At 59.3% G+C, this 230,686-nt stretch carries 197 protein-coding genes, 4 tRNA genes, 1 other RNA gene, 2 pseudogenes and 1 riboswitch (2 of these 205 running past the window's edge); of the genes and pseudogenes, 99 read left to right on the plus strand and 105 right to left on the minus strand.

All coding sequences use genetic code 11. The features are described 5' to 3' along the window. Nucleotides 1–164, minus strand: the 5' portion of a protein-coding gene (gene fbp / locus AC1P02_RS17675; RefSeq protein WP_005315352.1) for a class 1 fructose-bisphosphatase. Its footprint begins 871 nt before the window's first position; 164 of the gene's 1,035 nt are visible here — the first part of the coding sequence; it begins with the start codon at nt 162–164; its stop codon lies off the left edge, out of view. Between the two features lie 384 nt (nt 165–548). On the opposite strand from fbp, the gene AC1P02_RS17680 reads away from it, so the two are divergent. Then, nucleotides 549–2,165 (plus strand): peptide ABC transporter substrate-binding protein, encoded by a 1,617-nt coding sequence (locus AC1P02_RS17680; RefSeq protein WP_485182778.1) that lies wholly within the window; start codon nt 549–551, stop codon nt 2,163–2,165. A 47-nt stretch (nt 2,166–2,212) separates the two neighbouring features. Here the strand turns inward: AC1P02_RS17680 and AC1P02_RS17685 are convergent, their stop codons facing one another. From AC1P02_RS17685 to sixA, 3 genes are all read right to left on the minus strand, one after another. Beyond that, nucleotides 2,213–3,133 carry a DMT family transporter gene (locus AC1P02_RS17685; protein ID WP_058394018.1) on the minus strand — a complete coding sequence of 307 codons (921 nt, stop codon included), beginning with the start codon at nt 3,131–3,133 and terminating at the stop codon, nt 2,213–2,215. 200 nt (nt 3,134–3,333) lie between these two features. Beyond that, the gene (locus AC1P02_RS17690) at nt 3,334–3,540 is read right to left on the minus strand and encodes a DUF1107 domain-containing protein (protein ID WP_021140380.1); all 207 of its coding nucleotides are present in this window, start codon (nt 3,538–3,540) and stop codon (nt 3,334–3,336) included. A 133-nt stretch (nt 3,541–3,673) separates the two neighbouring features. Beyond that, the gene (sixA, locus tag AC1P02_RS17695) at nt 3,674–4,141 is read right to left on the minus strand and encodes a phosphohistidine phosphatase SixA (RefSeq protein WP_485182779.1); all 468 of its coding nucleotides are present in this window, start codon (nt 4,139–4,141) and stop codon (nt 3,674–3,676) included. Between the two features lie 162 nt (nt 4,142–4,303). On the opposite strand from sixA, the gene AC1P02_RS17700 reads away from it, so the two are divergent. Then, entirely contained in the window at nt 4,304–7,078 is a 2,775-nt protein-coding gene (locus AC1P02_RS17700) for an insulinase family protein (protein WP_485182780.1), read from the plus strand. Nucleotides 7,079–7,381: 303 nt separating this feature from the next. Here the strand turns inward: AC1P02_RS17700 and AC1P02_RS17705 are convergent, their stop codons facing one another. Together AC1P02_RS17705 and AC1P02_RS17710 are read right to left on the minus strand one after the other, a co-directional pair. Then, entirely contained in the window at nt 7,382–8,029 is a 648-nt protein-coding gene (locus AC1P02_RS17705; protein ID WP_096119387.1) for a thiopurine S-methyltransferase, read from the minus strand. A 223-nt stretch (nt 8,030–8,252) separates the two neighbouring features. After that, nucleotides 8,253–9,626 (minus strand): leucine-rich repeat-containing protein kinase family protein, encoded by a 1,374-nt coding sequence (locus AC1P02_RS17710; protein WP_485182781.1) that lies wholly within the window; start codon nt 9,624–9,626, stop codon nt 8,253–8,255. A gap of 321 nt (nt 9,627–9,947) precedes the next feature. Between AC1P02_RS17710 and AC1P02_RS17715 the strand changes: the two genes are divergently transcribed. Together AC1P02_RS17715 and AC1P02_RS17720 are read left to right on the plus strand one after the other, a co-directional pair. Next, the gene (locus AC1P02_RS17715; protein WP_485182782.1) at nt 9,948–10,712 is read left to right on the plus strand and encodes an SDR family oxidoreductase; all 765 of its coding nucleotides are present in this window, start codon (nt 9,948–9,950) and stop codon (nt 10,710–10,712) included. A 51-nt stretch (nt 10,713–10,763) separates the two neighbouring features. Next, on the plus strand, nt 10,764–11,591 hold the full coding sequence (locus AC1P02_RS17720) for a bifunctional transcriptional activator/DNA repair enzyme AdaA (RefSeq protein ID WP_485182783.1): 828 nt from the start codon (nt 10,764–10,766) through the stop codon (nt 11,589–11,591). 411 nt (nt 11,592–12,002) lie between these two features. On the opposite strand, the gene AC1P02_RS17725 is transcribed toward AC1P02_RS17720, so the two are convergent. From AC1P02_RS17725 to guaB, 5 genes are all read right to left on the minus strand, one after another. Further along, on the minus strand, nt 12,003–13,241 hold the full coding sequence (locus AC1P02_RS17725; protein ID WP_485182784.1) for an alpha/beta hydrolase: 1,239 nt from the start codon (nt 13,239–13,241) through the stop codon (nt 12,003–12,005). Nucleotides 13,242–13,612: 371 nt separating this feature from the next. Next, the gene (locus AC1P02_RS17730) at nt 13,613–14,014 is read right to left on the minus strand and encodes a hypothetical protein (protein ID WP_485182785.1); all 402 of its coding nucleotides are present in this window, start codon (nt 14,012–14,014) and stop codon (nt 13,613–13,615) included. Nucleotides 14,015–14,789: 775 nt separating this feature from the next. After that, a complete protein-coding gene (locus AC1P02_RS17735; RefSeq protein ID WP_485182786.1) occupies nt 14,790–15,062 on the minus strand; it encodes a hypothetical protein in 273 nt (90 codons plus the stop codon). A gap of 382 nt (nt 15,063–15,444) precedes the next feature. Beyond that, nucleotides 15,445–17,025 (minus strand): glutamine-hydrolyzing GMP synthase, encoded by a 1,581-nt coding sequence (gene guaA, locus AC1P02_RS17740; protein ID WP_059168026.1) that lies wholly within the window; start codon nt 17,023–17,025, stop codon nt 15,445–15,447. An 83-nt stretch (nt 17,026–17,108) separates the two neighbouring features. Beyond that, nucleotides 17,109–18,572 (minus strand): IMP dehydrogenase, encoded by a 1,464-nt coding sequence (guaB, locus tag AC1P02_RS17745; protein ID WP_017412971.1) that lies wholly within the window; start codon nt 18,570–18,572, stop codon nt 17,109–17,111. 789 nt (nt 18,573–19,361) lie between these two features. Between guaB and AC1P02_RS17750 the strand changes: the two genes are divergently transcribed. From AC1P02_RS17750 to AC1P02_RS17760, 3 genes are read left to right on the plus strand one after another with little or no spacing between them, the layout of a single operon-like run. Next, entirely contained in the window at nt 19,362–20,120 is a 759-nt protein-coding gene (locus AC1P02_RS17750) for an energy transducer TonB (protein ID WP_485185484.1), read from the plus strand. A gap of 2 nt (nt 20,121–20,122) precedes the next feature. Beyond that, nucleotides 20,123–20,875: a MotA/TolQ/ExbB proton channel family protein gene (locus AC1P02_RS17755; protein ID WP_485182787.1), complete on the plus strand. Its 753-nt coding sequence runs from the start codon at nt 20,123–20,125 to the stop codon at nt 20,873–20,875. Next, entirely contained in the window at nt 20,875–21,297 is a 423-nt protein-coding gene (locus tag AC1P02_RS17760; RefSeq protein WP_058394027.1) for an ExbD/TolR family protein, read from the plus strand. Before AC1P02_RS17755 ends, AC1P02_RS17760 begins: the two co-directional genes overlap by 1 nt. A 289-nt stretch (nt 21,298–21,586) precedes the next feature. Here AC1P02_RS17760 and AC1P02_RS17765 read toward each other — a convergent pair whose 3' ends face one another. Further along, the gene (locus AC1P02_RS17765) at nt 21,587–22,369 is read right to left on the minus strand and encodes a cytochrome b (RefSeq protein WP_485182788.1); all 783 of its coding nucleotides are present in this window, start codon (nt 22,367–22,369) and stop codon (nt 21,587–21,589) included. Nucleotides 22,370–22,453: 84 nt separating this feature from the next. Here AC1P02_RS17765 and xseA point away from each other — a divergent pair, with 84 nt between their 5' ends. After that, the gene (xseA, locus tag AC1P02_RS17770; protein ID WP_485182789.1) at nt 22,454–23,824 is read left to right on the plus strand and encodes an exodeoxyribonuclease VII large subunit; all 1,371 of its coding nucleotides are present in this window, start codon (nt 22,454–22,456) and stop codon (nt 23,822–23,824) included. A gap of 61 nt (nt 23,825–23,885) precedes the next feature. Here the strand turns inward: xseA and hutW are convergent, their stop codons facing one another. Continuing rightward, on the minus strand, nt 23,886–25,253 hold the full coding sequence (hutW, locus tag AC1P02_RS17775) for a heme anaerobic degradation radical SAM methyltransferase ChuW/HutW (protein ID WP_485182790.1): 1,368 nt from the start codon (nt 25,251–25,253) through the stop codon (nt 23,886–23,888). A 262-nt stretch (nt 25,254–25,515) separates the two neighbouring features. On the opposite strand from hutW, the gene AC1P02_RS17780 reads away from it, so the two are divergent. Beyond that, nucleotides 25,516–27,111, plus strand: coding sequence for a methyl-accepting chemotaxis protein (locus tag AC1P02_RS17780; RefSeq protein ID WP_165484257.1), 1,596 nt, complete (start codon nt 25,516–25,518; stop codon nt 27,109–27,111). Nucleotides 27,112–27,204: 93 nt separating this feature from the next. On the opposite strand, the gene aroG is transcribed toward AC1P02_RS17780, so the two are convergent. From aroG to AC1P02_RS17805, 5 genes are all read right to left on the minus strand, one after another. Beyond that, nucleotides 27,205–28,260: a 3-deoxy-7-phosphoheptulonate synthase AroG gene (gene aroG / locus AC1P02_RS17785; RefSeq protein WP_096119378.1), complete on the minus strand. Its 1,056-nt coding sequence runs from the start codon at nt 28,258–28,260 to the stop codon at nt 27,205–27,207. Nucleotides 28,261–28,498: 238 nt separating this feature from the next. Further along, nucleotides 28,499–29,782, minus strand: a complete 1,284-nt coding sequence (gene aroA, locus AC1P02_RS17790) for a 3-phosphoshikimate 1-carboxyvinyltransferase (protein WP_111587735.1) — start codon at nt 29,780–29,782, stop codon at nt 28,499–28,501. 171 nt (nt 29,783–29,953) lie between these two features. Further along, nucleotides 29,954–31,042: a 3-phosphoserine/phosphohydroxythreonine transaminase gene (gene serC / locus AC1P02_RS17795; RefSeq protein ID WP_485182791.1), complete on the minus strand. Its 1,089-nt coding sequence runs from the start codon at nt 31,040–31,042 to the stop codon at nt 29,954–29,956. A gap of 224 nt (nt 31,043–31,266) precedes the next feature. Next, a complete protein-coding gene (locus AC1P02_RS17800) occupies nt 31,267–32,196 on the minus strand; it encodes an electron transfer flavoprotein subunit alpha/FixB family protein (RefSeq protein WP_485182792.1) in 930 nt (309 codons plus the stop codon). A gap of 94 nt (nt 32,197–32,290) precedes the next feature. Then, on the minus strand, nt 32,291–33,043 hold the full coding sequence (locus tag AC1P02_RS17805) for an electron transfer flavoprotein subunit beta/FixA family protein (RefSeq protein WP_485182793.1): 753 nt from the start codon (nt 33,041–33,043) through the stop codon (nt 32,291–32,293). A gap of 126 nt (nt 33,044–33,169) precedes the next feature. Between AC1P02_RS17805 and AC1P02_RS17810 the strand changes: the two are divergent. From AC1P02_RS17810 to AC1P02_RS17820, 3 genes and pseudogenes are all read left to right on the plus strand, one after another. Beyond that, a pseudogene (locus tag AC1P02_RS17810) lies at nt 33,170–34,924 on the plus strand (electron transfer flavoprotein-ubiquinone oxidoreductase). A 281-nt stretch (nt 34,925–35,205) separates the two neighbouring features. Further along, entirely contained in the window at nt 35,206–36,153 is a 948-nt protein-coding gene (gene corA, locus AC1P02_RS17815; protein ID WP_005315297.1) for a magnesium/cobalt transporter CorA, read from the plus strand. A gap of 151 nt (nt 36,154–36,304) precedes the next feature. Beyond that, nucleotides 36,305–36,766: a DUF2919 domain-containing protein gene (locus tag AC1P02_RS17820; RefSeq protein WP_021139146.1), complete on the plus strand. Its 462-nt coding sequence runs from the start codon at nt 36,305–36,307 to the stop codon at nt 36,764–36,766. Nucleotides 36,767–36,781: 15 nt separating this feature from the next. On the opposite strand, the gene AC1P02_RS17825 is transcribed toward AC1P02_RS17820, so the two are convergent. Beyond that, a complete protein-coding gene (locus AC1P02_RS17825; protein ID WP_485182794.1) occupies nt 36,782–37,534 on the minus strand; it encodes a hypothetical protein in 753 nt (250 codons plus the stop codon). Nucleotides 37,535–37,790: 256 nt separating this feature from the next. Between AC1P02_RS17825 and AC1P02_RS17830 the strand changes: the two genes are divergently transcribed. The 5 genes from AC1P02_RS17830 (at nt 37,791) to AC1P02_RS17850 (ending at nt 44,032) form a co-directional block, all read left to right on the plus strand. Next, the gene (locus AC1P02_RS17830; RefSeq protein WP_485182795.1) at nt 37,791–39,029 is read left to right on the plus strand and encodes a siderophore amonabactin export MFS transporter; all 1,239 of its coding nucleotides are present in this window, start codon (nt 37,791–37,793) and stop codon (nt 39,027–39,029) included. A gap of 57 nt (nt 39,030–39,086) precedes the next feature. Beyond that, nucleotides 39,087–41,060, plus strand: a complete 1,974-nt coding sequence (locus AC1P02_RS17835) for a siderophore amonabactin TonB-dependent receptor (RefSeq protein WP_485182796.1) — start codon at nt 39,087–39,089, stop codon at nt 41,058–41,060. A 70-nt stretch (nt 41,061–41,130) separates the two neighbouring features. Beyond that, complete coding sequence (locus AC1P02_RS17840) at nt 41,131–42,147, plus strand: amonabactin ABC transporter permease subunit 2 (RefSeq protein ID WP_005315288.1); 1,017 nt, start codon at nt 41,131–41,133, stop codon at nt 42,145–42,147. 14 nt (nt 42,148–42,161) lie between these two features. Then, nucleotides 42,162–43,229 carry an amonabactin ABC transporter permease subunit 1 gene (locus AC1P02_RS17845; RefSeq protein WP_087755577.1) on the plus strand — a complete coding sequence of 356 codons (1,068 nt, stop codon included), beginning with the start codon at nt 42,162–42,164 and terminating at the stop codon, nt 43,227–43,229. Next, a complete protein-coding gene (locus tag AC1P02_RS17850) occupies nt 43,229–44,032 on the plus strand; it encodes an amonabactin ABC transporter ATP-binding protein (RefSeq protein WP_058394042.1) in 804 nt (267 codons plus the stop codon). Before AC1P02_RS17845 ends, AC1P02_RS17850 begins: the two co-directional genes overlap by 1 nt. Nucleotides 44,033–44,100: 68 nt before the next feature. On the opposite strand, the gene amoD is transcribed toward AC1P02_RS17850, so the two are convergent. Beyond that, entirely contained in the window at nt 44,101–44,826 is a 726-nt protein-coding gene (gene amoD, locus AC1P02_RS17855; protein WP_087755576.1) for an amonabactin biosynthesis phosphopantetheinyl transferase AmoD, read from the minus strand. Nucleotides 44,827–44,984: 158 nt separating this feature from the next. Here amoD and AC1P02_RS17860 point away from each other — a divergent pair, with 158 nt between their 5' ends. Further along, nucleotides 44,985–45,929, plus strand: a complete 945-nt coding sequence (locus AC1P02_RS17860) for an amonabactin ABC transporter substrate-binding protein (RefSeq protein ID WP_087755575.1) — start codon at nt 44,985–44,987, stop codon at nt 45,927–45,929. Nucleotides 45,930–46,008: 79 nt separating this feature from the next. On the opposite strand, the gene amoH is transcribed toward AC1P02_RS17860, so the two are convergent. Genes amoH through AC1P02_RS17895 form a run of 7 tightly spaced genes read right to left on the minus strand, consistent with a single transcriptional unit; the run spans nt 46,009 to nt 61,515 of the window. After that, complete coding sequence (gene amoH, locus AC1P02_RS17865) at nt 46,009–47,610, minus strand: amonabactin biosynthesis glycine adenylation protein AmoH (RefSeq protein WP_087755574.1); 1,602 nt, start codon at nt 47,608–47,610, stop codon at nt 46,009–46,011. Then, complete coding sequence (amoG, locus tag AC1P02_RS17870) at nt 47,607–53,843, minus strand: amonabactin biosynthesis non-ribosomal peptide synthetase AmoG (RefSeq protein ID WP_485182797.1); 6,237 nt, start codon at nt 53,841–53,843, stop codon at nt 47,607–47,609. The genes amoH and amoG overlap by 4 nt, the downstream gene beginning before the upstream one ends. Before the next feature lie 8 nt (nt 53,844–53,851). Then, the gene (dhbA, locus tag AC1P02_RS17875) at nt 53,852–54,601 is read right to left on the minus strand and encodes a 2,3-dihydro-2,3-dihydroxybenzoate dehydrogenase (RefSeq protein ID WP_404297660.1); all 750 of its coding nucleotides are present in this window, start codon (nt 54,599–54,601) and stop codon (nt 53,852–53,854) included. 20 nt (nt 54,602–54,621) lie between these two features. Then, nucleotides 54,622–57,735, minus strand: coding sequence for an amonabactin biosynthesis non-ribosomal peptide synthetase AmoF (amoF, locus tag AC1P02_RS17880; protein ID WP_485182798.1), 3,114 nt, complete (start codon nt 57,733–57,735; stop codon nt 54,622–54,624). After that, nucleotides 57,732–58,631 (minus strand): isochorismatase family protein, encoded by a 900-nt coding sequence (locus AC1P02_RS17885; RefSeq protein ID WP_485182799.1) that lies wholly within the window; start codon nt 58,629–58,631, stop codon nt 57,732–57,734. The genes amoF and AC1P02_RS17885 overlap by 4 nt, the downstream gene beginning before the upstream one ends. A 23-nt stretch (nt 58,632–58,654) precedes the next feature. Further along, nucleotides 58,655–60,325 (minus strand): (2,3-dihydroxybenzoyl)adenylate synthase, encoded by a 1,671-nt coding sequence (locus AC1P02_RS17890; protein WP_485182800.1) that lies wholly within the window; start codon nt 60,323–60,325, stop codon nt 58,655–58,657. Continuing rightward, entirely contained in the window at nt 60,322–61,515 is a 1,194-nt protein-coding gene (locus AC1P02_RS17895) for an isochorismate synthase (RefSeq protein ID WP_485182801.1), read from the minus strand. Before AC1P02_RS17895 ends, AC1P02_RS17890 begins: the two co-directional genes overlap by 4 nt. A 324-nt stretch (nt 61,516–61,839) precedes the next feature. On the opposite strand from AC1P02_RS17895, the gene AC1P02_RS17900 reads away from it, so the two are divergent. Both AC1P02_RS17900 and AC1P02_RS17905 read left to right on the plus strand, forming a co-directional pair. After that, entirely contained in the window at nt 61,840–62,391 is a 552-nt protein-coding gene (locus AC1P02_RS17900; RefSeq protein WP_021139163.1) for a lipoprotein, read from the plus strand. A gap of 146 nt (nt 62,392–62,537) precedes the next feature. Then, complete coding sequence (locus AC1P02_RS17905) at nt 62,538–64,538, plus strand: hypothetical protein (protein ID WP_485182802.1); 2,001 nt, start codon at nt 62,538–62,540, stop codon at nt 64,536–64,538. 95 nt (nt 64,539–64,633) lie between these two features. Here the strand turns inward: AC1P02_RS17905 and glgC are convergent, their stop codons facing one another. Next, complete coding sequence (gene glgC, locus AC1P02_RS17910) at nt 64,634–65,908, minus strand: glucose-1-phosphate adenylyltransferase (RefSeq protein ID WP_021139165.1); 1,275 nt, start codon at nt 65,906–65,908, stop codon at nt 64,634–64,636. A gap of 187 nt (nt 65,909–66,095) precedes the next feature. Between glgC and AC1P02_RS17915 the strand changes: the two genes are divergently transcribed. Then, nucleotides 66,096–67,739: an EAL domain-containing protein gene (locus AC1P02_RS17915; RefSeq protein ID WP_219598894.1), complete on the plus strand. Its 1,644-nt coding sequence runs from the start codon at nt 66,096–66,098 to the stop codon at nt 67,737–67,739. Here AC1P02_RS17915 and AC1P02_RS17920 read toward each other — a convergent pair. The 14 genes from AC1P02_RS17920 to AC1P02_RS17985 all read right to left on the minus strand — a co-directional run bounded on the left by AC1P02_RS17920 (nt 67,702) and on the right by AC1P02_RS17985 (nt 84,078). Continuing rightward, on the minus strand, nt 67,702–68,196 hold the full coding sequence (locus AC1P02_RS17920) for a hypothetical protein (RefSeq protein ID WP_005315253.1): 495 nt from the start codon (nt 68,194–68,196) through the stop codon (nt 67,702–67,704). The two genes, AC1P02_RS17915 and AC1P02_RS17920, sit on opposite strands and share 38 nt — an antisense overlap. Before the next feature lie 180 nt (nt 68,197–68,376). Continuing rightward, complete coding sequence (locus AC1P02_RS17925) at nt 68,377–68,739, minus strand: DUF2750 domain-containing protein (RefSeq protein ID WP_005315249.1); 363 nt, start codon at nt 68,737–68,739, stop codon at nt 68,377–68,379. Nucleotides 68,740–68,852: 113 nt separating this feature from the next. After that, on the minus strand, nt 68,853–70,484 hold the full coding sequence (locus tag AC1P02_RS17930) for a methyl-accepting chemotaxis protein (protein ID WP_429233750.1): 1,632 nt from the start codon (nt 70,482–70,484) through the stop codon (nt 68,853–68,855). A 159-nt stretch (nt 70,485–70,643) separates the two neighbouring features. Then, nucleotides 70,644–71,948, minus strand: coding sequence for an inosine/guanosine kinase (locus AC1P02_RS17935; protein ID WP_021139168.1), 1,305 nt, complete (start codon nt 71,946–71,948; stop codon nt 70,644–70,646). Between the two features lie 186 nt (nt 71,949–72,134). Further along, on the minus strand, nt 72,135–72,527 hold the full coding sequence (locus AC1P02_RS17940; protein WP_021139169.1) for an MAPEG family protein: 393 nt from the start codon (nt 72,525–72,527) through the stop codon (nt 72,135–72,137). Between the two features lie 71 nt (nt 72,528–72,598). Continuing rightward, nucleotides 72,599–73,573, minus strand: coding sequence for a ferrochelatase (gene hemH / locus AC1P02_RS17945; RefSeq protein ID WP_485182803.1), 975 nt, complete (start codon nt 73,571–73,573; stop codon nt 72,599–72,601). Between the two features lie 105 nt (nt 73,574–73,678). After that, nucleotides 73,679–74,323, minus strand: a complete 645-nt coding sequence (gene adk, locus AC1P02_RS17950; protein WP_021139171.1) for an adenylate kinase — start codon at nt 74,321–74,323, stop codon at nt 73,679–73,681. Nucleotides 74,324–74,580: 257 nt separating this feature from the next. Further along, a complete protein-coding gene (htpG, locus tag AC1P02_RS17955; protein ID WP_485182804.1) occupies nt 74,581–76,494 on the minus strand; it encodes a molecular chaperone HtpG in 1,914 nt (637 codons plus the stop codon). 194 nt (nt 76,495–76,688) lie between these two features. Next, nucleotides 76,689–77,291, minus strand: coding sequence for a recombination mediator RecR (gene recR, locus AC1P02_RS17960; RefSeq protein ID WP_021139174.1), 603 nt, complete (start codon nt 77,289–77,291; stop codon nt 76,689–76,691). 196 nt (nt 77,292–77,487) lie between these two features. Then, nucleotides 77,488–78,312 carry a formate dehydrogenase accessory sulfurtransferase FdhD gene (gene fdhD, locus AC1P02_RS17965; RefSeq protein WP_485182805.1) on the minus strand — a complete coding sequence of 275 codons (825 nt, stop codon included), beginning with the start codon at nt 78,310–78,312 and terminating at the stop codon, nt 77,488–77,490. Nucleotides 78,313–78,324: 12 nt separating this feature from the next. After that, on the minus strand, nt 78,325–80,439 hold the full coding sequence (locus tag AC1P02_RS17970) for a sigma 54-interacting transcriptional regulator (RefSeq protein ID WP_485182806.1): 2,115 nt from the start codon (nt 80,437–80,439) through the stop codon (nt 78,325–78,327). A 358-nt stretch (nt 80,440–80,797) separates the two neighbouring features. Next, complete coding sequence (locus AC1P02_RS17975; RefSeq protein WP_408113248.1) at nt 80,798–81,196, minus strand: hypothetical protein; 399 nt, start codon at nt 81,194–81,196, stop codon at nt 80,798–80,800. An 81-nt stretch (nt 81,197–81,277) separates the two neighbouring features. Further along, a complete protein-coding gene (fdhF, locus tag AC1P02_RS17980) occupies nt 81,278–83,422 on the minus strand; it encodes a formate dehydrogenase subunit alpha (RefSeq protein ID WP_485182807.1) in 2,145 nt (714 codons plus the stop codon). 56 nt (nt 83,423–83,478) lie between these two features. After that, the gene (locus AC1P02_RS17985; protein ID WP_485182808.1) at nt 83,479–84,078 is read right to left on the minus strand and encodes a 4Fe-4S dicluster domain-containing protein; all 600 of its coding nucleotides are present in this window, start codon (nt 84,076–84,078) and stop codon (nt 83,479–83,481) included. Nucleotides 84,079–84,715: 637 nt separating this feature from the next. Here AC1P02_RS17985 and AC1P02_RS17990 point away from each other — a divergent pair. The 18 genes from AC1P02_RS17990 (at nt 84,716) to hypA (ending at nt 105,132) form a co-directional block, all read left to right on the plus strand. Beyond that, nucleotides 84,716–85,615, plus strand: coding sequence for an HNH endonuclease (locus AC1P02_RS17990; protein ID WP_485182809.1), 900 nt, complete (start codon nt 84,716–84,718; stop codon nt 85,613–85,615). A 503-nt stretch (nt 85,616–86,118) separates the two neighbouring features. After that, on the plus strand, nt 86,119–87,987 hold the full coding sequence (kup, locus tag AC1P02_RS17995; RefSeq protein WP_485182810.1) for a low affinity potassium transporter Kup: 1,869 nt from the start codon (nt 86,119–86,121) through the stop codon (nt 87,985–87,987). Nucleotides 87,988–88,453: 466 nt separating this feature from the next. Then, complete coding sequence (locus AC1P02_RS18000; protein ID WP_485182811.1) at nt 88,454–89,149, plus strand: 4Fe-4S dicluster domain-containing protein; 696 nt, start codon at nt 88,454–88,456, stop codon at nt 89,147–89,149. Further along, a complete protein-coding gene (gene hyfB / locus AC1P02_RS18005) occupies nt 89,149–91,032 on the plus strand; it encodes a hydrogenase 4 subunit B (RefSeq protein WP_485182812.1) in 1,884 nt (627 codons plus the stop codon). Before AC1P02_RS18000 ends, hyfB begins: the two co-directional genes overlap by 1 nt. A 1-nt stretch (nt 91,033) precedes the next feature. Next, entirely contained in the window at nt 91,034–91,987 is a 954-nt protein-coding gene (locus tag AC1P02_RS18010) for a respiratory chain complex I subunit 1 family protein (protein ID WP_485182813.1), read from the plus strand. 79 nt (nt 91,988–92,066) lie between these two features. Continuing rightward, a complete protein-coding gene (locus tag AC1P02_RS18015; RefSeq protein WP_271788050.1) occupies nt 92,067–93,785 on the plus strand; it encodes a hydrogenase large subunit in 1,719 nt (572 codons plus the stop codon). Between the two features lie 9 nt (nt 93,786–93,794). Further along, complete coding sequence (locus AC1P02_RS18020; protein WP_485182814.1) at nt 93,795–94,373, plus strand: formate hydrogenlyase complex iron-sulfur subunit; 579 nt, start codon at nt 93,795–93,797, stop codon at nt 94,371–94,373. Continuing rightward, a complete protein-coding gene (locus tag AC1P02_RS18025; RefSeq protein WP_485182815.1) occupies nt 94,373–95,188 on the plus strand; it encodes an NADH-quinone oxidoreductase subunit B family protein in 816 nt (271 codons plus the stop codon). Before AC1P02_RS18020 ends, AC1P02_RS18025 begins: the two co-directional genes overlap by 1 nt. Beyond that, nucleotides 95,181–95,594, plus strand: coding sequence for a formate hydrogenlyase maturation HycH family protein (locus AC1P02_RS18030; protein WP_485182816.1), 414 nt, complete (start codon nt 95,181–95,183; stop codon nt 95,592–95,594). Before AC1P02_RS18025 ends, AC1P02_RS18030 begins: the two co-directional genes overlap by 8 nt. After that, nucleotides 95,594–96,085, plus strand: a complete 492-nt coding sequence (hycI, locus tag AC1P02_RS18035) for a hydrogenase maturation peptidase HycI (protein ID WP_485182817.1) — start codon at nt 95,594–95,596, stop codon at nt 96,083–96,085. The genes AC1P02_RS18030 and hycI overlap by 1 nt, the downstream gene beginning before the upstream one ends. A 199-nt stretch (nt 96,086–96,284) precedes the next feature. Further along, nucleotides 96,285–96,376 (plus strand) — tRNA-OTHER (locus AC1P02_RS18040). Nucleotides 96,377–96,600: 224 nt separating this feature from the next. Next, the gene (gene selA / locus AC1P02_RS18045; RefSeq protein WP_429179049.1) at nt 96,601–98,076 is read left to right on the plus strand and encodes an L-seryl-tRNA(Sec) selenium transferase; all 1,476 of its coding nucleotides are present in this window, start codon (nt 96,601–96,603) and stop codon (nt 98,074–98,076) included. A gap of 4 nt (nt 98,077–98,080) precedes the next feature. Continuing rightward, nucleotides 98,081–100,012, plus strand: coding sequence for a SelB domain-containing protein (locus tag AC1P02_RS18050; protein WP_485182818.1), 1,932 nt, complete (start codon nt 98,081–98,083; stop codon nt 100,010–100,012). Then, nucleotides 100,009–102,411, plus strand: a complete 2,403-nt coding sequence (hypF, locus tag AC1P02_RS18055) for a carbamoyltransferase HypF (protein ID WP_485182819.1) — start codon at nt 100,009–100,011, stop codon at nt 102,409–102,411. The genes AC1P02_RS18050 and hypF overlap by 4 nt, the downstream gene beginning before the upstream one ends. A 5-nt stretch (nt 102,412–102,416) precedes the next feature. Beyond that, on the plus strand, nt 102,417–102,668 hold the full coding sequence (locus AC1P02_RS18060) for a HypC/HybG/HupF family hydrogenase formation chaperone (RefSeq protein ID WP_021140358.1): 252 nt from the start codon (nt 102,417–102,419) through the stop codon (nt 102,666–102,668). After that, entirely contained in the window at nt 102,662–103,780 is a 1,119-nt protein-coding gene (hypD, locus tag AC1P02_RS18065) for a hydrogenase formation protein HypD (protein WP_485182820.1), read from the plus strand. Before AC1P02_RS18060 ends, hypD begins: the two co-directional genes overlap by 7 nt. Further along, nucleotides 103,777–104,781, plus strand: coding sequence for a hydrogenase expression/formation protein HypE (gene hypE, locus AC1P02_RS18070; RefSeq protein WP_430643047.1), 1,005 nt, complete (start codon nt 103,777–103,779; stop codon nt 104,779–104,781). Before hypD ends, hypE begins: the two co-directional genes overlap by 4 nt. 9 nt (nt 104,782–104,790) lie before the next feature. Beyond that, nucleotides 104,791–105,132, plus strand: a complete 342-nt coding sequence (hypA, locus tag AC1P02_RS18075) for a hydrogenase maturation nickel metallochaperone HypA (RefSeq protein WP_021140355.1) — start codon at nt 104,791–104,793, stop codon at nt 105,130–105,132. Here the strand turns inward: hypA and AC1P02_RS18080 are convergent. After that, a complete protein-coding gene (locus AC1P02_RS18080) occupies nt 105,110–105,487 on the minus strand; it encodes a hypothetical protein (protein ID WP_485182821.1) in 378 nt (125 codons plus the stop codon). The two genes, hypA and AC1P02_RS18080, sit on opposite strands and share 23 nt — an antisense overlap. Here AC1P02_RS18080 and hypB point away from each other — a divergent pair. Next, a complete protein-coding gene (gene hypB, locus AC1P02_RS18085; protein ID WP_485182822.1) occupies nt 105,371–106,204 on the plus strand; it encodes a hydrogenase nickel incorporation protein HypB in 834 nt (277 codons plus the stop codon). The two genes, AC1P02_RS18080 and hypB, sit on opposite strands and share 117 nt — an antisense overlap. Nucleotides 106,205–106,540: 336 nt before the next feature. Here hypB and AC1P02_RS18090 read toward each other — a convergent pair whose 3' ends face one another. From AC1P02_RS18090 to hybO, 11 genes are all read right to left on the minus strand, one after another. Beyond that, nucleotides 106,541–107,182, minus strand: a complete 642-nt coding sequence (locus tag AC1P02_RS18090; RefSeq protein ID WP_485182823.1) for an ATP-binding cassette domain-containing protein — start codon at nt 107,180–107,182, stop codon at nt 106,541–106,543. After that, nucleotides 107,182–107,970 (minus strand): ATP-binding cassette domain-containing protein, encoded by a 789-nt coding sequence (locus AC1P02_RS18095; protein WP_485182824.1) that lies wholly within the window; start codon nt 107,968–107,970, stop codon nt 107,182–107,184. The genes AC1P02_RS18090 and AC1P02_RS18095 overlap by 1 nt, the downstream gene beginning before the upstream one ends. Continuing rightward, complete coding sequence (locus AC1P02_RS18100) at nt 107,964–108,779, minus strand: ABC transporter permease (protein WP_485182825.1); 816 nt, start codon at nt 108,777–108,779, stop codon at nt 107,964–107,966. The genes AC1P02_RS18095 and AC1P02_RS18100 overlap by 7 nt, the downstream gene beginning before the upstream one ends. Then, entirely contained in the window at nt 108,769–109,779 is a 1,011-nt protein-coding gene (locus AC1P02_RS18105) for an ABC transporter permease (protein ID WP_485182826.1), read from the minus strand. Before AC1P02_RS18105 ends, AC1P02_RS18100 begins: the two co-directional genes overlap by 11 nt. Continuing rightward, nucleotides 109,764–111,389, minus strand: a complete 1,626-nt coding sequence (locus AC1P02_RS18110; protein WP_485182827.1) for an ABC transporter substrate-binding protein — start codon at nt 111,387–111,389, stop codon at nt 109,764–109,766. The genes AC1P02_RS18105 and AC1P02_RS18110 overlap by 16 nt, the downstream gene beginning before the upstream one ends. A 115-nt stretch (nt 111,390–111,504) precedes the next feature. Continuing rightward, nucleotides 111,505–112,020 (minus strand): hydrogenase-2 assembly chaperone, encoded by a 516-nt coding sequence (gene hybE, locus AC1P02_RS18115; protein ID WP_485182828.1) that lies wholly within the window; start codon nt 112,018–112,020, stop codon nt 111,505–111,507. Next, nucleotides 112,002–112,532, minus strand: coding sequence for a HyaD/HybD family hydrogenase maturation endopeptidase (locus tag AC1P02_RS18120; RefSeq protein WP_485182829.1), 531 nt, complete (start codon nt 112,530–112,532; stop codon nt 112,002–112,004). The genes hybE and AC1P02_RS18120 overlap by 19 nt, the downstream gene beginning before the upstream one ends. Then, the gene (gene hybC, locus AC1P02_RS18125) at nt 112,532–114,235 is read right to left on the minus strand and encodes a hydrogenase 2 large subunit (RefSeq protein ID WP_306638279.1); all 1,704 of its coding nucleotides are present in this window, start codon (nt 114,233–114,235) and stop codon (nt 112,532–112,534) included. Before hybC ends, AC1P02_RS18120 begins: the two co-directional genes overlap by 1 nt. Further along, nucleotides 114,232–115,419: a Ni/Fe-hydrogenase cytochrome b subunit gene (hybB, locus tag AC1P02_RS18130; RefSeq protein WP_087755532.1), complete on the minus strand. Its 1,188-nt coding sequence runs from the start codon at nt 115,417–115,419 to the stop codon at nt 114,232–114,234. Before hybB ends, hybC begins: the two co-directional genes overlap by 4 nt. After that, complete coding sequence (hybA, locus tag AC1P02_RS18135) at nt 115,412–116,452, minus strand: hydrogenase 2 operon protein HybA (protein WP_265455885.1); 1,041 nt, start codon at nt 116,450–116,452, stop codon at nt 115,412–115,414. The genes hybB and hybA overlap by 8 nt, the downstream gene beginning before the upstream one ends. A 2-nt stretch (nt 116,453–116,454) precedes the next feature. Beyond that, nucleotides 116,455–117,588, minus strand: coding sequence for a hydrogenase 2 small subunit (gene hybO / locus AC1P02_RS18140; RefSeq protein WP_058394086.1), 1,134 nt, complete (start codon nt 117,586–117,588; stop codon nt 116,455–116,457). 1,236 nt (nt 117,589–118,824) lie between these two features. On the opposite strand from hybO, the gene alr (AC1P02_RS18145) reads away from it, so the two are divergent. Continuing rightward, nucleotides 118,825–119,928: an alanine racemase gene (alr, locus tag AC1P02_RS18145; RefSeq protein WP_429179064.1), complete on the plus strand. Its 1,104-nt coding sequence runs from the start codon at nt 118,825–118,827 to the stop codon at nt 119,926–119,928. Nucleotides 119,929–120,400: 472 nt separating this feature from the next. Here the strand turns inward: alr (AC1P02_RS18145) and AC1P02_RS18150 are convergent. Both AC1P02_RS18150 and AC1P02_RS18155 read right to left on the minus strand, forming a co-directional pair. After that, nucleotides 120,401–120,488: transfer RNA gene (locus AC1P02_RS18150), tRNA-Ser, on the minus strand. Between the two features lie 237 nt (nt 120,489–120,725). Next, nucleotides 120,726–121,181 (minus strand): type III secretion system chaperone family protein, encoded by a 456-nt coding sequence (locus tag AC1P02_RS18155; RefSeq protein ID WP_485182830.1) that lies wholly within the window; start codon nt 121,179–121,181, stop codon nt 120,726–120,728. Between the two features lie 158 nt (nt 121,182–121,339). On the opposite strand from AC1P02_RS18155, the gene AC1P02_RS18160 reads away from it, so the two are divergent. Beyond that, nucleotides 121,340–122,677, plus strand: coding sequence for a flavohemoglobin expression-modulating QEGLA motif protein (locus AC1P02_RS18160; protein ID WP_005315095.1), 1,338 nt, complete (start codon nt 121,340–121,342; stop codon nt 122,675–122,677). Between the two features lie 59 nt (nt 122,678–122,736). Here AC1P02_RS18160 and AC1P02_RS18165 read toward each other — a convergent pair whose 3' ends face one another. Both AC1P02_RS18165 and AC1P02_RS18170 read right to left on the minus strand, forming a co-directional pair. Beyond that, nucleotides 122,737–123,318, minus strand: a complete 582-nt coding sequence (locus AC1P02_RS18165) for a thymidine kinase (RefSeq protein WP_005315094.1) — start codon at nt 123,316–123,318, stop codon at nt 122,737–122,739. A gap of 104 nt (nt 123,319–123,422) precedes the next feature. Further along, nucleotides 123,423–125,003, minus strand: coding sequence for a Na+/H+ antiporter NhaC family protein (locus AC1P02_RS18170; protein ID WP_058394088.1), 1,581 nt, complete (start codon nt 125,001–125,003; stop codon nt 123,423–123,425). Between the two features lie 86 nt (nt 125,004–125,089). Then, nucleotides 125,090–125,261, minus strand: a riboswitch (Lysine riboswitch). 320 nt (nt 125,262–125,581) lie between these two features. On the opposite strand from AC1P02_RS18170, the gene AC1P02_RS18175 reads away from it, so the two are divergent. Next, nucleotides 125,582–125,989, plus strand: coding sequence for an H-NS family histone-like protein (locus AC1P02_RS18175; RefSeq protein WP_058394089.1), 408 nt, complete (start codon nt 125,582–125,584; stop codon nt 125,987–125,989). A gap of 66 nt (nt 125,990–126,055) precedes the next feature. Here the strand turns inward: AC1P02_RS18175 and AC1P02_RS18180 are convergent, their stop codons facing one another. From AC1P02_RS18180 to AC1P02_RS18200, 5 genes are all read right to left on the minus strand, one after another. Beyond that, complete coding sequence (locus AC1P02_RS18180; protein ID WP_011898638.1) at nt 126,056–126,619, minus strand: cob(I)yrinic acid a,c-diamide adenosyltransferase; 564 nt, start codon at nt 126,617–126,619, stop codon at nt 126,056–126,058. Beyond that, nucleotides 126,616–126,846, minus strand: a complete 231-nt coding sequence (locus AC1P02_RS18185; protein ID WP_099992885.1) for a DUF3820 family protein — start codon at nt 126,844–126,846, stop codon at nt 126,616–126,618. Before AC1P02_RS18185 ends, AC1P02_RS18180 begins: the two co-directional genes overlap by 4 nt. Nucleotide 126,847: 1 nt before the next feature. Beyond that, complete coding sequence (queE, locus tag AC1P02_RS18190; RefSeq protein ID WP_005315059.1) at nt 126,848–127,519, minus strand: 7-carboxy-7-deazaguanine synthase QueE; 672 nt, start codon at nt 127,517–127,519, stop codon at nt 126,848–126,850. Between the two features lie 61 nt (nt 127,520–127,580). Next, nucleotides 127,581–128,288 (minus strand): 7-cyano-7-deazaguanine synthase QueC, encoded by a 708-nt coding sequence (gene queC / locus AC1P02_RS18195; RefSeq protein ID WP_087757314.1) that lies wholly within the window; start codon nt 128,286–128,288, stop codon nt 127,581–127,583. A 23-nt stretch (nt 128,289–128,311) separates the two neighbouring features. Continuing rightward, nucleotides 128,312–128,932 (minus strand): tRNA-uridine aminocarboxypropyltransferase, encoded by a 621-nt coding sequence (locus AC1P02_RS18200; protein ID WP_485182831.1) that lies wholly within the window; start codon nt 128,930–128,932, stop codon nt 128,312–128,314. Between AC1P02_RS18200 and rrtA the strand changes: the two genes are divergently transcribed. Beyond that, complete coding sequence (gene rrtA / locus AC1P02_RS18205) at nt 128,931–129,509, plus strand: rhombosortase (RefSeq protein ID WP_239497653.1); 579 nt, start codon at nt 128,931–128,933, stop codon at nt 129,507–129,509. The two genes, AC1P02_RS18200 and rrtA, sit on opposite strands and share 2 nt — an antisense overlap. Nucleotides 129,510–129,582: 73 nt before the next feature. Here rrtA and pyrF read toward each other — a convergent pair whose 3' ends face one another. The 6 genes from pyrF to cmk all read right to left on the minus strand — a co-directional run bounded on the left by pyrF (nt 129,583) and on the right by cmk (nt 134,846). After that, on the minus strand, nt 129,583–130,284 hold the full coding sequence (gene pyrF, locus AC1P02_RS18210; RefSeq protein ID WP_087755526.1) for an orotidine-5'-phosphate decarboxylase: 702 nt from the start codon (nt 130,282–130,284) through the stop codon (nt 129,583–129,585). Between the two features lie 110 nt (nt 130,285–130,394). Next, nucleotides 130,395–131,561 carry a lipopolysaccharide assembly protein LapB gene (lapB, locus tag AC1P02_RS18215; protein ID WP_005315046.1) on the minus strand — a complete coding sequence of 389 codons (1,167 nt, stop codon included), beginning with the start codon at nt 131,559–131,561 and terminating at the stop codon, nt 130,395–130,397. Nucleotides 131,562–131,570: 9 nt separating this feature from the next. Beyond that, nucleotides 131,571–131,855: a LapA family protein gene (locus AC1P02_RS18220; RefSeq protein ID WP_005315045.1), complete on the minus strand. Its 285-nt coding sequence runs from the start codon at nt 131,853–131,855 to the stop codon at nt 131,571–131,573. A gap of 156 nt (nt 131,856–132,011) precedes the next feature. Beyond that, nucleotides 132,012–132,296, minus strand: a complete 285-nt coding sequence (gene ihfB, locus AC1P02_RS18225; RefSeq protein ID WP_005299934.1) for an integration host factor subunit beta — start codon at nt 132,294–132,296, stop codon at nt 132,012–132,014. 92 nt (nt 132,297–132,388) lie between these two features. Continuing rightward, nucleotides 132,389–134,059: a 30S ribosomal protein S1 gene (rpsA, locus tag AC1P02_RS18230; RefSeq protein ID WP_005315043.1), complete on the minus strand. Its 1,671-nt coding sequence runs from the start codon at nt 134,057–134,059 to the stop codon at nt 132,389–132,391. A gap of 94 nt (nt 134,060–134,153) precedes the next feature. After that, complete coding sequence (cmk, locus tag AC1P02_RS18235) at nt 134,154–134,846, minus strand: (d)CMP kinase (protein ID WP_021140654.1); 693 nt, start codon at nt 134,844–134,846, stop codon at nt 134,154–134,156. Nucleotides 134,847–135,094: 248 nt separating this feature from the next. Between cmk and ribA the strand changes: the two genes are divergently transcribed. Beyond that, nucleotides 135,095–135,688 (plus strand): GTP cyclohydrolase II, encoded by a 594-nt coding sequence (ribA, locus tag AC1P02_RS18240; RefSeq protein WP_021140653.1) that lies wholly within the window; start codon nt 135,095–135,097, stop codon nt 135,686–135,688. Nucleotides 135,689–135,833: 145 nt separating this feature from the next. Here the strand turns inward: ribA and cysB are convergent, their stop codons facing one another. Together cysB and AC1P02_RS18250 are read right to left on the minus strand one after the other, a co-directional pair. Further along, on the minus strand, nt 135,834–136,808 hold the full coding sequence (gene cysB, locus AC1P02_RS18245; protein ID WP_005315034.1) for an HTH-type transcriptional regulator CysB: 975 nt from the start codon (nt 136,806–136,808) through the stop codon (nt 135,834–135,836). Nucleotides 136,809–136,881: 73 nt separating this feature from the next. After that, the gene (locus AC1P02_RS18250; protein ID WP_212539391.1) at nt 136,882–137,757 is read right to left on the minus strand and encodes a LysR family transcriptional regulator; all 876 of its coding nucleotides are present in this window, start codon (nt 137,755–137,757) and stop codon (nt 136,882–136,884) included. Nucleotides 137,758–137,850: 93 nt separating this feature from the next. Here AC1P02_RS18250 and AC1P02_RS18255 point away from each other — a divergent pair, with 93 nt between their 5' ends. Continuing rightward, nucleotides 137,851–139,059, plus strand: coding sequence for an MFS transporter (locus tag AC1P02_RS18255; RefSeq protein WP_485182832.1), 1,209 nt, complete (start codon nt 137,851–137,853; stop codon nt 139,057–139,059). A gap of 44 nt (nt 139,060–139,103) precedes the next feature. Here AC1P02_RS18255 and AC1P02_RS18260 read toward each other — a convergent pair whose 3' ends face one another. The 4 genes from AC1P02_RS18260 to AC1P02_RS18275 all read right to left on the minus strand — a co-directional run bounded on the left by AC1P02_RS18260 (nt 139,104) and on the right by AC1P02_RS18275 (nt 143,362). Further along, complete coding sequence (locus tag AC1P02_RS18260; protein WP_485182833.1) at nt 139,104–139,658, minus strand: VOC family protein; 555 nt, start codon at nt 139,656–139,658, stop codon at nt 139,104–139,106. Next, nucleotides 139,652–140,416: a DNA repair protein gene (locus tag AC1P02_RS18265; RefSeq protein ID WP_131730865.1), complete on the minus strand. Its 765-nt coding sequence runs from the start codon at nt 140,414–140,416 to the stop codon at nt 139,652–139,654. The genes AC1P02_RS18260 and AC1P02_RS18265 overlap by 7 nt, the downstream gene beginning before the upstream one ends. Nucleotides 140,417–140,605: 189 nt before the next feature. After that, nucleotides 140,606–141,331 carry an oxygen-insensitive NADPH nitroreductase gene (gene nfsA, locus AC1P02_RS18270; RefSeq protein WP_125608900.1) on the minus strand — a complete coding sequence of 242 codons (726 nt, stop codon included), beginning with the start codon at nt 141,329–141,331 and terminating at the stop codon, nt 140,606–140,608. A 93-nt stretch (nt 141,332–141,424) separates the two neighbouring features. Then, complete coding sequence (locus AC1P02_RS18275) at nt 141,425–143,362, minus strand: putative bifunctional diguanylate cyclase/phosphodiesterase (protein ID WP_485185487.1); 1,938 nt, start codon at nt 143,360–143,362, stop codon at nt 141,425–141,427. A gap of 169 nt (nt 143,363–143,531) precedes the next feature. On the opposite strand from AC1P02_RS18275, the gene AC1P02_RS18280 reads away from it, so the two are divergent. The 4 genes from AC1P02_RS18280 to AC1P02_RS18295 all read left to right on the plus strand — a co-directional run bounded on the left by AC1P02_RS18280 (nt 143,532) and on the right by AC1P02_RS18295 (nt 146,772). Then, a complete protein-coding gene (locus AC1P02_RS18280; protein WP_034282930.1) occupies nt 143,532–144,233 on the plus strand; it encodes a DUF2982 domain-containing protein in 702 nt (233 codons plus the stop codon). Between the two features lie 73 nt (nt 144,234–144,306). After that, complete coding sequence (locus AC1P02_RS18285; protein ID WP_058394100.1) at nt 144,307–145,245, plus strand: LysR family transcriptional regulator; 939 nt, start codon at nt 144,307–144,309, stop codon at nt 145,243–145,245. 54 nt (nt 145,246–145,299) lie between these two features. After that, nucleotides 145,300–146,331 carry a response regulator gene (locus tag AC1P02_RS18290; protein WP_485182834.1) on the plus strand — a complete coding sequence of 344 codons (1,032 nt, stop codon included), beginning with the start codon at nt 145,300–145,302 and terminating at the stop codon, nt 146,329–146,331. Between the two features lie 9 nt (nt 146,332–146,340). Beyond that, entirely contained in the window at nt 146,341–146,772 is a 432-nt protein-coding gene (locus tag AC1P02_RS18295) for a PAS domain-containing protein (protein WP_005314981.1), read from the plus strand. Nucleotides 146,773–146,835: 63 nt separating this feature from the next. Here the strand turns inward: AC1P02_RS18295 and ltaE are convergent, their stop codons facing one another. The 3 genes from ltaE to AC1P02_RS18310 all read right to left on the minus strand — a co-directional run bounded on the left by ltaE (nt 146,836) and on the right by AC1P02_RS18310 (nt 149,141). Next, entirely contained in the window at nt 146,836–147,852 is a 1,017-nt protein-coding gene (gene ltaE / locus AC1P02_RS18300) for a low-specificity L-threonine aldolase (RefSeq protein WP_485182835.1), read from the minus strand. A gap of 90 nt (nt 147,853–147,942) precedes the next feature. After that, nucleotides 147,943–148,644, minus strand: a complete 702-nt coding sequence (locus AC1P02_RS18305; RefSeq protein WP_290076209.1) for an SDR family oxidoreductase — start codon at nt 148,642–148,644, stop codon at nt 147,943–147,945. An 89-nt stretch (nt 148,645–148,733) separates the two neighbouring features. Continuing rightward, complete coding sequence (locus AC1P02_RS18310; protein WP_005314974.1) at nt 148,734–149,141, minus strand: hypothetical protein; 408 nt, start codon at nt 149,139–149,141, stop codon at nt 148,734–148,736. A gap of 108 nt (nt 149,142–149,249) precedes the next feature. Between AC1P02_RS18310 and AC1P02_RS18315 the strand changes: the two genes are divergently transcribed. Next, complete coding sequence (locus tag AC1P02_RS18315) at nt 149,250–150,149, plus strand: aldo/keto reductase (RefSeq protein ID WP_440146480.1); 900 nt, start codon at nt 149,250–149,252, stop codon at nt 150,147–150,149. 78 nt (nt 150,150–150,227) lie between these two features. Here the strand turns inward: AC1P02_RS18315 and AC1P02_RS18320 are convergent, their stop codons facing one another. Further along, a complete protein-coding gene (locus AC1P02_RS18320; RefSeq protein WP_005314968.1) occupies nt 150,228–150,473 on the minus strand; it encodes an RNA recognition motif domain-containing protein in 246 nt (81 codons plus the stop codon). A 251-nt stretch (nt 150,474–150,724) separates the two neighbouring features. Continuing rightward, nucleotides 150,725–151,267, minus strand: a complete 543-nt coding sequence (locus AC1P02_RS18325) for a hypothetical protein (RefSeq protein ID WP_429233709.1) — start codon at nt 151,265–151,267, stop codon at nt 150,725–150,727. A 106-nt stretch (nt 151,268–151,373) separates the two neighbouring features. On the opposite strand from AC1P02_RS18325, the gene AC1P02_RS18330 reads away from it, so the two are divergent. From AC1P02_RS18330 to nuoN, 25 genes are all read left to right on the plus strand, one after another. Further along, nucleotides 151,374–152,144, plus strand: coding sequence for an amino acid ABC transporter ATP-binding protein (locus AC1P02_RS18330; protein ID WP_011898629.1), 771 nt, complete (start codon nt 151,374–151,376; stop codon nt 152,142–152,144). Then, nucleotides 152,137–152,934 (plus strand): amino acid ABC transporter permease, encoded by a 798-nt coding sequence (locus AC1P02_RS18335; RefSeq protein WP_485182836.1) that lies wholly within the window; start codon nt 152,137–152,139, stop codon nt 152,932–152,934. The genes AC1P02_RS18330 and AC1P02_RS18335 overlap by 8 nt, the downstream gene beginning before the upstream one ends. Nucleotides 152,935–152,936: 2 nt before the next feature. After that, on the plus strand, nt 152,937–153,758 hold the full coding sequence (locus AC1P02_RS18340; RefSeq protein ID WP_485182837.1) for a transporter substrate-binding domain-containing protein: 822 nt from the start codon (nt 152,937–152,939) through the stop codon (nt 153,756–153,758). Continuing rightward, the gene (locus tag AC1P02_RS18345) at nt 153,731–154,633 is read left to right on the plus strand and encodes an amino acid ABC transporter permease (protein WP_081045621.1); all 903 of its coding nucleotides are present in this window, start codon (nt 153,731–153,733) and stop codon (nt 154,631–154,633) included. Before AC1P02_RS18340 ends, AC1P02_RS18345 begins: the two co-directional genes overlap by 28 nt. Next, entirely contained in the window at nt 154,633–155,370 is a 738-nt protein-coding gene (mepA, locus tag AC1P02_RS18350; RefSeq protein ID WP_096119313.1) for a penicillin-insensitive murein endopeptidase, read from the plus strand. Before AC1P02_RS18345 ends, mepA begins: the two co-directional genes overlap by 1 nt. Nucleotides 155,371–155,412: 42 nt before the next feature. Next, nucleotides 155,413–156,018 (plus strand): LemA family protein, encoded by a 606-nt coding sequence (locus AC1P02_RS18355; RefSeq protein ID WP_005314946.1) that lies wholly within the window; start codon nt 155,413–155,415, stop codon nt 156,016–156,018. Further along, on the plus strand, nt 156,015–156,749 hold the full coding sequence (locus AC1P02_RS18360) for a TPM domain-containing protein (protein ID WP_485182838.1): 735 nt from the start codon (nt 156,015–156,017) through the stop codon (nt 156,747–156,749). The genes AC1P02_RS18355 and AC1P02_RS18360 overlap by 4 nt, the downstream gene beginning before the upstream one ends. 20 nt (nt 156,750–156,769) lie before the next feature. After that, nucleotides 156,770–157,387, plus strand: a complete 618-nt coding sequence (locus tag AC1P02_RS18365; protein ID WP_005314938.1) for a TPM domain-containing protein — start codon at nt 156,770–156,772, stop codon at nt 157,385–157,387. A 177-nt stretch (nt 157,388–157,564) separates the two neighbouring features. After that, nucleotides 157,565–157,652: transfer RNA gene (locus AC1P02_RS18370), tRNA-Ser, on the plus strand. A 54-nt stretch (nt 157,653–157,706) separates the two neighbouring features. Beyond that, nucleotides 157,707–157,835, plus strand: a non-coding RNA gene (locus tag AC1P02_RS18375) — RtT sRNA. A gap of 223 nt (nt 157,836–158,058) precedes the next feature. Continuing rightward, entirely contained in the window at nt 158,059–158,817 is a 759-nt protein-coding gene (locus AC1P02_RS18380) for a flagellar motor protein (protein WP_058395405.1), read from the plus strand. Continuing rightward, the gene (locus AC1P02_RS18385) at nt 158,792–159,670 is read left to right on the plus strand and encodes a flagellar motor protein MotB (RefSeq protein ID WP_059169766.1); all 879 of its coding nucleotides are present in this window, start codon (nt 158,792–158,794) and stop codon (nt 159,668–159,670) included. Before AC1P02_RS18380 ends, AC1P02_RS18385 begins: the two co-directional genes overlap by 26 nt. Nucleotides 159,671–159,996: 326 nt before the next feature. Next, entirely contained in the window at nt 159,997–160,401 is a 405-nt protein-coding gene (locus AC1P02_RS18390; protein WP_059113242.1) for an NADH-quinone oxidoreductase subunit A, read from the plus strand. 29 nt (nt 160,402–160,430) lie between these two features. Beyond that, on the plus strand, nt 160,431–161,105 hold the full coding sequence (locus AC1P02_RS18395) for a NuoB/complex I 20 kDa subunit family protein (protein WP_485182839.1): 675 nt from the start codon (nt 160,431–160,433) through the stop codon (nt 161,103–161,105). 2 nt (nt 161,106–161,107) lie between these two features. Next, complete coding sequence (gene nuoC / locus AC1P02_RS18400) at nt 161,108–162,913, plus strand: NADH-quinone oxidoreductase subunit C/D (protein ID WP_058395407.1); 1,806 nt, start codon at nt 161,108–161,110, stop codon at nt 162,911–162,913. Nucleotides 162,914–162,987: 74 nt separating this feature from the next. After that, the gene (gene nuoE / locus AC1P02_RS18405) at nt 162,988–163,554 is read left to right on the plus strand and encodes an NADH-quinone oxidoreductase subunit NuoE (RefSeq protein WP_290025681.1); all 567 of its coding nucleotides are present in this window, start codon (nt 162,988–162,990) and stop codon (nt 163,552–163,554) included. Then, nucleotides 163,551–164,936: an NADH-quinone oxidoreductase subunit NuoF gene (gene nuoF / locus AC1P02_RS18410; RefSeq protein ID WP_485182840.1), complete on the plus strand. Its 1,386-nt coding sequence runs from the start codon at nt 163,551–163,553 to the stop codon at nt 164,934–164,936. Before nuoE ends, nuoF begins: the two co-directional genes overlap by 4 nt. Before the next feature lie 55 nt (nt 164,937–164,991). Continuing rightward, nucleotides 164,992–167,739 carry an NADH-quinone oxidoreductase subunit NuoG gene (nuoG, locus tag AC1P02_RS18415; RefSeq protein WP_485182841.1) on the plus strand — a complete coding sequence of 916 codons (2,748 nt, stop codon included), beginning with the start codon at nt 164,992–164,994 and terminating at the stop codon, nt 167,737–167,739. Continuing rightward, complete coding sequence (gene nuoH, locus AC1P02_RS18420; RefSeq protein WP_021140921.1) at nt 167,736–168,704, plus strand: NADH-quinone oxidoreductase subunit NuoH; 969 nt, start codon at nt 167,736–167,738, stop codon at nt 168,702–168,704. The genes nuoG and nuoH overlap by 4 nt, the downstream gene beginning before the upstream one ends. A 9-nt stretch (nt 168,705–168,713) precedes the next feature. Beyond that, complete coding sequence (gene nuoI, locus AC1P02_RS18425; protein WP_485182842.1) at nt 168,714–169,256, plus strand: NADH-quinone oxidoreductase subunit NuoI; 543 nt, start codon at nt 168,714–168,716, stop codon at nt 169,254–169,256. Between the two features lie 10 nt (nt 169,257–169,266). Next, on the plus strand, nt 169,267–169,818 hold the full coding sequence (nuoJ, locus tag AC1P02_RS18430; protein ID WP_058395411.1) for an NADH-quinone oxidoreductase subunit J: 552 nt from the start codon (nt 169,267–169,269) through the stop codon (nt 169,816–169,818). After that, entirely contained in the window at nt 169,815–170,123 is a 309-nt protein-coding gene (gene nuoK, locus AC1P02_RS18435) for an NADH-quinone oxidoreductase subunit NuoK (RefSeq protein WP_005314891.1), read from the plus strand. The genes nuoJ and nuoK overlap by 4 nt, the downstream gene beginning before the upstream one ends. Continuing rightward, nucleotides 170,120–171,967, plus strand: a complete 1,848-nt coding sequence (nuoL, locus tag AC1P02_RS18440) for an NADH-quinone oxidoreductase subunit L (protein ID WP_021140918.1) — start codon at nt 170,120–170,122, stop codon at nt 171,965–171,967. Before nuoK ends, nuoL begins: the two co-directional genes overlap by 4 nt. A gap of 62 nt (nt 171,968–172,029) precedes the next feature. Next, on the plus strand, nt 172,030–173,550 hold the full coding sequence (gene nuoM, locus AC1P02_RS18445) for an NADH-quinone oxidoreductase subunit M (protein WP_096119306.1): 1,521 nt from the start codon (nt 172,030–172,032) through the stop codon (nt 173,548–173,550). 58 nt (nt 173,551–173,608) lie between these two features. Further along, nucleotides 173,609–175,072, plus strand: coding sequence for an NADH-quinone oxidoreductase subunit NuoN (gene nuoN / locus AC1P02_RS18450; RefSeq protein WP_485182843.1), 1,464 nt, complete (start codon nt 173,609–173,611; stop codon nt 175,070–175,072). 196 nt (nt 175,073–175,268) lie between these two features. On the opposite strand, the gene AC1P02_RS18455 is transcribed toward nuoN, so the two are convergent. Next, nucleotides 175,269–177,161: a M6 family metalloprotease domain-containing protein gene (locus AC1P02_RS18455; protein ID WP_485182844.1), complete on the minus strand. Its 1,893-nt coding sequence runs from the start codon at nt 177,159–177,161 to the stop codon at nt 175,269–175,271. Between the two features lie 160 nt (nt 177,162–177,321). Here AC1P02_RS18455 and AC1P02_RS18460 point away from each other — a divergent pair. Beyond that, nucleotides 177,322–177,637 (plus strand): annotated as a pseudogene (locus AC1P02_RS18460) (NADH-quinone oxidoreductase subunit N); the annotation flags it as partial. A 197-nt stretch (nt 177,638–177,834) separates the two neighbouring features. On the opposite strand, the gene AC1P02_RS18465 reads toward AC1P02_RS18460, so the two are convergent. The 10 genes from AC1P02_RS18465 to hinT all read right to left on the minus strand — a co-directional run bounded on the left by AC1P02_RS18465 (nt 177,835) and on the right by hinT (nt 187,931). Beyond that, nucleotides 177,835–179,454, minus strand: coding sequence for a methyl-accepting chemotaxis protein (locus AC1P02_RS18465; protein ID WP_485182845.1), 1,620 nt, complete (start codon nt 179,452–179,454; stop codon nt 177,835–177,837). Nucleotides 179,455–179,828: 374 nt separating this feature from the next. Further along, complete coding sequence (gene secF, locus AC1P02_RS18470) at nt 179,829–180,743, minus strand: protein translocase subunit SecF (RefSeq protein WP_174218925.1); 915 nt, start codon at nt 180,741–180,743, stop codon at nt 179,829–179,831. Nucleotides 180,744–180,858: 115 nt separating this feature from the next. Beyond that, nucleotides 180,859–182,661, minus strand: coding sequence for a protein translocase subunit SecD (gene secD, locus AC1P02_RS18475; RefSeq protein WP_485182846.1), 1,803 nt, complete (start codon nt 182,659–182,661; stop codon nt 180,859–180,861). 158 nt (nt 182,662–182,819) lie between these two features. Further along, nucleotides 182,820–183,332 (minus strand): hypothetical protein, encoded by a 513-nt coding sequence (locus AC1P02_RS18480; protein WP_416995640.1) that lies wholly within the window; start codon nt 183,330–183,332, stop codon nt 182,820–182,822. Between the two features lie 71 nt (nt 183,333–183,403). Further along, the gene (locus AC1P02_RS18485; protein ID WP_005314875.1) at nt 183,404–184,261 is read right to left on the minus strand and encodes a DUF6279 family lipoprotein; all 858 of its coding nucleotides are present in this window, start codon (nt 184,259–184,261) and stop codon (nt 183,404–183,406) included. Between the two features lie 3 nt (nt 184,262–184,264). Further along, complete coding sequence (locus AC1P02_RS18490; protein ID WP_131730879.1) at nt 184,265–185,098, minus strand: phosphotransferase; 834 nt, start codon at nt 185,096–185,098, stop codon at nt 184,265–184,267. Then, nucleotides 185,088–185,684, minus strand: a complete 597-nt coding sequence (gene lpoB / locus AC1P02_RS18495; protein WP_005314873.1) for a penicillin-binding protein activator LpoB — start codon at nt 185,682–185,684, stop codon at nt 185,088–185,090. The genes AC1P02_RS18490 and lpoB overlap by 11 nt, the downstream gene beginning before the upstream one ends. Beyond that, nucleotides 185,684–186,082 carry a YcfL family putative periplasmic lipoprotein gene (locus tag AC1P02_RS18500; protein WP_005314863.1) on the minus strand — a complete coding sequence of 133 codons (399 nt, stop codon included), beginning with the start codon at nt 186,080–186,082 and terminating at the stop codon, nt 185,684–185,686. The genes lpoB and AC1P02_RS18500 overlap by 1 nt, the downstream gene beginning before the upstream one ends. A 74-nt stretch (nt 186,083–186,156) precedes the next feature. Further along, nucleotides 186,157–187,581 carry a COG3014 family protein gene (locus tag AC1P02_RS18505; RefSeq protein WP_005314861.1) on the minus strand — a complete coding sequence of 475 codons (1,425 nt, stop codon included), beginning with the start codon at nt 187,579–187,581 and terminating at the stop codon, nt 186,157–186,159. Continuing rightward, nucleotides 187,581–187,931 carry a purine nucleoside phosphoramidase gene (hinT, locus tag AC1P02_RS18510; RefSeq protein WP_005314859.1) on the minus strand — a complete coding sequence of 117 codons (351 nt, stop codon included), beginning with the start codon at nt 187,929–187,931 and terminating at the stop codon, nt 187,581–187,583. The genes AC1P02_RS18505 and hinT overlap by 1 nt, the downstream gene beginning before the upstream one ends. 250 nt (nt 187,932–188,181) lie before the next feature. Here hinT and AC1P02_RS18515 point away from each other — a divergent pair, with 250 nt between their 5' ends. After that, the gene (locus tag AC1P02_RS18515) at nt 188,182–190,194 is read left to right on the plus strand and encodes a methyl-accepting chemotaxis protein (protein ID WP_485182847.1); all 2,013 of its coding nucleotides are present in this window, start codon (nt 188,182–188,184) and stop codon (nt 190,192–190,194) included. A 71-nt stretch (nt 190,195–190,265) separates the two neighbouring features. Here the strand turns inward: AC1P02_RS18515 and AC1P02_RS18520 are convergent, their stop codons facing one another. Continuing rightward, nucleotides 190,266–191,141 carry a 6-carboxytetrahydropterin synthase gene (locus tag AC1P02_RS18520; RefSeq protein ID WP_198315470.1) on the minus strand — a complete coding sequence of 292 codons (876 nt, stop codon included), beginning with the start codon at nt 191,139–191,141 and terminating at the stop codon, nt 190,266–190,268. Nucleotides 191,142–191,220: 79 nt separating this feature from the next. Between AC1P02_RS18520 and AC1P02_RS18525 the strand changes: the two genes are divergently transcribed. From AC1P02_RS18525 to AC1P02_RS18540, 4 genes are all read left to right on the plus strand, one after another. Beyond that, nucleotides 191,221–192,564 carry a dihydroorotase gene (locus AC1P02_RS18525; protein WP_485182848.1) on the plus strand — a complete coding sequence of 448 codons (1,344 nt, stop codon included), beginning with the start codon at nt 191,221–191,223 and terminating at the stop codon, nt 192,562–192,564. Nucleotides 192,565–192,802: 238 nt separating this feature from the next. Then, nucleotides 192,803–192,879 (plus strand) — tRNA-Pro (locus AC1P02_RS18530). A gap of 240 nt (nt 192,880–193,119) precedes the next feature. Continuing rightward, nucleotides 193,120–193,551, plus strand: a complete 432-nt coding sequence (locus AC1P02_RS18535) for a CC0125/CC1285 family lipoprotein (RefSeq protein ID WP_485182849.1) — start codon at nt 193,120–193,122, stop codon at nt 193,549–193,551. Nucleotides 193,552–193,757: 206 nt separating this feature from the next. Further along, entirely contained in the window at nt 193,758–195,017 is a 1,260-nt protein-coding gene (locus AC1P02_RS18540; RefSeq protein ID WP_011898617.1) for a dicarboxylate/amino acid:cation symporter, read from the plus strand. Nucleotides 195,018–195,098: 81 nt separating this feature from the next. Here the strand turns inward: AC1P02_RS18540 and AC1P02_RS18545 are convergent, their stop codons facing one another. Continuing rightward, nucleotides 195,099–195,539 carry a methyltransferase family protein gene (locus AC1P02_RS18545; protein ID WP_485182850.1) on the minus strand — a complete coding sequence of 147 codons (441 nt, stop codon included), beginning with the start codon at nt 195,537–195,539 and terminating at the stop codon, nt 195,099–195,101. Between the two features lie 191 nt (nt 195,540–195,730). On the opposite strand from AC1P02_RS18545, the gene alr (AC1P02_RS18550) reads away from it, so the two are divergent. Continuing rightward, a complete protein-coding gene (gene alr / locus AC1P02_RS18550) occupies nt 195,731–196,957 on the plus strand; it encodes an alanine racemase (protein WP_485182851.1) in 1,227 nt (408 codons plus the stop codon). 53 nt (nt 196,958–197,010) lie between these two features. On the opposite strand, the gene AC1P02_RS18555 is transcribed toward alr (AC1P02_RS18550), so the two are convergent. The 7 genes from AC1P02_RS18555 to AC1P02_RS18585 form a co-directional block, all read right to left on the minus strand. Further along, nucleotides 197,011–197,955, minus strand: a complete 945-nt coding sequence (locus AC1P02_RS18555) for a TerC family protein (RefSeq protein WP_034282953.1) — start codon at nt 197,953–197,955, stop codon at nt 197,011–197,013. Nucleotides 197,956–198,250: 295 nt separating this feature from the next. Next, nucleotides 198,251–199,246: a murein tripeptide/oligopeptide ABC transporter ATP binding protein OppF gene (oppF, locus tag AC1P02_RS18560; RefSeq protein ID WP_058395427.1), complete on the minus strand. Its 996-nt coding sequence runs from the start codon at nt 199,244–199,246 to the stop codon at nt 198,251–198,253. Continuing rightward, nucleotides 199,247–200,227, minus strand: a complete 981-nt coding sequence (gene oppD / locus AC1P02_RS18565; protein ID WP_058395428.1) for an ABC transporter ATP-binding protein — start codon at nt 200,225–200,227, stop codon at nt 199,247–199,249. Nucleotides 200,228–200,259: 32 nt separating this feature from the next. After that, the gene (oppC, locus tag AC1P02_RS18570; protein WP_113721473.1) at nt 200,260–201,171 is read right to left on the minus strand and encodes an oligopeptide ABC transporter permease OppC; all 912 of its coding nucleotides are present in this window, start codon (nt 201,169–201,171) and stop codon (nt 200,260–200,262) included. Nucleotides 201,172–201,185: 14 nt separating this feature from the next. After that, nucleotides 201,186–202,106 carry an oligopeptide ABC transporter permease OppB gene (gene oppB, locus AC1P02_RS18575; protein WP_021139963.1) on the minus strand — a complete coding sequence of 307 codons (921 nt, stop codon included), beginning with the start codon at nt 202,104–202,106 and terminating at the stop codon, nt 201,186–201,188. Between the two features lie 98 nt (nt 202,107–202,204). Then, complete coding sequence (locus AC1P02_RS18580; RefSeq protein WP_034523988.1) at nt 202,205–203,824, minus strand: ABC transporter substrate-binding protein; 1,620 nt, start codon at nt 203,822–203,824, stop codon at nt 202,205–202,207. A gap of 282 nt (nt 203,825–204,106) precedes the next feature. Further along, entirely contained in the window at nt 204,107–204,742 is a 636-nt protein-coding gene (locus AC1P02_RS18585) for a YchE family NAAT transporter (RefSeq protein ID WP_005314822.1), read from the minus strand. 268 nt (nt 204,743–205,010) lie between these two features. Here AC1P02_RS18585 and AC1P02_RS18590 point away from each other — a divergent pair, with 268 nt between their 5' ends. The 11 genes from AC1P02_RS18590 (at nt 205,011) to AC1P02_RS18640 (ending at nt 219,899) form a co-directional block, all read left to right on the plus strand. Next, nucleotides 205,011–205,643 (plus strand): 2OG-Fe dioxygenase family protein, encoded by a 633-nt coding sequence (locus tag AC1P02_RS18590; RefSeq protein ID WP_485182852.1) that lies wholly within the window; start codon nt 205,011–205,013, stop codon nt 205,641–205,643. 295 nt (nt 205,644–205,938) lie between these two features. Then, nucleotides 205,939–208,614: a bifunctional acetaldehyde-CoA/alcohol dehydrogenase gene (gene adhE, locus AC1P02_RS18595; RefSeq protein WP_290025322.1), complete on the plus strand. Its 2,676-nt coding sequence runs from the start codon at nt 205,939–205,941 to the stop codon at nt 208,612–208,614. Nucleotides 208,615–208,724: 110 nt separating this feature from the next. Then, nucleotides 208,725–209,960: an HD-GYP domain-containing protein gene (locus AC1P02_RS18600; protein ID WP_131730886.1), complete on the plus strand. Its 1,236-nt coding sequence runs from the start codon at nt 208,725–208,727 to the stop codon at nt 209,958–209,960. 353 nt (nt 209,961–210,313) lie between these two features. Beyond that, a complete protein-coding gene (locus AC1P02_RS18605; protein ID WP_485182853.1) occupies nt 210,314–211,990 on the plus strand; it encodes a LytS/YhcK type 5TM receptor domain-containing protein in 1,677 nt (558 codons plus the stop codon). Between the two features lie 75 nt (nt 211,991–212,065). After that, entirely contained in the window at nt 212,066–212,770 is a 705-nt protein-coding gene (btsR, locus tag AC1P02_RS18610; RefSeq protein ID WP_485182854.1) for a two-component system response regulator BtsR, read from the plus strand. Between the two features lie 142 nt (nt 212,771–212,912). Beyond that, nucleotides 212,913–214,334 (plus strand): carbon starvation CstA family protein, encoded by a 1,422-nt coding sequence (locus AC1P02_RS18615; RefSeq protein WP_005314803.1) that lies wholly within the window; start codon nt 212,913–212,915, stop codon nt 214,332–214,334. A 288-nt stretch (nt 214,335–214,622) separates the two neighbouring features. Beyond that, nucleotides 214,623–214,961, plus strand: coding sequence for a DUF3302 domain-containing protein (locus AC1P02_RS18620; RefSeq protein ID WP_005314799.1), 339 nt, complete (start codon nt 214,623–214,625; stop codon nt 214,959–214,961). 3 nt (nt 214,962–214,964) lie between these two features. Then, nucleotides 214,965–216,002 carry an HlyD family secretion protein gene (locus AC1P02_RS18625; RefSeq protein ID WP_125729683.1) on the plus strand — a complete coding sequence of 346 codons (1,038 nt, stop codon included), beginning with the start codon at nt 214,965–214,967 and terminating at the stop codon, nt 216,000–216,002. A 101-nt stretch (nt 216,003–216,103) separates the two neighbouring features. Next, nucleotides 216,104–217,864: a DNA repair helicase RadD gene (gene radD, locus AC1P02_RS18630; RefSeq protein WP_485182855.1), complete on the plus strand. Its 1,761-nt coding sequence runs from the start codon at nt 216,104–216,106 to the stop codon at nt 217,862–217,864. A 105-nt stretch (nt 217,865–217,969) separates the two neighbouring features. Continuing rightward, nucleotides 217,970–219,415: a D-alanyl-D-alanine carboxypeptidase/D-alanyl-D-alanine endopeptidase gene (dacB, locus tag AC1P02_RS18635; RefSeq protein WP_059169649.1), complete on the plus strand. Its 1,446-nt coding sequence runs from the start codon at nt 217,970–217,972 to the stop codon at nt 219,413–219,415. A 220-nt stretch (nt 219,416–219,635) separates the two neighbouring features. Next, nucleotides 219,636–219,899 (plus strand): GrxA family glutaredoxin, encoded by a 264-nt coding sequence (locus tag AC1P02_RS18640; protein WP_005314790.1) that lies wholly within the window; start codon nt 219,636–219,638, stop codon nt 219,897–219,899. 60 nt (nt 219,900–219,959) lie between these two features. Here AC1P02_RS18640 and AC1P02_RS18645 read toward each other — a convergent pair whose 3' ends face one another. Further along, the gene (locus AC1P02_RS18645; protein ID WP_485182856.1) at nt 219,960–220,172 is read right to left on the minus strand and encodes a DUF1653 domain-containing protein; all 213 of its coding nucleotides are present in this window, start codon (nt 220,170–220,172) and stop codon (nt 219,960–219,962) included. A gap of 392 nt (nt 220,173–220,564) precedes the next feature. Here AC1P02_RS18645 and AC1P02_RS18650 point away from each other — a divergent pair, with 392 nt between their 5' ends. Next, nucleotides 220,565–221,779, plus strand: coding sequence for a pyridoxal phosphate-dependent aminotransferase (locus AC1P02_RS18650; protein WP_005314784.1), 1,215 nt, complete (start codon nt 220,565–220,567; stop codon nt 221,777–221,779). A gap of 64 nt (nt 221,780–221,843) precedes the next feature. On the opposite strand, the gene AC1P02_RS18655 is transcribed toward AC1P02_RS18650, so the two are convergent. Continuing rightward, a complete protein-coding gene (locus tag AC1P02_RS18655) occupies nt 221,844–223,319 on the minus strand; it encodes a YfcC family protein (protein ID WP_485182857.1) in 1,476 nt (491 codons plus the stop codon). A gap of 162 nt (nt 223,320–223,481) precedes the next feature. Further along, nucleotides 223,482–224,675 carry an enoyl-ACP reductase FabV gene (fabV, locus tag AC1P02_RS18660; RefSeq protein WP_021140931.1) on the minus strand — a complete coding sequence of 398 codons (1,194 nt, stop codon included), beginning with the start codon at nt 224,673–224,675 and terminating at the stop codon, nt 223,482–223,484. Nucleotides 224,676–225,028: 353 nt separating this feature from the next. On the opposite strand from fabV, the gene AC1P02_RS18665 reads away from it, so the two are divergent. Continuing rightward, nucleotides 225,029–226,327 (plus strand): methyl-accepting chemotaxis protein, encoded by a 1,299-nt coding sequence (locus tag AC1P02_RS18665; protein ID WP_485182858.1) that lies wholly within the window; start codon nt 225,029–225,031, stop codon nt 226,325–226,327. Nucleotides 226,328–226,506: 179 nt separating this feature from the next. Here AC1P02_RS18665 and AC1P02_RS18670 read toward each other — a convergent pair whose 3' ends face one another. Further along, complete coding sequence (locus AC1P02_RS18670) at nt 226,507–226,722, minus strand: hypothetical protein (RefSeq protein ID WP_485182859.1); 216 nt, start codon at nt 226,720–226,722, stop codon at nt 226,507–226,509. Between the two features lie 95 nt (nt 226,723–226,817). After that, nucleotides 226,818–227,714: a DMT family transporter gene (locus tag AC1P02_RS18675; protein ID WP_485182860.1), complete on the minus strand. Its 897-nt coding sequence runs from the start codon at nt 227,712–227,714 to the stop codon at nt 226,818–226,820. A gap of 112 nt (nt 227,715–227,826) precedes the next feature. Between AC1P02_RS18675 and rsxA the strand changes: the two genes are divergently transcribed. The 3 genes in view from rsxA to rsxC are tightly spaced (at most 14 nt apart) and all read left to right on the plus strand, a layout consistent with a single transcriptional unit that may run on beyond the window. Continuing rightward, complete coding sequence (rsxA, locus tag AC1P02_RS18680; protein WP_005310657.1) at nt 227,827–228,408, plus strand: electron transport complex subunit RsxA; 582 nt, start codon at nt 227,827–227,829, stop codon at nt 228,406–228,408. Between the two features lie 4 nt (nt 228,409–228,412). After that, nucleotides 228,413–228,976 (plus strand): electron transport complex subunit RsxB, encoded by a 564-nt coding sequence (rsxB, locus tag AC1P02_RS18685; RefSeq protein ID WP_017412577.1) that lies wholly within the window; start codon nt 228,413–228,415, stop codon nt 228,974–228,976. 14 nt (nt 228,977–228,990) lie between these two features. Continuing rightward, nucleotides 228,991–230,686, plus strand: partial view of an electron transport complex subunit RsxC gene (rsxC, locus tag AC1P02_RS18690; RefSeq protein ID WP_485182861.1) — the 5' portion only. It continues 875 nt past the right edge of the window; only the first 1,696 of its 2,571 coding nucleotides appear in the window; the start codon lies at nt 228,991–228,993; its stop codon lies beyond the right edge, outside the window.

Raw genomic sequence — 230,686 nt, forward strand, 5'->3', positions numbered from 1 at the left:
ATGGAGCCGATGATATCTGCCAGCCCCGCTTTGTTGATCTCCCGGTTCACCACCTTGGCGGCCAGACGGATGGAACTGAGCAGTGAGGTCAGCTCGCCGGTCGCGGTGGGATAATCCGCCTGCTTTTTGACGATGAACTCGCCCATGGTGATCATGTTTCGCATTATTGTTCCTTTAAGAGCGTTTCCGTTGGCTTTGAAAACGTTTGCACACGTCGACAAAAAAAGTGCCGATCCTCGGCAGCCTTGTTTTGTAACCTAATGTAACGCCTGTTTTTTGTTTTTGCAGCGAATTAAGCCGCTGGATAAACGTGCGATTTACGCCTCGCCACCCCATCAAAAGGGCATAAAACCAGTGCCAATTGGTGACTTTCATCATGTTAATTCGCAGCAAAAAATCACGAACAGGCAGCCATGATGGGTGCAACGGCCCACTTGCCCCCCCTATCTGGGTAGCTGATGGCAAGGCCGGTGCCCACCTCTTGAGATCTCCAGATCAATCCAGCACACTGACCAGGCTTTGGAAGCAAAAAAACATAAGGATATTCAATGAAAAGGACACTCATTGCCGGCACGGTTGCCGCCCTGTTCGCGTTACCGACTCTGGCGGCTAACGTACCTGCCGGCACCCAGCTGCTACCCGGCGATCAACAAATCTTCGTGCGCAACATAGGTTCAGAGCCCGCCTCCATCGATCCCCAGATGGTGGAAGAGAGCTCGGGCAGCGACATCGTCAACGACCTGTTCGAGGGGCTCTATACCCTGGATGGCGACGGCAAGCTGCAAGCCGCCGGGGCACTTGGCTATGAACTCGACACCACGGGCACCGTCTACACCTTCAAGCTGAGACCCGAGGCCAAATGGTCCAACGGTGAGCCGGTAACGGCGGCGGATTATGTCTATGGCTGGCAACGGGCGGCGGATCCCAGAAACGCCTCCAACTATGCCTGGTTCATCGAGCTGACCGGCGTCACCAACGCCAGCGACGTGGTGCAGGGTAAAAAAAGCCTTGATGCCCTCGGCATCAAGGCCCTCGATACGCACACCCTGCAGATCACCCTGAACAACCCTGTGCCCTTCTTTCTGAAGACGCTCTCCCACTACACCACCTTCCCCGCGCCCAAGGCGACCATAGAGAAGTTCGGTCATGAGTGGGTCAAGCCGGGCAACATAGTCTCCAACGGCGCTTTTATGCTCAAGGAGTGGACCCCCAACGAGCGCCTCATCGCAGAGCGCAATCCCCTCTACTGGGATAACCAGAACACAGTGCTCAACAAGGTACTCTATCTGGAGATAGTCTCCGACACCGCCGCCTACAACCGCTATCGCGCAGGGGAACTGCACTACACGCCCTATCCGCTGGAGCAGTACAAGCAGCTCAAGACCCAAAGCCCGGAGGAGCTTGTCAACGCCCCCATGCTCGCCACCTATTACTATGTGTTCAATACCCAGCGCAAACCATTCGACAATCCCAAGGTGCGCAAGGCGCTCTCGCTTGCTATCGACAGAGACACCATCACCGAGAAGATCCTGGGACAAGGTCAGCTCTCCGCCTTCAGCCTTACCCCGCCGAGCGTGGACGGCTTCGAGCTCAAGCGCCCTGCCAGCCAGTTGCTGAGCAAGGAGGAGAGGATCAAACAGGCGAAAGCATTGCTGAGCGAGGCCGGATACGGCCCGGGCAAGCCGCTGGATGTGGACATCCTCTACAACACCAACGAGAGCCACAAGAAGATAGCCCTGGCCATCTCCTCCATGTGGAAGCGCAACCTGGGGGTTACCGCCAAGCTCAACAACATGGAGTGGAAGACCATGGTGTCCGCGCTCAATGAGGGGGATTTTACCGTCAGTCGCTACTCGTGGAATGGGGATTACAACGATGCCTCGACCTTCCTCGACATCATGACCTCCAGCAGCAGCGCCAACAGCGGCAAGTGGTTCAACAAGCAATATGATGCCCTGCTGGCGAAGGCCCATGATTCCAAGGATCCGGCCGAGCGCAACCGCCTCTATCAAGAGGCCGAGGCGCTGCTCGACCAAGAGGCCCCCATCGCCCCCGTCTACTTCTATGTCAAATCACGGCTGCTCAAGCCCAATATCAAGGGCTATCCCTATCAGAACCCGCAAGACGTGGTTTATTCGAAAGACCTCTATCTCATCGCGCAGTAACGCCCTGACCTCCTAAACAGAAAGACCGCCTCGAAGGCGGTCTTTTTTCAATCTTCCCGACAACTTGCCAGTGCCACCCTGGCCCGACGACGCAGCACCACAGGCTGCACCAGCAGTTGCGCCAGCAATACCCCAAGCAGCGTCATGCCACCACCGATCAGGTGATAGCTGGTCAGCGTTTCCCCCAGCCAGCTGATGGCCAGTGCCGCCGTCATCACGGGCAGCAGATTCATGAAGATGGCGGTGCGGCTTGCCCCCAGCAGGGCTATGCCCTGCATCCAGAGCCAAGGCGACAGCGCCGAAGTGGGGATCCCCGCATACAGGATGAGCCAGAGCGCGCGCCCATCTGGCCACTGCCCATCCACCAGCAGGTAAAACGGGGTGAGAAACAGCAGGCTGCACAGCACCTGGCCGTAGAGCATGGACCAGTTGTCCAGCCCCAGATCCCACTTTTTGAGCAAGACGCTATAGAGGGCATAGGTGCCCGCCGAGAGCAGCATGTAGACAGAGCCGATATGAATGCCCTGAGTAAACAGACGGGACGGATCCCCCTGTCCCAGCAAGATGGTCAGCCCCAGAATGGAGATAAGCCCACCGAGCAGAGCCCCCCAGGTGGGGCGCTCACGCAGCAGCCAGATACTGAGCAGTACCGTCATCAGCGGTGTCAGCCCCATCATCAGACCTATCTCCGTGGCTCCCAGGGTTTGCGCCGCGTAGTACCCCAGGGTCTGGTTCAGCACCATGCCGAGCAGGGCCAGCGCCGCCAGCTGATAGAAGCCGGCCCGCAGTTTGGCCCGATCCCGCCAGGCCCTGTGTGCGAGGAAAGGCGTCAAGATGATGGCGGCCACCATCCAGCGCGACCAGGCCAGTGCCGCGGGTGAAAGCAATCCAACCGCCAGCTTGCTGACAATGGCATTGCCAGACCAGATGGCCATGCAGGAGAAGGGAAACAAAAAGGCAAGAGGCATAACGCTGTCCACAGAAACGATCCGGTATTTCAGGCGGGAGTATAAGGGGGCAAACAAGATTCGCAAGCACAGCCCGGCTTTGCGAATGCGGGTGACGTTGAACCGAGATCGAACTGAGCCAATTCGACCATGTCAGGGCCAAAAACAATCATGCCCGCACAGTGGCGGGCATGAAGCGGCTGGATGGGATGGCACAGAACTTATGCCGCATCCATGTGCAGTCTGGAGATCATCTCATTGACCTCGACCACGGTCTGGCGGTGGGGTATGTCAGCTGGTGTTGGCATCATCAGCAAGCCTGACTGGAAATCAAAACGCCCCCTGCCGTGGATATAAATCCGCCCCTTGAAGAAGGTTTTGACATGTTTTGCCACCATCAGTGGCAGGTACTTCTTGAACACTCTCATCGTTTGCAACCTCTTGCAGTTGTATCCGTATGACAGCAGCTTCTGCGAAATAATTCCGTAAATTCTTTATAAAAATCCGGAAAAATCGCAACTCTCTTCCCCAAAAAACCAATCTATAACTTTTCATTAACTTTTAACGTATTGTATGTGGTCCTTCCAGCCAGAGCAATACCCCCTTGCCATCTTGCCATTCGATACAGGCCATGCCTGACGTGGCAAACATGGGGGCACCTGCCGCCGGGCAGAGGCTCTGAACCAGATAACCCACCAGTGGCAGGTGGCTGACCATCAAAATATGGTCATGTGTTGCCGCCAACGCAGTGAGATAGCTTGCGACAAAAGCAGGATCCCCATAGGGAGTGATTTCCTTGCTCTCTTCGACCCTGGTGGCCTTGGGCAATTCACTGCATATGCTCTGCCAGGTTTGTCTGGCGCGCAGATAATTGCTGTGGACAACCAAATCCAGCACCCCGTCCAGTTGGGGCACCAGCCAACTGGCCATGTGAATGGACTCTTCAATTCCCTGCTCGGTCAGTGGACGCTGTTCATCTGTTTTCGCATTCATGCCAGCCTGGCCATGACGCATGATGTAGATTTTCATTACAACCTCGCCCAACGGGCCTGTTTTGATAGCTGGAGGATCTTACCCCGCCATGCCGGGGGAAACAATTGCGCTACCTCTCAGAAAAGGGTTTGCCTCACTGGATAGCGGGGTCGATAATCATGTTTAAATTCAAATAAATCCAACACGAGTCACGCGCCAATGAGCCCATATGCCAGCCCTAATGACCATCGGCAATACCACTATCTGGAGCTGGCAAACCGGCTCAGGGTCTTGTTGATCTGCGATCCCGACACCGACAAGTCTGCCGCCTCTCTGGCCGTCAACACCGGCCATTTCGACGATCCGGCCGATCGGCAGGGGATGGCTCATTTCCTTGAGCATATGCTGTTCCTTGGTACCCGCACTTATCCCAAGCCTGGTGAGTACCAGCAATTTATGAGCCGTCATGGCGGCAGCAACAATGCCTGGACCGGCACCGAGTTCACCAACTTCTTTTTCGAGATAGACACCGGCTTCTTCGAGGCCGGTCTCGACCGTTTTTCCCAGTTCTTCATCTGCCCCACTTTCACCCCCGAGTGGGTGGATAAAGAGCGCAACGCGGTCGACTCCGAATACCGCCTCAAGCTGCAGGACGATGTGCGCCGCAGCTACCAGGTACATAAAGAGACGGTCAACCCGGCCCACCCTTTCTCCAAATTCTCGGTCGGCAACCTGGATACTCTGGCGGATCTGCCCGGCCGGGATCTGCGCGCCGATCTCATCCGGTTCTACGAATCTCACTACAGCGCGGATCGCATGGCGCTGGTGATGATCTCGCCTGAATCCATCGAGACCCAGATTGCGTGGTGCGATCGCTTTTTCGCTCCCATTTTGAATCGCAATTTGGGAATACCGGCCCTGACGGTTCCTCTCTATCGCATCGACGATCTCGGCATCCGCATCCGCATCAATCCGGTCAAGGAGACCCGCAAGCTGGCGCTGACCTTTCCGCTGCCCAATGTGGATGAGTTTTATGACAAAAAACCCCTCACCTTCCTGAGCCACCTCATCGGCTATGAAGGGGATGGCAGCCTGCTCTCCTTGCTGAAAGCAAAAGGCTGGGTCAACCAGCTCTCCGCCGGAGGCGGCATCAGCGGTGCCAACTTCAAGGATTTCGGGGTGAGCTTTGGCCTCACGCCGCTCGGGCTCGAACACGTCAACGAGATAGTAGCCGCCCTGTTCGGCTATCTGAAACTCATCGAGCGTGGCGGGGTAGAAAGCTGGCGCTACGAAGAGAAGCGTACCGTGCTCGAGTCGGCGTTCCGCTTTCAGGAGCGGGGCCGGGCCCTCGACACCGTTTCCGGCCTGGTGTTGAACCTGTTCAGTTACACGCCCGAGGATCTGCTCTACGGCGATTACATGATGCGCGAATACGACGAGGCACTGATCCGCCGCCTGCTCGCCAAACTCACGCCACACAACCTGCGCATGACCATCACGGCGCCTGAGCTGGCCACGGATCGTCTGGCCCGCTGGTATCAGACCCCCTATGGCGTTGACATCATCACGGAGGCGGAAAAGATCCACTGGCAGCAGAGCGAACCTGATCCGGCCCTCACCCTGCCCTTGCCGAACCCCTTTATCAGCAACCGGCTCGATCCGCGCCAGCCAGCACTGCAGGCCGACATGCCCGCTTGCATCATCGACAGACCTGGGTTTCGGCTCTGGCATCTGCACGAGCATCAGTTCAGCGTGCCCAAGGGCAACCTCTATATCTCGATCGACAGCGAGCACGCGGTCAAAAGCCCCCGCCACATCGCCATGGCCAGGCTTGCGGTGGAACTGCTCACGGATCACCTCAACGCCCTTACCTACCCGGCGGAGCTGGCGGGGCTGGGCTACCAGATCTATGCCCACCAGGGCGGCTTTACCATCAACCTGAGCGGCTTTGCGGACAAGCAACCCCTGCTGCTCGACATGATCCTCGGCAACCGCACCCTGGGCTATCCGGATCCGGGCCGCTTCGCCGAGATAAAAGAGCAGCTCATCCGCAACTGGGACAACCAGTCCAAGGCGCGGCCCATCTCCCAGCTGTTCAACCAGCTCACCAGTTTGCTGCAACCAAACAACCCGCCGTTCGAGCAGTTGCTGCGCCATCTACGCACCGTGGAACTTGGCGAGATGCCGGCGTTTGTCGCCCAGCTGTTCGGGGAGGTACACATAGAAGCGCTGGTTCACGGTGACTGGAATGCCGCCGAGGCGCTCGAACTGGCCGCCCTGCTGGAGCGCCACCTCGGCACCCACAGCCAGCCCAGTGCCGAGACCCGCCGCCCGCTCATCTCCATCCAAAACAGGGGCACCCTCATTCGTGAGCAGGGCTGCGAGCACGAAGATTCGGCACTGCTGGTCTACTACCAGTCCCGCACCACCCGGGCGCGGGATCTCGCCTGCTTCACCCTGGCAAACCACATAATGTCGTCCACCTTCTTCCACGAGCTGCGCACGCGCCAGCAGTTGGGGTACGTGGTGGGTGCCGGCAACCTGCCCCTCAACCGTCACCCCGGCCTCATCTTCTATATCCAGTCGCCAGTGGCAGGGCCCCAGCACCTGCTGGATGCAGTGGAGGAGTTCATCGACCTCTTCCCGCTGGCCATGCTGGAGCTGACCGAGCAACAGTGGCAAGACAGCAAGGTGGGCCTGCAGGCCCAGCTGAGCGAACGGGACGCCAACCTGCGCAGTCGCGGCCAGCGGCTCTGGGTCAGCATAGGCAACAAGGATCTGGGGTTTGATCAGCGGGAAAGGGTGTGCGAAGAGGTGGGCAAACTGAGCCGTGCCGACCTGGTGCGCTTCATCATACAGCTGCGCTCACGCACCTCGGACAGACTGATCCTCTGCAGTTATGGTCAGGGTCATGAGCATGACGAACGCATCACGGGCCAGTTTATCGACGACCCCAAGGCGTTCAGGCTCGCCGCCAACACCTTAGAGGCCTGAAGCAGGCATTCCCGCCCATCAGCCAATCCCGCCCAATAAAAAGCCGACCCCTTGGGGTCGGCTGGAAAAACCATAACAATTGCGACCAAAGCCGCCAAAAGTGAACATGAGCGTGAAAATCAGACACTGCGTTGATGGTCGGCCGGATGGTTCAAACCAGAGCGCACCTGCCAATATCAACAGTGATTGAGAAACAGGCTCATCTTAGGCACTCCCCTCCCTTGTCACGTTGATCTATGTCAAAGGAGGTAGCAAAGAGTCAGTGACCTGCCGGTTTGTCGGCCTGGATCACGCTTTCACTTGTCAGCCGCGGCGGATCAGGCGATAGGCCACTTCATCAAAATAGGAGAGCTGACCGGAGAGTACCCTGGGGTGATCCACTTCTGCGGCACGGCCCAGCACTTCCACCCGAAAATCGCGCTCAAACAGGGTGCGCACTTCCATTTCCCCCACCGAGAAGGGCGGCTGTTTCTGCTGCTCCGGCTGATACTCCAACGTCACCAGCAGGATCTGGCCACCGGTTTCCATCAGGCGGCTCATCAGCTCCGCATACTGGCGGCGCATCTCCGTTGGCAAGGCGATCAGCGCCGCCCTGTCATAGGCCAGCCGGTAGCGACGCCCCAGCTCGGGGGCGGCAAAGAAATCCCCCTGATGGATGCGCAAGGAGCCGTGCTGATGGCACTGATAAGGGCCCAGCTCGCTGAGGGTCTCGGTGAGCTGGTTTTCACTGAAGAACTGTTCGATGGCGAGCGCAGAGAGCTCGAAACCATCGATGGGGTGCCCCAGACCATTGAGCCAGAGCATGTCGCGGGACTTGCCGCACAGGGGCACCAGCACGGGTTCATCCTGTTGCTGGGCAGACCACCAGGATTGCAGCCAGCGATTGAAGTCTGCCTGATGAAAGCCAATCCGGTTCTCTTCCCAACGCTGATGCCAAAACGCAGCTTCCATCCTAATACCCCTGTTACCTGAAGATGCCTCAATATCACAACTTAACCCGGCGCACGCAAGCCTTGCGCCGAGCCGACGGGTGATTTTTGCCAGGCAAACGATTGCAAAACCAAAAGGGACCACCAGGCCCCTTTTTTGACATCTTTATGTCATGGATATGTGATGGGTGATCGGCAGCCTCACCAAAACAACGTGCGCTGACATGCCAACTGGTCGCGCAGGCTCAGGCACAGACGGACTCGGCGACCCTCATGGCCGCCACTGCCGTTATCCTGGCCGAGATCTGCGCGAACGAGGGGCGCTGCGACACCTGTTCGCAGAGGCATGCCCGAGCCAGCAGGGCAAGATCCTGCAGTGCCTCGCTCTGTGGCTGGCAGCGTGCCAGCAACTCGTCCAGCAGGCACCCAAAGGCTCTCACCTCTATCCGCTCCAGCCCCTCGGCCAGCACGCATTCCGTGCGGTCGTAGCAAGAGGCAGCGCCAAAATCGCCGAGCAGCACCTGACCCTTCCCTTGTAAGGAGTGCAGTATGTTATGGCCATAGAGATCGCCGTGCATGATGCCTCGCTCATGCAGATGCCCCGCGGCAGCCGCTATGCCCTGCGCCATGGTGAGCACGGCGGCCGGGGTGAACGACAGCCCTGCCGGATAGACGTCGCGGGTGCAGGAGTCCAGGCTCGGCGGACCGGCCAGATTGGCAAACTTGGGGTCTATCAGCGCCATCACCAACGCCGGCATGCCGGAGGGGTGATCCGCCACCTTCCCCAGCACCCTGATCAGGTTGGGATGAGTGCCGGCCGCCAGCGACGCCGCCATCTCGCAGTGAGGCAAACCATCGCTGGTCACGGCACCCTTGAACAACTTGACCGCCACCGAGCGCGGCCCGTCACCCTGCAATCCGTCGCAAGTGATGCGGGTGGCACTATGGATCACGCCAGAGGCCCCCTGCCCCAGCAGCTCACCCAACTCAAGCGCCCGCCACGGCACTAGGGCGATATGAGCCACATGATCCACATCGATGGCCCGCGCCTCCTCCCTCTCGCTAAAAGGGTTGCCGGAATAGGCGAGCCAGGCGAGGCGCGGCAGCGTGAGCAACCAGCCGGGGAAGCGCTCAATGCGGTTGGCGGCGATGCGCAGCAGTTCAAGCCGATGGCAATTAACCAGTGTCTCTGGCAAGGCGGTCAAGCGATTGCCCGCCAGCATCAGCTTTTGCAGGGCATCGCACTGACCCAACTCATCGGGCAACTGTTCGATGGCGTTGTCAGTCAGGATCAGCCAACGCAGCCCCGCCGGCAGCGACGCAGCGGGAACCGTGGCGATCCGGTTGGCCTTGAAGCCCACCATGGTGAGCAACCGGCAGCGCCCCAGCACCTCTGGCAGCATGGTAAAGCGGTTCTCGGAGCAGAAAATGATGCGCAGTTTGCTGAACCCGGCCAGCTCGTCAGGCAGCCGACTCAACTGGTTGCCAGTGAGATCCAGCACCTCGAGCGTCTCTTTGAGACTCAGGATCTCGGGTGGGAACTCCGTCAGATCTTCACAAAGCTTCAGATGGCGGGCGCCGCACAGTTCACCCGCGCGCAGCTGTTCCAGAGTATGCATAACCGTTTCTCAATCCTGATGACCACTCTGACGGCGCAATCAGCCATCAGCGCGCGCCGGACCTGCATCCGGCGGTTTTAAAGGGGGGCATTATAAAGAATTCGGGGCGCAGATCGCCCCTTTTGTTGCCACGAAGGCCTGCATCGACGTGTAGCAAAGCGACATGGGAACAAAGAGAGCAAGATCCGGGTCGTGTCAGCGAGGGCTGGTTGCCATAGTGGGGTCAAACCCGAGTGGGTTCGAACCTATTGAGGTTCCAATCCACTGCCAACCCTGTGCGCCACTTAACTGGCGCACAACACACTCAGCGAGGGAACTGCCATGTCACTACTGTCCAACAAGGTCGCCATCATCACCGGCGCCAGCTCCGGCATCGGCCGCGCCAGCGCCATCCTGTTTGCCCGGGAAGGGGCCAGCGTCGTCGTCGGCGCCCGCCGCCAGCCCGAGCTGGACCTGCTGGTCGAAGAGATCCGCCATGATGGGGGCCAGGTGGTGAGCCTGGCGGGGGACGTCAGAAGCGAGACTTACGCACGCGCCCTGGTGGATCTCGCGCTGACCCGTTTCGGCGGGCTCGATATCGCCTTCAACAATGCCGGCAGCACGGGGACACCGTGCAGCGTACAGGAGCTTGAATTGGCGCAGTGGCAGGAAACCCTGGATACCAACCTCACCAGCGCCTTTGTGGGGGCCAAATACCAGATCCCCGCCATGTTGGCGCGCGGGGGCGGCTCCCTTATCTTTACCTCCACCTTCGTCGGCCATACCCTGGGTCTGCCAGGCATGGCGGCCTATGCCGCGAGCAAGGCGGGCCTCATCGGCCTGACTCAGGTGCTGGCCGCAGAGTATGGGGCGCAAGGGGTGCGGGTCAACGCCCTGCTGCCGGGGGGCACCGACACCCCCATGGGGCAGGCCTTTACCAATACACCGGAGAGTCTCGCCTTTGTGCAGAATATGCATGCCTTCAAACGGCTGGCCCAACCGGAGGAGATCGCCCGCTCGGCCCTCTATCTGGCGTCTGATGCATCCAGTTTTACCACCGGCATTGCACTGCTGGCCGATGGTGGGGTATCAATTTGTCGCACATGACGTTGTCGCCCCCAACATCCTGCGACCACAAACTTATCGTGAGAGTGCCTTATGTCTGATTACGCCCGCATCGCCGATGCCATCCGTTTTATCGCAAGTCAGGTGGAGCGCCAGCCCACCTTGGACGAGATAGCGGCGCACGTGCACTTAAGCCCCTTTCACTTCCAGCGGCTGTTCAGCCGCTGGGCCGGAGTGACGCCCAAACGCTATCTGCAGGTGCTGACCCTGGAGCAGGCCAAGGCGCTGCTGCAGGAGTCACGCCCGCTGCTTGAGGTGGCCGATACCCTGGGCCTTAGCAGCGGCTCGCGGCTCTACGATCACTTCGTGCAGCTGGAGGCCGTGACGCCGGGGGAGTACAAACAGCGCGGAGCCGGACTCGTCATCGAACACGGGGTGCACGACACCCCTTTCGGCCAGGCGTTCGTCGCCCTGACACCGCGGGGGGTGTGCAACTTCTCGTTTCTCGATGACCAGGCCCCACAGGCGCCGCTGGCCGCCCTCGCCCAGAGCTGGCCTGAGGCAGAGCTGCGAGAATCGCCATCGCGCACCCAGGAGGTCATCCACACCATGTTCGATGGCAGCAAGACGGCGGACCGCCCCATCTCGCTGCATGTGAGCGGCACCAACTTTCAGATCAGCGTCTGGCGGGCGCTGCTGCAGATCCCGCCAGCCAAGGTGGTGAGCTACGCCCAGGTGGCGAGCGCCGTCGGCAACCCCAAGGCCGCCCGTGCCGTGGGGCTGGCGGTGGGCGCCAACCCCGTCGCCTTGATGATCCCCTGCCACCGGGTCATCCAGCAAAACGGCAAACTCGGCGGCTATCACTGGGGCGAAACCCGTAAACAGGCGATACACGCCTGGGAAGCGGCGAGGTATGAGTGAGGTTGGCCGGTCTGATAGGAGAAAACAGAAGCTTCTGGTTGTGAGACAGCGGACAATCAGGCTGCGTAGGACAACCCCCGGCGTTCTAAAGGAGATAATTAGAAGAGTCAGGGGCAAAGCTCGCCCCTTTTGTTGCTTTGGCGGGGCATGGCGCTTGGCAACGCCAACCCAGCGAATTGACGAAACACGTAGGGTGCAATAAGCGCAGTGCATTGCACCGTTTTCAGCACGACTTTTGTGCTGTGTATGAAGCACCGAATTAGTGGCTTAATTTCATTGCCCCCTACGGCACATCTCAAGTTAATGCTGTATAACGCCTTGATAAGCGGCTCAAGACTGTCGGCTATATTTGCTAGAAACGAGCGTGAGCCTACTGTTACACAGCCGCTTAAGCAACTTATTATATGGATTTTAATTATTAATGGACCAGTATCTCATTGCCTGCTTATTAAACATTTCTTTTAATCTTCTTTTGCTGGCAGGTAGGCCATTAATTAAAAAATGATACATGTCATCCAAGGCCTTATTGCTTTCAGACACATAGGAATGTCTTAAGCTGAATAAATTCTCATCTGCTCCTGACATATCAATTGACTCAACACCATCAATAACAAGAATATCATCTCGAGTATCACCTACTCGCTCAAATTCATTGATTATTTTTGAAACAATTAAAGCTTTATCAGAAGATGATGCGTACAAAGACACCATATCGAAAGTATTAATGATTTTGTGAGCATAGATATCCAAAAATGCTTCTTTTTGTATATCTGCTGCAGCAAGAATCAAACGTTTAAATGATGCACTATTAGCTGTAAAAGACTTTAAGGCTTCAGCCAAACAAAAAGTGCCCATGCTATGTCCAACAACCATAACTTCTTCGATATTAAGCTCAGATATTTTTTTAAGTAAATTATTTAGAGCAGAAGATGAATAAAGTGCACTTTCTTTATCTGAAACATATGATGCAACACTTCCTTTTGACGGCCAACTAAACAATATAATAGGAAATTCAAACATTAAATCATATTTAATTTGAGCAGCCTTAAAAACAGCATCTTTGAAGCTAACATTATACCCATGAATGAATAAAATTAACTTCTTACTACCGGAATCAGTTTCAATTTTATCAAAAAAATCTGACTCATTAAGTTCTTTACCAGATTCTAGAACAAAATGTTTATTTTTATTTTCTCTAAAAGTAAAACTCAAAAATTCAAATGGGCGTTCCACGTTTCCAGAACAGTGTTCATTCTTAGGAATTGAGACTGTTGCAACTCCATAATTTGTCTGACCATCACGGGAATCAGAAAAAATACTTTGATCTCCAGAAGGCTTTCTATTTGTTGCATAATTCACATCAACTAAAACGTTTTCTATTTTTTCATCATCAACACTTAAGCCAATAAAATTCATGATGTTGTGAGAGATGACATCACCTCTAACTTCAAGTTCAGGATAGAAATTTTTATTGTCTAAAAAAGACTTCGATAACTCTTTTTTCCACCCACCTTTAGGAGGCTCAAAACCATAAATATTATTTCCCATAGTTATAAAAATAAGTTTCACTATCGGAAGTAAGTAAACTGAGTGCTTATGTTTGTACCTATATCGAGAGATATCGAAACTACCTGTAGATATTACATCCACGAACAACTCATAAAAGTTCTCAACTGGTAACTCAAACCTTCTTCTTTTCGTTATTATGATAAGACTAAGATACGACATCTCAACATAATAAATACTGGACGACGATAGAGTAGAAAAATAGTTTGGAAGACTCTCATGCAGAATTTCTTTTATTTCATTAATATTCATAAACAACCTAATTTTAGTTAACTTTTATATAGAGGCATGTTAGCCATACAACGTTTTAGTTAACCGGCATACGACAGAGTGACGTAGCAGGTAAAAATGAAATAACATCCGGCGTAGAAACGCCAGAGTATACCCGGTTGAACGATGGGTTAGGCCTCAGATTTGACGTTGCTAGGAACAACCTACTCAACAGGCTCAGCACTCTAATCTTGCTTGGATCTGGTACCAAAATAGAAACCAATGACAATCAGAACTACATCCTTCAGGTACGCCAACCCCGGCAGATTTCCCAGCGCAGCCAGACAGAAGGTAAAGACGATCGCAATCGCAATGAAGGTCTGAATATTTATTGAACCTAAGCCAATGGACGATACCTTGAGCCCGAGTCGCGAGACGAACCACTCACCAAGTGCTAGAACAACAACAAGCTGAAGTAGGGGTTGACCAAATTGCCATGCACTGGACGAAATGGAGTCAACAACTTCTTGCGCTTGTTTCAGTCCGGAATTGCCCTGCAATGCATCCATGCCCATCAAAGAAAGGCCGACTTGCAATGAGATCAAGAATGCAGCAAATACAAGTAAGAAAAAAAGCAGTGTTCGCATGAAATCTCCCTATTAAAACTAAAATTAACGAATTCGCCGATATATATGAGGCCTAACAGTGACTAGATGGAAAGCGGTACTAATCCAATATCAGAGCCTTCCGCATAACTCAACGTCCCCCTCACAATCATAAAAATATTTTTAAATCAATGCATTACTAAACCATCCCTGGTATCTGACCGCCTTAGCTTCCATCCACTGTGGCACCCACTGGCTCTGGAGGCGTGCTCGTACGATCCCCGAATAACAGCCAAGCTACCGCAGGGCAGCTTCCAGTTTACTGCCTTTGACCTGCGTTGTTGCTCTGGCCTGACTCATAGGTGACTCCAAAGAGGCCATATCCAGACGACTATCCTAGCGAGCGAGAGAGGCAAGAAAAAGCGGAAGGTAGGTGTTTCCCAAGCCAGATCAAGAAATTAACCCATCCTGGGGGGAACGTATCAGCAACTCGCATCATCATCATGCATCAAGATGAAGCATCGAAGCTGCGCGGGTACGGCTCCATTGCCTCCATAGCTCCTGATGGACGGAGCTTACTCCCGATAAACCACAGTCTGCCGCCATATGTGGACGCGATAGATGGCGCTCTGCCGATCGACTCAGGAACTCACCATGACAACATTGGCAACACGACTTCTCCCCTGTGCCAGGAGTAAAATTTTCTCGCAAACAATTGGTAAATGAAAAGACGCCCTCAGGCGTCTTTCTTATTGCAGGGTGTTGGGGTAAACCGATTGGAGGCTATGCCCCCTCCCCGCCTTGCCCCGCAACCCAATCAGATCGGGGTGATGGAGGTGATATGGGCATCCCCGTCCAGTGATTTGAAGATCTGCACCACGGCTTCGCCATGGATCGGTTTGGCAAGCGGCACTGTGCTCTTGCACTTGAAGCGGTAGTTGGTGCCGGCCACCACCTGAGTGCAGACTTCAAAGGGTACGTACTGCCCCCCGACAAATCCTTTCAGCGCCTGGTCAAATACCGCCTGATCCTCGGCGGTCAGCTTGTGATATGCGGTCCATCCACCCACCAACACTGCTTGTTCTGACATAACAAACCCTCCGTGATCTCTTGTCCCTACTCGTATGGCTGTTCGGGTTCCGCCCCGTTGATTCAAGTGGTTGCTGGTCTCCACTGGGGTGACATACCGAGAAAGTTCAATGGTATGACGATGGGCCATCTTGCGCTGGTTAACGCGCCTGTTGGCCCTCCCCTTTGCCACGATCGCCGCCTCACAGCACCGGTCTCAATTGGCATGGCAGAGCCTAGTACCGGATCCGCAAAGCGCCTCTGTCATATCTGACAGGGGCGAAGAGGTCCAAAAGCGGCTAATGAGCAGAAAATTGAGGCGCAAACGATTGGAAAAAGAAAAGACGCCGCAAGGGCGTCTTTTTTGCATTTTTATGCTCGAAGGGCAGAAGGGCGCGAGCCGCTTATTCCCATTCGATAGTTGCGGGCGGCTTGCCGGAGACGTCGTACACCACGCGGGAGATGCCATTGATCTCGTTGATGATGCGATTCGACACGTGACCCAGGAAGTCATAGGGCAGATGGGCCCAGTGGGCGGTCATGAAGTCGATGGTTTCGACGGCGCGCAGGGCAATCACCCAGTCGTACTTGCGGCCATCGCCCATGACGCCAACGGAGCGCACCGGCAGGAAGACGGCGAACGCCTGGCTGACCTGGTTGTAGAGGTCGGCCTTGCGCAGCTCTTCGATAAAGACGGCGTCGGCGCGGCGCAAGATATCGCAGTACTCTTTCTTCACTTCGCCAAGGACGCGCACGCCCAGACCCGGGCCCGGGAAGGGGTGACGGTAGAGCATGTCGTAGGGCAGACCCAGCTCCAGACCGACACGGCGCACTTCGTCCTTGAACAGCTCGCGCAGCGGCTCGACCAGACCCATCTTCATCTCGGCCGGCAGGCCGCCGACGTTGTGGTGGGACTTGATGACGTGGGCCTTGCCGGTCTTGCTGGCGGCCGATTCGATCACATCCGGATAGATGGTGCCTTGTGCCAGCCAGCGGGCATTTTTCAGTTTCTTGGCTTCGTCGTCGAACACTTCAACGAAGACGCGGCCTATGATCTTGCGCTTGGCTTCCGGCTCATCTTCACCCGCCAGGGCGGAGAGGAAGCGCTCTTCGGCTTCGACCTTGATGATGTTCAGACCGAAATGATCGCCAAACATCTCCATTACCTGCTCACCCTCGTTCAGGCGCAGCAGACCATTGTCGACGAAGACGCAGGTCAGGCGATCGCCGATGGCACGGTGTACCAGCATGGCGACCACGGAGGAGTCGACGCCGCCGGAGAGACCCAGGATCACTTCATCGTCACCCACCTGCTCGCGAATGCGGGCAACGGCGTCGTCGATGATGGTGGCCGGAGTCCACAGGCATTCGCAACCGCAGATGTCCTTGACGAAGTGCTCCAGCATGCGGGCACCCTGACGGGTGTGGGTCACTTCCGGGTGGAACTGCACGCCGTAGAAGTGCTTGGACTCACAGGCCATGGCGGCATGGGGGCAGGTGGCGGTCTGGGCTATGGTGGTGAAGTCGGCCGGGATGGCGGTGACCTTGTCGCCGTGGCTCATCCAGACGTCCAGCAGCGCATTGCCGTTGGGGGCGATGGCATCTTCGATGCTGCGCAGCAGGGCATTGGTCTGGCCCAGCACTTCCACCTGGGCATACCCGAATTCACGTTCGGTGGAGGATTGCACCTTGCCACCCAGCTGTTCGGCCATGGTCTGCATGCCGTAGCAGATACCGAACACAGGCACACCGGCGTTGAACACATACTCGGGGGCACGGGGGCTGCCAGCCTCGGTCACGGACTCGGGGCCGCCGGAGAGGATGATGCCGCTCGGATTGAATTCGCGGATCTGCGCTTCGGTCACGTCCCAGGCCCACAGTTCGCAGTAGACGCCGATTTCACGGACACGGCGGGCGATAAGCTGGGTGTACTGGGAACCGAAATCCAGGATCAGAATACGGTGCTGGTGAATGTCTTTAGTCATTTTATTCCTGCATCAGGCTGATGTTGTAACAAAAGGCTCGGGGATAAAAACTGGTGGAGAAACGGGGCCGCAGCCCCGTTTTATCAGCCCATCCGATAGTTGGGGGCTTCTTTGGTAATGGTCACATCGTGGACGTGGGACTCTTTCATCCCGGCGCCGGAGATGCGCACGAACTCGGCCTTGGTGCGCATGTCGTCTATGGTGGCGCAGCCGGTCAAGCCCATGGAAGAGCGCAGGCCGCCCATCTGCTGGTGAATGATCTCTTTGAGGCGGCCCTTGTACGGCACGCGCCCTTCGATCCCTTCCGGCACCAGCTTGTCAGCGGCGTTGTCGGTCTGGAAGTAACGGTCGCTGGAGCCCTTGGACATGGCGCCAAGAGAACCCATGCCACGGTAGGACTTGAAGGATCGGCCCTGATAGAGCTCGATTTCGCCCGGCGCTTCTTCAGTACCGGCGAACATGGAGCCCACCATGACGCAGCTGGCGCCAGCGGCGATGGCCTTGGCCACGTCGCCGGAGAAGCGGATGCCACCATCGGCAATCACGGGCACGCCAGTGCCTTCCAGCGCGTCAACGGCGTCGGAGATGGCGGTAATTTGGGGGACACCGACACCGGTCACGATGCGGGTAGTACAGATGGAGCCAGGGCCGATACCCACCTTGACGGCATTGACGCCGGCGGCGACCAGTGCCAGGGCGCCAGCGGCAGTGGCCACGTTGCCACCGATGATTTGCAGCTCAGGATAGGCATCGCGGGTCGCCTTGATGCGATCCAGCACGCCCTGGGAGTGGCCATGGGAGGAGTCAATCAGCAGCACGTCCACACCGGCTTCCACCAGGGCGGCGACACGCTCTTCGTTTCCGGCACCGGCACCGACGGCGGCACCGACGCGCAGGCGACCGCGCTCGTCTTTACAGGCGTTCGGCTTGCGTTCGGCTTTCTGGAAGTCTTTGACGGTGATCATGCCCTTGAGTTTGAAATCGGCGTTGACCACCAGCACCTTCTCGATACGGTGCTTTTGCATCAGGGCAACCACCTCTTCACGAGGAGCCCCTTCACGCACTGTCACCAGACGATCTTTCTGGGTCATGATCTGTTCGACTGTCTGGGAGAGGTCGATCACGAAGCGCACATCGCGGCCGGTGATGATACCGACCAGCAGGTTGCCCTCGGTCACGACCGGGTAGCCGGCGAAGCCGTTCTTGTGGCTCAGCTCCTTGACCTGGGCGATGGTCATGTCAGGGCGTACTGTGACGGGGTCAGTGACCACACCGCTCTCGTACTTCTTGACCTTGCGCACTTCTGCAGCCTGCTGCTCGATGGACATGTTCTTGTGGATAAAGCCGATACCCCCTTCCTGGGCCAGTGCGATAGCCAGACGGGCTTCGGTCACTGTGTCCATGGCAGCGGAAATCATGGGGATATTCAAGCTGATAGAGGATGTCAGCTGGGTACGCAGATCGGCAGTATTGGGAAGAACATCGGAGTGGGCGGGAACCAACAGTACATCGTCGAAGGTTAACGCTTCTTTGGCAATCCTGAGCATGGCAATATCTCACCGTTGAGGAAGTGGGGGTGTAAAATATTGCCGACGAAGTTTACTCACCGATTGGTCACTGGTAAAGAAGTTTTTTGAATTTTTTATGGCGTAGCCCGTGTTTGACGTGCCAAGAGGCCAAAAAACCAAGATTATCAGTCCTAAAAGGGCACTTTGGGGGCAGAAGAGTTGCCAGACTGCTGTTTTATGCAAAAAGCGCCCGACGACTTTTTCTTGCCAACGGCTGCGCCCCCTTCCCCACTCCCGTCCCTCAACGGCATCCCTCTCCTCGCAAACCGGAGCATGAGCCGACAACACAAGATCCTCATCTCCCATACCTGAATACGATTGTGAATATATTGATCAATATCCATTTAAAATAATGTCCATCACCTGTCGCTATCTATCACTGGACCCTCATTGGTTATCTTTGACAAGATAGACAACAAAACAAACGCTATTTTTGATGTTCAAAAAGCCATCAAACAAACAAACAAATATAAAAGTCCTCACCAGAATATTTAAGCGCCTTGACTTGCTCATGAAAAATCGCACTAAAAATAGAGAGATTTAATTAATTTTATAATTTCACCTGACCCCTCTCGCGTCTTTTCATTCCAGCATTCGCTCTGAACAGGCCCCCTGATCGACGCTGAAACGTGCACCACATGATTAAAACGCGATTGATAATAGTTATTGTTTGAGGTGCTGAGTATGGGGCATGCTGCCGCCATTGGAGCCTGCTTTCATGGCTTAACGCACACTTTTGAGTATCAATATCCGGAGGATAGAGAAGTGATGGAGGCTTGTAATCCGAGGCCAGCGCTGACCACTGACAACCCTGGTTCGGTCCGCCTGTGTTGCCTTGCCATCACTGTCGTCTTGCACCTGGCTGTTTTGTGGCTGATATATGAAAACCGCCCCGCAGCCATCACGCCCCCCCTGCCGCTGACCCTGTCTGCCCGCTGGGTCGGCGATGCCAGCGTCAATGACGTACCGGCCAAAGCGGCAGCGGCGGCAATCCCAGCTCAAGCTGTCGTAAAAAAACCGATACCCGCCCAAAAGCGGGCAGTTCAAAAACCGGCCAGCAAGCCCATTCCCAAACCGGCACCCAGAGTACCCAGACCGCCAACCCCCAAGGCCACTCCAATTGCCAAGGCAGAACCGGTCGCGGAGAGAGCAGCCCCTGCCACGCCGATATCGGCCGATACCCGACAAGGCGACAGTGCCGCCACCCCGATCAAGTCCCGGCAGAGCGGCCATGGGGCTGGCAGCAGCGCACCCATCGCTCGTGATCCGCGGTTGAACAACCCTGAGCCACCTTATCCCTATGAATCCAGAAGAAGGGGTGAGGAAGGACGCGTCATCCTGAAGGTGCGGGTGGCAGCCGATGGCACCGCCTCCTCGGTGGACGTAGACAAGGGCAGCGGTTATCGGCGGCTGGACATGACTGCACGCAAGACGGTCAGTCGCTGGCGCTTTATTCCCGCCAAACAGAACAATGCGGCTGTCGAGGCCTGGACAAAGGTCACCATTCTCTTTCAATTAAGGGCTTAACTATGGATCCGGAAATAACAAGTAACGGTATGGGGGTTTACCATCTACTCAGTCAAAATACCGGTGTGGGACTGCTTCCCTTTATTTTGCTGGTGTTGATGTCCCTCGGCACCTGCTATTACACCCTGCTGAAAATAGTGCTTGGGCAGCGTGAGCGCCGCCTCAACGCACAATTCGTGACCCGTTTCTGGCAACACGCAAGCGTGCAGGATATGGAGCGCCAGTTGGCCCATCTCCCCCCGCAGGAGGCCTACGGGCGTGTGACCAGTGCGGCGCTGGCTGCGGTAATGCTGCTGAACCGGGCCGATGAACGAGCTGTGTCGCTCAAGCTGGGTTCACCGGATGAGTTTTTGCTGCGAGCACTGCGCCAGGCCATTACCCATGAGCGGGTACGGCTGGAACGGGGCCTTGCCTTCCTCGCCTCCGTGGGTTCGGCAGCCCCCTTTATCGGGCTGTTCGGTACCGTCTGGGGCATCTATCATGCGCTGCTGGCCATAGGTGCGGCAGGCCAGAGCAGCCTGGATAAAGTGGCAGGCCCCGTGGGTGAAGCCCTGATCATGACGGGGTTTGGCCTCGCCGTCGCCCTGCCGGCTGTGCTGATCTACAACTTCTTTGTGCGGCGCAATCGCCTGAAATTGGCAGCGCTTGAGGCCTTTACCTACGACCTGTTTGCCCTGCTGGTGACGGGGTTTGAGCAGAGCACCACCAACGTAACCCTGCTGACCGAGCGGGAAGCCAAAAAGGGGCGCAGATAATGGCATTTGGCAAATTGTCGGACGACGGGGACGATCAGCCCCTCTCCGAGATCAACATGATCCCCATGATCGACGTCATGCTGGTGCTGCTCATCGTCTTCATGATCACGGCCCCCTTGCTCACCAATGCGGTCAAGCTCGAGCTGCCCGAAGCCAGCAGCCAGCTCAATCAGCCGGAGAAGGAGGACATCACCCTCGCCATCGATGGCACCGGCAAGATCTACTGGAACGACAAGGAGGTCGATGAGGCCGCCCTGCTCGCCCAGATGGAGACTGCCGGCAAGGCCGAGGGGGAGCTGCCCGAGATCCAGCTGCGCATCGACAAGCGAGTCGAGTACGGCATCATAGCCAGGGTGATGGCGCAGGCGTCCCAGCATGGATTGCACAAGATTGCCTTTGTCAGTCAGCCTGACGGCAAGTAAGGGGACAGAGGAGGGTCATGTCAGAAGCAGGGGCCAGATAGCGGCTCCTGCCGCGCGCCGGGTTAAGACAGCGGCCATCGTCTTATCCCGGCGCAGCCAGGGCAGACAACAGATATGCCATTGAACCTATATACCCCATCCAGTACGGCGACAGGCCGTGAGCCGCGGGTCTTTACCACCCCCCCCATCTCAACAACACCAAGCCAGTAACAACAACCCTTGCCCTCCTCTTTGCCGCTGCACACCCGACCACCTGATATTTCCCGCGAACCAACCCCCATCGAACCGGTTATTTCCGGCCAAGTATTCGCAGCAAGGTAAGGTCTTTATCCAGCAGGTGATGTTTTAACGCCCCGACAATATGCACCAGCAACAGGGCCAGCATGATATAGGGCAAATAGACATGGACGGCATGAGCAATATCCCGAATGGATTCACTGTATGGAATGACATTGGCAGGATCATTGATATCTGGATTCATCGGGATAATAAACCCGCCAAACAGGGCAACGCCACGCCCGGCCGCACCGGAATAGCAGAGACCTGAAACCGGAATAAGCAGGGTTGAAACAAGCAATCCCCAATGTATCGCCTTGGCAGCCAATGCCTCGTAAGCGGGATATTGGCGAACTGGCGTCGGCCACCCTTTGCCAAGGCGGATAATGGCGCGGGGCAGGATCAGTACCAGTGCAATGACCCCCAGAGATTTATGCAGGGCGTAGAGATCCCATATTTCAAATTTCACCATCAAATAACCCAGCAGGGTCAAGCCAATCATCAGCAAGGCAACCGACCAGTGCAGCAAGCGGGTCGTCAAACTTAACGGGGTCGAGCAATTCATGAGGAACTCCAAACAGGGTTGTTGATCACACGCAGCCACAGCCGGTGGTGTCGCAGATATCAGTGGCATCGAGACGATACCGCAAGATGTATAGCCGCTGCGGTCGCTGGCAATCTTGCCGGAAAATATGCTACTCGCCCCCATGGCCAAGCGCGTTTCCAATCTTGCTCTTCTGCCGCTTGCTCCTGGCAGATGACCCCTCTCTTTGCAAAGACATGTCACCATTGCCATCCTTCGCTCCCGCCCCCCGTTTCGGGTTAAGATAGCGGCCATCGTTTTATCCCGGCGCAGCCGGAGCAGACCAGAGGTGCGCCATTGAACCGATATACCCCATCCAGTGCGGCGAACGGCCGCGAGCAGCAGGTCTTTACCGTCACCCGCCTCAATAGCGCCGTGCGCATGATCCTGGAGCAGGATCTGGGGCTGGTGTGGCTGACGGGGGAGCTCTCCAATCTGGCGATGCCAAGCTCGGGCCACTGGTACTTCTCGCTAAAAGATCTGGGCGCCCAGGTGCGCTGCGCCATGTTCAAGGGCAACAACCGCCGGGTGGCATTTCGCCCGCAGGATGGCATGCAGGTGCTGGTGCAGGCCCGAGTCTCCCTCTATGAGCCCCGCGGCGACTATCAGCTCATCATCGAATCGATGCAGCCCGCCGGCGACGGCGTGCTGGCCCTGCGCTTTGAAGAGCTCAAGCGCCGGCTAGGGGCAGAAGGATTGTTTGACGAGGGCCGCAAACGGCCGCTACCTCGCGAACCGCGCGCCGTGGGGCTGGTTACCTCCGCCACCGGCGCCGCTCTGCACGACATGCTGACAGTACTCAAACGCCGCGCCCCGGATCTGCCCATCTTTATTTACCCGACCCAGGTGCAGGGCAGCGCCGCCATCGGCCAGATAGTCGCGGCCGTTGCCCTGGCCAACCGCCGCGCCGAGGTAGATGTGCTGATCGTCGGTCGCGGCGGCGGCTCCCTTGAAGATCTCTGGTGCTTCAACGAAGAGGTGGTAGCGCGCGCCATCGCCAACTCTGCCATTCCGGTGATCAGCGCTGTGGGCCATGAGGTGGATGTCACCATCAGCGACTTTGCCGCTGATCTTCGCGCCCCCACACCATCGGCTGCCGCCGAACTGGTGGCACCGGATCAAAGCGCTCGCGCCCAGCGCCTCGCCCACCTCTGGCAGCGACTGGTGCAGGCGATGAATCGCCACCAAACCGCCGCCCGCCACGGCTTTGTGCTGCTGCAAAAGCGGCTCGACCATCAGGATCCCAAACGCCGACTGGAGCAGCAATCCCAACGTCTCGACGAGCTCTCCGCCCGCTTGCAGCAACTGCTGAACCAGCGGCTGCATCAGGGGGAGCGGCGCCTCGCCAACCTCGAACTTCGCCTGCAGGCCAAAAGCCCGGAGCGGCTGCTGGCAATCGGTCGTCGTCGCCACCAACTGGCGCAAGAGCGGCTGCATGCACTGATCGCCAAGCGCCAGGATCAGGCCAGCCATCGCCTCGCCATGCTGACTGCCCGCCTCGACGGCGTAAGCCCGCTCGCCACCCTGGGGCGCGGTTACTCCATCACCCGCACCCAGAGCGGCGACGTGATCAACCGCGCGGCTCAGGTGAACGCCGGGCAAACCCTGGTTACCACGCTGGCGGAAGGGCACTTGCAGGTACGGGTAGAAGAAGTGCACAACGGATGACTAAAAACAGGGGCACTGAAAAGTGCCCTGTTTTATCCCCCCTCTTTTTGACGCCAGCCTGTTACACCAGCGAGTGACGCACGGCTTCTGTCGAATTAACGGCTCTCTGAGTACCGCCCATCGGGTTGAGCTGCAAGAACTCGAACAAGCCCGCCTGCAGATTGACGTTCCAGAAACGTCCCGCCAGGGTCAACACAAGCTTGTCCTCCGTCAACGCTGCCAGCCCGTGCAACTGCCAAGCCTGAAACAGCGGCAGCAGATGGGCCCTCAGCGGCGCGGGCAGGCGATCCAGCGTCAACCTGCCGCTGTCGAGGGCACCGCGCAGCAGGCCGTCCGTGGGCGCATTGGGGTTCTGTCCCATCACCATGCCAGGCGCTCGCACACCGCCAGCCAGCGCCTCGTGCCAGAGGGCCAGATCCCGGCCATACATGAGGCCATGGCCATGCACGTTGCCTCCGGCCCCCGCCCCGAAGGGAAGGATCTCGGCACCGCGCTTGGCCATCTGGTTGTAGCGGCTCTGCTCGGCATCGCCGCGCCGCCAGTGACTGCAGGAGAGCCGCTGCCAGCCGCCCTGCTCCAGCGTCTGGGCGCCGTAGGCATACATGGCGGCCCGTTGCTGACCATCGGCCGCCCAGCCCGGTTTGCCGCTCGCCTCGGCCCGCTCCAGGTTGGTACCCGCCATGGGGATGAGCTGATAGAGATCCACGCCGTGTACCCCGCTTGACATCACATCCGCAATATCCTGGCGCCACACGGCATCATCCTGACCCGGCAGACCGAAGATGAGATCCGCCACTATTACGGCCGCATCATCTTGGGTCAGCTCGCCGAGACGGGCCAGCAGGGTCTGCCTGTCATCGAAGCGGGCCGCCTGCTGGCGCACCCGGGTGTCAAAACTCTGTACCCCGAACGAGAAGCGGTTGAAGCCCCCCGCCCGCGCTGTCTGCCACTTGGCATCATCAAAACCGTTGAGGCGCCCTTCCAGGGTCACCTCGGCATCCAGGGTCAGTGGAAAGCGTTGAATCGCCCTGCCCAATCGGGCTAAATCCTCTACCGCCATGTCAGTCGGCGTGCCGCCTCCCACATAGACAGCCGAAAAGGGTCTGCTTTGGGCCAAGGGAGTATCCGCCGCCCGGATCAGGCTGTCGCACAAGGCGGCCATATAGCGGCTCATGCGCGCCGGATTGGCGCCATTTTCGAAGAAATTGCAGAAGCTGCAGCGCTTTCGGCAAAACGGAACATGGATGTAAAGCGCACGCTCATCGGCCTGGCTCCCTTGCTGCCACCAGGCTTGCCAGCCTGCATCGTCGAGGGAAAAGGGGCGAATGCCGCCCCGGCTGGCGTGGGCAGAGGTTTTGGCGCTGAAGGCAAACTTGAGAGGATCCGGCGTAGAGAGTCCGGTCATGGTCGGGGTCAGGTGTAATGTCATCGCTGGCTGGTTACCGCATGGAAATAATGCAAATGATAACCACTATCAATTGATGCCAAGTTTGTGCTGGATCAAACCAATCTCATCCAACTCACCTTTGCTACCCACTATTAACCTCTATCATGGATCCAGTTAACAGATAATTTACTCAAGATGAGGTAGGGTGTGCCGATAGAGAACCATCTCCCCCTCCCTGACGAGCGAGCGTGGGGAGAGTCGCCCACCATTGACGATCGCCCACCTGCGCATGGACCAGCTAACTATGCAAAACCTGTCACTGAACTGGAAAATTTTTCTCCCTCTCACCCTGGTCATCGGCTGTACCTTCGCCCTCAGTTTCGAACTCTCCGCCTGGTTGCAGCGAGATCTCGCCATCAGGCTGGCCGGTGAAAAAGTCGACAGTGCTGCCAACACCTATATGGATCAACTCAACGTTCTCATGATGACTGGCGGCATGGCCAACCGACAAATTGTGCAGACCAAACTCAAGAGCGAGGCCGGGATAGTCGAGGCTCGTCTGATCCGCGCCCCCGCCGTGAGCGATCTGTTCGGACCCGGCCACCCGGATCAGAAGGTGCAGGACAGCCTGGATGAAAGAGCCATAGTCCAGGGGGAAACCATCATCGAGCAACAGGGCAACCAGCTCACCCTGATCAAACCCTTCAAGGCTTTCAAAGAGTATCGCGGCACCCAATGCACCACCTGCCATCAGGTGGCGGAAGGCACCGTCATGGGGGCCGTGCGTATCAGTTACGATCTCAGCCACACCTTTGGCGAGATCCGCCATAACAACCTGATCCTGAGCGGCAGTCTGGTGGTGGTGTTCGGGCTCGGTTTCGGGCTGCTGGCCTGGGTGCTGCAACACTACATCAAGCGACCTGTGCGCCACCTGCAACTGACCATGACCCGCATGGCCAAGGAGCGGGATCTATCCCTCCCCCTGCTCAATCCGAGCCAGGATGAGCTGGGCCAGATGACCCGCGCCGTCAGTGACATGGTGCAAGGTTTTCGCCACAGCCTGCAGGAGGTGGAGCACGCAACTCAGCAGCTCTATCAGGAGTCAAATCAGATCCGCCAGGTCGCCACCCAGACCGAAGGCTCGGCCCGCCAGCAGGAGGGCATGACGACCCAGGTCGCCGCCGCCGTCAGCGAATTGGCCGCCAGCTCCCACGAGGTACGCGAGCATGCCCGCCACAGTGCCGAACTCTCCGCCCTCACCAACCAGGATGCCGCCAACACCAGCCGCCTCGCCCAGCACTCCATCACCGACATGGGAGAGATGTCGGCCGAAATTGAGCGGGTCGACCGGGTGATCCAGCAGCTCGACAGCCGCTGCCTGGCCGTCGACGGTGTGCTGGAGGTGATCAAGGGCATAGCGGATCAGACCAACTTGCTGGCGCTGAATGCCGCCATTGAGGCTGCTCGCGCTGGTGAACAGGGACGCGGTTTTGCGGTGGTCGCCGACGAAGTGCGGGCCCTGTCCAACCGCAGTCGCGCCGCCAGCGAAGAGATCTCCCAGATGATTGCCGCGCTGCAAAAAGAGGCACAGAGCGCCGTTGAGGTGATCGGGGATGCAAAATCCAAGGCAGATGAAAGCATTCACAAGACGGAAGCCACCCTGGCCGCCATGCAGAACATCATAGGTCGCATCGCCAGCATCAACGACCTCAACGCCCAGATGGCGCAATCTGCCGAGGAGCAGGACAGGGTTTGCAGCGAAGTGGACAGCTCGGTGAGCGACATTCGCAACACTTCCAACGACACCCTGGGTCAGGCTCACGCCGCCAATCTCGCCAGCATCCAGCTGGTGGAGCAGTGCAAGAAGCTGGATCAGTTGCTCAAGACGTACCGCTGGTAAGACACAGCTGTACTCAGCAAAAGCGCGACCATGAGGTCGCGCTTTTTAGTTTCTTGCTATTTGCCTGCGGGGCCAGCCGCGGGCGGGCACAGATCAGCCTGCGTTGCGGGTAGCCACTGCATCCGCCAGATTGCGCAGCAGGACTTCGGTATCAGCCCAACCGATGCAGGCATCCGTGATGCTCTGACCGACGGTGAGCTCGCACCCTTCCACCAGATCCTGGCGGCCTTCCACCAGATGGCTCTCCACCATGACGCCAAACACAGCCTTGCTGCCGGCACGCAGCTGACCGGCCACATCTTCGGCCACCAGCATCTGGTTCTTGAACTGCTTGCTGCTGTTGGCGTGGCTGAAGTCGATCATCACCTTTTGCGGCAGACCGGCCTTGTCCAGCCCCTTCACTACCTCGTCAACATGGGCGGCGCTATAGTTCGGCTCGCGGCCACCGCGCAGAATGATGTGGCAATCCGGGTTGCCTCGGGTGGCGACGATGGCGGAGTGGCCATACTTGGTGACCGACAGGAAGTGGTGCGGCGCGCTGGCGGCACCGATGGCATCGATGGCCACCTTGATGGTGCCGTCGGTGCCATTCTTGAAACCCACAGGGCAGGAGAGACCGGAGGCCAGCTCACGGTGCACCTGGGATTCGGTAGTACGGGCACCGATGGCACCCCAGCTCATCAGATCCGCCACGTATTGCGGGGTGATCATGTCGAGGAATTCGGAGGCGGTCGGCAGCCCCATGTCATTGAGATCCAGCAGCAGCTTGCGACCGATGCGCAGACCGTCGTTGATCTTGCAGGTGTTGTCGAGGTAAGGGTCGTTGATCAGCCCCTTCCAGCCCACTGTGGTGCGGGGCTTCTCGAAGTAGACTCGCATCACGATTTCCAGCTGGCCCTTGAGCTCGTCACGCAAGGTCTTGAGACGCTTGCCATATTCCAGCGCGGCCACGGGGTCGTGGATGGAGCAGGGACCTATCACCACCAGCAGGCGCGGATCTTCGCCGGCCAGGATCTGATGAATGGCCTGGCGGGATTCGAATACGGTACTTGATGCTGTCTCGGTGGCCGGAAACTTCTCGAGCACCGCAACCGGGGGTAATAACTCTTTGATTTCACTGATACGAACGTCGTCGGTTTGATGCTGCATGACAAGGCTTCCTGCTAGATGACTGCGATAAAGAAACTTCAATCTAGCCCGCAGCAGAGACGGTGTAAATAGAAAATTACATCATCCATTGAGGAATTTTCTGAATGTGTCTTGCAAGTTTGGATAATGCTGCTAGTGCACTGTCTCAAAGCCGGACGAAAAGGCCAAATGCCTTGTGTGAAGAGCTCCCTGAAAACAGGCTTGAAAAAAAGCCCGCGCAAAGGCGGGCCTCAAGAGATCAAACAGCCTGACTGATGCCGGCAAGCTTGTCGAAGTAATCCGGGAAGGTCTTGGAGGTACAGCCCGGATCATTGATGGTGACGGCGGTATCGGACAGCGCCACCAGCGAGAAGCACATGGCGATGCGGTGATCGTTGTAGGTGTCGATGGCCGCGTGCTTGAGGCTGGCCGGCGGCGTCACGGTAATGAAGTCGTGCCCCTCCTCCACCTCCACACCCAGCTTGCGCAGCTCGGTGGCCATGGCGTGCAGACGATCCGTCTCCTTCACCCGCCAGTTGTAGATGTTGCGAATGGAGGTGGGCCCCTCGGCAAACAGTGCCGCGACCGCTATGGTCATGGCCGCATCCGGAATATGGTTCATGTCCATGTCGACGCCGTGCAGCGGGCCTTGCTCCGCCTCGATGAAATCGTCACCCCAGGTGATGCGCGCCCCCATCTTCTCCAGCACGTCGGCGAAGTGGATATCGCCCTGAATGCTGTGCTTGCCGATGCCGGTCACCCGCACCTTGCCCTTGATGGCACCTGCCGCGAGGAAGTAAGAGGCGCTGGAGGCGTCCCCTTCCACCAGGAAGTCACCTGGGCTGACATAGCTCTGGTTGCCCTTGATGTAGAACAGCTTGTAGTTGTCGTGCTCGATGACCACTCCGAACTGTTTCATGATGTGCAACGTGATGTCGATGTAGGGCTTGGAGACCAGCTCCCCCTTGATGTGGATACGGGTATCGCCGGCCGCCATGGGTGCCGCCATCAAAAACGCCGTCAGGAACTGGCTGGAGACGGACCCATCGACGTGTACGTCACCGCCCCAGAGACCCTTGGCATCCACCACCAGCGGCGGGTAACCATCTTTTTTCAGGTACTGGATATGGGCGCCCGCTTCACGCAAGGCATCCACCAGATGGCCGATGGGACGCTCTTCCATCCTGGGTTCACCGCCCAGCATGTATTCACCGGATCCCAGACACAGGGCCGCACAGAGGGGACGCATGGCAGTACCGGCATTGCCGAGGAACAGATTGACCGGCGCCGATACTGCAAAGCTGCGACCCAGACCGTGCACTGTGCACTCTGTCTTGTCGGCGGAAAGCTTGTACTTGACCCCGAGCTGGGTCAGCGCCGCCAGCATATGACGAATATCATCGCTGTCGAGCAGGTTGGTCAGCCGGGTGGTGCCACGGGCAAGGGCCGCCAGCAACAAAGCCCGATTGGATACGCTCTTGGAGCCGGGCAGATTGACCTCACCGGCCACACGAGAAATGGGTTCCAAACGCAACGAATTCATAGACTTCCTGTACTATCTCAATTAAATCACCTGACCGGACGTTAGCAGCCCGCGCCTTGCTCGGCAAGACCGCGCGTGGCACAAAAGCGGGCCAGACTCTCGGCCGATCAGGATCCACTGAAAAAACAGACGCCGGGGAATCCCCGGCGTCTGCAATTGGGGAACAACGCCTCAGCCGTGGCGCTTGGCAAAGCCATCCATAAAGCTCACCAGGGCCTTGACCCCTTCCAGCGGCATGGCGTTATAGAGGCTGGCACGCATGCCACCGACGATGCGGTGCCCTTTCAGTGCCAACAGACCGGCGGCTTCCGACTCGGCCAGGAACTGCTTGTCCAGGGCGTCATTTTTCAGCTGGAAAGGTATGTTCATGCGGGAACGGCAGCTGACATCCACCTTGTTGCCGTAGAAGCTGGAGTCGTCGAGGTAGCCGTAGAGGAAATCGGCCTTCGCCTTGTTGCGCGCGGCCATCGCCTCGAGCCCACCCTGTTCTTTCAGCCACTCGAACACCAGACCGGCCAGATACCAGGCATAGGTGGGCGGGGTATTGAACATGGAGTCGTTGTTGGCGGTGAGCTGGTAGTCAAAAATCGAGGGCACGTCGGCTCTCGCCTGGTTCAGCAGATCGTCACGTACGATGGCGATGGCCAGCCCTGACGGGCCTATGTTCTTCTGGGCTCCGGCGTAGATGACCCCAAAACGGCTCACATCCATGGGACGGGAGAGGATGGTGGAGGAGAGATCGGCGACCAGGGGCACATCGCCGGTGGCCGGGATGTCGAACATCTCTATGCCATCAATGGTTTCGTTCGGGCAGTAGTGCACATAGGCTGCATCGGCGCGAAACGCCAGGCTCTGCAGCAAATGGGAGATCCCCTGCTCGTTCTTGGCAACCCCTTGCACCGTCTGGATATCACCATACTTGCGGGCTTCATCCACGGCACTCTGGGACCAGACACCGGTCAGCAGGAAGTCAGCCTTCTTGTTCGCGCCTCCCAGCAGATTCATGGGCACGGCGGAAAACTGGCCGCGACCACCACCGTGCATGAAGAGAACCTTGTAGTTGTCCGGCACCGCCAGCAAGTCGCGCAGATCGGCTTCGGCCTTCTCGGCGACCGCCATATAGGGCTTGCCGCGATGGGACAACTCCATGACCGAGGCTCCCAGCCCCTGAAAATTACAAAATTCGCGCTGGGCGCGCTCCATGACTTCAACCGGCAACATGGCTGGGCCGGCGCAGAAGTTGTAAATCTGTTTGCTCATGACGCTTTCCGTGAGTGGATGAGAGTAATCGATGACTTGTCTGGTTTTACACAAGAGCCGCCCCAGGATCAAAGGCTTTTTGGGAGCTGGCTCAAGCTTTTGTCACCCGGGTCAAGTCGGGCTGCCATCGAAAAAGCCCTGAACGGGTCAGGGCTTGCGGGGAATGTGCATGGAAATGGGGCTTTGCACACATCCAAAGCAGCAAGCCCCCATTGCAGACAAGATCAGAGTTTGGCGGTGAGCTCGGGCAGCAGGGTGAACAGATCCCCCACCAGACCGTAGTCAGCCACCTGGAAAATGGGGGCCTCGCTGTCCTTGTTGATGGCCACTATCACCTTCGACTCCTTCATGCCCGCCAGATGCTGGATGGCCCCCGAGATGCCTACCGCGATATAGAGCTCGGGAGCAACCACCTTGCCGGTCTGGCCCACCTGCAGATCGTTGGCCACAAAACCGGCGTCAACGGCGGCGCGCGATGCGCCAACCGCCCCGCCCAGCTTGTCGGCCAGCGCTTCTATGAGGGCAAACTGCGCCTTGGAGCCAAGGGCCCGTCCGCCGGAGACCACGACCCGCGCTGCCGTGAGTTCCGGCCTGACGGACAACACGGCGCGGCGCTCGACCAGACGGATACGACATGCCACATCGGCCACCGGCAGGCGCTCGACGGCAGCCTGCCCAGTCCCAAACTCGGCTTTGGCAAAGGCGGTCGGCCTGATGGTCAGCACCTTGATGGGGGCCGAGCTCGCTACCCTGGCAATGGCGTTGCCCGCATAGATGGGGCGCAGGAAGGTATCGCCACTCTCTATGCCGATCACCTCGGAGAGCATCTCCATCCCAAGCCGTGCCGCTACCCTGGGCAACATATCCTTGCCCTGGGTGCTCGCCGCCATCAGGCAGTGCTGATAGTCCCGTGCAATATCAGACAGCAGGGGAGCGACGCCGTCATTCAACCCTTCCGCCAACATGGGATGTTCGGCCAGCAGCACCCTGTCCACTCCTTGCAGGCTGGCACCCTGCTCGCCCGCCTCGGTCAGTCCCTGGCCCAGCAGCAACAGATGCACCTCGCCGCCGAGCTGGCCCGCTGCCGTGACCAGTTGGGCCACGTTGTCGGCAAGCTTGCCCTGATGATGTTCAGCAATAACCAGTACGCTCATGGCTGCACCTTATCGTTAGCGACTCTTTCCACTGCACCAGCCCTTATCCCAGCCAGGGGGCGACACCCAATATGTTCCATCATGACCAGAATGCTCATGGCAGCACCTTGGCTTCGTTCCTGAGTTTATCCAGCAATTCGTCCACAGAGCCGACCTTGATGCCGGCACTGCGCACGGCTGGCGCCATCACACCGAGCAGCCGGGTGTGGCCGGCAGGTTCGACGCCAAGGGTCGCGAAGGGGGCACTCTCGAGTGGCTTGCGCTTGGCTTTCATGATGTTGGGAAGCGATGCAAAGCGGGGCTCGTTCAGGCGCAGGTCCACCGTCACCACGGCAGGCAAGGGCATGCCGAGGGTCTCCAGGCCACCGTCGATTTCGCGGGTCACCTGCAACTCCCCCTCCACCAGCTTGATGGCGGAGGCAAAGGTGGCCAGCGGCCAGTCGGTGAGGGCCGAGAGCATCTGGCCCACCTGGTTGTTGTCAGAATCGATGGACTGCTTGCCGAGCAGCATCAGTGATGGCTGCTCCTGCTCACACACCTTTTTCAGGGCGCGAGCAACCGTCAGCGGAGTGAGCGTCTCATCGGTCACATAGTGAAGGGCCCGATCCGCCCCCAGCGCCAGGGCATGGCGCAGCTGCTCGGCGGCCGCCTCAGGTCCGAAGGTCACCACCACCAGCTCGCTTGCGATACCGGCTTCCCGCAGCCGAACACCTTCCTCCACCGCGATTTCACAGAACGGGTTGATACCCATCTTCACATTGGCAAGCTCCACGTTGGAGCCGTCTCCCTTCACCCGGATCTTGACGTTGTAGTCGACTACCCGTTTGATCGCGACCAGCAGCTTCATGACGCGCATCCCTCGCTTTTCTTGAGTGAATCCATTGACGAACCCTCGCATTTTTTTGCTTACAATTGCTTTACGTTTACGTAAACTACCAGCACTACCCTAGGCCAAGTCGAGCGCAGAGGCAAGATGGAACGCGAAGCAATGGAATTTGATGTCGTCATCGTCGGTGGCGGCCCCGCAGGACTCAGTGCAGCCATCGCCCTGAAGCAGCACAATGCCGATCTCTCGGTCTGCGTGCTGGAAAAAGGAGCGGAAATCGGCGCCCATCTGCTCTCTGGCGCCCTGTTCGATCCCGTCGCCCTCAAGGAGCTGTTGCCGGACAGCTGGCAGCAGGCGCCCCTTGGCATCCCCGTCAACGATGATCAGGTTCATCTGTTGCAAAACGAGCGTCGCGCCCTGCAACTGCCCCACTGGGCCGTGCCGCCGCGCATGCACAATGATGGCAGCCATATTCTGAGCCTGGGCAACCTCTGCCGCTGGCTCGGTCAACAGGCCGAGCAGCTGGGAGTCGAAATATACCCGGGTTTTACCGCAAGCGAGCTCATCATGGAAGCGGGACGGGTGCGGGGTGTGATCACCGGCGATCTCGGGCTGGACAGAGCGGGCAATCCCAAATCGGATCACGTGCCCGGCATGGCGCTCCATGGTCGCTATACCCTGTTTGCCGAAGGTGCTCGCGGCCATCTGGGCAAGCAGTTGATCGCCGAGTTCAATCTGGAAAACAGCGCCCAGCCGCAGCATTACGCCATCGGTTTCAAGGAGCTGTGGCAAGTCCCCCCAGGCCAGGCCAAACCGGGCCAGGTGCTGCACGGCAGCGGCTGGCCACTGGCCGGGCTGCGCACCGGCAAGAGCCAGGGCGGCTTCTACCTCTATCATATGGAGGGCAATCAGGTGGCGGTCGGGCTGATTGTCGATCTCAACTACAGCAACCCCTGGCTCAGCCCGTTCGACGAGTTCCAGCGCCTCAAGCACCATCCCCTCATCGCACAGACTCTGCTGGGGGGCGAGCGCCTCAGCTACGGTGCCCGCGCCATCACCAAGGGTGGCTGGCACTCCCTGCCCCGCATGCACTTCCCCGGTGGTCTCTTGATCGGCTGCGACGCCGGTACCCTGGATTTTTCCCGCATCAAGGGCATCCACACCGCCATGAAGTCGGGGATGCTGGCGGCGAAAACCGTCGCCATGACGCTGCGCGGCGGTGATGAGGGGGGCCGGGATCTGGCCGAGTATCAGGATGCGCTGCAACAGAGCTGGCTGGGGCAGGAGCTCAAAACCGCCCGCAACTTTGGGGCGGCCCTGCATCGTTGGGGCCCCTGGCTTGGCGGCGCCTTCAACTGGCTGGAGCAGCGGGGTGCCTCCTTCCCTCTGCTGGGCTCTATCACACTGTTGGACAAGGAGCCTGACTACCGTCAGCTGCGCATGGCCAGCCGTTGTCAGCCCATCAGCTATCCCAAACCGGACGGCAAACTCAGCTTTGACAAGCTCTCTTCTGTTTATCTCGCCAACACCAGCCACGATGAGGATCAGCCCTGCCACCTCAAGTTGCAGGACGCGAGTATCCCGGTGGCGGTCAACCTGCCCACCTGGGCCGAGCCCGCCCAGCGTTATTGCCCGGCCGGGGTGTTCGAAATAGTGGAGAGCGAGAGCCAGCCTTATTTGCAGATCAACGCGGCCAACTGCATTCACTGCAAGACTTGCGACATCAAGGATCCGAGCCAAAACATCATCTGGACACCACCGCAGGGAGGATCCGGGCCCAACTATCCCAATATGTGATGAAGTGCAGCGATACCAAGAGGTGACATCAAAGATGCTCAGCCCCAGAACATCGTCTGGACGCCACCGCAAGGAGGGTCAGGACCCAACTATCCCAATAGATGATGCCTGTCCCACCGGGTGGCACTTTGCACAATGCGGCAGTGAACAGGCAGTCACTTTCGCGGCCGGATCCGCTGATCCGACCTCGCTGTTTTTTTGAGCGAACAGGCTGAACCTAGGATGAATAGGCCCTGACAAGCGCTCCCCGCCCCTGTATAGTTCGCCGCATTCAGGTTTTCCATCGGCCCGTTTCGCTTATCCACGGGATCGCTTTCTACGCGATCTAAGGCCGCATGACCTGTGCAACCATCCCTGATGACCCACGACTTTTTAAGGGGGGACAGATGATCACCGCCTACATTCTCAATAACAAGGTACTGGACATAGTCACGCTCGGGCCTGACGACATACTGCCTGACAACACCGTCTGGCTGGATGCCTACAAGCCGGACACGGCGGAGCGAGAATGGTTGACCGGCCTGTTTCTGGAAGAGGTCCCCGACAAGGAAGAGCTGGACGACATCGAAGCATCCGCCCGCTTTTACTGGGATACCGATGGTCTGCACATTCACTCCCTGTTTCCCCAGCGGATCGGTCGTGACACCAAGGGTGTCCACGTCTCCTTTACCCTGCGCAACAACCTGCTGATCAGCATCCGCGAGGATGACATCGGCTTGGTGCGCCTGCTGCGCCACTACATGCGCCAGGACAGGCTGGAGGTGGAGGATGCCCTCGACATACTGCTGGAGGTGCAGAACCTCAAGGTGGAGTACCTCTCGGATCTCATCGAAGACGGTTACAAGACCCTGGAAAACACCGCCGATCAAATCTTCGAGCCGGACCAGATCAATCCCATGCTCAAGGAGTTGATGGCGCAGGAAGAGGCCAACGGCCAGATCCGTCTCTCCCTGCACGATACCCGTCGCGCCTTGCGGTTTCTCAAGCGCAGCCTGCGCCAGCGCATGACGGGCGAGCAGAACAAGTGGATCGACGAGATGCTGCACGACGTGGAGTCCCTCTTGCCCCACACCCAGTTCCTGTTCGACAAGATCAACTTCCAGCTGGAGGCCTCCATGGGGGTCACCAATCTGGAGCAGAACAAGGTGATCAAGATCTTCTCGGTGGCCGCCGTGATCTTCCTGCCGCCGACCCTGATCGCCAGCATCTACGGCATGAACTTCGGTCGTATGCCGGAGCTGGCCTGGGAGTATGGCTATCCCATGTCGCTGGTGCTGATGGTGATGTCATCCCTCGGCACAGGCCTCTTCTTCAAGCGCAAGGGCTGGCTGTAACGCCGCCAGAAAGTGCGATAAGAAGAGACGATGGATTGGGGGGGCACTGGCCCCCCGATTAATTCGTGTCACCCGGCATGCCTTGCAAAGGGCGCCACTCTGCCCCATATCCTCTTCATCATTTGCACAACCCAGGCGATAACGGGCGACCATGACCCTCTACCCCGAACACAGATATGACGATCACGGCCAGTTGCGCCCTCCCCTCTGGTTTTGGCCCATCGCCCTCTTGCTGACCCGCTCGGTCTGGCTGTTTCTGATGGCCGGGGTCACCCGCGAGAGCGGCAGCGAGATCCTGACCCTCTTCTATCCGGACAAGATCAGCCTCTACATCAGCCTGCTGACTGACGTGCCCGCCATGCTGGCACTGCTCGCCTTTGGCGGCACCTATCAGCAGACTGACAGCGTGCGCGCCTGGCTCAGACGCCACAGCCGCGGCCTCTTGCTCTGCTCCACCATCAGCGGCCTGGTAATGCAGCTGCACAGCCTCAACCTGCAGAAATGGTCGTTCAGCTGGCCCACCGCCCTGGTGCTGATCGGCAGCCTCTGGGCACTCTGGTATCTGCTGCGCAGCCGCCAGATCCGCGAATACGCGGCCGATCAACCTCACTGAGCATGCAGGGGTCACTCATTGACGAGTGACCCGGATCTGCAGGGTCTGGCGATCGCTCTGAGTACCACTCCCCCCCTGCAACTGGGTACCCAGGCTGCTCCCTTGCCCGGCCGATTTAGTGGATAACTCCCCTACCGTCAGCCACTGACCCGGGGCACCGCTCACCTCGGTGGCGTTCTGCCCCGTGGTGAGGGTGCCTTGCTCCAGTCTGGCCTGCTCACTGCTGAGCGCTATCTGCACCCTGTCCCCTATCAGGGTGGCGGTGGCGTAGAGACCGTTGATGAGCGGCATCAAGCCCACCACCTGACCACCACGCCACTGATAGAAGGTGACCGGCTGGTAGGATCCCATCTGCAGCAACACGGGCCGCCCCGACAGGCCGCGCACCTGCCAGCTGTCGTTCTGGCTGCGCTGGTATTGCCGGGCATTGCCCTCAAGCAACCATTGCCGTTTGGCCGCATCACCACCGATACCCGCCTCTATCTGCTGACCGCTTGAGGCACCATCCACCCGCCATTCGACAAGCAGGCTCTGGGGCGGCTGGTTGAGTTTGGCCAGGGTCGCTTCGGCCTCCTGCAACTGGGCCGCACGGCCGCTCAGCACCAGCTGGTTGCCCATGGCACTCACCCCGAGGTCCGGGTAGATCTCCTTGAGGGTCTGCACCATGGCCTCGGCCTCGAATACCGGGATCACCTTGACCTCGGCCCGCAGCGGCAGGCACCAGAGCCCCCACAGCAACAAGATCCCGCTCCAACGCCACCTTTTCATCTCTCTCTCCTGTCCGGAAGCCCGGCTCACCGCCTCTGCCAGTCTGGCTGTCACCATCATGATCCATCTGCCTCGCTTTTCAATGACTTTGCACCCCAGGGGCAATGGCGGCATGGGCCGGAGCGCCCCCCTTGGCAGCCTGCGAGCGGAAAGGACGGAGATAGATCAAATAACACAAATAAAAATGATTACCATTTGTTGTCACGTAAAAATCGCTCGGATACAATTCGGACTCATTTTTTCGAGCCCACTTCTGATGAAGCCAGCAAACGCCGTCACCACTACCCCTGCTGCCATCCATCTGGCGATGCTGATCAACATGCTCTCCATGGGCAGCATGATGATGGTGATGCCCCTTGGGCCGGATCTGGTCATCAGCCTCGGCATGCAACCGGAGCAAACCGGTTATTTCAGCGGCGGCGCCACCCTTGGCGCGGCCCTGATGGGCCTCATCGCAGCCCCCTGGCTCGATCGCGTCAACCGCAAACCCGCCCTGCTGGTGCTGCTGACCCTGCGCTTCTTGCTGCTGATGGCTTGCGCCCTGGTTCAGAACAGCCAGCAGCTGCTGATGCTGTTCATACTGTCGGGCTGCGTGGCCGGGCCTCTTTCCGCCATCCTGATGGCCGCCGTGCTGGACCTGGTCCCCCCGGCCGAGCGGGGCCGCCGCCTCGCCTATGTGGGGATGGCGTTCTCGCTGGCCGCCATCCTGATAGTGCCTATTGCCCTCATCCTGGCCCAATGGCTCGGCTGGCAGAGCCCCTTCCTGCTGTTCGGTGCTGGCGGCCTGCTGCTGGCCCTGCTGTGCGCCCTGCTGCTGCCCTCCCTGCCGATCACCCGTTCTCCCCAGGGTAGCGGGCTGCGCCAGCTGCTGGGATCGCCGCTCTGCCAGGGCGCTCTGCTCATTCTCTCTTTGCAGATGTTCGGTCATTTCCTGCTGATCCCGCATTTTGCCAACTACTTCCAGTTCAACCTCGCCTTCCCCCGCGAGCAGATCGCCGCCCTCTACCTGTGTGGCGGCCTCGCCAGCATGGCAACCATGCGGCTGTGCGGTGGCTGGATCGATCAGGGCCGGGCGCTGGCCGCCATCCTGATCACCAGCCTGTTGCTGGCACTGGTCACCCTGCTCGGCTTCGCCGCCCCCGTTGGCGTGCCCGTCTATCTGTTGTTTACCCTCTTCATGGCGCTGAGCTCGGCCCGATCCAGCACCACGCTCGCCATCACGGCCGCCATTCCGGCCCCCCATCAGCGCGCCGCCTTCATGTCTTTTCAGGGCACGGTGACCAATGTGGCGGCGGGTCTCGGCAGCCTGATCTCGGCCAGGTATCTCTTCTCGGACAGCACAGGTGCCCTGCACGGCTTTGCAGGGCTTGCCTGGATCAATATTGCCTGCAGCCTGCTGGCCTGTGGTGGCGTCTGGCTCCTGCTCAAGGGACTGGCGCAGACAAGGAATAACAATAACCCCGCGTCTGGTACGGCCAGACAGGGAAGTCAGTGAGCCACCGGCCCCAGAGCCGGACCCCATAACCTCTGTTTTATTCATGGAGTTTTGACTATGCAGTTGCAGCCTGGCGTATTTCGCTTGAACCCGATTTTGCTCTCCCTCGGTCTGTTTGCCCTGCCGGGCCTGGCCCAGGCCGAGTTGCCCAAAGCCAACGAGACCATGGTGGTCACCGCCACCCAGACCAAGCACACGGAACTGTCCGCCCCGGCCAGCGTCTCTGTGGTGACCCGCGCCGATCTGGACAAGATGAACGCCAACAACATAGGCGATGCCCTCAAGCATGTGCCGGGTGTCAACATCATAGGCACCAACCCCACAGGTCGCAGCGAGATCAAGATCCGCGGTATGGGCGGCGACTACACACTGCTGCTGATCAACGGCAAACGGGTCAACGCCCGTGAGACCCTGGGCAGCTCCTTTGGCAATGACTTCGACTTGAGCTCCATCCCCATGGCGGCCATAGAGCGCATCGAAGTGATCCGTGGCCCCGTCTCCTCCCTGTACGGTGCCGATGCCTTGGGCGGCGTGGTCAACGTGATCCTGCGCCAGGCCAAGGAGAAAACGGAAGCGGCCTTCGGCTACACCCACTCCATGCCCACCAAGGGCGACGGTGGCGATGCCAACCAGGGCAGCGCCTTTGTCTCCGGTGCCCTCATCGACAACAAGCTGCTGGGCAGCGTGGTGGTGGAAGGCTATCAGCGCGACCGCTGGCACAGCGATCAGTCCAACAACCTGGATGCCGATGCGCTGGAAAAACGGGAAGTGGTCAATGTGCTCTCCAGCCTGAAGTGGCTGGTCAGTGACAACCAGGATATCGATTTCGATCTGGGCTACAACCAGAACGACATGGACAGCTACTTCAACAACGTGCCCCGTGCCCCGACCGCACCGGCCACCCCGCACAACGTGCAAAAACTCGATCGTCTGAGCCTGGGGCTGACCCACAACGGCCGTTGGGAGCACTTCGACAGCCGGGCTCGTTACTACTTCGAGCAGACGGATCTGATGGATGACTCCCAGCTCAATGGCGGCGCCGCCGATGTCACCCAGACCAACCACACTGTCGATGGCCAGCTGAGCGGCTATCTGGGGGATCACCTGCTGACCTCGGGTGCCGAGATGCGCAAGACCGAGCTGGAGCACAGCCGCAGCATCACCAACGGCAGCGTGGATGCCAGCCAGAGCGCCCTCTATCTGCAGGACGAATTCAGCCTGGGGGATCTGGCGCTGACCCTCTCCGGCCGCCTCGACCATCATGAAACCTATGGCAACGAATTCAGCCCGCGCGCCTATGCCCTCTACAAACTGACCGACGAGTGGGTGATCAAGGGTGGCGCCGGCAAGGCGTTCAAGGCACCGACCCTGGCCCAGTCCAGCGAAGGCTTCGCCACCACCGCCTGCCGTGGCGCCTGCAAGGTGGTCGGCAACCCGAACCTGAAACCGGAAACCGCCGTCAGCTATGAGCTGGGCACCGCCTACGAGAGCGCTCGCTTCGGCGCAGGTGTGACCGGCTTCCACAACGACATCGAAGATCTGATCCAGAGCGATCAGTGGGGTCCGGGCTACCGTCCGACCGTCATGACCTACCTCAACGTCAAGAAGGCACGGGTGAAAGGGCTGGAGCTGACCGGCTGGGTCGATGTACTGGACAACGTCAAGCTGACCGGTAACTGGAGCCTGCTGGATTCCCAAGACAAGAGCACGGGCGACGATCTGGCCAAGACCCCGGATCACACCGGCAACCTCAGCCTGGATTGGCAAGCCACCGAGATCGTCAGCACCAACCTGGCCTGGCAATACGTGGGCAGCCAGTTCATCAAGGTGCCGATGCACAACTCTCAGGCGCTCAAGTCCAAGCACTATCAGACCCTGGACCTCAACACCAACTGGAAAGTCACGCCGGCGCTCGACTTCAAACTCGGCATCACCAACCTGACCAACACCCAGCGTGACCAGGTCGCCACCGACGCCGACTTCATTCTGGAAGGTCGCACCGTCTATGCCGGGGTGAATTACAAGCTATAATCCCCTGTTCGGGAGCCCAAGCGGGCTCCCTTTTTCCGTTTTTATCGCCTCGACAATAAGGAGTATCCGGGTGCTCAGACACCAAACACAGCTGTTCTGGCTGGGAGTTGTTCTCCTGTTCATGCTGATCTGTCTGTCACTGGCCACGGGTGCCGGTGTCTATGGTGGCCGCGAGGTCGCCGGATTTCTGCTGGGCGATCCCGCCCTCATGGCCGACGAAAAGCTCGCCATGATCATTCATACCCTGCGTCTGCCCCGCACCCTGTGTGCCCTGGTGGTGGGCGTCTGTCTCGCGCTGGCGGCCTCCATGCTGCAAAGCGCCACCCGCAATCCGCTGGCCGAGCCCGGCCTGCTCGGCGTCAACGCCGGCGCCGTCTTCGCCCTAGTGATAGGGCTGACCTATTTTGGCGTTGAATCCGCCTACGGTTACCTGCTCTGGTCCGGCATGGGTGCCCTGCTTGGCAACCTCATCGTACTGGGTCTCGGCCTGATGGTGGGTCGCTCCAATCCGCTCAAGCTCATCCTGGTGGGGGTCGCCCTCTCCGCCACCTTTGGCGGCCTCTCCAACTTCCTGCTGCTCTCCAACAAGGTGGTGCTGGAGCAGTTCCGCTTCTGGAACCTGGGGTCTCTGGCCGCCTCGGATCTCGACGCCGTGCTCACTGTGGTGCCCTTCGCCCTGGCCGGTCTGCTGCTGACCCTGGCCCTGTGCCGCCAGCTCACCCTGATGCAGATGGGAGACAACCAGGCCCAGGCCCTCGGCATACGGCCGACCCGGGTGCGGATCGGTGTGCTGCTGGCCGCCACCCTGTTTACCGCCTGCGCCATCGCCATCGCCGGCCCCATCGGCTTCGTCGGCTTTCTGGCCGCCTACTGCGCCCGTCTGGTGGAGCCGGTGCGCCTCGCCATCCAGGTGCGTTTCTCCGCCCTGTTTGGTGTGCTGTTCCTGCTGGGGGCCGACATACTGGCCCGCTGGCTGATCCAGCCGTTCGAGCTGCCCAACGGCGTGATCCTGGCGCTGATCGGTGCCCCCGTGCTCATCATGGTGGTACGCAGCGGTGGCTTCCGTTCCCTGCTGGCCGTCAAATAAGGTCGCCCTGCCTCATGAACAATCCAATGAACACATCGCTGAACGCTTCACTCCCCTCTGGCACCCTCTGCCTGCGACTGGGTGAACGCACCCTGCTGCTGCACCGCCGCGCCTGGCTTATCACCCTGGGCTTGGTGCTCGTACTGGCGTTGCTCTCCCTGCTGGCGCTGACCCTGGGTTCAAGCAAGCTCACCATGCTGGGGGTCATGCAGACCCTGCTTGGCGAGGGGAGCCGGCTCGATGAGGTGACTGTCTTCAAGATCCGGCTGCCGCGCATCGTCGCCGTCTTGGTGGCAGGCGCTGCCATGGGCCTCTCCGGCTGCCTGGTGCAGACCCTCATTCGCAACCGCCTCGCCACCCCGGACATGATAGGGGTCAACGAGGGGGCGTCGCTGGCCATCATCGCCTTCTCCCTCTACCTCACTCTGGGCAGCTGGCCCTGGTGGGCCGCGCCACTCGGCGCCCTGTTTGCAGCCGCCGTGCTCTACGCCCTGTGCAACAAGCCGGGGGAGCAAGGCTATCTGTTCGTGGTGATCGGCATCGGCGTCTCCGAGCTGATGAACGCCATCGGCCAGTTCGTCATGTCCACCCAGTCGCTGGTGCACCTCACCAGCCTCTACCTGTGGAACATGGGCAACTTCGTCGGCCAGGGCTACAACACAGTCTTGCCTGTGGGGATCCTGATCCTGCTGGTCTGTCCCTGGATCATTTATCTCTCCCGCGCCCTGGGCGTGCTGCGTCTTGGCCCTGTCACAGCACAGAGCCTGGGGGTAAACGTCAACCGGGTGCAGCTCGGCGTGCTGGCCCAGGCCATCGTCGTGGCGGCCCTTGGCACCGCCATCGGCGGTCCTGTGGTGTTCATCGCCATGGCGGCCCCCATACTCGCCTCCTGGATGAGCCGGGATCGCATAGTGCCACTGTGGATTGCCGCCCTGTGTGGCGCCCTGCTGCTGCTGGCGAGCGACACCCTGGTGCGGGTACTGGCCAGCCCCCATGAGGTCGCCACCGGCATCATGACCCGTATTCTTGGCGGCATACTGCTGCTGTTTATTCTGATCAAAGACAGACAGAGAACCGACTGATGACCCTCACCCTAAATCGCCTCCACTTCGGCTATCAGCAAAAGCCCGTCTTCAACGACATCTCCTTCACCATTCCCAAGGGCAAGCTGGTCGGCATCGTCGGCCCCAATGGCGGCGGCAAATCCACCCTGCTCAAGCTGCTGGCCGGCCAGGAGCAGCCCCAATCCGGTGAGATACTGCTCAAGGGCAAACCGCTGGAGAGTTATGGCATGAAGGCGCTGGCCCGGGAGCTTGCCTACCTGCCCCAGCGTCCCCTGGTGCCCGCCGGCATTCAGGTCGAGCAGCTGGTGCAGTACGGCCGCCACCCCCATCAGGGCTGGTTCAATCAGTGGAGTGAAGAGGATGCCCGCATGGTGCGCTGGGCCTGCGAGCGGATGCAGCTTGGCGACATCTTGCAACAGAGCGCCAGCTCCCTCTCCGGCGGCCAGGCCCAGCGAGTGTGGCTGGCCATGGTGCTGGCCCAGGACGCGGACATCATCTTGCTGGATGAACCCACCAGTGCGCTGGATATCGGCCACCAGACCGAGGTGATGGAGGCAATCCACCAGATCACCGCCGAGGGCAAGACGGTGCTCATCGTCATCCACGATCTCGCCACCGCCGCTCGCTACTGCGACGAGCTGATCGCCATCGGCGAGGGCAAGATCCAGGCCATGGGCCCGGCTCGCGAGGTGGTGACCAAGCCCCTCATCGACCGCCTCTACCAGACCGACGTGGACATACTGCACGCCCCCGGCGATGGCGCTCCCATCATAGTGCCGCGCCGCCGCCCGCAGGCCTTTGCCATGAAGCAGCAAGCCTGAACGCAGGATAAAAAAACCGCCTTGATGGCGGTTTTTTTATCCCATGACACCGAACGGCAGAGGCACGTTCAGAGCACAAGCGTGGTCAGCACGCCCCCCGGCAAGCGTTGCCAGTGCAGGGTACAGTGCCAGCCGGCAGGCAGATCCGGGGTCAGCGCGCTTTTTAGTTCGAGGGTGAGGGTCTGCTCCGTCATGGCCAGCCAGCGAGCATCGAGAAAGTCAAAATAGCGCCCCACCCTGGGGTAGAGCGCCTTGAACAGGCTCTCCTTGGCGGAGAACACCAGGGTCAACCCCAAGGCCGGACCGAGCGGACAGCGCTGCAGCCGTCCCCACTCCTCATCATTCACAATGCCGGGCCAGAGCTCGCTCGCCTGCCCATCCTCCAGCCAGGCTTCCAGATCCAGCCCCATCCCTGCCTGACCCGGACGTACCGCACACAGAGCCATGCCGCGCCCCTGCAACAGGCTGTGGCTGATGCTGCCCTCAAACCCCGCAGGCCAGCGCGGCTCGCGGGCCGAGCCTATGGCCACCACGTGATCACCCAGCCCAAAGCTCTGCAGGGCCTGGCGCGCCGCCAGCCGACCGGCCAGAAACTCCCCCAGCCGCTTGGGGGCCGCGCGCTGCAAGCTGGCGGGCAGCAGGATCCGGACTTGCTCATAGCAGGTCGGAGTGAAGGCGGCGGGATCGAAGCAGACCCGCTGCAGCGCAATATGCGCCGCACTGGGCAGCGGCAGGCAGTCGGCCTGCAGGATAAAGCTGCCTCGGGATCCAGCAGCCTGGGGAGCGATTGGCATCGAAAAGGCCCTTGGTTCGAGAGCGATCATGGTAGCAAATCACCCCCTCCCAGCACCACAAACGCAAATGACAATTTTTATCATTTGAATTTGTGATAGCATAAGTCCGCCCGTTTGGGGCCCGGTTTTTCGCTGATTTCACCAAGAAGGATGTAACGATGAAGATCTCCTCCCCCCTGGCCGCCGTGCTCATGCTGGCCAGCCTGGTCGGTTTTCAGGCCCAGGCCAGCACCGAGACCCGTCAGGTGACCGATGCCGATGGCAAGACCCAGGTCGTGCCCACCCAGCCCAAGCGGGTGGTGGTGCTGAGCGAAATCGATCTGGATACGGCCCTGACCCTGGGGTTGCAGCCGGTCGGCACCGTCAACGGTCGTGGCCAGGGCACATTGCCCCGTTACCTGCTGAACAAGGCGGGCAAGGATATCGCCGTGGTCGGCGATCTGGACAACCCCAATCTGGAGCGGCTGATCGACCTGGAGCCGGATCTCATCCTGACCGGCCAGACCAAACCCGAGCTGCTGACCCTGCTGCAAGAGATAGCCCCCACAGTCGTCACCGGCAACTGGGGTGATTCCTGGAAGGAGATCTTCAATCGCAGCGCCCACGTGCTGAACCGGGACGCCGAGGGCAAGGCCTTCCTCGCCCAGTATGACGCCCGCCTGCAAGAGGCCCGCAGCAAGCTTGCCAAGCATCAGGGCGAGCGCCTGAGCATAGTGCGCTGGAACCCGAAGGGCCCGAGCTACATGCACAGCGGCACCTTCGCCAGCAGCGTGGTGGAAGAGATGGGGCTGACCCGTCCGACCCACCAGATCGGCGACAAGACCCCCCACTCCCCGGCCCTGAGCCTGGAGTCCCTCAACCTGCTGGACGGTGACTGGCTGGTGATAGGCACCCTGAGCGCCAGCGGCGATGCGGTGGATGCCATGAAGCAGGCCGAGCAGACCCCGGCCTTCCAGCAACTGAACGCCATCAAGGGCAAGCGCTTTGGCGCCGTGGACGGCTCGCTGTGGACCTCCACCGGCGGCCCCCAGGCGGCCCTCAAGGTGATCGACGACGTCGAGCTGCTGCTCGCCAAACCGGATGCGGCCCCCATCACCCAATAAGCCCGCGCTCATATGGCAAAAAAGAAGCCCGCATCATGCGGGCTTCTTTTTTATGGACGTTTGGCGCTTTCCAGTCGCCCTATTCAGGCAGTGGCAGCGCCTTTCTATCCAATTTTCCGCTGCCTGTCTTGGGCAGGGCATCGAGCAGGATGATCCGCGCCGGCACCATGTAGTGCGGCAGCGTGGCCTGCAACCCCTTGCGCAGGGCGAGGCGATTGAGGATCACCCCGGCTTTGGCCTCCACATAGCCCACCAGCATGGCCTCGTCCCCCTCGCCAAAGAGGCGCACCGCCGCCTCCTGCACCCCGGGTTGGCGGCGAAGGCCCGCCTCCACCTCCCCGAGCTCAATGCGAAAACCGCGCAGCTTGACCTGATCGTCGCGCCGCCCCAGATAGAGGAAGCGATCCGCCCCCAGTCGGCGCACCCGATCGCCGGTGCGATAGAGGCGATGGGCATCGACCCGCAGGAAGGCGGCGCTCGTCAAGGCCGGCTTGCGCCAGTAGCCTTCACACAGGGCCGGGCTCTCGATGCAGAGCTCGCCGCACTCCCCCTCAGATACCGGCAGCCCCACCTCGTCCAGCACCCAGTGGCGGTAGCCGGGCAGGCTGTGGCTGATGGTGATCTGCCCCTCCGCCGGCGGCCAGCGCACCTCGCTCACCAGCGACCAGACGGTGGCCTCGGTCGGCCCGTAGCAGTTCCACAGCCGCTGGGTGCGACTGCAGAGCTGCTCGGCCAATCCCGAGTCCAGCGCCTCGCCGCCACACAGTGCTGTGAGGCGCTCGCGCCCCTGCCAGCCTGCTTTGAGCAGCATGCGCCAGCAAGCCGGGGTGGCCTGCAGGAAGTTGATGGAAGGATCCGCCTCAAGCAACGCCATCATTCCCAGCGGATCCTTGTTGTGCTGGCCGCCGGCCACCGTCAGCCGGCCCCCGCCCCAAAGCGGGCCCAGCATCTCCAGCAGCGAGATGTCGAAGGCCGGGGTGGTGATAAAGAGCCAATGGCAGTTAGGTGATAGCCCGAGCCGCTCGCGGATCCCGTCGAGGAAGCAGAGCAAGGCCCGCCGGCTGATGACCACCCCCTTGGGCTCGCCGGTGGAGCCCGAGGTGAACATCATGTAGGCCGCCAGCGCATCGTCCACGTTGGGCCACTGCACGGTCGCAGCCCCCGCGTGACCGAGACCGGCGAGGGAGTGCAGCGGACAGCCGAAGGTCGGTACCTCCCGATCTCCATCGCAGATCACCGCCGAGAGCCGGGCCTGACGGGCGATACCCTGCAGCCGCTCCACCGGGAAATCCGGCTCGAGCGGCACAAAGGTGAGGCCGAGGCGCAGGCAGGCGAGCAGGCAGGCCACCAGATCCGGGCCTCGCGCCAGATAGAGGCCGACCCGCTCTCCCACCGCCAGCCCCTGCAGGCGGGCGGCGATCTGACCGACCCGCAGGCTGAGCTCGCCATAGTTGAGCCAGGCACCGGGTCCGGTCTCGCCTATGCCGCGCTCACTCATGCCTTGCTCACTCATACCGACCCCGCCCATGCCGATGGCGGGGGCCAGCGGGGTGGCGGCGAGGCAATGGGCCAGACGCGAGCCCAGGGTCTGCTCGGCGGCTGTACGGCGTTGCAAGCTGCCCATCTCCCGGCTTGCGAGCGGTTTGACGCTCTCTTTTTCAACTTGGGTCAGGGCCGTCATAGCACCTCCTCGGGCAGCCGCACCAGCCAGTGCTGATAGAGCCGGCTGGGGGATGAATGGGCCTTGAGATCCCGCAGGGTGAGCGGCGCACGCTCGCCGGCAAAGGCAGCATTGAGAGCCGCCAGCAGGGCGAGCTGCTGCACCGAATCCACCCCGAGTTCACACAGGGTCTGTTGCCAGACGCCGGGTACGCCGCACTGGCGCTCCCACAGGGCCACCAGCGGACGAGCCGCAGGCGGACAGGGCTCAGCGACTGGCGCCGCGACGCGCGCTGCCACGGGGGCAGGCAGGCTCATCTCATCGGGTCTGGCCGGCAGCGCAAAGTGCGCCCCCGCCAGCCAGCCGAGCTCGGTCAGCCAGGCGGCCAGCACGGCTTCGGCCTTCGCCATGGGGATCAGATCCCCGTCGAACTCAAAGCGCAGATTGAACTGACCGCCGCGGGCGTTCACCACCAGGGAGAGCGGCAGCTCCACCTTCTCCACCACGGCGCCAAAGCGCGGCACCAGCTGATGGGGTTCTGGCTCCTCCGACAGCGCCGGCACCGGATAATTCTCGAACACGAACAGGCTCTGGAACAGGCGCGCCCTGCCCTGCGTCAGCGCGGCGAGCGACTGGGTGCCGTGCTCATTGAGGGCCATCAAATCCGACTGCAGCCGGGCGATATGCTCGGCCAGGGTCGCCTCGGTGCGCCAATCCAGGATAAGCGGCAGGCTGTTGATATAGAGGCCGACGCTCTGGGTAATCCCCTCGATGGGGAAATCCCGGCCCGGCGTCACGTTGCCCACCAGGGTGATGTCGTCGCCACAGCAGCGGGCCAACAGGCGATGCCAGGCATACTGGGCCAGCAAGCCCGTGGTCACCCCCAACTCGCGAGCGCGGGCTTCCAGTTGAGCCGACACGTGCGGCGCCAGGGTCTGGCCGCACACCGCAGGCCTGTGCTGCGTCAGCTGCGGCTCCAGCGCCACCCCAAACAAGCGGGAGAGATCGTTGGGTCGGGCCAACAGCTCGGCGCGTCCCTGCCAGTAGGCCTCGCTGGCGCGGGTTTGGCTCGCGATATGACGGCCAAATTCGAGCCAGGCCCCATCCGCTTCGGCTTGCGGCAGCAGGCCGTTCATCAGGGCTTGATAGCAGCGATGCAGGGAGCCCAGCAATACGGGACCACTCCAGCCATCCAGCACGCCATGGTGGGCACTGAAAATGACCTTGTGGTGATCGGGTGCCAGTTTGAAGCAGGCGACCCGCAGCAAGGGAGCCTGCTCGAGCGGGATCGGGCGGGCCAGATCCTGCTGGCGATAGGCCGCGATGCGCGCCTCGGCCTGCTCATCCCCCACCAGATCCTGATAGTGGAATGGCAGCTCGGCATGGCGCAGGATGCGCTGCAGCGCCACCCCATCCGCCAGCACCAGTTCGCTGCGCAGGGCCGGCCAGCGGGCGATCTGCGCCTGCCAGGCCTGTCGGTAGACCGCCAGGTCCAGTGGCTGGCGATACGCCATTTCGGTCTGCAGATGGTAAGCCGTGTCACGGGGCGCCAGCTCCCTGTGATAGCGCATGCTCTGCTGCAAGGACGTCATGGGCAGCAGTGTCTCCACCTCGCGCCCGCTCAGCACCTGGTCGAGCGCCGCTTGCGAGAGGCCAAGCCCCGGGAAGTCGCTCGGGGTGTGGTGCGGGGCGCTCACCCCACAGCAGTGATCCACCAGGGCACGCAGGTTGGCCGCCAATCTCACCATCAGGGCGTCGCTCCCTTGCTGGTTGAGGGCGCCTACCTGGCGCAGGGTGAGGCAGCCGTCATAGACGCCCCCGTGCAGGCTGATGAGCTCGCGTGGCAAGTTGTCCGGTGAGGAGGGCGCCCCCGGCGCCATGGGCAGGGGCTGCCAGGGCTGACCTGCAGCGCCCTGATGGCTGACTCCCAGATAGTTGAAGACGATGAGGGCCTCGGGCAGTTCCCAGCCACGGGGATGGTGCAGACGAAGGGCGTTGAAGCCTACCCCCTTGTCCGGTACGGCCCGCAGCCGCTCCTTGGTGGCGCACACCAGCGCATCCCACTCTGGCTCATCGGCCAGCGCCAGCGGATAGGTGCTGGTGAACCAGCCCAGGGTGCGGCTCACATCGAGTTCAGCATCGATTGCCTCTCGCCCGTGCCCTTCCAGCATCACGCAGTGGCGTGCGCCATAGCCCAGCTGGCTCAAGGTGCGAGTCAGGGCGGCCAGCAACAAGTCGGGTACCCGGGTGAAGAAGGCCTGATTGGCCGGGTCAATCAAGCGGGCTGTGGTCTCCTTGTCCAGTTGCAGCAGGCTGGCGGCGGCGCGGCCATTTTCGGCGCGCTGTGCTTCCAGCAGTCCTCGCTGGTTGCCCTCCCCCTGGGCCAGCCAGAACGCCAGCTGATCTTCTTCGCGCAGGGCGTAGGCGGCCAGCCCTTCGCCCCACTGGCGATAGCTGCTGCCCTTGGCGGGCAGGGGCTCGCCCCTGCTCACCCGGGCGAGATCCTCGGCCAGAATGCGCCAGGAGACTGCATCAATGACCAGATGGTGGAAGGCAAGGAAAAGCCCCTCCACCGGATCGGCCTCACCCTCGATGGCCAGGTTGCGCAGGCGGGCCCAGGCCAGGGTGTGGCCGCTGGCAGGATCCAGATCCCCTTGCAGTTCGGTCAGGCGGGCCTGCAGTTCAGCCCCGCCGAGTGTTTCTGCATCCAGGGTCGGCAAGGGCGGCAGCGCCAGCTCGGCCAGATAGCGCTGGCCGCCCGGGGTCACCGCCAGACGCAGGGCGTCGTGATGCTGGCGCAGGGTAGTCAGCCAGCCATGCAAGGCAACATCGTCCACCCCGGCAGGCAGGCGCAGTATTACCCCCTGGTTCCAGTGGCCGGGCTTGGCGAAGCCCTGCTCGAAGAACCAGTGCTGGATGGGATGGAGCGGGAAACCGCCGACCAGGTTGCCCTGTTCGGTCTGGTGGCTGACCGCCTGCTGCTGGCCGAGCTGGCGGCAGAGGCGGCGCACCGTCTTGGCCTCGAACACGTCCTTGACGCTGCAGTGCAGCCCCGCATCCCGCAGCCTTGTGGTGAGCTGGATGCTGAGGATGGAATCACCCCCCAGGCGGAAGAAGTCATCCTCCACTCCGAGGGGTTGCTTGAGCACCCCCTGCCAGATGGCGAGCACAGTCTGCTCCAGCTCGCTCTGCGGCTCGCGCTTGCTCTGCTGCCAATCAATGGCAGGCAGGCGGCGCAGGTCCAGTTTGCCGTTGGGGGTGAGCGGCATCTCGGGCAGCCAGCAGAGCCGCACCGGCACCATGTATTCGGGCAGGCATTCGCCAGCCCGTTGCAGCAGGGCCTCGCCGTCCGGCTCGCTCGCCCCCTCATGCAGGCAGGCGTACGCCAGCAGGCGACCCTCCTGCACCACCACCTTGATCTGGCGGATGGCCGGGCACAGCGCGGCGACTTGCGTCTCTATCTCGCCGGGCTCGATGCGATAGCCCCGCAGCTTGATCTGCTCGTCAATCCGGCCCAGATATTGGATGTTGCCGTCGCGGCGCCTGAGCGCCCGATCGCCTGTGCGGTAGAGGCGATGGGTACGACCGTCGAGAGCCAGCTCGATAAAAGCCTCCTGAGTGCGCTCAGGCAGATTGAGGTAGCCACGGGCAAGGCCGAGACCACTCAGGCAGAGCTCGCCGGGCACCCCCACGGGGCAGAGGTTGCCCCCTTCGTCCAGGATCAGCGCTTTTAAATTGCTGATGGGCTGGCCTATGGTGATGGGCTGACCCGGCACCAGCCGCGCGCAGAGCGCCGTGACTGTACACTCGGTCGGGCCGTACATGTTAAAGAGTGCTACCCGCTCCCCCCAGCGTTCCACCAGGCAGCTCGGGCAGGCTTCGCCACCAAAGCCGAGGGCGCGCAGAGAACCGAGATCGGTCGGTGGCAACAGGTTAGCCAGCAGGGCGGTGGGCAGGATCATATGGCTGGCGCCACAGTTGATCGCAGCCGTGATGGCCCCCTCACCCGGCTCGCCAAAGTGCAGGGCCGCGCCGCAGTAGAGCGGCAGCAGGGTTGTCATGTTGCCCGCATCGAACGAGAGGGACATGCAGTTGAACATGGCGCCATCCTGATCAAGGAGGATGCGTTCTGCATGATCCGCCATCAAGTTGATCAGGCTGCCCTGCTCCACCATGACCCCCTTGGGCAAGCCGGTACTGCCGGAGGTGTAGATGATCTGGGCCAGCATGGCCGCGTCCCGGGGGATGGCGCGAGTGCTGGTTGGCAACCCATCCAGCGCCAGCCGATGCAGGTTGTAGTAACCGGCATCTGTGCCCTTGATGGCCTCGGCGAGCCGGGCATCCGGCTCCCCTCCAAGCACCAGCGCAATGCTGGCGTCGCCGAGGATATGGGCCAGCCGCTCGGCGGGGTAGGCCGGGTCGAGCGGCACATAGGCCGCCCCCGCCTTCCAGCAGGCGAGCAGGGCGATGACGAAGGCCACATCCCGTCTGGCCTGGATGCCGATGGCGGCGCCCGGCTTCACGCCTCGGGCCAGCAGCCAGTGAGCCAGCCGGTTGGCGCGCGCCTCCAGCTCGCCGTAACTCAGGGCGCCTTCGCCATCACTCACCGCCAACGCATCGGGGAACTGCGCGGCCCGGCGCTCGATGTGGCAGAGCAGGGTGTCGCGGCTTGGGTAATCCTGCGGCAGGCTGGCAAGCTCGGCGGCCAGCGCGGCCTGGTCTGTGCCCACCTCCAGCGGCAGCTGCCAGATGTCGGTCTCGGGGGCCGCCACCACGGCGCGCATCAGGTGCAGCAGGCGATCGGCGTAAGACTGGATGGTCTCTCGCTCGAACAGGGCGGTGGCAAACAACCAGTCCACCCTGACGGAATCCATCAACTCGGTCACCTTGACCGAGATGTCGGTCTTGGCGGGCAGCACCGGCGAGGTCTCCTCCACCAGCTGGCAGCCGGGGATGAGATCGTTGAAATCCACCTTGGCCTGATAGACCAGCATGATCTGGAAGATGGGGTTGATGGCGGTGGTGCGATCGGCGCCTATGGCCTCGGCCAGCGCCTCGAAGCGGTAGAGCTGGTGATCGAAGGCCGCCAGGTCTTCCTCCCGGCACTGCTGCAGGTAGTCGACAAAGCTGGGCTTGCCGGTGAGTTGAGTACGCAGCACCAGGGTATTGACGAAGAAGCCCACCAGGGACTCTATCTCGTGACGCTCGCGGTACGCCAGCGGCGTGCCTATGACGACTTCCTTCTCGCCGCTCTGGCGCACCATCAGCAGGGCAAACAGGGCATGCAGGCCGATGAAGTTGGAGGTGTTGTAGCGCTGGCACAGCCGCTTGAAGCTCTCCCACAGGGCGTTGTCTATGGTGGAGAAGACCAGCTCGCCGCCGCTGGCCTGATGGGCCGGGCGGGGCTTGTCCAGCGGCAGGCCGTGCACCTCGGGGCTGCCACCGAGGCGGTCGACCCAGAACGGCTTGAACTCGGCGTGATAGTCAAGAAAGCGCGGCGAATTGAACCAGTGGGCATAGTCGAGGTAGGTGAGCGGCAACTCGGGCACGCTCAAGGGCTCCCGGTTCTGATGGGCCAGGAAGGCGCGCTTCAAGTCGGCAAACATGTTCTTGACCGACCAGCCGTCCGAGACGATGTGGTGCTGGGTGATCAACAGCACATGTTCATGGGACCCCAACCGAATAAGGTGCACCCGACTCAAGTCCCCTTTGGTCAGAGAGAAGGGGCGCCCTATCTCCTCGCGCACCCGCCTGGCCACATAGGCCTCGCGCTCGGCTGCGGGCTCTGCGCTCACATCCTCTATCTGCAGCTTGAAGGGCGCGTGGGGCAGTATCTCCTGGGCCCCCCTGCCCGCCTCGTCCTTGACGAAACGGGTGCGCATGCTGGGGTGGCGGGCAAACAGGTGATCGAAGGCAAATTCCAGGGCCGCCGTGTCCAGCTCGCCACGGACCCTGAAGTAGACCGGCATATTGTAGAGGTGGGAGGCCTCCTCGTACTGCTCGATGAACCAGAGCCCGCTCTGGGATGACGAGAGCGGGCCGCTCTGAACGCCTTGAGCGACAATGGGGGCCTCGAAGGCGGCGCGAGCCGCCAGACAGCGCACCAGCTCATCCTTGTGCGCCTTGATTTGGGCGCCGATGGCGGGGGTCAGTGCCTCCTTGCTCGACTGAGAAATCAGCTGCCCTTTCTCGTTGAGGGCCAGCCTGACACCCTGGCGTTCCAGCTGTTTTAGCAGCGTTATCATATTGTTCATGGCTTACCTCAGGCGCTCAGGGTGGCGCCGCCGTCGACGACCAGATCCTGCAGCGTGATATGGCTGGCCAAGTCCGAGGCCAGGAAGAGCACTGTATTGGCGATCTCCGCCGGGGTGGCGATTTTGCGCAGGGGAATACCGAGCTTGAACTGATCCGGCAGCCCGGCAATGGTGCGGGCCATGGCCCCCTCGTCCGGCAGCATGCCGCGCAACATGGGGGTATCCGTCGAGCCCGGCGACACCAGGTTGACCCGCACGCCGAAGGGGGCCAACTCCAGCCCCACCGTCTGGGTCAGGCTGGTGACCGCCGCCTTGGACGCGCAGTAGGCCGCCATCTGCATGCGCGGCACATGGGCGGCGTTGGATCCTATGGTGACGATGGCACCGCGCCGCTGCGCCTTGAAGTGGGGCACCAGGGCCCGCAGCAGATAGAAGACGCCGGTGGCGTTGACCGTCATGCAGTCGTGCCAATCCTGGTCGCTCAAGTTTTCGGTGGGCCCAAGGCGCAAGACCCCGGCCCCGTTGACCAGCACATCCAGCCCGCCGTCCGCCAGCAGCGCTGTGCAGCAGGCGTTCACCGCTGCGGCATCGCCGATGTCGATCAGCCGGGTGGCATAGGGGTAGCCGACCTCGGGAAACGCCAGATCCAACCCCACCACGGCGGCGCCGGCGGCCACGAACTGCTCTGCCACCTCGCGCCCTATGCCACGGCCGGCACCTGCCACCCAGACCCGCTTGCCACTGAAATCAAAGGCCATTGCTTGTTGCTCCTTGCTCATCACCACACCATCTCCACGCTCTCTTCATCCTCGATCAGCTTGCCATCTAGGAAGCGGCAGAAGTCGTCCAGACGGGGGTGGTCAAACACATCGGAGACCTTGACCTGCACCCCGAACTCGGCACCGAGCCGGTTCACTATCTGTATGGTCTGCAGGGACTGCCCCCCCAGCTCGAAGAAGTTGTCCGCCGGCGCCATGGTGGCCAGCCCCAGGATCTGCTGCCAGATGGCGCCGACCCGGTTCTCCGTCTCGCTGCCGAGGGTCAGTGCCTCGCCCCCCGCCTGGTACTGGGCCAGCAGGGCCTTGCGATCCAGCTTGTTGGAGCCGGTGCGGGGCAGCTGGTCATAGTGGCGATAGTCGGTGGGGATCATGGCGGCGGGCAGCACCTTGGCGAGCTGCGCCTTGATGACCCGGCTGTCGCGCTCGGAGCCGGCCACGAAGGCCACCAGCCGGCGCACGCTGCCGATGCTCACTCCCTGCACGCATGCCTCGTCCACCCCGGGCAGAGCCAGCAGCTGGGCCTCTACCTCACCGGGCTGGATGCGATAGCCGCTTATTTTGAATTCGTTGTCGCGCCGGCCAAGGTAGACCAGTCGGCCGGCCGCCAGCCGCACCCGATCGCCTGTACGATAGACGGACAGCGCCTGGGCGCCGACCCGAAGGGTGTCAAAACCGCCCTGCGCACTCTGCACATTCGCGCTCTGCACGCCACCCACATAGCCGTTGGCAAGCTGTGGGCCGAGCAGCACCAGCTCCCCCTCGCTGGCAGGCTGTTCCCCTGCCCCCAGAATGAGCGCCTGCATGCCGGGCAGCGGCAGACCGATGGGCAGCTGGGCCTGGTTCGGGTCTTCCTGCTGCAGCTCCTGGGTAGTGACCACCACAGTGGTCTCGGTGGGGCCATAGGTGTTGAACAAGCGCACATCTGAGCGACCCTGCCGTTGCCACTGGGCCAGTTGCTCGGGGTAGACAGCCTCGCCGCCTATGATGACGGTGGCAAGGGAGGCCGGAATGTGGGCCTGGCCCGCCGTCAGCGCCACCACCCACTCGTTCCAGAAGGCGGTGGGCAGATCGAGGTGGGTGATTTCCATCTGCTCCACCCCGGCCGCAAAGGCGGCCATGGATTCGAGCAGGGCGTCGGTGCGCAGCACCAGGGTGGCACCGGCGCTCAGGGTGGCGAACACCTCCTCTATGCTGGCGTCGAAATTGAAGGGGGCAAATTGCAGCATCCGCGCGCCCTCGTTCAGGTAATAGCGGCAGCGGGCGGCAGCGGCGAAGTGATCCAGCGCCCCATGACTGACCGCCACCCCCTTGGGCAGGCCGGTCGAGCCCGAGGTGAACATCAGGTAGGCGACGGCGCGGCCGGCGGCTGGCTGGTTGAGCCGATCGCCGCTCACCAGATCCCCCGCCAGGAGAGTGCGGCCCTCAAACAGGCTGGCCAGCTTGTGACGGTACTCGGCCTGGGTGATCAGGGTCTTGACCTCCCCAAGGCGCAGTATATGGCCCTGGCGCTCCAGCGGCTGCTCGGGGTCGAGGGGCACGTAGACGGCGCCCGCCAGCAGCACCGCCAGCTGGGCGAAGATGGCCTGGGGAGAGCGGGCCAGCATGACGCCGACCCTGTCCCCGGGTTGCACGCCGGACGCCTGCAGGGCGGCCGCCATCTGCTCGCAGCGGGCCAGCAGCGCCTCGTAGCTGACGCTCGCCTCCCCCTGCATCAGGGCAATCTTGTTCGGGGTCTGGGCGGCGAAGTGGCAGAGCGCGTCCAGCACCGGGCGCACCTTGATCACTTCGTGAGCCGGAGCCGTGATCATGGCTCCCTGCCGCTGCCCGGCCAGCCAGTCGGCCTTGAGGCTGCCCAGGGTCTGGGCGGGCTCGGCGAGCCAGCGGCCCAGCAGGGCGAACAGGGTATCGGCAATGGTCGCCAGCTCGGCCTGCTGGTAGCAGCCGGGGTTGGCGTCCAGATCCAGTCTGGGCTGACCATCGGCCCCCACCTGCACCTCTATGGTGAGATCCTCTACCGGCCCGGCGCTGATGTTGAGGATATGGGCACTGAGCGGCCCGAAACGGCGGGCGTGATCGAACGGCATGATGTTGACCAGGGGACCGAACAATCGCTTGTCGCCCCCCACCAGGCCAAGGTCGCGGCGCAGCAGCTCGTAGCGGTAGTGCTGGTGCTTGCGCACGCCGCGCTTGGCCTTGGCAACGGCGCCGGCCGCCCCCGCCAGATCCAGTTCTTCACCGAGCGCCAGCGCCAACGGGGTGATGTTCATCTGCATGCAGGGCACTGTCAGAGAGGCCGACCCGATGCGGTTCATCATCATCAGGCCAAGCAAAGTCTGTTGCTGGCCACTGGCAAGGGAGAGCTGGGCCGATAGGCCGGCCAGCAACAGGTCAGGCCAACCCAGCTTGTGCTCGTCAGCAAAGCCGGTCAGCGCCTGCCACAGCGCCGCCGGCAGGGGGCGACTCTCACGGATAAATTCGGCGGCGATGGGCGCGCGGGTGTCACCAAAGGATTTCACCTCGGGCCAGGCTTGCAGTTGCTCCTGCCAGAAGCTGCGGGCGGCAGCGTTCTTGCCGCTCTCCTCGCGGGCCAGCTCTTCGGCCAGCACCTCATCCAGCAGGCCAAACGGCGATGGCGACGGCACAGCCCCTGCCAGCCCTTCGCCATAGAGTTCGGCGATACGCTGGAACAGCAAGGTGGTGCCAAAGCCGTCGAGGGCTATGTGGTGCACGCAGCTGTAGAGGTAATCCCGACCGGGGCCACGCAGCAGGGCGAAGCGACAGGGAGCCTCTTCGGTTAGTTTGAACGGGCGGCGCAGATCGGCCCATGCCCAGGCGCGGGCAGCTGCCTCGTCGTCACTCGCAAGGTTTACCTCGCCATAGGCGAGTGGCGCCTCGTCCGAGACGAAGCAGACCGCTTCCTCATCGTCTTCGAAGTGGCCCTTGAGCGCCTCGCACTCACCCACAGCCCGGGTGAGCGCAGCCACCAGCACGGCCACGTCGACCTTGCCATCAAAGGCGATGCACTCGGCGGTGTTGAACATGGCCTTGTCGTCGTTGAGCAAGTGACCGGACCAGAGCCCCTGCTGGGGTATGGTCAGAGGGAAGCGGCTCATGGGGTCACCTCCAGCGCCTGTGCTGCCAGCTTGGCCTCGATCAAACGCCACCAGCCATTGAGGGTCGGCAGCTTGGCCAAGTCCACGAAGCCCAGCTCCACCCCTGCGGCACGCCACTCTGTGAGCAGAGACATGATGCGCACCGAATCCAGGCCGTAGTCGATGAGGTTCTCGTCCGGGTCAAACTCCCCTTCGTCTTCATCGATATGGCTCAGCAGCCGCGCCTTGAGTCCCTCATACGTCAGCAACGGATGGGTCTGGACGGAAGCTGGTGCAAGCGCCAGCACCTCCTCGCAGGGGATCACCTTGCCGCAGCGGGTCGCCACATAGTCGAGCGCCATCTGGTGATCGGCCAGGGAGAAGTCCGCTATCCCGTCTGCCAGGAAGAAGGGCTGGATGTCGCGCATGAAGGCGTCACAGGCGGTCATCATGCAGCCAATATGGCCGTAGATGCCGCCTATGATGAGCTGATCCCGCCCCAGGTCTTTGAGCATCTGTTCGAGTTCGGATCGCTGGAAGGCGCTGTAGCGCCACTTGACCAGCACTGTGTCGTCACGCTCCGGGCGCAGCCCTGCCACCACCTGTTGCAGCTCGGGGCTCTTGTTCAGACCCGGCCCCCACATGTCGTTGAGCAGGGCGCGATCTTCGGGGGATTGATCCTTGGGCTGGGCCGTGTAGAAGACCGGGATGCCGAGGGCCTTGCACTGCTTGCGCACCGCAGCGAGTCGCTCGGTGAGGGCCAGGATCAGCGGGCTGTTCTCACCATAAAACGCGGTGAAGTACTCCTGCATATCGTGGATCAGCAGGGCGGCGCGCTTGGGGTTCAGGGTCCAGTTGACCTTGTTGGCCTTCCACTGGCTGGGCATGGCGTAATTGTTCAGGGTTGGGATAGCCATAACGTCATGATTCCTTTTTAGTTTTAAGCTGTTGTCAGGGGCTGGCCGGCGGCGATGATCTCGGCGATTTGCGCGCGCAGCCCCTGCTTGTCAATCTTGCCCACCGCCGTCATGGGCAGGGCATCCAGAGTTTCGAAACGGTCGGGCAGCTTGAAATCCGCCACGCCGCGCTCACGCAGAAACTTGCGCAAGGCCAGCGGCTTCAAGGTGGGATCCGTGCTGACGATGAAGGCGCAGCTCTTCTCCCCCATGGCGCTGTCGGGCATGGAGACCAGGGCCGCCTGGGTAATGGCCGGGTGGTGCAGCAGCTGGTTTTCCACCTCTTCCGCCGCGATTTTCTCGCCGCCCCGGTTGATCTGATCCTTTAGCCGCCCCACCACAGTGAGGTAGCCATCGGCATCCTGCACCACCAGATCGCCGGAGCAGTAGAAGCCATCGGCATCGAACACACGGGCGTTGTGGGCCTGGCTCTGGTAGTAACCACGGAAGGTGTAGGGGCCACGGGTGTGCAGGGCGCCGGGCTGGCCCGGGGCGACCGGGTTGCCCGCCTCGTCCAGAATGCGCACCTCTTCATCCGGGCTCATGGGGCGGCCCTGGGTGTGAATGATCTTCTCGTCGGGGTCAGAGAGCCGGGTGTAGTTGACCAATCCCTCCGCCATACCGAACACCTGTTGCAGCCGGCAGCCGAGCAGCGGGGTGATCTTTCTGGCCACCGCCTCGGCCAGCTTGGCGCCGCCTACTTGCAGCAAGTCGAGGCTCGCGAGCTGACTGCGCACTGACGGGTCAGATTCGGCCGCCTGCAACCAGAGAGAGACGGCCGGTGGCACCAGGGAGGTCAAGTTGACCTGGTGGCGGGCCACCAGCGGAAAACAGCTCATGGGGCCGGGATCCGGCGCCAGCACCACGGCGCCGCCAGCCTCGAACACACCGAGCGCCCCAGGGGAGCTCAAGGGGAAGTTGTGGGGGGCCGGCAGGGCACAGAGATAACGGGTATGGGGGCCGAGTCCACAGATTTCATTGCTGCGGCGCACGCTGTAGTAGTAGTCGTCATGGGTGCGCGGGATGAGCTTGGGGGTGCCGGTACTGCCGCCGGAGAGCTGGAAGAAGGCCACCTCGTCCGCCGGACTCGGGCCATAGGCGGGGACGGCCAATCCCTCGGTCTTGGCCAGCTCACTCAGCCAATGAGCCAACCCCAGTTCCCCGCTCTCGCCATCGAGCAACACCAGCTCGGCGCCTATGCCTCGCAGCAGGTCACTGTGGCGATCCCCGTTGGCAAACAGCGGATGGGCAAGCGAGCCGATAAAGAGGTGGGGCCTGATCTGCTCGGCGTAAGAGGCCAGCTCCAGCCGGTTGTGGCTAAAGAGTGCGTTGACCGGAGCAATGCCGGCCTTGAGCAGGGCGAAGAACACCAGATAGAACTCGGCCACATTGGGCAGCTGCACCAGAGCCGTGTCCCCCACGCCCAGGCCGTGAAGGGCCAGGCGCCCGGCCAGCCGGCTCGAGGCGGCGTCCAGCTCGCGATAACTGAAACTGCGTTCGCCGCAGAGGATGGCGGTGGCATCCGGCGCCACTTTGCACTGGCGATGCAACATGGCGGTCAGCGGCTCGCCACGCCAATAGCCCTTGGCGCGATACTGCTCCGCCAACTCTTCGGGCCAGCGGGTATAGGGCAGGAAGCGGTTGGCCTGAGTCATTGCGCCACCTCCGGACTCAGGCCCAGGGCTTTGAGCATGGTACCCAGTTTGGTACCGGTCTCGGCCCACTCCATGGCGGGATCCGAGCCTGCCACTATGCCGGCGCCAGCAAACAGCTCCACCTGATGGCCATCGAGCACGCCACAGCGGATCACCACGGCCCACTCCCCATTACCCTGGCTGTCGCACCAGCCGACGATGCCGCTGAACAGGGCACGCCTGAAGGGTTCCTGCTCGCGGATAAACTGGCGCGCCAGCTCTGTGGGATAACCGCACAGGGCCGGGGTCGGATGCAGCTGGCAAGCCAGGGAGAGCACAGAAGCCTGCCCCGCATGCAGCTGACCGGCGATGGGCGTGCCCAGATGCCAGAGGGTATCCGTGCTCATCAGGGTAGGATTGGCGGGAATGGCCAGCTCGTGACAGTGGGGGGTCAGCACCCGGCGGATCTCGTCGATCACCAGGCGATGTTCATGCTGATCCTTGTGGGAGGCCAGCAGATCCCGGGCCACCCGTTTGTCCTGTTCTGGCTCGTTACCACGCTTGGCAGAGCCCGCCAGCGGGTGAGTGAAAACCTCTCCCCCGCTGACCCGCAGCAGCAGCTCGGGGCTTGCCCCAAGCAGACGGCGATCTTGCCCGAGCGGCAGGGAGAAGTGGAAGGCATGGGGGTTCTGGCTCATCAGGCGGGCCAGCACCTGCTCGGGATCGGCTGGCTTGTGCAGCGTAAGGACCAGCTTGCGCGACAGCACCACCTTGGAGAGACGACCTTGTGCAAACGCATCCAGTGCCGAGCTGACCGAGGCTTTGAACTCGGCCGCCGCCGGTGTGCTCTGTACCGAAATGACCTGGTTGCTCGCAGGTGCGCTGGCCAGGGCGGCTTTGGCTGCAAATGTCATCGGCTCGGAGGCCATGCGCACGCCCCGTTCATAGCGACCAGGCACATAGAGGCAGGAGGCTTCGGCCGGATCGAAGGCGAAGGCACCGATCAGCAGCGGATTGGCTTGCCCTGCGGCCTCGGCCGCCGCCAGCGCCCGGGCTATCTGTCGCTCCAGCAAGGGCCATTCACAGGCGGGCGTGGTGATAGGCTGGCCCAGGTCGTAGGCACTGATAGTGCCCTGACCTGAGGTAAACAAGAAATCGGGCGGGGACGCAGCCTGGGCAGGCGCGCTATTTTCCATCACAAGAGTATCCACGTTACACCCTCAAACATGATTCAAAATGATAATGATTATCAATTTGTATTTGTGCGGCGGTAAAATACTCGCTTTGAAATCACCCGGTCAATGGGATTTTTATATCGTTAAAACGGGAACTTATCTGTGGATATTGGGTGGGCCGCGCCAGCCGCGGGCTGCCTTGTGATTACACCCGCAGTTACTCGTATGAACACACAGATCACACCCCATATGAGGCTGCGACAAAAACGGGGGCTAGGTGCTCATGCTGGCAGCCAGGGGCGTTTCCCCCTAAGATGGCGCCATCTTTTTGGTCACTTCTCTCAACTCACGGAACTGTCGATGTTAAAGCACCTGCTTCTGCTCCCCCTCAGCCTGCTTCTGGCAGCCTGTTCGCTCACCCAGTACAACGTCAGCGAAAGCGAAATCAACCAATACCTCAAAGAGAGGGTCGCCTTCGAGAAACAGCTGGGGATCCCCGGCATCATGTCGAGCAAGGTTCGTCTCGACGAGATGCAGAGCCGCATCGGCCGCAGCCGCGCCGATCGGGTAGAGCTGGATGCTGCCGGTGATCTGCAGGTCAGCAGCCCTCTTGGCAGCCAGCAGATGAAGATCCGCTTCTCCCTCAGCGCCCGCCCCGACTATGTGGCCGAACAGGGTGCCATCTATCTGCGCGATCTGGAGCTCGTCTCGGTCAAGACGGAGCCAGCCGACGTGGGCGCCGCCCTCACTCCCCTGCTCTCCACCTTCAACCAGTCCCTCTCGCTGTTCTTCTCCCAGACCCCCGTCTACCGTCTGGATGGCAGTCGCAAAAACGAAGCCAGGATCAAAGACAAGATAGAGGCTCTCAAGGTAGAACCGGGTCGACTGGTCATCCCCTTCAAGCTGCTGTGACCCTCTGGCCGCGCCCCTCTTCTCTTCAACCCCCGGGGCGCGGTTTTTTCTTCTCAAGCTCCCCCCTTTGTCTCATAATGCACACCATTCTCATTTAGATTCATGAGAAGCGTCATAATAAAATCAAACATATGGTGAGAAGGGACATGAGAAAAACCGTACTGGTACAGGCGATCGCCTGCGCACTGCTCAGTGGCGCCGCACAGGCTGCCGTCAAGGTGGAAGACAAGACGTTCAACACCGCCGCCAACATGCTGGCCTATACCGAATTTGAACTCTCCGGCGAGCCGCTGGCCGAAGCGCTGGGACTGGATCTGGATGTGCTGGATGCCAACCGCGCCGATGAGCCGACCCCGTTCGACTTCGCCGCCGGCATCGAATCCTATGAATATTCCGAAGAGGCTATGTACGCGCTGAACTATCAGTCCGGCATGGGCCCCCATCTGGTGAACGGTCCGCAAAACCTGGCCCGCGGCGGCACCCTGGCCGACCTCGGCAAGCGGGTGCTGGCCATGGCCGAGGCTGTCGGCTTCCCGGCCGATGAAGTGCCACAGGGCATGTATCCCCTCTCCCTGCCCTATGCTTCCGCCAATCCGGAGTTTGCCCAGGCGGTAAACACCACCCCGGTCAATGGCGATCAGATCACCATCAAGACCGCCAAGGGCACAGAGAAAACCGTCAAGACCCAGGTACCGGCCTATTTTCGTGACTACGCCACCCTGCGCTGGAGCGGTGCCGACAACCTGCTGAACCCGGCAGCCGTGGGCGGCATACTGCTCAAGGAAGTAATGTGGTCCCAGGATTTCCTTGGCGGCATGCACGTGGCCGAGAGCGATGAAGAGGTGGAAGCCGCGTCCGCCACTATGGATCAGGACGGCAAGCACAAGCTCGGCGTCTCTGCCGCCGACGGCTTCAACGGCATGATGCTGACCGAGCAGTCCATCGACAAGCTGGCCATCATGCAGGGCCAGCTCGGCTTCGATGGCAAGCAGCTGGGTGCCAACATCACACCGCAATACGATCCGTCCAAGGGTATCGTCTACTTCCCCCATCAGGTGAAAGTGACCGAAACCAGCAAGAATGACGTAGGTGCCATCGGCAAGCTGGAGGTGGTGGATGACTCAGCCCAGCTGCGCGATGCCTGGATGATGCTGTGGCCGCTCTCCGAGTTCTACGCCTTCAGCGATCAACGCACGGCCAACACCAACCAGAACCCGGCCTTCCACGCCGTGTTTGACGGTGCCCCGTTCGCCGCTGCGCCTGCTGCCAACAAGGGCAGCGATGCCGCCAAGCTGGTGGCAGGGGAAGATGCATTCTCCCTGGCGCTGAATCTCTCCGGCATGGTGTTCAAGAACCTCAACGCCCTGCACTTCGAGCCCAAGGCCGGTACCCTGGTCGACAGCTGGCAGGCCGGCAAACAGGGCAAGCACGTCACCACTTTCGACGCCGCTTACGCCCTGGTCGCCTTGCAGATTTTCCAGCGGGCACAGGATGCTCTGCCGGTCGGTTATGCCGCTGGTGACAACGGCGAGCTGGATCTGAAAACCGCGCAAGGCCAGCAGGCGCTGGTGCTCATTCGCCAACAGGCTGATTTCATTCTCGGCCAGTTGATGGGCAAGAACGGCCTGGTGTATGACGGCCTGACCCTGGGTGGCAAGCCGGATGCGGGTCAATCCGTGGATGCGCAATTTGCCGCCGTGCGGGGTCTGACGGCCGCCTTCCTGGCCACCTCGGATGCCAAGTACCGCACTGCCGCGCGCGAGCTGTTCATCGCCACCGACAAGGCGTACTTCAATGCCAAGGCAGGCACCTGGCTTGCGGGCAAGCAGGGTGAATACACTCCCTGGACCCAGGCCGCCATCTCTGGTGCCCTGCGTGCTGCCATGCTGAATCTGCGCAACGAAGGCACGGAGAAGGCCCCCGAGCTGGAGCTGGCACAGCTGACCCAACGCTATGTGGGCTGGTTCCGTGGCACAGTCAACGGCGGCATGCAGATGGCCGAGTGGATCGGCGACTCCGGTGAAAACGTCATCGAAGGGGCCGGTGGCGACACCGACGAAGACGGTGTGCCGCAAGTCACCGCCGCCGGTGGCAAGCACGGCACCGCCATGGTGATGGCCGCCAAGGCCATTGTCAGCGAAAAATAAGTCCGCGAGTAAATCCAGCGATCACACCATAAAGAAAGGGAGCCGATTCGGCTCCCTTTGCATTACAACGTCTGACACAGTTTCAAACTTCTCTCTCACGCCAGCTTGGCCAGCATCTCCTTGGTCACCAGCACGATTCCCTGCTCTGAACGGTAGAAGCGACGCACATCCTCATCGGCGTTCTCACCCACCACCAGTCCATCTGGCAACACGCAGCCTTTATCCACCACCACCCGGCGCAGACGGCAACCGGCACCTATCTCGACACCGGGGAAAATCACCGCCTGATCCAGGGTACAGAAGGAGTGCACCCGCACATTGGTAAAGAGCACAGAGTTGAGTACGAAAGAGCCGCTGACAATCGATCCCCCCGCGAACATGGAGTTGATGGTCATGCCATGCTGGCCGTTTCTGTCCTGCACGAATTTGGCGGGGGGAGACATGTTCTGGCTGGTCCAGATGGGCCAGCTCTCGTCATAAATGTCGAGCTCGGGCACCACGGAGGCGAGATCCATGTTCGCCTCCCAGAACGAATCCAGGGTCCCCACGTCACGCCAGTAGGGTTCCTGCCCTTCCTTGGCACCGACACAGGACATGGTGAAGGGGTGAGCAAACGCCTTGCCCTCGTCCACGATGCGCGGGATCAGGTCCATGCCGAAGTCATGCTTAGACTCCAGATTGTTGATGTCCTCTTCAAGCAGCTGATAGAGGTACTCCGCCTCGAAGATATAGATGCCCATGGAGGCCAGGGAGCGATCTTCGCAGCCGGGCATGGCCGGTGGATTGGCCGGTTTCTCCACGAAGGCGCGGATCTTGCGCTGCTCGTCTATGTCCATGACACCGAAGGCAGACGCCTCGGCGCGCGGCACCTCGATACAGGCCACTGTCACCTTGGCACCGAGGCGCACATGATCGAGCAGCATGGCGGCGTAATCCATCTTGTAGATGTGATCCCCCGCCAGCACCACTATGTATTTGGGACCGTAGTCGCGAATGATATCGACGTTCTGATAGATGGCATCGGCGGTGCCGCGATACCAATGCACCTCGTCCACCCGCTGCTGGGCGGGCAACAGGTCGATGAATTCGTTCATCTGGTAGCGCAGGAAGGACCAGCCCGATTGCAGGTGGCGCAGCAGGCTGTGGGACTTGTACTGGGTCACCACACCCACCCGGCGAATGCCGGAGTTGATGCAGTTGGAGAGCACGAAATCGATGATCCGGAACTTGCCGCCGAAATGGACGGCAGGCTTGGCGCGGTTGTCAGTCAACTGCTTCAAGCGACTGCCGCGTCCCCCCGCGAGCACCAAGGCCATACTCTGATTCAATAGTTGCCGTGCTTTGGCAGTATTTACGGGTTCTAACAACATAATTACCTCTGCCTTGTTTGATCTATTTTCAACCCATCTTCGCCTTTTTAAGGGCTTATGAAAGTGGTTTCACTCACATTTAGCCGATTTCAATTGGCCCTTTTCCAGGAGTTGAGCGGTATCCCATGCTTTGCGTCGTGAGCTTGGTTAGAATTTCAGCATCACAAACATCATCAAGGATGACAAGATGTTGAACAAGCTCGGGAGTAACCTGTTACTGATCGCAGCCGTCACCTGTGCTCCTCTGCTGCTGTTGCAAGGCATCTGGCTCGCCGCACAGGCAACCCCTCTGACCCTGGCACTCATTCTTGGCACCTCTCTGCTCGGTTTCGGACTGCTGTTCATGCTGGCCTATCGCGCCCGCAATGCCGAACGGGCCCAGCAGGACCGCGTCTGGATCAAAGCCCTGCAACTGCGTGACCCTGCGGTTCTGGAGACGGCAGAGGCCCAGGCTGCACTGCAGCAGTTGCTTTCTCACTTCAATGAAGCCGATCTTGATGCCCATCGCCAGATAGACGAGTTGCACAATCTGGCGACTCAGGATGAGCTGACCCAGCTGCAAAACCGCCACGCATTTCGCCGCGACATGACGGCCCTGCTGCAACGGGATCAGGATACCCAGACCGCCACCCTGGTGCTGATCCGTGCCACCGAGCTTGGCAAACTCAATGCCCAGCGCGGCTTTCAGTCGGGGGATGCCTATATCAAGGACATCGCCAATCTGATCACCCGGGTGGTGAGCCGCTTTCCCGGCCATCAGATTTACCGTATCTCGGGGGCCGACTTCGCCGTGCTGGTGCAGCCGGTGGCCAACATACCGCCCCCTCTGCTCGGGCGAGATCTGAAGATTGCCTTTGACCACTATCAACAGCAGCACGAGCTGGAAAGCGCCGCCTATTCGGGGCTGACGCGCCTGAGCAGCGGGCAGAAGATAGAAGCCATACTGGCGCGAGCCGATCTGGCACTCGCTCGCGCCCAGACGGAGACAGTCAACGGCTGGGCCATCCAGCAGGACGATGATGAGGTAGTCGACTTGCAGGGTCAGCACCACTGGAAACTGGTGCTCAACGAGCTGCTGGATCAGGAACGGATAAGCTTCACCTATCAACCCATTCAATCCATGCACCGCAGCATGCTGGCCTACAACGAGATTTATACCCGCTTCAGCAGTGCTGACGGCACTGTGCTGCCAACGGACACCCTGTTTGCCATGGCCCAACGCCTCGACATGGTGATGAAGCTGGAACAGATGCTGGTGGTTCACATCATGCGCCAGTACCGGGCATTTGGCGCCAACCAGAGCCGCTGGGGCATCAACCTCTCCAGCAACCTGTTGCAGAACAGCACCTTTCTGATCTGGCTGGACAGGCAGTTGCTCAAGGATCCCAACACCAGCGCCAACCTGGTGTTCGAACTGGATGAGGAGCATCTGGAGCGCAACATGACGGGGGCCAAACGGGTGTTCGAGCTGCTCAGGCGCAACGGCAGTCGCTCCGCCATCTGCAACTTCGGCAAGGGAATAGGGTCATTCAACCTGTTTCGTGAGCTCAAACCCGATTACATCAAGCTGGATCCCGCCCTCATCACAGGGCTGGAGCAGGATCTGACCAACCAGCAGTTCGTGCGGATGATCGTCGATGTGTCACACCGCATGGGTTGCCAGGTGATAGCGGAAGGGGTTGAGCAACTGGGGCAGAAGCAATTGCTGCAAGGCATGTATGTGGACGGATTGCAGGGCTATCTGATCGCCAGGCCGCAACCGCTGCGACCGGACATCAGCCAGCTGGGGCTGTTTACTGAGGACGTTTCAACTTCAGCAGAGTCAGAATGATGTCGTTGAGCTGGCGATAGCGCTCCAGCTCTTTCTGATCGTAACGGGTCGCCAGGGTGGTGGGATTGTGGCGATTCTTGAGGTAACGGTTGATCTGCAGGCGATTGAAACCCGCCACCTGATAGATTTGACCAAGCAGCGCATTGAGCTCTTCATGTTCAAAGCCGGCTCTGGCGAGGTAATCGGTCTGGGCCGGGCTCTCCAGCTGGCTGCTCTGCCTGGCGATACGGCCAGTCTCCTGCAAATAAGAGAGCCACTGTTCCACATAGAGGGGCTTGCTGCCGGCCAGCAGATTGAAGAAGCCGACCGCATCACAGCGACAGTCGGTGAGCAGCAGCACCGCCAGTTTATCGTCATCACAGCTGAAGGTGACAGGGCCTGTCTGCCCCCAGTCCAGCGCCTGGACCCGGATCTCGGCACGCTCCCCTGCAACGCCGGTTACGTCAAATACAAACATGGCTCCTCCCGATCGGCAAAAGAGTGATGATGGACCATCCCCCTGACAGGTGCAAAGCCAAATCGCCTTTTAATCCATCATGATGGCGCTGGGCCACAAAAAAACCGACATCCTTGCGGATATCGGTTCTTTGTTGCTGCCGGTGACCTTGTTAGGGGCCATCCGTCAATGCAGAACTGTTCAGGCGTCCAGTTCAACCAGCGCCTTGGCCAGCTCGATGGGCTCGAGCTCCTGGCCTTCCAGATCGGCGTTCCAGTTCGGGCCGATCAGCACATCGTCCTCGTTCAGGTCGTTGATCCAGATGTCGAGGAACTCTTCCAGCTCGATCACTTCCGGCTCGTAGTCAGCCCACTCGTCTACGCAGTGCAGACGGGCATCTACTTCGGCGGACCAGAGCGGCATCACATCGGCATCTTCGAATTCGGCAGAGCGGCAGACAACCCAGTCTTCACCGTAACGCAAGCCCCAGACCTGACCCGACTCGCGGACTTCTTCGATGAACAGTTTGAAATTGGCGTCAAGATTGTCAGTTAGTTTGCTCATGGGGTCTCTCTCTTACAGGCTGTCGGCCAGTGCTGGCCAAGAATGGGGCAGATGGTGTCCCAAAAGCCCCCCAGACTCAAGTCAAATCCCTAAAAAGGCGGGAGCCCCCCTCATTAAGTGCGATATCGCCCCACCAGGGCACTCAGCTCATCGCTGGAGTGAGCCAAGGTACCTGCCGCCTGCCCTGTGCGCTGATTTTCAGCAAGTGCCTTGTTGGCTAGCTGGGTGATGGCGGAGAGGCGCTGCGTGATCTCGTCCGTCGATCGACTCTGCTCGCTGGCGGCCTCGGCTATCTGATTGTTCATGGCCATGATGGTGCCGACCGCCTCATCGATGTCACCGATGGCGCCCTCGGCATCCCCGGCCTTCTCTGCCGTCGAACGCGAGAGTTGTTGCAACTGCCCAATCCCGGTCGCCACCTTGCCAGCCCCCTCTTGCAACCGCTGGATCATCTGCCGGATTTCGTCGGTCGAGTTATGGGTGCGAGTCGCCAGTGTACGCACCTCATCGGCCACCACCGCAAATCCACGCCCCTGTTCACCGGCCCGCGCCGCTTCAATGGCCGCATTGAGCGCCAGCAGGTTGGTCTGCTCGGCGATCCCCCTGATCACGTCAAGCACTGAGCCTATCTGCTTGGTGTCCTGCTCGAGGCGCGCCACCGCCTGCACCGTCTCCTCCATCTCATCGGCCAGTTGCCCTATGGTGGCAATGGTCTGCGCTACGACCTGGCGGCCATGCTGAGCCAGGTGCTGCGCCGTGTCGGCTGCCGTTGCGGCCTGCTCGGCATTCACGCCGACGGCGCGACTGCTGATGGTCATCTGGGCCATGGCATCGGCGACCCGCTGGGTATCCTGTTCCTGATCCGTGACGATGGTGCTGGTTCTCACCACAACCTGCTCCAGTTGATGAGCCGCCTCCCGGTTCTGATAGGCGATCTGCTGGGTGCGAGCCACCAACTGGGCCATCTGGTTGGCAAAGAGGTTGAAATTGGCCGACAGCAGACTCACCTCGTCTCGTCCGCTCTCTGGCAGACGAAAACGCAGATCCCCCTCGCCCTTTGCAATATTGCCCAGGGCCGAGACGGACTGAGCCAGCGGTGTCACTATGCTGCGCCCAATCAGGGTCACGGCGCCCAGCAACAGCAAGGCCAAGACGGCACCGATCCCCAGCAGGGTGCGCAACACATCCTGATACTGGGCATCGACATCATCCACATAGACACCGGTACCGATGATCCAGTCCCAGGGGGCAAAGTGCTTGACGTAGGAGATCTTGCGAACCGGCTCGTCAACGCCGGGTTTGGGCCAGTAGTAAGCCACCTCACCGCCGGCAGCCTGCTGCCTGACCCGCTCGACAAACGCAACAAACAGCTTGAGCCCCTGCTTGTCTTCCACTCCGGAGAGATCCTTGCCATCGAGTTCGGGTTTCATGGGATGCATCACCATGGTGGGGTGACTGTCATTGACCCAGAAATAGTCGTCCTGGCCGTACCGCAATCCCCGCAGGGCCGCCAGGGCCTGGGTCCTGGCACTAGCGTCGTCCAGATCACCCTGTTTTGCCCTCGCCTCGAAACCGGCGACCAGACTGTAGGCGGTCTCCACCTGGGCGCGGGTCTGATTGCTCTTCTCCGCCATCAATCCCTGATGATAAACCCGCAGGCAGGTAACGAGGAGCGCAGCCACTATGACCAGCACCATCAACGCCACCAGCAATAACCGGTGGCCAATACTCCATTGCCTCAACATAGCGTGAACCCGACCTTGGTACAGTTTGTTAACAAGGTATGTCGCCAGCTTGATAAATGTCCATGACCATAGCCAAATGAGCGTCAGAAACATGATCCAGCCCCAAAACAGAAAGGCGCCCTGTTGGGCGCCTTTCTCGATACGGGAAAACGGGGGGGATCAACGCTCCCAGTAAACCTCTTCCAGACTGTCTTCCTTCTCGGGCAGACCACGAGAAAGACGGGGGCTGCTCTGGGCCAGCACCTCATAGCTCACCCGGTTGGCGTACTTGCACACCTGGGCCAGGGAGGAGTAGGTCAGGAACTCGGACAGGTGCTTGGCGGAGTTCGGCACATTCATCCGGTGATAGGCGTTGGCCACCATGTCATGCAACACGGCAGACAGGGCACCATCCCCTGCCCCGTTGGTGTTCTTGATCTTCTCCGGGCCCCCCATGTAAGGGGAGATGTGGGAGTAGATGCGCGCCGGATTGCGGCACTTGTCACGGGCCATGGGGCGGCTGAACTCATACATGTTGAACTCGGGGATGACGCCGGGCAACAGAGTATGGGTGGTCTCGCGCTTGTAGTCTTCCTCGGTGTAACTCGCCATGTAGAGGCCGATGGGGCCTGCGGTGCAGAGCACCATGTCGGCCCAGTCCAGCGCCTTGTCGGCGGCACCGAGGGGATCGGCGATACCGGTCAGGGCCTCGGCCTCATCTTCATTCATCGCAAGCACTGTCACGTTCTCGGCGATGAAGTCGCGCCACCACTGGGGATTGCCTTCAATCACGAAGCGGGTGCCCAGGGTCAGCACCACGGGCACACCGGCCTCGCGGGCGTAGCGCACGGCGGCCATGGCGGCCTCCTTCATGGGAGTGCCATCTTCACCGCGCACCAGATAGGCGGTGATCACCAGAGCGGAGGACTCCTTGATGATGGCTTCGGGAATGTGCGCCACATCGAGGTGATCCATCTTGCCGGCATTGATGCCGAAACTGCGCTCTCCCCCCTCGGTAATGAAGGTGAAGCAGCGACCGACCGGGCCGTTGACCGGCTGCAGGTAGTCGAGGTTGACGCGAGAAGAGGTATTGCACAGATAGCGGTAGGCGTAGCTGCCGATGCGGATGTCCTGGCTCATGACCCCGAGCAGGATGGAATGGGAGTCGGCCAGCACTGAGTAGTTGTGCATTGTGTTGCCAATGGTGCCACCGGCAAACTCGCTTACCACCATGTTGTTGGCCTTGAGCTCTTCGTAAACACGCTCGGCCACGTCGTCGCTGATCACCACCGAGTGGCCTTTGCTCAGGCCATAACGGTTCAGGAAGTCTTCATCCACATGGGCTTCGATGTCCACCAGTGTCTGATCGATACCCACTACATAGGCTTTGCCCAGTTCGGTAAGCAGGGGATTTTGCGGGATCAGAGGATCGCGTCTGTCGACCGGGAAGTAGTGTTTGGACTTGCGCTGACCGGGAAATTTCATGGCAATCTTCTGTGCTCTGGGGGAAAGAGGGGCGGGATTTTAACACAATCCGCCGTGCCGAAAAGTCGCCTGATTAAAATATGGGGTCAGTATAGACAAGGGCTGCAGAGGAAAACGTTTACCAGGATTCATCTTAAAAACCACCTCGCGGGGAGGTGGTTTTTCGGGTCGGCCGAGACGAGGCGATCAGCCGAACGAGAGCCCCTGTACCAGTGCCAGCACAGAAAACAGCCCCAGTGCCAGCCAGAACAACAGGGTGCCAAACAGCCGCGGCATGTTGGGGGCCTTGGGGATCTGGATACCGATGGCGTGCAGGATGCGCCCCACCAGCAGGCAAAGACCGCCAACATGGAGCCAGAAAGCCCCCACCCCAGCCAGTTCACACAGGGCCATCAGCAGCAGGGTCAGCGGCACATACTCGGCGAAGTTGCCATGAGCCCGGATCGCGGAGCGCATCTCGGGCGCCTCCCCTTCCCCAATCATCACCTTGAACTGGGCACGGCGCTTGACCACCCAGAAGGAGAGCAACAGAAACAGCAGCCCCAGCAGGCCTGCGTAAATCAACGTGATATGCATCATCATGACACTCCTTATCCTTGGGTTCTGAACGCGGGAAACTTATGCCAGCTGGCGGCACATGAAAGAGACCATCATGCCAGCTCGCGGCAAATAAGGGAGACCATCATGCGAATGTGAGCCTGATCGCTGTTGAGCGCCGGTATGTATTCAAACTGCTCGCCACCTGCTTCCATGAAGATCTCCCAGTTCTGCACTTCGATCTCTTCCAGGGTTTCGAGGCAATCGGCGGCAAAGGCCGGGCAGACCACATCGAGCCGCTTGATGCCCGCTGCCGGCAAACCGGCGATGGTCACATCTGTGTAGGGTTTGAGCCACTCCTCCTTGCCAAAGCGGGACTGGAAACAAGCCGTCCACTGCCCGGCTTCAAGCTCGAGTGCCTCGGCCAGCAAGGCGGCGGTACGACGACACTGGTGACCATAAGGGTCGCCTTCGTTTTCGTAACGCTCGGGAATGCCGTGAAACGACATCAGCAGATGATCGCCCTGCCCTTTCTGCTCCCAATGGCGGCGCACGCTCATGGCCAGCGCCTGAATGTATTCGGGGTGGGCATGGTAATCACGAATGAGCCGCACCACAGGCAGGTTGCGCTCTTTCTTCATCGCCTTGGCCCAAGCATCAAACACAGAGGCTGTGGTGCTGACCGAATATTGCGGATAGAGCGGCAACAGTATCACCCGGTTGACCCCCTTGGCCTTGAGCGCCTGCCAGCCATCGTCCATGGAGGGCGAGCCATAGGTCATGGCCAGTTCCACCGGCACATCAACCCCTTCCCGCTTGAGCTCCTGCTCCAGCGCAGCACGCTGCTGCTTGCTGATCACCATCAAGGGTGAACCCTGCTCTGTCCACACCTGCTGATAAAGCTTGGCGACTCTGGGAGAGCGGGTTGGCAATATGATGAAGTGGAGCAGCGGGCACCAGAGATAGCGAGGCAAGTCGACCACTCGCGGGTCGTGCAGAAACTGGCTGAGAAAGGCCTTGACGGCCGCCGTGGTTGGCGCGGCTGGGGTACCCAGATTGACCAGCAAGATCCCGGTTTTTGTGGTCACGATTGCTTCCTGTCTTTCTGTTGTTCTATCTGAATGCAAGAAAGGGCCCTGCATGGCCCCTTGTCTAATGGCACAGTGCCATTGCTCATTTTCGCAATGTCGGGCTTAGCCCAGGATGCTCGCCAGCTGCTTGCTGACCTGATCCACCGGCTGGGTACCATCAATCTTGACGTAACGGGTGTTGCCCGCCTCCGCCTCTTTACCGTAGAAACCGATGAGCGGCGCAGTCTGCTGATGATACACATCCAGACGCTTGCGCACTGTGGTCTCTTCGTCGTCGGCACGGATCACCAGATCTTCGCCGGTCACGTCATCCTTGCCTTCCACTTTCGGCGGGTTGAACACCACGTGGTAGGTACGGCCGGAGCCGGAGTGAACGCGACGACCGCTCATTCGCTTGACGATCTCTTCGTCCGGCACGTCGAATTCCAGCACGAAATCGACCACGACACCGGCATCCTTCATGGCTTGCGCCTGGGGAATGGTGCGCGGGAAACCGTCCAGCAGGAAGCCGTTGGCGCAATCTGGTTGGGCAATACGCTCTTTGACCAGGCCGATGATGATGTCGTCAGAGACGAGCTGACCTGCGTCCATCACGGCTTTGGCCTTGAGGCCCAGCTCGGTGCCCGCCTTGATCGCCGCACGCAGCATGTCGCCGGTGGAGATCTGCGGAATACCGTGTTTTTCCATGATGAACTGAGCCTGAGTACCTTTGCCGGCACCCGGAGCCCCCAACAGAACAATGCGCATACACGCTCCTATTGATTGGTTATTCAATTCTTGAGAAGGCAAAAAACTACACGGTTTCGCTCATTTTCACAAGCTTGCCCCGTGTGAGTGGCTTATTTTTCACCATGTTCCCGCAGCGGCGATACGACTCAAGCCGCAATGCTGCCCTGAAAAAATGAGTGAAAATGCAGCAGCCCTCAATAACGAAGAGAGGCGCCTGCCGTTTGTCGGACAAGCGCCACATAAAAAAAGCCCACTGCATGCAGTGGGCCGAAACATCATGCCTGGAGTAGCAGACGGTTGATACGGGAGACGAAGCTCGCCGGATCACTCAGACCGCCCTGCTCTGCCAACTGGGCCTGTTCGTGCAGCAGGGTGACCCACTCGCCAAACAGCGCCTCGTCTTCGATGGTGTCGAGTTTCTTTACCAGGGCGTGATCCGGGTTCAGCTCCAGAATGTACTTCTGCTCCGGCACCGGCTGGCCGGCGGCGCGCATCAGCTTGATCATCTGGGTGCTCATGCCGTGGTTGTCGGTGACGATGCAAGACGGCGAATCGGTCAGACGGTGGGTGACACGCACCTCTTTCACCGCTTCACCCAGGCTGGTCTTGACCCGCTCCACCAGACCGGCGTTGGCCTTCTCGGCATCGATCTGCGCCTGCTTGGACGCTTCGTCCTCCAGATCCCCCAGATCCAGCTCGCCACGGGTGACGGAGACCAGCTGCTTGCCATCGAACTCGGTCAGGTGGCTCATCAGCCACTCGTCCACACGCTCCCACATCAGCAGCACTTCGACGCCCTTCTTGCGGAAGATCTCGAGGTGCGGGCTGTTCTTGGCAGCGGCGAAGCTGTCGGCGGTGATGTAGTAAATCTTCTGCTGACCTTCCTTCATGCGGCCAACATAATCCTCGAGAGAGACGGTCTGGGCTTCGCCCTCGCCCGCCGTGCTGGCAAAGCGCAGTAGCTTGGCGATCTCTTCGCGGTTGGCGTAATCCTCGGCCGGGCCTTCTTTCAACACGTTGCCGAATTCGCTCCAGAACTTGGCGTATTTCTCGCTGTCATCCTTGGCCAGTTTGGCCAGCATGGTCAGCACCCGTTTGGAGCAGGCCTTGCGCAGGGAGACGGTCACCTTGTTGTCTTGCAGAATTTCACGGCTGACGTTGAGGGGCAGATCGTTGGAGTCCAGCACCCCTTTGACGAAGCGCAGGTAGGTCGGCATGAACTGCTCGGCGTCATCCATGATGAAGACGCGCTGCACGTAGAGCTTCAGGCCGTGCTTCTGCTCGCGGTTGTAGAGGTCGAACGGTGCACGGGCCGGCACATAGAGCAGGCTGGTGTACTCCTGCGCCCCTTCCACCCGGTTGTGACCCCACAAGAGCGGATCTTCGAAATCGTGGGCAACGTGCTTGTAGAACTCCTGATACTCCTCGTCCTTGATCTCTTTCGGGTTGCGGGTCCAGAGTGCGGTAGCGCGGTTGACCTGCTCCCACTCGCCCGGCGTGCCGACGACGGTCTCGCCATCTTCTTCACGATCCGGGGTGCCCTCTTTGAACATCTCCACCGGCACGCTGATGTGGTCGGAATACTTGGCAACCACGGCGCGCAGACGCCAGTCGTCGAGGAACTCTTCCTCTTCGGCACGCAGGTGCAGGATGACGTCAGTACCACGGCCTTCCTTGGTCACATCGGCCACGGTGAAGGAGCCTTCCCCTTCCGATTCCCACTGCACGCCCTGCTCTGGAGCAGTACCGGCGGCGCGGGAGACCACTGTCACCTTGTCGGCGACGATGAAGGCGGAGTAGAAGCCCACACCAAACTGACCGATCAGCTGGGAATCGCGGCCCTGATCACCGGACAAGTTCTTGAAGAACTCGGCGGTGCCGGACTTGGCGATGGTGCCCAGATGCTCGATCACCTGATCACGGGTCATACCGATACCGTTATCAGAGATGGTCAGGGTCCGATTTTCTTTATCAACCACCAGGCGAACGCGCAACTGGCCGTCGTTTTCAAACAAAGAGGCATCGGAAAGCGCCTTGAAGCGCAGCTTGTCCGCCGCATCGGAGGCGTTGGAGATCAGCTCGCGCAGGAACACTTCTTTGTTGGAGTAGAGGCTGTGGGCCATCAGGCTCAGCAGTTGTTTGACTTCAGTCTGAAACCCGTGGGTTTCGGCATGAACGCTTTGGGTCATCGACACTATCCTCAGGCGATTCGGGTTGAACATATTCCTGATACAAGATGGGGCCGTGGATCCCCATTTCAAGGGGGAAAAATATCTTGGCAGTGCGAATGGCGATTTTTACGCCAACGCCCACGATGTGCCGCACAGCCGCCAAACAAAAACCCGCCGAAGCGGGTTTGAGAAACAGTGAGCCTGACGCGGGATCAGTTCAGGGGCTGACGCCCCATCAAGGAATGAGAAAGCGTGGTGCCATCCACCAGCTCCAGCTCGCCCCCTACCGGCACCCCATGGGCAATCCGGCTCACCTTGACCCCGGCAGTGCGGGCCATGTCGGCGATATACCAGGCGGTGGCATCCCCTTCAATGGTGGGGTTGGTGGCCAGGATCAGCTCGCTGATGGACTCCGCCTTCAGACGCCGCTCCAGGATCTCCAGCCCCAGTTCCTCGGGGCCGATGCCATCGAGGGGGGACAGATGCCCCATCAGCACGAAGTAACGGCCGGAGAACTGGCCCGTGTGCTCGATGGCAGCCACGTCCGCCGGGCTCTCCACCACACACAGCAAGCCGCTCTCTTCGCGCTTGGGATTGGCGCAGATCTCGCAAAGCGCATTCTCGGTGAAGGTGCGGCAGTGGCTGCAGTGACCTATCTCGGTCAGCGCCCGATTGAGCAGCTGGGCCAGACGCAAGCCGCCGCTGCGCTCGCGCTCAAGCAGGGTAAAGGCCATGCGCTGGGCCGACTTGGGGCCGACACCCGGCAGCACCTGCAGGGCCTTCATCATCTCATCCAGCAGGGGGCTGAATTTCATGGGCTAAGTATCCTTTGACGCTGTGTCGGCGGGCGGCGACCTCAGGCACCCCTTGCGGGTGCGGGTTGCTCTTCGCCCGGCCGAACCAATCTTGTTGGCGCAGGACTATACCCGAGCCGCCCCCCGTCCGCCAATGGCCTTGTGCCTGACAACCCTCTCAAACCACCGACCGGATAACCCGGCGTCCACGGCTGCACTACCCGAGCACAATGCGCTGACGGCCGCTGTAGATCTCGGCGCGGCCCGGGCGGCAAAAGCCCACCAGGGTGAGCCCAGTCTGCTCCGCCCGCTCGACCGCGAGTTCGGTAGCGGCCGAGATGGCGAGCAGGATTTCCACCCCGGCACTGGCGCACTTTTGCACCATCTCGAAGCTGGCGCGGCTGGTCACCAGAATGGCGCCGTCGCGCCGCCCCGTGCGGCACAGGTGCCCCACCAGCTTGTCGAGCGCTATGTGGCGCCCCACGTCCTCGCGAATGGCGAGAATATTGCCCTCCCCGTCCACATGGACGGCGGCATGGGTGGCGCCCGTGCTCTGCCCCAGCAACTGCAAGGGCCGCAGCCCCGCCAGTACCTTGTCGATCAGGGCCACCTCGAAGCGCTGGCTGTCCGGCAACCGCGCCAAGGTGCGCACCACCTGCGCCAGGCTCTCGCTGCCACAGATGCCGCACCCCGTGCGCCCGGCCAGGGTGCGCCGCTTCTCTTTGAGGCGATGAATGCAGCGGTTGGCCAGGGTGATATGCAGCTCGATCCCCTGACAGCCGTCAACTTGCTCGATATCGTGGATGTCCTGCAGGCCGTCGATGATCCCCTCTGAGAGCGAAAAGCCGATGGCAAAGTCCTCCAGATAGGCGGCCGAACACATCATGACGCTGTGGGCTATGCCGTTGTAGACCAGCGCCACCGGGGTTTCGCAGGGCAGCTGCATGGCGCTGTCCGTGGTGACACCGTCGCGCTGGTAATGGACCACCTCCCGGTGGGCGCAGAGCGCCTGCGGGGTATCGCTATCGAGTTCGAGCAACATCTGTAGTGCCCCTTAGTTGAGGGTCTGGGGGGCTTTCGCCGAGATACCAAGCCGTTTCATCTTCGACAGCAGGGTGGTGCGTTTCATGCCGAGCCGGTTGGCGGCGCCCCGCTCCCCCGCGACTATGCCGTTGCATTCGCGCAAGGTGTCTATGATGGTCTGGCGCTCGTCCTCCACCCCGTCACTCTGGCCGTTGCCGCCCTTGAACAAGGCCCGCTCGGGCTCGTCATAGACCAGGGTCTCAATCTTGTGAAAGCCCTTGAGCGGCATCAGCTCGTCGGGGGAGAGGTTGAGCACATGGCCCCGGGTCATCACCACGGCGCGCTCTATGATGTTTTCCAGCTCGCGGATATTGCCGTACCAGGGCAGCGACACCAGCATCTTCATGGCATCGGCCGGGATCGAGGTGATGTTGCGGCGCATCCGCTTGGCGATCTTCTTGATGAAGAAGTTGACCAAGAGCGGTATGTCTTCGCGCCGCTCGCGCAGGGGCGGCAACTCGATGGGAAAGACGTTGAGCCGGTAGTAGAGATCGCTTCTGAAGCGCTTGTTCTTGACCATGGAGAGCAGATCGCAGTTGGTGGCCGCCACCAGTCGCACGTCGATGGCGATGGGATTGCTGTTGCCAACCCGCTCCAGCTCGTGTTCCTGCAATACCCGCAAGAGCTTGGGCTGCAAGTCCAGCGGCATGTCTCCCACTTCGTCGAGAAACAATGTGCCCTTGTGGGCCCGCTCGAAGCGACCGATGCGCTGGGCCAGGGCGCCGGTAAAGGCCCCCTTCTCGTGGCCGAACAGATCGCTCTCGATGAGGCCGGTGGGAATGGCGGCGCAGTTCACCTTCACCATCTCCTGTTCGCGGCGATCGCTCAGCCGATGGATGGCCTGGGCGATCAGCTCCTTGCCGGTGCCGGTTTCCCCCAGGATCAGCACGGAGCAATCGCTCTGGGCCACCAGTTTCACCTTCTCCAGCACGCTCTCCATGGCGGCGCTTTGATAGATGATGCTGGAAAAATCGGCGTTGGGCTCGAGCTCCGCCACCCGGATCGTCTTCTCGCGGGCACCGTTGGTATTGGAGATCTCCTGCTGCGCCTGCACGTTGTTCATGGCAATGGCGGTGCGGGCCGCCACCTGCTCCAGCAGGGAGATGTCGATGTCAGCAAAAAAATCGGCATCCGGGTGGGAGAGGATCAAGACCCCCAGCATATTGCCCCGATAACGCAGCGGCAATATGCAGGAGCTGTCCGCATCGGCCGGCAGTATCTGGGTGCTGAAGCGGCAGCTCGAATCGCAACCGTGGCCCTGCTCCCGATAGATGAAGAAGGGCTCGCTGTGGCCAAGCGCCCCCTGCAGACAGTTCTTCTCGAAACAGGAGTGGTTGATGATGCCGGGCTGATCGCTTTGCTGCTGATTGACCAGATAGCTTTTGAAGCTGTCGGAGGTGGCGTTGTACTCCGCCAGACACAGGCTGCTGATGGCGAAGTGGTGCTGCAGTATGGAGAAGAGGCTCCTCGGCAGCTCGGCGATGCGCACCAATTTAATCACCGCATTGGTGACATCCACCAGGATCTTGCAGCTGTCGCGCTCCAGACGCAGGGAGTTGGCCTGCTCCAGGGTGCGCTCCTTGTCGAGCACGTTTTCGAGCGCAATGGCGACGATGGCCGCCAGCTGAGTCAGCTTGGCCAGGGTCTCCATCGGAAAGGCATTGACCGCCGGGCTGATGAACTCCACCCCGCCCAGATGGCTGCGGGCCGTGGTGATGGGCAGCTGGCAGTAAGAGTGCAACCCCTCATACACTCCGGCCGCCGCCAGCCACTCGCAGCGGTTGTGAAAGCGGGCCACGGGCAGCACTATGGCCTGCTCCCTGGAGAAATAGAGATCGGCCTTGGCGCAGACCAGGTGCTTGGGGCCCTTCTCCCCCATGAAGTAGAAGAGGGCCTCCTCCCCCGCCCCCAGATTGAGGATCAGGTTGACCCGGGTCACACCACCAAAACAGGCGTCAATCCGGTTCAGCTTCTTGATGAAATCATCCAGGGTGACGGCGGAGAGCAGGTTCTTGGAGAGGGAGAGAAAGCCGTCATCCCAGATGGGGGATATGTCGGTTAACGGAATGGCACTCACATTCAGCATTCTGGCCTCACGTTACATCTGTATGGGCAAAAGATTGCAGTCAGCCACGACGGTAAGCACAGCGTCAGCCATATTCGTCAGATGTTATAATTAATTTTTAAAAACTTAACGCTTAATTATAAAAACTAACATACTTTGAAATAGCGCCGCACTGGCTGACGCATAATAAAGTAGTGCCACTGGCATTACAACCAAGCCAGCCTTGGCTTATATCCACTCACCACCTTGAAATATGTCAACATCGACTGTCAATATTGCGCCACTATCGAAACATCATTATCGCCACAGCGCTATCAGAGCCGCACTATCGGTACCGTTCGCTGCATATCGTGACCAAACAGCCCCCATGCTGCCAGGGTCAAGAGGAGATGAGCTGGTAGTTGTAGAGCTTGAGCCCACCCAGGATGAAACCGGCCGACAGCACTTGAAAGGCCATCAATAACCCACTGATATTGTCAGCTATTTCTGCCGAGACGGCCTGATGGGTCAGGTAGATGGTCAGCGTCATCAGACACATCAGCAGGCAGTTGACCAGGGTGGTGGAGAGAAAGGCAATCAACCAGGCCATCTGCACGCTCAGTGCCGCCAGTACGGCGCCCATGGCGATGCGCGCGGCGATAAAACAGCCGAAGAAACCAAACCCCAGCAGAAATATCAACTCATCGTGCCACCAGAAGCAGACCAGCCCCAATAACATCACCAGAAAATAAGCGGAAACATAAAAGATCCCGAATGAGAGAGTTAATTCATTTTTCATGAAGGACACCTCCAGCTGAAAAAAGGATGAAGGGATCCGGGCCCTGTGAACAGAGCCTGGATCCACTTTATTTAACGACGATTACCCCTTGGCGGCGCTGCGCAATTTCGCTTTGAGCGCGCTGTATTCAGTCTGGACGTACACTTCCGCCTCAGGCTGATCCTCAATACGCTCAATCTTCACCGCGCAGTACTTGTACTCGGGGGTGTAGGAGACGGGATCAAGGTGCTCTATGGTCAGCTCGTTGCACGCCCCGATCCACCACTGGTAGGTCATGTAGACCACACCGGCGTTGACCCGCTCGTTGTAGTTGGCCCGACTGATCACCTTGCCACGTCGCGACGAGATCCAGACCAGCGCCTGATCCTTCACACCGAGTTTTTTGGCATCGCTCGGGTGGATCTGCACATAGCCGGGCTCATCGGCCAGGGTCTGCAGCGCCGAGCAGTTGCCGGTCATGGAGCGGCAGGAGTAGTGCCCCACCTCCCGCACTGTGGAGAGCACCAGCGGATATTCGGCGCAGGGCTGCTCCAGCGGCGCACGCCACTCGGAGGCGATCAGCTGACCCTTGCCGCTCGGGGTGGTGAACACATTCCCCTCGAACAGGGTGCTGGTGCCCGGGTGATCCTCGGTCGGACAGGGCCATTGCACGCTCTTGAGATCCGCCATCTTGTCGTAGCTGACCCCGGTATAGAGGGGGCAAAGGGCACGCATCTCGTCCCAGATCTCTTGCGTGTTCTGGTACTCCATGGGATACCCCATGGCGGTGGCCATCAGCGAGAAGATCGCCCAGTCAGGTTTCACGTTCTCGGGCGGTGTCACCGCCTTGTAGAAGCGCTGGAAGCCGCGATCCGCCGAGCTGTAGACCCCCTCGTGCTCGCCCCAGCTGGTGGCGGGCAGAATGACGTCCGCCATCTCGGCAGTCTGGGTCATGAAGATATCCTGCACTATCACCAGCTCCATGCCGCCCAGGGTGCGCCTGAACTGGGCCAGATCGGCTTCAGTCTGGGCCGGATCTTCACCGAAGATGTAGAAGGCCTTGCACTTGCCCTCCTCCACCTTGTGACTGAGTTCGGTCAGACGATAACCGGGCTGTTGGGAAAGGGACTGCACGCCCCACGCCTTGGCAAACTTGGCGCTGATGGCGGGGTCGCTCACAGACTGATAGCCCGGGAACTGGTGCGGCAGCATCCCCATGTCGCAGGTGCCCTGCACGTTGTTCTGCCCGCGCACCGGGCCGCAGCCGGTGCCGCGGCGACCGAAGTTGCCGGTCAGCAGCGCCAGTCCCGCCAACCCTTTCACCACGTCCACCGCCTGACCGTATTGGGTCACCCCCATGCCCCACAGGATCATGGAAGCGGGTGACTCGGCATAGGTGCGCATGGCGGCGCGGATATCAGCGGCTTTCAGGCCGGTTATCCCCTCCACGTATTCCGGGGTGTACTTGGCGACCGTGGCCTTGAAGGTGTCAAAGCCTTCGGTGTAGTTGGCGACGAACTCCTTGTTGTAGAGCCCTTCACTGATCAACACGTTGGCGAAGGCGTTGACCAGCGCCATGTTGGAACCGTTGTTGAGCGGCAGCCACTGATCGGCGATGCGGGCGGTTTCCACCATGCGGGGATCACACACAATCACCTTGGCCCCGTTCGCCTTCGCCTTGAGGATATGGCGGGCGACGATGGGGTGAGAATCGGCAGCGTTGTAACCAAACACCAGCAGGCACTTGGCATCTTGAATTTCGGGAATGGCGTTGCTCATGGCGCCGTTGCCTACAGTTGTCTCCAGACCGGAGACTGAGGGTGCGTGACACACCCTCGCGCAGTGGTCGACGTTGTTCGTCCCCAGCACTGCGCGAGCAAATTTTTGCATCACATAGTTGGCTTCGTTGCCCGGCCCCCGGGCAGAGCCGGTGGTCATGATGGCGTCGGCACCATACTTGGCCTTGATGGCCGCCAAACGGCTGCTGGCATAGGCGATAGCCTCATCCCAGGAGACGGATTCGAGCTTGCCACCGCGCTCGCGGCGGATCATGGGGCTCTTGAGACGGGGGGTAAGCAGATTGGTGTCGTTGAGAAAATCCCAACCGTAGAACCCCTTGAGGCAGAGCTGCCCCTCGTTGGTTCGGCCGTTGGCGCCTTCGGCGCCCACCACCTTGTCGTTTTCAACCAGCAGGTTGATCTTGCAACCGGTGCCGCAATAAGGGCAGACGGTAATGACTTTTTTCATGACTCACACTCTTGTTTGTTTACGATAAACGGAGGGCACCACCAATAGGTGGACCATCACGCTCCGGGCAAACAGGACTCCATCGCCTCGACACTGGCCAGCTGTTTCTGCCGGCTTAGCGTCTCCAGGATCTCGGGGGTCACCAGACGCAGCGCCTGGGTGGGGCACACCTCGACGCAGGCTGGGCCCGCCTCGCGATGACGGCAAAGATCGCACTTCAAGGCTTGCGCCTTGGTCTGCGGGCGCTTGAATAGCGCATCCGCTGTGGGCGCCACCCCTTTCATCACCACGCTCATGGCGCCATAAGGACAGGCCACCACGCAGGATTTGCAGCCGATGCAGCGCGCCTGCAGCACCTTGACGCAACCATCCTCGCTGACAATGGCATTGTTGGGGCAGGCCACAGCACACGGCTTGTCTTCACACTGGCGGCACAGCACAGGCGTGGTCACCTTGCTGCCGACGATCACCTTCAGGCGCGGCTGAAAATAGCTGTCCCTGGAGACCAGATGTCCATCCTCGATGGCAAGATGCAGGCCGCCTCCCCGCTCAAGGGTTCCCGTACAGGAGCCTGACTGGTGTGACACGGCGCACGCCACCTCACAGGTACGACACCCAATACAGAGACTGGGATCTGCAATCACGAAGCTGTTCATAGAGAGGGATCCTAAATGGTTCGTTGCTGCCGCACTGGCATCGCCCGGCGTGCCCAAGTGTCATCACCTCAGGGGGCAATACACTCAAACACCGACGACGCAGCCGGCTCACCCACAAAGCATTTATCAGACCAGAAAAGGAAATGAGCGAAATGAAGTTGGCAAGCAACTGAAAATAAAGGGGTAATCAGAATCGTAGACGAGGGTTTTCAGGCCGGTGACGATGACGACAGCAGGCCGTAACAGTGATCGACACGACAAAAATGACGAGCTCGACACCGGCTGACTAACCCCTCCCCCAACCGCTTTACGAAGCAGACCAGAGAGGCTCGAAACAGAGATCGGGCACCATACACCTAGCAAGCGGGAGGGGGGCAAAATCCGAGAGAGTACCCCCTGAAGAAAGAGCCCCAAATAGCTGCTATAAAGCACAGAACTCGCCCAGTACAGTCACAGTCTCTTTGGTTTTACTGTAAGTTTGCGAGGCAAAACAAAAACCTTATTAATAAATTTATTGAGTTAGATCCTGTTTTATATCTCTGGCTCTTCTATTTTTTATCTTTCCGGTTATCATGTGCCTCATTTGAAAATCAACATGACCACATCGTAGTCATGAACTATATTTTACGGAGGGAGTATGAAGTATTTATTCTGCAATGTCGGCTGGATGAAACGATATGATGGAATTTACAATGATAAGCCTGAACGTGGTGGAGCCTATAATAAAAATGATACTGGGCATGAGGTTTGTAATTTTACAGAAGTTGACAACCAAATATTTGGCTATGTAAGACCTACGGGGCAAATAAAACTAGAGAAATTAGGGGCATCCAAATCAGATGAATCCATAGATGATGTGTTAGTAATTTGGACTGCTGGCCCAGATTCTGGTGGTACAGCGGTTGTGGGTTGGTATAAGCATGCGACAGTATTTAGACATGAGCAATTTTTAAACTTGGAAAGCATAAAACATAAAGAGAGTGGGATAAATATATTTCGAATTAAGGCACATAAAGACAATGTAACGTTACTGCCCGTGGAGCAACGTCATTTAATGATTCCTAGGGCAGTAAAAGGAGGTATAGGACAAAGTAACGTTTGGTTTGCCAACACTGAAGGCAGCAACCAATATACTCAACCAATTCTAGAATTCATTAAGGGTTATGATTTAAGTGATATCATTCCAGATATCGATTTTTCTGCTTTGGAAGGTAACCCTCGGTTGTTAGCTCATATCAAAAGAGAAAGAAACCAGAAGATCGTTAAACTTAAGAAAAAACAAACTTTAGAACGCACGGGAAAACTTGTATGTGAAGTATGTTCTTTCGACTTTAAAAAAGTCTATGGTGTTCTAGGTGAGGACTTTTGTGAAATTCACCACCTTATAAAATTGGCGGATGCAGAAAAGCAAGTAGAGACCACATTGTCTGATTTAGCTGTAGTTTGCTCGAACTGTCATCGAATACTTCATCGAGATAGTCCAATGAAAACACTCTCTCAGTTGAAAAATATAGTTCTCACCGGAAGTCATTCTTAACAAAGCAATCTACTGTTATTCCATAACCTAGCTATTCATGTAAATAGTGCAATGAACATTGTTCATTGCACCTGACCTTTCGTCTAATAAAGACTCCATCGCAACCTCCCTCCCTTATTTTTTACTGCTCAATCCCCTTTTTATTGGTCAGCATTTTATCGTCTATTTTTCAGCCAATCAGATTGAAAACTCTGGCAAAAATGGATACTCAGAGAAAACAAACGCTTGTACGCACCCCAGCAGGTTATTTCAATCAATGGATAATTAATAATTTCGTTAAAACGTCCCTTTTGATTATTTATACCAGAGCATAAACCCACGATGTGTGTGTCATCATACGCTTAACGGCAGATGAACAGACTGTGTCCCATAATGAGCCCCTTTATATCCAGTTAGCTCCCTTTCCCATCGCAATTTCTTAATGCTATCCCGATTGAATATCAGGTTTTTTTCCTGATCGTTCGGGCCCTTGTGCTTTGGCAAACGTGTAACAAGATAACCTCATGAGCTGTGATAACAAACAAGCCCTGTCCGGCGTCACGCTGGCGGCGATTGGCGTGGTCTATGGTGATATCGGCACCAGCCCCCTCTATACCCTGCGAGAGTGCCTGTCGGGTCAATTCGGGATCGGGGCCGAACCCGCCGCCATCCTGGGATTTCTCTCCCTCATCTTCTGGCTGCTGATCCTGGTGGTCTCGGTCAAGTACCTCTCCTTCGTGATGCGGGCCGACAACGCCGGTGAAGGGGGCATTCTCACCCTGATGTCACTGGCCACCCGCAACGCCTCTCCCCGCTGGACGCCGGTGCTGATCATCCTCGGGCTGATTGGCGGCAGCTTCTTCTATGGCGAGGTGGTGATCACCCCGGCCATGTCGGTGATGTCGGCCATCGAGGGCTTGAGCCTGATGGCTCCCTCGCTCGACCCCTATATAGTGCCGCTCTCGGTGCTGGTGCTGACCCTGCTGTTTGCCATTCAAAAACATGGCACCGCCATGGTGGGCAAGCTGTTCGCCCCCATCATGCTCACCTGGTTTCTGACCCTGGCCGTGCTGGGACTGCGCAGCATCATCCAGAATCCCGAGGTGCTGGGGGCGCTCAACCCCCTCTGGGCGCTGCGCTTCTTCGCCGAGTACCAGACCACCTCGTTTTTTGCCCTCGGCGCCGTGGTGCTGGCCATCACAGGGGTGGAGGCGCTCTACGCCGACATGGGTCACTTTGGCAAGAACCCGATCCGGCTCGCCTGGTTTGTGGTGGTGCTGCCCTCCCTGGTGCTCAACTACTTCGGGCAAGGCGCGCTGCTGCTGGACAACCCGGCGGCCATCACCAATCCCTTCTTCCTGCTCGCCCCCAAATGGGCGCTGCTGCCGCTGCTGGTGCTGGCGACCATGGCGACCGTGATCGCCTCCCAGGCGGTGATCTCCGGGGTCTTCTCTCTCACCCGGCAGGCGGTGCGGCTCGGTTATCTCTCACCCATTCGTATCGTCCACACCTCCGAGCAGGAGTCCGGCCAGATCTATATTCCCGTCATCAACTGGATGCTCTATATCTCAGTGGTGATCGTCATCATGAGCTTCGAGCACTCCAGCAATCTGGCAGCGGCCTACGGCATCGCCGTCACCGGCACCATGGTCCTCACCTCCATCCTCTTCTGCTCCGTGGCCAAGAACAGCTGGCACTGGCCCACCTATCTGGTGGCTGCCCTGTTCGCCCTGCTGCTGGCCATCGACGTGCCGCTGTTTGCCGCCAACCTGGGCAAGATCTTCTCCGGTGGCTGGCTGCCGCTCACCCTGGGCGCCGTCATGTTCACCCTGATGACCAGCTGGAAGAGCGAGCGCTTCCAGCTCATTCGCCGCCTGAACGAGCACGGCAATTCGCTCGAGCCCATGATCGCCTCGCTGGAAAAATCCCCGCCGACCCGGGTGGCCGGAACTGCGGTCTATATGTCGCGGGTGGTCAATGTGATCCCCCATGCGCTCTTGCACAACCTCAAGCACAACAAGGTGCTGCACGAGCGGATCATCCTGCTCACCCTGCGGGTGGAGGATATGCCCTACGTCCACAACGTGCGCCGGGTCTGCATCGAGCAGCTCTCCCCCACCTTCTGGCGGGTGGTGGCCAGCTACGGCTGGCGCGAGACCCCCAACATGGAGGAGATCTTCCACCGCTGCAACGCCGAGGGCTTGAGCTGCCGCATGATGGAAACCTCGTTTTTCATGGCCCACGAGTCACTGATCATGAAGGAGCGCCCCTGGTATCTCTACCTGCGCGGCAAGCTGTTTATGCTGCTGCAGCGCAACGCCCTGCGCGCGCCGGATCAGTTCGAGATCCCGCCCAATCGGGTGATAGAGCTGGGCTCACAGGTAGATATCTGACGGCGTTCTGAGGGCATAAAGAAGGCCAGCAAGAGAGAGGGAGGCATTGGCCTCCCTCTTTTTTTGCCGTTAACCCCAATTACCGGCCCCCTCATCCCCAGCCCGTCTCCCGCAAGGGGAGAAGGGAACAAACCACGACGACCATATGGCTAAACGGTGCAATTCACTTCGTTCTTTGCACCCCACTCCCTACCACAGACGAATAACCCTTCCGCCCTTCATCACTACTTCGTATCCCTCCCTGTCGAGACCGTTTTTACGGGGTGACGAAACCTCCCCCACCCTTCGTCACAAGTGACGAATGTCACAATTCGACACTGTGCCGCGTCCTCGTCATGGCTCGAAATGAAAATTAAAGCTATTTAAAAACAGTAACTTAAACTCATTTCTGGCATCGCCTCAGATTTGGCCCGCATTTTGCCATCCTGCCCCTATTCTCTCCGTTCGCGACACGACAAGGTAGGCTATGAACCGCTTCGTTATCGCTGACCCCAAGCTGTGTATCGGCTGTGGCACCTGTATGGCGGCCTGCAGCACGGTTCACAAGGCGCAAGGTTTGCAGCAAGCCCCCCGTTTAACCGTTATGCGACACGAGCAGGCGACCATGCCGGTTCAGTGCCGTCACTGTGACGATGCCCCTTGCATCAAGGTGTGCCCGGTCGAGGCAATTCGCCAGACCGGCGATTGCGTGCAGCTCAACGAATCCCTCTGCATCGGCTGCAACCTCTGCGCCGTGGCCTGCCCGTTCGGCGCCATCCAGAGCGGTGGCAGCCGTCCGGTGGCCATGGCCAACAGCTACGACACCTATATTCCCTGCTCCATCCGCTCCAGCAATCCCTCCACTTCCGCCGGTCTGCGCTGCTTTGGCGAGGATCTGCTGAGCTGGGAACCGGGCGTGCGCAGCATTGCGGTCAAATGTGACCTTTGCGAGTTTCGCGCTGCAGGCCCCGCCTGTGTCAGTGCCTGCCCCTCCCAGTCACTGAGCATGGTCAACGACACGGCCTGCGCCAACGCCGCCCGCGACCGTCGCCTGCAAGCGGCCAATGCCCACCCGCAAGGGGCCCCCGCATTCTCGGCCTCTGCTTGCGCGACCGCGTCTTGCTCGACCGCCACGGCTGCGCCTGTTTCACCCGACGCTTCAATCACTGAGGGATCCTGCTGATGTTGTCCCCCCTTGTTATGGGCACGCTCCTGCTCTTTTTGCTGGGCGCTGCCACCGGTCTGATGCTGCAAAAGCAGCCTTGGCTGGCCAACCGTCTCAATAGTGGCTTCGCCCTGCTGGGCTCGCTCGCCGGTGTGGTTGCCGCCATCAAGGCGCTGGCTCAAGATGCAACCATCGACGGCCAGATCTGGCTGCTGGGTTCAGTCCATCTGGATATGCTCGCTGCACTGATGCTGCTGGTGATCACCTTGGTCGGCGTCGCTGTCTCCCTCTACTCCTTTGCCTATATCCGCGAATATCAGGGCAAGGGGGATGTGGCCATTGGCGTGCTGATGAACCTCTTCCTCTTTGCCATGGTGGGCATGGTACTGGCCGATAACGCACTGGGCTTTTTGCTCTGCTACGAGCTGGTGACCCTCACCACCTACTGGCTGGTCAAGACCAACCCGGACGCGGCCAAACAGAGCCGCCTCTATCTGGTGATGAACCATATCGGCATGGCGCTGGTACTGGTCGCCTTCTGGCTGCTCTGCCGCGAAAGCGGCTCGCTGGAGTTCGCCGCGCTGCGTGAGCACCATCTGGCGGGCGCATTGGCATCCCTGGTGTTTCTGCTCAGCTTCTGCGGCTTTGGCCTGCGCGCCGGTTTCGTGCCGCTGCACGGCTGGCTGCCAGTAGCCGAGCCCGTCGCCCCGTCCCATATCTCGGCGCTGATGTCCGGGGTAATGGTGAAGCTCGGCCTGTTCGGCATTTTGCGAGTCAGCATCGACTTTCTCGGTGCCAGCCAGCTCTGGTGGGGCTACATGGTGCTGATCTTCGGTGCCTGCTCGGCAGTGCTCGGGGTGCTGTTTGCACTGGCGGAGCACGATCTCAAGCGGCTGCTCGCCTACCACACGGTAGAGAACATCGGCATCATCCTGATGGGGATGGGGATCGGCATGATTGGCATCGCCAACCAGCAACCGGCACTGGTGGTGCTGGGGCTGCTCGGTGCCCTCTATCACCTGCTCAACCACGCCATCTTCAAGAGCCTGCTCTTTATGGGCACAGGATCTGTGATGTTCCGCCTCCACACCCGTGACATGGACAAGATGGGTGGCCTGGCCAAACTGATGCCCTGGACCGCGCTGGCGTTCCTTATCGGTGCCATGGCCATCTCGGCGCTGCCGCCCCTCAACGGCTTTGTGAGCGAGTGGTTTATCTATCAGGCGCTCCTCTCCATGACCAAACTCGGCACCTCCGTCGTCGCCCCGCTGGCGGTAGTAATGCTGGCAGTGACCGGCGCCATGGCGGTGATGTGTTTCGTCAAGGTGTATGGCATCTGCTTCTGCGGCGCCCCGCGTAGCGAAAAAGCGAGTCAGGCCCGCGAAGTACCCCATGCCATGGTGGCAGGCACCCTGCTGCTGGCAGCCGTCTGTCTGGTGCTGGGTCTGGGCGCCCCCTGGATCGCCCCCTTTGTCAGCGGCTACGGCCAAACGCTCGTCTCTTCTCAGCTCATGGGCCAAATGAGCGTGGCCACTGGCGCCACCCTGCTGCCGCTCGACAGCTCACAGGCGATCCTCTCCCCGCCGGTGATTGCCATCACCCTGCTGGGGCTGTTCCTCATCCCGCTGCTGGTCGTGGCCATCTTCAAGGGGCCCAAGCTCGGTCGTCGTCACGCCGGTACGCCGTGGGCCTGCGGTTACGCTTACGAGGAGCGCATGAGCCTCACCTCCGGCGGTGTCACCCATACCCTGCGCCAACTCTGTGCCCCGCTCTATCGCAAACAGCCACAGCTTGATCTGGCCACCGCCCTGCACGGGGTGAGCGCGTCTCCCTCTGCCGCTGGCTGGCTGTTGCACGGCCTGGTGCTGGCGCTCTTTATCCTGATGGCTGTAGGAGTCTGATATGCCTGTTCTTGAAATGCCGAGCTGGGGCATGGTTGCCCTCGCTCTGACCCAGGCCATCGCCATGCTGGCGCTGGCGCCGCTGGCCACCGGTTTCAACCGGGTGCTGCGGGCCAAAATGCACTCCCGTCAGGGGCCGGGCCTGCTGCAGGATTACCGGGATATCGGGAAGCTCCTGCGCCGCCAAGAGGTGACCCCGGAGCCTTCCGGCATCATCTTCAACCTGATGCCGGCGCTGCTGATCGCAGCCCTGCTGCTGGTAGGGATGGCGCTGCCAACCCTGACCCACGAGTCCCCCTTTCCCATCGCCGGGGATCTCATCACCGACATCTACCTGTTCGCCATCTTCCGCTTCTTCTTCTCCCTGGCGGGGCTGGACAGCGGCAGCATGTTTGCAGGGATCGGTGCCCGCCGCGAGCTGACCTTAGGGATTTTGGTGGAGCCCATTCTGGTGCTCGCCTGCTTCATCATGGCGATGATGGTGGGCAGCTCGGATCTGGGCAGCATCAGCAGCTATGTGGCCACCCAGCCACTGGCCGCGCCCATCGCAACCCTCTTGGCCGGGGCCGCCTGCGCCTTCGCGGTGTTTGTGGAGATGGGCAAGCTGCCCTTTGACTGCGCCGAAGCCGAGCAGGAGCTACAGGAAGGGCCGCTCACCGAGTACTCGGGCGCCGGTTTGGCCCTGCTCAAGCTCAGCATGGGCCTCAAGCAGCTAGTGGTGGTGCAGCTCTTTTTGGTGATCTTCCTGCCTTTCGGCAAGGCGGCGAACTGGAGCCTGCCCGCACTGGCGCTGGCAGCCCTGATCCTGCTCTGCAAGCTGCTGGTGGCATTTGGACTTGCGGGCATCATCGAGAATTCCATGGCCCGCACCCAGTTCGTGCGCACCCACAAGCTCACCCGCTATGGCTTGGGGCTGGCGCTGCTGGCGCTGCTCGCCTATCTGGTCGGGGTATAACTCATGCCCGCCATCACAGCTGCTTTTTTCGATTTCACCTTTTCCGATTGCTCATTCCCGAACATAAAGTGAGAACTGCATGACCATCGCCATCCAGGATCGCATCGGTTGCGACTATATCCAGCAACTGCGACAGCAACTGCCCCACGCCATTATCGACGAGCAGTGGCAGACCGCCGATCAGGCCACCCTGACCGTCAAGCCCACCAGCCTGGTGGCCCTCACCAGCCTGATCTTCCACAAGCAGGGAGGCTGGCTCTCGGTTTCGTTTGCCAATGACGAGCGCAGCCTCAACGGCCATTTCGCCGTCTACCACGTCTTCTCCATGGAGGGCGACACCAAGAGTTGGATCACCGTCAAGGTGCTGGTCGAAGCCACCTCGCAGGAGTACCCCTCCATCACCCCGACCATACCCGCGGCTGTGTGGGGCGAGCGGGAGATCCGCGACATGTACGGCCTGCGCGCCGTCGGTCTGCCGGACGAACGCCGACTGGTGCTGCCGGACGACTGGCCCGAAGATATCCACCCGCTGCGCAAGGACGCCATGGATTACCGCCAGCGCCCGATGCCCACCACCGACACCGAGACCTACCCCTTCGTCAATGAGCTGGGCAATGAGGCCAACCGCATCGTGCCGGTCGGCCCGCTGCACATCACCTCGGACGAGCCGGGACATTTTCGTCTGTTCGTCGATGGGGAAGACATCATAGATGCCGACTACCGGCTGTTTTATGTCCATCGCGGCATGGAGAAGCTGGCGGAAACCCGCATGGGCTACAACGAAGTGGCGTTTCTGACCGACCGGGTCTGCGGCATCTGCGGCTTTACCCACAGCGTGGCCTACACCACCTCGGTGGAGAACGCCATGGGCATTAAGGTGCCCGAGCGGGCCAAGATGATCCGCGCCGTGCTGCTGGAGGTGGAGCGCCTGCACAGCCACATCCTCAACATCGGCCTGTCGAGCCACTTCACCGGTTTCGACACCGGCTTCATGCAGTTCTTCCGGGTGCGGGAAAAGTCCATGACCCTGGCCGAGCTGCTGACCGGCGCCCGCAAGACCTACGGCCTCAACCTGATTGGCGGGGTGCGCCGCGACATATTCAAGGAAGATCGCATCAAGGGCGCCCAGCTGGTGCGCGAACTGCGTGACGAACTCAAACCCCTGGTGGCCATGCTGCTCGACACCGCCAACATCACCTCCCGTCTGGTGGGGATAGGCCGCCTCGATCCGCAAATCGCCCGCGATTTCAGCTGCGTCGGCCCCATGGTGCGGGCCAGCGGCTTCAAGCGCGACGTGCGCCGGGTGCACGACTTTGCCGCCTATCGCGAATTGCCGATGGAGATCCAGACCCTGGCCGGTTGCGACGTGCAATCCCGGGTGCTGGTGCGCATCCACGAGCTCTACGACTCCCTCGACATGATTGAGTTCGGCCTTGAGCACCTGCCGGAAGGGCCGCTGCTGACCGAAGGGTTCACCTATCAGCCAGGCAAGTTTGCGCTGGGCTTTACCGAGGCGCCCCGCGGCGAGAACGTCCACTGGAGCATGACCGGGGATAACCAGAAGCTGTTCCGCTGGCGCTGCCGCGCCGCCACCTACGCCAACTGGCCAGCCCTGCGCTACATGCTGCGCGGCAATACCGTCGCCGATGCGCCGCTGATCATCGGCAGTCTGGATCCCTGCTACTCCTGTACCGATCGGGTCACCCTGGTCGATCCCAAGAAGGGCAAGTCCACCGTGGTCTCCTACAAGGAGATCGAGCGCTACGGTATCGACCGCAAAAACTCTCCGCTCAAGTAAGGGGTCATCATGATCAAGCTGTTCAAGACCATCCTCAAGGCTGGCACACCGACCGCCAAGTACCCCTTCGCCCCTTGCGAGGTGAACCGGGATTTTCGCGGCAAACCGAAATATCAGGCGGATCAGTGCATCGCTTGCGCCGCCTGCACCAAGGCCTGCCCGGCCAACGCGCTGGTGATGGAAGTCGATATGGAGACCGGCGAGCGGCGCTGGGAGATCTCCATGGCCCGCTGCATCTTCTGCGGCCGCTGCGAAGAGGTCTGCCCGACCCGCGCCATCGCCCTCTCCCCCGAGTTCGAGCTGGCGGTGACCAACAAGGCTGACTTGTATGAGGAGGCCCGCTTCGCGCTGGCCCCCTGCACCCTGTGCGGCACCTACTTTGCCCCGAGCAAACTGGTGGCACTGGTGGAGGACACCCTCAAGCAGGCAGGTACGCCGCTCGCTCGCGATGCCAAGCCGCTAGCGCCACCAGAGCGACTGCACCACTGCCCCGACTGCAAACGAAAACAGAGCATGCTGAGCCAGCCTGACTCGGCCCTGACCACACCGATTGCCGCACCGATTACCACACAACAGGAGTGGATGTGATGAGCAAGATCAAAGGCATAGAACCGGTTGTCGGCCATGCCCATACCCGCGCCGTGCCGCTGGCACAGGATCCCGAGATCACCAAACTCAAGAAAACCCTGCTCAAAGACATTCGCCGCTCGGCCTATGTCTATCGGGTCGATTGCGGCGGCTGCAACGCCTGCGAGATCGAGATCTTCGCCACCATCACACCGCTGTTCGATGCCGAGCGCTTCGGCATCAAGGTGGTCGCCTCCCCCCGTCACGCCGACATCCTGCTCTTTACCGGCGCGGTAACCCGGGCGATGCGGGTACCGGCCCTGCGCGCCTATGAAGCGGCCCCCGATCCCAAGATCTGCATCGCCTACGGCGCCTGCGGCTGCGATGGCGGCATCTTCCACGATCTCTACTGCGTCTGGGGCGGCACCGACAAAATCGTGCCGGTGGATGTCTATATTCCGGGCTGCCCGCCCACCCCTGCCGCCACCATCTACGGCTTTGCGGTGGCGCTCGGTCTGCTTGAGCAGAAACTGACCGCCACCAGCCACGAAGTGCAACTGGGTGAGCGGGTCGAACTGCGCCACACAGGCATCCCCAATGAAATTCGGGTTATGATCGAGCGCGAAGCCCGCCGCATGGCCGGTTACCGTCAGGGACAGATCATCGCCGACGAGTTTATGGCCCTGCTCGAAGGGGCGACCCAGCAGGATGTGGATCTGCGCATCCAGAGCTATCTCGATCAGCATAACGACCCGCGCCTGTCGGAGATCGTCAACAACCTGGCCAACGCCTGCCTCAACCGGGTAGCAGGCAAGGGAGAGGCAGTGCATGGCTAACCAGGTTTTCTTCTACCGCCTTTCGCGCAAGTTTGTGGATGAGCAGTTCGACGTACCCGAGGAAGCCAAGGAGGTGATGTACTACAGCCTCGCCATCGGCCACCACCTCGGTATTGTCGACTGCCTGAGTGCCGATCTGGTCTGCCCGCTAACGGGTTATCGCGACTGGGTGGCCAAGCTGCCCTTTGGTAGCGAGGCGCGCCGCAAGATGGAGGGGTTTCTCACCTTTGGCGAGATCACCATCTATCGCGAGCACTGCCACATGCTGGCCTGCGCCTTCGACCGGCTGCGCAAAGCCGACAATGTGCTCGATGAACAGCAGTTGGGCTGGACCAACACCTTTATGGATCAGCTCACCGCCCTCTATAACGATCCCCATATGTACCTGATGGTAAGGAGCCGCTGATGGGCTGCAATCTCGTGTTGACCGTGGGCAATGCCATGATGGGGGACGACGGTGCCGGCCCTTATCTGGCGGACAAACTGCAAGCCGCCCCCCTGCCCGGCTGGATCCATATCGACGGCGGCATAGCGCCGGAAAATATGGTCTACAAGGTGCGGGAGCTGCAACCGGCGCGGGTGGTGCTGGTGGATGCCGCCGAGATCGGCGAGAAGGCGGGCACCCTGCAGGTGATCCCTCCCGAAACCATCGCCGAGATGTTTATCTTCTCGACCCACAATATGCCGCTCAATTTCCTGATCGACGAGCTCAAGACCTTTGTCCCCGAGGTGATCTTTGTCGGGGTACAACCGGCCATCGTTGCGTTCTCCTTCCCGATGACCGAGATGGTAAGCGAGGCGATGGATTATCTTTATCAGCATCTTGATGCCGCCAAGGATACCAGTTTGTTAATAGAACGACTGGATCAGTGGAATATCACCAATGACGAGCGATAGTTATTTTATCAGCTGTTAAACAAGTTATTTATTCGTAACGCTGGAGATATCAAAAGAGCCTGACGTTGTATTCAAACGTCGGGCTAACTGTCCTTTTATTGATATGAAACAACGTCAGACCACATTTACCAAACATCTGTAAAATATGAAGAAAATCATTGCCAGTCTGATTTTACTGGTTCAAAATATCAGCCATTACGGAAGTTGATGGGGTCTGGTGGCCTCCTCGGTCTACAAAACCGATGTTAGCCGAGAAGGCTTTGGCAGGTTCGATTCCTGCCTCTTCCGCCAATTTAATATAGTGAATAGTCGAATCCACCTTGTTTAATAAAGGTGCGTACTGCTTGCCAATATAATCCGGACACCGGTGTTCAGCCTGGCCAATCGTTAATTTACCAGCATGAATCAACCATTAATTCATGCTGACATTGCCAGCGCAGAATAATCCGTCAGCTCGGCCCTTCTATCGGCAAAGCTGCGGGCATCTCAAACCCACGCACTGCCCTGGTAATCCCATGCCGAACTCGTCTCACGCGCCAGCCATCGCCCACTCTCACAGTCAGCCCGAATCATGTCCCACTGCCGACGACTCACTGCCAGATTCACTGCCACAGCCCAGCCAGCAACAAGCGCGCCGTCTACCGCAAGTGGAACAGCTGCTGCAGCAACCCTTTCTCGCCGGTTATATCGATGCACTGAGCCGCCCGCTGGTGACCCAGGCGGTGCGCGATGTCCTGAGCGAACTGCGCCAGAGCGAGGCGTTTCGCCAGCACGGGGTTACCCCCGAGCACCTTGAGGCGCTGGTTGCCAAGCGTTGCCAACTGCTGCTGCGCCAGCGTCAGACCCGGGTGATCAACGCCACCGGCACCCTGGTGCATACCAATCTGGGGCGCTCGCCGCTCAGTCACGCGCTGTGGGACGAGGTGCGTGACCTCAACACCGGGTACAACAATCTGGAGCTGGATCTCGCCACCGGCAAGCGCGGCGGGCGCAAGGGGCTGATCGCCCCCCTGCTCGGTTGCCTCACCCAGGCCGAGGATTCGCTGGTGGTCAACAACAATGCCGCTTCGCTCTTTTTGCTGCTGCAGGAGATAGCCAAGGGGCGCGAGGTGATCGTTTCGCGGGGTGAGCAGATCCAGATTGGCGGCGGCTTTCGCATCCCCGATATTCTGGCGCTCTCCGGCGCCAAACTGGTGGAAGTGGGCACCACCAATATCACCACAGCCCGGGATTACCTCGATGCCATCACCGATCAGACCGCGCTGGTGCTGATGGTACACAGATCCAATTTCGCCATTCGCGGTTTTACCGAATCCCCCGATATCGGCGAGGTGGCCCGCGCCCTGCCGGAACACGTGGTGCTGGCAGTGGATCAGGGCTCGGGCTTGACCACCGAGGAGTTTGCGCCGGACGAAACCTCGGTGCGTCAGTACATCAAGGCGGGGGCGGATCTGGTCTGCTACTCCGGTGACAAGCTGCTGGGCGGCCCGCAATCGGGTATCATCAGCGGCCGCAGCGACCTCATCAAGCGGCTGGAAAAACACCCCATGATGCGCACCTTCCGCCCGAGCCGCATCGTCTACTCCCTGCTCGAGCGCCTGCTCATCCACAAGCTCAACAAGTCCCCCATCGGCGAGGGCATCGCCCAGCGTACTTTGAGCAACCCTGCCGCCTTGCAGGCGCGGGCCGATCAGCTGATGGCCGCCCTGCCCGGCTGCTTTGTCCCGGTCCCCGCCCAGCTGGTGGTGGGCGGCGGCACCCTGCCGGACGAGTTCTACCCCTCACCTGCGCTGGAATGCACCGACCCGCGTCCGGCCCAGCAACTGCTCGATGCCCTGCGCGAACTGCCGGTGCCGGTGATTGCCACCGTGCGCCAGCAGAAGGTGCTGCTCAATATGGCCACCCTGCTGCCGACCGAGATGGAGCTGCTGATCGCCCAGCTTAACGAGCTACTGTTGCCCAGCTCGACAATTGCGACTGAGGAGCCCTGATCCCATGACCCCCTATCGCGCCGTTATCGGTCTTGCCGGCCACGTGGATCACGGCAAGACCCTGCTGATCAAGGCCCTCACCGGCATCACCACCGCCCGCGCCCACGAGCAGGCCATCGGCATGACCCAGGATCTCGGCTTTGCCCACTTTGACGACGGTCAGGGCAACACCATAGGCGTCATCGATGTGCCCGGCCACGAGCGCTATATCCGCAACATGGTGGCGGGGCTCTGGAGTCTCGATCTGGTGCTGCTGGTGATTGCCGCCGACGAGGGGTGGATGCCGATGACCGGCGATCACCTGCGCCTGCTCAAGGCAATGGGGGTACCGCGCCTGCTGGTCTGCATCAACAAGTGCGATCTGGTGGAACCCGACGAGCGGGCACTCCTCGAAGAGAGCCTGCTGGAACGGGTGATGGACGAGAGCGGCATGGTGCCTGATATCGTCAGCGTCAGCGCCAAAAACGGCGCCAATATGGCGGCCCTGCACGCCGCCATCGTGCGCCAGCTTGCCGATGTACCAGCATCGCAAGCTGCCCGCGAACAAGGTGCGCCGCGTCGCTCTCGTGAAGAGGCGCCACCGCGCCTCTATGTAGACAGGGTCTTTACCGCCAACGGCACCGGCACAGTGCTCACCGGCACCCTGCAGCAGGGCAGCCTCAAGGTGGGAGACAAGCTGCGCCTCTACCCCGCCGATCGGGAAGTGCAGGTGCGCTCCCTGCAGGCCTATCACCAGAGCCTTGATGAGATTGGCGCCGTCTGCCGGGTGGCGGTGGGTCTTAAAAAAGTGCCCCACAAGGAGGTGGCTCGCGGCCACTGCCTCACCAGCGCTGCGGGTCAGTGCGAGGCGGCAACCCACCTTATCGTACGACTCAACGCCGAGAGCCTGAGCGGCAAGGCGCTACGCACACAGGAGGTCGAGGTGGCCCTCGGCAGCTGGCACGGCCGGGCGCGCTTTGTACCTATCAAAGAGGCGCCAATCAAGGATACCCGGCTGGCGCGGCTGATCTTTGCGACTCCCATCCCCTGCTTCTTCGGTCAGCCGCTCGCCATCATTCGCCACGGCAGCAGCGAGTTGCTGCACGGTGCCCGCATCGTCTGGTGCGGCGATATTCATCCCGCCAGGCGCAAGGCCCTGCACGCCCTGCTTGGCGAACTGCCGGACGTGCTCGCCGGTTACAACCCTGCTGCCCTGCAGCTGGGGCTCAATGGCTATGTAGCGGCGGGTCGCTTTGATGCGCTGCCGGACCATGTCACACAACTGGGTAACTGGGTGCTGGATAGCAGTTGGCTGGCCCAAAGCCGCGCTCAACTGCTCGCTACCCTGAAAAACGAGCCCCTGAGCGCTGCCGAGCTCGCAACTCGTCTTGGCATAGGGCTGCCGGTGATCCAGACCTTGCTGCAACAGCTCAAGAACGAGGAGCTTGTGCGCCTTCATCATGACAAGTGGCAGCCGGGCAGTGGCGAGTCGGAAGATGACCTGGGGGAAGAAGCGCAGCTGGTGCTCAAGGTGGTGCGAGATCAAGGCAAGGGGGGTTACGAGCCCGGTAAACTGGGCCCCGGCGGCGTGGCAATGGATCCTGTCCTCAGCCTCAAGCTGCCCCCCGCGCTGAAGCTGGGATTACAACAAAAAGGCGCACTGCAAAAACAGCTGCGCAATCTGGCAAGGCTCAAATACCTGGTGCAGCTCGACGGCCCCATCTACTACGACGCCGTGCTTTACAACCAAATGGTCGACGCCGTGCTGGCGGACCATCAGGTGGGGGATCTGATCGCCATGGCGTCACTGAAAGAGATAACAGGGCTGTCGCGCAAATACTCCATCCCGTTTTGTCTTCGCATGGAGATGGACGGCTGGGTGCGGCGCGAGGAGAACGAGCGTCGGGTGCTGCGTTTGCCACAAACTCAAGATGCCTTGCAGCAGGAGCCGGTATGACGGCCACCCGATTGCGCCGCGAATTTCATATCGACGGTATCGTGCAAGGGGTCGGCTTTCGCCCCTTCGTCTATGGGTTGGCACTGCGCCACGGCCTTACCGGCTATGTGCTGAACGATGCCAACGGCGTCACCATTGGCGCCGAGGGATCCCCCGAGCAGCTGGCCGCCTTTGCCCGCGAACTGCGCGAATTGGCGCCGCCGCTCAGCCGTATCGATCATTTCAGTGAGCGGGAACTGCCCCGAGACGCTGACTCCGAACATAATCCCGACTACGACGGCGCCTTTCATATCAAGGCCAGCCAGCAGCAGAGCGCCGCCACGGTCGCCATCTCGCCGGATCAGGGGATGTGCGAGGCGTGCGCCAACGATGTGGCCAACCCCGTAGATCGTCACCATCACTACCCCTTTACCAACTGCACCCACTGCGGCCCGCGCTACACCATCATCCGCCGCCTCCCCTACGACCGCCCCCACACCGCCATGGCGGGCTTTGCCATGTGTCCGCGCTGCGCGGCGGCTTATGAGGATCCACTGGATCGGCGCTACCACGCCCAGCCGGTGAGCTGCCCCGAGTGCGGACCCCATCTCACCTGGCGCACCGGTAGTGGCGATGCCCTGGTCGAGCGCGAGGATGCCCTGCAAGCGGCGGCTCGTGCCCTGCAAACTGGCGCGCTGATTGCGGTCAAGGGGATGGGGGGTTATCACCTGATATGTGATGCCCGCAGCGAGTCCGCCGTGGCGCGGCTGCGCCAGCTCAAACGGCGCGAGCGCAAGCCGTTGGCGGTGATGATGGGTTCCCTTGCAGAGGCCAAATTGCATGTCACCGGCTGCGAGGCGGAGTGGAAGCTGCTCGCCTCTCAGGCCAGACCCATTACCCTGCTGCGCAAACGCAAAAACGAGGATCGGCTCTCAGAATCCCGACAGTTAGCCGCGCCGCTGGCCGAAGGGATAGCCCCCGGCATCCCCTACCTTGGGGTCATGCTCCCCTATACCCCGCTCCACCAGCTGCTGCTGGACGCCTGTGCCATCCCGCTGGTGGCCACCAGCGCCAATGGTCGCGGCAGCCCGATCCTCATCGAGTGCGATGCTGTGGTCAGCAAACTCGGGGGCGAAATTGACGGCATCCTGGATCACAACCGCCCCATCCTGCACCCCTGCGACGACAGTCTGGTGCAGTGGGCGGGGGGACGGCGTCAGACCCTGCGGCTGGCCCGGGGCTATGCGCCCTGCACCCCCAGCCTGAAACAGGCGGTCAATTTGCCGCTGCTGGCGGTCGGGGCGCAGCAGAAGAACCAGCTGGCGCTCGCCTTCGGTCGCCAGCGCATCTACAGCCCCTATATCGGCGATCTGCACAGCCTGCCGATGCAAGGCCACTTCGAGCAGACCCTCGCCACCTTTCGCGATCTCTACGATCTCAAGCCCGAACTGCTGGTATCGGATCGCCACCCGGGCTACCTCAGCCATCAGTGGGCCAAGCACTATTGCCGCGAACAGGGTGCGACCCACCTTGAGGTGCAGCACCATCACGCCCACCTGCTAGGGGTGATGGCCGAGCATGAGATCACTGGCCCTGTGCTGGGGGTTGCCTTCGACGGCACCGGCCTTGGGGATGACGGCACCCTCTGGGGCGGCGAGCTGCTGCTGGCCGATGTGAAGGGCTTCACGCGCGTTGCCCACCTCAGGCCTTTCAAGCTCATCGGCAGCGAGGCGGCCATCCGCGAGCCGGTACGCCAGCTGCTGGGGCTGCTGTTCGAGACGTATGGCGTGGAGCAGATCCGCGCCCTCGATATTCCGTTGATCAACAAGTTGCCACCTGAGCGGATCCGCAATCTGCACCAGCTCTGGCATCTGGGTCGCAACGCCCCCTATACCAGCTCCATCGGCCGCCTGTTCGATGCCGTCGCGGCGCTGCTGGGGCTGATCGATGCCCCCGACTACGAGGGAGAGGCGGGACTCTTGCTGGAGGCAGCAGCCTTGCAGCTGACACCGGATGAATTGCCCTTCCCCCTCGCCTTTGGCCTGCACCAGAGCGCAGAGGGGCCGCTACTTATTGAGTGGGCCGAACTGCTCAATCTGCTTATTAGCGAGCAAAGCAAAGGCACCTCAACTGCCAGCCTGGCCGCCGGTTTTATCCACGCCATCAGCAAGCTGGTGGTTGCCCTGGCCGAGCACTTCCCCAGCTATCCGGTGGCGCTCGGGGGCGGCGTATTTCAAAACCGGGTGCTGATGGATCAGCTGGTGCCCGGCCTCGAAGCAGCCGGCCGCCAGGTATTGACCAGCGAAACCCTGCCGCTCAATGACGGTGGCATCGCCGCCGGTCAGCTCTGGTTTGCCATCCACCATATTGCCACGCACCAGCCTGCCACAGCCGGTTGTGCCACCTTGTCGGAGTCCTGAAATCCATGTGTCTATCTATCCCCTCTCAGGTAGTGCAGCTGCACCCCGAAGATAACTGCGTCACCGTCGATACCCTGGGGGTGCAGCGGCGCGTCAGCTGCATGCTGCTCGAAGAGCCCCTCAACCTTGGCGACTATGTGCTGCTCCATATCGGCTTTGTGATGAGCAAGATTGACGAAGAGGAGGCGCAGGCCAGCCTGGAGAGCTTCCGCCAGATGGTGGCCCTGATGCCTGAGCAGGATATCTTGCCATGCTGACCTTGAATGACCTGTTTCAGGGCTTTCGTCAGCCCGACGTCATCCGCGCCCTCGCCTCCCAGATCACCGAACTGGCCAAATTACTCCCCGAACCGCTGCGGGTGATGGAGGTGTGCGGCGGCCATACCCACACCATCATGAAATACGGCCTGCCCCAGTTGCTGCCAGCCAGCATAGAGTTCGTCCATGGCCCCGGCTGCCCGGTCTGCATCATGCCCAAAGAGCGGATCGATCAGGCCATCGAGCTGGCCCGCCAACCCAACGTCATTCTGGTCACCCTGGGGGACATGATCCGGGTGCCGGGCTCCAAAGGCACGCTGGCCCAGCAGCGCGCCAGGGGGAGCGATATCCGCCCCGTCTATGACCCCCTCGACGCCCTGCGCATCGCCCGTGAGAACCCGGAGAAAACCGTGGTCTTCTTCGCCATCGGTTTCGAGACCTCCACCCCGATGACAGCCGCGCTCTTGGCAGCAGCTGAAGAGCAAGGGGTCGAGAACCTCTTGTTTCATATCAACCATGTGCTGGTACCGCCCGCCATTCACGCTGTGATGGCTGACGGGGTTGCCAAGGTGAACGCCTTTATCGGCCCCTCTCACGTCAGCGTCATCACCGGCGCCGATATCTACCTGCCCATAGTCCAACGCTATCAGGTGCCTGTGGTGGTGAGCGGCTTCGAGCCGGTGGATGTGATGGAGGCGCTCTTGATGATGGTGCGCCAGAAGGTGGAAGGCCGCTACGCGCTGGAGGTGCAGTACACCCGCGCCGTCACTGCCAGTGGCAATAAAGCCGCCCAGCGGCTGGTCGAGCGCTTTTTCGAGACCCGCGAGCATTTTCGCTGGCGAGGTCTGGGGGACATCAATGCCTCCGCCCTGCGCCTGCGGGATGCCTTTGCCAAGCGCGATGCGGAGCGTCACTTCCAACTTGATCAGACCCCCATCGATGACCACAAGGCGTGCCAGTGCGCCGATATTCTGCGCGGCCTGGCCAAGCCCAATCAGTGCAAAGTCTTTGGCCGGGGCTGCACCCCGACCCAGCCCATGGGCAGCTGCATGGTCAGCTCCGAGGGGGCCTGCAATGCCTACTATCGATATATGGGGATCCAGGAACAATGAGAGAAATCCAACTTAGCCACGGCGGCGGTGGTGTGGAGATGAACCAGCTGATCAACCAGCTCTTCTTTCGCCACTTTGGCAACGAGATCCTGCTGCGCGGTGAAGATGCCGCCCTGTTGCCGGTGAGCGGGCCCGTTGCCTTCACCACCGACAGCTTTACCGTCTCGCCGCTGTTCTTTGAGGGGGGCGATATCGGCAAACTGGCCATCGCAGGCACGGTCAATGATCTCGCCATGATGGGGGCCAAGCCCGAGTATCTGAGCGCCAGCTTTATCATCGAGGAGGGCTTCCCCTACGCCGATCTCACCCGCATCGTCGAGTCGATGGCCGCAGAGCTGGCCAAGAGCGGCGCCCGCATCGTCTGCGGCGACACCAAGGTGGTGCCCAAGGGGGCCGCCGACAAGATCTTCATCAATACCAGCGGGGTCGGCACCTTCCCTCTGCCCGAACAGAGCCGGGGCATCTCGGTGCGCAACCTCAAGGCCGGTGACGCCATTCTGGTCTCACGGGATATCGGCAGCCACGGCGCCTGCATCCTGATGGCCCGTGACGCCCTGCAGCTGGGCTCGGATCTGAAAAGCGACTGCACCACCCTCTGGCCGCAGGTAGAAGCGCTGCTACAAGCGGGGATCACCCCTCACGCCCTGCGCGATGCCACCCGCGGTGGCCTCGCCGCCGTGCTGAATGAATGGAGTACCGCCTCCCAAGTGGCCATCGAGCTGGAGGAGTCCGCCATTCCGGTGTGCGATCCGGTGCGTGGCCTGTGCGAGCTCTACGGTTTCGAGCCCCATGATCTCGCCAACGAGGGGACCATGGTACTGGCCCTGCCTGCCGAACAGGCGCAGGACGCACTGGGCATCTTGCGACAATTCAACCCCGCCGCCAGCCAGATCGGCGTGGTGCAGGCGAGCGATCGCCACAAGGTGATCCTCAATAACCCCTGGGGCAGCCGCCGTTATCTGGAGCTGCCGCAGGGGGAACTGCTCCCGCGGATCTGTTAAGGAATCACCATGCACGAAATGTCTCTGGCCATGGCCGCCATCGATCTGGCTGCCGAACAGGCCACCCAGCGGGGCTTTAACAAGGTGACCGCCCTCTGGCTCGAGGTTGGCAGCTTCTCCTGCGTCGACCCGGACACTATCGCCTTCTGTTTCGAGGCCGCCGCCAAGGGTACCGCCGTCGAAGGGGCCCAACTTCACTTTCAGCACCAGGCGGCAGAGGCCTGGTGTTATGACTGCAACAAGACGGTCACCCTCACCGAGCGCGGGCAAGCCTGTCCCGAATGTGGCGGATACAAATTACGAGTCGCGCAGGGCGATAGCCTGCGCATCACCGACATCGAGGTAAGTTGATATGTGTAGCGTATGCGGATGCGGCCAGGCGCGGATCGCCGGCCATGAAGATGAGCACGACCATGCCCACCCCCACGATCATGAGCACCATGACCATGAGCACGGCCATCATCATACTCATGAGGCTCATCACCAACATCCCCATGAGCAGAGCGCACCGCGCACCCTGATCATTCACCACCACTATCACCATCAGGGGGATGTCCATCACCACTACCACGGTGTACGGGCACCCGCGGTGGCAGAGGGTCATGATCACCCTCACGAGCACCACCATGATCACCCCCACGACCATCATCATGATCATGACCGCGAGCATTCCCACGCTCATCCGCATGACCATGACCATGACCATGACCATGACCATCAGCAGGGTGATCTGCACTATGGCAAAGGGGAAGCGGGACTGTCGGTTCCCGGCATGGGGCAGCGCCAGCTGATCGCCATCGAGATGGATGTGCTGGCCAAGAACAACGCGCTGGCGGCCCATAACCGCGAGCACTTCGACGAGGCGGCCCAGCTGGTGCTCAATCTGGTATCGAGCCCGGGTTCAGGCAAGACCACCTTGCTGTGCGAAACCCTGCGCCAGCTGGCCGACAAACGCCCCTGCGCTGTGATCGAAGGGGATCAGCAGACCAGCACCGATGCGGATCGTATACGTGCCACCGGCGTCCCTGCCGTGCAGATCAACACCGGCAAGGGCTGCCATCTGGATGCCAAAATGGTCCACGACGCCTGCCACCAGCTGCCCGCCAATGAAGGGGGCATCCTCTTTATCGAGAACGTGGGCAATCTGGTCTGCCCCGCCAGCTTCGATCTCGGCGAGAAGTACAAGGTGGCGATCCTCTCCGTCACCGAGGGGGAAGAAAAGCCTCTCAAGTACCCGGACATGTTTGCCGCCGCCCAGCTGATGGTGATCAACAAGATCGATCTGCTGCCCTACGTCAGCTTTGACGTGACCCGCTGCATCGAGAACGCCAAACGGGTCAACCCCTATATTCAGGTGATCCAGGTCAGCGCCACCACAGGCGAGGGGATGGATGCCTGGCTCAACTGGCTGGCCACGGCCTGAACCGGTTAAACACCGCTGATAACTGTGGGTAGCAAAAGAGGGAGGCTGATGCCTCCCTCTCTTTTATCTGCGAACCTTGCCAGCCGTGCTATCTGTCCCGAATGGCCAGCCTCTCTCACTCGCGTCCCCTCACCCTGGCCCTCTCCCCTGGGAGAGGGAACCGGTTAGTGGATGCCGACAACATGCTGCAACAATACGGTCCCCTCAGCCCCCTCAGGAGTGGCTTGAGCATAACAACCAGCCCTGTTTTCCAAACCACGAGTCTGGCGAGAGGCACCTTCTGCCCCCTTCTCCCCTCGCGGGAGAAGGGCTGGGGATGAGGGGGAACACCAATCCTCAGGCCGCGTTTTCAGCCAATACACCAGTTGCAGACGGCACCTCACCAAAGCGCAGCACCCGATGACAGATCTGGCGCAGCAGCGCCTGCTGGTGACTGAAGATCAGCATGCCAAGCCCGCGCTGCTCGCACTCAATCATCAACTCCTGCCAGAGCTGGCGCTGAATTTGCGGATCCAGCTGGGCGGTCACCTCATCGGCGACAAGCAACCGGGTGCGGGGATCGAGGGCGCGCAGCAGCGCGATGCGGGCCAGCTCGCCACCGGAGAGCTGACCCGGCTTGCGACTGAGCCACTCGGGCTTGACCATAAAGCGGGCCAGCATGGCCTCATCGGGACGCCACACATCCCATAGCGCTTGCCCTGTGGTGCGATAGGGATTGAAGGTGAGCTCCGGGTGCTGGGGCACCAGCTGGATGGGGTTATAGCCTTTTACCTGTTCAGGCACAGGCTGCCCATCCAGCCGCATTTCCCCGCTTCCCCGAATCAGTTGCCAACCCGCCAATACCCGCCCCAGCGTGGTCTTGCCATAACCGCTGGGGGCAGAGATGCCGAGCCGTTCGCCCGCTTTCACCGTCAGCGACAACCCCTGCCAGAGAGGGCGTTCCCCCTGGGCAATGGTGAGATCCCGAACTTCAAACATCAGGAAACCTCCGGCACAGAGAAGAGCGTGTTGAACTCCGGCAGCGCCTGCCAGTGGGCGCGGAGCATCTCGCTCCCCAGCCCCTGGCGCAGATGGTGGCTGCTCAAGGTATCGCTCACCTGCCCCTGATGCAGCGCCACGATGCGATCGGCAAAACGGGCAGCCAGCGCCAGATCGTGGGTGACCCAGAGGATACCGCTGCCCTGATTGGCCAATTCACGCAACTGGCTGAGCAGCAGACAGGCCAGCCCCTCGTCGAGCCAGGCGGTGATCTCGTCCGCCAGAATGTAGCGGGCGCCGCCGAGCGCCGCGGTGCAGGCCAGAATGCGCTTGGCCATGCCGCCGGAGAGCTGGCGTGGATAGCGGTCCAGGGTGGCCGCAGGCAACTGGTAGCGCTGCAGTTGCTCGCCGAGCCGTTCGCGAGAACCGTTCTGACCGCAGAGACGAGCCGCGCGGCCCAGCTGGCGTTCCACCGTCAGCAGCGGATTGAGGGCGCTCACCCCCTGCGGCACATAGCAAAGGGTGTGGCCGCGCAAACGGGCCCGGCTGGCGTCGCACAGGGGCACGCCATCGAGGGAGAGGGTGCCGCGCATCCGCAGGTTGTCCGGCAGCAGGGTCAGGGCACTTTGCAGCAGCAGGCTCTTGCCCTCGCCGCTCCCCCCCACCAGCGCCACGATTTCACCCGGCGCCAGTTGCAGGCTGATATCGATCAGCAATGGCTGCCAGCTGCGCCGCCCCAGCCAGGAGTAGTGGGCCGCCTCTATGGTCACATGGTCAAAACTCAACATGGTTCACTCCTGTGCCACAGCAGCTGTTGCAGGGCGCGAGTAGCCTGATCAAACAGCAGTACCAGCAGCAGCAACATCAGGCCCGGGAAGAGCGCGAGCCACCAGCCGCCACCGGCCAGATAACGCAACGCATCGGCCAGCAGCAGGCCAAGGGAAGCCTCGTGGGCCGCCAGACCAAAGCCGAGAAAGCTCAAGGCTGCGCTGTGCAGCACCGCATGGGGAAACATCAGCAAGGTGCCGATAAACCACTGGGGCAACAACCCCGGCAGCAGGTGGGTGCGCCAGCGACGCAGTGCTCCCATCCCCTGACAGCGGGCCAGCACCACATAGTCGCTGCAGGCGATCCGCCGCGCCTCCGCGCAGAGGATCAGCGCCAGCTTGGGCCAGTGGGTGAGCGCCACCGCCAGGATCACCCCGCGCATGCCCCCCCCCACGGTAAAGCAGATCAGGATCAGCAGCAGCATATGGGGCAGCGCCAGCATGGCATCGATAAGCAGCCGCACCGCCACATCGCATCTGGGATGAATAAGCGACACGCTTGCCGCCACCATGGCCAGCAGCCCGCTACACAGGGCCGTGCTGATGCCGAGCTCCAGACTGGTGAGGGTGCCCTGAAAAGCCCGCAGCCAGAGATCCCGCCCCATCTGATCGGTGCCGAACCAGTGGGTCAGCGAGGGAGGCTGCTGGCGCGCCAGCAGATCCATCGGCACATCCTGATGAGAGAGGCTCCAGCCGTAAGCAGCCAGCAGCGCCAATCCGAGCAGGGCAAAAACCAGCCGCAGTATGGAGGGAAACGGATTAAACAGCATGCTCGCCCTCCCAGCCCCGATTGATGCGGGCCAGCAGCAAACTGGCCACAGTGTTGCCAATAAAGACCAGCAGGGTGCAGAAGAGCACGATTCCCATCAGCAAGGGAATATCCCCCCTAAGCCCCGCATCCACGGTCGCCTGCCCGAGTCCCGGATAGGAGAAGACCTTCTCCGCCAACAGGGATCCACCGATCAGCTCACCCATCGAGGCAAACTGCAGGCAGAGCGCCGGGGTCAGGGCGTGGCGCAGCACATGAAAGCGCAGCATGGGCCAGCCACCATCCCCCTGGGCGCGGGCGTAGCGGATAAAGTCGCTCTCCAGCACCTCGGCCACCCGCCCCCGGGTATGCAGGGCAATGTTGCCCACCCCGAGCAGCGCAAGCGTGGTCACTGGCAGCAGCAGATGGCGCAATCGCATCAGCCAGTCCGCCTCATCGGCAGAGAGCCCCGGCGTCCAGGCGCAGCAGACCGGCAATAGTGGCCAGTGCACCGCAAACAGGGCGAGCAGCAAGAGACCAACCCAGAAGGTGGGCAGGGAGGCGAGCAGGTAGGCAAAGCGGCAAATAAGACGATCGGGCCAGCGGTTGAGATAGCGACCGGCGCAGAGGCCCAGCAGGATGCCGAAAAAACCGGAGAGCAGCCAGGCCCCCGCCAGCAGCAGAAAGGAGGCGGCAAAGCGGCTGCTAATCACCTGAGCCACAGGCGCGTTGTAGAGCATGGAGTAACCGAGATCCCCCTGCAGCACCTGACCGAACCAGTGCCAGTAGCGCAGCCACAGCGGCTGATCCAGCCCCCAGCGGGCGGCAATGCGGGCGTACTGCTCGGGCGGCACATGGAGCAGATCGTTGCCGATATAGGCCTTGATGGGATCGATGGGGGAGTAGCTGAGCAGCACAAAGGTGGCGACAGAGACCAGACACAAGAGCCCTGCCAGACGCAGCAGGGCTTTTAGCAACAGGTAACCGGAGTGACTCAAGGGCGAGCTTAACGGCACGTCCACCGCCAATCCTGCAGGTTGTTGAGCAGGGACCAGCTACCGTGAATTTCCGGCGCCCCTTTGCCAAGGTCGATACAGCGGTTGGCCAGATAGGTGTGCTGCACATTGAGCAGCCAGGCCCAGGCGGCATCCCCCTGCACTCCGGCGCCACTCTTGCCATCCCACTCCACCTGCTGCCAGAACGGCACCGCCGCCTGCCAGTTCGGGGCATCCAGCGCCTGCTTGAGGTGGCCATCCACTACCGGGTTGCGGTAGTAGCCCGGGTTGTAGAACTCCACGCCGCCCGAACCACTCTGGTAGTGGTGATAGAGCTCCATGGGATCCAGACTCCCCCACCCCATCAACACCGGGTTGGCGTGCATCTCCCGCTCCACCTGCTCCCAGCTGCCAGACTTGAGGCTCACGTCGAGGCCAATAGGTTTGAGCATGGCCCGCACCGCTTCCGCCAGATCCCGGCGGGTGCTGTCGCCACTGGTGTACCAGAGGGTAAAGGCGGCGCGCAGGTCACCCTTGTGGCGAATGCCATCGCTGCCCATCTTCCAGCCAGCCTCGTCGAGCAGGGCGTTGGCATGGGCGACATCGCCGTCCTTGAAGGCGGTGGCTTTGTTCAGCCAGGGCAAGCCTTCCACCGCGCTGTAAGCGGGGATGGCGTGCCCTTCCAGCAGCTGGTCGGCCAGCAGCTTGCGGTCGATGGCATAGTTGATGGCGCGGCGCACCGCCACATCGGCGGTCACGTCGTTGCCGACGGGATAACCCTTGGCATCTTTTTTAGCCTCTTCGCCACGCTTGCTCGCTGCAGGAATGGGGAAGACGATGCCACGGTTCTCCACGCTCGGCCGCACCCAGAGCCGCAGCGAATCCGGCACGGTGGGCGCCAGCGAGGGGGGAATGCGCACCAGATCGAGCTGGCTGCTCTGGGCAGCGGCATAGGCGCTCTCTTCATCGATAAAGACAAACACCAGCCGTTTGAAATCATTGTTGCCACCGGCGTAATAGGGGTTCGCTTCCACCACCAGTTGCTGACCGGGCAGGAAGCTCACCAGCCGGTAAGGGCCGGCGCCGACAGGCTTTTGGGCGTACATCTTGGCGTTGTAATCGTGCTTTGACACTATCCCCAAGGATCCCAGCACATTGACGAAGGTGCTCTGGGGGGCGCTCAAGACGATGGCGACCTCGGTAGGCGAGAGCACTTTGGCCGAGACAAAGTTGCCCATGTCGATCTTGCCGCCGCCCTTGGCTGCGCTCTTGTAGGTAAAGGCCACATCCTCGGCGGTCAGGGGCGCACCGTTGGAGAATTTCAGATCGGGCTTGAGGGTGATAAGCCACCCCTTGCCATCCTGGTTCGGGGTCACCGCTTGGGTGAGCACATTCTGCCAGCTGAGATCGGCGTTCTGCTTGAGCAGCGGGCTGTGCAGCAGCAGGTAGCTGCCGTGACTCCAGCCCAGCAAGGGGTCAAACCCTTCGGTGGGTTCGGCGCCAATGGCAAGCTTGAGTTCGGCAGGCACAGGTTGGGCGGCCAGTACGGAATGAGAGAGTCCGCTTGAGAACAGAGCCAGCAAAGTGGCCGCGACGACAGGCACACCCTTGCGGTGGCCATGGCATTGAATGGTCATAAGATTCCTTGTTCGTTTGTACCACTCACCTCGAAGAAAAACGTCAAACGAAGAAGCGAGTGAGGGGCCAAAACGGGCCCCTATTCTAAACTTGATTTCGCGTGAAACCTAGCGGCTATGCCGGTTGGCCACGACGAGCACCAAACAGCCGTCTGCGCCCCAGATCTACGCCGCCAGCCCCTTGCTGCAACGGCAAGGAGTGCAGCATTTTGAGGGTGCTGCTCACCAGCGAGCGCCCCTCCTCGGCCCCGAGATGGGGATCGAGCGGCGACATCAGAGAGCAGGCCAGCAGCTGTCCCGTCTCGGGCAATTCACCCACCATAAAGGTCATGTTGCCGCAGGGGAGCTGCAGAGCGAGCCGATCGCTGCTGCTGCGCACCGGCCATAGTTGATCCGGCCCCGGCAGCACCACCAAGCTCAGCATCCAGGGGGTGAGCACGCAGCCGAGCCACTGCTCTTCAAACAACACGCACTCGGCCACTATGGGCATGGTGGCGTGATAGAAGGGCAGCCCTTGCATTTCTTCGCGGGCGATCCGCTCGTACTGGGCTACCAGCAAAGGCGCGGGATTGCTGGCAAAACCGGCAAACTCCTGTACGGCATCCACCTCGCTCAAATGGGACTGCGCCATAAACCCTCCAGCTCTTGTTTTGCCTTTTCCTGTTCGGAAAGCGGCATTGCGGGGGCGCCAACGCTGGCCAGCAGGGTCAAAATCCGATCCTTCGCCTCCCCCATCGCGGCCGCCACTCGCGGGGTGAGGCCGATGCGGGGTTCGAGGGATTCAGGCTCTATGCCGATCAGGGTGAGCCGCTTTGGCGACTCCCCCGTCATGTGCAGCGCCGAGAGCACGTCCGCCAGCCCCAGCTGATGCGGGGAGATCTTGCGGCCAAACAGGGTCGGGATCTCCTCATCCTTCAGGGTCACTACTGTGCCCGGCGGGTTACCGCTGCGCACTGCGTCCGCCAGTATGATGTGGTCACGACTGGCCATGGCTTCCAGCAGCTCCATGCCGGCGGTGCCGCCGTCCAGCAGCTCTATGCCGGGTGCGAAACGGTATTCGCGCCCCAGCGCCTCGACGAGGCGCACTCCCACCGCCTCGTCGCTCAAGAGCAGGTTGCCCACTCCCAGGATCAGGGTGTTCATCACAGCACCTTCACCTGAGTCACTTCGCCATTTTGGGTATCCACCACGTGCACTGCGCAGGACATGCAGGGGTCGAACGAGTGGATGGTGCGCACCACTTCCAGCGGTTTGGCGGGATCCGCCACCGGCGTGCCCACCAGTGCCTGCTCGTAAGGGCCGGGCTCGTCATTGAAGTTGCGCGGACCCGAGTTCCAGGTCGACGGCACCACCGCCTGATAGTTGGCAATCTTGCCCTCCTTGATGACGATCCAGTGGGAGAGCATGCCGCGCGGCGCCTCTTCAAAACCCACCCCGCGAAACTCCTTGTCCGCCGGGATCTCGGCCTTGATGTAGGCGGTGAAATCCCCCTTGCCGATGTTGTCGATGAGCGCCTTCCACTGGTGCGCCAGGGTGTCTTTCAGCACGCAGCAGCGCACCGCGCGGCCAATGATGCGGCCCATGGTGGAGTGCAGCTGTTCGGTCTTGATGGCAGAGCCGGTGAGTGCCTTGTAGATGCCGTTCAGCTGATCGAAGTGAGCCACCGTCTCCGGGTGCTTGGCAGCCAGTTTCACCAAAAGATCTGCGAGCGGCCCCACCTCCACCACCTTGCCGTAGAAGGTGGGGGATTTGACCCAGGAGTATTTGCCATCATCCTGCCAGCCGGTGTAGCTGGGTTCGGTTTTGCCCTCCCACGGCTTGAGCGGCTCATCATCCTTGTACCAGGCGTGCTTGTTGCTCTCGGCAATGCCATCCATCAGCCAGGCATCCTGATGACTCTCGATGGGGCGATAACCCGCAAGATTGCCATTCTCGATATAGCCGCCCGGCATCAGGAAGCTGCCACCGTCGGCGTCGGTGGGGAGTTCGGGCACGCTCAGATAGTGCTTGGCCCCCTGCCCCAGCGCCAGCCACTCGGGGTAGTGAGCGGCTATGATGGCGGCATCCACCTTGTAGACCTGCTCGATGAACTCGCCGAGCCGGTCGATGAAGCTCTTCACATAGAGCAGCCGTTCCAGGTTGAGCACGCTCGGCGCATCCAGGTTGATGGGGTTGGCCACCCCCCCCACCGCCAGGTTCTGGATGTGGGGCGTCTTGCCACCCAGAATGGCGACGATGCGGTTGGCATCGCGCTGGCACTCCAGCGCCTGCAGGTAGTGGGCCACTGCGATGAGGTTCACCTCCGGGCTCAGCTTCATCTCCTTGTGACCCCAGTAGCCGTTGGCAAAGATGCCGAGCTGACCGCTGGCCACCAGCGCGCGGATCTTGTCCTGCACCTTGGTCAGCTCTTCGGCGCTGTTGAGGGACCAGGTAGACACCCCTTTGAGGATGTCCGCCGCCTTTTGCGGATTGGCCTTAAGCGCCGCCGTGATGTCCACCCAGTCCAGCGCCGAGAGCTGGTAGAAGTGGACTATGTGATCGTGGATGTTGTGGGCCGCGATGATGAGGTTGCGGATGTACTGGGCATTGACCGGCACCTTGGCGCCGATGGCGTTCTCCACCGCCCGTACCGAGGCGATGGCATGGATGGAGGTGCATACCCCACAGATCCGCTGCACTATCATCCAGGCATCCCGTGGGTCTTGCCCTTTGACAATCTCCTCCATCCCGCGCCACATGGTGCCGGACGACCAGGCTTTGGTCACGACGCCGCCTTCGATCTCGCAGTCGATACGCAGGTGCCCCTCAATACGGGTGATGGGGTCTATGGTGATACGTTGGCTCATACGTTGGCTTTCCCTCGGGCCTGATAATCTTGGTGAACACGTTCAAGTGATGGCAGTACCGGCAAGAGCCGGATCAACAGCAAATAGGCACACACCTCGATGGCGACGAAGCCCAGGGAGATCAGCACCTCCTCCGCGGAGGGGAAGTAGTGGTAGCCATTGCCGGGGTTGAAGGCGAGCAGGGAGTAATCCAGTCGCCAGAGGGCTGCGCCCAGCAGCATGCTGAGGGCCCCCAGGAACAACATGCGCGAATCCCGGCGGCTCTTGTCCCAGTGGAACACCAGCAACGGGAAGATCATCAGCGCAATCTCGCTCCAGAACATGATGGAGAAGCGATTGAGATCGGAGAGGTACTCCGACTTGTCATTGATGACGATCTCGGCAAAGCGCAGCGCCACAAACAGGATCAGGAAGATGTCGATCACCTGGGTCAGCTTGTAGAAGAGCGACTTCTCGTTGGGGCCCCGCCCCGCCAGTCCCGCCTGCACCAAAGAGCCCTCAAACACCACGATGGAAAAGCCCATGATGAATGCGGTCAGCAAGGAGAAGACCGGCAGCAGCTCGTAGCTTTGCCAGAGCGGATGGATCTTCTCCCCCGCCACTATCATCAGGGAGCCCATGGAGGACTGGTGCATGGTGGGCAGCAGGGCCCCCAGCGCCAGCACGAAGAACATGATCTTGTTGAGGCGAATGAGTGACGCCTTCCAGCCAAACTTTTCCAGCAGCACGGGCGCGAACTCCAGCGCCATCACCCCGATATAGATGGTCATGCAGACCGCCGTCTCGAACAGCACAGAGGAGGTGTTGAAGTGGCCGGGCAGGTAGAAGTACGGCAGGTTCCAGTAACGCCCCACGTCGATGGTGATGGAGAGGCCCCCCAGCGAATAGCCGAACAGACTGGCCAAGAGCGCCGGTCGTACCAGGGGGTGATACTCGCCCCGGTTGAACACGTAAACCGCCCAGGCCAATGCCCAACCGCCGCAGGCGAAACCGGTACCGATCAGCAGGTCAAAGGAGATCCACAGCCCCCAGGGATAACCCCCGTTGAGATCGGTGACCGAGCCCAGCCCGAAGAAGAGGCGTTTGAGGATCAGCATGCCGCACAGCACGGCAAAGGGGGCCAGCACCAGTACGGGCCAGCTGACCAGCTTGCCGCCGAGCGGATACGCCTTGTGATTACTCATGATCCTTGCCTCCCTTTTCATGGCCCTGCTTGCCCGAGCCCTGATCATGGCCATCGCCTTGATGGTGATCGTGGCCGTTCTTCTTGCTGTTGCGACGAATGAGCACGGAGAGGCCGGTCAGCACCACCATGGGCAGCACCATCCCCTTGTAGAGGGTGTGCTGGATATGCTCGGAGCGGGCCCCGGAGGAGAGCTCTGGCAGGTCGGGCATGTCGAGCTTGGTATAGGGCACCCCGGCCAGCACCAGCACCTGGGTGCCGCCCCCCTCCTTCTCGCCATAGACGTAAGGCTGGTAGCTCGGCACTTCATGCAGATAAGGGTCGTTGGCGGTAAGGGTCTGGCGCGGATAGGCGTATTCGCTACCCGGGCTCGCCAGCAGGCGGCGCTTGGCCTCGGCCATCAGATCCTCGCGGGTGCCAAAAATCACGGCGCCAGTGGGGCACACCTCGACACAGCCGGGCAGCTTGCCCTGATCAATCCGTTCAAGCCCTTTCTGGTTGCAGAGTTCGCACTTGTGGATGGCCCCCAGCGGGTTGTCATAATCATATTTGGGCACATCGAACGGGCAGCCCACCATGCAGTAGCGGCAGCCGGTGCAGACACTCGGGTCGTAGTGGACTATGCCGGTCTTGGGATCTTTTGTAAGAGCCTGCACCGGACAGACCGAAACGCAGTTGGGATCGACGCAGTGCATGCACTGCTTCTTGATGTAGGCATAGCCATCCACCAGCTGATCCTTGTGCTCACCCGTGCCGCTCTTCCACACCTGAATGATGTTGTTGGTGTAGGGCGTCAGCTTGTCGTTGGTGGACCAGGTCTGTGCTCCCTCCGGATTGGACGGGTTGCCATTCAAACGCTGACACTCCGCCACACAGGCCTGACAGCCGACGCAGAGGGTGGAGTCATAGAGCATGCCGAGCGACCCGGGAATGGGCGGCTTGTTCTTGGCCGCCGCCAGCGCAGTGCCAGGCACGCTTGCCCCTGCCGCCAGTGCACTAGCAGAGGCGAATTTGAGAAAATTGCGTCTGTTCACGGTCACTCCTCCCGTGATGGGTGCTGCCCGGCTTCGTGGCGCTTCTGCTGGCGACCGAGTTCACGCACCGTCATCAGACTTACCCCCACCAGCACCCCGAGGGCCCCCCCGATGAGACCCGTGGCGGTGGGCGAGGTATAGCCCCCCTCCTGGATCTTCACATCGGGTTTATCCACCCGCGGGGTCGGGTTCTCGACCTTGGCGAGCTGGAAGATCCCCTTGCTGAAACCCACCCCCTGCTCGTTGCAGCCATAACAGGGGTGGCCGATGCCGACCGGCCAGATGCCGCCGCCCACATCACAGAACTCCAGGGTCGAGCAGTTGCCGTAGGTCTCGGGTCCCTTGCAGCCCAGATGGTAGAGGCACCAGCCCTGACGGTGGCCCTCGTCACCAAACTCCTTGGCAAAACGCCCTGCATCGAAGTGCGGACGACGTTCGCAGTTCTCATGGATAAGGCGCTCATAGGCAAACAGCGGGCGCTTCTTGCTATCCAGCGCTGGCAGCTTGCCGTAGGTGATGTAGTAAGCAACCGTGGTGAGGAAGTTGTGGGGATTGGGCGGGCAGCCGGGAATATTGATGATGGGGGTGCCGATATTGCCGAGGGCCTCTTCAAGGCTGACGGCGCCGGTCGGGTTGCCACCGCTGGCAGGTACGCCACCCCAGGCAGAGCAGGAACCGATGGCGATGACGGCGGCGGCATCGACGGCAGCACGGCGAATATGGTCGACGATGGGCTCACCGGCCACCATGCAGTAGACGCCACCATCTTTGAGCGGAATGGAGCCATCCACCACCAGCACGTACTTGCCTTTATAACGCTTGATGGCGTTGTGCTTGTTCTCTTCCGCCTGATGACCAAAGGCCGCCGAGAGCACCTCGTGATACTCCAGCGAAATGGTGTTGAGGATCAGGTTTTCGATGGTGGGGTGCGTGGCGCGCAACAGCGACTCGGTGCAACCTGTGCACTCCTGCGCCCCAATCCAGATCACCGGCGGTCGCTCGGGGCTGGTGAGCGCAGCAGCCATCTTGGCCACAGCATTCTGGCTTAGACCCAGGGTTGCGGCCATCCCGGCGCACAATTTCATAAAGTCACGGCGATTAATTCCATGAGCCGATAAAAAATTATCCTCGACCATTCTTCTTATTCCCGTTAGTGAGCACTTGTTTGATAAATGCTTAATGACGGAAATGCTAAGGACTCCCCTCTCCTCACGTGTTGATCTTTATCAAGCCACAGGGCATTACCAAAATATAAAACCCATCACCATTAATCAAAAAAACCATATGTAGCAAACTCTTAACTCTTCCAGCACCGGCTTACACAAATACCCAAAAGGGGGTAATTAATGCTGAAATTGAATTAACAACATTAAAATTACACGTTAATTCTCGATGCTAAATATTCAGAGCGGATACCTGATCACACAAATTATCCCATGCAGGTGTTACTGACACTGAGTAATCCCGATGAAAATAAACACCGCTACCAGATACACCTTTATTTAATGTAAATGAAATATTACTGAAGCGAACGGAGATAGCAATAAGACGCGCTATCATATGACCAGATATTTAATCGACAGGCATGAGAAGCTGACACGAAAAGCCTCAAAAGGGTCTTCCACTTGCTGCGCAGGCTCCTCCAATGACGACAGCGTATCATAAGCACGCCAACCAATGACTCATACGAGAGCCTTCATCATTGCCTCGGAGGCCCTGCTTGTGCATATTGCCCTGTTCCAAATACCAGCGACATATCATCGCTCATCAACACAGGGTTTCTCGTATCAGGCATACAGAGATAATGGAAAAGAGGGGGGAAACCACTGTGGATTTTTCTCTTGTCGCTATGCCCCCTTGCGATCCTCCGGGAGCAATTCGTTTCCTGGCTGCAGACAGAAATAATTCCCCGACAAGAAAACGCGATAGAAATCACCAGCCAAAAAACATTGGCAGATGAAAATGCCATGATTTTGTCAAAAAACGATTATTCATCATACACTATTTACCATTACAAGCACGACTGGTAACATAATTAAAACATAAGCAGGTGTATGTGCTAACGGTGTGGTGACCATGCTCCCTACAAAGTCGCTACCTGTATTGAAGCAGTTCACCATGGAGGGCTCAGACAAACTGGCCGATATTTTATATCCATATACCAGTGAGGGTTTATTTGTAAAATAGGTATTAGCTCGTCAGCACATGGCTGAATATAAAGATAATGCCTATGCCAATTAGATATTCAAATGACATTGTAAATCTTTAATCGCACAAGGAGTGCGATGACTGAATGACGTTTGCCAAACACGCCATGCTTATTGTGCTGCCGGCAATATCCATCTTCATTTTCATGGAAGAAATAACCCATCATGAATACTGTTACTGCCAGCATCGATGTGGATGCACTGCACCATAATTTTGCCGTTGTGCGGCGCCATGCTCCCCACAGCAAGATCATCGCCGTGCTCAAAGCCAACGCATATGGACATGGTCTATTGCAAGTCGCCAATACCCTGTCTCAGGCGGATGCCTATGGGGTGGCGCGGATCGAAGAGGCGCTGGTTCTGCGGGCAAACGCCATCACCAAGCCCATTCTGGTGTTGGGTGGATTCTTCTCGGCAGAGGCACTCCCCCTGCTGGCGGCTCACGACTTACAGACCACCATTCATACCTGGGATCAGCTGGCACTGCTTGAGCAGGCCGACCTGCCGACACCGATCACCGTCTGGCTCAAGCTTGATACGGGAATGAACCGGCTGGGGCTCAGGGCGCAGGATATTCCCGCTTTTGTCGAGCGGCTGGCCAACTGCAAGAACGTGGTGCAGCCCTTTCATCTCATGACCCATTTCAGTCAGTCCGACGAGCAGGACAGCCAAGCCACCCCGCAGCAGATCGAGGAGTTCAATGCACTCACAGCACGGATGCAGGGCGAGAGGGCCATGGCCAACTCGGCGGGGATCCTGGCCTGGCCAGACTCTCGCAGCGACTGGATAAGGCCGGGTATCATGCTCTATGGCGCCTCCCCCTTTGGCGGACAGCTGGCATCCGATCATGATTTGCGTCCCGTCATGACCCTCAGGAGCCAGCTCATCGCCATCAGACCATGCGAGCAAGGGGAGTCGGTAGGATATGGCGGCCATTGGGTGGCCCATCATGACACCACTCTGGGCGTGGTTGCGGTCGGCTATGGGGATGGATATCCACGCATGGCACCTCAGGGAACCCCTGTGCTCATCAATGGTCGGCGGGTCCCCATAGTGGGGCGAGTGTCCATGGACATGATCACGGTCGATCTTGGGCCCGGTGCCGGTGACAAGACGGGGGATGAGGTGATCCTGTGGGGGGATGGCCTGCCGGTGGAGCAGGTGGCAGAAAAGATAGGAACCATCCCCTATGAGCTCCTGACCCGGCTCACGTCGAGAGTCGTCATCAAACCCGCCAGCAAACGGGGAGCGTTGACGACAGCAAGCTGATGTGGCCTGCATTGTCATCTCTCACTCGCACAATGGCGTACCTCCATCAGGCAGGCACTCCACCATTGAGGTGAATAAAACCGGCACCATCAATTTGCCTGGCGTGTGGCTGGCATCATGACCAGCCACCTTTTGCTGTCCTGTTGCATATTCCATGCGTCGATTCATGCAAGAGTCGCTGCATGCAGCGGGCCCTGACACTCGATGTATTCATGCCTTCCCTGCCTCAGGATGCACAGATTGCCCGATTCCGCCATGCAGATGCCACGTCGCGGCTGACAATATCTCCTCTGCCACACCATCAGCCGGTGCATCTTCAGGCACAAAAAAGCCCCATGGATCTCATGGGGCTTTCTCAATTCATAGCGGTACGAAAGACATGACCAAATAGCATCGCACACAAGGGGGATATCGCAGAAAAATGGCACATCTGAAAGCAAAAAACCGACCATCAGGTCGGTTTCTTTAAATATGGCGGTGAGGGAGGGATTCGAACCCTCGATACGTTGCCGTATACACACTTTCCAGGCGTGCTCCTTCAGCCACTCGGACACCTCACCATATTTTTACTTTTTTGAAGTGGCTTTCGGAGCACGCTACGCGCGCTTTTTTGCCGACTTCGTCGGTGGGCAGCCATTCGGATACCTCACCAAATTTTGGTCTGTTGATTACAGTGTTCAGCCAACACTAGGTTCGCAGCACTGTTGCGCTGGAACGGGGCGTAATTTAGGGGAAAGCCCCGCCTGCGTCAACGGCTTTTTTCGCCAAAGAAACCGTTCGCACATTTAACGCACAAATCAATGCACAGATTCGGATCCGATCTGGATTTCAGGCAGATTCAGGAAGCCGAGGCGCTCGCATTCAGAGACCACTTCGTGGGTCGCGGCCGTAGTACTTTCAACGAACAACAGGAACTGCTCCACGGAGAGGCCCGCCTTGGTGAAGACGGTGTGACCGACGATGAGGCGCGGCAGGTTGTCGTCGATGATATCGAGGAACACCTTGAGCGAGGGGTATTGCATGTTGAGACGACCCAGTTCGGCCATCAGCGGCAGCAGCGCCGAAGGGCGCACTTCCAGTTCGGATGAAAACAGCAACCCTTCCTCTTCGACAAAGATCCGGCTCTCCTGAATGCCGTCGACAGACTGCAGGGAGACAATGTGGATGCCATGACACTGGTCGCAAACATAGTGCTCGATGCGAGCCTGCTGCAACCAACGCATTATCATTTCAGAGCTGGGGATATTCATCATTTCCACGACACGATAAGGATCAAGGGGCGCAGTCTAAACCAATTTTCCGGCAACCAAAAGTGCAGTGGCCGGATAAGCGAGGGCTCCGCTTCTTTTTGGCAAGCGCTATGCATATACTCAGCCCATTCTCGCACCACCTTCGCTCGACAGAAGGCCAGATGACCATCCAAGAAAAGTATCGCCTGCATCTGAAATCCCTCTCGGATGAACTGCTGACTCTGCAAAAGCCCATCCGTATTCTGGATGCCATCAAGTGGCCCCGTCATCTTCAGGCCGAGTTTCTGGCCAAGGGGGGACGAGAGTTGCCCGCCATCGGCCAGCACTTCTACGAAACCCTCCCCCTTGGCTTCGATCCACGCAACAAGTATCTGGAGCTCAAGGAGCTGAGGGACAGGATCCGCAGAAAGCTGGGCCCCCAGGACGATCTGGGCCGCATCCTGCAAGAAACGGTCGATCAGTACATGGTGGTGATCGAGATGCTCCGCCAGCGCGGGCAACCTGATTTCCTGCGCTACAGCCAATTGCTCTATGGCTCCGCCAGCGACCACCTGCGCGGCGATCGCAAGACCCTCAAGGAGCTGGGAGCCCGCTTGTGCGATATCTTCTCCCTGCCCGGTGCCCGTCATCTGGTGCGCCCCTACCCCAAGGAGTTTGAAGGGGAAGCGGCGGTCGCCAAGCTGCAGGGCAAGCTGTCGAGCTACTTCAGCGAGGGAACTGTGCAGGTCAAGTTGAGCGATGGCATTGTCTCGGATGCCGCCGCCGGCGGGGATTACATCAAGCTCAGCTCCCACGCCCGCTTCTCCGAGCTGGATCTGCAAGTGCTGGAAGTACACGAAGGCTGGGTTCACGTGGGCACGACCTTGAACGGCCGCCAGCAACCCTACGCCACCTGGCTCAGTGCCGGCTCGCCGCGGATCACCGCTTGTCAGGAGGGGCTGGCAGTATTGATTGAAACCCTCACCTTCAGCTCCTTTCCGGATCGGGCCAAACGCATCTCGGACAGGGTGATGGCCATCGACATGGCGGAGCACGGCGCCGACTTTGTCGAAGTGTTCCAGCACTTTGTGAAACAAGGCACCAGCGAGCACGATGCCTACAAGATCACTCAGCGGGTATTTCGTGGCGGCATGGTCGAAGGGGGGGCCTGCTTTACCAAGGATCTCTCCTACGTGCGTGGCTACGTGGAAACGGTCAACTTCATTCGCAGCGCCGTGCTGGAAGGGGTACCTGAAATCCTGCCCATGCTGTTCGTCGGCAAGGTGACGCTGGATGACATTCCAGTGCTCTATCAGCACTATCTGGAGGGCTTGATCGATGCCCCCCGCTATCTGCCTCCCATGTTTCGCGACCTCACCGGACTCTATGTCTGGTTTGGTTTCGCCTCCGGCATGTCTCTGGTGGACATAGGCCGGGTACAGCACCATTTTCGCCAACTGTTTCACCGCCTGCCGGTGGCCGACCCCATCATAGCGCCGGTGGATATAGAGATAGACTGAGCCGCGGGCGGCAACAAAAAGGGCGCCATAGAGGCGCCCTTGCTGTCATTCCTATCAGGCTATTTATATGCCCGCCCGGCCAGATAGTGCTTGCGGCACAGGGACACATAGCGATCGTTGCCGCCTATCTCCACCTGCTCCCCATCGCGCATCACCTGCCCGGCTTCGCTCACCCGTGAGTTCATGTGAGCCTTGTTGCCACACCAGCAGATGCTTTTGAGCTCCTCAAACTTGTCAGCGAGGCATAGCAGATGGTAGGAGCCGGGGAACAGCTCCCCCCGAAAGTCGGTCTTCAGGCCATAGGCGATCACCGGAATATCCTGCTCATCGACGATGCGGGCCAGCTGGTAGACCTGTTCGCGGGTCAGAAACTGGGCCTCATCGACGATGAACACATCGATGCGTTTTACTGCATGGCGCGCCTTGACCATGTCGAACAGATCGCAGGTATCACTGAACACCTCCACCTTCAACTCCAATCCAACCCGGGCACTGATCACCCCGGCGCCGAAGCGATCGTCGATGGCCGGTGTCATGGCCAGGGGCTGCATGCCACGCTCCAGATAATTGAAGTGGGCCTGGATGAGCTGGGTGGATTTGCCTGAATTCATGGTGGCAAATTTGTAGTGCAGTGAAGCCATTATGCTGTTCCGAAACTGAATTTATGGGGCGCATGCTAACCAAAGCCCCGGACAAAACCAAGGGGCCCATGGGCCCCTTGCTCTTCAAGTGTGTTTTTTGTGCGTTATGCGGTGGCCAACGCCGGCCGTGTTTTCGCTTTGCGCAGGTGATAAGTGGTAAACACCACGAACCAGAGCGCACTGACGCTAAAGCCCGCCAGCACGGAATGCATCAACCCCATGGCCAGGTAGCCGAGCGCGGCACCAAAGGCGATGGTCAGCGCATAGGGCAGCTGGGTCATGACGTGATCGATATGATGGCAACCGGCACCCGTGGCCGACAATATGCTGGTACTGGAGATGGGCGAGCTGTGATCACCGAACACTGAGCCTGCGAGTACGGCGGCCAGCATAGGCAACATCAGGCTGATGTCACTGGCGGCCGCCATGTCACCGGCCAGGGGCAACATGATGCCGAAGGTGCCCCAGCTGGTACCGGTGGCAAATGCCATGGCGCAGGAGAGGATAAACACCACAGCAGGCAGCACTTCGATCGGCAGGTTGCCGTTCGCCAGGGAAGCCAGATATTTACCGGTTTCCACATCCCGCACCACAGAGCCGATAGCCCAGGCAAACAGCAGAATAGTGATCGCCGGCAGCATGGCCATCACCCCTTGGGGCGCGGCCTTGATCCAGTTCTTGGCACCCAGCTTGAGGCGCAGCGCCAGGCCGATGGAAACCACCAGGCTGCACAGGGCACCGTAAACCAGAGAGGAGCCGACATTGGTGTTCTCGAACGAACCGAGCACGCTGAAGGGCAGCCCCTTTTCGCTCAGCACGGCAGCCCCTGAGTCAATCATGAAGTAGACGGTGGCGGCGGTCAGCGTCAGGATCGGCAGCACCATGTCAATCATGCCGCCATTGCTCTCCTCCGGGCTCTCCATATCCAGACCGATGGGACGGCCCTTGGATTCATCCCACAGCTTGCCTTCCAGCGCCCACTGCTCATGTTGACGCATGGGGCCGATATCGAACTGAAACGCGATCACCACCAGCACCATGATCAGGGTGAACACGGCGTAGAGGTTCATCGGGATCATCTCGACAAACGCAGCAATCGGGCTCTGCTCGGTCAGACCGTGCGCAGCCATGATACCGCCTACCAGGGCGATAATGTAGGCGCCCCAGGAGGAGATGGGCATGAGCACACAGACGGGAGCCGCAGTGGAGTCGAGCAGATAGGCCAGCTTGGCGCGGGAGATCTGGAAGCGATCCGTCACCGGACGGCAGATGGCTCCCACCGACAGACTGTGAAAGAAGTCATCAATAAAGAAGGCAAACACCATCATGCCGGTGAGCGCCTTGGCCCCCTTGCGGGTCTTGGCACGGCGCTCGGCCCACTCGGCAAAGGCGCGGGTGGCGCCGGAGACGCTCATCAGGCTGATGAGGCCACCCAACAGCAGCATGAACAGTATCATGTTGACGTTGTCACGATTGAGCGCGCCATCGACCCAGAAGATCTTGAGCACTGTGTTCAAGATGTAATGCAGGGAGTCGAGGGGAGAAAACTGATTGAGCAGCAGGCTGCCGGTCAGGATCCCCGCCCCCAGCGACAGCAGGACGCGGCGGGTCAGGATCGCCAGGGCGACGGCCAACAAGGGGGGAACGACAGACCAACCTGAGTCGGCGTACTGAATGATGTCCATGATCTCTTTGCACCTAAAGACAGCAGGTGGAGATCTACCGAGAGGATAAAGAAACAAAACCCATGGGGAGGTTATACTCCTCAGCCCCTTCAGGTAGCGCTCCATAGTGGATGACTATGGCAGTCCTGCACCTGTTCGATGCAGAACCAGCAGCCCGGTATGATGGCCTGGCTACTTCGGCGCTGACTCCTTTCCTTGTGCATCACAGGCATCACCCTCCGCACAAGTAGTCATAGGCAGCGCGCCTCTACTTAAAGGTATTCGGGGCACATTTTATCGTGCTGGCACGTTATGGCAAGTTTTTTGATTAAATCCCCACGTTGGCCATTTTAAAATGGGGAAAAGGTAGTCAAATGGTGCAAATATTTTGGTTTTGTCGCTATTTTCACCTGCTTGGAACTCAGTCGGATATGACGTATTCAATATTACTGAATCCAGTCTGTACTCAAAACAGTTCACTTATTTTGCACGCTGAATTTATTATTTTGCTTATCTTGACTTAATAGCAAGCTGGCGTATAAATTACCCAAAATTACTCTTTTCATTTAATTCCCTCCTTTGCTCGCGTGGTGGACACTATGAACGAATTTTTGAAAGTACTGCTGAATATCCGTAGCTTGCGCGCAGCGTGCCGTGAGTTGACTCTGGAACAATTGGAAGAAGGCCTGGAAAAACTCTCTGCTATTGTTGCCGAACGTCAGCAGGATGAAGCCGCCGATCGTCAGGCCCGTGAAGAACATCAGCGCAAAATTAACGAATATACCGAAATGCTGAAAGCCGCTGGCATTGATCCTGCCGAGCTGGTTGGCACAGTGGCTAACGAGCCAGCCAAGGCTGCGAAAAAAGGCAAGCGTGCCCCACGCCCTGCCAAATATCGCTATCTGGATAATGGTGTTGAAAAGACCTGGACCGGTCAGGGCCGTATGCCTTCCGCGATTGCCAAGGCCGTTGCCGAAGGCAAATCCATCGAGGAATTTGCCATCTGATTGGCAAATCACCGACCAATAAAAAACCTCGCACTGCGAGGTTTTTTATTGCCTGATATAACGCCATCAGCCCCGTTCGGCTGCCTTGACCCAGAGCACTTCCGGCGTCCCGGTGCAGGCCAGCAGGTAGCGGGCTATGGTGAAGAACCAGTCACTCAGCCGGTTTACATAGGGCAGTATGGCCGGATTGATCTGCTCTGCACGGCTCAAACTCAGCAGCAGGCGCTCACAGCGACGGGTCAGGGTTCGCACCACGTGAGCTTGTGACGCAGCACGGGAACCACTGGGCAAAATGAAATTGCGCAGCAGGGGTAAATTGGCGCTGTAGGCATCGATTTGCTGCTCGAGGCGCAAGGTCCATTCGTTATTTACCTGCCAGATGGCCTCATGCTGGCCATCGCTGGAAAAAGCCAACTCCCCACCCAAATCGAACAACTCTTGCTGCAATAATACCAGGTCGGCTAATAACCCGGTTTCAGCTGCGGGCACCTCCGCAATGAGCAGACCTATATGAGAATTCAATTCATCGATATAGCCATAGGTTTCGACCCGCAGCTCATCCTTGGCCAATTGCACACCATCGGCCAGTCGGGTCATGCCTTTATCGCCCTGCCTCGTATATATCCTCATACCGACATCCTGTTAATAATGGGAACAATCATGGATTCGAGCCCGTTCAGCTTGATTTCATAGGCAAGGGCCAGCGTTTGACCCAGCGCACCGGCAGGAAAACCGGTGCGTGCCATCCACACCAGATAGGGCTCCGGAATATCGATGATGCGCCGCCCCTGATATTTGCCGTAAGGCATCTTGGTGGCCAGGGTGAGCAGCACACGCTCGTCGGATAACCACTCCATATTAATCAATATCCAGATATTTATGAGTCTGGATAGATAGCCGCCAATTACGGGCAATACAGACTGCCATCGCCAGCTGGGTAGCACGGGGCTTCTGGCTGATGGGCTGCAGCGCAATTTCCACATCCGGGCGTAAAGTAGCGGTTGCCAGCAGGGCATCGAGCTCCTCGATATGGCGCTCGGTCGCGACCGGGTGCTTTATTTCGTTGGCACGCTCAAGCGCCGATACCAGCACGGGCAGGCCCCCCTTCATACCAATCTTGGGCGAAACTGTGACCCAGGTACTGTCGTGAGTCTTGATCTCGCTGGTACCGCTGGTTTCGATCTGCACCTGATATCCCGCCGCCAGCAAGACGGTGGAGAGCTCATGCAGATCATAGAGGCAAGGCTCGCCCCCCGTGATCACCACATGGCGAGCCTGATAACCCAGCTGCTGGAAACTGGCCAGGATCTGATCCGTGCTCATCTTGCTCCAGCTATCAGACTCGTTGGAGCAGTCCAGCACCGCCTGTACCCCCACTTCACGAGCAGGATCGACAATCCAGGTATGACGGGTGTCGCACCAGGGGCAACCCACGGGGCAGCCTTGCAGGCGAACGAAGATGGCGGGCAGGCCGGTGAAGATGCCCTCCCCCTGGATGGTCTGGAATATCTCGTTGATTGGGTAGTGCATCACGGTCACGGCTTGTTGCAAAAGTCGCGGATTATACCCCAAGCAAGGGCAAGACGCAGGCTCACAGTCCGCTTTTCTCACACAATCCGGTTTTCTCGTACAGCCGGGCCATGATCCCCGCCTTGTCGGCCAGATACAGATCCAGCCCCCGGCTACGCAGTTCGCAGGCAGGACAATTACCACAGCCATCGCCGGCAATGCCGTTATAACAGGTGAGTGTCTGCTGGCGCACCGTCTCCAGGTGGCCGTAGTAATCCGCCAGCGCCCAGGTTTCAGCCTTGTCGAGCCACATCAGCGGGGTTTCAAAACGGATGCCGCGATCAAGCCCCAGAGAGACGGCCTGATTGAGCGACTTGACGAACTCGTCACGGCAATCTGGGTAGCCGGAAAAATCCGTCTCGCACACCCCTGTGATCACCGCCTCGGCACCCACCTGGTAGGCATAGATAGATGCCAGGGTCAGAAACAATATGTTGCGACCTGGTACGAAGGTGTTGGGCAGGCCGTTGTCCTGCAATTCACCACTGACCGGGATCTCGTCCCGGGTCAGGGCCGAGACGGCCAGTTCATTGAGCAGGGTCACATCCATCACCTTATGGGCGGCGATCCCAAACTGAGTGGCCAACCGGCGAGCAGTCTCAATCTCCTCCCGATGGCGCTGGCCATAATCGAAGGTAATGGCGTGTACCTCGTCATAATGGGCCAGAGCCTGTACCAGACAGGTGGTACTGTCCTGCCCACCACTGAATACCACGACGGCTTTTTTCACGTTCATCACTCCTGGTTTGCAATTCACACGCGGCGACCCTGTGCAAAGTCATGCCACTGCTGGTTTAAATGGGTAAAGAGGGTCATCAGCGGGGCGAAGCGTTCGGGCTCCCCCTCCCACTGGGACAACAGATGGTAGCCAGCCTCCAGGGTCGACAGTGCCTCGGGAAAGGGTTTCTTGCGAATGGAGTACTGGCCAGGGATGGCGCCGAGCTTGATCCTGGGCAACCGCAGCAAGGCCGGATTGCTGTGCAACATGCGATACGCCTTGCGCCAGGTGCCATCGAGCAGGATGAAGCAGACCTTGCCGCCCTCATCGTTTTGCACGATTCGCTCTCGCACCCGATCCAGCCCCAGAGCCTGCTCGTCGGGCCAGAGCAGATAACAGTGCATCTTGGGATCCGCCAGCAAGGCATTGAGCCACTGAGCCCCGGCGAAGTCTTCTCCCACATGAATACGGGCCCGGGTCAGGGACGCGGCCAGCAGAGCGGCTGTACCCTTGGGATGCCCTGCTTCGCTCGGGTGCTGCAGAATATGAAGGGGAGCGAGATGGGATACCTGCCGAATATAATCACAAAGGCAGGCTTTGAGGGCTCTGGTGCAACGTGTACAGTATCGACTGTTCTTGTCGTTGGGCCGTTTCATGTTGTCTGAAAAATCAGGATTGCTCTGGGTTATCACGCTTTCACTCGCCAGCTTGTTGCTCTTTTTCACCGTACCGAATCACCTGCTCTCCTTCGAGCGAGCCCTGATCGCCCAGGGTGAAGGGTGGCGCATCATAACAGGCAATCTGGCTCATACCAATCTGTGGCACCTGCTGCTCAACCTGAGCGGTCTGTGCGTGCTCTACAGTCTGTTTCGGGAATACCTGACGGGTTGCCGCCTGCCGGTACTGCTGCTGCTCTTGGGTGGCGCCGTCGGCCTCGGGATCTGGTGGTGGTGTCCGCAAACCCAGTGGTATATGGGGTTGTCAGGAGCCTTGCACGGCCTGTTCGTATGGGGAGCCTTGCAGGATATCCGCTATCGCCGCTATTCGGGCTGGCTGATGTTGCTGGGGGTGACCATCAAACTGGGGGTGGACTTCTACAGCGCGGGGGGAAGTCCGGTATCTGCCCTTATCGGCGCACGGGTACACATAGAGTCACATCTGATTGGTTCGGGAGCTGGCCTGTTGCTCGGCCTGCTGCCCGTCAGTCTGGGTACCCAAACCATCAAGGAGTGACTTCTACCGGCAGAGTGCCGTGCCGGCAGAACAGGACAGGCCGGGCGGTCAATCGGCCTGTCCCCTTCGAACCTTATCGCCCTGCCAGCTCGGTATTGATGCTTGAGAGAGTAGCGGCGGGATCATCTGCCTGAGTGATGGGTCGACCAATCACCAGATAGTCAGCCCCGGCATCCATCGCAGCACGCGGCGTCATCACCCGACGCTGATCACCTGCATCAGAGCCCGCAGGACGAATACCTGGCGTCACCAGCTTGAAGTCTGCACCAAGCAAGGCTTTCAGCTCGCGGGCTTCATTGGCGGAACAGACCACCCCATCCAGTCCCGAGGTTTTGGCCAGTGTGGCCAGACGGATCACCTGCTCGGCAGGGCTCACATCCAGACCAAGCGGCGCCATGTCGGCTTGCTCCATGCTGGTCAACACTGTCACACCGATCAACAGGGGAGCCTTGTCACCATAGGGAGCCAGCGCCTCCTTGGCGGCACGCATCATCCGCTCTCCACCGCTGGCATGGACGTTGACCATCCAGACACCCAGCTCGGCACTGGCCGCCACGGCCTTGGCCACTGTGTTGGGAATGTCGTGAAACTTCAGATCCAGAAAGACATCGAATCCCCTGACCACCAGCTGGCGTACAAACTGGGGACCAAACAGGGTGAACATCTCCTTGCCGACCTTGAGGCGGCACTGGGCCGGAGAGATACGTTCAATGAACGCGAAGGCATCGGCCTCGTGCTGATAATCCAGCGCTACCAGTACTTTGGGATCTAGCATCTCACTTCCTATTGATTGTTATCACTATCGGGTTTGTCGCTCACCATCCAGACCCGGCCTGATGGCGCTGCCGCAGCACCGGAAGTACCTGGCATCTCATTTTCTATCGATTACTCACCATCCAGGCCACGGATCGGCTTGATGGAACCCCACTGGCGACAGGATGGGCATTGCCAGAACAGCGAGTGGGTGGCAAAACCACACTGCCGACACTTGTGGGTTGACTTGATCTTGATCTGATCGCCGACCAGTTGTTGCAGCAGCTCCAGACTCTCCTTGGCGGGCCCCTCCTCCGCGCTGGCCAGCTGAAAGCCCACCAACTGGTAGAACCCCTTCATGGAGGGGTGACGGCGCAACTGACGCAGCACCAGAGCACGGGCCTGGTTCAGGCCATCGCGCTCCTCCACCAGTTTGGCAAGGGCCAGAGTCACACTCACCCCGGCGTGATCCTCCACCGCCTGCTCCAGCAAGGGAATGAGTTCGAGGGAACGCCCCTGGCGCTGGTAGCACTCTGTGAGGTGAGGGATGGCTTCGGAGGCAAAATCCATGTCCTGCTCGAACACCCGCAGCAGATCCTTGCCGGCCTGTTCATAGTCTTGTGCCACCATCGCCAGCTCGGCCAAGCGCAGGCTGGCACGGGCACAGGCAGGATTGACCCCCAGCGCACGTTTGAGCTTGGCACGCCCCATAGACTCATCGCCATCACGCAAGGCGCTCTCCGCCTGTTCGCAATAGAAGTGGGAAATGGGATCGGCCAGCTTCTTGCCCTGATATTTCTGCAGTCGCACTGCGACATCGATGGCCTTGTCCCAGTCACGCAACTGCTGATGGATGATCAACAACTGGGCCAGCGCCGTCTCTTCATAGTCGCTGTCTTCGCACAGCTCGTTCCAGAGCGCTTCGGCGCGGTCGAGCAAACCAGCAGCCAGAAAATCACGGGCCAGCTCCTGCAACGCAAGCTGACGCTGTTCACGGGTCAGCTGACGGGTGACCAGGTTCTGGTGGATCTTGATGGCTCTGTCCACCTCGCCACGCTGGCGAAACAGGTTGCCAAGAGATAGGTGTGTTTCGATGGTTTCGCTGTCCACTTCCAGCAGCTGGATAAAGAGATCCACCGCCTTGTCCGACTCGTCAGACAGCAAATAGTTGAGGCCCGCCACGTACTGGCGGGAGAATTGATTACTCTGTTTCTGGGTGTCCTGGCGAACACTCCTGCGCCCCATGTACCAGCCATAACCGGCGGCAATGGGCAACAGCAGGAAAAGCAGTTCAAGCATCGAGGGACATTATTCCTTGACTGTCGACCGAGCCAGCTCCAACTCGCGGGATTGACGACGCATGGTGCGATTGAGAGTGCGGTTCTGCATCTTGAGACGCAAGAACAGCAGACCAAAGACCAGCCAGCCCAGCAGGAAGCCACCGCCAAAGAAGAGACCCAGCAACATGGAGAGCGAAAACTCCCCTTGGGCAATCAAATAATTGAACTGCACCAGCTGACCATTTTGCGAACCGATGGCCAGGGTCAGAATAAACACCAGCACCAGCGGAATGAGGGCCAAGATACGCTTCATAGGAGCTCCCTGTCAGTATCTAATGAAAGGCTGATTATCCTTAAAATCACGGGCAGACTCTAGAGCGAATGGGAAAAGACTTGGAGAAACCAGACAATTGACACAAGAGAAGCCACAAAAACAAAAAAGGCATACCCAAGTATGCCGTTTTCTGCATTATTCAATAATGTTCACGCGCTCGCGCAACTCTTTGCCAGGTTTGAAATGAGGAACATATTTCCCGGTCAGTTCAACCTTGTCCCCGGTCTTGGGATTACGACCCACGCGGGGGGCACGATAGTGCAGTGAAAAACTTCCAAATCCACGGATTTCAATCCGGTCGCCGTTTTGCAAAGTCGATGCCATCTGCTCAAGGATCTCCTTGATGGCAGCTTCGACATCTTTGGCCGGCATATGCATGCGGCTCGCAGCCAATTGTTCGATGAGATCTGATTTGGTCATAACGTTAAATCTCCTTCCCCGATCACATGCAATATTCATTACGCCAATATAAAAAAGGGCGGCGTGAAGCCGCCCTTTTCTTGCATCAAGGATTATTCACCCTTGGCAGCTTTGAACGCTTCCATCATAGCATTGCTGAACACAACTTCTTCTTGTTGGTTCAGGCTATCGATAGCAACACGCTCGTCAGCCTCGTCCTTCGCACGGACAGACAGGCTTACGGTGCGGTTCTTACGATCAACGCCCATGAACTTGGCTTCAACTTCATCACCAACGGACAGTACCAGAGTCGCGTCTTCGACACGGTCACGAGCAGCGTCGGAGGCACGCAGGTAGCCTTCTACGCCGTCAGCCAGTTCGATCACGGCACCCTTGGCATCAACCTCGGTAACCTTACCCTTCACAATAGCACCTTTCTTGTTATCAGACAGGTACTTATTGAACGGGTCTTCTTCGATCTGCTTGACACCCAGGGAGATGCGCTCACGCTCCGGGTCCACTTGCAGAACAACGGCTTCGATCTCGTCGCCTTTCTTGAATTCACGAACTGCTTCTTCACCCTGGTTGTTCCAGGAGATGTCAGACAGGTGAACCAGACCGTCGATGCCGCCGTCCAGACCGATGAAGATACCAAAGTCAGTGATAGACTTGATTTTACCGGAAACACGGTCGCCCTTGGCGTGAGTTTCGGCAAACAGCTGCCACGGGTTGGATTTGCACTGCTTCAGACCCAGGGAGATACGACGACGCTCTTCGTCGATATCCAGAACCATCACGTCAACCACGTCGCCAACGTTAACAACTTTGGACGGGTGGATGTTCTTGTTGGTCCAATCCATCTCGGATACGTGTACCAGGCCTTCAACGCCTTCTTCGATTTCAACGAAGCAGCCGTAGTCGGTCAGGTTGGTCACGCGGCCAGACAGACGAGTGGTCTCCGGGTAACGCTTGGCGATAGCAACCCAGGGATCTTCGCCCAGCTGCTTCAGACCCAGAGATACACGGGTACGCTCGCGGTCGAACTTCAGAACCTTGACTGCGATCTCGTCGCCAACGTTGACGATTTCGGAAGGATGCTTAACGCGCTTCCACGCCATGTCGGTGATGTGCAGCAGGCCGTCAACACCGCCCAGATCTACGAATGCACCGTAGTCGGTCAGGTTCTTGACGATACCCTTGACTTCTTGACCTTCTTGCAGGTTAGCCAGCAGGCTCTCGCGCTCGGAGGTGTTCTCGGTCTCGATCACGGCACGACGGGAAACAACAACGTTGTTGCGCTTCTGGTCCAGCTTGATGACTTTGAACTCGAGTTCTTTGTTTTCCAGGTGAGCGGTGTCACGGATCGGACGCACGTCAACCAGAGAACCCGGCAGGAAGGCACGAATGCCATTCAGTTCAACGGTGAAACCACCCTTGACCTTGCCGTTGATGATACCGATAACGGTAGCTTGCTCTTCGTAAGCTTTTTCAAGCTGCAGCCAGGCTTCGTGGCGCTTGGCTTTTTCACGGGACAGCTTGGTTTCGCCGAAACCATCTTCGATAGAGTCCAGAGCTACGTCAACAGTGTCACCCACACTGATTTCCAGCTCGCCCAGGGCGTTCTTGAATTCTTCAGCCGGGATGGCGGACTCAGATTTCAGACCGGCGTCAACCAGTACGAAACCGTTCTCGATAGCAACGACAGTACCCTTGACGATGGAACCTTGACGGGTTTCAACGGAGTTCAGGGACTCTTCAAAGAGTTGAGCAAAAGATTCGATCATTGTTTATTTCACAAATGAAACATCCACTTGCAATCCGGCACAAGCGGGGCTGTTTTAAATAATCTGCGCCATCCTTGGTGCAGACGACCGGATGTCAGCTTGCGCTGGCATCACCAAGTTGTTGCTCTGCATAGGCGAGCACTGTTGCCAGCACTTCATCTATGGTCATGGCGGTAGAATCCACCACGAGAGCATCTTCTGCCGCTTTAAGGGGCGCTACGGCGCGATTTCTGTCGCGATCGTCACGTTCCCGAATCTCGGTTAAAAGACGCTCAAAGTTAACATCAAAGCCCTTATCTTGCAACTGCTTATAGCGGCGCTGGGCCCGTTCTTCCGCACTGGCGTCGAGGAAAATTTTTACCTCTGCGTCCGGAAAAACCACGGTACCCATGTCTCTGCCGTCTGCAATCAGGCCAGGGGTTTGACGAAATGCACGCTGACGACGCAGCAGGGCTTCACGCACCCGAGGAAAGGCGGCAATTTTGCTCGCGGCATTGCCCACCTCTTCGGTACGAATGGTGCGAGAGACATCCTCCCCTTCCAGCACCACCTTGACCTGTTCGCTATCCACCTGGAACTGCACATCCAGATTGGCAGCAAGGGGGACCAGCGCAGCTTCAGAATCGAGTTCCACATCATGGTGCAAGGCAGCCAGGGCCAATACCCGGTAGATGGCGCCGGAATCGAGCAGGTGCCAACCCAGTTTTTCAGCCAGCAACTGACACAAGGTGCCTTTACCGGCACCACTCGGGCCATCGATTGTCATCACGGGGGCCATCTGAGGCATAACTTATCTCCTGCACACTTGTTGCACACATCCCGGAGGGAATGAGGTAATGGGCGCCGATTATACCCAAATGTGCCGAGTCTGGCAGTCGTCAGGGCGCACATTTGCGCAAAAGCCGTCGCGACTGCGTTGTTTATATACAACTGCTCACGTCATTAAATAGCACAAGGTTTTGTTCTTATGGTTGTTATGGACAAGGCGCGCTAAACTGGCCGCCCTTTTTAAGCAGCTGTAGTAAGGAGCAACCTATGAGCAGCGTTACCCTCGTGGCCAAATCCAAGTTGCCGACCCCCTGGGGCACCTTCACGCTGGTAGGCTTTCAGGAAGCCGGCACCGGCAAGGATCATGCTGCGCTGGTGATGGGCGACGTCACGGGCGATGAACCTGTGCTGGGCCGTATTCACTCTGAATGCCTGACCGGAGATGCCTTGTTCAGCCTTCGCTGCGACTGCGGCTTCCAATTGCAGGCCGCCATGGAGAACATCGCCAAGGCGGGTCGTGGCGTTTTGTTGTATGTACGCCAGGAAGGGCGTGGCATCGGCCTGCTCAACAAGATCCGGGCCTATCATCTGCAGGATCAGGGTGCCGATACCGTCGAAGCCAATGTGGCGCTGGGCTTTGCTGCCGACATGCGCGACTACACCATCTGTGCCGATATGCTCAAGGCGTTGAACGTCACCAGCCTGCGCCTGATGACCAATAATCCACGCAAGATGAAGGCGATGGAGAGCTTTGGCATTCCGGTGACGGAGCGGGTTCCCCTGCAGGAAGGCCGCAATCCTCACAACGAGTTCTACCTCTCGACCAAAGCGAATAAATTGGACCACATGTTCAAGAAGTGAGCCTCACAACGAGGCCTGCCTTTTGGCCAAAGTGAACCAGCTGGATCACAGGTTCAGAAAATGACTCCGGTGACCAGACGCTGGCATAAAAACGCCTCCCATCGGGAGGCGTTTTTATTGATTCATGCTGCTCGCTGGTATGACGCTAGCGAACCGGCAGCTCTATGTCGGCAAACATGGCATCCACGTCATCGCTGGAACGCAGCGCGATGGCACGCTCCACCACATCTCGAGTCAGGTGCGGGGCAAAACGGGTCATGAAGTCATACATATAAGTGCGCAGGAAAGATCCTTTACGAAATCCTATCTTGGTGGTGCTGTGAGCAAACAGATGGCTGGCGTCGAGTGCCACCAAATCGGTATCAACCTGCTGATCCAGCGCCATGGTCGCCATCACCCCTATCCCGACGCCCAGTCGAACATAGGTTTTGATCACATCGGCATCGGTCGCGGTAAAGACGATATTGGGCTCGAAACCGGCCCGATTGAAGGCGAGATCCAGCTCGGAGCGGCCGGTAAATCCGAACACATAGGTCACCAGCGGGAAGCGGGCGATATCGGCAATGGAGAGCTTGCCAACCTGGGTCAAGGGGTGTCCCTTGGGAACAATGACGCTGCGATTCCAGTGGTAGCAAGGTAGCATGATGAGATCTTCATACAGGTGCAGCGCCTCGGTGGCGATGGCAAAGTCGGCTTGCCCCTTGACCACGGCTTCACTGATCTGGGTCGGAGTACCCTGGTGCATGTGCAGAGACACCTTGGGGAAGCGCTTGATGAAACCCTTGATCACATCGGGCAACGCATAACGAGCCTGGGTATGGGTGGTCGCAATATGCAACGTGCCTTGCTCGGGATGAGTATGCTGGCTCGCCACCGATTTGATGCTCTCCACCTTGCCCAGGATCTCGTTGGCAATCTTGATCACGTCCCGCCCTGCCGGAGTGATCTGGGTCAGATGCTTGCCACTTCGCTCGAAAATCTGGATCCCCAGCTCATCTTCCAGCATGCGCACCTGCTTGCTGATCCCTGGCTGAGAGGTGTAGAGGCTCTCTGCCGTTGCCGACACGTTCAGTCTGTGATTGGCAACCTCAACGATATAACGCAACTGTTGGAGTTTCATGATGTTAGGCTCTAAAGGCGACTTGAACTAATACTAACAAACTTTTGCCTGATAGCCTTTCCTTCTTGGCCATTTATGGCCTGGCCTGCGCCAGCAGGAAATCACGCAGGGCACGGTTCGCCATGGAGAGCGGATCGCCACGCCGCCACGCCACACAGAGATCAAGAAAAATGGGGGGAGCGAATGAGATACCAGTGAGTGAAGGCTCCTCATCCAGCACCATCCGCAGGAAGGTAGTCACCGCAAATCCCTGCTTGACCACCGCCTTGAGCAGGGGGATCAGATTGCTTTCAAACGCAATGTCAGGCTCACACCCCAGCTCCTGAGCCAATGCTTCCATGTGTTCACGGTGATAAAAACCTCGTCGGAACATGGCCAGCTCCTGGTCAAAAAACTGGGTCAGTGACACGGCCTGAGCATGTCGCAACGGATGCTCTTCCCCCACCACCATCAACATCTCTTCACGTAGCAACTGGGCCCCTTCCAGCGCAGGTGGCAGATCGCTGGTGATCAGGATGGCCAGATCCAGGGTGCCATCCACCATGCGACTCAGCAACTCGCGTGAGCCGGCCTCTTCTACCCGGATCTTCAGACCGGGGTAACGATGCTTGAAGGCCATCAGGATCGGAGGGAAATAGTAAGAACCCATCATGTAGGGGATACCGATGCGCACCTCACCACGCTCCAGCCCTTTCAGCTCGGCCATCTCGGCTTGCGCTTGATGCATCTGCAATAACAGCCGCTCGGCATGACGACAGAGCACCTCCCCCTCCGGAGTAAGCCGCACGTTGCGATCCTGCCTGTCGAACAGCCGCAGCTCGAGCTGTTGCTCCAGCTTGGCAATGGCCATGCTGATGGCTGGCTGGGCTATATGGAGGCCATTGGCCGCCTTAGTGAAGGAACCTGCATCCCGTACCGCCAGCAAATAGGTGAGCTGCTTCAAGTCCATATCAATTAATCTTATTAGATGGATAATTTAAATATATTATATTTATGCCCTGTGGCGCACTACTCTGCACAAAAGCCGTCAGGACAACTGCACATGATCGAAGTAGGTAGCCGCGAATGGATACGTGCCACCCTGGCCCTGAGCCTGGGTTCCTTCCTGGTATTTCTCAACCTCTACCAGACCCACCCCTTGCTGCCACTGCTGGCAAATGTCTTCTCCGTCAGCTCGCTGTCGGCAGGCTGGACACTGGCTGGCTGCACTGCGGGGCTTGCCACCTCCCTGCTGATTTGCGCCCGCCTCGCGGACAGGTTCGGCCGGCGCCGTATCATGCTGTGGACCCTGGGCGGAGCTATTTTGCTCTCCCTGCTCATCAGCCTGGTAAACCAGTTTGAGCAGTTATTGCTGTTGAGGATATTGCAGGGGGTACTGCTGGCCGGGTTACCCGCCACTGCCATCGCCTATATGGGAGAAGAATTCAGCAAGCGTGCCCTCCTCTCAGCCGTCGGTGTCTACATCGCCGCCAACTCGCTCGGGGGCATAGCGGGCCGTGTCGTCGGCGGCTTGCTGGCAGGCTGGTTTGGCGACTGGCAACACACCTTTCTCGGCATTGGCTTGATAAGCCTGACCCTGCTGCCCCTCGTCATCTGGTTATTGCCCGCCCAGACCCGCTTTGTGCCCGTTGTTGCAGAGCCCGGTCAATTCCAGCGGGCCATCAGCAGCCATCTCGGCAATCCGCTGCTGGTCGGTGCCTATCTCATCGGCGGGCTCAACTTCATGGTGTTTTTGAACCAGTACAGCTACCTCACCTTCCTGCTGGCCAAGGCCCCTTTCTCCCTGCCCACCCAGTGGCTCGGCATGCTGTTCCTGACCTATCTGTCGGGCACTGTCGCCTCCTCCTTAAGCGGCCGTTGTGCTCACCGCTGGGGGGCACAGCGCCTGCTGCTGGCGGGGATCTCGCTGATGGCGCTGGGTAGTGCGCTGCTGCTGCATGGCTCGCTGGCAGCCATACTGACGGGGTTGCTCATCTCAAGTTTCGGTTTCTTTCTTGCCCACGCCTGTGCCAGTGCCTGGGTCGGTCAGCACGTGGAGCACAATCGGGCGCTGGCATCGTCACTCTATCTGGTGGGGTATTATCTGGGCGCAAGCCTGGGAGGCCTCTACCTTCACCCTTTCTGGGAGCGGGGTGGCTTGGGAGGATTGGTGCTCGGCATCGAGCTGGTACTGGTGATCACAGCGGGCTTGAGCCTCTGGCTGGGTCATCTGAAGGGGCGCAGCGCTCGCCCCCGAGCCTGCCATACCTGACGACAGCAACAGGGGAAAACATGAAACGCCTCCCCCTGCACGGATCAGATACCGTCGTAGTAACCAGCAGGCACAGGCACAACGGCGCCGGTATGCAACTCTTCCTCAATCACCTCGGCCAAGGATCGCAGGTGAAACTTGATCTGACCAGAGGCCAGCATCAGGCCCACATCCGGGTTGCGAAGGTCATCGATATTCGCGGTCTTGAACGGCAGATCGGGATACGCGGCCACCAGTACATGCAGTGAAGGCACCACCAGCTCGATATGCTCCAGACCTGCCTGATGGTTGCGCCCCGGTTTGGGCGCGGCCAGTTCTATGCAGGGAACGCTGACATGACCACATAGCACGGACTGGTGCAGCTGATAGGTGGCGATGGGGCGACCCCCAATCATGCCTTCCACCAGCAGAGAGCCCTGTGTCGCCAGTTCGGCATTCAGCTTCTGATACTCGGCCAGATTCGCCGCCCGGTAACAGAGGTGGTCAACATTGATGTTATCGACGTGAACTGCCAGTTGGTCCAGCTCAGCCAATAGCTGACAAACAAATGGGGCCATGGGCCCCAAAGTGGTATCGAGTGGATGGAACATGATCACCATTTCTTCTTGGGTTGGAACAGGACGTCCAGTTCGTCAGCCTCTTTGTCCTTGATATTCTGCAGCTCTTTATCGCTGTGCTGCTGCAAATGTTCATCAAGGCCTTGCAGACCTTGCCGCATATCCTCTTCCCTGGCCATCAGATAGGGGTCCTTGTCGGACACGCTGGCCAAGGCGGCAAGCCCCTTGGTATAAAGCTGGCGGCAGGTGCCGTACTGCCCCTGGATCTGCGCATCCATGGCCCGTTTGACCAGGTTGGCGATGTTGATCTTGAGCTGCATCAGCTCAAGGCGACGATCTTCCTGAGCAAAACCGTGAGGGTCTATCTTGCCCTTGTTGTGCTCAACACGCAGCACTGCCCGCATCTTCTTGACCAGTTGCAGCATCTGAATGGCCTGACGGTCGGATTCGGGGGTCTTGAAGTGCCCTTCATCCTGGCTGCTGTAGTTGTCCTGCACATTCTTTATCTGGGTCTGCACATCGGCGATACGCTGCTTGATCTGACCATTGGGCATCACCAGGGCGATCGCCCGGTAAGCATCCAGGATCCGGTGTTGCAGCAGCAGCACTATGTTCTTGGAGAAGGGCACCAAATTGACATTCAGCAGCACCTCTTCGGTCTCGTCCGCCACCGCCTTGTGACGAGCAATCGTCTGGCGCTTGTCGGCTTCTGCCTTCTGCTTATATTGCTGCATCACGTTATAGGCGATAACCAGAAACAGGAGTGCGCCAATAGACAGCAATACCAAGGTTAAAATCATAGGATGTCCAAACTCCTGTCCCAATCCAATTGCGTGATCCTACAACAGCTTACCCACTTAAGGTAGCCCGCACCGCAGAGCTTACCCACGATTTATTATCCTCCCCTGTCTCAAAACAGGCAGAGGAGCTCAGGATCATGCAGCGATGGCAACACTGTCATTACCTCATAGTATCGCCCATCGGGCCCATTACTTGAGGTTGAACCCTTTCGATTGCAGGAATTCCTGCATGAAAGGACGCGCCTCTTTGCCGAGAATGGACCGGATCTGGCTGCTCCAGGTCTGCTGCTTGTTGTTGCTGCTGCGGGCCTCATAGTACGACTGGATCTGCTGATCATATTGTGCGAGCAAGGGGCGATCCAGCTCGGCGCTATAGTGGTTCTCATGTACCACCAGCGCCCTCGGCAGACGGGGCTTCTGCTCTGGCTCCTGCGCCGGATGGCCCAGACACAGACCAAACAGTGGTATTACCTGATGGGGTAAGCCCAGCGCCTCGCTCACGGCGGCTGGATTGTTGCGGATACCACCGATATAAACGCCACCCAGCCCCAGTGATTGGGCTGCCAGCAGGGCATTCTGGGCCATCAAAGCACCGTCAATGGCACCGATCAGCAGTTGTTCGACAAAGCCGGTCTGGGCATCTGCCACTATCTGGGTGTGGCGCTGATAATCGGCGCAGAACACCAGAAACTCGGCGGCCTGGGCAACATATGCCTGATGCCCCGCCAGTTCGGCGAGCAGGGTACGCAAGGCCTGGTCCGTCACCCGAACTATGCTGTTGGCCTGCAGGAAGCTGGAGCTGGATGCCGACTGGGCTGCGCTCAGGATCTGGTCGAGCTGCACCGGCGTAATGGGCTCAGGCGTAAACTGGCGGATGGATCTGTGGGAGAGAATAAGGTCGATGGTCGGGTTCATGATACCTCCTGGAAGAAGGCCACACTCTACCCAAAAAAACGCAGCGGCCCAAGACCATCCAGGAGGAGGATGACGACTGCATCTGCGTTGAACCTATTCCGCCAGCGGATAAGTGCCAGCCTTGCAACAGACCGCAAACCGGTTCTCTTCCACCTGAGCCACCGTCATCGGCTTGCTGAACAGAAAGCCCTGAAAGACGTGGCAACCCTGAGCTTGCAGCGCTGCGAGCTCGTTTTCATCTTCCACTCCTTCCGCCATGATGCCAAGCCCCAGGCTGGTTGCCATGGCCACTGTGGCCCGGATCACCGGCAGGTTCAGCCCCACCACGAATGAGCGGTCCAGCTTGATGGTATCGATGGGCAGCCGGTTCAGGTAGGCCAGCGACGAATAGCCGGTACCAAAATCGTCGATGGCGATCTTGATGCCCTGCTCGCTCAGGCCATCGAGGATCTCGATGCAGCCTTTCATGTCCAGCATCAGGACTGTTTCGGTCAGCTCCAGGGTAAGCAGGCTGGCATCCACGCCATACGCCTTGAGTTGCTGGGCCACCAGTTCCGGCAAGGAGGTAGATAGCTGGAAACCGGAGAGATTGACCGACACAGGCACCCTTACTTGGCATGCTTGCTGCCAATGGGCCATCTGGGCCAGTGCCGTCGAGAGCACCCAGCTGCCTATCTCCCGAATAAGGCCCATCTCCTCGGCCAGCGGAATGAACTCCACCGGTGAGACATGGCCAAGGACGGGATTGTGCCAGCGCAGCAGTGCTTCAAAGCCAATCAGTTTGCCCTGTGCCACATCCACCTGAGGCTGATAACAGAGGCTCAGCTCCTGCCGACCAATGGCCTTGGCCAGAAACTGCTTCAGGGTCAGCTTGCGATGCAAGGTCTGCTGCATACTGGGAGTAAACCGCTGCCAGCGCAGGCGTCCCATCTGCTTGGCCTGATACATGGCCATGTCGGCGCGAGTAATGAGGGTGTCACCGTCATCCGCATCGTCCGGGTAGATGGCGATGCCTATGCTGCCGCCTATGGTCACTTCGGGTACACCGCTCAACTGCAACGGTTTGGTCATCTGGGAGAGCATGAGATCGGCTACCTCCTGCGCCCTGTCGCTGGAATGGGCCAGCGGCACCAGGGCGGTAAACTCGTCGCCGCCGAGGCGCGCCAGCTCCACATCCCGCGGACAGACTTGCTTGAGCCGACCGGCCACCCGTTCCAGCAGGCGATCGCCAGCCTTGTGGCCATAGTTGTCGTTGACCAGCTTGAAGTTGTCCAAATCCATGAATACCAGCGCAAAGCGCCCGCCCATGCCGCAATAAGCCTCGAGGGACTTCATCAGACCATAGCGATTGAGCAGCCCGGTGAGCGAGTCGTGCCAGGCCAAATGGCGGTGCTCCAGCTCTTCGAGTTTGCGGTCGGTAATATCGCGCATGGTGAGCAATATCTGTGCCCCCTGCTGGATATGCCGAAACTGATACTGGAACCAGCGCATCCCCTTCCGGGTACGACACTCCCCTTCTGCCACCACCTCGTCGAGGCGTGAGAGCTTCTGGTAGAAAGCTTCATTGTTGCCGGAAAACACCTGGGAGAGCTGGCTGACCTGATCGCCGAAGCAGGTGTCGAAGTGGTGGTTGCCACTTTCAAGCCGCCCCTGATTGTCAAATAGACAGGCAAGGGTATCGCCGGTGGCGAGGGAAGACTCCTGATAAAGGGTATCGGCGTCGATCACCGCCTCTGTCATCATCATCAGGCGGCCGGCCAGCTGGATGCCAGACAACCGCAGGTAGATCTGTTTTTTTATCCCCTTGGGGGAGAGCGTCCACCACTCGCTGTAACTGCGCCCCTGCTGGAAATCACCGAGGTAGCGTTGCAGCAGCAGATCGATGGCGGCAGCCATGTCGGCAGAGAAGTCCCGCGCTTGCAGTTCGGCAAGCGAGCTGGCTTCCCATACCCCCAATGCGGTACGGTTGGCCCAGTAAATATGATGATGCCGGATGTCATAAACCCAGATAGGGGTATGCAGGACATCCATCCCGCTCAATAACAGTTCGTCTAGCGTATTCATCTAATGTGGTGATTCATGATGTGTGATCACTGAGAAAGCCTGCTACAAGGTACCCTTTCGGGGCACCCCATGCTGGTACAAAATAGGATCCAGCCCATAATCTGAAAATAAGCTTGCGCACAAGGGCTGACTTCATATGAAAACGCTACATGTGAAACCCATGGTCAGGAAAAACGGACTCACCTTGGTATTGTTGGGCATCATAGTAACCATTACTATGATTTTTATACTTTTTTTCTTCCGTGAACAACCACTAATCCCCTTCATCTCTGGCCTGTTGGCGGGTCTGATGATGATCTTTATCGGCTCGTTGAAGCTGGTCGAACCCCATATCAGCCTCTCCCTCTGCCACGATTGTTTGCAATATCACCACAAATACGGCGGTTGGATCCTGAAATGGAGAAATATTCAGCGAATTGACCAACCGCGCATTCATCTCGGTTGGGATCTGGTCCCCCTGCCCTACATTGGATTGAAGATAAAAGATTACGATGATTTTTTGACATTGATCACACCCAGGTTGGCCGTTCGCCTGCTGACCGAGCAAAGATCCGTGCTGTTGCAGGCCCTGCGCAATGAACAACAGGATTGTCCGAGCGGTACCTGTGGTGGTGCACTGCAGGGGGAAGGCTTGCTGGAGGAGAGCCGTTTTCGCTCTTCGTCAGGCCAGCGTTATGAGGGGGTGATCGCCATGCTGGCCAATCGCATGACCCGGCTGCGTGAGCTGCTTGGTTACGATCTGCTGGTGCCGGACAACAGCTTGGATCGGGATCCAGCCGAATTTATCCGCCTTTTGCACCAATACCAGCGGGAGTCGAATCTAATCCAGATCAATTAAACGCCGGATTGAGCTTGCCAAGGCGGGCGGCTCTTTTTAAGGTCTCCCCCCTGTTACACCCAGAACACCGCTTATGAAGTACATCGAAGAGTTCTATCTGTTCGTCAAGGTGGTGCAAGAGGGAGGCTTCTCCCACGCAGCTGCCGCACTGGGCATGCCGACCGGCACCATCAGCCGACGTATTTCTCAGCTCGAAGAGCAACTCGGCTGCTCTTTGCTGCACAGATCCACCCGCAAGCTCCGCCTCACCGATGAAGGGCTCAGATATTACGAGCGCCTGTGCACCCCGCTGGCCGAAATTGAACAGGCCACGGGGGAGATCCAGGGGCGGGAAGCCGATATCAATGGCGTGATCCGTCTCGCGGCGCCGATCGCCCTCTCCAATACCCTCTTGGTCGACATGCTGGCAGATTTCGGTCTGCACTATCCTGAAGTACAGTTCGACATCACCCAGACCAATGATCATCAGCACCTGTTTGATAACGATAGGGATCTGGTGTTTTTCAACGGTGAGCTGCCGCAATCCATGACCAATGCCCTCTGCCTTGGTCACATCGAATATGGCCTGTTCGCCTCCAGGCTGTATCTGGAGAAAATGGGCACGCCAGCCCACCCAGCACAGCTGGAAGAGCATTCGCTGATCTACTGTTGGCCACACCAGCACTGGCAATTGATCGGCCAGGATGACCAGACAATACAGATAAAGCGCGCCGCCAAGCTGACCGTCAACCAGACACAGGCGGCCGTCAGGGCAGCCAGACGGCATCTGGGTATAGTCAATGCCCCGCTCCATTATGTGCATCCATTCTTGCAAGATGAGCAGCTGGTGGCCGTGCTGCCGGACTGGAAAACCGGCCATCGCCCCTTCTACATGGTGCGCTGCCAGCCTCAGTTTGCCCCGCTGCGTGTTAAGATGTTCGCTGAATTCGTTGAAAAATACTCGGCGCACTACCGGAACCGCCAATGGGACAACCAATTTTCACCGGCAACCAGTCTGTCCCATTGCATCTGACCGTGAGCGGGCCACACTTATAGCAATCCTCGTTGACCAGGCCAGCCTAACACTATGAATGTATTGATATGTGATGACTCAGGATTCGCTCGTAAACAGCTGGCCCGTGCCCTTCCCGCTGACTGGGATGTGACGCTGCATTACGCCGCAAACGGACTCGAAGGGATAGAGCAGGTGCTGATGGGGCATGGCGACCTGATCTTTCTGGATCTGACCATGCCGGAAATGGACGGCTACGGTGTGCTGGAGACCCTGCAACAGGAGGGGCTGCGCAACAAGGTGTTCGTCGTCTCTGGCGACATCCAGCCTGAAGCTCATCAAAGGGTCATGAGCCTCGGTGCGCTCGACTTCATCAAGAAACCCGCCGCCCCCGAAACCCTGACCGCCCTGCTCAGGCAACACGGCTTGTGGCAGCCAAACGGCGTGGCCTCGACCCCCATCCCCCTCCTCACCGGTATAGCAACAGCTGAGCCCGATGCCGACGTTGGCATCAAGATCAGCCCCGAGATCCGCGACGTGTATCAGGAGCTCGCCAACGTATCCATGGGCCAGGCCGCCGATTTGCTGGCCCGCCTGCTCAATGCCTTCGTAGTACTGCCCATTCCCAACGTCAACGTGCTGGAGGTCTCCGAGCTGCACATGGCCCTCTCGGCCGCCGCCGATTCGGATACCCTTTCCGCCGTCTGTCAGGGCTTCATCGGTGCCGGTATCGCCGGCGAAGCGCTGATCCTGTTCCACGACTCCAGCTTCAAAGACCTTGCCCGGCTGATGAAGCATCAGGGAGCACTGGATCGCAATGCCGAGCTGGAGCTCTTGATGGACACCGCCAACGTGCTGATCGGTGCCTTCCTGCGCGGTTATGCCAGCCAGCTCGACACTCCTTTCAGCCAAGGCCACCCTGTGGTGCTCGGCCAGCACAGACCCATCAAGGATCTCATCAACACCAACAAGAGTCTCTGGCGTCGTACCCTGGCCATCGAGATCAACTACCGGGTCCAGGATTACGCAGTGCAGTGTGACCTGCTACTGCTGTTTACCGAAGATTCCATCGCCACCATGAACAACAAAATCATGCACATGCTCTAGGGAGTGACCATGGATATTCGTGAATTTCATTGGCTGATGAACATAGTCCAGAACCTGGACGTAGGGCTGGTGGTACTCGACAAGGAGTACAAGGTGCAGGTGTGGAATGGCTTCATGGAGAGCCACAGCGGCCGGATGGCGGGCGAGGTGCGCGATGGTGTCCTGTTCGAGCTTTTTCCCGACGTTGACAGGGCCTGGTTCGAGCGCAAGGCCAACATGGTGTTCCAGCTCAACAACCGCGCCTTCAGCACCTGGGAACAGAGACCCTATCTGCTGCGTTTCTCCAACTATCGCCCCATCACAGGCTCGGCTCCCCATATGTTCCAGAACCTGACCCTGGTGCCGCTGGCCGATTTTGGCGGCCAGGTGACCCACATCGCCGTGATGATCTACGATGCCACCGACGAAGCCATGCTGATGACAGGGCAACGGCAGATATGACGAACAAGACCATGCAGTAACAAAACAGGGCGCCGAAGCGCCCTGTTTCATTTCATGGCATTCTCACGCGCCGAGATACTCGGTAAAGGCGTCGATCACCTCTTCGATGTCGTCGTCATTGATCTGCAGATGGGTCACCAGCCTCAGCTCGCCATAACCGGAGAAGAGGATCCCTCGCTCCTTCATGAAAGCCAGCAAAGGCGCACTTTCGCCACTCGTCAGTTGCAAGAACACCATGTTGGTCTGCACCTGACCCAGATCCAGCCTGACGCCCGGCAGCGTCGCCAGCCCTTCGGCCAGCCGTCTGGCGCGGCGGTGATCGTCACCAAGGCGCACCACATGCTGCTGCAGGGCAAACAGACCGGCCTGGGCTAGGATCCCCGCCTGACGCATGCCGCCACCTACCATCTTGCGCAGCCGTCTGGCACGAGCGATGAAGGCATGAGAACCCACCAGCAGCGATCCCACCGGCGCTCCCAGCCCTTTGGAAAGACAGATGGAAATGCTGTCAAATGGCGCAGCCAGCTCACGCACCGAATGGCCACTCGCCACGACTGCGTTGAACAGACGAGCGCCGTCCAGATGCAGCAGCAGGCCGTGCTCGTCGACAAACTCGCGCATCTCGTGCAAATAGCTTAGCGGCAACACCTTGCCGTTATGGGTGTTTTCGAGGCAAACGAGGCGAGTCTGGGCAAAATGGGCATCGTCAGGGGCAATGGCTGCGCGCACGTCGGCCAGCGCCAGTGAGCCATCGGCCTGCATGGGCACGGGTTGCAGGGCCACAGACCCCAGCACGGCAGAACCCTGTGCCTCGTAGCGATAGATGTGGGCTGCCGAGCCCAGCACGGCACCTTCCCCACGCTGGCAATGGCTCATCACCGCCAGCAAGTTGGACATGGTGCCGGATGGCACGAACAGCGCGGCTTCTTTGCCAAGCAGGTCGGCGCCATAGGCTTCGAGCCCATTGACGCCCGGATCCTCCCCATAGACATCGTCCCCAACCTCGGCATGAAGCATGCTCTGACGCATGGCATCCGTGGGTTGGGTGACAGTATCACTTCGTAAATCGATATAGCGCATGACATCCCTCCTGGTGCAGGAGGATGACGTTAGCCAGCGCAGGCTGGCTTGGCAAGCAGGGAGTGTCTGGAATGTGAGCCCGGTGACCGCCTACCAGGACAGCGGCTGCCCCTGCAGATCAACAAAAGCGCCAGATTGAGTCAGGGACAAGCCTGCAATTAAAGTCAGCAAAGAGGGGGCAACCTGGGCGGGGTCCTGCAACGGAGCAGATGCCAGTGCATGAAGAAAAGGCTGGTTCATGGGGGTTGCCATGAGGCCAGGGTGTATCGTGATCACGCCGGACTTGGGAAAGCGCTCGGCCCACTCATGGGCAAGGGTCCTGACCCCCATGTTGAGGGCCGCCTTGCTCATGCGGTAGCTGTAACGTTCCCCTTGTTCATTTACGCCTATGGCTCCCGCCAGATCAGAAATGGCACAGAGCCAGACTCGGCTATCCTCCGCCATCAGGCGGCCAAGCCGGGCAGCCACGGCCAGGGTGGGCCAGGCATTGGCCAGCAGGCTGTCACACAGCCACTTGGGATTGACCTCCTCTACCCGCTTCTCCGGCATGAAGTTGATATCGTGCAACAGGCCTATGGTGTTGATCACCACGCTCGGCAGGGCGACTGTGTCATAGAGGGTGAACAGCGCATCGAAAGAGAGCGGATCCACCTCCTGCAACGGAAAGTAGCAGGCCGGATCCAGTCCTTTTGGCAGTTGCCTGCCCGCCAGTACCAGCTCCTCGCCACGGGCTGACAGCTCCCTGGCCAGCGCCGTGCCCAATCCACCACTGCCCAAGATCAGATAGCCCATCACCTTCTCCCTGGATTGACTGCCTGTTTAGAGGTTATCAGAATAATGACCGCTTGCCGCCAAGGGGAGGCGGCAACCCCCATACGGCTTTATGCCTCACCCAGATGTTTGCCAAACTCCCGTGCCAGCGCCAGATCCAGAAAACCATCTGCCTTCTTGTGGCTGCGCAAGAACTGGTAATACGCGAGCAGGGTGACCAGCTGTTTTTCATCAGGCAGGGATTGCTCGGGAACCAGTTCCTGCAGCAGGGTGCCGGCGGCTGCCAACGCCTCCCGATCCACCACTTCCGCCTGTCGATAGAGGTAGCCGCAACCGGTGGCGAGCCACTCCAGCGAACAGTTGGCTCCCATGGCAATCTGGTTTGCCTTGCCAAGGCCGGGCTCGGCTCCCTTCAGGTACTTGCGGATCAGGGCTTCACTCAACCCCACCTTGCGGGCGAAGGCGCTGACACTGCCCTCCCCGATCAGACTCTGCAACCGCGCGGCAAATCCGTCCATCATGAATCCCGTCAGAACTAAAGTTCGAATGAACAAAAACCACATTATTGCCTTGCCCGGCAGAAGAGACCAAGATGCTGGCAGCATTTATTCCCCAAGGAGTCACCCATGTCTGTATCTCGCCTCGCCCTGCACGCCCAGGGCCCGACCTTCTCTCGCCTTATCATGGGCTACTGGCGTCTGATGGAGTGGCAGCTCTCCCCGGCCGCCCTGCTCGATCTGATGAAGTACCACCTGGACCTGGGGGTGACCACCATAGATCACGCCGATATCTATGGTGGTTACCAGTGCGAAGAGACATTTGGCAATGCCCTGCGCCTGGAACCCTCCTTGCGTGACCGGATGGAAATCGTCAGCAAGTGTGGCATCGCCCTCACCGCCAAGCCTGAGCATGCCCTCAACCACTACAACACCGGCAAGGCGCACATCATCGCCAGTGCCGAGGACTCCCTGCGCAAACTCGCGACCGATCACCTGGATTTGTTGCTGATCCACCGTCCGGACCCCCTGATGGATGCCGATGAGGTGGCCGATGCTTTTATCAGCCTCAAGCAGGCGGGCAAGGTGAAACATCTGGGGGTGTCCAACTTCAGTGCCCGCCAGTTCGAGCTGCTGCAGTCCCGCCTGCCCTTCCCGCTGGTCACCAATCAGCTGGAGATATCGCCCCTGAATCAGAGCACGACGCTGGATGGCACCCTGGATCTCTGTCAGCAACTGCGCATCAAGCCCATGGCCTGGTCCTGCCTGGGTGGCGGACGCCTGTTCGATGGCCAGGAGTATGCTCCGCTGCGCGCCGAGCTCGAGCAGATCCGTCATGAAGTGGGAGCCCAGAACATAGAGCAACTGGTGTACGCCTGGGTAATGATGCTGCCGAGCCAGCCGCTGCCGCTGATTGGCTCAGGCAAGCGGGAGCGGATTGCCGCTGCCGTGGCAGCCGAGTCCATAGCACTCACTCGCCAGCAGTGGTTCCGCATTCGCAAGGCGGCGCTTGGTTACGACGTACCCTGACCCCTGCTTGATGGCCCAATCGCGCGCAAACAAAAACGGCATGGGAAAACCCATGCCGTTTTGCATTAACGAGGCAACTCAACGATGACGCTGGGGGCGACCACGTGGTGCATCTGTCTTCGGTTTGGCTTGGTTGACTGTGATGGTACGGCCACCGATCTCGGTGCCATGCAAACCGGCGATGGCCTTTTCGGCATCGCCATTAACAGGCATTTCAATAAAGCCAAACCCCTTGGACTGACCGGTATCTCGGTCGATGATGATATCGACCTTATCTACCTGTCCAAATTGGCTGAACACGGTTGTCAGTTCGTCGGCCGTCATCCGGTACGACAGATTACCTACGTAAATCTTCATGCCATCCACTCTCGATTCAAGGTGCCTTCTCTATCCCATCACCAACACAAAGGTAAGGGCACAACCCCCATGCCGGACCTGCCAGGGCGTCATGCCTTGGCACTCCCCGTTCTGCTCACTCAAGTCATTGATCTCTTGGGTGAACAGAACAGGCAAGATCAATTCGAGTCACTGGCAGTATCTGAGCTTTGAGATGGATTGTCGAGAAAATAGTCAGCTCAAACCGGGAGCAGCTCGTTCAGCACACCCTTGATCGCCCTGCGGCCATGCCAGGCTCGTTTAAAGCCAAAGCGGTAGATGCCAGGGGCAACCTCATGGGTCCCTTCGCGGCCCAGCCCCATCAGTGCGGTCGCCGCAGCAAGCTGCGTACCATCGAGCCTAAGGTCCAGACTGAACGCCAGCCACTGACCGTCGTGACCTACCTTGTATTCCCGCTCTATGGCCACCAGCGCCGTTTTAGGCAAGGCCAGGGCCTGATCATCGCTGCCGTTGAGCAGATAGAGGTGCTCGTCATCCCAACCCAGTTCGGCCAGCCGCCAGCGTTGCCAACTGCGTGGCAGAGAGACCAGGATCCCTGTGATGCCTCCGAATATCACCCCAACCCAGTGGAGCAACCCCATGGCACCCCGTCCATACCACAAAGAGGCCGCCACCACGCCCCAACTCGTCAGCAACAACAGAAAAATGACGCAGCGATAGGGCATTGCCGGCGGCATCAGCAAGCGAACCCCGGGGGTTGCCAGCAAGGATGTAATTCGCATGAAAGGTTCCTGTGACCGTGAAATGGCGCCATTGTGAATAGACCTCAAGGGACTGACAAGGGGGTTTTCTTTGTCATCCCCCTATAAAATCAATACCATGGCATCAATGATACTCAATGGAACTTGTTTCTTGACCAGCTCGCAGCCCTGTGTGCGCTTTTGTGGCGTCAACAAATTCTACGGTGACTTCCAGGCCCTGCATCAGATTGACCTCACCATAGCGCGAGGGGAGAAGTGGGTTATCTGCGGCCCGTCAGGCTCGGGAAAATCCACGCTGATCCGCACCATCAATGGCCTGGAGGGAATAGACAGTGGCCAGCTGTTCCTGTTTGGCGAGCCCGTTACCCCCGCCTACCTGCGTCGCCTGCAAGGGCGAGTCGGCATGGTGTTTCAGCAGTTCAACCTGTTCCCCCATATGACGGTGCTGGAAAACCTGATGGTGGCCCCTGTACATACGCTGGGACTGAGCACGCAAGCGGCCAAAACCCGTGCCCTCGGCCTGCTGGAACGCGTACGCATTCAGGCCCAGGCCGACAAGTACCCCCACCAGCTCTCCGGCGGCCAGCAGCAGCGCGTGGCCATCGCCCGCTCCCTCTGCATGCAGCCGGAACTGATGCTGTTTGATGAGCCTACCTCGGCCCTCGATCCCGAGATGATCCGCGAGGTACTGGATGTGATCCGCGAGCTGGCAGACGAGGGAATGACGCTTATCTGCGTCACCCACGAGATGGGTTTTGCCCGCCAAGTGGCGGATCGGGTGCTCTTCATGGATGAGGGCAAGATCATCGAATCCGCCCCGCCGGCTCAGCTGTTCAGCAAGCCTGCCCACCCGAGAACCCGTGCCTTTCTCGAGCAGGTGCTCAGCTACCATGGCTGATACCCGACCCACCCGCCTCGCCAGCTGGCTGCTGGCAATCCTGTTGCTGATCCTGCTGCTGGGCTGGGTGCTCTACAGTGGCGCCCATCAGATGGGTTATGAGTGGCAGTGGCAGCGGGTCGGTCCCTTTCTCGGGGAGTGGGAAGATGGCGACTTCTACCCTGGCCCACTGCTCAGCGGCTTGCTGGTCACCCTGCAAGTAGCCTTGCTCAGTCTGGCAGGCACCCTGGTCGTCGGGTGTTCCGTCGTCAGCCTGCGTCTGCTTCCCTCTCGCCTGGGCCCCTGGCTTGCCGTCACCTATCTGGCGCTGGTGCGCACCACGCCCCAGCTGGTGCAACTCTACATCCTCTATTTTCTGCTGGGCCCCATGTTGGGACTGGCCCCGCTCGCCTGCGCCGTGCTGAGTCTCTCTCTCTATCAGGGGGCCTTCACCGCCGAAGTGTTGCGAGCAGGAATACAGGCTATCCCCAGCGGACAGTGGGAGGCAGCGCGCTCTCTTGGTTTGTCACCGGCCATCACACTGCGCAAAGTGATACTGCCGCAACTGGTTCGTGTCGTGCTGCCTCCACTCACCAACGAGCTGGTGTCACTCATCAAGCACTCGGCGCTGGTGAGTGTCATCGCCATCTTCGATCTCACCAACGAAGGGCGTACTCTGGTGGCCGATACCTTCCTCACCTTTGAGGTGTGGTTCACCGTAGCCGCCCTCTATTTGCTGTTGACGCTGACACTGTCAGCCTGTTCGCGGGCGCTCGCCCGTCATCTGGATCCGGAACAACAAGGACGCTAACCATGTCACTCTCGTTCAAAACCGCCCTCTCGGGCGCAGCCCTGCTCTTTACCGCTCTCTTTACCCCTGCCCAGGCAGAAGGCGAGGCATCTGCCACCCTGGCGCAGATAGAACAAAGCGGCACCCTGCGGGTTGGCATGTCCACCTTCGCTCCTTGGGCGATGCGCGACAAACAAGGCGCCCTCATCGGCTTCGAAATCGATGTTGCCCGCCGCCTGGCCACCGACAACGGCTGGCAGGTCGAATTCGTCCCCACCGCCTGGGATGGCATCATCCCTTCTCTGCTGGCAAAAAAATATGACGTCATCATAGGCGGCCTCACCATCACACCCGAACGGGAGAAGAGCGTGCGCTTCACCCAAGCCTACTCCCACTCAGGCATCCAGCTGGCCGCCTCAAAGGCGCAGGCCCAGGACAAAAAGACACTGTCCGACTTCAACCAGCGCGGCGTGATCCTGGCGGTGCGCCGTGGCGCCTCACCGGTGCAGGTCGCCAAGGAGAACTTCCCCAAGGCGACCCTTCGCCAGTTCGATGATGAATCCCAAGTGTTTCAGGAAGTACTGAACGGCAGCGCCCACGGCGCCCTCTCCTCTTCCCCGAAACCTGAGCAAGAGACACTGCGCCACCCCGAAGCTCTTTTTATGCCGTTTGCCGAACCGCTGTCGCAAGGCAGCGAAGGCTTTGCCCTGCGCAAGGGGGATGACGCCCTGGCCGAGCAGTTCAACGAGTGGATCGCCGCCCGTCAGGCCGACGGCTGGCTCAAGGCCCGTCATGACTACTGGTTCAAGTCGCTGGCATGGGAAGCCCAGGTCGCCAATCCCTGATGCTGATTGCCATCAAACGCGCTACCCGAGCCGTCGGCTGGCTCGATGGGATACTCATGCTGATACTGCTGCTGGCAGGCATGTGGCTTGCCAGCAGATTGCACCTTGGCGTGGCCTACCAATGGCACTGGCAGGCCGCCTTCGAGTTGCTGTTCACGCGCGGCCCCCAGGGTGAGCTGCCCTATTTTTTCAGCGGCTTGCTCACCACCTTGCGCATCGCCCTACTCGGCATGGCGCTGGCGCTGCTGCTGGGCACTGCGCTGGGTCTGGCGGCATTCAGCCGCCGTCCCTGGCTGGTGTTGCCGGCGACCCTGTTCATCCAGTTGATCCGCAATCTGCCGCCGTTGGTGTTTATCTTCATTTTCTACTTCTTTATCGCCAATCAATTACTGCCGGCGAGCGGCCTCTCCCGCTGGCTCGGCACTCTGTCACTCTCCCCCTGGCAAGAGGCGCTGCTGGGCCCGCCCGCCAGATGGGAGAACCTCATCTCTGGCACCCTCTGTGTCGGCATGATCAGCGCCGCCTTCGTCGCCGAGATAGTCCGTGCCGGTCTCGCGGCCGTGCCCAAAGGGCAGTGGGAAGCGGCGCAGAGTCTGGGGCTCTCGCCCCGGGTGCGGCTGCGCCGAGTGATCCTGCCCCAAGCCATGTTGCTGATGCTGCCTCCCCTCACCGGCCAGCTCATCGCACTGGTGAAGGATACCGCTATCGTTTCCCTCATTTCGGTGCAAGAGCTCACCTTCGTCGGCACCGAGATGGCCAACTCCAGTGGGCTGGTTTATGAAATCTGGCTACTGGTGGCGGCCGCCTATTTATTGATATGTTTGAGTCTGTTTGTGCTGCTCAGCCGACTCGAAGCAAAACAAGGAGCCCATTGATGCTGACGTCCCTGTTACTGGCCTCTGTACTGCAGGCCGAGGCGATCGGCGGTTATGCCGCCGGTTGCCTCAAAAACGGCATGGCCCTGCCACTGGAGGGACCCGGGTATCAGGTGATCCGCACCAAGCGGCTGCGTTACTACGGTCATCCCGACCTCATCCACTATCTGCAGGGGCTGGCCAACCAGACCCGCATGGCTGGCATGCCGGATCTCTATATCGCCGATCTGGCGATGGCCCGCGGCGGTCCCTTTACCTCGGGCCATCGCAGTCACCAGACGGGCCTGGATGCCGACATCTGGTTTCGCATGGCTAACCGCCCCATCAGCAAGTGGGAGCAGGATGCCCCCAGGGAGTGGGCGCTGATCGACGAGCCCAGCTATCGGGTATTGCCGGGTCGCTTCGGCCCGGAGCAACTGAACCTGTTGCGACTGGCTGCCAGCAAGCCCGAGGTGGCGCGCATCTTTATCAACCCCGTCATCAAGGGCGAGGTGTGCAAACGTGCCGCCGATGAGCCCTGGGTTGCCAAACTGCGCCCCTGGGTCGGCCACTTCAGCCACTTTCATGTGCGGCTGCGCTGCCCCGTCGGCAGCCCGGATTGCGAGCCACAAGCTCCCATTCCCCCCGGCAATGGCTGCGGCGCCGAGCTGGCCTCCTGGCTCAAGGACAAGCCACAGCTACCCAAGGTCTCCGGTATCAACAAGATGCCCATCCTGCCCGCCCGTTGTGGCAACTGACCCCAAGCTGGTATGGTGGGCCCATATCCGCTAGAAATTTCAATGGAGAACAACAAGATGGCCACTTCACTCTGGCGCAGCACCACGCAGAGCCTGTTGACACTGACCCTGCTGCTGGGATTGACCGGCTGCGGCATGAACAATATTCCGACCCTGGATGAGCAGGTCAAGGCGAGCTGGGGCCAGGTCGAGAATCAGTATCAGCGCCGCGCCGATCTCATTCCCAATCTGGTGGCCACCGTCAAGGGCTACGCCAGCCATGAGCAGGAGACCCTCAAAGCGGTCACCGATGCCCGTGCCAGGGTTGGCAGTGTGCAGGTGAGCGATCCGGCCCAGCTCAAGGAGTTTGAAGCGGCCCAGAACCAGCTCTCCAGTGCCCTCTCCCGCCTGATGGTGGTGGTGGAGCGCTATCCGGATCTCAAGGCAGATCAGCAGTTCCTCACCCTGCAGGCGCAGCTGGAAGGCACCGAGAACCGCATCTCGGTAGCACGCCGTGACTACATAGAGGCGGTGCGCCAGTTCAATACCGAGATCCGCACCTTCCCCGGCGTCATCTGGTCCAAGCTGCTCTATTCAGATCTCGAAGCCAAACCGAGTTTCAGTGCCAAACCCGGGGCTGAAGAGGCGCCCAAGGTCAGCTTCCAATGAGCAAATTTGCCCGCTGGTTGCTGCCCTGTCTGTTGCTCTGGACCGCAGTACTGCAAGCCGCCCCCGACTTTCCGGCCCTCAGCGGCCGGGTCGTGGACGAGGCGAACCTGATGTCCCGCAAGCAGGCCCACCAGCTGACCCAGCAACTGGCCACGTTTGAAAAACGCAGCGGCATCCAGCTGGTAGTGGTCTCCATCGACAGCCTGGATGGCGAGACCATAGAGGAGTACGGCTATCAGCTCGGTCGTCATTGGGGCATAGGCCAGAAGGGAAAGAACAACGGTGTGCTGCTGCTGATCGCCCAAGATGAGCGCAAAGTGCGTATCGAAGTGGGCTATGGGCTGGAGGGTGCCCTGCCCGATGCCATTGCCGCCAACATCATCCAGACCCGGATCCTGCCCGCCTTCAAACGTGGTGACATGGTTGCGGGCGTAGTGGCCGGCAGCCAGAGCATCATGCAGGCACTGGCGGGTGAATATCGGCCAGTGGACACCGCCAAAAAAGAGGACAAGCTGGGTGGTCCCTGGCTGTTCATTCTGATGGTGATTGTGATGATAGTGCTGCATAACCTGCGCGGAGGCGGTGGAGGCGGTGGCAGTGGTCGACGCCGCGCGGCTTTTCTGGCCGGAGGTTTTGGTGCCGGTAGCTTCGGCGGCAGAGGAGGTGGCGGCGGTGGCTTCAGCGGTGGCGGCGGCAGTTTTGGTGGCGGTGGTGCCTCCGGTGGTTGGTAACAGGAATAAAGAGACAGACCATGATTTCTAAACAGTTCTTTCACACCCTGCAGGCCAAGGTTCGCGAGGCGGAGCTGGAAACAGACGCCGAGCTGGTCACAGTACTGGCCCCGGCCAGCGACGGCTATCGCTACATTCCCACCCTGTGGGCAGCCCTGATTGCCATGCTCACTCCCCTGCTGGTGTTCGAACTCGGCTTCTGGCTCGGCTGGTACGAGATACTGCTGGCACAGTGGTCAGTCTGGTTGCTGCTGAGCATACTGTTCCACTGGACTCCCATCAAAATGTACCTGATCCCGAAGAAGGTACGCAGGCACAGAGCCGCCCTGATGGCGCGCCTGCAGTTTGTCGAGCAGGGGCTGCACCGTACCCGTGACAGGCTGGGGGTGCTGATCTTCGTCTCTGTGGCCGAGCACTATGTAGAGATACTGGTGGATGACGGCATCGCCCAGCATATCGACAATGACCAGTGGCAGGCGATCATCGATGACTTCACCCGCCGGGTACGCAACAAGGAGGTGGAGCAGGGATTCCTCGAATGCGTGGAGCGCACCAGCGCCATCCTGACCGACGCCTTCCCGGCTACCCGGGATCAAAACGAGCTGCCCGACAGCTTGATCATCCTGGACAAGCCCTGATCGGGTTTAAAATACCGGCATTTTGTTCAAGGGATAGCCGCTCGATAAAGATTATGAAAAATAAGGGGAAAAGTGGTTGACCCAGACAGCCCTTTCCCCTAAATTACGCCCCGTTCCGGCGCAACAGCGCAGCGAACGCAGTGTTGGCCGAACACATTAAACTCTGGTCAAAAATTTGGTGAGGTGTCCGAGTGGCTGAAGGAGCACGCCTGGAAAGTGTGTATACGGCAACGTATCGAGGGTTCGAATCCCTCCCTCACCGCCAAATTTAAAAGAACCGACCTGATGGTCGGTTTTTTGCTTTTGGGGAAACCGCAACGCTGATGTCGACGAGGGAAGGTGAGAACCCTCGCTGGGTTCGAGCAGAGCAGCTTGCTGCGATGAACGGCCAACGGCCGCCCCGAAGGGGTGAGCCACGCAGTGGCGAATCATCCCTCCCTCACCGCCAAATTAAAAAGAACCGACCTGATGGTCGGTTTTTTTGCTTTTGTCCTGTTGCCACTCGGGTTATTCATCCGAGGCTCAGCCAAACCTTCCGTGTTATCTTGCACACCCTCCCCCCTTCCTTGTCCTCTGCCTCCATGAATTGCTCAGTGATTGGATATCATTTTGAAAAACTGATACTTAAATAGCTACACTAGCCCTTATCAATATTCAGGGATGTACAAAAAATGAGCTTGATTGGCCTTCTTTTTGCAATAATCTGTATTCTTGGCGGTAACATCATAGAAGGTGGGCATCCCAGCGCCCTGCTCGATCTGCCAGCCTTCCTCATCGTGATTGGCGGTACAATCGGTGCCGCACTGACCCAGTTCCCTTTCTCCGTCGTCGGCAAAACCTTCAAACGCTTCAAATGGCTGCTCTCTCCCCCCAAACTCGACCTGCTGGAACAGGCGCAGTTGCTGGAAACGATGGCAGCTAACGCCCGCCGTAGCGGTATGCTGGCACTGGAAGGCATGATCGACGAGATCAAGGATCCCTTCCTGAAAAAAGGGGTACAGATGATGGTCGATGGCTACGAGAAGACCAAGATCCACGAGGTGCTGGAGAACGAAATCGAGTTCGAGCATGAGGATCTTGAGCAGACCGTCAAATTTTACGAAGCCATGGGAGGCTACTGCCCGACCATGGGAATAGTGGGCGCCGTATTCGGCCTGATCCACGCCATGGGCCTGCTGGATGCACCGGACAAACTGGGGGGGGCCATAGCGGTGGCCTTCATCGCCACCATTTACGGTGTAGGGGCAGCCAACCTGATCTTTTTACCCTTTGGCAACCGCTACAAGGGGTTCGCCCATGATATCCGCCACTACAAGGAGATGACACTGACCGGCATCCTCTGCATCGTGGATGGCGAGTCGCAAGCCCGTCTACAAGTGACCCTCGAACCTTACATAGGAGGCCATGGTGGCCAAAAAGAAAAAGCCTGAAGCGCCGGAGAACCATGAACGCTGGCTGGTCTCCTATGCCGACTTCATGACCTTGCTGTTCGCCCTGTTCGTGGTGCTCTACTCCTTTGCCATGGCAAAACAGTCTGAAACCCGGGTGCTGATCCAGGGCTTTATCGAATCGCTGGGAAAAATCGGTCTCATCTCCCCTCCTGCGGGTTCACCCGTGATGCAGGGCGGCACAGGGATCCTGGAACCCGAGTCCAGGACAACCCCCAGCAGTCCGGACAAGGAAACTGTGCTGGAAAAAGATGCACCGACTGCGGCGGCAGATCCGTTCAACGAAACCATAGGTGCCTCGGAGAAACCGAGCGCCACCGAGGCCTGGCCTCACAAAACCAAGGAGCAGGAGTGGGTGCAGGTCACCAAACAGACGCTCAACCAGCAACTCAAGGCGCAGATTGAATCCAAGGATCTGGAAGTGGAGCAGCTCGGCAGCCAGCTGGTGATCCGCATCGGTGAGAAGGCATTGTTTCCGGCCGACTCGGCCTTTCTGCAACCCCAATTCATCCCCCTGGTCCACAAGATCGCCGGCATACTGGCCAACATCCCGGGCAAGGTAGTGGTCACAGGCCACACCGACAACTCACAAGTGCCGCTCGAACTCTATCGCAGCAACTGGGAGCTGTCGGTACTGCGCGCGGCGTCCATCGTCCATATCATGCTGACCGATCCCAAACTGGACGCCACAAGGGTCATCGCCCAGGGGGTAGCCGATGCGCAGCCGCGCTACCCCAACGATACGGCTGAACACCGGCAGGCAAACCGCAGGGTCGAGATTACCCTCTCCCAAGGCAAGGCGGCCGAAGAATCACTCCCCATTCTCAAACCCTGACCCGTGCAGACCCCCTGTCGGGGGTCTTTTTTAGCTTTTCTTTAGCGCTTTCATCCCTTTCACGGCCACATCCCCTCAATTTCTCCTTCCTTTTTCCCTTCGGGGAAGTCTCTGCACACACCGCTGCCAAGCCTTGTTTTACCAGCCAATTCAGGTCGTTGAAAGTCATTCTCAAATGAGAAAATTGACCTTTGTAGCAAAAAACGATTTTACCCCCATCGATTAATTATTAATCCCCTGAAATGACATGTAAATCAGTATGAAAGTGTCATAATGCGTAACATTACTGTTAAGTCACGTGATTAATTTGGTTAGGGAAAATCTCTATGTTTGCTGATATTGCTGTTCAACATTGGGCTTTTGCCATTTATGTCATTGCAGCCATCTGCCTCTGTCTGATGATGATCGGCCTGGCCGCCCTGCTGGGTGGGCGCGCCCACGGCCGCGCCAAGAACACTCCCTTCGAGTCTGGCGTCGATTCTGTGGGTAACGCCCGCCTGCGCTTCTCCGCCAAGTTCTATCTGGTTGCCATGTTCTTCGTCATCTTCGACGTAGAGGCGCTTTACCTGTTTGCCTGGTCTGTTTCCGTTCGGGAAAGCGGCTGGGTCGGCTTCATTGAAGCCGCCATCTTTATCGGCTTGCTGCTGGTAGGACTCCTCTACTTGTGGCGTATCGGCGCCCTCGACTGGGCACCGAAAAAACGCGCCCTGACCGACAAGAAGCCTGACTGACTTACTGATTCTCTCTTTGAGGTTGCACCATGAAGTACACCCTGACCCGGATTGACCCGGATGCGCCCGTTGAGCGCTATCCACAGGAACAGAGCCAGACCGTCGATGACCCGCTGTCACAAGATGCGACACGCGGCATCATGATGGGGCGTCTCGAGGAGGTGTTGCAAGACACCGTCAACTGGGGTCGCAAAAACTCCCTCTGGCCCTACAACTTCGGTATCTCCTGCTGCTATGTGGAGATGTGTACCGCGTTCACTTCCCCCCATGACGTGGCCCGCTTCGGTGCCGAAGTGATCCGGGCCTCGCCCCGTCAGGCGGATTTCATGGTGATCGCCGGAACCCCCTTCATCAAGATGGCGCCTGTCATCCAGCGACTGTATGAACAGTTGCTCGAGCCCAAGTGGGTCATTTCCATGGGCGCCTGCGCCAACTCGGGCGGCATGTATGACATCTATTCAGTGGTACAGGGGGTAGACAAGTTCCTGCCGGTCGACGTCTATATTCCGGGCTGCCCGCCCCGTCCTGAGGCCTTCCTGCAAGCCCTGATGCTGCTGCAGGACTCCATTGGCAAGGAACGCCGCCCCCTCTCCTGGGTCGTCGGCGATCAGGGGATCTACCGTCCCGACATGCCGGCCGAGAAAGACCGCAAACGGGGCGAGCGGATCAAGGTGACCAACCTGCGCACGCCGGATGAGATCTGACCATGAAACTGACTCGCGATTTTCCCAGCAATTACACCATGGCCCAGTGGCAACCCAGCGATCACCAGGATGCCCAGGTTGTCGGCGAACTGTTTGCCCACTTCGGTGCCGAGCGTTTCACCGTGCAGAGTACCCGTACCGGCGTACCCGTGATCTGGCTCGCCCGCGAACTGCTGCTGGATGTGGTGGGCTTTTTGCGCAAGCTCCCCTCCCCATTCGTGATGCTGTATGACCTGAGCGCCACCGACGAACGGCTGCGCAGCCATCGTGACGGCCTGCCCCAGAGCGACTTCACCGTCTTCTATCACTTCATCTCCATCGACCGTAACGCCGATGTGATGCTCAAAGTGCCCCTTGCCGAGAGCGACCTGCATCTTCCCACCCTCACAGGCCACTTCCCCAACGCCAACTGGTATGAGCGGGAAGTGTGGGATCTGCTGGGCATTACCTTCGACGGCCATCCCCATCTGACCCGCATCATGATGCCCAAGAGCTGGCAGGGTCACCCGCTGCGCAAGGACTATCCTGCACGGGCCACCGAGTTCGATCCCTTCATGCTCGATGCCGCCAAGCAGGACATGGAGCAGGAGAACCTGCTGTTCAAACCGGAAGAGTGGGGCATGGCCCGTGGCAACGAGAACGAGGACTATATGTTCTTGAACCTCGGTCCCAACCACCCGTCCGCCCACGGCGCCTTCCGACTGGTGTTGCAACTCGATGGCGAAGAGATCCGCAACTGCGTGCCCGACATCGGTTATCACCATCGCGGTGCCGAAAAGATGGGTGAGCGCCAGTCCTGGCACAGCTATATCCCCTACACAGACAGGGTCGAGTATCTGGGCGGGGTAATGAACAACCTGCCTTACGTGCTGGCAGTGGAGAAACTGGCCGGCATCAAGGTGCCGAACCGGGTCGACGTGATCCGGGTGATGATGGCGGAGCTGTTCCGCATCCAGAGCCACCTCCTGTTCCTTGGCACCTATATTCAGGACGTGGGGGCCATGACCCCTGTCTTCTTTACCTTCACCGACCGGCAGAAGATCTACACCATCATCGAAGCCATCACGGGTGCCCGCATGCACCCGGCCTGGTTCCGTATCGGTGGCGTTGCCCACGACTTGCCCAAGGGATGGCAGCGACTGGTGCAGGACAATCTGCTGAGCTGGCTGCCCAAGCGTCTGATGGATTATGAAAAAGCCGCCATGCGCAACAGCATTTTGCGCGGACGCACCATTGGCGTCTCTGCCTACACCACTGAGCAGGCGCTCGCCTGGGGCACGACGGGGGCGGGTCTGCGGGCCACGGGCCTCAACTTTGACGTGCGCAAATGGCGCCCTTATTCGGGTTATGACCAGTTCGACTTCGAAGTGCCGGTCGGTAGCAATGGCGATGCCTATGACAGGGCCACGGTACGCATCGAGGAGATCCGCCAGAGCCTGTCGATCATAGAGCAGTGCATGAAGAACATGCCGGAGGGGCCCTTCAAGGCGGATCACCCCCTCACCACACCGCCCCCCAAGGATCGCACCCTGCAAGACATAGAGACGCTGATCACCCACTTTCTGCAAGTGTCGTGGGGCCCTGTGATGCCGGCCGCCGAGTCGTTCCAGATGATAGAGGCCACCAAGGGGATCAACAGTTATTACCTGACCAGCGATGGCTCCACCATGAGCTACCGGACCCGGATCCGCACCCCGAGCTTTGCTCACCTGCAACAGATCCCCTCCGTGATCAAGGGCAGCATGGTGTCGGATCTCATCGTCTATCTGGGCAGTATCGATTTCGTTATGTCGGATGTGGATCGTTGAGTCCTCGGGTAATCAAACCACAGCACTCAACAACCGTGACGAGACAAAAAGAATAAGCCACAAAAGGTTAAGCCATGAGCCAGCAATGTCAGTGCCAAAACAGTCAGACCCCGCAGGGGCAGAGTGCGTGCGGGGGCAAGGGGGATGGACCCGTCCCTGGACCAACAGACGGCTTCGTCCTGAGCCAGGCCGAACGGGACGCCATCGAACATGAGAAACACCACTACGAAGATCCCCGCGCCGCCAGCATTGAAGCGCTCAAGATCGTGCAGCAGGCCCGTGGCTGGGTACCGGACGGTGCCATTTATGCCATCGCCACCGAGCTCGGCATTCCCGCCAGCGACGTGGAAGGGGTCGCCACTTTCTACAGTCAGATCTTCCGTCAGCCGGTAGGCCGCCACATCATCCGCGTCTGTGACAGCATGGTCTGTTACATCAACGGCCACGAAGGGCTGCTGGCCGGCCTCAAGGAAGTGATGGATCTGGCCCCCGGCCAGACCAGCGCCGATGGCCGCTTCACCCTGCTGCCCGTCTGCTGCCTCGGCAACTGCGACAAGGGCCCGGCCCTGATGATCGATGACGACACCTATGGCGGGTTCGATGCCGCCACACTGATCAAGACGCTGGAGGCTTATCCATGAGTCTTCCAACCAACAAGATCCTCGCTTCTCTCGGCACCGCCAACCGCACGCCCCGAGCTCCCGAGACTCATCCGCTCACCTGGCGACTGCGTGACGACGGCCAGCCGGTCTGGCTGGATGAATACCAGAGCAAGCAAGGCTATGACGCGGCCCGCAAGGCGCTGGGCCAGATGAGCCCGGATGAGATAGTCGGCACCGTCAAGGATGCCGGTCTCAAGGGTCGTGGCGGCGCCGGCTTCCCCACAGGGGTGAAGTGGGGGCTGATGCCCAAAGACGAGAGCATGAACATACGTTACCTGCTCTGCAATGCCGACGAGATGGAACCCAATACCTGGAAAGATCGCCTGTTGATGGAGCAGCTGCCCCACCTGCTGATCGAGGGCATGCTCATCTCCGCAAAGGCGCTCAAGGCCTATCGCGGCTATATCTTCCTGCGCGGTGAATACGTGGATGCCGCCGTCCATCTGCGCCGTGCGGTGGAAGAGGCCAAGGCCGCCGGCCTGCTCGGCAAGAACATTCTGGGATCCGGTTTTGATTTCGAGCTGTTCGTCCACACCGGCGCCGGTCGTTACATCTGCGGCGAAGAGACAGCCCTCATCAACTCACTGGAAGGCCGGCGCGCCAACCCGCGCGCCAAGCCCCCCTTCCCCGCCGTTTCCGGTGTCTGGGGCAAACCCACCTGCGTCAACAACGTCGAAACCCTGTGCAACGTGCCCGCCATCATAGGCAATGGCGTGGCCTGGTATCAGGGACTGGCGCTGCCGGGTTCTGAAGATCACGGCACCAAGCTGATGGGGTTCTCCGGCAAGGTGAACAACCCTGGCGTCTGGGAGCTGCCCTTTGGCATCACTGCCCGCGAGCTGTTTGAGCACTACGCCGGTGGCATGAAGCCAGGCTACCGCCTCAAGGCGTGGCAACCGGGCGGGGCTGGCACCGGCTTCCTGCTGCCAGAGCACCTGGATGCCCAGATGTATACCGCCGGTATCGGCAAAGTGGGCACCCGTATGGGGACGGGTCTGGCCATGGCGGTCGATGACAGCGTCAACATGGTTGGGCTCTTGCGCAACATGGAAGAGTTCTTCGCTCGCGAATCCTGCGGTTGGTGCACCCCGTGCCGTGATGGCCTGCCCTGGAGCGTCAAGCTGCTGCGGGCACTGGAGCGTGGCGAGGGACAGCAAGGGGATCTCGCGACCCTGGAGCAGCTTTGCAATTTCCTTGGGCCGGGCAAAACCTTCTGTGCCCACGCGCCCGGCGCCGTCGAACCCCTTGCCAGCGCACTCAAGTATTTCAGATCCGAATTCGAGGCCGGTATCAAGGGGCCAAGCGACCATCACTCGCTGCTCAAAGGGATCCAGCCCAATCTGCTGGGCGAACGCTGGTAAGCGCCAAGGCGCATCGGGCAATAGCCGATTTCACCATAGGTTTCAGGAACGTTGTATGGCGACCATTTTTGTAGACGGTAAAGAGTACGAGGTAGACGGGGCAGACAACCTGCTGCAGGCCTGTCTGTCGCTGGGTCTGGACGTCCCCTATTTTTGCTGGCATCCGGCGCTGGGTAGCGTGGGTGCCTGCCGCCAGTGTGCGGTCAAGCAGTATCAGAATGCCGACGACAAGCGCGGCCGGCTGGTCATGTCCTGCATGACCCCCTCTACCGATGGCACCTATATCTCCATCGAAGACGAAGAGGCGAAAGAGTTTCGCAAGTGTGTGGTGGAGTGGCAGATGACCAACCACCCCCACGACTGCCCTGTCTGTGAAGAGGGCGGAGCCTGCCACCTGCAGGACATGACGGTGATGACAGGCCACAACAGCCGTCGCTACCGTTTTACCAAGCGTACCCACCAGAATCAGGAACTGGGGCCCTTCATCAATCACGAGATGAACCGCTGCATCGCCTGTTATCGCTGCGTGCGTTACTACAAGGATTACGCCGGTGGCGAGGATCTGGGGGTCTATGGCGCCCACGACAACGTCTATTTCGGCCGAGTCGAAGATGGCACCCTGGAGAGCGAATTCTCCGGCAACCTGGTGGAGGTCTGCCCCACCGGCGTTTTCACCGACAAGACCCACTCAGAGCGTTACAACCGCAAGTGGGACATGCAGTTTGCCCCCAGCGTCTGCCAGCAGTGCTCGGTGGGCTGCAACATCAGCCCGGGTGAGCGTTATGGCGAGCTGCGCCGCATAGAAAACCGCTTCCATGGCGGCATCAATCACTACTTCCTTTGCGATCGTGGCCGCTTTGGCTATGGCTACGTCAATCTGGCTGACCGTCCCCGTCAACCGCTGCTTCGGGTAGACAAAGAGCAGCGCGATGGCAACGACCCGCTGGCCATCACTGTGGATGGCGCCCTCAACCGCGCCGCCGATGCCCTGCGCACCGCCAGCGCCGTCATCGGCATCGGCTCACCGCGCGCGTCGCTGGAGAGCAACTTCGCCCTGCGCGAACTGGTCGGGGCCGACAACTTCTATTGCGGCGTTGAGCAAAGCGAGTGGGCGTGTCTGCAAAAGATGCTGCACATACTGCAGCACGGCGGTATTCGCACGCCGAGCCTGCGGGACATGGAAGAGGCCGACGCCATTCTGGTGCTCGGTGAAGATGTCACCATGAGCGCCGCCCGTATCGCCCTGGCGCTGCGCCAATCGGTCAAGGGCAAGGCCCGTGAAATCGCCCGCAAAATGAAGGTGGACTTGTGGCAGGTCGCCGCTGTGCAGACCCTGGGCCAGAATGAGCGCTATCCGCTGCTCATCACCAGCCTGGACAGCACCCGCCTCGACGACGTGGCGGCAGAAAAACTGCACGCCCCCCATGCGGATCAAGCCCGCCTCGGCTTTGCCATCGCCCATCTGCTCGACAGCTCGGCGCCAGCACTGTCCGATCTCGGCCAAGAGCAGCAGGCGCAAGCCGCTCGCTGGGCCGACCTGCTTGGCAATGCCAAAAAGCCGCTCATCATCGCAGGCTCGGGCGCCCGCACCCCGGCATTGATCGACGCGGCCAGCAACATCGCCCGCGCCCTCAAAGGCCGCGGTCAGGACGTCAGTCTGGCACTGGTGGCACAAGAGGCCAACAGCCTGGGGCTGGCCATGCTGGCCGGCAACGCCGCCCCGCTGGAAGCCGCACTCACCCGCATCGAGGCCCAGGATAATCTGGCGCTGGTGACCCTGGAGAACGATCTCTATCGCCGTGCCCCGCGCAATCGGGTCGATGCCGCCTTCAATCGTCTGCAACACCTGCTGGTCATCGATCATCAAGCTACCCAGACCGCTCAAAAAGCCGATCTGGTGCTCCCTGCCGCCAGCTTTGCCGAGGCCGATGGCACCCTGGTCAATATGGAGGGGCGCGCCCAGCGCTTCTTCCAGGTCTACGCCCCCGCCTTCTACAACGCCGACATTCAGGTGCGTGAAGGGTGGCGCTGGCTGGCCGCGCTGCAAGGCGCCCTCCTGCGCCAACCGCTGCGCTGGCAGACCTATGAGCAGATAAGCCATGACTGCGCCACCAGCCATCCGCTGCTGGCCACCATGCAGGAAGCGGCCCCCAACGCCGGATTGCGGATCCGTGGCATGAAGCTGGCCCGTGAACCGCACCGCTACAGCGGCCGCACCTCCATGCTGGCAGATCAGAACGTCAGCGAACCCAGAGTGGCGCAAGACCCGGATTCCCCCTTCAGCTTCTCCATGGAAGGCTATGCCGGTGCCCGTCAGCCGATGCAGCAGGTGCCGTTCGCCTGGGCGCCGGGGTGGAACTCTCCCTCTGCCTGGAACAAGTTCCAGAGCGAGGTAGGTGGCAACCTCCGGGCCGGCGATCCCGGTCGCCGTCTGCTGGAGCCAGGCGACGACACCCTGGATTGGTTCGACACCATTCCTGCCCCCTTCACTGCCCAGGAAGCCCTGCAGGTGGTCAACTATGACCAGCTGTTTGGCGGCGAGGAGCTCTCCGCCAGAAGCCCCGTCATACAGGCGCGCATGAACGAACCCGAGATGGTGCTGAACCCGGCCGATGCAGCTCGCCTTGCCCTCAAGGCGGGCAACCAGGTGAGCTTCTCCTGGGGTGGCAACCACTGGCGTCTGAAGCTGCGACTGAGCCATACCCTGGCTCAGGGCCTGCTGGGACTGCCCCTTGGAGTGAACGGTCTGCCGACCGCACTGCAACAGGCCTATATCAACAACCTGCAGGAGGCCATCGCATGAGTGATTCCCTGATCGACCTGTTGCTGGAGGTTGGCAAGGCATTGATAGTGCTGGTGGGGATAGTGGGGGCTGGCGCCTTCATGAGCTTCATCGAACGCCGCCTGCTAGCCCTGTGGCAGGACAGATACGGCCCCAATCGGGTGGGCCCGTTCGGCCTGCTGCAACTGGCGGCCGACATGATCAAGATGTTCTTCAAGGAAGACTGGATCCCGCCGTTCGCCGATCGCCGGATCTTCATCCTGGCTCCCATCATCGCCTTCACAGCTTTTATTCTGGCGTTTGCGGTGGTACCCATCACCCCCACCTGGGGCGTGGCGGATCTCAACGTGGGGCTGCTCTACATCCTGGCCATAGCGGGGCTCGCTGTCTATGCCGTGCTGTTCGCCGGCTGGTCGAGCAACAACAAGTACTCATTGCTCGGCAGCCTGCGCGCCTCTGCCCAGACCCTCTCCTATGAAGTGTTCCTGGGGCTCTCCCTGATGGGAATAGTGATCCAGACCGGCAGCTTCAACCTGAGAGACATAGTCGAGGCCCAGGCCGGCTTGTGGAACGTGGTGCCCCAGATACTGGGCTTCATCACCTTTCTGTTTGCCGGTGTCGCCGTCACCCACCGTCACCCGTTTGACCAGCCGGAGGCCGAGCAGGAGCTCGCCGACGGTTATCACATCGAGTACGCGGGCATGAAATGGGGTCTCTTCTTCGTGGGCGAATACATCGGCATAGTGCTGATCTCCTCGCTCATAGTGACCCTGTTCTTCGGTGGCTGGCATGGCCCCTGGTTACCCCCTTTCATCTGGTTTGCCCTGAAGACCGCCTGTTTCATGGTGTTCTTCATCCTGCTGCGGGCTTCCTTGCCAAGGCCGCGCTTTGACCAGGTGATGTCGTTTGGCTGGAAAGTCTGCTTGCCGTTGACCCTTGTCAATATGCTGATCACCGGCGCTGTGGTGCTGATAAATGTGCAGTGAGGCACGACTATGAAAATCATTAACATCATCAAGGGTGTCGGCACCCAGTTACGTAGCCTGGGCATGGTGTTCTCCCATGCCTGGCGTCCCCGCGAGACCCTGAGCTATCCGGAGGAATCCGTCTATAGCACGCCCCGCTACCGTGGTCGTATCGTACTGACCCGTGATCCGGACGGTGACGAGCGCTGTGTGGCGTGCAACCTGTGCGCCGTGGCCTGCCCGGTCGGTTGCATCTCGCTGCAAAAAGCCGAACGCGACGATGGCCGCTGGTATCCCGAGTTCTTTCGCATCAACTTCTCCCGCTGCATCTTCTGCGGCTTGTGCGAAGAAGCCTGCCCCACTACCGCCATCCAGCTGACGCCGGATTTCGAAATGGGGGAATACCGCCGCCAGGATCTGGTGTACGAGAAAGAAGAGCTGCTGATCAGCGGGCCCGGCAAATACCCGGACTACAACTTCTATCGCATGAGCGGGATGGCCATCGACGGCAAGCCGAAAGGGGATGCCGAGCACGAAGCCAAACCCATCGATGTCAAAAGCCTGCTGCCCTGAGGAGTCAATCATGGAACTGGCATTTTATGCCGCGGCCCTGGTCGCCGTTTACAGCACGCTGCGGGTGATCAGCACCAGCAATCCCATGCATGCGCTGCTCAATCTCATCATTTCGATCATCGCCGTGGCCATGATCTTCTTCTGCCTGGGGGCCTCTTTCGCGGGCGCCCTGCAGGTGATCGTCTATGCGGGCGCCATCATGGTGCTGTTCGTGTTCGTGGTGATGATGCTGAACCTGGGGTCGTCCCAGGCCCAGGAGAAGAAGTGGCTCACCCCCATGACCTGGGGCGGCCCCGCCCTGCTCTCTCTCATCCTGCTCGGCTTTCTGGCCTACGGCATCCTGGGCGTGACCGGTGGTCAGCTTGGTCTGAGTGACGTCAGTGCGAAAGAGGTGGGCATAGCCCTGTTCGGCCCCTATGTGCTGGCAGTGGAGCTGGCCTCCATCCTGCTGCTGGCGGGTCTGGTGACCGCCTACCATCTGGGTCGTGAAGACAAGAGCGGCGAGGTGCTTTCTGTCCCCCGCGCCTCATCACGCTCGTCACAAGAAGGAGGACCGCTATGAATGGCATTCCAATGGAACACGGCCTTCTGCTGGCTGCGATCCTGTTCTGCATCGGGTTATGCGGTCTGCTGATCCGCCGTAACTTGCTGTTTATTCTCATGAGTATCGAGATCATGATGAATGCCTCGGCGCTGGCGTTCGTAGTGGCTGGCAGCCGCTGGGCCCAGGCAGATGGCCAGATCATGTACATACTGGTGATTTCTCTGGCGGCAGCGGAGGCCAGTATCGGCCTCGCCCTGTTACTGCTGCTCTATCGTCGTTACCACACCCTCAACGTGGACACTGTGAGCGAGATGCGCGGATGAGCCTCTTATACCTGACGTTTCTATTTCCGCTGCTGGGATGGCTGGTGCTGGCCTTCTCCATCGGCCGTTTCGGCGAGCGCACCTCGGCCCTGATCGGGGTTGGCAGCATAGGGTTGTCGGCCCTCACCACCCTGTGGGTCGGCGTCGATTTCCTCACCGCCATGCCGGTCGGCGGCGTCTATACCCAGACCCTGTGGCAATGGATGGCGGTGGGCAACTTCAGTCCCAGCTTCCGCCTCGCACTGGACGGCCTGTCGCTGACCATGCTGGGGGTAGTGACAGGGGTGGGTTTCTTCATCCACCTGTTCGCCTCCTGGTACATGCGCGGGGAAGAGGGCTATTCCCGCTTCTTTACCTATACCAACCTCTTCATCGCCAGCATGGTGTTTCTGGTGCTGGCCGATGACCTGCTGTTCGTCTACCTCGGCTGGGAAGGGGTGGGGCTGTGCAGCTACCTGTTGATCGGCTTCTACTACCGCAACCCGGCCAACGGGGCTGCAGCCCTCAAAGCCTTTGTGGTGACCCGGGTCGGCGACGTCTTCCTCGCCATCGGCCTCTTCATCCTTTACCGGGAGCTGGGCACCCTCAACATCCACGAGCTGCTGGTACGCGCCCCCGTCATGTTTGCCGAGGGCTCCCCTGCCCTCTCCCTGGCCTGCCTGATGTTGCTGGGCGGTGCGGTCGGCAAATCTGCCCAGCTGCCGCTGCAAACCTGGCTGGCGGATGCCATGGCGGGCCCGACCCCGGTCTCGGCCCTCATCCACGCCGCCACCATGGTGACCGCCGGTGTCTACCTGATTGCCCGCACCCACGGCCTCTTCCTGCTGGCCCCCGAGATCCTGCATCTGGTGGCGCTGGTCGGTGCCATTACTCTGGTGCTGGCCGGTTTCGCAGCCCTGGTGCAGACCGATATCAAGCGGATCCTCGCCTACTCCACCATGAGCCAGATTGGTTACATGTTTCTGGCCCTCGGGGTCGGTGCCTGGGAAGGGGCCATTTTCCATCTGATGACCCACGCCTTTTTCAAGGCGCTCTTGTTCCTCTCCGCAGGTGCCGTCATCGTTGCCTGTCACCATGAGCAGAACATCTTCAAGATGGGGGGCCTGCGCAAAAGCTTGCCGCTGGTCTATGCCTGCTTCCTGGTTGGGGGGTCGGCGCTGGCTGCATTGCCGCTGGTGACCGCCGGTTTCTACAGTAAAGACGCCATCCTGTGGCAGGTGCAGGCATCCGGCCAGACCACCCTGTTGTGGGCGGGTCTGGTGGGCGCCTTCCTGACCTCGCTCTATACCTTCCGCCTCATTTTCATCGCCTTCCACGGCAAGGTGCAGACGCAAGCCCATGCCGGTCACGGTCTGGCCCACCAGCTGCCGCTGCTGGTGTTGCTGGTGCTCTCCACAGGTATTGGGGCCCTGATAGTGCCGCCACTGGCCGGAGTACTGCCAGCCGGGCCAGGAGACAATATCGAAGCGGGTCGCCATACCCTGGAGATCGTCTCAGGCATTGTTGCCATCGCGGGCATTGCCCTGGCAGCCTTCCTGTTCCTGGGTGAGCGTCGACTGGCCACCAGCGTGGCGAACAGCGCGCCGGGCCGTCTGCTCAGCACCCTCTGGTTCAATGCCTGGGGCTTTGACTGGTTGTATGAACGGCTGTGGGTCAAACCCTATCTGCTGGGGACCCGACTGCTTGGCAAGGACCCGCTGGACTGGATGATGAACCTGCCCGCCTGGCTGGCACAGCGCGGCCACCAGCTGTTGGTCTGGACCGTTTCCGGCAAGTTGCGCTGGTATGCCGCCTCCATGGGGATGGGTGCCACCCTGATCCTGGCTCTGTTGCTGCTTGGCTGACCCCATGCGGCCCCTGAACGCGGACTAGTACCATTACTCGCACATAAACGAGAGCTGATATCGTGACCTTACTCTGGATCTTGTTAATTCCTTTCATCGGCGGTCTGCTCTGTTGGCAGATGGAGCGCCTTGGTGAGCAATTCGTACGCTGGGTTGCCCTGTTGTCGATGAGCGCCTGCCTGTTGCTCTCCTGCGCTATCTGGTGGAGCGGTGACTTCACCCTGATCAACCAGACCGGCGTGCCCGTCTGGGCCGCCGAGCTGCAACTGCCCTGGATCCCCCGCTTTGGCATCTCCTTGCACCTGGCGGTGGATGGCCTCTCCCTGTTGATGGTGATGCTCACCTGCTTTATCGGGGTACTGGCCATCCTCTGCTCATGGAAGGAGATAGTGCAGCGCATCGGCTTCTTCCACCTCAACCTGCTCTGGATCCTGGGGGGCGTGCTCGGTGTCTTCATGGCCGTGGACCTGTTCCTGTTCTTCTTCTTCTGGGAGATGATGCTGGTTCCCATGTACTTCCTGATCGCGCTGTGGGGCCATTCGGTCACCGATGGCAAGTCACGGATCAACGCCGCCACCAAGTTCTTCATCTACACCCAGGTCAGCGGACTCATCATGCTGGTCGCCATCCTGGGTCTGGTGCTGACCCACCATGCCGCCACTGGCGTCTTCACCTTTAACTACGCGGATCTGCTCCACACGCCCATGAGCACGGGTGTCCAGTGGCTGTTGATGCTGGGCTTCTTCATCGCCTTCGCGGTCAAGATGCCGCTGGTGCCACTGCACGGCTGGCTGCCGGACGCCCATAGTCAGGCGCCGACCGCGGGCTCGGTTGACCTGGCAGGCATCTTGCTCAAAACCGCTGCCTACGGCCTGCTGCGTTTTGCCCTGCCCCTGTTTCCGGAGGCCTCTGCCGAATTTGCCCCCTACGCCATGGCGCTGGGTCTCATCGGCATCATCTACGGCGCCCTGGTGGCCTTTGCCCAGACCGACATCAAGCGGCTGGTGGCCTACACCAGCATCTCCCACATGGGCTTTGTGATGATCGCCATCTACTCAGGCAGCGAACTGGCATTGCAAGGTGCCGTGGTGCAGATGATTGCTCACGGACTCTCTGCCGCTGGCCTCTTCATCCTGTGTGGTCAGCTTTACGAGCGGCTGCATACCCGGGATTTGCGCCTGATGGGTGGCCTCTGGGGTCGACTGCGTTACCTGCCCGGCGTCATGCTATTCTTCTCGGTGGCTTCCCTTGGCATGCCGGGCACCGGCAACTTCGTCGGCGAGTTCCTTATCCTGATCGGCAGTTTCCAGGTCGCCCCCGTCATCACTGTCATCGCTACCTTCGGGCTGGTGCTGGCGTCCGTCTACTCCCTCATCATGTTGCAACGGGCCTGCTTCGGTGCGCCCAAAGAGACCACCATGCTCAAGGGGCTGGATCGCCGCGAACTGGTGATGATGATGACCATAGCCGGCCTGCTGATACTGCTCGGTGTCTATCCCCAGCCCATACTCGATACCGCTGGCAGCAGCCTGATGAGCGTGCTGCACTGGTACGCACTGCCATCCGCAGGAGCCTTGCAATGACATTTTCCTCTCAACGGCCCACCCTGTTGCCTTTCTTGCACACGACAGGAGCACTGCAATGACCTTCACCGCTTCTCAACTGCTGGCGCTCTTGCCCCTGCTGCTGACCACGGGGACCATGGTGGCCCTGATGCTGGCCATCGCCTGGCGACGCTGTGACGACACCGCCTTCGTCGTCACCATCACTGGCCTGAACCTGACACTCTTCTCCCTGCCCATCGTCATGGCACAGGGTGATCAGGGGATCACTCCCCTGCTGCAGATCGATGGCTACGCCATCTTTTACATGGGACTGGTGCTGGTCGGCGCGCTTGCTACCTGTACCTTCGGTCGCTCCTGGCTCAAGGGTTACCCGGACAACCGGGAAGAGTTCTACCTGCTGCTGGTGATCGCTACCATAGGCGGGCTTGTGCTGGCCGGCTCCCGTCATCTGGCGTCGCTGTTCATCGGGATCGAGATGCTGACCCTGCCCATGTTCGGTCTGGTGGGTTACGCCTACCGCGAGCGCCATTCGCTGGAGGCCAGCATCAAGTACATGGTGCTCTCCGCCGCCGCCACCGCCTTTCTGCTGTTCGGCATGGCCTTGCTCTATGCCCAGGCTGGCAGCCTGAGCTTCAGTGATCTGGGGCTGACCCTGGCACAGAGCCCCGCCCATCATCCACTGCTGATGGGCGGTCTCGGGTTGATGCTGGTCGGCTTTGGTTTCAAGCTGTCGCTCGCCCCCTTCCACCTCTGGACACCCGACGTGTATGAAGGCGCTCCGGCGCCGGTGGCCACTTTCCTCGCCACCGTCAGCAAGATAGCCGTGTTCTGCGTGCTGCTGCGATTCTATCTGGCGGTACCGGCGGCGGCGGATCCCATGATCCACTGGTTGCTGGCAGCCATGGCAGTTATCTCCATCGTCATCGGCAACCTGCTGGCGCTGCTGCAAACCAACATCAAGCGGATGATGGGGTACTCCTCCATCGCCCATTTTGGTTATCTGCTGGCAGTGGTGGTGGCGAGCCGCCTCGGCCAGATACCGGTGGAAGCCGCCGGTGTCTATCTGTTGATGTACCTGTTCACCAGCCTGGGTGCCTTCGGCGTCATCAGCATGATGTCCAGCCCGTATCGCGGCAAGGATGCGGACTCCCTGCACAGCTATCGCGGCCTGTTCTGGCATCGCCCTTACCTGACCGCAGTGCTGACAGTGATGATGCTCTCCCTGGCCGGTATTCCCATGACATTGGGCTTTATCGGCAAATTCTATCTTATTGGCGTGACGGTCGAAGCCCGGCTGTGGTGGCTCTCCGGCGCCATAGTGCTCGGCAGCGCCCTGGGGCTCTACTACTACCTGAGGGTCATGGTCACCCTCTATATGCGCGAACCCGGCATGCAGATGCGTGATGCCAAGGGCGACTGGGCCGTCACCTCGGGCGGACTGGTGGTACTGCTCTCCGCCATCATAGTGGTGGCCATGGGCATCTATCCCCAACCGGTCATCAGCCTGGTGCAGGGCTTCCAGAACGTGGTCTTGCGCTAACCCGCCCTGATAGCCGATGCCCCTTGTGTCAGGCAGCATTGCCCATCTTCTAGATGTGAAAAAATCCGAAACCAGCTTGGCTGGTTTCGGATTTATGTGATTGTCAGCAGACGAAGCCAACCGATTCATAATAGGACTTTAGTCGACACATGCCATTAATGTGTTTATTAAGACCCTTTATGTTCATGACAAGAATCTATTTCCTCAATGTAAAGTTATAGTTCCCCTCACCATTATAAGAATAAACTTTAAACCGATAATAACCACTGCTTGCAACATAGTTAATCGCTTCACTCGAGGTGACGCTGGTGGATGTTGCCACAGATATCCAAGTACTGTTCTGCCATTTTTCCAGTGACAGATCGAAATCAGCATTCCCGGGACCGGTCAACACACCATACAGGGTTCCACCATCATATTGAAACCAGCTGCCATTCGGAATAATATGACTAACGCCCTTCCCACTCAGATAACCTGAGTAATTTTCTTGATTTGAATTACCCTCGCCACCGATGTCAAACGTCATTCGACTTGAGACAGCACTAATATTCGTCAGCTCCAACCCTGAATCAGCACCACTCCACCAGCGTGAATTGGTTCCTCGGCTGGACAGCGCATTGGGCTGAGTATCACCAAACGTGTCTTGCCCAGAAGCATGATACATATCATAAGTATCACCAAGATTAGTATTTTTTTCTGGATCACGATTTCCATCCGCATGCTCCATCTGAACATATGGATACCACTCATTATTATTGGAACCATCAGGATCAACATGCCATACAATCAGACCTTGACCTGGCATATACTGATTTTGCCCGGCCTGAATTCTTGTCTCTATATAAAAAGCTTCACCGGCTTTATCCGGGTTGGACCAGCGATATAGTGTGTTGCTGTTAGCCTGATGACTCAATAGACCTGAAGGTGCATTGCTGTTAACGGCAGGATTGAGCTCAGTGAGCGTTTCCCAGCCACTCAGTGAGCGAAAGTAGCCATTGGGTGGAACTGGTTTTTTATGTCTGTTACCGGTTACACCGCCATATCCCATAATGCAGTGCGAGCCAGCGGATCCTCCTGAACTGCCATCGTAATCGTAAAGATCAGGCCAGCCGAACAACAGGTGTCCTGACTCGTGGATGAAGGTCCCGATAGATAAATTGCTATCCATGTTGGAGATCTGGTATTTGGATGCACAGACCCCATCGGCACACCAGCGGTTCAAGCCACCTTGATGAGGCCATAGGCCCTGAGCCCAGCCACCACCAGTGCTGCCAGAATAGAACACATTCAAACCACGAATATTGCCGTTACTATCTTTCGATATGGTCGAAAAGTCGAAACCTTCGGTGTATTCAAGCCAATCCAGCGCTTCGACTATCAACTCTCTTGCTCTGGCACCATAGGTTATCGTGGGGTCTGTGTAGTAGGACTTATATCTCTTGGCCGTATAATATCCAACCACAGCATTGGTATAGTCCAATTTATTACCAGACACGGCACGAAAATAGTCCCGGATTGATTGTGCATTTCCATGGCCTGTGTAACCGATTTGGTTGGTATAGTTGATGACCTCACTGGGTGGAATGGAGCTGGATTCATCAGGAAACTGAATCAATATGGTCAACCCTCGAACATTACCTGTTACATTGGCATATTGATTGGCAAAACCACTGATTTTTGGTGATTGGGCTTGATATTGTAAAACTTGTAATTGCCTGGCGTTACGTTGCACGATAGAACGCTTGGCATGTTGAGGAATATCAGTGTCCTTCTGTATAGACCTTGTGTTAACACCATTCGATTCGGTAACCAGAATTCCGGTCGACTCAAACATTTCTTCATTTTCTGAAAGCTTGGCATAAGCGTAACCTTTCAGGGTATTGTCATAGATAACCGGATAGCCATCTTTAGTACGTTGATCTGCGTAAAGAGTTGAGCCATTGAGGATCAACTCAAGTGTCGAACCATCCGGCTGCGTAACCGTGTGATGATAGTTGACGTAAGGTACTGCGGCTTCCGTTTGAACAGCGAACATGACTGACCCTATGATGGTTAAAATATTTAACCATCCTGCTCTTCCATTTTTCATTTTATCTTCCTTGTGAGTCCCGTGCAGAATAAGTCTTATATCCAGTTCACCAAGGGATCAAATTTTATTTTCAAACTGGGATGTGTGTAACCATTCACCGGCATGAATTAAAACAAAGCCATGTCATTTCTTGTGGTTATATCCCAGAGCAGGGAATCGCTCAGGTATTCCCATGACATTGGGCTTTATCGGCAAGTTTTATCTTGTTGGCGTGACGGTCAAAGCCCGGCTGTGGTGGTTCTCTGGCGCCAGAGTGCTCGGCAGCGCCCTGGGCGCTCTACTACTACTTGAGAGTCATGGTCACCCTCTATGTGCGCGAACCCGGCATGCTGATGCGTGATGCCAAGGGCGACTGGACCGCCACCTCGGGCGGGCTGGTGGTACTGCTCTTCGCCATCATGGTGGTGGCACGGAGCATCTATCCCCAACCGGTCATCAGCCAGGTACAGGGCTTGCAGAACCGGGTCTTGCGCTAATCCGCCCTGATAGCCAGTGCCCCTTGTGTCAGGCACCGTTGGCCATCTTCCAGATATGAAAAAATCCGAAACCAGCTTGGCTGGTTTCGGATTTCTTATGCGCATATCAGGGTTATCAAGGTGCCACAGATATCCCTCTGCGTGGGTCCATCCCCCTGGGCTGCCTTAATGATGGCGGCATCAGGGGCCGCTGACCATCACTGGATACGGTAACGAGAGATCTGCTGATGGATGCTCTCTGTGGTCACATTGAGCTCTTCCGCTGCGGCCGAGGTCTCTTCTGCCGTACTGCTGGTCTGCTGGACCACCTGTGCAATCTGCTCCACCTGATGAGCGATGGATTCCGCCGCCGAGCTTTGTTCACGGATGGCATTGGTGATTTCACCGACCTGATCCATGACCCGGTGCGAAGCATGGCGGATCTGGGTGATGATCTCCCCGCTTTCAGTGGCCATCGCAACCCCTTGCACCACTTTTTCTTCTACCTGACTCATCCTGGACACTGTGGCCTGAGACTCTTGTTGAATCGCCTCTACCGTTGCCGAAATTTCCTGGGTTGACTGAGCCGTGCGCTCTGCCAGCTTGCGCACCTCGTCAGCGACCACCGCAAATCCTCGACCTTGCTCACCCGCACGGGCCGCTTCAATGGCGGCATTGAGGGCCAGCAGATTGGTCTGGCCTGCGACGTCACGAATGACGTTCACCACACCGCCGATCCGGGAAATGCCCTCGCCCAAGGCCGTCACCTCATGGGAGGCCTGGCGAATGGAGTCGGCAATCTCGTTGATAGCTTGCACCGTTCTCTCTATGGTCGCGCCGCCGTCACTGGCAAGCTTGCCCGACTCGTTGGTGATTCGGCTGGTCTCCTGGGTTCGCTGCGAGATATCCGTGATGCTCACCGTCATCTCCTCCACCCCCGCAGCAATCAGACTGGTTGCATCATTTGCCTGGCTCGCGGAACTGGCAAGGTGCTGCGCAGCCTGGGAGAGCGACTCAGCCGTACTTTTAATTTGCAAACTGCCCACCGAAAATTCAGTAAAGGTTTGCTGCAAGGTATCCAGAAGACGGTTGACCGCATTGAGCGTCAACCCAATCTCATCCTGCTGCTTGACGTCTGCCCTCAGGGTAAAATTCAAGTCGCGCTGGATCAGGGAAAGGGTCTGCATGGCAAGTCGAAGTGGGTTGGCAACCTGATTGAACAACCAGATAAAAAGCCCCAGGGTCAATATGCCGGTGCCACCGGCAATAAACAGCAAGGTTTGCAGGCTGCTGTCATAGTTCTCTTCTCCCTGCCGCTTGAGCGTCAGCCCCAGATCGACATTGAACTTTACATGGCGCTCTATCGCCTGAGCAAACTTCCCAAACAGCGTCATGACGTTGTTTGCCAGATAATCTCTGGCCTCCGTGTTTTTGTTTTGGCGCGACAGCAACAGGACCTTGTCTATCTCCAGATAATATTGGGCAATGATCCGCTGATCATCGTCGGTCAATCGCCTGTCTTCATCATTGGACAGCATCTCGGCTTTATATTTTTCCAGAAGCGAATTGATCGCTGTCCGTATATCAGCGATATGCGTTTCAATCTGCTGCATCTTGCCATCATCGGTATTGAGTACATGTGTCTGGATCAGTGCATGCAGCTCATAGAAATCGGCCTGCACCTCCTTGATCAAGGATATGCTTGGCACTGTATTATCCGTCACATAACTCAGATCCTGGTTGGACGCCGCGAGGCGATTGATACTGAACCAACTGAGAAAAACGAGAGCCACCATCACCAGCAAGGCAATCAATTGAAGCCGGCGCGCAATGTTCATAACCGCATACTCCATAAGGAAACTCCATAGCAGTGTAGACGATGCATAAACAAAAAATGGTCTGCGAAACGGGCTGTTTCATTGCATACCCTGGCCGGCCAGCCACGCCTTTTTGACTCGCGCTTATTCGGGACTTTGCCACGCCCCCTGGCGGTGGCAGTGCCGTTCATCGCATGCCCTATGTCTGTACCTGAACGCAATGCTGGATAAACAGCAGGCAAGCTCACTGGGTCATACCCGCCAGCCAAAAACAAAGAGGGAGGCACAATGCCTCCCTCTTGTTATTCACACCTGTCACAAAACGGGCCAAGGATTGGATCCCCTGAGCACATTGCCCAAAAACCCGTTTTGCCTGCAAAGGCTGGCGAGTCAGGTCATGCCGCTTCTGCCAGCTCTTCCTCTTTTTTCTGGTACGCCTGGGGCGTGAGTCCCAGCAGCTCCTGTACGGTCGATGCTACCGTGATGGAAGAGATGGTACCCACCAGGACGCCGGTAAACAGAGTGAAGGCGAAGCCGAACAAGGCATCCCCCCCGAACAGCAGCAGGGCTCCCACGGTAAAGAGGGTGGTCCCCGAGGTGATCATGGTGCGGCTGAAGGTCGCCTTGATCGCCACGTCCGAGCACTCGTAGATGGAGAGTTTGGTGCGTGAGCTCAAGATGTCCCGCAGCCGGTCCGAGATGACGATGCTGTCGTTGAGCGAGTAACCGATCACCGCCATCAGGCCGGCGATCACGTTGAGGTCAAACTCGATGTGGAACAGCGCCAGCAGCCCTATTGCCACCAGACCATCGTGCAGCACAGAGATCAGGATGCCGATGGCCTGGCGCCACTCGAACCGTACCGCCAGGTAGGCGGAGATGGCCAGTGAGGCCACCAGCACCGCCAGCATCCCCTGCTGGAACAGCTCGGCGCCCACCTGGGGGCCGACTATGGTGGTGCGCAGCAGCTCCACCGGCAAGTTGAGCTGTTGACCCAGCATGACCGCCAGCTCCTCGGCCGGCCAAGGCAGCTCGTGGGGCGGCAGCTTGATGAGCCACTCTCCCGGAATGCCGGCGCCATTGAGTTCGATGGCCCCTGCCAGCGGCGCGCTCAACAGGGCATTGAGTTCATGGGCCTCTTTCAATGTCTGGATACGAAACTCCAGCAAGATACCGCCGGTGAAGTCGAGCCCGAGCTCCAGGCCGTTGATGGCCAGCACGGCTATGCTCGCCACTGTCAGCAGCACGGAAATCCACAATCCAATGTAACGCCAGCGGGTAAGCCCCATGGCAACGATCATTCTCAACATAATTTTATCCTCGACAACAGCTGACTCGGGCTTCCCAACCGGAAGCGCGTGACGCAGGCGCGGAGCAGGCTCGAACGCGCGGCGCTATGGCACAGAGTAAATGCAGGGGTCACGGTCACACCCTCAGCAGCTTGGCGCTGCTCTTGCCCCACAAGGGGTTGATGATGGCCCGAGTACCCCAGATACCGGTCACCATGCTGGAGATGAGGCCCAGGATCAGGGTGATGGAGAAGCCCTGCAGCGGGCCAGAGCCGATGGAGTAGAGCACAACGGCACAGATCAGCGTGGTGATGTTGGCATCGAAAATGGTGCGAAACGCCGAGCGATAGCCAAAGTCGATGGCATTGGCAAGGCTGCCCCCTTCACGCAGGCGGTCCTTGATCCGCTCAAAGATCAGCACGTGGGTATCCACCGCCATGCCGACAGTGAGCACCAGGCCGGCGATCCCCGGCAGGGTCAGTACGGCCCCCGGCAGCACGGCCAGCATGCCCACCTGCATCAGCAGGTTGGCGATGAGCGCCGTGATGGCAACCCAGCCAAACTTGCGATACCAGGCCATCATGAACAGCATCATGCCCGCCATGCCGAACGCCAGCGCGGTGAACCCAGCCTCGATATTTTGCAGCCCCAGGGTCGGTCCGATTGAGCGCTCCTCCAGGATCTTCAGCGGCGCTGTGAGGGCACCAGCCCGCAGCAGCATGGCCAGCTCCTGGGCTTCGGGTACGCTGGCAAGGCCTGTGATGCGGAACTGGTTGCCAAGGGCTGTCTGTATGGTGGCGACGTTGATCACTTCGCTCTGAGCACGCAGCTTGCCCTGGGCATTGGTCTTGTATTCGGTGAAGACGGTGGCCATGGCGCTGCCCACATGCTGGCGGCTGAACTGGTTCATCTTGCTGCCACCCAGGGTGTCGAGCACTATGCTCACCTGGGGTTGTCCCATCTCCCCCATGCCTGCCCGCGCATCGACTATGTGCTCACCGGTCAGTACCGGCTTGCGCGCCATGCCGACCGCCTGACCGTTGCGATCTGCCATGAAGAAGCGGCTCTCCGGCTGGGCCTGATAGAAGGCGAGTGATGCCGTGGCGCCTATCACTTCCTTGGCTTGCTTGGGATTGTGCACCCCGGGCAGCTCGATGCGAATGCCATCCTGGCCCTGACGCTGGACCGAGGCTTCGACGATGCCGAGCTCGTTGATCCGTTTTTTGAGGATCGACAGGTTCTGGGTCACGGCGTTGTTGGCAAGCAGGGTGCGCTCGGCCTCACTCATCACCAGTCGCAGCTCGTTGCCGCTGCGATTGAGGGTCCACTGATCCTGTCGGGTACCGGCAGAATCCTTGATGATATTGAGCCAGGGAGCCTGATCGGCCACCTCGGGCAGTATGACCCGCACCTCACCCTCGCTCACCCGGGCCACGTTGGCACCCCGCAGGCGTGCTTCACGGAACTGGCTGCGCAGCATGTCCACCAGGTTTCTGGTCTGGTTGTCCACCACGAAGCTGAGATCGACCCCGATCAGCAGCTGGGAGCCGCCACGCAAGTCCAGCCCGAGCTTGATGGGAGCCGCACCGAGCTGGCTGATCCAGGTCGGGGCATTGGAGTAGAACTCCAGGGTCAGGGCGGCGCTGTCATAGCCTTGCTGCTCCAGCAACTGTTTGGCCCTTTGCTGTTCAGACTGGCTGCCGAACACCAGTTCGACCCGCTCTTTTTGTTGTACCTGTTTGACCGGTGCTATCTGGTTGTCGGCCAGCAGGGTGCGCTGCGCTTCTGTCAGGCTGGTCTGGCCATGCAGGCCAAGTGAGGGCTGCTCACCGAAGAAGGTTGGCAGGGAGTAAAACGCGAAAGTGAACAGCATGAGCAGCAGCAGGGCGTACTGCCACTTGCTCATGCGGTTCAGGGTAATATGACTCTTTTTTCTCATGGCAAAAGCCTCTGTCAGGAGAAGGCGGCGGGCACGCACACCAAAAAGGTGAACGGCACGCAAGAAAATACAAACGAGACAGTGAGCCAGTTCACGCGCGGTGAGCAGGCTTTACGGGAGGCGATGAGGCTGTGCAGTAAGACCGGACCCCATCGGGATCAGGCGAGATAGCTCTGGGAGAAGCGGTATTGCAGGTGTTGGCGTTGCAACCTGTGCCGATGAATGGTGGCAAAGCGGTCGCGGAAACTGTTTTTGGGGGAGTAGAGGACAGCGTAGAACAGCAGGCCGCACAGCAGCAACAGGATCGCCTGCTGCGACCAGCTCATGATCAGCTCGTAGACAACGCTGCCGGGCTGACTATCGCTGCGCAGGGAGTGCTCGAGACGCAACAGGTGATTCTGGTGGGAGCCGACAAACTTGACGATGCCGTCATCGCTGTCACTGGCACTGTGGAGCACCCGCGAGCTGTCTGACTGCTCGCCTGTTCCGGCATCATTCATCACTTGAGCGTGCTGGGTGGTAGACGGATGAGCGGATACCTCGAGCCCCTCCACCGAGACGGTAGAGAGCAACAGAGTGAGCGAGATGAGCAGTGTCATCAGCGCCAGTTTCACTTTGTCCAGCAGGCTCAAAAAGTTAATTCCCAAATAATAGAAAGGGCAAACTACCACAGAGGCCCGCCAAGGACAAGGCGGCAAGGCTCATCACCTCGCCGCGTTGACCTTGCAATGCCCCCCTGCGCTTACCCCTCGGACATCTTTCTAAAGTCCCGGGCATAGTCCTTGAGCAGGGAGTAAAGATGGGTGCGCTGGGAGATATCCAGCGACTGGCTCAGGGCGCTCAGCCAGTTGACGGTACGCTGGCGGGATTGATCCGTGTAGCCGGTGAAACGGCCATCCATGAGCCCATCCCCCTGCTGCAACAGGGCGGTGAGCTGGGCACCGAAGTCCGGGCTCTGGCGCTGCTTCATCAGCCGGGCCAGCTCCTTGGTCCAGGCGGTCTGGAACTCCAGCCAGGGGGCTTGCAGCTCATACTGCCACTCCACCCACTGCGCCACCAAAGGCGCCTGCGCCGGTTTCACTTCGCCAATCCAGAACACCAGTCGCTCGTTCATCTTGTCGGTGAACTCCTTGAGCATCTCGGCCTTGGGCTTGCGGGCAAAGTCCTGCTCCCGCTCGGCCTGACGGGTGAGCCTGTCCTTCATGAACATGGCCACCTGATCTTCGGTCAGGGTGCGGGCAAGCCGAACGGCACGGGGAACCGTGTTCTCCAGGGTGCGGGTCAGGCTCTGCTGGGCCGCATCCAGATGGCGGGAAACCTGCGCCGGGCTCATGGGGCTTGCGACCGCCTTGGCCAGAGCATCGAGATCATCGGCATAACGGGGCACCTCGTGCTGACGGTGCCAGGCCATCAGCCCTTTTACCTCATGATCCAGCAAGCGCTTCTGGCTAGAGTCCAGCGAGAAGTAGTCATCCAGCTGCCAGACGATGGCCACGTCCAGCCAGTAATAGACAACGCGGGTGGAACAACCCACCAGCAGCAGGCAGAGCAACAACAGACTCCAGCTGCGGGGCTGACGCCAGGAAAAGGTGGTCATCATGCACTACTCCAAACGTTGACGATTCATGTCGATCAGGGCCTGATAATCAGGCTCGGCTTGTTGCTCGGCCATCAGCAGGGCCCACAGCAGGCCAATGTAATCGACCCAGGGCAGGAAGGCCTGACTCTGAAAGCCCTTTGCTCCCAGCGTCCTCCCTGCCCGCTCAAGATAGCGCTGTTCCAGTGCCGCTCGCCGCTCGTCATCCCAGCCGTGGGTGCGCTGTATGCTGGCGACCTCGAAACCGGGGTGACCGGCGGCGCCATACTCCCAGTCGATGACCCAGGGGCGCGACCCCAACAAATTAGCCGGATTAAGATCGTGATGGCAAGGGAGCCAGCAGTCGTCAGGCTCGCGACTGGCAAGCAGCGCACGCTCCAGCGCAGGCAACCACTCAGGGATCCGGGCCAGACGGCCGCGATAACCGGCGGCATGAGCCCGCACCGCCATCACGACGGCGGGCACCGGCAGCCGGTGCAATCGCACCAGCACCTCAGCCAGCAGACCGGGCTGATCGGCCAGGGGGGGTGGCGCCTCGGCCCAGTTTGGCTCGTCGCACCAGTCCAGCAACATCAAACCGCTGGCAGGATCGCTGTGGTGGCAGGGCAGCGCCAACCCTTGTGCCATGGCACCCTGATAGAGCTGCCACTCTGTGGCTCTGTCGATGCCAAGCCGATAGGGGTCGGGGTGACCAAGCCGCAAAAAATGACTGCGCCCCGAGGGGAGGCGCAGTCGATAGTTGCAGTTGGTCAGGCCACTGGCCAGAGATTCCAGCCGTCCCGAGCACCAGGGGACTGGCAGGCTGGCCAGCAGCTCGAGCTCTGCCAGATCACCAGCCAAAGGTGGATTTCTTCGCCTGTTTGCGGATCTCTTTCTGGTCGGCCCACAGCAGTTCGCCATTTTGCAGATCCATCAGGTTCATGGTCATCTGGTAGTAGACGTCCTTCACCTTGCCGTTGTCCTTGACGATGCTGCTGAGGTTGCCATAGACCATGTAGCGGGCACCGGTCTGCTTGCCCAGACGTACCATGGAGGCAGGATCCACCATGCCGCTGCTCTGCTGGTATTCAAGCTGCTGCTTGACCGCGGCCACCTTGCTCATGTCGACGAAGCGGAACTTGCCAACGCGCAGCAACTTGGTGCGGATGGTATCCGTGATGGCTTCGGTATCGATGTGCTCCGAGGTCTTGTTGCGGATGGAGTCCATGAACATAACGGGACGACCACCTGCAGTGATCTCGCTGGTCGCCGGTGAAGCGAGCATGGAATCCGCCATCTTGTCGGCAATGGCCTGCAGATCCGATGAGCCGTAATCCACGGTCACCGTCTCGGTTTCGGTGGGGTCGCCATAGCTGACGGTGGTACTGGAACAGCCGCCAAGCAGCAGGGCGCCGCTCAATATCAGCAGGGCATGATTCATTTTCATCAGTTGGATTCCTCAATCACTTCGCGTACATAAATCCGGTATCCCTGAGCGGCCGGGCTCGGCGCCAGAGCAGACAGGGTGCGGCTCTGATAGCCGTGGAGCTTGATGGGCGTCCAGCCGCGACCATCACTGGCCACTTCCTGCCCCGCCTCATCATACCAATAGAACATATATTGCAGCTTGTTATCGCCACGCTGGGTACTGGCAGCGGCCACATTGACCTGCAGCAGGCCGTTTTGCTCGCGCCGGCTCAGCTCGGTCAGGGTCACATTGACGTTCTGATGCTGCTCCTGCACAGGCGCCGCGCCCGCAGCGCCATAGAGCGCCACGCCGGACGTATTGGTGGCGCAGCCTGCCAGCAGCATAACCAACCCCAGGGCCAACCCGTATGCTTTCATCTTGATCTCCTTAGCCGGCGGCCACAGGGGCCCAACCGATCAGTCATGGGTGTCATTGTCGTTTGAGTAGGTGCCTAGAGCGGCATCACCCGGGTCGTCAGGCCTGCGCCGAGCCGTTGCACCCACACCAGGGTGGTGCGTCCGCCATGTATGGTGAGCGGCAACTGGCGCATGGCACTCCCCGCCCCCAGAGTGAGTTGCACGTCACCGGCAGGCAGCATGCCCTGCCAGCTGGATGCCTGAGCAGGCAGCGTCAGCCAGCTGCGGGTATCGGCCCGCTCAGAAAGGGTGTTGAAGATGCCCACCAGAATATTGCCCACATCACCTCCCTCCTTGGCGGCTGTGCGCCTCAACTGCTCCTTGGCCACCAGCCGCAGCGCCTGACGGGTCAGCATGCCCGGCAGTCGCTCCTGCAGATCCTTGGCGGCCAGCGCTTCCAATCGCACCAGCTCGCTGGTCTGCTCGATTCGCTTGCCTACCGAGACCACAAGGGGGCCAGTCTGGCTGGCTCTATTGTCGTAATAGGGGACGGCCACGGTAAAGGTACGAAAATCACCGCTGGAGGTAGAAATGGGCAGCGGCAGGAACAGCTCCCGCCGCGCCGGGATCAGCCCATCTTCAAACAACACCACCAACTGACCCTGATCCTTGGCAAGCAGCGGCGCTTTGCGGCCCACCTTTTTCTCGGTCTCTTTCAGCTCATCCGGCGAGCCACGCAGCCGTGCCAGGCGCAGCAAGGCGTCCTGCAGGCTCTGGTTGTCCGGCGCTATCTGATAACCCCGCTGATAGTCGACCCAGGCGTCGTTGAGATCCCCGGCCGCCTCATAGAGCACGCCGGAGAAATAAAAGGTGTAGGCGTTCTGAAAACCGTTTTTCACCTTGCCGATCAGCCGATCCAGATCCGGTGCCCCGCGCGACATGAGCTGGCGCATATTGCGCTCTGTGCTGGCTTCGGCACCTTTTTCCCGGGCCTTGCTTACCTCCCCCGCTCGCGCCTTGAGGGCCCGCTCCTGCACCTGGTTGGCACGGCGTACCTCCACCAGCGCGCCGTCGGCATCCCCCCGTTGCAGGTAATTCAGCGCCAGATAGTGATGCAGCATGGTGCGCTCATAATCCGGCGTCAGGTAGGCCATGCTCTGATCGTTGGTAAGCAGGCTGCCCGCCTGACTCAGGCCCTGGCTCAGCCGATACTCGGCCTGATTGTCTTCCCACTCGAGGCGGCTGTCGGCGGCGGCAAAGGCCTGCTTGCTGCCCGCATCCTGCCCGGCCAGCCAGGCGATGCGCCCCTGCTCCAGCCGGTCCAGCACATAGGTGTCATCACCCAGGGTGGATTCACGCACCTCGGGCAGGGCCTCGGCGGCGTGTCCCAGCAGCAGCTGGTTGCGCAGGGGCACCATCTGATCGGAATAGGAGACGAACATATCCTGCCACTGGGAGGCGCAGCCCCCCAGCAGGGTGCTGGCCAGCAACAGACCGGCCAGACGGGGAAACGGACTCATCACAGGCAGAGCAGCGGCCCCAGGGATTGACCACCCACCAGATGCATATGGATGTGGTAGACCTCCTGCCCGCCGTGGCGGTTGCAGTTCATGATGAGGCGATAGCCATCCTCGGCGATACCGGCATCGGCTGCCAGCTTGCGTGCCACCGTGAACATGCGGCCAAGGGCCAGCTCATGCTCGGGCTCTACATCGTTGACGGTGGGGATCAGCACGTTCGGCACTATCAGGATATGGGTCTTGGCCTTGGGTTGAATGTCCCGGAATGCGGTCACCAAATCGTCTTGATAAAGGATGTCGGCGGGGATCTCTTTACGGATGATTTTGCTGAAAATGGTTTCTTGCGCCATGGATAACTCCCTTATATGAAAAAGAAAATTCTAAACCCACCTCAAGCGGCTCCCAAAGTTGCCGTCAGGGCCGGTCAAGTGTGACACAAGCCGATATTTGACACAGCCGTTGTCCCATTCTCTTCAGTTATTGTTAAAAATACCGATAGCCGGAGGACGTCTGCTGACGTCGCTCGCCCAGGGTGATAGCAGGGTATCAAATGGACGGGGTATTCAGGCAAGGGACTTTTGCATATACAGCGGGACAATAATGAAACAATCCATGTCAGACCTCTCCATCTTGCAGAGAGTCTATTTAGGCTTTGCCATTCTGGTGGCCGTGATGGCGGCGACCTCGGTACTCACCTTTCGCAGCCAGAGCGAGCTCAATCAGGCGCTGGATCAGGTTACCCGGCAATCCATGCCGCTGGTGATCGCCAGCAGCCAGACCCAGATCAGCCTGCTCAGCGCCAACAAATGGCTCACAGACGTGTTGACCGAGCAGGATCCCAAGCAGATCCCGGCCGAAGTGGCCGAGCTGCAACAGGCCAAGGCCCAGGTCGACAAGACACTCGCCACCCTCAGCCAGCAGGCCGCGGCGCACCCGCAACTGCAGGGTGACATGGCAACACTGACCAAACTGGTCAGCGACTATCTGCAGCTGACCGGGACGCTACCCACCGAACACCAGGCCCTGCTCACCCGTCTGCACAAGGTGAACCAGGCCAAGGGGCAGTTTCAGGTCAGTCTGCCCCAGTTCAAGAAAAACCTCGGCGACATGATGATCACCATCGACGACAGCTTCATCAAGATGCTGTCCGAGACCTTGACCACCAAGCTCTCCGCCATCGAGCTCTCCACCATGGATGCGCTCAACCAGAGCATCCCCGCCCCCATAGAGGCGGCGCTCAAACGCAACAAGATGCAGATCGAGGGCTTCAACAGCACCATCAAGGATCTGCAGGGAGAGCTCAAGGATTTCGACAACAATATGGGGCACTACGTCCATGGGTTCGTGCGCGACACCACGGCCAGCGAAGGGGTGCTTGCCCAATACCTGGCGTTGATGAAGCAGCAGGAGCGGATGCGCGAGGAGAGCAAGCAAGCCAGCAAGCTCATCGTCAGCATCCAGAGCAAACTGGAAGGGATCACCGATCAGAGCCAGCAGCTGATGAACAACAGCATTCGCGCCTCCGGCAAGGTGCAGGCCCAGAGCACCCTGATCCAGGGGATCAGCATCGCCATCGCCATTTTCATCGCCATCCTGGTGGCCTACACACTGGGCAAAGCCATACGCCGCCCCCTCAAGGAGCTGCTGCGGGTGCTGACCGAAGTGACCCAGGGGGACATGACACAGCGCGTCGGTTTCAAGAGCCAAAATGAGTTCGGCCAGCTCGGCAGCCAGGTCAACCTGCTGATCCAGCAGATGGGGGATGTGCTCACCCAGCTCTCCCAGGCCTCGACCCAGCTCAATAGCGCCGCCCACGACAATCGCCACACCACAGAATCGGTGCGGGCGGATCTGGAAACACAGCGCCAGGAGACCGCCTCGGTCGCCGCCGCCATGACCCAGATGGAAGCCTCGGTGAGGGAAGTGGCCCAGGCCGCCAACCAGACCCTGGAGCGGGTACAGGACGTGGAGAAAGCCTCCGAGACCGGCCGCAAGGTGATGGCGGGCAACATCACCACCACCCATCAGCTGGCAGGCAAGTTGCAACAGACCGGCAAGGTGATTGGCGATGTCAGCGCCATGAGTGGCCAGATTGGCAATATCCTCGACGTCATTCGCGGTATCGCCGAGCAGACCAACCTGCTGGCCCTCAATGCCGCCATCGAGGCCGCCCGTGCCGGCGAGCAGGGCCGCGGCTTTGCCGTGGTGGCCGACGAAGTGCGCAGTCTGGCGGGGCGTACCGCCCAGTCCACCAGCGAGATCCAGACCATGATCGAGAACCTGCAGCAGGGGGTCGCCAAGGCGGTGACAGTGATGCAGGAGTGCTCCCGCGAGATGGACAGCTGCGTGGATCAGAGCTCTCACGCCAATACCGCCATGGAGGAGGTGCAGGGGATAGTGGTGCTCATCAGCGACATGTCGAGCCAGATCGCCTCCGCCGCCGAGCAGCAGCAAGCGACCAGTGCCGACATCGCCACCAACCTCAACCGCATCTCGGATATTTCGGATCTCAACTATCAGGGCATTGAACGGGTCGCCGAGACCAGCCAGCAGCTGGACGCCCTGGCCGAGCAGCAGGAGAATCTGGTCAAGCGCTTCAAGCTCAGCGCCTGAGTCTCTCTCGCTGAAACAACAAGGCCCCGCTGTTGGCGGGGCCTTGTTTATCTGGTGGCAGTGCGGTGGGATCAGGCGTAGGCGATGGCGCCCTTGCCGACCCCTTCATAGGCCACGACCTTCACAAACTTGTCACCCACCGCTTTTTTCACTTCACGGGCTATGTAGCACGCCAGCAGCTCTATGGTGGTGTCGGTGTCGATCATCTCCACCTCGGCCGCCGGCATGGCGAGCTGAAACAGCCCCTGGGGGGCCACATACTTGAATCCCAGGTGCTGCTCACCCAGTTGGGCCCGGGCGACATCGCTCAAGTTCAGCTCGCTCAGGTCCACCTTGTCTTCATCGGTGCCAAGGTAGATATCGGCCCAGCGCTCGGCCCAGTTCAGCTCGAGCTCACCGTCACGCATCCCATCCACATGGATTTCGATGGGAGAACGGTGGCCGTGGGCGATCCGCTGGCAGTTGCCATCGTGCTTCTTGAGACCGTGGCTGTAGTGATAGAAGGCACCGTCGATCTGCTCCTGACGCAGGGTCACCGACAGATCCCGGATGTTGCCGGGCAGACGCTGGGCCAGCACCGCCAGCAGGTAGCGGGTGACGGACTCTTTATCGACCTGGGGCGCCGGTATGAAGGCAAAGCCCTGAGTCGGGCAGCGCAGGTGAATGGATCCCTGGGGGCGCAGCAGATCGACCGTGCTCTCCTCCCCCTCCAAATGCGCCACATGGATCAGGGCACACTCGGCCGGCACCAGCAGCTTGTGATCCACCTCTTCGTCGATGATCGACTTGATCAGCTTTTTCACCCGACCAAAGTCCAGCAACATGCTCATCTCGTTGAGCTCGCCGCTCATCTCGACGTCCACCAGCCAGCTCTCCCCCACCATGCCGCGGCGTTCGCACAGGTAGCTGGAGTCGATCACGGTCAAATCTCTTACAAATAACTTCATCAGTCAGACCTTGCTACAGAGAAAGTACAGTTTGCGATATTATGACCCGCGATCACTGACAAAGGAACTGGACTCCCCCATGAACAAATTGCTTATCAAGAATGCCACCCTGGTCAACGAAGGCCGCATCTACGCCTCCGATGTATTGATTGAAGGGGAACGGATCGCCCGGATCGCCCCCCATCTCGAGGCGCCCGATGCCGTTGTGATCGATGCGGCAGGCCGCCACCTCATCCCCGGCATGATCGATGATCAAGTCCATTTCCGGGAACCTGGCCTGACCCACAAGGGGACCATCGCCAGTGAATCCCGAGCCGCCGTGGCAGGTGGCACCACCAGCTTCATGGAAATGCCCAACGTCAATCCCCAGACCACCACCCTCGACGCCCTCGAAGCCAAATACCAGATAGCCGCCAACTCCTCCGCCGCCAACTACAGCTTCTATCTCGGCGCCACCAACGACAACCTCGACGAGATCAAGCGCCTCGATCCCAAGCAGTCCTGCGGGGTCAAGGTGTTCATGGGGTCGTCCACCGGCAACATGCTGGTGGACAATCAGGAGACACTGGCCGCCATCTTCCGCGAGAGCCCTGTGATGATAGTCACCCACTGCGAGGACACCCCCTCCATCAAGGTGCTGGAAGACGAGGCCCGCGCCAAGTGGGGCGAAGATGTGCCGATGCGCGAGCACGGCCGCATTCGCAATGACGAGGCCTGTTACAAGTCCTCCAGCATGGCGGTGGGTCTGGCGAAAAAGTACGGTGCCAAGCTGCACGTGCTGCATTTGACCTCCGCCAAGGAGCTGTCGCTGTTTACCGCCAGCCATGATCTCAGCGAGCTGAAAGACAAGAACATCACCGCCGAGGTATGCGTCCACCATCTCTTCTTCAACGAGGCGGATTACGACACCCTGGGCAGCCAGATCAAATGCAACCCGGCGGTGAAGACAGCCGCCGACCAGCACGCCCTGCTGGATGCGGTGCGCAACGACGTGCTGGACATCATTGCCACCGACCACGCCCCCCACACCTGGGAGGAGAAGCAGAACAGCTACTTCAAGGCGCCGTCCGGCATCCCCCTGGTGCAGCACTCCATGCTGGCGCTGCTGGAGCTCTACCACAACGGCGTGTTTTCACTGGAGACTATCGTCAAGAAGACATCCCACGCGGTAGCCGAGCGCTTCCAGGTGCAGGATCGCGGCTACATTCGTGAGGGCTACTTCGCGGATCTGGTGCTGCTGGATCTGGGCAAGCCCTATGTGGTCAACGACAGCAACCTGCTCTACCTGTGTGGCTGGTCACCCTTCAACGGTTACCGCTTCCACAGCACGGTGGAGATGACTCTTGTGAATGGCCAGATCGCCTGGCAAAACGGTCAGGTCACCGATCAGGTGCTGGGCAAGCGGTTGACCTTCAACCGCTGATCCGCTCACCACTGATACAAACGGCCGCCCCCAGGGCGGCCGTTTGTATGGTGCCTTGAAAAATGCGTCACAACGCCCCCTGAAATGAGCTCTCGATGGCCGAATTCAACCACTGTGGCGGCACTTTGAGCGTCAATTGCTCGCAAAGCAGGCAAACAGTCTCAGAGCGGGATTTCCCCTGTTGACAGGGTCGGAGCATCTCCATAAACTCAGCCCCCGTCAGCCGAGCTGACTCCGTCGGTGTGTAGCGCAGCCAGGTAGCGCATCTGCATGGGGTGTAGAGGGTCGGAGGTTCGAATCCTCTCACACCGACCAAATTCCCCGGTAAAGGCCTTGTCAAACGACAAGGCCTTTTCTTTTGTGCCGCAGCTCTGGCACTGCCCGTTGATGACCTGAGCGACGATTGTCTCACTGATCGGTTTGTGCTGTAGTGACAAAGTGTTTTGCCAACCGGCCATCGAGATGCAACGTCAGCTCCTCCTCTCCTTTTGCTCCCGTCGCCATGCGCGACGATTCTGCTTTAGCGCCCGCCTGTCCGACCTCTTGTCGGCCTGCATGCTGAGTCTCCTGCTGATCGGTTGTGCTACCTCCTATCACAGCGAAAAGTCATTCTGGAACGGCCAGACCGGCTTTTCCCAGACACAACTTGGCCCCGACAAGTGGCAGCTGGAGTTTGTCGGCAACGATCTGATCGATCGGGAAACGGCTCGCAAGTATGTGCTCAAGCGCGCTGGCGAGATGGCGCAAAGCCGGGACTATGAGTGGATTGAGGTGAACGAACTGACGCTGCAGCGCGATGCGGTCAGGGTCACCCCCTCGCGCCCCGTGTTCGGCTTTGATGAAGAAGAACCTGACCTCTTCCTGGCACAGATGCAGGTGCAACACACCACCTCTGCCCTGCTGATCTTCACCTTGGCTGAGCGCTCATTAAATGAACGATGCATGCAGGCTAATTATCTTGCTGAAATTAAAATAAACAGCGATTAATATCGCCAAAATGCAAGATCCATATCACATACAACTAATGACAACATAAAATTCTGCTACAAGGCTCTGGATTTACCCCCCCGGATTAGGCATGCTGCCAGCACACCGGCTGTCAGGAATCTACGGCACGGATCACAAAAACGGACTGAAGTGGCACTCCTGCCACCCTAAACGCTTTGCACTTATCAAAACTGGGACCTACCCCCATGAAAATGAATAAATTGACGGTTGCCATCCTCATTTCGATGCTGGTTGGCATCCTGACTGGTCAGGGCTATCGCATGTTTGCCCCGGATCAGGCCGCAGGCTTTGCGGACGATATCACCATACTGACCGACATCTTTTTGCGTCTGATCAAGATGATCATCGCCCCCCTTGTCTTCACTACCCTGGTCGTCGGCATAGCCAAGATGGGCGACACCCGCACTGTCGGTCGCATTGGCGCCAAGACCCTTGGCTGGTTCATGCTGGCCTCCCTGCTCTCCCTGAGCCTGGGACTGGTGATGGTTACCCTGCTGCAACCGGGCGTGGGTCTCTCTCTCTCATTGCCGGATGATACCGCCAGCTCAGGTGTGGTCGTCACCGCCATCTCCCTCAAGGACTTTGTCACCCACGCCATACCGAAAAGCGTGGTAGAGGCCATGGCCACCAACGAGATCCTGCAGATAGTAGTGTTCTCCCTCTTCTTCGGGCTGGCTGCCGCTGCTCTGGGCGATGCCGCCAAGCCGGTAGTCAAACTGATGGCAAGCGGTGCCGAGATCATGCTGAAAGTGACCGGCTACGTGATGAACTTCGCTCCGTTCGCGGTATTTGGTGCCATCTCGGCCATGGTCGCCAAGGAAGGTCTCAGCATCCTGGCCACCTACGGCACCTTCATGGCGCAATTCTATCTGGCGCTGGGTTGCCTCTGGCTGCTGCTGATTGCCATGGGCAGTCTGTTTATCCGCCGCCGCATCCTGACCCTGCTGGCCATGATCCGCGAACCCATACTGCTCGCCTTCTCCACCGCCAGCTCCGAAGCTGCCTATCCCAAAACCTTGGATCGATTGGAGAAGTTTGGTTGTGACAAGCGCATCGCCAGCTTCGTGCTGCCCATGGGCTACTCCTTCAACCTGGATGGCTCCATGATGTACTGCACCTTTGCGGTCATGTTCATCGCCCAGGCCTATGGCATAGAGCTCTCCCTGGCTCAGCAGATCACCATGCTGCTGCTGTTGATGGTCACCTCCAAGGGAATGGCCGGTGTGCCACGCGCCTCGCTGGTGGTCATCGCTGCCACCCTCAACCAGTTCCATATTCCGGAAGCGGGCATTCTGCTGCTGCTCGGGATCGACCATTTCCTCGACATGGGCCGTTCAGCCACCAACGTGCTGGGCAATGCCATCGCCGCCAGCGTGGTGGCCAAGACCGAAGACAGCCTGGGGGAAACCGAACCTCTGGGTGAGGTCGATACCGCCAAGGCGTGATCCTCCCCTGCCCCCGAAAAGTAGAACGGCCCGCTGATGCGGGCCGTTTTTTATCTGCGTTTTTTCAGCGTGTCGCGCGGCTCAGCACCAGCGACGAACCCGCCGGCAGTACTCTGCATACGCTTCACCGAAGCGAGCCTGCAGGGCCCGCTCTTCCGGCACGATTTGAAAACGGTCGAGCCAGCCCCACAGCACCAGGGGCCAGATCCAGACCCCCATACCACCCAGATGGCAGGCCAGCGCCATTGTCCAGCAGAGCAGCCCCAGGTACATGGGATTGCGGCTGAGCCGATAAAGCCCTGTGGTCACCAGCACACTGGCCTGCGCCGGCCGGGTTGGACTGACAGTGGTGCCATGCTGGCGAAAGCGCAGCACGCCGCCAAAACCGAACACACTGCCGACCACCGTCAGTAACAGGGCCAGCTCTGGCCACCCCTCCCCGCTACCGCCCCCCAACACCATGGCCAGCACCACTATGCCAAACAGCAGAACAGGCGGTACACGACACTCCAGATCTCTCATCTACTGGCTCCCATGAGACGTGCCACAATCGACACCTTGCGATACACTTCCAACGGGAATAATGCCGCAGGAAATTGACAAAGTTCATAACAATAACAATGCCTTGGCTACACTCTATCCCATCTGCATGACAAAGGCCGTCATAAGGTCGTCATGCACCTCAACGCCAACAATAAAAAAGGAATCACCCCATGCACAAGAAGACACTGCTGGCCACCTTGATCCTGGGCCTGCTGGCCGGTCAAGCCGTCGCAGCCCCCTATCTGCCTCTGGCAAGCGATCATCGCAACGGCGAAGTACAAACCGCCAGCAACGCCTGGCTGGAAGTAGATCTGACCGCGTTTGAGCAGAATCTGCAGACCCTCAAGACCCGCCTCGGCGACAAGGGCCCGCAGATCTGCGCCATCATGAAGGCGGACGCCTACGGTCACGGCATCGACCTGCTGGTTCCCTCCGTCATCAAGGCCGAGATCCCCTGTATCGGCATCGCCAGTAACGAAGAGGCCCGCGTTGCCCGCGAGAAGGGGTTCAGCGGCCGCCTGATGCGGGTACGGGCCGCCACACCGATCGAAGTGGAACAGGCCCTGCCCTACAAGCTGGAAGAGCTAGTTGGCAGCCTGGTGAGTGCTCAGGGGATCTCCGACATCGCCCTGCGCCACCACACCACCATTCCGGTGCATGTCGCCCTCAACTCCGCCGGCATGAGCCGCAACGGCATCGACCTGCGTCTGGCCGATGCCAAGCAAGATGCGCTGGCCATGCTCAAGCTCAAGGGGATCACCCCGGTCGGCATCATGACCCACTTCCCGGTGGAGGAGAAAGAGGACGTCAAGCTGGGGCTAGCCCAGTTCAAGCTGGACTCCCAGTGGCTGCTGGAAGCAGGCAAGCTGGATCGCAGCAAGATCACCATCCATGCCGCCAACTCCTTCGCCACCCTGGCAGTGCCGGACGCCTACTTTGACATGGTGCGCCCGGGCGGCCTGCTCTACGGTGACTCCATCCCCTCCTACACCGAATACAAACGGGTGATGGCATTCAAGACCCAGGTTGCCTCGGTCAACCACTATGCGGCGGGCAACACAGTCGGTTATGACCGCACCTTTACTCTCAAACGTGACTCCTGGCTCGCCAACCTGCCGCTCGGTTACTCCGACGGCTACCGTCGTGCGCTCAGCAACAAGGCCTATGTGCTGATCCAGGGTCAGAAGGTACCGGTGGTCGGCAAGACCTCCATGAACACCATCATGGTGGACGTGACCGATCTCAAAGGGGTGAAGCCCGGTGATGAAGTGGTGCTGTTTGGCCGTCAGGATGAGGCAGAAGTGAAACAGGCTGATCTGGAGGAGTACAACGGCGCCCTGTTGGCGGACATGTACACCATCTGGGGCTACACCAACCCCAAGAAGATCAAACGCTGATAACGCGATATGAAAAAGGGCTCCCGCGGGAGCCCTTTTTATGGGTGCAGCGTTTAAGCCACTTTTTTACGGGTCACAAAGAGACTCAGCCCCATGGAAACCAGCAGGATCAGCGCCACCACGCCCAATGCAATGCCGGTCGGGATCTTGAAGATATCCAGCAGCAGCATCTTGACCCCGATAAACATCAGGATCAGTGCCAGACCGTATTTCAGCAGGGCGAAGCGCTCGGCCACACCGGCCAGCAGGAAATACATGGCGCGCAGACCCATGATGGCGAAGATGTTGGAAGTCAGGACGATGAAGGGATCCGTGGTCACCGCGAAGATGGCCGGGATACTGTCCACCGCGAAGATGAGATCGCTCACCTCCACCAGCACCAGAATGAGCAGCAGCGGCGTCGCATAACGCACACCGTCACGCCAGACGAAGAAGTTCTCCCCTTCCAGAGTCTCGGTCACCTTGAAGCGACGGCGCATCCAGCCCAGCAGCGGGTTGTTGGCCAAGTCAGGCTCCTTGTCGGCGGCCCACAGCATCTTGACCCCGGTCAGCAGCAGGAAGGCGCCAAACAGGTAGAGGATCCAGTGGAACTGCTCGATGAGCCAGCTGCCCGCGAACACCATGCCGGCGCGCATCACTATGGCACCCAGTACCCCGTACAGCAGCACACGGCGCTGCAACTCGGCCGGGATGGCGAAGTAACCGAACAGCATCAGCCAGACGAAGACGTTGTCCACCGCCAGCGCTTTCTCGATGAGATAGCCGGTGAGGAACTCCAGCCCCTTCTGGTTGGCAATTTCGCGGCCTGCGCTGTGATCCAGCCAGAGCCAGATTGCCAGGTTGAAGAGCAGCGCCACGCTGACCCAGACCAGAGACCAGATGCCCGCCTCTTTGAGGGATACCTTGTGTGACTTGCCACCACCGACAAAGCGTATATCTATCCATAACAGGACCAGCACTATGCTGAAGAAACCGGTCCACATCCACCATTCACCCATGTTCATCTCTCCCAAAAACGACAAAACCCACGACCGAGAGGCGTGGGTTTGCGTTTGGAGCAGATACACCTTGCCTCTCGGCAAGGTCTCACTTACAGCTGATTTGCATCAACTGCCCGGCTGCCGGGTGCACTGCAGGAAATGGGTGCACCGTAATGACGACAAACCAGCGAGAAGTTACTCCCCTTGTTAAAGCGGATAGTAACAGCAGCAAAAGATAACGCCAAGATGCATCTTGTCCAAATGCAAAATGAATCGGGGCGCCACCTGGGCGCCCCGTATCGGATGCTCACACTCAGAGCGGATCGGCCTTGAGGCAGGAGACGGCGTGGTCAAAATTGCCCTCCAGCTGGGGCCGGGTCTTGGCACACTCGGGACCCGCCACCGGGCAGCGGGTACGGAACACACAGCCGGACGGCGGATTCATCGGGGATGGCAAGTCACCTTCCAGGATCTGGATGACCTTGCTGCGCTCCAGATCCGGATCCGGAATGGGCACGGCCGACATCAGCGCCTTGGTATAAGGGTGCAGGGGATTGGCGAAGATCTCCTTGCGCGTGCCCAGCTCCACCGCATTGCCCAGATACATCACCAGCACCCGATCCGAGATGTGTTTGACCACGGACAAGTCGTGGGCGATGAAGATGAGCGACAGCCCCATCTCCTTCTGGATTGCCTTAAGCAGGTTCACCACCTGAGCCTGGATGGAAACATCCAGCGCCGAGACAGGCTCGTCACAGATGATCATCTTGGGTTCCAGGATCAGCGCCCGGGCGATGCCGATACGCTGGCACTGGCCGCCGGAAAACTCGTGCGGATAGCGGTTCACCAGGTTGGGCAGCAGACCCACCTTGCTCATCATGGCGCGCACCTTCTCCTTCACCTGCTCTTTGGAGAGGTTGGGATAGAAGGTGATTAGCGGCTCGGCGATGATGTCGCCGATGGTCATGCGCGGGTTCAGGGAGGCCAGCGGATCCTGGAAGATCATCTGGATCTCTTTGCGCTTCTCCCGCAACGCCTTCTGGTCAAGCTTGGTCAGATCGTTGCCCAGCCACACCACCTTGCCGTCGGTAGCCGGTACCAGACCTATCAGGGCACGGGCAAACGTAGACTTGCCACAGCCGGACTCCCCGACTACGCCAAGGGTTTCCCCTTCGTACAGGCGCAGGGTTACCCCATCTACCGCCTTCAACGCCGAGGGCTTGGCCCAGGGCCAGGCCTTGTCACTCTTGATGCTGAAGTGGACCTTGAGGTCGGACACTTCCAGCAGCAGTTTCTTGTCAGTACCCATTTAATTCGCCCCCTTGATCATGGCATCCGATACCCAATGGCAGGCCCGCTCGCGGCCGTCGTTGAACGGCGTCAGAACAGGTGACTGCTGGCCGCAAATCTCGCTCACCCTGTGGCAGCGCTCCTGGAAGGGGCAACCGGTGGGCAGACGCAGCAGGTTGGGCGGATTGCCCGGTATGGTGGGCAGCTCTTCCCCTTCGGTGTCGAGGCGGGGAATGGCGCGCAGCAAGCCTTCGGTATAGGGATGGCTCGGGCGATAGAAGATATCGTTCACCCGGCCGTACTCCATGGTACGACCGGCGTACATCACCAGCACCTTGTCACAGATGCCTGCCACCACGCCCAAGTCGTGGGTGATCATGATGATGGAGGTGTTGAACTCGCGCTTGAGCTCGTTCATCAGCGTCATGATCTGGGCCTGCACCGTCACGTCCAGCGCAGTGGTCGGCTCATCGGCGATAAGCAGCTGCGGCCGGCAGAGCAGGGCCATGGCGATCATCACCCGTTGGCGCATGCCACCGGAAAACTCGTGGGGATACATGTTCATCCGCTTGCGCGACTCGGGGATCTTCACCGCATCCAGCATGCGCACCGACTCTTCGAACGCCTCGGCCTTGCTCACCCCCTTGTGCAGCATCAGCACTTCCATCAGCTGATCCTTGACCTTCATGTAGGGATTCAGCGAGGTCATGGGGTCCTGGAAGATCATGGCGATCTTCTCGGAGCGGATCTTGTTGAGCTTGTGTTCCGGCAGATTCAGGATCTCGTCACCCTGAAACTTGGCCGACCCCGTTATGATGCCGTTCTTGGCCAGCAGCCCCATGATGGCAAATGCCGTCTGGGACTTGCCGGAGCCAGATTCGCCGACGATCCCCAGAGTTTCGCCTGCGGCGAGAGAGAAATTGAGGTCGTTGACCGCCACCACATTGCCGTCCGGAGTCTTGAACTCGACTCGCAGATCTTTTACATCCAGTAATTTCATAAAAACTCCTTATCGATCTTTGGCCGCTCTTGTTATCGATCCTTCGGATCGAGTGCGTCACGCAGACCATCCCCGAGGAAATTGAAGCAAAACAGGGTCACCACCATGAAACCGGCAGGGAACAAGAGTTGCCATATGGCCACTTCCATCGACTTGGAGCCTTCATCCAGCAGGGCACCCCAGCTGGTCATGGGTTCCTGGACGCCGAGGCCCAGAAAACTCAGGAAGGATTCAAACATGATCATGCCCGGCACCAGCAAGGTGGCGTAGACGGCCACGATACCGAGCACGTTCGGCACTATGTGACGGGTGATGATCTTCCACTTGGAGACGCCACAGACGTGAGCCGCCTCGATAAACTCCTTGCTCTTGAGGCTCAGGGTCTGGCCTCGCACTATCCGCGCCATGTCGAGCCAGCTTACGGCCCCGATGGCAATGAAGATGAGCGCCAGATTGCGGCCAAAGAAGGTCACCAGCATGATCACGAAGAACATGAAGGGGAAAGCGTTGAGGATCTCGAGAATCCGCATCATCAGGCTGTCGACCCGACCACCGATGAAACCGGACGCCGCGCCATACAAGGTGCCGATGACCACGGCCACCATGGCCCCCATGATGCCGACCATCAGCGAGATGCGGCCACCCAGCAGGGTGCGCACGAACAGATCACGCCCCAGACTGTCGGTACCGAACCAGTGGCCGGCTTCCATATCCGGCGCGGACTGCATGGCGCCCCAATCCGGATCGTCGAAGGTGTATTGGGACAGGTGGGGACCGACGATCACCGCCAGACCGATAATGGTCAGTATGATGAGGCTGGTCAGTGCAGCCCTGTTACGCAGGAAACGGCGACGGGCATCCTTCCACAGGGAGCGTCCCTCCACCACTTCCACTTGCTGTGCGAACGCCTCGACGGCCTCGCGTTTTTCAGTTGTGACAACCATGATGAACTCCCGACTTAGTAACGGATCTTGGGATCGATAAAGGCATAGAGAATATCGACCACGGCGTTAAAGGTAATGGTGAGGGCACCGACCAGAATGGTCAGGCCAAGCACCATGGAGTAATCACGGTTGAGGGCACCGTTGACAAACAACTGACCAATTCCCGGCAGACCGAAAATGGTCTCTATCACCACTGAACCCGTGATGATGCCGACGAAGGCCGGCCCCAGATAGGAGACCACCGGCAGCATGGCCGGGCGCAGCGCGTGTTTCAGTATGATGTGACGCAGCGGCAAGCCCTTGGCACGAGCGGTACGGATGAAGTTGGAGTTCATGGTCTCGATCATGCTGCCACGCATGATGCGCGAGATGGCGGAGATGTAGTACATCATCATGCCAAATACCGGCAGTACCATGAATTGCACCCCGCCCCCCTGCCAGCCACCGGCCGGGAACCAGCCCAGATAGATACTGAAGAAGAGCACCAGCAAGGGTGCCAGCACAAAGCCCGGGATCACCACACCAGCCATGGCAGACGACATCAAGAGATAGTCGATGAGGGTGTTCTGTTTCAAGGCCGCAATGGTGCCAAAGGTCACCCCCAGCAAGACGGCAAAGACGAAAGCCGCGCTCCCGATCTTGGCAGACACTGGCAGCGCCTGGCTCACCAGATCATTGACGCTGAAGTCCTTGTACTTGAAAGAGGGACCCAGATCGCCCTGGACCAGATTGCCAAGGTAGGTGAGGTATTGCACACCGATGGGCTTGTCCAGGCCGTACTTGGCCTCGATATTGGCCAACACTTCCGGTGGCAGGGCACGTTCGCTGGTAAAGGGGTTGCCCGGCGCGAAACGCATCATGAAGAAAGAGACGGTGATCAAGACCAGCAGAGTCGGGATCGCTTCCAATAGACGTTTAAAAATGAATTTCAACATAGACAATTCCTGTCCTGTACTGCTTCCAAAGGGTCGCGGTTTTAATACTAAGGCCCGCCGTCTGGCGGGCCTGCTTGTTATGCGACTTGTTATTTTACTCAGTGAGCAACGATGTACATGTCTTTGCTGTAGAGGTTATCCAGCGGGTTGGCCGGGTAGCCGCCCACATAGGACTTGACCATGCGGGAGGTCACGTACTGGTAGATGGGGGCGATCGGCATGTCCTTAGTGAGGATCTCTTCGGCCTGGACATAGAGTTTGTTGCGGGAAGCATCATCGACCTGGTCGCGAGACTCGTCCATCAGCTTGTCAAATACCGGGTTGGAGTACTTGCCATCGTTGTTGCCGTGAGTGGTCTGCATCAGATCCAGCATGGAGGAGGCTTCGTTGTAGTCAGCGATCCAGCCACGACGAGCAACATCAAACTGTCCCTGCTTGAGTGTCTCCAGATATGTCTTCCACTCCTGGTTCACCAGGCTCACCTGTACGCCGAGCTTCTTCCACATAGAGGCCACGGCAACCGCTACCTTCTTGTGGTTGTCGTCAGTGTTGTAGAGCAGCTCGAACTTGAGCGGGTTGTCTGGACCATATCCCGCCTCTTGCAACATGGCTTTTGCCTTGGTGTCGCGCTCGGCCTGGGTCAACTTGGACCACTCGGGGGCAACCGGTTTGAAACCATCCACAAAGTCAGGCACCAGGGCATAACCCGGTGTTTCTCCCTTGCCCATCACCTTGTCGGCGATCACGTCACGGTCGATGGCGTAGGTAAGTGCCGTGCGAACCCGAACATCGTCATAGGGTTTGCGTTTGGTGTTGAAGGTGTAGTAGTAGGTCCCCACGTAGCCACTCACCTTCACCTCGTTGGGCAGATCTTTCTTCATCTGCTTGAAGCGCTCGATGGGCATGTTGTAGGTAAGATCCAGCTCACCCGCCAGATAGCGGTTCAACTCGGCGTTGGTGGACTGGATAGGCAGGTAGCTCACCTTGTCGATCACCGTCTTGGCGTTGCCCCAGTATTTGGGGTTGCGCTCGATATCGACGCGTTCGTTCACTACCCAGTCTTTCAGTTGGTAGGCACCGTTGGATACCATGTTGCCGGGCTGGGTCCACTTGTCACCAAACTTCTCGATCACCTTCTTCGGCACCGGATAGGTGGTGGTGTGGGAGAGCATGCTGACGAAGTAAGGGATCGCTTTTTCCAGCTGTACTTCGAAGGTGTAATCATCGACGGCCTTCACGCCCAGCGTATCTGACGGCTTCTTGCCGGCAATGATCTCGGTGGCGTTGACTATGGTCGGGATTTCCATATACCAGGCATAAGGAGAACCAGTCTTGGGATCCACGGCCCGCTTGAAGGCGAACTCGAAATCATGGGCTGTCACGGGATCCCCGTTGGACCACTTGGCATCTTTGCGCAGGTGGAACACGAATTTTTTGTTGTCCTTGGTTTCCCAGGACTCGGCCACACCGGGGAGCACTTCACCCTTGGGGCCGGAGGAGACGAGACCTTCGAACAGGTCACGCAGAATATTGGATTCAACCGTTCCTTCGGTTTTGTGGGGATCGAGCGTTGCGGGCTCGGAGCCGTTGCCTTTCACCAACTGCTGAACATCAGACAGTTTGGTACCTGCGGGGACATCAGCAGCATGCGCTGCATTCATTCCGCCAAATAGCGCTGCCACCAATAGGGTATTAATCATTGTTTTTTTATGAGTCATTTCCATTTACTCCAACAAGAACATTCCATGCATTTGTCCATCAACGAGATAAGTACCCCGCTGCCAGCATAATTCCCTGACAATTCTAATAATGCAATAGATATCATCAGGCTAGGCTGGGATCAATGGTTAAAAAAACAGCTTTTAGCCAATTATTCAGCATTTAAATATCGCGCCATGGACGTTTTTTATACAAACCCGCTCGATTCTAGGAAATGACTAACAAAAAAGAAACAATAAAAAGCCGGTCACGAGGACCGGCTCCGACAAAACAGACCTGAATCACATCAATCCGGGGAAGACTCCCTTGATCCCTGCCACCATGATCTCGATGCCCAGTGACATCATGATAAGACCCATGATCCGGGTGACCACGTTGATGCCGGTGTTGCCCATCAGCTTGAACAGCAAGGGGGCGGCGCGGAAGATGAGCCAGGAGCAGAATGCAAACACCATGACCACCAGCGACATGCCCAGCATCTGGGACCAGGTGCTCTGGCTGGCGTAGACAATAGAAGAAGAGATGGCACCCGGACCCGCCATCAACGGCAGTGCCAAGGGCACCACAGCGACAGATTCGCGCGCGGCAAGCTCACCCTTCTCCTGTTTGTTATGCTTCACCTCCCCCAGCTTGCCCTGCAGCATGGACCAGGCGATCAGGGTAATCAGGGATCCACCGGCGATGCGAAACGACGCCAGCGAGATGCCAAAGCCATCGAGGATCAGCTGCCCCATGTACATGGAGACCAGCAAGATAATCATCACGGCAATGTTGGCGGTGGTGTTGGTCTTCATCCGCTCTTCCGGCGTTTGATGGCCAGTCAGACTGACAAACACCGGCAACAACCCCAATGGGTTGATGATCGCGAACAAACCGATGAAGAACTTCAGATATAAAGAGACGTCAATCGCTGCCATAGGCGCCATCCAGAAGTAAGCAAGGCCACGGGGATCCCCCCGATAAATCGTGCGTAAATTTACACCATGCCAATGCCCTTCACCAATCAAATAATCTCACCCTTTCCGTGGCTTTTCAGTTAGTTCCTCTAATGCATGGCCAAAATTCAACACATTGACTTGTTAATAAAGATTGTTGCGATTTAACACTCTGATAAAATCACGTCGAGCTTTATGTGGCCACGGAGTTTTGGCACAAGATTTCATCTCAGCAAACAAGGATTTTGTAATGATTGATACGGACATCAAGTTGAAATGGCACCTGGATTCGCTGCCGGCAGGCACTGTCGACCCCCTGTTCGGCTTTTTTGATCGACTGCCGGTCGATCCCTATATTCAGGGCACCTTTCGGGAACGCCGCTATGGCCGTGTCGAAAAAGAAGGGTCACGCTTCTTCCCCCTCGACAACGGCGTCTTCTTTCAGGCCGCCGCCATCAACAAGTTCCTCGGGGATGTGCCCAGAACCTATGCCGAGCTGGATCCCGCTTTTGTCGCCCATCCCGCCTTTGGGCAGATGCTGACCCGCTTTGCCCGTCATGTTCGACTCGCGGATGGCAAGGCGATCGGCATTCACCAGATGCGGATCACGACGGCCCAGGGCGAGAGCGTGCCTCCCGCACCGGAAGGAGTCCATCAGGATGGCTTCGACTTTATCGGCGTGTTCTTTTGTGGCAGCGAAGGCGTCAGTGGCGGCGCGCTTCAGCTTTATCATGGATTAAAAGAACAACCATTTTTCCAACAAGAGTTACATCCAGGAGAATATCTGGTCCTGGATGACCGCTGTTTCTATCACAATGCAGCCCCTGTACTCCCCCTGGCCCCGACCCGGGGACACTGGGACGTAATAGTGCTAACTGCTTGAAAAATGGTGCGTGGCGCCCTGTTCACGCACCATTCATCCCGTTTTTGCTCCACTCTACATTCACGTAACATCCGGAAAACATGTATTGTGAAACAAAATTTCTTTTGTTCTTTTGTTACACATGATCCAGATCAAATTTTTCTGAGTCAGACCCGCTCTATAATCGGCTCAGAAAGCAATTTAGTAAGGCATGTAAATACCCCCTTATAGTGATTCTCGCCTTGACAGGGCGACTATAATTGCCGGGCATTGCCAAACTCTTACTAAACAGTTTTCAAATCATCAGGAGATAAACATGGCAGTAACCAATTTGGCTGAACTGGATGCACTGGTCGCCCGCGTCAAAGAAGCTCAGCGTGAATTCGCCAGCTTCTCGCAAGAGCAGGTAGACAAGGTTTTCCGTGCCGCCGCCCTGGCCGCCAGCAATGCCCGTATCCCCCTGGCCCAGATGGCCGTGGCAGAATCCGGTATGGGTATCATCGAAGACAAGGTTATCAAGAACCACTTCGCCTCCGAATACATCTACAACGCCTATAAAGACGAGAAGACCTGCGGCATCCTGAGCCAGGATGACGAGATGGGCACCATGATCATCGCCGAGCCGGTAGGTATCATCTGCGGTATCGTTCCGACCACCAACCCGACCGCTACCGCGATCTTCAAATCTTTGATTTCCCTGAAGACTCGTAACGCCATCATCTTCTCCCCGCACCCCCGCGCCAAGAACTCCACCAATACCGCTGCCAAGCTGGTACTGGATGCAGCCGTTGCCGCCGGTGCACCGAAAGACATCATCGGCTGGATCGATCAACCGTCCGTTGAGCTGTCCAATGCGCTGATGAAGCACAATGACATCAACCTGATCCTGGCCACCGGTGGCCCGGGCATGGTGAAAGCCGCTTACTCTTCAGGCAAGCCTGCCATCGGTGTAGGTGCCGGTAACGTGCCAATCGTCATCGACGAAACTGCCGATGTAAAACGTGCCGTCGCCTCTATCCTGATGTCCAAGACCTTCGACAACGGTGTGGTCTGTGCTTCCGAGCAAGCCGTCATCGTCGTTGACTCCATCTACAACCAGGTAAAAGAGCGTTTCTCCAACCACGATGGCTACATCCTGTCCAAAGATGAAGCGGACAAGGTACGTAAGGTGCTGCTGATCAACGGCGCGCTGAACGCAGATATCGTTGGTCAGCCGGCCACCAAGATCGCCGCCATGGCCGGTGTGACTGTACCTGCCACCACCAAGATCCTCATCGGTGAAGGCCTGGAATTGTGCGCTGAAGATGAGTTCGCTCATGAGAAGCTTTCCCCGACCCTGGGTATGTTCCGCGCCAAGAATTTTGAAGACGCTGTCGACATGGCCTGCACCATGGTCAACATCGGTGGTATCGGTCACACCTCAGGTCTGTACACCGACCAGGATCGCAATCAGGACCGCATCAGATACTTCGGCGACAAGATGAAGACCGCCCGTATCCTGATCAACACCCCTTCTACCCAAGGTGGTATCGGTGACCTGTACAACTTTGCTCTTGCTCCTTCCCTGACCCTGGGTTGCGGCTCCTGGAGTGGTAACTCCATCTCCGAGAACGTCGGTCCCAAGCACCTGATCAACAAGAAGACAGTCGCAAAACGGGCAGAAAATATGCTGTGGCACAAACTTCCGAAATCCATCTATTTCCGTCGTGGCTCCCTGCCGATTGCCCTGGGTGATCTGGAAGGCAAAAAGCGTGCAATGGTTGTTACCGACCGCTTCCTGTTCAACAACGGCTATGCCGATGACGTAGTTCGTCTGCTCAAGAAGCTGAACATGGAAGTGGAAGTATTCTACGAAGTAGAAGCTGACCCGACCCTGTCCATCGTCCGCAAGGGCGCCGAGATGGCCAACTCCTTCAAGCCGGACGTTATCCTGGCGCTGGGTGGTGGTTCACCGATGGATGCGGCCAAAATCATGTGGGTCATGTACGAGCACCCGGATACCGCGTTTGAAGACCTGGCCATGCGCTTCATGGACATCCGCAAGCGTATCTACAAGTTCCCGAAAATGGGCGTGAAGGCCGAACTGGTCTGTATCACCACCACTTCCGGTACCGGTTCTGAAGTCACTCCGTTTGCAGTCGTGACCGACGACGCCACCGGCATGAAGTACCCGCTGGCCGACTACGAGCTGACCCCGAACATGGCCATCGTGGATGCCAACCTGGTCATGAACATGCCCAAGTCCCTGTGCGCCTTCGGTGGTGTGGATGCGGTCACTCACGCCATGGAAGCCTACGTTTCCGTACTGGCCAACGAATACTCCGACGGTCAGGCACTGCAAGCCCTGAAGCTGCTGAAAGAGTATCTGCCTTCCAGCTACCAGAATGGTGCCAACGACCCGGTTGCTCGCGAGAAGGTGCACAATGCTGCCACCATCGCCGGTATCGCGTTCGCCAACGCCTTCCTGGGTGTCTGCCACTCCATGGCGCACAAGCTGGGTGCCGAGTTCCACATCCCGCACGGCCTGGCCAACGCCCTGCTGATCAGCAACGTCATCCGCTACAACGCGAACGACAACCCGACCAAGCAGACTGCGTTCTCCCAGTACGACCGTCCGCAGGCTCGCCGTCGTTACGCCGAAGTGGCTGACCACCTGGGTCTGACTGCCGCCGGTGACCGCACCGCTGCCAAGATCGAGAAGCTGCTGGCCTGGCTGGATGAGCTGAAAGCCACTCTGGGCATCCCTGCCTCCATCCGTGAAGCTGGCGTGAACGAAGCCGACTTCCTGGCCAAGGTTGACCAGCTGGCGCTGGAAGCCTTCGATGATCAGTGCACCGGCGCCAACCCGCGCTACCCGCTGATCACCGAGCTCAAAGCCATCCTGATGGACACCTACTATGGTCGTCCCTTCACCGAGGAAGCTCAGGTAGCGGCCAAGGTAGAAGCCAAGGTTGAGACCAAGGTAGACAGCAAGAAGAAATCCAAGGCCTGATAATCGGACTTGAACTCGAGAGCCCGCGCACATGCGCGGGCTTTTTTGTTTGTCTATCTCTCTAATTTTGCTAGCTTGTTGGTAGGCATTCATGAAATGCGAGTTAGCACATGGCGCTGATACAAGCCTCGATAGAGCAGTTACGGATCGGCCACTACATCCATCTCCCCACGGGATGGACCAGTCACCCTTTTATGTTCAATGCCTTCAAGATCAAGGATCAGCAGCAACTCGACATCATACGTCACCTCGACCTCACCCTCTTGATGGTGGATCCGGACAAGAGCGATCTGCCCATCGAACCCATCTTGCGGGGCGATATCCCTTCTGCCGGCCCTGATCTGTCGGCCATTGACGAGATAGTAGACTCAGGCCCTCCCCCTTTTGATGAGAAAGCCTTCCGCCGCTCCCTGCGCGCTGCCGACAAGGCCTTTGGCCAATCCATGTCAGAGCTGCGCGATGCGCTGGGGGCCCTCAACCTCAAGCCTGACGAGGGACTGGCCAACACGGCGCAGATAGTGCGCAATGCCGCCGCCCGCATCAGTGAACATGAGGGCCCCCTCGGCCTGCACCTCATTCGCAGCCCGCACACCGACATACTGCTGCAGCACAGCCTGAACGTGGCCTTCATCGCCATGCTGATGGCTCGCGAATTGGGCATGAACCCGGTCGAGATCGAGGAGGCGGGTCTGGCGGGGCTGATCCACGACATAGGGGAGCTGAAGATACCGAGCCAGATCACCCAGAAACGGGGGGATCTCAACAAGTCGGAACAGAATTTTCTCAACATGCATCCCCAGTACGGACTGGATATGCTGACGCACTTGCAGGCATTCGAGCCCAAGATCCGCCAGGTGGCCCATCTGCACCATGAGCGACTCGATGGCAGTGGCTTCCCCCTCGGCATCAAGGGGGGCGAGATCCCGCCACTGGCACGGATTATCGGACTGGTGGACTACTATGACGAACTGTTGCATCCACGCAGCAGCGCTATGCCTGCCGCCCCGAGTCAGGCCATCAGCCAGCTCTACAAGCTGTCACAGAAGAAGTTCGACCAGGATCTGGTCAAGTTGCTGATCAAGGTATTGGGAGTCTATCCTCCCGGTTCTCTGGTGCTGCTCTCCGACAGTTCAGTGGCGCTAGTACTGTCCACCGAGCCCACCATGCCCCTCAAACCCAAGGTATTGCCTTATATAAAGGCACAGCGGCCGGAAGGAGTTGCCATGCTGGATTTGCGGGAAGATGAACGCACCATCAAATCCTTTATCAAGCAGGAGGACCTGGATGAGGGACAACGGCTGTTTTTTAACCTGACCCGGCGCTTCTGTTACTATTTTGCCTTCTGAGTTATCCCCAGAAGCTGGGGATAACTCATTGGACAAACCTGAATAATTGCCCGATTACCCTCAAAACGGTTCACCGCCGATCCTGGATAAAAAACGCCCAGCCAAGAGGCTGGGCGGAGCATGCCACTTCCATGTGGCGCATCCAGCGGATACATTCATGCTCCACCCAGCAATATCAACCCTTTGGCGATTACACAAATATCAATTTAACATGCTGATTTAATATGGTTTTATTTCACGTTTCTGGCAAACTGCGCCCGTGTTCGGGTCGGGGGAGCTCGCAGAACAAGATCCTGATCACATTTGCCCATCCCGACCGCTTTTTTCGGTATGAACTCTGAGGAACGTTTTTTATGCAGTTGGTCCTCTCTTTGCTTCAACAGATGAGCGTCAGCCTGGTGATCGCCTATCTCTTCTCCAAGAGCCCCCTGCTGCGTCCCCTGGCCAACTATTCCGTAAGACTTCCTCACAAGATACTGATATACATTATTTTTTCGTGTTTTTGCATCCTTGGCACCTATGTGGGACTGGATATTGACGATGCCATCGCCAATACCCGTGCCGTCGGTGCCGTGCTGGGGGGACTGCTGGGGGGGCCGCTGGTGGGATTTTTGGTCGGACTGACCGGGGGTCTGCACCGCTACACCCTGGGGGGATTTACCGACCTCGCCTGCGCCATCTCCACCACCTGCGAGGGACTGCTGGGCGGGCTGGTGCACTGGCGGCTGATGCGCTCAGGACGCATGAATGCGCTGTTCGAACCCAGGATTGCGTTCTTCACGACATTTGGCGCTGAAATATTGCAGATGGTCATCATACTGCTGGTGGCGACCCCCTTTGACAAATCCCTGCTGCTGGTACGCACCATAGCCACTCCCATGATCCTGGCCAACTCCTGCGGTGCGGCGCTATTTATCAGCATGATCCGCGATCAGCAGCGGATGTATGAGAAGTTCTCCCGGGTCTTCTCCGCCAAGGCGCTCACCATTGCCAACCGCACCGTCGGTATCATGAGCCAGGGTTTCACCGCTGAGGCAAGCAGCAAGATAGCCCATATCGTAAAAGAGGAGACAGGGGTCGGCGCCGTCGCCATTACGGATACCGACAAGATCCTCGCTTTCATCGGCACAGGGGAAGATCACCACAAACCGGGTACCCCCATTGCCTCCGCCATCACGCTGCAGGCCATTGCCAAAAACAAGGTGCTGTTTGCCGATGGCAACAGCCAGCCCTACCGCTGCAGTCTCTCGCCCCAGTGCCAGCTTGGCTCCGTATTGGTGATACCGCTGCACGGTGATAAGGGGGTGATAGGCACCATCAAGCTCTATGAGCCCAAGAAGCGGCTGTTTCTCAAGATCAACCACACGCTGGGGGAAGGGATAGCCAACCTGCTGTCACAACAGTTGCTGGCCGGTCGGCTGGAGCAGCAGCAGCGCCTGCTGGTGCAATCCGAGCTCAAGCTCATCCAGGCCCAGATCAATCCCCATTTTCTGTTCAATACCCTCAATACCATCAGCGCCATTACCCGGCGCGATCCGGACAAGGCCCGGGAACTGCTGCTGCACCTGTCGCTGTTCTTTCGCAAGAACCTCAAGCGCCAGAGTGGCCTCGCCACCCTGCAGGAAGAGCAGGAACACTGCCAATCCTATCTGGAGATAGAGCTGGCCCGCTTTGGGGACAGGCTGACCGTCATCAACGAGATCCCGCCTCATCTTGCCAACCTGAAGTTGCCAAGCTTTACCCTGCAGCCGCTCATCGAGAATGCCATCAAGCACGGCATCTCGACCTTGCTGGAGCAGGGATGCATCCGCCTTTATACCGAAGAGCGTCAGGAGAGCGTGACTATCTGCGTGGAGGACAACGCCGGCACCTGGCAGGAGAAGCCCGCAGGGGATGGTCTGGGCATGACCATAGTGGATCGGCGCCTCAAGAGCGCGTTTGGCAATCGTTATGGCGTCAGTGTCAGCTGCGAGCCGGAGCGCTGGACCCGCGTCTCCTTCACCCTGCCCAGGGACGCCTCCGGATGCTGAACCTCCTGATATTGATGGTCAGATGTACTCCCCCCCATGGCTGCTCACCCATTGTCACTCTGTTCAGGAGATCCCATGATCCGCACACTCATCGTCGATGATGAACTCTATGCCCGTGAGGAGTTGGCCCTGCACCTTGGCCAGGATCCCGATATCGAGATCCTGGGCCAGGCGGCCAATGCCATCGAGGCTTTGCCACTGATACAGCGACTCAAGCCGGATGTGGTGTTTCTCGACATCCAGATGCCCAAGCTGAGCGGCATGGAGCTGGTCGCCATGCTGGATCCCCTGCCCCGCATCGTGTTTGTCACCGCCTTCGATGAGTACGCCATCCAGGCCTTTGAAGAGAACGCCTTCGACTATTTGCTCAAACCGGTAGAGCCGGCACGGCTGGCCAAGACGCTAAGCCGCCTGCGCCAGGATATCAGCCCCCAATCCATGGCGATGCTGGCTCCGGCTATCCGCCACATTCCTGGCTATTTGCACAACCGGGTGCGACTGCTGCCCATCGAGCAGGTGGAGTACGCTTTCTCTGATCTCGGCGGTGTGCACGTCGCCTGTCAGGGTGAGCTGTTTCATACCCAGCTCACCCTCAAATCCCTGGAAGAGAAGACCCCCCTGCTGCGCTGTCACCGCCAGTATCTGATCTCTCCCAGCGCCATCTTCGAGATCCAGCTGCTGGAAAACCAGCTGGCCCAGATCGTTACCCCAAGCGGCGCCCGGGTACCGGTCAGCCGTCGCTACCTCAAGGAACTCAAAGACGAACTGGGACTGGAATAGTGGCGTGGGACTGTGCGCCTGATCACAGCCGGCGACCACTCGAGTCACCATGGCGCCGCTCGGCGCGTTTCACCTGCCCTTGACAGGCGACCCCATTAGACTGGCTGCGCACATCATAGAATAACAATGCAGGAGCGTAGCAATGATCTGGTTCTTCCTCTGTGTCGGCTTACTTGTCGCCGGCTATTTTATTTACGGCAAGTTCATCGAGCGGATATTTGGCCCGAAACCCGAGCGTGCCACCCCCGCCATCACCATGGCTGACGGTGTGGACTATGTGCCCATGTCGGACAAGAAAGTCTACCTGGTGCAACTGCTCAACATCGCCGGCGTCGGCCCCATCTTCGGCCCGATCCTCGGCGCCCTCTATGGTCCGGTCGCCATGCTCTGGATCGTATTCGGCTGCATCTTTGCCGGTGCGGTGCACGACTACTTCTCCGGCATGCTGTCGGTGCGCGCCAAGGGCGCCTCTGTGCCAACCGTGGTCGGTGAACATCTGGGCACGGTCGCCAAGCACTTCATGAACCTGTTTGCGGTCGTGTTGCTGATGCTGGTAGGCGTGGTCTTCGTACTGAGCCCGGCGGGCCTTCTGGCCAACCTCACCTCCACCGATCTGGTCTACTGGATTGTGGCGATTTTTGCCTACTACATCCTCGCCACCATAGTCCCCATCGACAAGATCATCGGTCGCTTCTATCCCATCTTCGGCGCTCTGCTGGTGTTCATGTCGGTCGGCCTCATCGTCGGTCTCATCGTCTCCGGCAAAGGCTTCTACAACACAGGGATGGACTTCTCCAACCTGCACCCCACCGAGCTGCCGCTGTGGCCGCTGCTGTTCATCACCATCGCCTGTGGCGCCGTCTCCGGTTTCCATGCCACCCAGTCACCGCTGATGGCGCGCTGCATGCAAAACGAGAAATCCGGCCGCTTCATTTTCTACGGCGCCATGATAGGCGAAGGTGTCATCGCCCTGATCTGGTGCACACTGGGCCTCTCCTTCTATGAAAGCACGGAAGCGCTCAACGCTACCATGGCCAACGGCGGCCCGGCGGCGGTAGTACACGAGGTCTCCACCAGCCTGCTCGGTACCGTCGGCGGCATACTGGCCATCCTCGGCGTGGTGATCCTGCCCATCACCTCCGGTGATACCGCGTTTCGCAGTGCCCGCCTGATTGTGGCTGACTTCTTCAACCTGACCCAGAAACCCATGGCCAAGCGTCTGCTCATCGCAGTCCCCATGTTTATCCTTGGCTTTATCATCTCCAAGGCGGAATTCGGGGTGATCTGGCGCTACTTCGGCTGGGCCAACCAGACCACGGCCGTGATCATGCTGTGGGCCGCCGCGGCTTATCTGGCCAAAGAGGGCAAACTGCACTGGGTCTGTACCATTCCCGCCATGTTCATGACGGCTGTGGTGTTCACCTACCTGGCCAATGCCCCCATAGGTTTTGGGCTGGAGATGGGCATTTCCACCGTCATTGGCCTGGCGTCCACCGCCGCCATTACCATTGCCTTCCTGCTGAAATACCGTCCGGCCCTGGTCAGCAATCCAGGCGAAAGCTGAGCATCATGCTGCAAACAAAAGGGGGAGCCAAATTGGCGCCCCCTTTTTTGATCATCCGCAGTGGCGGGCAAGCATAAACAGGCGGCCAGTGTCACCAACCAAATGCGCACCTTTTCGCTCGTAAAAATGAGTCCTGCATCAATGTTTAATTATTCCATCCTGCTTAAGCTTCGATACAAGATCAGGCTGTAAAATCCCGGCGCATCCCCGATAAATATGTGATATTCAATTGCTTTATCTAAAATTGAATCCAATGATTGGTTGTGCATCAAACCTGTGGAGACACCCATGTTCCTTGATTATTTTGCCCTTGGCCTGCTCTTCTTTGTCGGGCTGGTCATGTTCTACGGGATCATAGTGATCCACGATATTCCTTATGAAATAGCCAAACACCGTCAGCACCCCCACCAAGATGCCATTCATGTGGCGGGATGGGTCAGTCTGTTTACCCTGCATGTGCTCTGGCCCTTCCTCTGGATCTGGGCCACTGTCTATCGTCCTGATCGCGGCTGGGGCTTCAACCAGCGTCTGCAACAGGATGAAGACGAGATACAGCTTCTCAAGCAGGAACTCGCCGATCTCAAGGCACGCATCGATACCATCCAACAGACTGAACAACAGGGATAAATCATGGACCTGCTACTGATCCTGACCTACACGGCCCTGTGTGTGGCCGTGTTCAAGATTTTTCGCATCCCGCTCAACAAGTGGACTGTGCCCACGGCAGCGCTGGGTGGCGTGCTCATCATCGGCACCCTGATCATGCTGATGAACTACAACCACCCCTACTCCGAAATGGCCCGCAACTACTACGTCTCCACACCGATTGTTCCCCTGGTAAAGGGGCGGGTTGTCGAGGTACCGGTACAAGCCAACCAGCCGGTGAAAAAAGGCGACGTGCTGTTTCGTATCGAGTCCGAACCTTTCCAGCTGAAGGTGGATAGCCTGAGCGCGCGACTCGACGCCAATAGTGAACACCTCAAATCCATCGAGGCCAGACTGCGTTCTGCCAGACTGGACAGGGATCGCGCCAGTGACTTGATGCGGCGGGGAGTTGGCAAGCAGCGGGATCTCGATGTCACGCAAGCGAATGTGGACGACATAGTGGCCCAGATTGACCAGCAAAAAGCCACCCTGGAAGATCTGCAAGCCCAGCTGAACGAGGCAAAATACCAGCTGGCACAGACAGTGGTTTATGCCCCCAGTGATGGCCATGTGGTGCAGCTGGCCCTGCGTCCCGGCATGATTGCCACCCCTTTCATGTATCGCCCCGTGATGACCTTCATCCATAAAGACGATACCGCCTACGTCGGCTGGTTCTGGCAAAACAGCATGCAGCGTCTGGCAATTGGTGACGAGGCCGAAGTGGTGATCGATGGTATCCCCGGCAGGATCTTCAAAGGCACTGTCACCGCCGTGGTGCCGGCTATCGCAGCAGGCAATGTCCAGGCCAATATTGGTCTGCTGGATCAGACAACAGCGGTGCGTCCGGGTCGTCTGCCTGTGGTCATCTCCATCACGGATCCCGAGTGGCACAAGTATCAGGTGATCGCTGGCGCCAGTGGTCAGGCCGCCATCTATACCCAGCACTTCCACCATGTTTCCGTGATGCGCAAGGTGCTGCTGCGCATGGCAAGCTGGATGAACTACGTCTTCCCCTTCCATTAATCAGCTCAAGGGATCCCAGCGGGCCGGCATCATGCCGGCCCGCTGTTTTTGTGGCGCCAAGATCCCTATAATGGCGCCATCCTGCACCACATCCGTTCCCCATGTTTGTTCTCAGACCCTATCAAATCGACGCCGTCAACGCCGTTATCAGTCACTTTCGTCGGCATCCTGACCCTGCTGTGGTAGTGCTGCCTACCGGCGCGGGCAAGAGCCTGGTGATCGCCGAACTGGCCCGCAAGGCCCGTGGCCGGGTATTGGTGCTGGCGCACGTCAAGGAGCTGGTGGAGCAGAACCACGCCAAGTACGAAGCCTGGGGACTCAAGGCCGACATCTTCGCCGCGGGTCTGGATCGCAAGGAGGCCAAGGCCCAGGTGGTATTTGGCTCGGTACAATCGGTCGCGCGCAATCTGGATGCCTTCGATGGCGCCTTCTCGCTGCTGATCATCGATGAATGTCACCGGGTGTCGCTGGATGACGAGAGCCAGTACCACCAGGTGTTGGGCCATCTCAGAGCCAGCAATCCGGCCCTGAAAATCCTCGGCCTCACCGCCACGCCTTACCGCCTGGGGCTGGGCTGGATCTACCGGCGTCACTATCACGGCATGGTAAAGAGCCATGGCGAGCGTCTGTTTGGCGATTGCGTGTTCGAGCTTCCCCTGCGCTTCATGGTGAAAAATGGCTACCTGACGCCGCCGCGGCTCATCGACGCCCCCATAGTCCACTACGACTTCAGCAAGCTGGTTGCGCGGGAGAATGGCCTGTTCAGCGAGGCGGATCTCAACGGCGAGCTAAAACGTCAGCAGCGGGTCACCCCCCATATCCTGAGCCAGGTGCTGGAATATGCAGCCGATCGGCAAGGGGTCATGATCTTCGCCGCTACCGTCGAACATGCTGGTGAGATCCAGGGGCTGCTGATTGCCAAATCCCAGACGGCGGCCCTCATTACGGGCGAGACACCGGGCCCGGAGCGCGATGCCCTCATCAGCGCCTTCAAGACGCGGGAGATCAAGTTTTTGGTCAATGTGGCTGTGCTCACCACAGGTTTCGATGCTCCCCACGTCGATCTCATCGTCATGCTGCGTCCCACTGAGTCGGTGTCGCTCTATCAGCAAATCGTGGGCCGCGGCCTGCGCCTCTCACCAGGCAAGGCCGATTGTCTGGTGCTCGATTACGCGGGCAACAACTTCAACCTGTTCGCTCCCGAGGTGGGTGAGCCCAGACCCCACGCCGGCACCGAGCCGGTACAGGTGCCCTGCCCGGCTTGCGGTTTTGCCAACACCTTCTGGGGCAAGACTGATGAAGAAGGCAAGGTGATTGAGCACTACGGCCGTCGCTGTCAGGGGCTGTTTGAAGATGACGAGGGCCACCGCGAGGAGTGTGACTACCGCTTTCGCGCCAAGGTATGTCCCGCCTGCGGTGCCGAAAACGACATCGCCGCCCGCCGCTGCCAGAGTTGTGATCAGCTGTTGGTGGATCCGGACGACAAGCTCAAGGAGGCCCTCAATCTGAAAGACTGCATGGTCATTCGCTGCGCCGGTCTCACCCTCACAGCGGGCCGTGGCAAACAGGGGGAGCGGCTGGAGGTGACCTATCACGATGAGGATGGTCTTACCCTGATGGAGTACTTCGGTTTTCACTCCCCGGGTGCACGGCGCTTGTTTCAACAGCGCTTTGTGCGTCATCATTGGCCCGCCCCGGGCCTGGAGCCGGAATTCACCACCCTGGAGAGCGTGCTGGCCGCATCAAACCAGTTTCGTCACCCCGACTTTGTCATCGCCCGCAAGTCAGGTCGCTTTTGGCAGGTGAAAGAGAAAATTTTTGATTATGAAGGCCGGTACCGCGCCGCCAATGCCCTTGGCTGAGCGCGGATCATACCTTGCAGCGACAGGCTGGCCGGTGAACGTAAACATATTGATTATCAGGGTGGGTAGCGCACTACCGACCCCTTCGTTAAGTTAGAGGATCTTATGCAGCGGCTGTTGATTGGTTTTTGTGCTCTATTTTCCACACTTGTTCCGACTCTGGTTCAAGCCGCCACGCTGACGCCGCCCAAGGGGGGCCAGTACGCCATCATAGTGCAGGGCAATGGCGGCATAGAGTTCGCCCGCAATGCCGATGACATGATAGCCCCCGCCTCCACCATGAAGGTGCTCACCGCCCTGGCGGCACGGCTCGAGCTCGGTGCCGACTTCCGTTTTGCCACCGACATTCAGGCCCAGCCAGGTGCCAAACAGGGTGATGCCATCAATGGCGACATCTGGATCAACTTCGTCGGCGACCCCACCTTGTCACGGATGGATCTGCTGGCCCTGTTCAAGCAGCTCGGCGTCAACCGCATCAAGGGCAATGTCTACGTCAATACCGGCGCCTATAACGGTTACGAGCGCGGCAACGGCTGGTCCTGGGGTGATCAGACCCTCTGCTTCGCCGCCCCCGTCTCCTCTGTCATCATCGACAAGAACTGCGCCTACGCCACCATTACAGCCACCCAGATTGGTCGCCCCGCCACCGGCAACGTCGCCACCGGCGTGCCCATCGGCATTGGCACCGACAGGGTGGAGGTGATGAGCTATGGCGACATGGCACGCCAGTTCTGCGCCCTGGAAGTCGACATGGCCAAGGGCAACTTTTATGAGCTCAAAGGCTGCATCACCCCCAACAAGGAACCCCAGGGGCTGCGCTTTGCCATCCACGACGTGGAAGCCTGGGGCTGGGACAACATCCGCTGGGCAATGGACAGAGCAGGCATAGCACACGAAGGGCTGCTTCAGGTCACCCACAAGGCACCAGGCAGTGCCGAGACCCTGGGTACCCATTACTCTGTCTCATTGCCCATCATGCTCTCCAAGATGCTGAAGAAATCGGACAACCTCTACGCCGATACCTTCCTGAAAACGGTAGGCCGCCACTACTACAACAAGCCGGGCAGCTATCGCAGCGGCACCATGGCGGTACGCGCCATCCTGACCAAGCAGGGTATCGACCTCGGTAATGCCACCCTGGCCGACGGCTCCGGCCTCTCTGCCCATAACCTCATCAGCGCACGCCAGATGCTGTCTGTGCTCAACTTCATCCAGAAAAATGATGCCGAACTCGGTCTCATCAAGTTGCTGCCCAGCTCTCAGGTGGATGGCACCCTGGCCTGGCGTCGCAGCGTTACCGCCCCCATGATGAAAAACCGGGTGCATGCCAAGACAGGCACCATCACGGGTACCTCCAATCTGGCCGGTTTTATCGACACAGTCGGTGGCCAGCGCAAGGCGTTTGTCATGTTCCAGCGCGGCCTGTCGCAGGACCCGGCTACCCACGAGCGCTACCGTGCCAGCAAGGCACCCTGGCCCTGGACCGTATTTGAGAAGGGAGTGCTGGAGAGCATCTACCAGCAACAACCCATCCAGATCATCGAGCAGTAATGTGGGGAGCCACCTTGCCAGCAAGGCGACTCTTATGCCCTGAACAAGGCTCGAGAAAGGAGTGCAGGAGAGCATCTACCAGCAACAATTCATCCGGATCATCGAGCAGTAATACGTCGGCTTATCGGAAATGGCGAATGGTCATATCGACAATTTGCACTTTGATCGGTACCGAGGCGGGGCTATGCTGTGCTCTGCCTCAATTCAACGGAGAGAGAAGATGTTTGCAGTGATTTTTGGTCGTCCCGGTTGCCCCTATTGTGTCCGTGCCAAGCAGATCGCCGAGCAACTGGTTGAACAGCGTGACGATTTCAATTTCCGTTACGTGGATATCCACGCAGAAGGCATCACCAAGGAAGACCTGGCCAAGAGCGCCGGCAAGCCGGTTAATACAGTGCCGCAAATCTTCCTGGACGAGCAGCACATCGGTGGCTGCACCGATTTTGAAGCCTATGCCAAAGAGAACCTGGGTCTCTACCAGTAAGCTCTACCCCATAGAAAACAGGCGCCTGATGGCGCCTTTTTTTATAATGCAAACCGCCGCTCAGCCCGCAGTCGGGGTGAAGCGGCTCACCACCTGCCCTTGATGCTCGATCCACTCCATGAACATGGCCACAGGGCGGGCATAGACGACCCAATCCTGCTCGGATTGATAGACCACCAGCTGCTCCCGGGTTTCGGTGTGCAGGGCCAGAGTGAGCACCTGATAATAGCCCCCCTTGAAGTGGCGATAACGGCCGGGCGCGGGTGCATGCATGGACATACCTCTGTGAGTGCGGGCTCGATGAACAAACGAAGAAGAAAGCCGCAGGCCCTGTTGTCTGCGCCCTCTTTATTATTCGCTGGCACGGGCGAGAAGGCGATTTAGGGCCCAAGCCAATCGTGCCATTGGATACGAATATTTCAACACAGTCGGGTAGCTTTGTTAATCAGTCCCTCATCTTTCACTAGTGAACCTCGGGTTACACAAACGATCGTGCTGAATTTAACGTTTCAGCAACCCTGTTTTAAGGCTGAAAATCAGGGAATTCTACTAAAAAGAAGATTGTTCTAGCATTCAATTCTGTGAAGAATAGGGGAAAAGAAATTTGATACTAAAAATCGCCTTTTTCGCCAACGCGTCCCCACGGGGAAGGAAGCACACTCACCATGTTCACTATCGACAAGTCGCACAAGCTCGACGATGTCTGCTATGACATTCGCGGCCCGGTGCATAAAGAAGCGCGCCGTCTCGAAGACGAAGGCCACCGCATCATCAAGCTCAATATCGGCAATCCGGCCCCGTTTGGTTTCGATGCGCCAGAAGAGATCATCAAGGACGTCATCCTCAACATGCCGCTGAGCCAGGGCTACTGCGACTCCAAGGGGCTCTTTTCTGCCCGCAAGGCGGTGATGCAGTACTACCAGCAAAAAGGGATGCGCAAGGTCGACATCGACGACATCTATATCGGCAATGGTGCCAGCGAGCTCATCGTGATGGCCATGCAGGCGCTGCTCAACAACGGCGACGAGATGCTGGTGCCCTCCCCCGACTATCCGCTGTGGACCGCCGCCGTCACCCTCTCCGGTGGCCATGCGGTGCACTACCGCTGCGATGAAGGGGCCGACTGGTATCCGGATCTGGATGACATCCGCGCCCGCATCACACCGCGCACCCGCGGCCTGGTGCTGATCAACCCCAACAACCCGACCGGCGCCGTCTACGGCAGCGAGTTCCTGCTGGAAGTGATCGAGATAGCCCGCCAGCACAACCTCATCATCTTCGCCGACGAGATCTACGACAAGATCCTCTACGACGACATCTCCCACACCAGCGTCTGCACCCTGTGTGACGATGTGATGGTGGTGACCTTCAACGGCCTTTCCAAGGCCTATCGTGCCTGTGGCTTCCGTCAGGGCTGGATGGTCATTACCGGGCCCAAGGGCCGTGCCAAGGGGTATATCGAGGGGCTGGAGATGCTGGCCTCCATGCGACTGTGTGCCAACGTGCCCATGCAGCACGCCATCCAGACCGCGCTCGGCGGCTACCAGAGCATCAACGAGCTGATCCTGCCGGGCGGTCGCCTGCGCAAGCAGCGGGACAAGGCGTGGGAGCTCTTGAACGAGATCCCCGGCGTCTCCTGCGTCAAACCCAAGGGGGCGCTCTACATGTTCCCGCGCCTGGATCCCAAGGTGTACGACATTCGTGACGACCAGAAGATGGTGTTCGACCTGCTGCAGCAGGAAAAGCTGCTGCTGGTGCAGGGTACCGGCTTCAACTGGCCGGCGCCGGACCACTTCCGGCTGGTGTTCCTGCCCCGGGAAGAGGAGCTGGAAGAGGCCATCGGCCGCCTCGCCCGCTTCCTCAAGGGCTACAAGCAGTAAGCACGGCTCATGAAAAAGGCTCCTTCGGGAGCCTTTTTGCTATCTGTCGGTTGCAGCTGAATCATCAGCCATGCAACAGGGTGCCCGCCACCAGCACCGCCATTGTGATGAGGGCCACCCCTACGATGAAGGGCAGCACCCAGCGCACGAAGCGATCGTAGGGGATCTTGGCGAGCGCCAGCCCCGCCACCAGATGGGCAGCGGTGGGAGCGAACAGGTTGATCCAGCCGGAGGCGGATTGATAGGCGGTGATCACCAGATCCCGCGAGATGCCGGAAAAATCCGCCAGCGGCCCCATCAGCGGCATGGAGACGGTCGCCAGCCCCGAGGTTGAGGGAATAAAAAAACTAAGAATGATGTGCACCAGATAGGCCATCAGGATGAATACCGACGACGACAGCCCGCTCACCAGCCCCTCGGCCCAGTGCAGTATGGTGTCGATGATGACGCCGTGCTCCATCACCACATAGATGCCGCGCGCCACCGCCACCACCAGCGCCACCCCGATGAGATCCCGCGCTCCGCTCAGGAAAGTCGCCACATAGTTGGACTCCGGCATCCGGTTGATCAGCGCAATCAGAATGGAAGCACTGAAAAACAGGGTGGAGAGCTCGTCGAACCACCAGCCAAAGGTGGGCAGCAGATCGATGCCCAGATCCGACCAGGGCACCACCGCATAGATCATCAGCAAAAAGGTGCCAAAGAACACCAGCATGGTGAGCTTCTGCTTGCCGGTGAAGGCCGAGTCGCTGCGCTTCATCTGGGAAAACTCGTCGTCATAGACGATGTCGGCCAGCACGGAGCGGGACTTGTCCTGCTGCACCTGCTTGGCGTAGCGCATCACGAACCAGGAGGCGAAGATCACCAGCAGCAGCCACTGGATAACCCTGAGCCCAATCCCCTCCCCGATGGGAATGCCGGCAAAACCGGAGGCGATGCCGGTGGCAAACGGATTGACGGTAGAGGCGAGCACACCGACGCCGGAGCCAAGCAGGATGATCCCCGCCGCCACCATGCGATCGAAGCCCGCCGCCATCATGACCGGCACGATGAGCGCCCAGAAGGCCACCGTCTCCTCCGCCATGCCGAAGGTGGAACCGCCGAGGGCAAACAGAGCGATCAGCACCGGGATCAGCAGCCGCTCGCGCCCGGCGAAGGTGCGCACTATGGCCCCCACACCCGCATCCAGTGCGCCGCTTTGCATGGTCACCGCCAGAAAGCCGCCGATGATGAGTACGAACAGCGCCACGTCGGCCGCCTTGTGAAAGCCCTGAATGGGGGCCTTGAGCACCTCGAACACCCCTTGCGGCTGGGAAGGCAGCTCGGTATAGCTGCCGGGCACAGGCAGCAAGCGCTCATCGCCGCTGTAATCGGCCACTGTGGCGGCCGCAACCGGCTGCTGGCTCTTGGCGGTGACATAGTCATATTTGCCCGCTGGCAGCACCCAGGTGAGGGCCGCCATCAGGGCGATGATGATGAACAGCAGTGTGTATACGGTGGGGAGTTGGCGCTTCTTGGGCGCCTCATGTGGGGTGGTCATAGCTTCCATTCCTCGGCAGCGCCGTCATGTGATCCGACAGCGCAAGATTAGCGGGTTTGATATGGGGAAAAGGTGATCGCGGATAATAAAATTTCGTGATTTCACCAGATTGTTGACAAAAAAACAGGGCCCCGCAGGGCCCTGTTTTCACCTGAGTCAGACTCAGAGCTCAACCACGTCGAATTTCACGTCCGGGTTCACATCCGCCTCGTAATCCACCTCGGCCAAACCGAAACCGAACAGGCGCAGGAACTCCTGCTTGTAGCCTGTGTAGTCGGTCAGCTCGGAGAGGTTCTCGGTGGTGATGGAAGGCCAGAGATCACGGCAGGTCTGCTGCACGTCTTCACGCAGTTCCCAGTCATCCATGCGGATGCGAGCCTGCTCGTCCAGCGCCAGCTCTTCCCCATAGAGACGGGTGCGCATCATTCGGTAGACCTGCTCCATGCAACCTTCGTGGATGCCCTTCTCCTTCATGATCTTGAAGGCCATGGAGATGTAGAGCGGCATCACCGGAATGGCAGAAGAGGCCTGGGTCACCACGGATTTCAGCACAGCCACGTGAGCGGTACCACCCTTGGCAGCCAGGTCGCCACGAATGGCGGTGGCGGCGCGGTCCAGATCTTCCTTGGCGCGGCCCAGGGTACCGTGCCAGTAGATGGGCCAGGTCAGGTCGGTGCCGATATAGGAGTAAGCCACGGACTTGGCGCCGTCGGCCAGCACACCTGCATCGCGCAGGGCCGCCATCCACAACTCCCAATCCTGACCGCCCATGACGGTGATGGTATTCTGGATCTCTTCCTCATTCGCCGGCTCGACGGTGGCGGTGATGATCTGATCCTTGTTGGTATCGATGGCGGTGGTGGTGTAGGTCTCGCCGATGGGTTTCAAGGCTGAGCGCACCACTTCACCGGTATCCGGCATCTTGCGTACCGGCGAGGCCAGGGAGTAGACAACCAGGTCAATCTGGCCCAGATCGGCCTTGATAAGCTCGATCACCTTGGCGCGGCATTCGTTGGAGAAGGCATCGCCGTTGACACTTTTCGCATACAGACCCGCCTCTTTGGCGGCCTTGTCGAAAGCGGCCGAGTTATACCAGCCCGCAGTCGCCGTCTTGGTTTCGCTGCCGGCTTTTTCGAAGAAGACGCCTATGGTGGCAGCACCGCTACCGAAGGCAGTGGCAATCCGGGAGGCCAGACCATAACCGGTGGAAGCGCCAATCACCAGCACCCGCTTGGGACCATTGGCAATCATGCCCTGTTCCTGGGTGTAAGCAATCTGACGACGAACATTGGCTTCACAGCCGACCGGGTGAGTGGTGGTGCAGATAAAGCCGCGAACCTTGGGTTTGATAATCATAGAGGGGTCTCGACACCGTTAAATGGATGAAATCGGGGCATAAGATACCTCATCTTGCCGCCCTAGGGTGCTCTGATGTGTTGGACTGCGGGGAAAATGAACAGATCCACGGTATCCGCACGGCCAAAACCGGGCCGGCGCCAGGGGGATGGCGCTGGAATAAGCCCAGGCATGAGGCCTGTGCCGGCCGCACACCCGAGTCTGCTCACCCCGATGGTGACCAGAATAAATAAAATAAAAACAGATAATTACCCTCCATATCCGCGCCATTGGACAAATATTCTGTACTAGTATCCAGCCGGTCGACTATTGTCACGAGAAGTCTCACAAGGGTCTCAAGGAGGAGCTCCACCATGTTTTGGAAACGTAAGAACAGCAATGAACAACGCGAGAAAGAGGCGGCACTGGCGGAGCTGGGCGCCTTCGAACAAGCCATTCAGTCCCGGGTACCCTATATCCAGTTCACACCGGAGGGCGTGGTCACCTTCGTCAACGATCTTTTTCTCGATATCGTGGGCTATCAACGCGAGGAGGTAGTAGGCAAACACCACAGCGCGCTCTGCTTCCCGGAAGATGTCAGTACGCGCGATTACGAGCTGTTGTGGAGCGCTCTGCGCAACGGCGAGTTTCGTAATGGCCGCTTCATTCGCCAGGCGAGATCAGGCAAAGCCGTCTGGCTGGAAGCCACTTACTTTCCCATCATTGTTGATGGCAAGGTCATCAGGGTAGCCAAGGTCGCCTCGGACGTGACCCTGCAGCAGTCATCCCTGGAGCGGACCCAAGCCCTGCTGGCGGCGCTGGACAAGTCACTCGCCGTCATCGACTTTCAGCCGGATGGCACCGTCATCAACGCCAACCAGAACTTCCTGCACTGTTTCGGATACCGGCTGGATGAGGTGGTGGGCAAGCACCACAGCATGTTCTGTGATGACGAGTTTTATCGGAAAAGCCCCGACTTCTGGCGAGATTTGGGCTCGGGAAATATCCAGTCTGGTCTCTTCATGCGCCTTGGCCGCCACGGTGAAAAGATCTGGCTGGAAGCCACCTACAACCCCATCTTCAACCACGAAGGCAAGGTGATCAAAATCATCAAGCTGGCGAGCAACATCACTGAGCGGGTCGAAAAATCCATCTCGGTGCGCGAAGCGGCGCAAAAGGCGTGCGCCATCGCTGGTGAAACAGTGTCGAGCGCCGCCAAGGGGCGCGAGGTGATCGACAAGGTGCTGGAGACCTCGTCGCACATCAACACCTCGGTCAACGAGGTCAGCAGGCAGATTGAGAACCTCAACCAGCAATCGAAAAGCATCGAATCCATCATCTCGACCATCAGCGGTATCGCGGATCAGACCAATCTGTTGGCACTCAATGCCGCCATCGAGGCGGCCCGGGCCGGTGAGCAGGGTCGTGGCTTTGCCGTAGTGGCGGATGAGGTACGCCAACTGGCTGCCAGAACCTCCAGCTCCACTGGCGAGATCATCTCTGTCATCAAGCTCAACTCGGACATCACTTCCAGGATCACCCAGACCGTCTCTGTGGTCTCTGACAAGGCCATAGCGGGCCAGGAGCAGGCCAGCATCATTGCCACCGTCATCAAGGAGATCATCGAAGATGCCAACTCCGTCTCCGCCACGGTCAAGGACTTGTCCATCTGATAAGGAAAGGCGACGCAAGGCAACAAGCGGCGGGGAGCCGTCGCTTGTTCCATTCTGTACAGTTGTCCGCAAGGTGACATGGCCGTTTTGATGTGGGCGGCAAGAGTGTGGCAAGCAAGGGGTGAACAGGCGCTATGCCCTCGCCCATCCCCGGCGCTCGAGATAACCAGACCCGATACTCAGCCTTCCCCCTTCATGTAATGGCGAGCCGCTTCGTCAGCCTGCATCAGGGCGGCCTCCCACAATTCAGCGATCAGCAGCCCCTCCTCTCCCACCGCCACCTCCTCCAGCGCTTCCAGCGCTTCCAGCGCTTCCAGCGACCTGGCATCGTCCAGCGTAAAGGGATTATGGGTCAACAGGGCTTGTGCCCTGGTCAATAACATCATGCTGTTCATCGGCATTCTCCCGGATAAAGCCTGGCCAAGGTGATGAGTGACACACGCCCTTTGACTGTGCTGACTCTAGTCCATCGATCAGCCTCTGGGATAGATCAGCTGTCGGCGATAACCGGCTCGCGCACTTTTCGCCGAGCAGGCAGCTGACCCACGGCAATCCCCAGCAGGACGGCGCCACAGGCAAGCCATTGCAATGGCGTTAGAGTTTCACCGAGCAGCAGATAGGCCAGCAACAGGGTGAAAACCGGAATGAGGTTCACATAGGCCGCCGCCAGGGTCACCTTGACCTGGGTCACCGACCAGTTGTAGAGCAAGTAGGCTCCGAGCGTCACAAAGGCGCCAAGAAAGACGATGACCGCCATGTCCTGCCAGGCCCAGGCGGTGGACCAGGGTTCGCTGAAGGCGAAGGGGGCGAAAAAGAGGGTACCGACGAAGGCCTGCAGCGCTGTCAGGGTGAGCACACTGTAGCGGCTGGAAAGCTTCTTGAAGACCACAGAATAGGTGGCGGCGCACAGCATGGCCGCCATCTCCAGGCTGTTGCCGAGCAAGGCGTTGGGGGCAAACTCGTCCACGCCGCTACCCAGCCCCAGCAGGGCAATGCCGACGATGGCGATGGCAAAGCCGAGCAACTGGCGGCGACTGACCCGCTCCTTGAGCAGCACAAAGGCCACCAGGGCCACGATGAGCGGCAACAAGGCGCAGACCATGCCCGCCTGCCCGGCACTGGTGTAACGCAGGGCATTCACCTCCAGCAGGAAGTAAAGGCAGGGCTCCAGTCCCCCCATCAGGGCCAGCCAGCGCCAATCCCCCTTTTGATAGGTGAAATTACCCAGATAGCGGTAGCAGAACAGCCAGCAGAGCGCCGCCACACTCATGCGCATGAACAGCACCTGACCGAAACCCCAGATCCCCAGCACGTGCTTGAGGGCGATAAAGGAGCTGGACCAGAGCAGCATTGCCAGGGTCAGGGTAAAAATGGGTAAAGGGCGCACATTTCCTCCATGAAATTGGCCATTTGAATAATAACCATGCGGCCTTGCGGTTGTTTAAGGAGACCTAAAATCAGATAATACCGCCGCCTTCAAACCGGATAACCCATCTCCCATGACTGAGTACCTGCTTTTATTGGTCAGTACCGTGCTGATTAACAACTTCGTGCTGGTGAAGTTTCTCGGCCTGTGTCCCTTTATGGGCGTCTCCGGCAAGCTGGAGACCGCCGTCGGCATGGGTCTGGCGACCACCTTCGTGATGACGCTGGCCAGCGCCAGTTCCTATCTGATGGAACACTATATCCTGATCCCGCTGAACATCGCCTACCTGCGCACCCTTGCCTTCATTCTTGTGATCGCCGTCGTAGTGCAGTTCACCGAGATGGTTATCCGCAAGAGCAGCCCGACCCTCTATCGCCTGCTGGGCATCTTCCTGCCACTCATCACCACCAACTGCGCCGTGCTGGGGGTGGCACTGCTGAGCATCAACGAGCGTCACAACTTCATTCAAAGCATCATCTACGGATTTGGCGCAGCCGCAGGCTTCTCGCTGGTGCTGATACTGTTTGCCGCCATGCGTGAACGCCTGGTGGCGGCCGACGTTCCCACTCCGTTTCGCGGTGTGTCGATTGCCATGGTCACCGCCGGCCTGATGTCGCTGGCCTTTATGGGCTTTACCGGCCTTATCAAGATATAGCGCTATGACTCACATACTCTTTGCCGTTCTGGTACTGGCCCTGCTGGCCCTTGCCTTCGGAATCATTCTGGGCTTTGCCGCCGTCAAGTTTCACGTGGAAGCCGATCCCATCGTCGATCAGCTTGACGCCCTGTTGCCGCAGACCCAGTGCGGACAGTGCGGTTACCCTGGCTGCAAACCTTATGCCGAGGCGCTGGCCAATGGTGATCAGATCAACAAGTGCGTGCCCGGTGGCGATGCCACCATGCGCAAGATAGCCGACCTGATGGGGGTCGACCCTCAACCGCTGGGCAGTGCTGAGGCCGCCATCCCGGTCAAGAAAGTCGCCTTCATCCATGAAGATCAATGCATCGGCTGCACCAAGTGCATCCAGGCCTGTCCGGTCGATGCCATCGTCGGTGCCACCAAGGCGATGCACACCGTCATCACAGACGAGTGCACCGGCTGCGATCTCTGTGTCGATCCCTGCCCGACCGACTGTATCGAAATGATCCCTGTGCCGACCACGGTCGACAACTGGAAGTGGGATCTGGCCAGCGTCGCCATTCCGGTCAAGATAGTGGAATAAACAGCGGAGTAACCATGCAGCATCTGCTCGAACGCATCAAAGCCGGCACTCTGTGGGATTTTCACGGCGGCATTCACCCTCCCGAGAACAAGCACCAATCCAGCCTGACACCCGTGGTGGACGCGGGTCTGCCGCCCCAGCTCATCATACCGGTGCGCCAGCACGCAGGGCCGGCCGGCGATCTGCTGGTACAGATCGGCGACAAGGTCAAGAAGGGTCAGCCACTGACCCGCTATGACAAGGGCCGCATAGTGCCCGTGCACGCCTCGACCTCGGGCACCATCACCGCCATCGGCCACCATACTGTGGCGCATCCCTCGGGTCTCGATGATCTCTGCATCACCCTGACGCCGGATGGGGAGGATGCCTGGGGTGAGCACCAGGGCAAGCCCGACTACTGGAATCTGGATCGGGGCGAACTGCTCGAGCGTATTCAGCAGGCCGGCATTGCGGGTCTGGGCGGCGCCGTGTTTCCGACTCACAGCAAACTGGACGGTCGCGGTCAGCTCACCGAGATCCTGATCGTCAACGGGCTGGAGTGCGAACCTTATATCAGCACAGATGATCGGCTGATGCAGGAGTATGCCGACGAGATCATGGATGGCATCCGGGTGCTCAAGCATCTGCTCAAACCCAAGTTGACCCTGATCGGGGTGGAAGACAACAAACCCGCCGCCATTGCCGAACTGACCCGCCACGCCACCGATGATGACGTGCTGGTCAAGACGGTGCCGACCAAGTACCCCTCGGGCGGTGCCAAGCAGACCATAGAGCTGCTTACCGGCCGTCAGGTGCCCAAGGGTGGGCGGGCGGTGGACATGGGCATCATGGTGCTCAACGTGGCAACCGTGTTCGCCATCAAGCGCGCCATCATCGACGGCGAGCCGCTCATCTCCCGCATCGTCACCCTGACTGGCGACGCCTTCAAGAAGCCAGGCAATGCCTGGGTACTGCTGGGCACGCCAGTACGCTGGCTGTTGCAGCGTTTCGAGCTGCAACCCGAGGCGGACCAGAGGGTCATCATGGGGGGCCCCATGATGGGCTTCACCCTGCCCCACGCCATGGTCCCCGTGGTCAAGGCCACCAACTGCCTGCTCTCCCCGACCCGTGCCGAGTTGCCGCCCCCCGGTCCCGAACAAGCCTGCATCCGTTGCAGCGCCTGCGCCGATGCCTGTCCGGCCAATTTGCTGCCCCAGGAGCTCTACTGGTACAGCCGCGCCAAGGAGTACGACAAGGCCGAAGGGCTCAACCTGTTCGACTGTATCGAGTGCGGCGCTTGCGCCTGGGTCTGCCCTAGCCAGATCCCCCTGGTGCAGTACTACAAGATTGCCAAGGATGATATTCGCGAGGCCCGTGCCGAGGCCGAAAAAGCCGAGCGTGCCAAGCAGCGTTTCGAGGCCAAGCAGGCCCGCTTCGAGCGGGAAAAAGCGGCCCGAGAAGCCCGCCATGCCGAGGCTGCGGCCCTGCGCCGCCAGGCCATGACGGCCAGTGGAGGGGAAGATCCCGTCGCTGCCGCCCTCGCCCGCATCAAAGCAAAGCAGGAAGTCACGGCCAGCGCTGTTGGCGAGCAGCCAGACAACAGCGCCATGATTGCCGCCCGCGAGGCGCGCAAGCAGGAGGCCCTCGCGCGGCGCGCCGCCAAGGCCGCCAGCGGTGAATCCGCTGACGTTGCCGCCGTCGTTGCACCAACGCCAGAGACGCAGGATCCAA

This window comes from Aeromonas sp. TS_SC_11, from assembly GCF_057318915.1.

Bases quoted from the DNA above. Each gene is read 5' to 3' on its own strand.
- AC1P02_RS17680 (WP_485182778.1), top strand. From the start codon at position 549: ATGAAAAGGACACTCATTGCCGGCACGGTTGCCGCCCTGTTCGCGTTA.
- AC1P02_RS17685 (WP_058394018.1), bottom strand. From the start codon at position 3,133: ATGCCTCTTGCCTTTTTGTTTCCCTTCTCCTGCATGGCCATCTGGTCT.
- AC1P02_RS17690 (WP_021140380.1), bottom strand. From the start codon at position 3,540: ATGAGAGTGTTCAAGAAGTACCTGCCACTGATGGTGGCAAAACATGTC.
- sixA (WP_485182779.1), bottom strand. From the start codon at position 4,141: ATGAAAATCTACATCATGCGTCATGGCCAGGCTGGCATGAATGCGAAA.
- AC1P02_RS17700 (WP_485182780.1), top strand. From the start codon at position 4,304: ATGAGCCCATATGCCAGCCCTAATGACCATCGGCAATACCACTATCTG.
- AC1P02_RS17705 (WP_096119387.1), bottom strand. From the start codon at position 8,029: ATGGAAGCTGCGTTTTGGCATCAGCGTTGGGAAGAGAACCGGATTGGC.
- AC1P02_RS17710 (WP_485182781.1), bottom strand. From the start codon at position 9,626: ATGCATACTCTGGAACAGCTGCGCGCGGGTGAACTGTGCGGCGCCCGC.
- AC1P02_RS17715 (WP_485182782.1), top strand. From the start codon at position 9,948: ATGTCACTACTGTCCAACAAGGTCGCCATCATCACCGGCGCCAGCTCC.
- AC1P02_RS17720 (WP_485182783.1), top strand. From the start codon at position 10,764: ATGTCTGATTACGCCCGCATCGCCGATGCCATCCGTTTTATCGCAAGT.
- AC1P02_RS17730 (WP_485182785.1), bottom strand. From the start codon at position 14,014: ATGCGAACACTGCTTTTTTTCTTACTTGTATTTGCTGCATTCTTGATC.
- AC1P02_RS17735 (WP_485182786.1), bottom strand. From the start codon at position 15,062: ATGTCAGAACAAGCAGTGTTGGTGGGTGGATGGACCGCATATCACAAG.
- guaA (WP_059168026.1), bottom strand. From the start codon at position 17,025: ATGACTAAAGACATTCACCAGCACCGTATTCTGATCCTGGATTTCGGT.
- guaB (WP_017412971.1), bottom strand. From the start codon at position 18,572: ATGCTCAGGATTGCCAAAGAAGCGTTAACCTTCGACGATGTACTGTTG.
- AC1P02_RS17750 (WP_485185484.1), top strand. From the start codon at position 19,362: ATGGAGGCTTGTAATCCGAGGCCAGCGCTGACCACTGACAACCCTGGT.
- AC1P02_RS17755 (WP_485182787.1), top strand. From the start codon at position 20,123: ATGGATCCGGAAATAACAAGTAACGGTATGGGGGTTTACCATCTACTC.
- AC1P02_RS17760 (WP_058394027.1), top strand. From the start codon at position 20,875: ATGGCATTTGGCAAATTGTCGGACGACGGGGACGATCAGCCCCTCTCC.
- AC1P02_RS17765 (WP_485182788.1), bottom strand. From the start codon at position 22,369: ATGGCAATGGTGACATGTCTTTGCAAAGAGAGGGGTCATCTGCCAGGA.
- hutW (WP_485182790.1), bottom strand. From the start codon at position 25,253: ATGACATTACACCTGACCCCGACCATGACCGGACTCTCTACGCCGGAT.
- AC1P02_RS17780 (WP_165484257.1), top strand. From the start codon at position 25,516: ATGCAAAACCTGTCACTGAACTGGAAAATTTTTCTCCCTCTCACCCTG.
- aroG (WP_096119378.1), bottom strand. From the start codon at position 28,260: ATGCAGCATCAAACCGACGACGTTCGTATCAGTGAAATCAAAGAGTTA.
- aroA (WP_111587735.1), bottom strand. From the start codon at position 29,782: ATGAATTCGTTGCGTTTGGAACCCATTTCTCGTGTGGCCGGTGAGGTC.
- serC (WP_485182791.1), bottom strand. From the start codon at position 31,042: ATGAGCAAACAGATTTACAACTTCTGCGCCGGCCCAGCCATGTTGCCG.
- AC1P02_RS17800 (WP_485182792.1), bottom strand. From the start codon at position 32,196: ATGAGCGTACTGGTTATTGCTGAACATCATCAGGGCAAGCTTGCCGAC.
- AC1P02_RS17805 (WP_485182793.1), bottom strand. From the start codon at position 33,043: ATGAAGCTGCTGGTCGCGATCAAACGGGTAGTCGACTACAACGTCAAG.
- corA (WP_005315297.1), top strand. From the start codon at position 35,206: ATGATCACCGCCTACATTCTCAATAACAAGGTACTGGACATAGTCACG.
- AC1P02_RS17820 (WP_021139146.1), top strand. From the start codon at position 36,305: ATGACCCTCTACCCCGAACACAGATATGACGATCACGGCCAGTTGCGC.
- AC1P02_RS17825 (WP_485182794.1), bottom strand. From the start codon at position 37,534: ATGAAAAGGTGGCGTTGGAGCGGGATCTTGTTGCTGTGGGGGCTCTGG.
- AC1P02_RS17830 (WP_485182795.1), top strand. From the start codon at position 37,791: ATGAAGCCAGCAAACGCCGTCACCACTACCCCTGCTGCCATCCATCTG.
- AC1P02_RS17835 (WP_485182796.1), top strand. From the start codon at position 39,087: ATGCAGTTGCAGCCTGGCGTATTTCGCTTGAACCCGATTTTGCTCTCC.
- AC1P02_RS17845 (WP_087755577.1), top strand. From the start codon at position 42,162: ATGAACAATCCAATGAACACATCGCTGAACGCTTCACTCCCCTCTGGC.
- AC1P02_RS17850 (WP_058394042.1), top strand. From the start codon at position 43,229: ATGACCCTCACCCTAAATCGCCTCCACTTCGGCTATCAGCAAAAGCCC.
- amoD (WP_087755576.1), bottom strand. From the start codon at position 44,826: ATGCCAATCGCTCCCCAGGCTGCTGGATCCCGAGGCAGCTTTATCCTG.
- AC1P02_RS17860 (WP_087755575.1), top strand. From the start codon at position 44,985: ATGAAGATCTCCTCCCCCCTGGCCGCCGTGCTCATGCTGGCCAGCCTG.
- amoH (WP_087755574.1), bottom strand. From the start codon at position 47,610: ATGACGGCCCTGACCCAAGTTGAAAAAGAGAGCGTCAAACCGCTCGCA.
- amoG (WP_485182797.1), bottom strand. From the start codon at position 53,843: ATGAACAATATGATAACGCTGCTAAAACAGCTGGAACGCCAGGGTGTC.
- dhbA (WP_404297660.1), bottom strand. From the start codon at position 54,601: ATGGCCTTTGATTTCAGTGGCAAGCGGGTCTGGGTGGCAGGTGCCGGC.
- amoF (WP_485182798.1), bottom strand. From the start codon at position 57,735: ATGAGCCGCTTCCCTCTGACCATACCCCAGCAGGGGCTCTGGTCCGGT.
- AC1P02_RS17885 (WP_485182799.1), bottom strand. From the start codon at position 58,631: ATGGCTATCCCAACCCTGAACAATTACGCCATGCCCAGCCAGTGGAAG.
- AC1P02_RS17890 (WP_485182800.1), bottom strand. From the start codon at position 60,325: ATGACTCAGGCCAACCGCTTCCTGCCCTATACCCGCTGGCCCGAAGAG.
- AC1P02_RS17900 (WP_021139163.1), top strand. From the start codon at position 61,840: ATGTTAAAGCACCTGCTTCTGCTCCCCCTCAGCCTGCTTCTGGCAGCC.
- AC1P02_RS17905 (WP_485182802.1), top strand. From the start codon at position 62,538: ATGAGAAAAACCGTACTGGTACAGGCGATCGCCTGCGCACTGCTCAGT.
- glgC (WP_021139165.1), bottom strand. From the start codon at position 65,908: ATGTTGTTAGAACCCGTAAATACTGCCAAAGCACGGCAACTATTGAAT.
- AC1P02_RS17915 (WP_219598894.1), top strand. From the start codon at position 66,096: ATGTTGAACAAGCTCGGGAGTAACCTGTTACTGATCGCAGCCGTCACC.
- AC1P02_RS17920 (WP_005315253.1), bottom strand. From the start codon at position 68,196: ATGTTTGTATTTGACGTAACCGGCGTTGCAGGGGAGCGTGCCGAGATC.
- AC1P02_RS17925 (WP_005315249.1), bottom strand. From the start codon at position 68,739: ATGAGCAAACTAACTGACAATCTTGACGCCAATTTCAAACTGTTCATC.
- AC1P02_RS17930 (WP_429233750.1), bottom strand. From the start codon at position 70,484: ATGTTGAGGCAATGGAGTATTGGCCACCGGTTATTGCTGGTGGCGTTG.
- AC1P02_RS17935 (WP_021139168.1), bottom strand. From the start codon at position 71,948: ATGAAATTTCCCGGTCAGCGCAAGTCCAAACACTACTTCCCGGTCGAC.
- AC1P02_RS17940 (WP_021139169.1), bottom strand. From the start codon at position 72,527: ATGATGCATATCACGTTGATTTACGCAGGCCTGCTGGGGCTGCTGTTT.
- adk (WP_021139171.1), bottom strand. From the start codon at position 74,323: ATGCGCATTGTTCTGTTGGGGGCTCCGGGTGCCGGCAAAGGTACTCAG.
- htpG (WP_485182804.1), bottom strand. From the start codon at position 76,494: ATGACCCAAAGCGTTCATGCCGAAACCCACGGGTTTCAGACTGAAGTC.
- recR (WP_021139174.1), bottom strand. From the start codon at position 77,291: ATGAAATTCAGCCCCCTGCTGGATGAGATGATGAAGGCCCTGCAGGTG.
- fdhD (WP_485182805.1), bottom strand. From the start codon at position 78,312: ATGTTGCTCGAACTCGATAGCGATACCCCGCAGGCGCTCTGCGCCCAC.
- AC1P02_RS17970 (WP_485182806.1), bottom strand. From the start codon at position 80,439: ATGCTGAATGTGAGTGCCATTCCGTTAACCGACATATCCCCCATCTGG.
- AC1P02_RS17975 (WP_408113248.1), bottom strand. From the start codon at position 81,196: ATGAAAAATGAATTAACTCTCTCATTCGGGATCTTTTATGTTTCCGCT.
- fdhF (WP_485182807.1), bottom strand. From the start codon at position 83,422: ATGAAAAAAGTCATTACCGTCTGCCCTTATTGCGGCACCGGTTGCAAG.
- AC1P02_RS17985 (WP_485182808.1), bottom strand. From the start codon at position 84,078: ATGAACAGCTTCGTGATTGCAGATCCCAGTCTCTGTATTGGGTGTCGT.
- AC1P02_RS17990 (WP_485182809.1), top strand. From the start codon at position 84,716: ATGAAGTATTTATTCTGCAATGTCGGCTGGATGAAACGATATGATGGA.
- kup (WP_485182810.1), top strand. From the start codon at position 86,119: ATGAGCTGTGATAACAAACAAGCCCTGTCCGGCGTCACGCTGGCGGCG.
- AC1P02_RS18000 (WP_485182811.1), top strand. From the start codon at position 88,454: ATGAACCGCTTCGTTATCGCTGACCCCAAGCTGTGTATCGGCTGTGGC.
- hyfB (WP_485182812.1), top strand. From the start codon at position 89,149: ATGTTGTCCCCCCTTGTTATGGGCACGCTCCTGCTCTTTTTGCTGGGC.
- AC1P02_RS18010 (WP_485182813.1), top strand. From the start codon at position 91,034: ATGCCTGTTCTTGAAATGCCGAGCTGGGGCATGGTTGCCCTCGCTCTG.
- AC1P02_RS18015 (WP_271788050.1), top strand. From the start codon at position 92,067: ATGACCATCGCCATCCAGGATCGCATCGGTTGCGACTATATCCAGCAA.
- AC1P02_RS18020 (WP_485182814.1), top strand. From the start codon at position 93,795: ATGATCAAGCTGTTCAAGACCATCCTCAAGGCTGGCACACCGACCGCC.
- AC1P02_RS18025 (WP_485182815.1), top strand. From the start codon at position 94,373: ATGAGCAAGATCAAAGGCATAGAACCGGTTGTCGGCCATGCCCATACC.
- AC1P02_RS18030 (WP_485182816.1), top strand. From the start codon at position 95,181: ATGGCTAACCAGGTTTTCTTCTACCGCCTTTCGCGCAAGTTTGTGGAT.
- hycI (WP_485182817.1), top strand. From the start codon at position 95,594: ATGGGCTGCAATCTCGTGTTGACCGTGGGCAATGCCATGATGGGGGAC.
- selA (WP_429179049.1), top strand. From the start codon at position 96,601: ATGCCGAACTCGTCTCACGCGCCAGCCATCGCCCACTCTCACAGTCAG.
- AC1P02_RS18050 (WP_485182818.1), top strand. From the start codon at position 98,081: ATGACCCCCTATCGCGCCGTTATCGGTCTTGCCGGCCACGTGGATCAC.
- hypF (WP_485182819.1), top strand. From the start codon at position 100,009: ATGACGGCCACCCGATTGCGCCGCGAATTTCATATCGACGGTATCGTG.
- AC1P02_RS18060 (WP_021140358.1), top strand. From the start codon at position 102,417: ATGTGTCTATCTATCCCCTCTCAGGTAGTGCAGCTGCACCCCGAAGAT.
- hypD (WP_485182820.1), top strand. From the start codon at position 102,662: ATGCTGACCTTGAATGACCTGTTTCAGGGCTTTCGTCAGCCCGACGTC.
- hypE (WP_430643047.1), top strand. From the start codon at position 103,777: ATGAGAGAAATCCAACTTAGCCACGGCGGCGGTGGTGTGGAGATGAAC.
- hypA (WP_021140355.1), top strand. From the start codon at position 104,791: ATGCACGAAATGTCTCTGGCCATGGCCGCCATCGATCTGGCTGCCGAA.
- AC1P02_RS18080 (WP_485182821.1), bottom strand. From the start codon at position 105,487: ATGGTCATGGTCATGGTCATGCGGATGAGCGTGGGAATGCTCGCGGTC.
- AC1P02_RS18090 (WP_485182823.1), bottom strand. From the start codon at position 107,182: ATGTTTGAAGTTCGGGATCTCACCATTGCCCAGGGGGAACGCCCTCTC.
- AC1P02_RS18095 (WP_485182824.1), bottom strand. From the start codon at position 107,970: ATGTTGAGTTTTGACCATGTGACCATAGAGGCGGCCCACTACTCCTGG.
- AC1P02_RS18100 (WP_485182825.1), bottom strand. From the start codon at position 108,779: ATGCTGTTTAATCCGTTTCCCTCCATACTGCGGCTGGTTTTTGCCCTG.
- AC1P02_RS18110 (WP_485182827.1), bottom strand. From the start codon at position 111,389: ATGACCATTCAATGCCATGGCCACCGCAAGGGTGTGCCTGTCGTCGCG.
- hybE (WP_485182828.1), bottom strand. From the start codon at position 112,020: ATGGCGCAGTCCCATTTGAGCGAGGTGGATGCCGTACAGGAGTTTGCC.
- AC1P02_RS18120 (WP_485182829.1), bottom strand. From the start codon at position 112,532: ATGAACACCCTGATCCTGGGAGTGGGCAACCTGCTCTTGAGCGACGAG.
- hybC (WP_306638279.1), bottom strand. From the start codon at position 114,235: ATGAGCCAACGTATCACCATAGACCCCATCACCCGTATTGAGGGGCAC.
- hybB (WP_087755532.1), bottom strand. From the start codon at position 115,419: ATGAGTAATCACAAGGCGTATCCGCTCGGCGGCAAGCTGGTCAGCTGG.
- hybO (WP_058394086.1), bottom strand. From the start codon at position 117,588: ATGGTCGAGGATAATTTTTTATCGGCTCATGGAATTAATCGCCGTGAC.
- alr (WP_429179064.1), top strand. From the start codon at position 118,825: ATGAATACTGTTACTGCCAGCATCGATGTGGATGCACTGCACCATAAT.
- AC1P02_RS18155 (WP_485182830.1), bottom strand. From the start codon at position 121,181: ATGATGAATATCCCCAGCTCTGAAATGATAATGCGTTGGTTGCAGCAG.
- AC1P02_RS18160 (WP_005315095.1), top strand. From the start codon at position 121,340: ATGACCATCCAAGAAAAGTATCGCCTGCATCTGAAATCCCTCTCGGAT.
- AC1P02_RS18165 (WP_005315094.1), bottom strand. From the start codon at position 123,318: ATGGCTTCACTGCACTACAAATTTGCCACCATGAATTCAGGCAAATCC.
- AC1P02_RS18170 (WP_058394088.1), bottom strand. From the start codon at position 125,003: ATGGACATCATTCAGTACGCCGACTCAGGTTGGTCTGTCGTTCCCCCC.
- AC1P02_RS18175 (WP_058394089.1), top strand. From the start codon at position 125,582: ATGAACGAATTTTTGAAAGTACTGCTGAATATCCGTAGCTTGCGCGCA.
- AC1P02_RS18180 (WP_011898638.1), bottom strand. From the start codon at position 126,619: ATGAGGATATATACGAGGCAGGGCGATAAAGGCATGACCCGACTGGCC.
- AC1P02_RS18185 (WP_099992885.1), bottom strand. From the start codon at position 126,846: ATGGAGTGGTTATCCGACGAGCGTGTGCTGCTCACCCTGGCCACCAAG.
- queE (WP_005315059.1), bottom strand. From the start codon at position 127,519: ATGCACTACCCAATCAACGAGATATTCCAGACCATCCAGGGGGAGGGC.
- rrtA (WP_239497653.1), top strand. From the start codon at position 128,931: ATGTTGTCTGAAAAATCAGGATTGCTCTGGGTTATCACGCTTTCACTC.
- AC1P02_RS18200 (WP_485182831.1), bottom strand. From the start codon at position 128,932: ATGAAACGGCCCAACGACAAGAACAGTCGATACTGTACACGTTGCACC.
- pyrF (WP_087755526.1), bottom strand. From the start codon at position 130,284: ATGCTAGATCCCAAAGTACTGGTAGCGCTGGATTATCAGCACGAGGCC.
- lapB (WP_005315046.1), bottom strand. From the start codon at position 131,561: ATGCTTGAACTGCTTTTCCTGCTGTTGCCCATTGCCGCCGGTTATGGC.
- AC1P02_RS18220 (WP_005315045.1), bottom strand. From the start codon at position 131,855: ATGAAGCGTATCTTGGCCCTCATTCCGCTGGTGCTGGTGTTTATTCTG.
- ihfB (WP_005299934.1), bottom strand. From the start codon at position 132,296: ATGACCAAATCAGATCTCATCGAACAATTGGCTGCGAGCCGCATGCAT.
- rpsA (WP_005315043.1), bottom strand. From the start codon at position 134,059: ATGATCGAATCTTTTGCTCAACTCTTTGAAGAGTCCCTGAACTCCGTT.
- cmk (WP_021140654.1), bottom strand. From the start codon at position 134,846: ATGCCTCAGATGGCCCCCGTGATGACAATCGATGGCCCGAGTGGTGCC.
- ribA (WP_021140653.1), top strand. From the start codon at position 135,095: ATGAGCAGCGTTACCCTCGTGGCCAAATCCAAGTTGCCGACCCCCTGG.
- cysB (WP_005315034.1), bottom strand. From the start codon at position 136,808: ATGAAACTCCAACAGTTGCGTTATATCGTTGAGGTTGCCAATCACAGA.
- AC1P02_RS18250 (WP_212539391.1), bottom strand. From the start codon at position 137,757: ATGGACTTGAAGCAGCTCACCTATTTGCTGGCGGTACGGGATGCAGGT.
- AC1P02_RS18255 (WP_485182832.1), top strand. From the start codon at position 137,851: ATGATCGAAGTAGGTAGCCGCGAATGGATACGTGCCACCCTGGCCCTG.
- AC1P02_RS18260 (WP_485182833.1), bottom strand. From the start codon at position 139,658: ATGGTGATCATGTTCCATCCACTCGATACCACTTTGGGGCCCATGGCC.
- AC1P02_RS18265 (WP_131730865.1), bottom strand. From the start codon at position 140,416: ATGATTTTAACCTTGGTATTGCTGTCTATTGGCGCACTCCTGTTTCTG.
- nfsA (WP_125608900.1), bottom strand. From the start codon at position 141,331: ATGAACCCGACCATCGACCTTATTCTCTCCCACAGATCCATCCGCCAG.
- AC1P02_RS18275 (WP_485185487.1), bottom strand. From the start codon at position 143,362: ATGGATGTCCTGCATACCCCTATCTGGGTTTATGACATCCGGCATCAT.
- AC1P02_RS18280 (WP_034282930.1), top strand. From the start codon at position 143,532: ATGAAAACGCTACATGTGAAACCCATGGTCAGGAAAAACGGACTCACC.
- AC1P02_RS18285 (WP_058394100.1), top strand. From the start codon at position 144,307: ATGAAGTACATCGAAGAGTTCTATCTGTTCGTCAAGGTGGTGCAAGAG.
- AC1P02_RS18290 (WP_485182834.1), top strand. From the start codon at position 145,300: ATGAATGTATTGATATGTGATGACTCAGGATTCGCTCGTAAACAGCTG.
- AC1P02_RS18295 (WP_005314981.1), top strand. From the start codon at position 146,341: ATGGATATTCGTGAATTTCATTGGCTGATGAACATAGTCCAGAACCTG.
- ltaE (WP_485182835.1), bottom strand. From the start codon at position 147,852: ATGCGCTATATCGATTTACGAAGTGATACTGTCACCCAACCCACGGAT.
- AC1P02_RS18305 (WP_290076209.1), bottom strand. From the start codon at position 148,644: ATGGGCTATCTGATCTTGGGCAGTGGTGGATTGGGCACGGCGCTGGCC.
- AC1P02_RS18310 (WP_005314974.1), bottom strand. From the start codon at position 149,141: ATGGACGGATTTGCCGCGCGGTTGCAGAGTCTGATCGGGGAGGGCAGT.
- AC1P02_RS18315 (WP_440146480.1), top strand. From the start codon at position 149,250: ATGTCTGTATCTCGCCTCGCCCTGCACGCCCAGGGCCCGACCTTCTCT.
- AC1P02_RS18320 (WP_005314968.1), bottom strand. From the start codon at position 150,473: ATGACGGCCGACGAACTGACAACCGTGTTCAGCCAATTTGGACAGGTA.
- AC1P02_RS18325 (WP_429233709.1), bottom strand. From the start codon at position 151,267: ATGCGAATTACATCCTTGCTGGCAACCCCCGGGGTTCGCTTGCTGATG.
- AC1P02_RS18330 (WP_011898629.1), top strand. From the start codon at position 151,374: ATGATACTCAATGGAACTTGTTTCTTGACCAGCTCGCAGCCCTGTGTG.
- AC1P02_RS18335 (WP_485182836.1), top strand. From the start codon at position 152,137: ATGGCTGATACCCGACCCACCCGCCTCGCCAGCTGGCTGCTGGCAATC.
- AC1P02_RS18340 (WP_485182837.1), top strand. From the start codon at position 152,937: ATGTCACTCTCGTTCAAAACCGCCCTCTCGGGCGCAGCCCTGCTCTTT.
- AC1P02_RS18345 (WP_081045621.1), top strand. From the start codon at position 153,731: ATGGGAAGCCCAGGTCGCCAATCCCTGATGCTGATTGCCATCAAACGC.
- mepA (WP_096119313.1), top strand. From the start codon at position 154,633: ATGCTGACGTCCCTGTTACTGGCCTCTGTACTGCAGGCCGAGGCGATC.
- AC1P02_RS18355 (WP_005314946.1), top strand. From the start codon at position 155,413: ATGGAGAACAACAAGATGGCCACTTCACTCTGGCGCAGCACCACGCAG.
- AC1P02_RS18360 (WP_485182838.1), top strand. From the start codon at position 156,015: ATGAGCAAATTTGCCCGCTGGTTGCTGCCCTGTCTGTTGCTCTGGACC.
- AC1P02_RS18365 (WP_005314938.1), top strand. From the start codon at position 156,770: ATGATTTCTAAACAGTTCTTTCACACCCTGCAGGCCAAGGTTCGCGAG.
- AC1P02_RS18380 (WP_058395405.1), top strand. From the start codon at position 158,059: ATGAGCTTGATTGGCCTTCTTTTTGCAATAATCTGTATTCTTGGCGGT.
- AC1P02_RS18385 (WP_059169766.1), top strand. From the start codon at position 158,792: ATGGTGGCCAAAAAGAAAAAGCCTGAAGCGCCGGAGAACCATGAACGC.
- AC1P02_RS18390 (WP_059113242.1), top strand. From the start codon at position 159,997: ATGTTTGCTGATATTGCTGTTCAACATTGGGCTTTTGCCATTTATGTC.
- AC1P02_RS18395 (WP_485182839.1), top strand. From the start codon at position 160,431: ATGAAGTACACCCTGACCCGGATTGACCCGGATGCGCCCGTTGAGCGC.
- nuoC (WP_058395407.1), top strand. From the start codon at position 161,108: ATGAAACTGACTCGCGATTTTCCCAGCAATTACACCATGGCCCAGTGG.
- nuoE (WP_290025681.1), top strand. From the start codon at position 162,988: ATGAGCCAGCAATGTCAGTGCCAAAACAGTCAGACCCCGCAGGGGCAG.
- nuoF (WP_485182840.1), top strand. From the start codon at position 163,551: ATGAGTCTTCCAACCAACAAGATCCTCGCTTCTCTCGGCACCGCCAAC.
- nuoG (WP_485182841.1), top strand. From the start codon at position 164,992: ATGGCGACCATTTTTGTAGACGGTAAAGAGTACGAGGTAGACGGGGCA.
- nuoH (WP_021140921.1), top strand. From the start codon at position 167,736: ATGAGTGATTCCCTGATCGACCTGTTGCTGGAGGTTGGCAAGGCATTG.
- nuoI (WP_485182842.1), top strand. From the start codon at position 168,714: ATGAAAATCATTAACATCATCAAGGGTGTCGGCACCCAGTTACGTAGC.
- nuoJ (WP_058395411.1), top strand. From the start codon at position 169,267: ATGGAACTGGCATTTTATGCCGCGGCCCTGGTCGCCGTTTACAGCACG.
- nuoK (WP_005314891.1), top strand. From the start codon at position 169,815: ATGAATGGCATTCCAATGGAACACGGCCTTCTGCTGGCTGCGATCCTG.
- nuoL (WP_021140918.1), top strand. From the start codon at position 170,120: ATGAGCCTCTTATACCTGACGTTTCTATTTCCGCTGCTGGGATGGCTG.
- nuoN (WP_485182843.1), top strand. From the start codon at position 173,609: ATGACCTTCACCGCTTCTCAACTGCTGGCGCTCTTGCCCCTGCTGCTG.
- AC1P02_RS18455 (WP_485182844.1), bottom strand. From the start codon at position 177,161: ATGAAAAATGGAAGAGCAGGATGGTTAAATATTTTAACCATCATAGGG.
- AC1P02_RS18465 (WP_485182845.1), bottom strand. From the start codon at position 179,454: ATGAACATTGCGCGCCGGCTTCAATTGATTGCCTTGCTGGTGATGGTG.
- secF (WP_174218925.1), bottom strand. From the start codon at position 180,743: ATGTTGAGAATGATCGTTGCCATGGGGCTTACCCGCTGGCGTTACATT.
- secD (WP_485182846.1), bottom strand. From the start codon at position 182,661: ATGAGAAAAAAGAGTCATATTACCCTGAACCGCATGAGCAAGTGGCAG.
- AC1P02_RS18485 (WP_005314875.1), bottom strand. From the start codon at position 184,261: ATGATGACCACCTTTTCCTGGCGTCAGCCCCGCAGCTGGAGTCTGTTG.
- lpoB (WP_005314873.1), bottom strand. From the start codon at position 185,684: ATGAAAATGAATCATGCCCTGCTGATATTGAGCGGCGCCCTGCTGCTT.
- AC1P02_RS18500 (WP_005314863.1), bottom strand. From the start codon at position 186,082: ATGAAAGCATACGGGTTGGCCCTGGGGTTGGTTATGCTGCTGGCAGGC.
- AC1P02_RS18505 (WP_005314861.1), bottom strand. From the start codon at position 187,581: ATGAGTCCGTTTCCCCGTCTGGCCGGTCTGTTGCTGGCCAGCACCCTG.
- hinT (WP_005314859.1), bottom strand. From the start codon at position 187,931: ATGGCGCAAGAAACCATTTTCAGCAAAATCATCCGTAAAGAGATCCCC.
- AC1P02_RS18515 (WP_485182847.1), top strand. From the start codon at position 188,182: ATGAAACAATCCATGTCAGACCTCTCCATCTTGCAGAGAGTCTATTTA.
- AC1P02_RS18520 (WP_198315470.1), bottom strand. From the start codon at position 191,141: ATGAAGTTATTTGTAAGAGATTTGACCGTGATCGACTCCAGCTACCTG.
- AC1P02_RS18525 (WP_485182848.1), top strand. From the start codon at position 191,221: ATGAACAAATTGCTTATCAAGAATGCCACCCTGGTCAACGAAGGCCGC.
- AC1P02_RS18535 (WP_485182849.1), top strand. From the start codon at position 193,120: ATGCTGAGTCTCCTGCTGATCGGTTGTGCTACCTCCTATCACAGCGAA.
- AC1P02_RS18540 (WP_011898617.1), top strand. From the start codon at position 193,758: ATGAAAATGAATAAATTGACGGTTGCCATCCTCATTTCGATGCTGGTT.
- AC1P02_RS18545 (WP_485182850.1), bottom strand. From the start codon at position 195,539: ATGAGAGATCTGGAGTGTCGTGTACCGCCTGTTCTGCTGTTTGGCATA.
- alr (WP_485182851.1), top strand. From the start codon at position 195,731: ATGCACAAGAAGACACTGCTGGCCACCTTGATCCTGGGCCTGCTGGCC.
- AC1P02_RS18555 (WP_034282953.1), bottom strand. From the start codon at position 197,955: ATGGGTGAATGGTGGATGTGGACCGGTTTCTTCAGCATAGTGCTGGTC.
- oppF (WP_058395427.1), bottom strand. From the start codon at position 199,246: ATGGGTACTGACAAGAAACTGCTGCTGGAAGTGTCCGACCTCAAGGTC.
- oppD (WP_058395428.1), bottom strand. From the start codon at position 200,227: ATGAAATTACTGGATGTAAAAGATCTGCGAGTCGAGTTCAAGACTCCG.
- oppC (WP_113721473.1), bottom strand. From the start codon at position 201,171: ATGGTTGTCACAACTGAAAAACGCGAGGCCGTCGAGGCGTTCGCACAG.
- oppB (WP_021139963.1), bottom strand. From the start codon at position 202,106: ATGTTGAAATTCATTTTTAAACGTCTATTGGAAGCGATCCCGACTCTG.
- AC1P02_RS18580 (WP_034523988.1), bottom strand. From the start codon at position 203,824: ATGACTCATAAAAAAACAATGATTAATACCCTATTGGTGGCAGCGCTA.
- AC1P02_RS18585 (WP_005314822.1), bottom strand. From the start codon at position 204,742: ATGGCAGCGATTGACGTCTCTTTATATCTGAAGTTCTTCATCGGTTTG.
- AC1P02_RS18590 (WP_485182852.1), top strand. From the start codon at position 205,011: ATGATTGATACGGACATCAAGTTGAAATGGCACCTGGATTCGCTGCCG.
- adhE (WP_290025322.1), top strand. From the start codon at position 205,939: ATGGCAGTAACCAATTTGGCTGAACTGGATGCACTGGTCGCCCGCGTC.
- AC1P02_RS18600 (WP_131730886.1), top strand. From the start codon at position 208,725: ATGGCGCTGATACAAGCCTCGATAGAGCAGTTACGGATCGGCCACTAC.
- AC1P02_RS18605 (WP_485182853.1), top strand. From the start codon at position 210,314: ATGCAGTTGGTCCTCTCTTTGCTTCAACAGATGAGCGTCAGCCTGGTG.
- btsR (WP_485182854.1), top strand. From the start codon at position 212,066: ATGATCCGCACACTCATCGTCGATGATGAACTCTATGCCCGTGAGGAG.
- AC1P02_RS18615 (WP_005314803.1), top strand. From the start codon at position 212,913: ATGATCTGGTTCTTCCTCTGTGTCGGCTTACTTGTCGCCGGCTATTTT.
- AC1P02_RS18620 (WP_005314799.1), top strand. From the start codon at position 214,623: ATGTTCCTTGATTATTTTGCCCTTGGCCTGCTCTTCTTTGTCGGGCTG.
- AC1P02_RS18625 (WP_125729683.1), top strand. From the start codon at position 214,965: ATGGACCTGCTACTGATCCTGACCTACACGGCCCTGTGTGTGGCCGTG.
- radD (WP_485182855.1), top strand. From the start codon at position 216,104: ATGTTTGTTCTCAGACCCTATCAAATCGACGCCGTCAACGCCGTTATC.
- dacB (WP_059169649.1), top strand. From the start codon at position 217,970: ATGCAGCGGCTGTTGATTGGTTTTTGTGCTCTATTTTCCACACTTGTT.
- AC1P02_RS18640 (WP_005314790.1), top strand. From the start codon at position 219,636: ATGTTTGCAGTGATTTTTGGTCGTCCCGGTTGCCCCTATTGTGTCCGT.
- AC1P02_RS18645 (WP_485182856.1), bottom strand. From the start codon at position 220,172: ATGCATGCACCCGCGCCCGGCCGTTATCGCCACTTCAAGGGGGGCTAT.
- AC1P02_RS18650 (WP_005314784.1), top strand. From the start codon at position 220,565: ATGTTCACTATCGACAAGTCGCACAAGCTCGACGATGTCTGCTATGAC.
- AC1P02_RS18655 (WP_485182857.1), bottom strand. From the start codon at position 223,319: ATGACCACCCCACATGAGGCGCCCAAGAAGCGCCAACTCCCCACCGTA.
- fabV (WP_021140931.1), bottom strand. From the start codon at position 224,675: ATGATTATCAAACCCAAGGTTCGCGGCTTTATCTGCACCACCACTCAC.
- AC1P02_RS18665 (WP_485182858.1), top strand. From the start codon at position 225,029: ATGTTTTGGAAACGTAAGAACAGCAATGAACAACGCGAGAAAGAGGCG.
- AC1P02_RS18670 (WP_485182859.1), bottom strand. From the start codon at position 226,722: ATGAACAGCATGATGTTATTGACCAGGGCACAAGCCCTGTTGACCCAT.
- rsxA (WP_005310657.1), top strand. From the start codon at position 227,827: ATGACTGAGTACCTGCTTTTATTGGTCAGTACCGTGCTGATTAACAAC.
- rsxB (WP_017412577.1), top strand. From the start codon at position 228,413: ATGACTCACATACTCTTTGCCGTTCTGGTACTGGCCCTGCTGGCCCTT.